This window comes from Helicobacter enhydrae, assembly GCF_001693335.1.
Classification (GTDB): Bacteria; Campylobacterota; Campylobacteria; order Campylobacterales; family Helicobacteraceae; genus Helicobacter_G; species Helicobacter_G enhydrae.
This window is the reverse complement of sequence record NZ_CP016503.1, coordinates 57,672-288,357: the sequence shown is the minus strand read 5'-3', so window position 1 is coordinate 288,357 and position 230,686 is coordinate 57,672. Positions and strand designations below refer to the sequence as shown.

Below are 230,686 nucleotides of genomic sequence, written 5' to 3'. Positions count from 1 at the left end.
GGATTTTACGCAAATGATCGAGACGCTCTGAGGCAGGGGAGCTTTGCGTCTCATCAAGAATGTTTTGCTTGGCTTTGGAAACGCATTCTTTGTAGCGTTGGGCAATCTCTTCTTGTCCCTCCCCTCCCTGTAGCTGCAAAATCTCTTTGGCTTCAGCTTCCCCTACTTCTACTTCATTTTGCTGACTAAACTCTTGATAGATTCGATTGAAATCCTCGTTGGCAATATCCAAAAACGACCCCACATCCAAAATCGCTTCTTGTGTTTTCTCATTGAGCACACCATCTGCAAACCCCATCGCAAAACAAAACTCTAGCACCTTAAGACGCTTCTTGTATTCTCCTTTTGTAAAATCTTGAAATCGTTGGCATAGGGTTTGGATGTCTGCATCATTTGTGCTTTCATCAAAAATCTGGCGATAATAAGCAAGAGTGTTTTCAGTCTTGTTTTTGGTATCTCCAAGCATATCTTCGCTGACTGCATAAGCCATTTGCTTTTCTAGCACGCACACTTCGCCATCAGCATTTGCCACATAGCCCAAAATCGCCATAATAGTCCCATATTCGCTTGATTGTAGTTTTTCAAATTCACTTTGTTCGATCGGTCTGACTTTTATTTCCATAATTGGCATCTCCCCCTCCCCTCTTCCATAGCGAAACAATCTATCATTGTCTTCATTTTGCAAATATTCAGTTAGCACATTGTAGAGGTAATACATTACACCAATTGCCACAATCATCAAAATCAATTCCATTGTTAATCCTTTTTTCTAAAATCTTTATAAACGACATTTCTTTCTTTTGTATAACGCTTTTTGATCTCTTGATTCCTTTCAACTCCCTCTCTCAATTTCTCCAAATATTGCTTTTTGATACGAGATTGATTGGGTTGCACTGGCTTGACAAAAAGTGCAAACAATACAATGAAAAAAAACGCTATGCTCGTGCTTTCTGATCCTTGACCACTAAACAAATACCAAGAAGCAGCAATCGCCAACGCACACAAGACTTTCAACAAACTTTTCATCTAGCCCCTCATCAGTTCTTGATTTTTGGACAAAATAGCATTTAGAGAATCAGTAAATCCTTCATCCTCGTCTATTTCATCAACTTGTCCATACATCAGTGTCTCAACAGGATTGCTAAACAAAATAATTCCATTTGCAGAATCTTCGGGTTGGAATATGATCTGCACCACCGCATCATAAGGCACGGCGATACTCACATCTGTATCTTGAGTCACCCCAGCACGGAATTGAAAGAATTGTGCAGAAAGCTCAAGAGTTTCCAAACTATAGCCAGAAAGCACAAAAATATTAATCGCTCCAAGAAGCTCCAAAGCATCGTGATTGAGTGGAGGATCAAAGGTGATTTTTGAGATGTCACAAGCAATGCTAAAAGGGATCTTTTCTTGTTCTAGCTTTTGTATCATCTCTTGTGCGTGTAGTTTGAGCAAGGTGCGTAAAGACGCATTGATGATTCTGTGTTGATAAGAAAACATGGGCTACCCTTTATCTCTCATTTCAAAGCTTGAAATTCTTCCAAAAGAATCTTAATCTGCTTGATACCGATCTCCCAAAATCGCTCATCTTCAATATCAAAACCAAATGTAGCAATCAAATCTCTAGGAGATCGACTTCCGCCAGCACTCAAAAACTCAATATAAGTTTTCACAAACTCTTCTTTTTTGTTGTTTGCAATTGATTCTTTATACAATCCAAAAAGTGCGAGAACGAGCAGTTGCCCATAACTATACGCATAGCAATAGAACGGAGAATGGATGAAGTGAGGGATATAGCTCCACCAGCTTGCATAGTTTTTGGTGAGTTTGATACTCTTGCCAAACATTTTTTGATTTTCTTTTATCCAAATCGCATCAAAATCTTGGCTTTTTAATTCATCTTCACTTGCGTGTATCTTGCGTTCAAACTTAGTCATCACGATTTGGCGGAATAGTGTCGAAAAAATATCTTCGATTTTACCTGCATAAAGGCTTAGGAGCTCCTCTTTATCCACTTTGTTTTTGAGCGTGTCAAACAACAGCATTTCCCCAAACACAGAGGCAGTTTCAGCTGTTGTCAATGGAGTGTCCATATTGAGATAGCCCTGCTTTTTGCTCAATTCTTGATGGACCATGTGCCCAAACTCGTGTGCAATCGTAAAAACATCACGACGCCCATCTGTGTGGTTGAGCATTACAAAAGGGTGGGCTGATGGCACACATCCGTGACTAAAAGCCCCACCACGCTTTTTGTCCCTAGGATGAGAATCAATCCACCCCTCTTGCAATGCTTGTTTGGCAATCCCTGCAAAAATAGGGGAAAATTCCTCAAAGCTTTGCAATACTAGCTCAAGCCCCTCGCTATAGCCAATCTTTTGTGTTTTTTTGTCTGTGCTAATTGGAGCATAGCGATCATAGTCTTTGAGCTTTTTGACACCAAGTAGCTCTCTTTTTTGTAGGTAATAATCTTCCACGATTTTATAATTGCGTTCTACCACTTCAATCAAAGTATCCACGCTTTTTTGAGTCGCACAATTATCAATATGACGGAAACTCTCTTTTCTAGGGTATTGACGCATTTTGGTGAAAATGCTCAAATCTTTGCGAATCATATTCAAAACAAAAGTGAGAAAATGTCGAGATTCTTGAAGTTTCTCGGTGAAAAGTTTCTGTGCCTTTTTGCGTTCTTTGCGATTTGCAGAATGCAAACAAGCCAAGATCTCTTCTTCGCCAAGCTCTATTTTTTTGCCATTTTGTTTCATCTGAAAACGCATACGACTTAGATGTTCATCAAAAAATCTTGAAAAAGCCCCTACCCCAACGGGTGAAAGCTCCAAAACAACCTGCTCTTGATCCAAAGTGAGTTGATGTTTTTTTTGTGCGATTAGTTGTTGGAGATAGAAAGCATAATCTGGAGATTGTTGGATGAAGCTGTTTTGCTTATCTTGTGTGAGATTGCAAAACTCCAACTCAAAGAACAAAAGCAAAGCCTGAATCTCATTGCATATCATTTCATATTTTGCATAAATATCCCCATTGTCGCTATTTTGTGCGAACAACAAAAAGGTGTAAGTTTGGATAGAGGCGATGCCCTCACACAAGCTCTCATATTGTTTCAAAATCATCGGAAAATCAGTCTGCTGTGCGAGTTTGCCTTTGTAGTTTTTCTCAAAATCCTCTGCTTTGATTTTTAGCTTTTTGGCTTTTTCTTCAAGCTCTTTTTGACTAGCAAAAAGGCAATCTAGATTCCATAAACTCTGCATATCTTCCTCCTTTTTGGTTTAAATTGTATCTCAAATCTCTCAAATCCATCTTTATCTTTCAGCGATTACAGAGATTGGCAAAGGTGCATTGAGAGCACACTGCTTGATTTTCTGTTTTTGTGTATTCAATCTCGCCTCTAAACTCTGCCAAAAGTTCATCTAGCGTTTGGATAGAGGTGTTGATTTGTTGATCAGCACACATTACGCCATCTCGCACATAATAAAACAAAGTTTTGATCGTGCGTGTCGGATGTTGGCTTTGGGCATAGAGTGCATAAATCGCACTTTGGATCTCATTGATTTTTTGATTCTGAGAAGCTGATGTTTTGTAATCAATCACCCACACTTCATCATCGCAAATGTCAATGCGATCAATCCTCCCCTTTAGCACAAAACCATTGTATTGCAACTCAAACTCTTTTTCTCTTTCTGTGAGGATAAAAGGAGCGCGTGTGCGTTCAGAATCAAAAAACCTGCTCATTTGCATTGCAATCAAATCTGCCTTGAATTCTAGCAACGCATTCCCCTCTTGCGACAATAAGCCTCTGAGATGTTTGAGAAATTTCTGTTCTATTTCTTTGATGTCTTTTTTTTCGATCACCTCTTTGTCAGCATAGGCGACTTCTAGGCATTGGTGGATGAGAGTTCCGATTGTCAGAGAAAGTTCCTCTTGCTCAAACAACAAATCAGAATAGCGTTTGATGTATGTGTAGTAAAACTTTCGTTTGCACTCTTGGAATAGTCTCAATGCACTTGAAGAGAGTGGTTTGTCATAACGACTGCAAAAATCCTCTTCGACAAAACCAAAAGTATCAGGTTTGTCAAAAAGAATCGGAAGCCTTGTCTGCTCTTGATATTGCACCCCAAGCTCTTCTAGAAAATCCGATGCCTTGCCCTCTTTGTGCAAAATGCAGATTTCTTTTGAGCGTTTGAATAAGTCTAGATAATAATGTTTTTGTAAATCCTGCTTATCTTGAAGGGTTGGCATTTGCACGAGTTTGCGTAGCGTAGAATTCAAAAACATATCATTGTCTTTGAGGTTGGGAATGTTGTCTTGACTGAAATCAGGAATGATGACCTTTTCAAACTCCATTCCACGACTTTCCAAAAGACCGATTACACGGATTTTGCCTCCACTATTGTCAGAGCTTGTGTATCTAGATATTTCAGAACAAAACAACTCCAAGAGTTCAGAAAACTTGAAATGCTGAAAGCATTCTGCATTTTGACTATACACAAACAACATTTCATCGACTTCATAGCCCAATGATTGTGGAATACAAGCGAGTTTTTCACGCACGATAGTTTGCAAATGCGTGATTTTCTGCATTCCATCGCATTGATCTAGCTCCAAATCACCGACATTTTGCAATGCTTTCAATTCCTCTAGCAGAGAGGTTTCTAGTGCAAATCCCATCGCATAATTAAGATTGCGATAACGATCCAAAACCTTGAGATAATGAGTGAAGTCTTCTTGAGGCAAAACCACCGCGATTTTGTCTGTATCTACCCCCTCTTTAATCCATTCTGACACTTTTTCAAAAATCCAAGCACATTGTGCGATTCTAAGGCTAAAAGATGCTGTATGAAACACTCCATTGAGGGGATATGGAGTCGCAGAAAGGATAGTTTTGGAGCTGTAGTCTATGCAATATCTATAGTCTTCTTCAATCCCCTCTCCCACAAAATCAAAATGTTTGAGGTTGTAGGCATCGATATTGAGATGCAAAAACACTTGATGTCTAGAAGCGATTTGATCCAAGATCGCTCTCTCTCTTTGAGACAAAAAGCCATCAAGGTGGATATGGATTTCATCGTATTTCTCAAGATAGCTTTCAAAAATCTCAAACTCACTGGATATATCATAGAATCTATTCTTTTCCAACTCTTGCTGATAAGCTTCATAAATACGCTCAAGCACATTGAGATGGTCTTGATAGTCTCCATAAATATCTTTTTGGGGGATTTCTTGAATCTTGATTTGATGTTGATGGATCTCATTGAAAAAATCAAACAAAAACCGCGAGGTTTCCAAAAATGCCACAAAGTTTTTTTCAAAAAAAAGTGTTTGGAATTCTTTGTCGCTAAACCGAAAAGCCCTGAGCACTTTTAGCAAAATCGCTCTTTTGAGGTAGGGCGGGATTTTTTTCTTGCTTCTCACAAGCGTAGCATACTCAAAAAAATCGCTTAGGGTCGTCGTGTGGGGCAAAAATATCCCATCTTGTTGGTGCAAAAAATGATTGAGTGCCCTTGAGCTAGAAAAAACAAAAAGCTTCATTGGCATATTTTTCTAGCAACTTCCAAAGTTGTCTTGACATTGATACCAAAGTGCTCAAAGAGTTCATTGCCCTTGCCTGACGCCCCAAAGCTTTGCATTCCTACAACTTGATTTGCATATTCATACCACTCTAAGCCCCTTGAAGCCTCAATCGCAATTGTGCGATCGCGATTTGAGAGAACAGAATCTTGATATTCTTGGCTTTGTTCTCTAAACAACTCCAATGATGGCATACTCACCACACGCACTCTTTTGCCCTCATTTTCTAGGATCTTTGCACTCTCCAACGCACACTTGACTTCAGAACCTGTGGCGACAAGAATCACATCTGGATTTTCGCACTCACAAAGTGCATATCCACCTTTTGCAACGCGATCTTGATTTGTGGATGGCAAAACCTCAAGATTTTGGCGACTCAAAACAAAGGCACTCGGAGCCTTGAGCGTTAGAGCCACTTTGACACACGCAAGATTTTCATTGGCATCAGCAGGGCGGAAAACATAGAGATTGGGCATTGCTCTAAAATGTGTGAGTTGCTCGATGGGTTGATGTGTTGCCCCATCTTCCCCTACTCCGATACTATCGTGCGTCCAAATATACCAAACTTGTGATTTCATAATCGAAGCCACACGCACGCTTGCACTCATATAATCACTAAACACAAAAAATGTCGCACAATAAGGCAAAAACAAACCATAATTTGCAATTCCATTGCAAATAGCACCCATTGCGTGTTCGCGGATTCCAAAATGCAAATTACGCCCATTGGGGAAATCTCCCTCATTTTTGAGCAAGGTATTATTTGAAGGTCCAAGATCTGCACTTCCACCCAAAAATCCTTGATGTTTCTTTGCAATCGCATTAAGGATCTCTCCATTGCTCACCCTTGTGGCGATTTGTGTCCCCTCTTGAAATGTCGGATATTCAATCGCTGACAAATCTGGATTTTGCAATTCTTGGATTTTGGCTTGTGTGTCTTGAGAGATAGTTGTTTCCCATTGCTGATACATAGCAATGCCCCTGTGCATTGTTTGCCTAAAACTCTCCAAAACTTCTTGAGAGATTTGGAAGCTTTGCTCTGAATCAAAGCCCATATTTTGCTTACTTTGAGCCAAAACCTCTGCACCTAGTGGCGATCCGTGTGTCTTGTGGCTTCCCTCCAATGTATGAGCATTTTTACCAATGATAGTATGGGCGATGATGAGGGTGGGTTGCTTGGATGATTTGGCTTTGTCAAATGTTTGATTCAGAGAATCAAAACAATACCCATCGCATTCCAAAACTTCAAACCCCTGTGCTTCAAAACGCATTTTGACATTTTCACTCATTGCAATTTGTGTATCCCCCTCGATTGTGATTGCATTGCTATCATAAATCAAAATCAGATTATCTAGCTGATGATGTCCTGCAAGAGAACAAGCCTCATAGCTGATCCCCTCTTGCAAATCCCCATCTCCACACAAACAAAAGACAAAATGATTGATCACTTCTTTGCCCAAAATATTTTGAGCATATTTACTTGCCATCGCAAATCCCACCGCATTGGCAACGCCCTGCCCCAAAGGACCAGTGGTGATTTCCACTCCGTGAGTATGCCCAAACTCAGGGTGACCGGGGGTTTTGCTCCCCAGCTGACGAAAAGACTGCAAATCTTCTAATGTCACATCAAACCCCCATAAATGCAAAAGAGAATACACCAAAGCCGAGCAATGCCCTCCACTAAAAACCAAACGATCGCGATTGAGCCATTGAGAATGTGTGGGATCCACATTGATATGTTGTGATAACACAACTGCAAGATCTGCCAATCCCATAGGTGCACCGGGATGCCCACTATTTGCCTTCTGCACCATTTCAGCACACAAGACTCTAAGAGTGTTTGCCATTTTTATTTGTAATTTTTTATCTAACATTATCAACCTCCAATTGTAGTTTTTGAATCTTGCGTTCAAATCCCTCGCAAAGACGCATTCCTAGCAAAATAACAAACCAAGAAACATAAATCCAAAGCATACTAAAAAGCACAAAGGCAATAGAGCCATAAATATCGCGATAGGATTGATTGTAGCTTATATAATACACAAACGCCCATTTGGCGAGATTCCAGCCAAGCGATGTGATGAAAGAAGATAGAGCCAAAGCCTTCAAACGCAAGGTTTTGTTGGCAGAAATGCGGAACAAGACAAGAAAAATCAGCCAAGCAAACAGGATCGGTGTGATTGCATCTAGCACAGGGAGATTAGAATCCAAAAAAGCTTTGTATCGAAATACAAAATAAAAAGAAACGCCAAGCACAATCGGACAAAATGACACAAGCATCCAATATGTGCTAAGAGAATTCAAAAAGCTACGGGTGGAAGAATTGAACATTTTGGAAGTGATGTATTCGTAGTTGCGAAAAAACAAAATAGAAGTGAAAATCACATAAACAAAGCCCAACATACCAATGCTTGAGGTGTTTTGCAGTAGAGGATTCAAAAAATCAGCAATCATTTCAGAATGTGCGGGTAAGACGCTAGAGAGGATCAGGTTTTCAGCTTCTTTGTAGGCTTCTTGAAAATTGGGCAACAAAAGCAAAACAAAAATCACGATGAGCAACAATGGGATAAAGGCAAAGATTGTATAAAAGCTTAGCGATGAGGCATAGACAAATAGCTCGTCTTCATGTGTCAAAAATCCATAAACTTTTTTGCATTTGGACAAAATGACTGCTAAAAATTCTCTTATCATTTGCATTCTTTGGCAGGTTTGAGCCCATAGCCCTCTAGCATTGAAATGCCTTTTTTGGCTTCGATGACACCATATCCATAATCTCCTAGCATTTTCAAATCTTTTTGTGGATTATCGCCTTGAGTTGTCAAATAATTACCCAAAACGATTGCATCAATCCCCGCATCAAACATAGATTTTTGCTGATCCCCAAAGACCTTCTCGCGTCCTCCAGCAATCATCAATCTCGCATTGGGCAAATATTCTCTTGCCAAAGCGATACATTCCAATGCCTCATCTACACACATTACGCCCTCTTTGATCGGCAATGCAGGATTTGGGATGAAAAAATTAATCGGCACTGAATGAGGAGATAGCGAACGCAAGGCTTTGAGCAATTCGATTCTATGAAATAGTGTTTCCCCAAGTCCAAAGATTCCACCACTACAAAGCCCCAAATCTGCCCTAAGGGCATTTTCGCAAGTTTCAAATCTTTCTTCCCAAGTGTGCGTTGTGCAGATGTGAGTAAAAAAGCTTTTTGCACTTTCTAAATTGTGGTTATAGCTATCAATCCCATTGGCTTTGAGATATTTCAAAGAATCCAAATCCGCACGCCCACAGCACGCGATGAGGTGAATGTCTTGGATTTCTTGTTTGATAGCATTTGCAAGAGAGGCAATGTATTCGCATTTTTTGTGATCAAGCCCACGCCCTGAAGTCACAAGACAAAATCCCACCATTCCATATTTTTTGAGTTCTTTTGCTTCTTGGATGACATTTTCAACGGGTTTGTATTTGTATTTTTGCACTCCTGTATCATATTTGCTACTTTGTGTGCAATATGCACAATCCTCACTACAATTCCCACTACTGACATTGCTAATTGAGCACAAAAAAATCTCTTTCATCTCACCTCTTTTTTCTTATTATTGTAGCAAAGTATCTTTTTCTTGCCCCTCCCCTTCTTCCCACTGCTTAGTATTTTTGCCTCTTGAAGTGATGAAAATGGGGGTGCCTGAAAAATCAAATTGGCTTCTTAGGAAATTCACCAAATAACGCCTATAGCTAAAATGCAAGGATTTTGGGCGATTCATTACAAGGGCTATCTGTGGAGGACAAATCTGATATTGTGTCGCATAATAAATCCTCACAAGCTTCCCATGATCGCTTGGCAAAGGATGACGCCTAGTCGCTTCTTGAATCATTTCATTGAGTTTGGCTGTAGGAATGCGTCTTGAGTAGTTCTGATAAACCTCTAAGATTTTCATTCTGACTTCGTGGATATGACGCCCATTTTTGGCACTCACTGTGATGAAGGGTGCGTATTCCAAAAATCTAAACTTGCGTTTAAATTCTGCAATAATCCCCTCGTATTCTTGACATCGTATATCCCATTTGTTCAAAACCACAATCACGCCAAGAGCATACTCATCAATCAAGGAGCTAATGCGTTCATCAAGCTCAACAAAGCTCATACTCACATCTAGCACCAATAGTGCCAGATCGCTTTTGTCTAGCACCTTGCGTGTGCGATCTAAGCCATAGCGTTCAATCCCTTCGATCTTACTGCGTTTGCGAATCCCAGCAGTATCCACAAAACAAATCTGATGTCCCTCAAACTCCAATTCATCATCCACAGGATCAATCGTCGTTCCAGCTACATCGCTGACCACACTGCGTTCTTTGCCCAAAAGTGCATTGAGCAGGGAGCTTTTACCAACATTCACACGCCCGATGATTCCGACATTGATTTTTGGCTTTGTTTCCTCCTGTTCCTCCACTTCTTGCAAAAACTCCTCAAGGCTTTGGCTTTCCTCCTCTTGCACACACTCAATGACTGCCAATCCCAAAATGTCCAAAATATACTTTTTGAGTGCCAAAATCCCACGATTGTGACTTGCAGAAATCATCAAAAAATCTTTGACTCCAAAGTTTGCAAACTCCCACCCTATCTCTCTTTCTTTGTCATTATCGATTTTGTTGATCACGAGCACGCAGGTTTTGCCACTCTTTTGTAAAGCAAAAAACATTTGCCTATCCACCTCTTGTGGAGGCATTTTGCCATCGACCATATATAGCACGAGATCTGCTTCTTTTCCTGCTTTGAGGCTTAGCTCCTTGACTTTGGCAAACAAGCCCCCACTCTCATCAATCCCACCAGTATCTATCATTTGGATAGAATGTCCCTCAATCTCAACAATGCTATGATTGACATCCCTTGTGGTTCCAGCGATCTCTGAAGTGATTGCTTTGCGTTGTTTGAGCAAACGATTAAATAATGAGCTTTTGCCAACATTGGGTTGCCCCAAAATTGCGATTTTTTTCATTGTATTCTCTTTGATATTGACTAAGTAAAATGCAATCATAGCACATCAATCTCATTGCACAACTTAAGGCTGATCCAATATCACCTTGTATCAGGCAAATATTGAGGGCATAATAGAGTTTTCTTAAGTTTTTGAGTTAGAATCAAGATTCAAAACCCATACTTGGAGCCATAAATGCACAAAAATTTTCTCCTCACTCACTCAGAGATTGATTTTTATTTTTCTCAAAATCCGCGTGATTTTGTCGTCAATGAAATCCCTCTGTATCCTGCAAGTGATGATGGAGAGCATCTAATGCTTCAAGTGAGAAAAAAGGGACTCTCCACCCCCGAAATGCTTAAAATTTTATCTAGCGTTTTGGGTTGCCCCCAAAGAGAAATCGGATATGCAGGGCTCAAAGACAAAAATGCCCTCACCACTCAATACATCACGATTCCAGCAAGATTTCAAAACATCTTGGAGGGCAACTTGGAAGTTTTGCAAGAAAATCAAATCAAAATACTCCACACAGCCCAGCATCGCAACAAAATGCGTATCGGACATCTCAAGGGTAATGCTTTTTTTATACGACTAAAAAAAGTCTCTCCGCTCAATGCACAAAAAATCGATCAAGCTCTTGGAGAAATTGCTCTGTGGGGTATGCCAAATTATTTTGGCTATCAGCGTTTTGGGAAATTTGGGGATAATTATCTAGAGGGCAAAAAACTTGTAAGCAAGAAAAAAAAATACAACAAAATAGAGCAGTTTCTTGTCTCTAGTTATCAAAGCTATCTTTTTAACCAATGGCTTTCCAATCGAATTTTACTTAGCAGATTGTGCAATGATTTTGATGCAAAAGAGATAAAAAAAGCATCGCAAACTTTAAACTTCCCATTGTCTTTGGATTTTCAATCCCTAATAGAGCAAAAACAGCCATTTAAGATTGTGCGAGGCGATTTGTTGCACCACTATCCCTATGGGAAACTCTTTGCTTTGCAAGATTTGTCTCAAGAAGTTGAGCGTTTTGCAAAACAAGAAATTGTGCCTTGTGGGGTTTTGAGTGGGAAAAAGATCACATTGCCTCAAGATGAGGCGTGGGCATTGAGTGAGCGATACATCGATGAACAAGTCACAGAATCAGGAAGTCATCGCTTCGCGTGGGTTTTCCCCCAAAATATTCAAGGGGAATACATTCCACAAAAGGCACATTTTGAGCTTTCTTTTGAATTGCCCAAAGGCTCTTATGCAACTATATTGCTTGAATGTATAGCTCAAAAAGAAATGAGAGGACAAGAAAATGAGTGCTGAATTTTTGAATCGTTTTGTCAAAGAGTTGAGCGAATATATAGGAGAAAATGCGGAACGCGAGGGATTGAGAAAAACCCCCAAGCGTCTTGAAGAGGCTTTTCAAACTCTTTATAGTGGATATAGCAAAACGCCTCAAGAAGTGTTTGCTTCTACCTTTTGTGAGATTCCTTATAATGAGATGATTGTGATCAAAAATATTGAGTTTTATTCGATGTGCGAACACCATCTATTGCCTTTTTTTGGACATATAAGTATTGGGTATATCCCAAGAGAAAAAATTGCAGGAATTAGTGATTTTGCTAAATTAGTCGAGGTTTTTGCAAGACGCTTGCAAACACAAGAAAATCTAACTTATGAAGTGATTGAAAATTTGATTCAAGAGCTTAATCCCAAAGGTGCTATGGTTGTATGCGAGGCTACGCACCTTTGTATGGTGATGAGAGGAGTAGAAAAAAAATCTGCCACACTGCTCACAAGTGCAGTTAGAGGGATATTCAAAGAAGATTCCAAAACACGCACCGAATTTTTGGCACATTTGAGGCATTGAAACCTGATAATGCGTCACTCTCTATTTAGAGTTTCAATTGTTCTTGAATGATTTTTCTTGTTTTTTCTCTTAGTATCTTTTTTTCTTCCGCACTAATGTAATTAACACCTTCACCACTTGAGCTAATTGCATAAAGCTTTCCGCTTGGCAACTCATAAAATCTTCTAAGAAGCTCATAACTATATTCTTGTATGCAAGAAATTTGAATCTTTTGCTCCAAACAACTCAAACTGATCCAGCCATCATCGTAATTCCTACCAATCTGTTCCATAAACAATCTCTGATCGAAAAAAAATGGCATTTTTTCAATATTGAATATATTTGGATTCCACAAAATTCCAAGCCCTCCAGCAATTCCTTCGAAATATTCTTTTCCATTCTTGAAACCACAATACCCCACAAGCGAATTTTGATTTTTTAAAAAATGAGAATATAACGAGGAGATTAAATAATGTGGATAGATAAAATCATCATCCAAACTGATTATCACCTCCGATTTGGAGGCATTAAGGAGTGCGGGGATGAATTTTTTGTACGAACCCAAATCTTCTACCTCAATTATTTTTAACCAAGGTTGAAACTTTTCCAAAATTTTGGGGTATGTTGTATATTCGCCTTTGGCGACATAAAGTTGCACTTCTGCTGGTGGCAAAGTTTGCATATACAGAGAATCTAGGACAAAGTGCAAATATTCTATGCGTTCTTTATGGGTTGTTAGGCTTACAACAATTCTATGGTTGGTTTCTGTGGTTTGTGGTGCATATTGTGTCCAAGAAATCTCACGATGTCTTTGGTTCAAAAACCAAGTTTCTTGATACAGAGATACCTTGCGGACATTTTTGGCAGTTTCTATGATAAAACGCGGGATTTTTTTGAGTGTTTCAATTTTCATCAAAACACCTCGCCAAAATCGTAGGCAAAAACCCTTAAGCCAAAAACCCTTAAGCTATGTAGTGTAGTATAGTGGGGGGGGGGGTAAGATTAGGCATATCGTAACAGCTCCTTTGCAAGCTTGCTTTTTTCTTCTATTCCAAGCAAAGATTCTACAATCCCAAGTGCAAATTCAAGAGCCGAGGCAGGACCTGTCGCGGTGATAATGTGACCTTGTTTGATATATGGAAGCACAAGGCGTGATGCAGTGGTATTTTTCATCAAGTTCTCACAACTAGGATAACAGCAAAAATCTTGCTTGAGCAATTTGAGATCATCAAGAATAATCGGAGCAGCACAAATCGCTCCGATTAATTTCTGTTGAGAATGAAATGTTTGCAAAAACTGCAATAGTGTGGAGGATTTTTGCATATTTTGAACCCCTAGCATTCCCCCAGCCATCACAATCCCATCAAATTGATCGATTTTTGCATCTTCCAAAGACATATCAGCAACGATGGCAATATGATGTGCGCCTTTTTGTGTGGGTGAAGCATCAATTGATGCCAAGCTCACTCCAACCCCTGCCCTCCGCAATATATCAACAATGCTCACAAGCTCGATTTCTTCAAATCCTTCGGCAAATGGCACCAAGATTTGTTTATTTGACTTTTTCGACATATTCACCTGTTTCGGTATTGACACGAATCACTTCGCCCTCTAGCACATGAAAAGGGATTTGCACCACTGCTCCACTCTCAAGTGTTGCAGGTTTTTTGCCTCCACTAGAAGTATCGCCTTTGAAATTTGGAGCAGTTTCTACGATTTTTAGCTCAACGACTTGAGGGACATCGACAGAAATTGCTTTGTTGTTGTGGAAAAGGATTTGGGCATTCATTCCATCAATCATCCACTTTGCGACATCTCCAACCTGATCTTCACTCAAAGCGATTTGCTCATAGGTCGTAGTGTCCATAAATTGATAGCTCTCTCCGTCGTGATAGAGAAACTGCATTGTTTTTTCTGCCAAATTTGGCTCTTCGCACTTGTCACCTGCGTGGAAAGTTTTCTCAATCACTTTGCCGTCCAAAAAAGATTTGATTTTTGCACGCACAAAAGCCGCTCCTTTGCCGGGTTTGACATGTTGATATTCTGTGATTCTGTATGGAATCCCATCAATCTCGATTTTTAGCCCCTTTTTCAATTCGCTCATTCCAATTGCCATTGTATTCCTTTAGATTTTATTTGCACTTCCAAGAAGTTGCATTCTTTGCGTAATGACTTGCTTTACAGCACTCATTGCCGGTGTGAAAAATTTCCTCAAATCAAATTCGGAGTTGTTGGCATTTGCCACTTTTCTCACCTCCGCGATAAATGCGATTCTCAAATCTGTATCTGTATTGATTTTGTTGATTCCCCCTTTTACTGCTTCTTGCAAAAAGTCAAATGGGACTCCCCTGCTTCCTTTGAGATCTCCTCCACTTTGAAGAAATGACTCTCTCACTTCTTGAGGAATCGCACTTGCACCATGCAAAACAAGGGGTATGTTCGTGAGTTTTTTCACCTCTAGCAAACGATCAAAATCAAGCTTTGGCTCACCTTTGAATTTGAAAGCTCCGTGGCTTGTGCCAATAGCAGGGGCGAGGAAATCCACTTGCGTTTCTTTGACAAAAACTTCTGCTTCTTTGGGATTGACAAGACAAGCATCTTTTTCATCTACAGAGATATTATCTTCAATCCCCATCAAACGCCCAAGTTCTGCCTCTACGCTCACACCCCTAGAGTGTGCAAAATCCACAACTTCTTTTGTGATTTGGAGATTCTCTTCAAAACTATGGTGGGAAGCATCAATCATCACAGAAGTAAAACCTGCTTCAATCGCATTTTTACAACTCTCAAAGCTAGTGCCGTGATCTAGATGTAAAGCCACGGGGATATGGGGATACTTGTGTGCAAAAAGCTTAGCCATTCCCACCACCATTTCAATCCCCATATATTTGATCGCCCCCTCACTTGCCTGAACAATCAATGGCGAGGAAACTTCATCTGCTGATTCAAAAATACTTTTGAGCATTTCAAAATTGACAAAATTAAACGCACCGACGCCATAGCCCTTATTGTGAGCTTTAAGTAAGATTTCATTCCCTGACACCAACATCATAACTCCTTGTTTGATTGCAGAAGCTTATTTGATTTCTTCGATTTTTACTTTTGCTTTTTCTCTCATTTTTTTCATTTCTTCTACAAGCATTTGATTAATTCTTTCGTTTTGGAGTCCATTTTCAATCCCTGCTTTTGCCTCGCTGAAGCTAATTGTTTTGGGAGTTGTTTTGTCTTCCAAGAAAATAATATGGTATCCAGCTTGAGTCTGAATCGGTGTGAGAGTGATGCTTTTTGGAGTAAGATCAAACACTGCTTCTACAAATTGAGGCAACATTTGATTGCGATCGATTTTCCCAAGATTGCCCCCATCTTGCTTTTGCTTGACATTTGGATCGATTGATTTTTCATTGGCTGCTTTGATAAAAGCCTCTTTGAGTGCATTACCTTTTTTGTCTTTCAAATCCTTGATGATTGCCTCTGCCTCTTCTTTTGTTTTGACAACAATCATTCTAATATCTGCCTCTTGCTCAATGAAGCGATTTTGATTTGCGTCATAGAATTGTTTGGCTTCTGCTTCTGTGACCTTTGCCTTTTGGGCAAATTTTTCTCTTTGAGCCTTCACCCAAAAATCAATCGCCAAATTGTTGCTAATACTTGTCAATGCCTCTTTGTATTCTTTGTTTTTTTGAATATTGTCTTTTTTGGCTGCCAAGAGTGCGAGTTTTCTTTCAATCAACTGATTGATGACTTCCATTTTTTGATCTTTGTTCAATCTAGCAAAATCAAAACCCGGCACCATTTGTTTGAAAAAACTCATATCTTGATCTGTGATTTTTTGTCCATCAACCACAGCATAAGTTTGAGCATTTGCTACACACAACATTCCAGCAACAACTGAACTTACCAAAATTTTTTTCATCATTTTTGCATCCTTTGTGGGGTAAAATCTTGAAGTATGCCTTTTGGGCTTACATTCTGCGTAGGATTTTACAATGAAAATTGGAAATTTTAGTTCAACAAGTTGCACTACTTTTTGCGTTTTGTTTCATTGATGGGGTAAAATTAAGCCTTTTGTTACAAAGTAGAAAAGTTATTGTAGGTTTTTTGCAAATCGGCATTACAAAAACACAAAAGCAATCTATCAAAAATTTATTATGGTATTTTGCTGAAACACAAATTCAAATACAAGGAGTCAAAATGTCAGACCTCAAAGAAAAAGCCAATCTTTATCACCAAGGTGGCAAAATCGCCATCACACCCAAAACCTCTCTTGAAAGCTTTGAAGACTTATCACTTGCCTACTCTCCGGGCGTGGCATACCCATGCAAAGAGATTCAGAGCGATCCGCTCAAAGCCTATGATTTGACAAGCAAAGGCAATCTAGTCGCTGTGATCAGCAATGGAACGGCAGTTTTGGGATTGGGAGACATCGGCACATTGGCAGGCAAGCCTGTGATGGAGGGCAAATGTGTGTTGTTCAAAAAATTTGCAGATGTTGATTCTTTTGATATCGAAATCGATGAAAAAGATCCCAAAAAAATTATTGAGATCATCAAAGCTATCGCCCCAACTTTTGGAGGAATCAATCTTGAGGATATCAAGGCACCAGAGTGTTTTGAGATCGAAAAAACTTTGATTGAAGAGCTAGATATCCCTGTAATGCACGATGATCAGCACGGCACAGCGATTGTGAGCAGTGCAGCTTTGCTCAATGCTTGTGAGATTGTTGGCAAAAAGATTGAAGATCTCAAAATCGTTGTGATCGGGGCAGGTGCGAGTGCAATTTCTTGTGCGCGCATGTATAGGAGCTTTGGAGCAAAAAACATTTTGATGTTTGATTCTGTGGGACTCATCAATCACAAACGCACAGATTTGAATGCACAAAAACAAGAGTTTGTTTCAAATGAAGATTATGCTTCATATCAGGAAGCATTGAAAGATGCTGATGTTTTGCTTGGTTTGTCGCGTGCAGACATTCTTACACAAGATGACATCAAACAAATGGCTCCCAATCCCCTACTTTTTACTTTGAGCAATCCTAACCCAGAGATTAAGCCCGAACTTGTCAAAGAAGCACGACCAGATGCTATCGTGGCTACGGGAAGGAGTGATTACCCCAATCAGATTAATAATGTTTTGGCTTTCCCTTATATATTCCGCGGTGCTCTTGATGTGCGTGCATCAAAAATCACAGAAAAGATGAAAAAAGCTTGTGCCATCGCACTTGCAGAACTTGCAAGAGAGGAAGTTCCACAAGAGCTTTGCACACTTTATAAAAGAGAATTGAAATTTGGCAAAAACTACATTATCCCAATGCCTTTTGATAAACGCTTGTGCGAAAAACTCTCTCAAGCAATCGCACAAAGCGCTAGAGAAGAAGGGGTAGCACGCATTTGAGCCCACATATCCCTGTTTTAAAAAATGAAGTTTTGGAGGTTTTTTCCTCCTTGACATCAGGCTATCTCATTGATTGCACTTTGGGTTTTGGAGGGCACACTTCTGCTTTGCTTGAAGCTCATCCACAGCTCAATATCATCGGAATCGATCAAGACAAACAAGCGAGGGATTTTTGCAAACAATTTCTACCAGCTGATAGGGTGCAGATTTTGGAGGGTAATTTTGCTTCAAAAATCACTGAAGCACTCTCATCTGCACCGATTGTAGGCATACTTGCAGATATTGGCGTTAGCTCATTGCAACTTGACGCAAAAGAGAGGGGCTTTTGCTTTGATTCTGAAAATCTTGATATGCGTATGGACACAAACAACCCTATCAAAGCCTCTCATATTATCAATCAATATTCCAAAATAGAATTGGAACGCATTTTTTGCGACTATGGAGAAATCAGAGAATACAAAAAAATGGCTAGTCTGATCGCAGAGGAACGCAAAAGGAAGTCTTTTGAAAGTGCCAAAGAATTGAGCGATTTTCTGCAAAAGCATTTCAAAAAGCACAAAATACATCCTGCGACTTTGGCTTTTCAAGCTTTGAGGATTGAGGTCAATCAAGAGCTAGAAGTTCTGCAGTCTCTTTTGCAACAAATTGCAGATTCTGCGTTGCAAGACACAATCATCGCAATCATTTCTTTTCATTCTTTGGAGGACAAAATCATCAAAAATACTTTCAAGCAATGGGAAAAATCTTGTATATGCCCACCAGAAATTTTGCGATGTGAGTGTGGAAATACCCATAGTCGTGGTAGAATTCTCACCAAAAAACCAATCACCCCATCAACGCAAGAAGTCAAAGCCAATCCTCGCTCAAGGAGTGCTAAGATGAGGGCATTTCATTTTTTAGGACGACAATGAACACACAAACAATTAGCGAAAATGAAAAAGACGCACTCTCCCAAATCGATGTCTCTACACCACAAGAAGCTCCATCGTTTTTGGGTTACAAAGATTTGAGATTGATATTCTTTTTTTGTTTTTTTGCTCTTATTTTTTGCCTTCCCAAAATCTACCTCACAAGTCAGATCTACTATTTGAGTCGCAATATCATCAAAACAGAGAATCATTTGATCTTGCTCCAAGAGGAAAATCGCCATCTCAAAAAAGAATTAGAGGATTTTAAATTTCAACAAATCCTAAATATGGAATAGCTTCCTGTCTCCCAGATTTGCACCTCTTGCCCCCCCATTGATTAAGCCTTATTTTTCTCTCTCAAATGAATATACAGATGCAAAATATCCAAACTTGCAGGGGTGATTCCACTGATTTGTGAAGCTTCAAAAAGGTTTTCAGGACGATGTTTCTCAAGTTTTTCTATCACTTCAAGGCTCAAACCGCTAATACCTTGATAAACAAAGTCACTAGGGATCTTGACTTGAAGAGTTTTGTGCATTTGCTTCACGCTCTCCTCTTGCTTTTGAATGTAATGGAAATATTTGGATTGAATGCGGATTTGTTCCAATGCTCTTTCACTCATTTCTGTAAATATTGGATTGAATGCTCTGAGTTTAGCATTATCAAAACTCTCTCGCCCCACAACCAAAAAAGCTTCAGTTTTGTCCCCAACCCCTTCTTCTCCCAAAGAATCCAAAAATGCCAAATTATCTTTAGATGGCGTCACAAAATGTGTGCGTAAATATTCCATTCCCTGCGTAATGTCCTGCATATCCTTAGTGAGCTTGTGGTATTCCCCCTCTTCCATCAAACCTAGCTTATAGGCATACTCACCTAGCCTAAAGAGTGCATTGTCCTCACGCAACAAAAGTCGATACTCTGCCCTAGAGCTAAAGACACGATAAGGCTCTTTGGTGCCTTTGGTCACCAAGTCATCAATCATCACACCGATATACCCCTCATCGCGTCTCAACACAAACACATCCAAATCCCCAAAGCAATCACAAAACCTTTTGTCCCCATCTTTTTTGAGAGCCAATACCGCATTGATACCTGCCATAATCCCTTGTGCTGCTGCCTCTTCATAGCCTGTCGTTCCATTGATTTGCCCAGCTAGATAGAGGTTTTTGGCTTTTTTGGTTTCTAGTGTATGCCAAAGCTCTGTTGGTTGGACATAGTCATATTCAATCGCGTAGCCATAGCGTGTAATGTGTGCGTTTTCCAAGCCTTTGATAGAGTGTATCATCTCCTCTTGAATGTCAAAAGGCAGTGAAGAAGTCAAGCCATTGATATAGTATTCTTGCTCATCTGCAGTCTGTGGCTCCAAAAAAAGCTGATGTCTCTCTTTGTCTGCGAAACGATTGACTTTGTCTTCGATACTTGGGCAATAACGCGGACCCACACCTTGAATCTGTCCGATAAACATTGGCGCACGATGAAAATTGGAGCGGATGATTTGGTGCGTTTTTTCGTTGGTATAAGTCACATAACAGGGATATTGTGTAGGGGCAAACTCTTCCTTGTCGGTGCGATAGCTAAAATGTGGGGGTGGATTGTCTCCGTGATGCACTTCAAGCTCGGTAAAATCAATGCTTTTGCCATCGATCCTAGCACAAGTCCCAGTTTTCAATCTACCAAGCTCTAGCCCCAATGCCTTAAGGCTCCCACTAAGATTTTTACTCGCACTCTCCCCTACGCGTCCATTTTCGCTCATCGCTTCGCCAATATGTATCAGCCCTCTCAAAAATGTCCCTGTCGTCAATATCACTTTTTGAGCATAGTAAGTTTTGCCAATATTTGTGCGTATTCCGATTACTTTTTGAGAATCTTTTGCATCAAATATAAGCTCCTCAGCCATTTCTTGAGAAACGCTCAAGTTCGGGGTATCAAGTATCATCTTGCGTGCAAAAATCCGATAGGCATCCATATCGATTTGTGCTCTAGTGCCACGCACAGCAGGACCTTTGGAGGCATTGAGTGTGCGATATTGTATCCCGCAGTGGTCAGTGATAAGCCCCATTGCTCCACCCAACGCATCTACTTCTTTGGTGAGATGTCCCTTGCCAAGACCACCTACAGCAGGATTACAACTAGCCAATCCAATGTTTTCAATCAATATAGTAAGCAAGTGGGTTTTTGCTCCCATTTTGGCACTTGCAAGACTTGCTTCAATCCCAGCGTGTCCTCCGCCAACAACCAAAACATCAAAATTTGCTCGATTTTCAAAATCCATGTTATTCCTTGAAAAGTGTCTAATAATTTAAAGAAAATTATACATAAACTCACAAGATCAAGGCAAAACAATAGCCGTTTAGTGTGCCAACAAATCAATGGGATGTTTGTCCAAAATTCACAATACCGATTTGTTTTTAGATGATTTCCTCCAAAATCTTGATGATTTGCAAAATAAAATTGCCATTATTCACACCTTGCTTATCTATGAAATTACGATATGTAACATTGGCTATAATCCCCTGATTATCGACTTTGCCCAATACTTTTTGGCGATTTTGTGATTATTTTATTTTTACTTTTGGTAAAAGCAAAGTTTGCCATTTTTGTTTTTTTGTAGCGAGGGATAAAAATTTTGATACGATGAATGACACTTGGTAGTTCATCTGAACTCTAAAGATTAAGACAAGAATACAAGGAGGAAAGTGATGAATAATGCAGATTATTCAAACCCTAGTGTTGCCCAAGCGATTAAACTTGCAGAGCAACTCCAAAACCAAATCACACAAAACATCTCACAAGCAGAAAAAGAATTCCACACCAAAATGCAAAAGCTTCTCAAAGAGCCAAAAAGCAAGGTGATGCTTATTGAGTTGCTTGATCGTGGCTTTAGGACCAAAAATCCAGAGGCAAGTTTTGATTTGATTCATTCTATCCTTGATAAATACGGCGTTGCAGATTTTTTCACTCCTTTTGAAAAATTTCTACTCCTTGCCTTTCTCAAGCTAGGAAAATATATGCCTAGCGTGAGTATTCCCTTTTTTATTTCGCGTATTCGTTCTGATTCGCGTAATATGATTTTGGATGCCAATCCTTCCAAACTCCAATCTCATATCCAAGCAAGGGGTGAAGAGGGGATCATTATCAATATCAATCTTATTGGTGAAGAAGTGCTAGGAGAAGAAGAAGCTCAATATCGTATCGACAAATACAAAGAGGCGATTTGCTCCTCTTATATCACCTATCTTTCAATCAAGGTGACGACTATTTTTAGTCAAATCAATATTATCGATTTTGAATTCTCCAAAAAAGAAGTTGTCCAAAGACTAAAAGAACTCTATGCCCTAGCCCAAAGCGAATCCAAAAGGCAAAATGTTGCGAAATTTATCAATCTTGATATGGAAGAGTTTCGCGATTTGGAATTGACCGTTTATTCTTTTATGGAGGCGATTTCTGATTTCAAAGATTTGGAAGCGGGTATTGTGCTTCAAGCTTATATTCCTGATTCTTTTGAGTATCTCAAAATCCTTCACGCTTTCTCCAAACAAAGAGTGCTTGATGGAGGCAAACCTATCAAGATTCGTTTTGTCAAGGGGGCTAATATGGAAACAGAGGAAAATATTGCCTCGCAAAAAGAATGGGCTCTCCCCACATTCAAAAGAAAAGTCGAAACCGACTCTAACTACAAAAAAATGCTTCATTTTATTTTGCAAGATGATAACTACAAATACATTCATATCGGTATTGCAAGTCACAATCTTTTTGAAATCGCTTATGCTTATACTCAAATCAAAGAACATCAAGCAGAGCAATACTTTACATTTGAAATGCTAGAGGGAATGAGTCCTCAAGCTTGCAAAGAACTCAAAGCAATGCACCAGTTGATTTTGTATGCACCAGTGTGTGATGATGAGCATTTCAACAATGCAATTGCTTATCTTGTAAGACGCTTTGATGAAAACACAAGTGAATATAACTTTATGCGTCATTTTTTCAATATCAGAGTTGGAGATGCGAGGTGGGAGGAGCAAAAGCAAATCTTCCTTTCTTCTATCGAGGGGATTTCTCATCTTGACAATCACACAAGACGCACCCAAAATCGACTTGATGAAAAAGAAAAACATCTTGATACATTTGTCAATGAAGCTGATACAGATTTTATTCTTCCTGCCAATAGAAAATGGGCTGAGCAAATCAAAGAGCGATTTTCTTCATTCACCCAAGAGGACATTTATCCTATCGCCGGTGAAAAACTAGAGGGAGGCGAAAAGCTCACATTGCTAAATCGCAAAAATCAATCTCCAATCGCCTCAGTATATTTAGCCTCACAGCAAGATATACAAAAAGCTTTTGAAGTAGCCAAAAACAGCTCTTTTTCACAAACTCCATTTGCAGAAATCGCAAAGCTTTTGAGGAAAACCGCAGAAGTGATGAGAAAAAGACGAGGGGAGCTCCTTGGGATCGCTGCACTAGAAGTAGGAAAAACATTTTTAGAGCTTGATGCTGAAGTGAGTGAAGCAATCGACTTTTTGGAGTTTTACCCCTACTCTCTAGAGGTTTTGCAAAAACAAAATCCACTCACCACCTTTGAGCCCAAAGGAATTGTTGCTACTATCTCACCTTGGAATTTTCCTATCGGTATTCCAGTAGGCACAATCGCTGCCCCACTTACTGCAGGTAACAAAGTGATTTTCAAACCCTCTAGTCTTGCCCCCATCACAGGTTATAAACTTTGTGAATGCTTTTGGGAGGCAGGGTTTTCTAAAGATGCTTTGATTTATCTTCCATCAAAAGGTTCTGAATTTTGCCAACATCTTCTCACAAAAGATGAGGTTAATTTGTGCGTGCTTACAGGGGGAGAAGAAACTGCCTATGCTATTTTGAAAGCCAATCCAAAATTACTTTTGAGTGCTGAAACGGGAGGTAAAAATGCCACTATCGTTACAAAAGCTGCAGATAGAGATCAAGCGATCAAAAATGTCGTCCATTCTGCCTTTTCAAACTCTGGGCAAAAATGTTCTGCTACTTCGCTTTTGATCCTTGAACAAGAAGTGTATGAAGATGAAAATTTCAAAAAAACTCTCAAAGATGCAGCAGAGTCTCTTAATGTCGGAGATCCTTTCGAGTTTAAAAACAAGATTGCCTATTTGGCTGATAAACCTAGCGATAAACTCACAAAGGCTCTAAACTCTCTTTCTCCTCACGAATATTGGCTTCTTGCACCAAAGTTCATCGATGATAATCCATACTCAATGGCTCCGGCGATCAAATATGGGACAAAAGAGGGAGATTTCACACATACAACAGAGCTTTTTGCACCTGTGCTTAGCGTAATGTGTGCTAAAGATCTTGCTCACGCTATCAAGATTGCAAATGCCACCGGTTATGGACTTACAGGAGGGCTAGAATCATTAGATGAGAGAGAGTGGGAATATTATCTTGAGCATATTGAAGTAGGAAATGTGTATATCAACAAGCCGACAACCGGAGCTATCGTGCTTAGACAGCCCTTTGGAGGAATGAAAAAAAGTGCGATTGGTTTTGGGCGTAAGGTAGGATGCTTCAATTACATCACGCAATTTTTAAATCTCACACAAGAGAAAAATGAAGATTTAAATAATCAATCAAGGTTTATTTCTGATCTCAAAGAGATTGCCATCGATTCAGATACCAAAGAGCAACTTATCGCAAATGCCAAAAGCTATCTCCACCATTATCAGAATGAGTTTGCCAAAAAACAAGAGTTTGTCAAGGTTAGAGGAGAGCATAACTACTTTGTCTATAAGAGTATCAATAACCTACTCTATCGCATTGAAGATGATTCAGATATTGATATTTTGAGCGTTGTGGTGGCGTGTTTTATCACTCAAGTGCATCTAACCTTGAGCTTCCAAAAAACACATTCTCTCAAGACTTTGATTCAACAACACTTTCCACAAGTGCAAATTCTTGAGGAAGACACTCAAGATGTGGTGAATAGAATTAGATTTTTTGAAAGGATCCGTTATTCTGGAAAAAATCAAGAAATCTATCAAAAAGCCGCAGATGAGGCTAAGATCATTATCAGAGAGAAGCCACTCTGTAATGGTCGCTTTGAGCTTTTGTATTATTTCAATGAACAAGCTCAAAGCATTTCTTTCCATCGTTATGGAAATTTAGGAGCACAAGCTCTAAAACAACAAGGAGGACAAAATGGTTGAAATAGTTTCTATTAGTGGACCCATTCTCATTACTTTTATTTTGTATTCAGTTTTGATGTTGGGTATAGGTTTGTATTTTTATAAGCAAAATAAGACAACTCAAGATTATTTCTTGGGAGGACGCTCGGTAGGTCCTGTGGTTTCTGCCCTTTCTGCTGGGGCTTCGGATATGAGTGCTTGGTTGCTTTTGGGACTTCCCGGAGCATTGTTTATTGGTGGAGTGATTGAGATTTATATTGCCATTGGTTTGACAATAGGTGCATCGATTAATTGGATTCTTGTTGCAAAAAGGCTAAGAATCTATACAAGTGTGATAGGCGATTGTATTACAATCCCTGATTTTTTTGAAACACGCTTCAGCGATGATAGTCACACTCTAAGATTGATTAGTGCGATTGTGATTTTGATTTTCTTCACCCTTTATATTTCAAGTGGACTTGTAGGAGGAGCAAAACTCTTTGAAGCTACTTTTGGTTTGGAATATGAGTATGCTCTCACAATTGGGACGGCTATCATCGTGGCTTATACTTTTCTTGGAGGGTATAAAGCAGTTTGTTGGACAGATATGATTCAAGGCATTTTGATGATGTCTGCTCTTATTGTCTTGAGCCTAGTAATGCTTGATAAAATAGGTGGGTTTGGTGAGGTAAAAAAATACATTCAGCAATCAGATACTGCCAAAACAGCACTTGTGCAAATTCAAAAAGAAATCCCTCAGATTCAGGCAGGTATCCACCAAAACCCTCAAGCAAGTATCGCAAAACTCGGAGCAGTGATTGAAGCACTCAAAGAATCAAAAGACACTAATTTTGGAGATAAAAGTGCAGGAGAACTCGCAATCTTGCTAGAAAATCAACAAAATCTTATTGCCAAAGATCCTCAAGCTTCAACTCAAGAGCTTTATGCGATTTTGGATTTGATCCAAGATACAAAAGTCAAAACTTCAAACCGTCTAGATCTAATCAATGTTAGTTTTTGGGGTTTGATTTCCACTCTTGCGTGGGGATTGGGATATTTTGGTCAGCCTCATATTTTGGTGCGTTTTATGTCCATTAGTTCTGTGAGAGTAATCCCAACAGCAACAACCGTGGGGATCTCTTGGATGGTGATCAGCCTAGTTGCCTCTTGTTTGATCGGTATTCTAGGGATTGCCTATATCAACAAATTTGATCTTTCTTTGCAAGATCCTGAAAAAATATTCATTGTAATGAGCCAAATACTCTTCAATCCTTGGGTTGCAGGAATCTTGCTCAGTGCGATTTTGGCAGCTATTATGAGCACAGCAAGCTCTCAATTGCTTGTTTCTAGCTCTACAATTGTGCAGGATTTTTATTGCAATATATTCAAGAAAGAACTGCCTGAAAAAGTCGTGATGATTGTTAGCCGTATCAGTGTGCTAATCGTTTCAGTTGTTGCATTCTTGCTCTCCATTGACAAAACCTCTGGTGTACTTGCGATTGTTTCGTATGCTTGGGCAGGATTTGGAGCGAGTTTTGGAAGTGTGATTGTGTTCTCACTCTTCTGGTCTAGAATGACAAGAATGGGTGCGATTGCAGGAATGGTGACAGGAGCTGTGATGGTGATCCTTTACAAAAACTTCCTCAATGACTTTTTCCCAATCTATGAAATCGTCCCGGGCTTTGTCGCTGCAAGTATCGCTATCGTTGTTGTGAGCCTCATGCAACCTGTGAGAGAGGGGACAAAACAAGCATTCAATGCTATGCTCAAAGAATGCGAAAAACCACAAGTGTGAGAGGATTTCCCCTCACACCCCCCCCCCTACTCAAATCATCTCCCTAAAATCGATAACTGACCGAAGTGCCAATACCCCCAGAGTAGAGATTTTCTATAGCAAAAGTGCTTTTGAAAAACGCCTCGATAGCAACATTGACTTCAGAAGTAAGATAGTATTGACTTGCTAGATTGATTTGTAAAGCTTGTTGATAAAAACTATCAAATTTCAGCGTGTGATTCCTAAAAGACATTGCTATATCTTGGGATTGGATTGTCGGAACTTGATACTTTATCCCAAAAGAAATATCAAGCATTTCGCCATATTTGTAGCTCCCCTCAACCCCCAATGCAAAATCCATTTGATAGATTTGTTGTGAGGCTATTTCAAAATCTTGAGATTTGGCTCTAGGAATCATATAGATTTCTTGATTGATTCCTAAATATGGTTTGAGTGCAAAAGATAGAGGTAAATCAAAGCGATAACCTGCCTGCAAATCCAAATAGATTTGATGTAAGGAGTGCTTGAGACTTGCTTCATCACTATCTAGAGTTCTGATTTTTATACTCTGTGCATAATTTGTCAAAGATGTAGCATAGCCCAAATGCATTTGCAAATCAACATTTGCAATCGGCGTATAAAGCAACCCTCCATCCAAAGCAAAATGATGGCTACTATCTTGAAAACTCGCTTCAAGCATTCCCCCATCGACATAGGATTGTATAGAATCTGCATAGCCATAAGCCACTTGCAATATTGGAGACAAGAGACCATATTCCGTCTCTTGATTGTGCTGATATGCCAATCTCAATCCTCCAAAACTGCCACTCACCCCACCCCCAACGCCCTCTGCAAAAATCCCCAATGTCAAATCACTTTGGTTTGTGGGAGTGTGCATTTGATCTTTGAGCATTGAAGTCAATAAAAATGGGACGCTCATCAAATGTGAGTGCATTTTTTGGTTGAGGGCATTCAAATCTGTCCTAAGTTTGGGAGCGTCAAATACTCCAAGCTCTAGGATTTGCTTCCCTCCCAAAGCTTGAAAAATAGCATTTTGGTTGAAAGTAAGGGTTTGGGTGAAATCAGCAAGGGGATCACTGGGTGTAGGAGGGATAGGTGGTTTGGGTGGCTCAGGGGGTGCTTCATATACTAATGATATTTTGCCATTCCATATTCCTTGCGGATCATACAGAATCTCTGTTGCTGTGAAATTAGAATTGGTATTGATAAATGAAATATTTTGATTCGTTACTCCTGTAATTCCCCCTTTTACAAGTTGATACTCACCACTTTGTTTTGCATCTTTTAAATCTACTTGGACTATTCCTTCTTGATTCTTAAGATCGCCTATGAAACTCCCTATATTGCCACTATGGAAGCCAAAGATGAGTGTGCTACCTTTTTTGTTTTGTAATTCTTTTGCATTAAGTGTCCCACCATAAATGCTAATGCTAGATTTTTGAGCATTGGCTATCTCTCCAGCAACACTATCGCCACCTTCTTGAGAAACAATATTTCCATCTACTTTCATACTGCCACCCTTAAGCAAGAGATTGCCTCCTCCTCCAAAAGGTGGATCTAAGAATATATCTACGATTGTATTTCCATCTGTTTTGGCTTGTCCTCCATTATGCAAATTCCCAGTAATGCGAATGTTTCCATTGTTGCCAATAATGTGAGATTGACTTGTGGCTATTCCTATGTTGCTTCCAATATTATAAACATCTCCTTGAAATTTGATATTGCCACCATTATTTTGCAGTTTTCGTTGGATTCTAATCGTTCCTATTTCTATATTGAGTTCAGATTGATTTTCTAGTTGGATCAGTCCATTGTGGATAAAAAATGATCCATTGGAAAAACTTGCAGTTGCACCGGAGGCTAAATTAAGTTGTGTATCATTTGCAAATCTAACTTTTGAGCTTTTCCCATAATCTGTGCCTTGAGGATTGATTTTTTCTCCACTTAGGATAACTGCAAAAGTCCCCTTTTTTTCAACATTGACTCTACTTCGCTCAATTGTTAGTGTATGAGCATTCATAAGTGCAAATTGTATGCCCCCACCAATGGTAAAACCCCCAGAATAATAGGTTGCTGAACCTTCTTTAAAAGGAACGGGATATTTTACCTGCAAAGTATAGCTTCCTGAGCCATTGATAGCCAAAGAGGGATTTCTTTGATAGCCTATAGTAGTAACCTCACGCCCATTTTCCGTAGTTGTATTGTTGCTAGATGGTGTAATAGTGTCTATTCTATTACCATGTAGCGTAATACTTGTGGGCAAATTAGAATCTTGCCAATCTTGTGCTGACAAAAACACGCACAAAAGAGGGGCGATAAGCAGACTTTGGCTAGGGTTTGATCTTCTAGCGATTTGTCTCATCTAAGCTCCTCTTGCTATATTATCAACACTTGAGATCCTATCTCCCGCTCCACCCTGCACTATTTGTTTTGCTCCAAATACTCCTCATAAGTCCCACGAAAATCAACCACCTCTGCCCCATTTTCCCCAAACTTGAGTTCGATGATTCGATTGGCATACGCATCAATCAGCTCCCTATCGTGGCTTACGCAAATCACATTGCCATTGAAACGATAAAGTGCCTCTCCCAATGCAATAATGCTCTCCAAATCCAAATGGTTTGCTGGCTCATCAAGCACCAAAAAATTCCCACCCTCAAGCATCAAACGACTTAGCATCATTCTATGCTTCTCCCCACCGCTCAAAGCACTCACGCTCTTTTCTTGCTCTTCCCCGCTAAAGAGCATTCTGCCAAGATTGGAGCGGATCTCCCCACTCTCTGCTTTTTTGTCAAAACTTCTAAGCCACTCATACAGACTCTCCTCCCCCTCAATCTCCTCGCTTACATTTTGAGGGAAATATCCTCTCTGAGTCGTCGCTCCCCACTTCACGCTTCCGCTATCAGGCTGAAGCTCTTCTACCAAAATCTTACACAAAGTGCTTTTGCCAACGCCATTTGCACCAATAAGGGCGATTTTGTCATTGGGCAAAATTTTGAGATTGAGATTTTGCAAAACTTGCTTATCCCCATAAGCCTTGCTGATCCCCTCGCACTCCAAAGCCTCGTTGCCAATCGTGCGTTTGGGTTTGAAAACAATGCTTGGATCGCGTCTTGAGCTTACTGCTAGAGATTGAATATCTAGTTTTTCAAGTTGCTTTTGGCGTGAGGTGGCTTGTTTTGCCTTACTCGCATTGGCAGAAAATCTAGTGATAAAGTTCTCTAGCTCTTCTTTCTCTTTGAGTTTTTTATTGCGTTCTGCTTCTTGTTGCTTGGCAATGAGAGTTGAAGCGATATACCAATCATCATAGTTGCCACTAAACTCCCTCACCCCACCAAAATCCACATCTAAAATATGGGTGCAAACTTCATTGAGGAAATGGCGATCGTGGCTGATGACTACCATTGTCCCCTCGTGTCGCTTGAGATTCTCCTCAAGCCAAGCGATAGAGTGTAGATCTAGATTGTTTGTCGGCTCATCCAAAAACAAAATATCTGGTTTTGGAAATAGCACTTGAGCAAGTAGAATCTTGAATTTGTCTCCGCCTGTGATTGTGCTCATTTTTTCATCTTGACACTCTGTGTCAAACCCCAAATCTTGCAAAATTTTCTCAATCACTACATCATATTCATACATCGGATCTTCTTCTGCACAAATCATCTCTAGTTCCCCCAAACGCTCATTGACTTTCTCATCGCTCAAATCTGCTTCCATATAAAGTCTCTCTTTTTCTTTGACTGCATCATATAGGCGTTTGTTGCCGATTAGCACTGCATCTTTGAGACTTAAGTCCTCAAAAGCATACTGATTTTGCCCAAGCACTCCAAGTCTAGCATTGGGGTTGATGATGATTTCCCCACTACTTGCCTCATATTCTCCGCTCAAGATTTTGAGCAATGTCGATTTTCCAGCTCCATTTGCCCCAATCAGCCCATAGCGTTTCCCACTATCTAGCTTGAGATTGACATTTTCAAAAAGTTTTTTTGTCGCATAACGCATTGATAGATTGATAGTTTGTAACATTTTTTCTCCTTATTTCAAATCGGTATTCGGAAGTTTTTTGAGCTGAAGTTTGGGATATTTCATCTTCAAATCCGGCACCTCACCCCAAGACATTCTGATACCCACACCCAAATACCCTGCGAAGTTGAACGCATCCAGCTCAGCATAGGTGTATAGATTGGAATCTTTAGTCACTGCAAAATTGTAGATAAATCCTCCAAACAAATCAAATGAAGTTTGAGATAATCTCTCTTGATTGATTTGATTTTGATAGTTGATGTAGAGAGCCCCACCGATTCTATAAGTCATCTCTGTCCTAAGGGTGACTTTGATTTCATGACGCTCATCAATCACACGCCCAACACCCAAAGTCGCCCCAAGATTGATCGGAATGTATGGATCCATCGCGTGTTTGATCAATGATTTGCCATAATGGAAACTCACCTCACTATCCCACAAAAACCCCACCCCAACATCTTCAGACAAATCTATAAACACACCCTCATCAAACCAAAAGCGTTTGTGGTTTTCTATATCCAAAAGCCATATTCCATAGTGATTGAATATGTTGTGTGGCGACCAAAAGCTTTGCACCCATTTCACAGACACCCCAAGAGTATAGTCCTGTGGAGTTTTCCACATCACAGCTCCACCGAGCCCATATCCTTTGCTATTGGCATTGTCTGAAGTGGTTTGTATCGTCCGATAATGCCCACTCACATCAAACCCAACCACCAAAGTCGAATCCTCCAATGCAAAAGTGCCATCAAACCCAATCAATGGAATCAAACCAAAATAATCATCTTTGGCACCGATGAAGGTGTGTTTGTAAGCCAAGTTTGCCAACCCCCATGCGCGTTGCCCATCCAGACTCCAAAAACGCATTTGCTCGAAATGCACCCTCTGCATTTTGCGTTCAAAATTGACCTGATGCACGCGGCTTTGCAGTATGGATTGCGTATAAACATCCGCCCACACAAGCTGAGCCAAAAGGCTTGTGATGATCAGTGGCTTGAGGGGTTTCATTGTCTATCCTGACTATTCCAATCAAGATCGCTTCCCACATTGAGCCGATGTGTGTTGGTGCGTCCAAAACTCACACGCATTCCCAAAGCGATCGCATAAGGTTCATTGAACTGCCCCCAAAAACTACTATGGTAGTGTGCATAAAAACGGAGATAATCATTGAGGGTGAAATCTGATTCTACAAATACCCCCAAACGCACATCGTGCATTTTGGATTTGCTCACAAGACCGGGGATCTCGATCTTGCCACCATTTTGATAGTCATACCCTAGCACCAAACCTCCCCTCACCCCTCCAAAGCATCCTTTGCCATCAAACTCTTTGCCCACCGCGATAGAGGCATTGAGACCAAAAGGCACATAGCCGTATGCTTGAGCTTCCATCGAGGAAACAAGAGCGTCCAAAGAGGAGAGATACCCACTTTGCAACTGCAAACTTGGCTCTATAAACATAAAGCTCTCATCCAACCCATACACAAGCTCAAACTTCTGCCCAGCCTCCAAAGCTAGATAAAAATTGGTGCTTCCCAGCTCTATATCATTGAAGTTTAAGGGGGCTTGTGTGAGGTTGTATTGTGTGAAAGAATAATAAAGCCTAGCGATTCCATCAAGATAGAATCGATTGCCTTGATGATAGCTCACATACGCTGACAAACCATAGGCTTGTGTATCCCCTCTGTTTTGCAGGATTGCCCCATTTGCAAGATACACATCAAACATCCCACCAAAATACAATCTAGAATCACCTATGGGTGCATAAGTGTCATATCCCATCATCACTTGATTGTATGAGGTTTGATTGGTTTGGAATGAATTATACGCCTCCAAACGCCCCACACCAAACGCATCGGCAACCCAAAGATTGTTGTTCAAAGTCCCTTTTCTCAACTCCCCCAAACGCGTAAATGCAGAAACATTGGAGGTTTTGTAAGTCATTGTTTGTGTTTGAAATAGGCTAAAGAGCATTTCTCTAGGCAAATCCTCAGCACACACAAAACTTGAAAACACAATGATTTGGCTTAAATGCCTACCTTTCAAATCACATTCCTTCATATAACTTCAGAAGCTGTAATTCTATCAATATTTTCTCACTTCCAAAAATATTAGCAGATGTTCAATACCTTTGGGCTTCAAATTACATCAAACACCATAAGCTATTTTGGGGTTTGTGTGGCACAGGCACGGATTTGGGTATCTCAATCTTGGCTTACTCCCCCACTCTGCCACTTGCCCCCAAATCATCAACGATCGCCACAGGTTTTCTTGAAAATATTTCCACAAAAAAACTTATAGTGTCTATAATTCCGCTTCAATATCAATCAAATGGAGTTTTGGCAATGAGTTATCGTATCAAACGCTATTGGGTTTATAGCATTATCGCTTTTTGTGTCATTTTGATGCCTTTTGTCCATATCAATGGCAATCAAATCTTTCTTCTGTCTTTTGATCATCAAGAGTTGCACCTGCTAGGGAAAGTCTTCAGCGTGCAGCAATTGCAGGTTTTGCCCTTTCTTGTCATTCTCCTTTTTGTTGGAATCTTCTTTGCCACCACTCTTTTGGGGCGTGTTTGGTGTGGTTGGGCGTGTCCTCAGACGATCTTTCGCGTCATTTATCGCGATCTTTTGCAGTCCAAACTTCTTGGCTTGAGAAAAATCAACAACAAGCAAAAATCTGAAAGTCTTGAAACCCTCAATCAAAAACTAAAAAATCTTTTTGCTATTTTCCTCATCACGCTCTGCACCTTTAGTGCAAGTGCTGTTTTGCTTTTTTATTTTGTCCCACCAAGTGATTTTTTCGCTTATCTCAAAAACCCTCAAGAACATCTAGTTTTGCTAGGTTTTTGGCTAGGCATTGGGCTGTTTTTCACAATCGATATTGTTTTGATACAGGAGAATTTTTGCACCTATGTTTGCCCATACTGCCGTGTGCAAAGTGTGCTTTTTGATGATGATACGCAAAATGTCATCTACAATCAGAATCGTGGGGGAGCGATCTATGACACAAACCTCCACAAAATCCCCACACCACTCAAATCACGCGAGAGTCAAGCTGAATGTATAGAATGCCAAAAATGCGTCAAAGTATGCCCCACCCACATTGATATTCGTGCAGGAATGCAGCTAGAGTGTATCAACTGCTTGGAGTGTGCAGACGCCTGTAGTAGCGTGATGGCAAAATTCAACAAAACAAGCCTCATCACTTGGACGAGCCAAAATGCTATTGTTTCTGATTCCAAAGTGCGTTATCTGCGTCCAAAAATCATCGGATATGTTTTTGTTTTGGCACTTGCTATCGGACTTGCGATTTTTATGGGAGGCAGAGGGAGCAGTCTGATCCTCAATATCACACACGCAACCTCTCTCTACACCCACCAAAGCAATGGAATCATCACAAATGAATATATCGTTTTGGCACAAAATGAGAGCAAAGAAGCCGATGATTTCAAGCTTGAAATCATCAAATCTCCAGATATCTCGATACTCAAGCCCACCCAAACCATCTCTATACAAGGCGATCACCAAAAACGATTTGTTTTGGTTCTAGCACATCAACAAACAAGCACCGCCACCACTCAAGCCCAAACGCGTAATATCCCGATTACGATTCGGCTCACATCCACCAAAAACCCTGAAGTTTTTGTTGAAAAAAAGACATTTTTCGTCTATCCTATTGAAACTCAAAATAAAGGAAAACAATGAAGGCAATGATTAAAAAAATTCCTTTTGCCCAGCAAGGATATAGAATATTTAGAAATTTATTTGCACTTTATAGCAGCTCGTCTTATTCGCAAGAGGGTGAAGATTTGATTTTGAAGCGTATTTTTGAGGGGCAGAAGAGAGGGTTTTATGTCGATATTGGAGCACATCACCCTTATAGATTCTCCAACACTTTTTTGTTTTACAAGCAAGGTTGGAATGGAATCAACATCGACGCTATGCCCAATTCTATGCGACTTTTCAAACTTTTGCGACCACGAGATATCAATATCGAATCTCCGATTGGAAAAGATCAAGAAAGCTTGCAATACTTCTCTTTTAACGAGCCTGCACTCAATACCTTTGATCAAACTAGAGTGGAAAAAATCTTGCAAAATCCTTCCTACAAACTCCTTAAAACCTATACCTTAAAAATCAATTCTTTGGACAAAATCCTATCTCAACATATAAAAAACGATCGAAAAATTGATTTTATGTCCATTGATGTAGAGGGACTGGATTTGGAAGTTTTGCAATCTAATGATTGGACAAAATACCGCCCCAAAATACTGCTCGTAGAAAAATTATCTACAGATAGCAGGGGGGGGGGGATACAGGAAATCCTCTCTTCTCCTCTCCACTCTTTTTTGGAAAGTCAGCAGTATGAATTTTTTGCAAAAACTTTCAATACTTTATTTTTTAAAGATAAGGAACAGATGTGATTAAGATATTTATTCTTTGTGGGGGTTCTGGCACTAGGCTTTGGCCCATTTCACGCACGGATTTGCCCAAACAATTTGCTCCGCTTTTTGGCAAGATGACTCTTTTTCAAAAAACTCTACTTAGAGCACAAACAGCAGTGGAGGCTTTGGGTTTGGAAGCACAGATTTGCGTCTCTACCAACAAAGAGCATTATTTTTTGGCTAAGCAACAAGCTCAAGAGATCGGCGTAGAAATCTCTCAATTTTTGCTTGAAGATGAGGGGCGTGATAGTGCGGCGGCTTTGATACTTGGTGCTTTGTCCTCGCAAGAGCTCCTCCTAGCACTTCCAAGCGATCATATCATCAATGACAATGAAGCATTTGCCCAAAATCTCAAAGAGGCACTAGAGCTCGCTTCCCAAAACCGCATCGTGACTTTTGGTATCAAGCCCACCTCCCCACACACAGGTTATGGCTATATCCACGCCAAAGCACAGGAGGTTTTGGGATTTTATGAAAAACCCAACCTCCAAACAGCACAACAATACCTCCAAAGTGGAGAATATTTTTTTAATAGTGGAATGTTTTGCTTCCAAACAAAGTGTTTTTTGCAAGAGTGCCAAACCCACGCACCCACACTACTCCAACAATGCCAAACAATCTACAATCAAGCAAAAAGACAAGAAGACTCCATCAGTCTGCAAATGCGTGGAGTGGAAAAAATCAGTATCGATTATGCACTGATGGAAAAAAGCTCCTCTCTTGCAATGGTGGAAGCAGACTTTGACTGGAATGATGTCGGAAACTTCCAAGCACTTCAAGATGAGTTTCCGTGCGATAGCAACGAAAATGCTAGCAACACTCAGATTTTTGCCAAAGACGCTCATCAAAACTTCGTTTTGGCTGACAAACCCGTTTCACTCATCGGGACACAAAACCTTGTAGTTGTGGATACCAAAGACGCATTGCTCATCACCACACAAAACAAAGCACAAGAAGTCAAAGAGATTGTGGAGCAAATCAAAGACACCCCAATCGTCAAAGAAAGCCCCATCACCCATCGCCCTTGGGGGAGCTATGAGGTTTTGGAAGAAACGCGATTCTACAAAATCAAAAAAATCATCGTCAAGCCCCACAAACGCCTAAGTCTCCAGAAACATTTTCACCGCAATGAGCATTGGATCGTTGTGAGTGGATCTGCTCTTGTCACCAATGGAGATGAGGAGATGTTTTTGCACAGCAATCAATCCACCTACATTCCGATGGGTTCGCCCCACCGCCTCGCCAATCCGGGCAAAATCGATCTAGTTCTGATTGAAGTGCAAATGGGCGAATATGTCGGAGAAGATGATATTGTGAGGCTTGAAGATGATTTTGCGCGTATTTAGGTTTTTTGTATGCTTCATACTTGCTACGCCCTACACTCTTTGTGCGTTTGAGTTACTCCAACTCGCCCCATTTGATCCCAAAGTCATCGAAAACGCCCCACAAAATTATCTATGGAGTGAGAAACTTGATGGTATGCGTGCCTATTGGGACGGCAAACATCTCTATAGCAAAACTGGGCGTTTGCTTGACGCCCCTGCGTTTTTTGTCCAAGGGTTCCCTCCGTTTGCCATAGATGGAGAGCTATGGAGCAAAAGAGGCGATTTTGAAAACATTGTCTCTATCATCAAATCTCAAGGCAAAAAACTTCAATGGCGGGATTTGAGATTCTATATCTTTGAAGTCCCTCACCAAAAAGGCGGTCTCCTTGAGCGTATCGGCGTTTTGCAACAATACCTATCCCAACATTCAGCCCCATACATCGCAATCATTCCTCAGCATTCTTTCAAAGATTTGCAGGAATTGCACTCTGTGCTAGAAGAGATTGTGGCTCAAGGTGGAGAGGGGATCGTTTTGCGTGATAAGCATACGCCCTACTATACGAAGCGCAACAAGCTAGCGATGAAAATGAAAAAATTTCAGGATAAAGAATGTAAAATACTCTCTTACATCAAAGGAGAAGGTAGATTTCAAAACCAAGTTGGGGCTTTGCTTTGTCAAGATGATCAAAAAATCTTCAAGATCGGTAGCGGGATGAGTGATGAGTTTAGGAAAAATCCTCCACCCATCGGCACTATCATCACTTACAAATACTTTGGATTCACCAAAAATGGTGTGCCCAAATACCCCACAATGCTTAGGATCTATCCTGACTTCACTTCCACAAACAAGGAGAAACAATGAAAAAAGCACTGATTACCGGAATCACAGGGCAAGATGGTGCCTATCTAGCTGAATTTTTGCTCAACAAAAACTACGAAGTGCATGGAATCAAAAGAAGAAGCTCACTTTTCAACACCGATCGTATCGATCACCTCTATCAAGATCCTCACGAAGCAAATCGTAGATTTCATTTGCACCACGGAGATCTCACAGATAGCACAAACCTTATCCGTATCGTCCAAGAAGTGCAACCCGATGAGATTTACAACCTTGCAGCGATGAGTCATGTCGCTGTGAGTTTTGAGGAGCCTGAGTATGTCGCCAACGCAGATGGTGTGGGGACATTGCGACTGCTAGAGGCGATTAGAATCTTGGGGCTTGAGAACAAAACCAAAATCTATCAAGCTTCCACAAGTGAGCTGTATGGATTGGTGCAGGAAGTGCCACAAAGTGAGAAAACTCCATTCTACCCTCGCTCTCCCTATGCGTGTGCCAAACTCTATTCTTATTGGATCACTATCAATTATCGAGAGGCTTATAATATCTTTGCTTGTAATGGCATTTTGTTCAACCACGAGAGCCCTATCCGCGGAGAAACTTTTGTCACAAGAAAGATCACAAGAGCTGTCGCAAAAATCGCTCTAGGACTGCAAGACAAACTCTATCTTGGCAATCTATCTGCCAAACGCGATTGGGGACACGCCAAAGACTATGTTCAGGCGATGTGGCTGATTTTGCAACAAGAAAAACCTCAAGATTTTTGTATCGCCACAGGGATTAGCACTGAAGTGCGTGAGTTTGTCAAAATGGCGTTCAAATATGTCGGAGCTGAAATCGAGTTTCAAGGAGAGGGCGTAGATGAAAAAGGCTATATTGCTTCCTCTAGCAGTCAATTCCCATTGCCGATAGGCAAAGAAGTCATCGCAGTTTCCCCCAAATATTTCCGCCCCACAGAAGTGGATTTTTTGCTAGGTGATCCTAGCAAAGCCCAAAAAGAATTGGGCTGGACACCACAATACAATCTTGAAATGCTCGTAGAAGATATGATGCAATCTGACTTGAAGCTGATGCAAAAAGACGCATACCTCAAGCAAGGTGGCTATGAGATCTTGCGATATTTCGAATAATCAAACTTCAAACTATCGATTGGGCATACCAAACACTGGCTTTGCCCAACACATACCTATCGATCATTTCAGAATCTTTGGCAAAGCAAAGGTGCTTTTGGATTAACATTGCAGATCCATTTGACAATAAATTTAAGGAGTTGATATGCTGTTGGATTTTTTGGATGATATAGAATTGGAGCAATTTGAGATACGATTCCAGCTCATTGTGCAAGAGTGCAGAAAATTAAACTTTCATATGCTTGATGAAGTGCAAGAGATCTATTGTAATGAGGAGCTACATAAAATCCCTTTCAAAAATGGCAAATGCAATGGAGTGGCACAAATCTATTATGGAAATAAAAAATTGGGGTGGGAGGCTTTTTATAAAAATGATAAGCGTGAGGGGTTTGAGAAGATTTATTATCCCAAAAGTGGAAAATTGAGACAGGAATTTTTTCGCAAAAACGATAGACGCAATGGCATAGCCAAAACATTCTATGAAAATGGAAAGTTAAGGAGAGAAGTCTTTTACAAAAAAAGCAAGAAAGATGGAGTAGAAAAAAATTACTACGAAAATGGGGTTTTGGCAAGTGAGATTTTCTACAAAAACGACAAAAAAGATGGCATCCAAAAACATTATGATAAAAATGGAGTATTGGAATTTCAAGCATTCTACAAAAACGACAAAATCATAGAAGGGGTGCAAAAAGTGTTTCATAATGGAGAGCTAAGGTTTGTGATTCCTTACAAAGATGGCTTACCCAATGGCATAGAAAAGCGATACCGCGGCGAAGAAATATTGGTCGCAGAAACTTTTTACAAAAACGGCAAACGCGAGGGAATAAGCAAACTCTACCACGGCAATGGAAAGCTAAGGGGTGAAATATTCTATAAAAATGACAAGATTGAGGGCATAGCAAAAAGATTCCACGAAAATGGAGCATTAGCCGTAGAAACCTTTTACAAAAATGACAAACGCAAGGGGTTAGAAAGAGGCTACTACAACAATGGAAAATCAAAAAGTGAAATTCCTTACAAAAATAACAAGATTGATGGCATAGCAAAAGGCTATGATGAAAATGGAGATCTACTCTTTGAGCTTGAATATAAGGCAGGAGAACTGATAAGTGGTAAGCATAGAGGCAGAGCAATAACACAAAAGAAGCTTGAAGAAATTAACAGAGGCTTTGATATAGCTTTTTCAATTTGTAAATAATCCCTTTGGAATAGAATCTACAAAGAAAGATTAAAGCTAATAGGCTTTGGCTATTAGCTTAGCGTTAAATGCTTAGAATAGTATTCCTCATAATTGCGATTTATCGTGTTTGTGTTTATTTCATCTTGGAATTTTTCCAAAAGAATTTCTTTGAATTCTTTGAAAAGATTGTTGTATTCAAGTTCAAATTTCTTGTTTCCAATTTCAATAGTATTGTTTTCAATATCACAAACAACATTCTCGCCTTTTAGCGTAAAATGTGGCTTTCCACTTTTTTCCGAATATTTATAGCCACTGATACTATTTTCTCCACAAACCTTTTTGCAAAAATGATAAAACGCATAATTCAATAAATCACGGATTTTCTTCAAATTTTCCACTCTTTTCCTTGCCCCCATTAGTAATTCAATTCTATAGTAATACCACTCTCCTTCTCGATCATAAGTTATAAACTTTATGCGTCCAGAAGCTATAAATTTAAACATCTCTTCTTCACTTATCATCAGTTGTTCCCACCAAGATTTTTCTGACAAAACACAACCTTTAATTATTGCTTCAAGCCCTAATTTAATCTTGTCGATAGTAAAGTTTTGTCCATTGATATAATTTGATAGTTTCTCTAGTAGAATTTTAAAAGCCTCAGTTGGCTTACGCTTGCCTCCATAATTTCCACTTAAAATCCAATGCCAATCTTGTCTATCCTCATAATTCAAATGCTTGCAACTTCCATAAAAGCTATTTGATGATTTACAAAAACCATAATCCTCTATACTCAACAAAGCTCTTTGAAAAAGAGGGAGATTGTTTTCAAGAAAATCTTTACTCAAAATTAACATTGTGATTTCGGCATATTGCTTAAATATCTCTAATTTTTTATTTGCTTTATCTGCATATTCTTTTGCTTTTTCATCTGCAAAATCAATCAAGAATTTTACGCGTCCGATTAAACTTGGGTGATCACTTGTCTTATCTAAGATACTCTCCCAATCATTTTCCCCCTTGCGACTTTCTACTATTAATTCAGCTTTACGCACCTCATTGTCATAAATTTTTTTATAAAACTTTTTGTCATCTTCAAATGTATAAGCCGATTCGGGTTTTTTTAAGACTCCATAAATATTTGTGGTATTGACAGAGCTAGAGAGATGTTTGAAAAGCTTGTAGAGTAGTTTGATATTTGGTGTTGCTGAAGGGCGGTTCTCGATAAAATGCCTAGAAACTCTCAAATAATCTATAAGATTATCTTCAATTACCCCATCTACACTTTTGATTTTCTCGACATAGCAAAGCAGTGAAATGAAATAGCATATTTCTACTTCATTCAAACCATTCTGTCCATCAAAAAAACTCGATGTTTTAGGTTTTAACAATAAATCCATTTTTTTATTATCTTTAAATGATTCACAAAGTGCAATAAGGTTATCGAGCAATTGTATATTGCCACACTCTTTTAATGGAGCATAATACTTCTCTTCTACTGGGCGATTTGGCTTAGAAATCCAATCTTTTAGAATCTGCTCTTTATCATCTTGCAAATTTTCTAGACAAAAAAACAATGTCGCATAATGCAAAAAATTCCTTCCTCTAATATCAAAAGTTTCTGGTTTCTTAGAATCAAAAAAATAATCACTCCATTGTGTATCTATGCGACCAAGCAACGCTATATCAGAGATGTCTTTTTCAAAAAATGCCTTAAGATTCTCATATTTGCTGAGCTGTTTCCCTCTAGCATTCATTTTGATATATAGCTCTTCTCCCAAAGCAAACTCACCCATATCAAATACACTAAATGTGATGTTTTCTAGGTTGTCAATCAAAACTTCAATGTCTTTATCACACTTTTTGATTTTCTCATTAATCCAATCTAACATATTGAGCATTGCTTTGATTGTTGCATCATTATGCAAATCTTCTGCTTCGACAAACTCGCTTCCCTTAGCTCTAATTGCTTCGCTTATGCTTTTTGATCCCGTATCAAAATCTTTCTCAAGCAAATTTTTACAAAAAAGACTAGAACTTTCACGCACACTATAAGAAAAATTTTTAAGCCATTCGTTATGATCAATCTGATTTTCTTTATCGTTTTTGTCTTTTTTGTAAAGCAAAAGATGTAATAGCCATAGCGTAGTCATCCTTTGCTGTCCATCAATCAAATAGAATCCATTGTCTTTTTGATAGCCATAGATAAAATCAATGTGCAACTTGCCATTTCCTTTCAAAACCTCAAAAATAGCATTCAAAAAACTTTGTGCGATATGCTTTTGAGATGTCCTACCTTGTGCATAGTCCCTCTGAAGTGGTGGAATCCTCACTTGGCATTCTTTTTTTAGCAAATCATCAAGCCATGTTTTGAGTGTATATTTTTTATTTTTCATTATTTTCCTCCGTATCATTTAGATATTTGGATACCAAATCTTTGATATATTGTTTATATGCCTCTCTATCTGTTTTAGAAAAGAAATCTTTGGTGGAATAGTCAAGCCCCTCTATACTTTTATCAAACACTTTTTGAGTCAAAATAGGGATAAATTTATTTCCCCTAGCTAACTCCTCAATTTTTTTGCGTTTTTCACTAAAGATATGATTACCAAGACTTGAATTTGAACTTCTATCTAACAAAGTGAGATTAGATATTTCATTCAGACTTAGGTTATTTTTGAAATATTCATCTATCTTATTAAATATTTCATCATCTTTTAAATCTTTGTTGCTTATCTCTTTTTTGCCGTTGATCTTGTCTATGTATTTTTCAATATCACTGATTAGTGGGTTATCCTCCTCTATTTCTTTTATATACCTCTTAACTTCTTTTTCTAGCCATTTTATTACTTCGTCTTTCCCTTCTTTCGCAATCTTATTTTTGATACTTTGTGATTTTTGTGCGTGGATATGTTCCAAACTCCATTGCTCCAATACAAACCGATTAAACTCAAAATACTTGTTGCTTTGATTTGAAATCTCTAAATTACACAACAAGAGAATCTGTTTGATTTCATCTGAGTTTTCATAATAATTAAGCTCATCAAGATAATCAAGTTTCTTATCAAGTTTTAGTTTTTTCTTTTCGATAAAATTTTGTATTTTTTTAGCTAGTAATTTTCTGATTTCCTCAAGTAAAACTTCAGCAAATTGCTCTTTGCTTAATTCTGCTTTCTCTTCCCAAAGTTTATAAACTTCACTAAGAGGTAATTTTAAATATGTCAAAAACCCAAGATAATGAAAAATTTCTCTATCTATTTTTTGATTTGTTTGGTTATTAGAAGCAAAACCTTCCAAATTACGCACACATCTCTCTAATTCTTCCCATTTGTTATCAAGTGTGATGTTGTTATTCTTGCCATTATAAATTTCATAAAAATAATCAAAAAGATTTACTTTAGATTTTTTAGATTTTTGATCATACGCAATAGCCTTGAGATAAACCTCCATTCTTTGAATATCATCTTTCAAAACAGGTTCTTTGCCTCTAACTCTTTCAATATCATTTTCTGAAATAGGGCTTAATACACAATATCTAAAATCATTATCTGCTCTTGCTCTTTTTTCTTTTTCATACCAGAATCTTGCTCGATCTTTCACATCTATATCTTCTCTTGAAAGCAAAAACAAGGCTTTGATATTTTCACTCTCACGCAATGGGATTTTGCCAATATTGAGACGCAAAAATACATTGATTTCATCTTCATCTTCTCCGATTTCATACCACAAAACCTTGCAGTGCTTTTTTAATGTGTCTAGAAATTCAACTTCGTCAATCCCTCCAAAAGCGTCTTTTATGGTGTCGTAAGCTTGAACAAAATGATAAAAATCTATATTTCCTGCTCTCTCTTTTGGTGTTTTTGCTATTTTTTTCAAAAAATCAGAACTATCCTTGCGAGTTTCATATTCAATTTTAAACAAAGCTTCTTCTTTTTCTTCTTTTTCTTCTTTCAAAAAACGCTCTATCAAAAAAATCGTTGTCAATCTTTGCTGTCCATCAATGACGCGATAAGTTTCTCCATCTTTTTTCACAACGATAGGTTGTAAGCAGTAGTAATCCCCATCTTGTTTATGTTGATGAAAATCCCAAATATCCTCAATCAAAGCTTTGACTTCATTGACACCCCATCTATAGCCCCTTTGATAATGAGGGACGAAAAATTTTTTGTCCTCAAGCTCTCCAATACTTCTCAAAATCGTTTGTGGATTGTTTGAATCTGCCATAACCTCTCCATTTGAATCAAAAATAATCGTATTTATACCACACCTTTATACCACACCAAACCTTATAGGACATCCACTCTCCCCCACCCTCGCTCATTGCAAAGCTTTCATCCATCAAGCAAGTTTCAAAACAAATAGAATTTCTCAAGCCACAGATACGATTTTACAAATCTTTGATTTGTAATTTCAAATGATTTTTTGGTATCATAAAGACAGGAGGGCGAATAACGATATAAGGAGGAAGTGATGGATAAAAAAATAAATCCTACAGATCTAGATTCTTCTTTTTTGGGACATCCTAAACCATTGATGAGTTTATCCTTAACAGAGGTTTGGGAGAGGTTTTCGTTTTATGGAATCAGACCTCTTTTGATTCTGTTTATGATTGCAGTGATTGAGAAAGGTGGGCTAGGATTTGACAGACCTACAGCAAGTGCTATTGTGGGAATCTTTGGAGGTTCGCTTTATTTAGCCGCTTTACCCGGAGGCTTTTTGGCAGATAGATGGTTAGGGCAAAAGAAAGCAACTTTTATAGGTGCGGTTTTGATTGCTTTTGGACATCTAAGCATTGCACTTGCGATATTTCATACCACTATGTTTTTTATAGGCTTGGTATTGATAGTCATTGGAACAGGACTTTTTAAACCTTGTGCATCTATTATGGTGGGAATGTTATACAAAGATGGGGATCCAAGAAGGGATTCGGGCTTCACCATATTTTATATGGGTATCAATTTGGGTGCTTTTATTGCTCCACTTATATGCGGATCTATCCAACAGCAATATGGTTGGCATTTGGGATTTGGCGCTGGTGGAATAGGAATGCTAATCGCGTTAATCATCTTTTATTTCAAAACAATTCCAGATTTTAGGGAGTTTGGAGAAAAAGTAGGTTTGGATAAAAGTTGGGAAAAACCTGTTAATAAAAAGGAAGGCTTGGGACTCATCGTGTTTATCGTTGCAATTTTCATCGCTGTTTTTATAGCATTATGTGTCACAGGTGTGATTTCTCTCAATCCAACTACCATAGCACAAAGAATGGTTGTGTTTATTTCTTTGGGTGCATTGCTCTATTTTCTCTATCTCTTTTTTCTAGCAGGGTTAAATAGCGAGGAAAAAAAGAGTTTGATTGTTTTTTTGGTTTTGTTTATTGCATCTGCATTTTTCTGGTCTACTTTTGAACAACAACCAACATCTTTTAACCTTTTTTGCACATGATTACACAGATAGGATAGTGTTTGGTTGGGAAATTCCTACAGCTTGGTTTCAGTCTGTCAATGCGTTATTTATCATCATATTTGCACCCATTGCTGGGTATTTTTGGATACTTCTTGCCAAGAAAAATATGGAATGTGGCAGTATCACTAAATTTGCCTTAGGTTTGGCATTGGCTGGCGTTAGCTTTTTGATTATGATGCTTGCATCTTATGTAGTTTTGGGTGGAGTTGAGAAAGTCTCTCCTCTATGGATTGTGACAAGTCTTTTATTCTTAACTTTTGGTGAATTGGCTTTGAGTCCGATAGGATTATCTTTGATGACACAAATCGCTCCTAGAATAATTAGAGGGCAAGTTATGGGGCTTTGGTTTGTATCTATTTCTTTGGGTAATGTAGTTGCAGGACTTGTTGGTGGAGAAGTGGAAGCAGACAAATTAGAATCATTGCCATCTGTGTTTGGGCAATCTGTTGTGATTTTATTCACCATCGCTGTGATTTTATTTCTGATCAGAAAGCCTTTGAACAAAATCGCAAAACAACGAAGCGAATAGAAAGGATAAAAGATGAATCTTTATACACAACGCTTAAACGCCTTGCGTGTAGAAATGGAAAAATCAAATGTTGATGTGTATTTGGTGCTAACTTCTGATCCACATCTATCAGAATATTTGCCAGATTTTTGGAAAAGTAGGCAATGGCTAAGTGGCTTTAGTGGTTCTCAAGGCTCTCTTGTGATAACAAAGGATTATGCAGCCCTTTGGGCAGATGGCAGATATTGGCTACAAGCCGAAAAAGAATTAAGTGGGAGTGGCATAGAATTACAAAAGCAAAATGCTAGCAACACCTACACACAATGGCTAGAAAATAATCTTTTAGAAGGACAAACATTGGCTACTGATTTTAGGGTGTTGCCTCTTTTTGCCTTAGAAAATTTGCGTGAAAAATTAGAGCATAAGCATATCAAGATAACACATCAAGACTTTATTACAAGTTTGTGGAATGATCGCCCTATATTGCCCAAATCCCTTGTATATGAGCATATTCAAGCTCCACATAGCAGAGCAGAAAAACTCTCCAAAGTGCGAGAGAAAATGCGTGAATATGGCACAGATTATCATTTTATCACAACGCTTGATGATATCACTTGGATAACCAATCTAAGAGGCAGTGATGTTTCCTACAATCCAGTATTTCTTGCCTTTTTGTTAATCTCTTATGATGAGGTGCTTTTGTTTGCAGATGTTTCAAAGTTTTCTGAAGCATTGATAGAAAAATTGCAACAAGAAAACATCAAGCTTCTACCCTATGAAGCTGTAGAAAAAACATTAGAATCTTTGAAAGACAAGCATATCTTATTAGATAGCAACAAAATGACTGCACATCTAGCAAATATCGCAGAAAAACATAATGTCCTAGTCAAAGAGGACAATCCAAGCCAATTACTCAAAGCATGTAAAAGCAAAAAAGAAATAGAGGATATACAAGAGGCTATGCGACACGATGGTGTCGCACTTTGCAATTTTTTTGCGTGGCTAGAGGAGGCATTAGAAGCCAAAGAATTGCTTAGTGAATTAGATATTGACAAAAAGCTAACCTATTTTAGGGCTAAAAGCCCACTTTATATTTCAGATAGTTTTGCAACCATAGCAGGATTTAATGCTAATGGAGCACAGCCTCATTATCGGGCTACACAAGAGCAGTTTGCATATTTGCAAGGTCAAGGACTTCTGCTCATTGATTCTGGAGGGCAATATACCAAAGGCACGACAGATATTACTCGTGTTGTGCCTATTGGGGAGCCAAGCAAAGAGCAAAAGAGGGATTATACCCTTGTGCTAAAGGCTCATATTGCTCTAGCTTCTAGTGCTTTTCCCATAGATATTCCTATGCCACTTTTAGATTCTATTACCCGATCTGCACTTTGGAAAGAACAAATCAATTATATTCACGGCACAGGGCATGGCGTAGGGTATTTTCTCAATGTGCATGAGGGTCCCCAAGTGATTTCTTACTTTGCCCCCCCTCTCCCTAGGACACAAGCCAAAATAGGAATGATAAGTTCCATTGAACCCGGAATCTATCGTGCAGGGAAATGGGGTGTGAGACTAGAAAATCTTGTGGCAAATCAAAAAGTAGAAAATCCCAAAGAAAAAGACTTTGGCGAATTTTTATACTTTGAGACATTAACCCTTTGTCCTTTTGAGATTTCTTGTATTGACACTACGCTTTTAAGTGAAAGTGAAAAGACATGGCTAAATCAATACCATAATAAAGTGCTTCAAGAATTAGGAGATAGAGTAGAGGGAAAAGCAAAGGCATGGTTAGAAAAAAAGGCAGTTTCTCTGTAGATTTTTGGCTAAAACATTTCTTTTTGGCACCAAAGATAAACAAACTCAACCCCAATTCCTCACCACTTCAAAAAGCAAGCTTGTCGAAATCTAAAAGATGTCATTGCAGTGCAATGCGTTAGCAGACTTGCTTGGGACATTGGGGAGGTGTTAAGGGAGACAGGAATAATGCTTACCGCAAGTAGTTCCCCTTGCCCTCCTTAAAATCACTCAAGCCCCTGCCCGATTTTTGTGTGTTAGTTTAAAGTTATAGTGCAATATTTGACTTTGATTGTGTTTGGTGGCTTAAAATACCCAAAGAGTCACCCTTTTGCCAAACAAGATTCCAAAAACAGATTGATATGATGTATGATAAAACTTAAAAACGCCAAAGGCGATTGATTTTCAAAACCCACTCTATTTTGATAAAATTGCAAAAAGGACAACAATGAAACAATCAAGCAAAATCTTTATCGCAGGACATCGCGGACTTGTAGGATCTGCTATTTTGCAACACCTACAATCATTGGGCTATACCCAAATCATCACACGCACACATTCAGAGCTGGATTTGACAGACTTCAATCAAGTCGGAGAGTTTTTTGCCCAACACGACATCGAATATGTGTTTTTTTGTGCAGCAAAAGTGGGGGGGATTTTAGCCAACAACACTCTAAGGGCTGATTTCATCTACCAAAATCTAGCAATGCAAAATGCCATCATTTACCACGCTTACAAACACAATGTCAAAAAGCTTCTTTTCCTTGGATCAAGTTGTATCTATCCCAAAAATGCCCCACAACCTATCACAGAAGACGCCCTGCTAGGCAGTCCGCTAGAATACACCAATGAGCCTTATGCGATTGCCAAGATTGCAGGATTGAAAATGTGTGAATCTTTCAATCTACAATATGGCACCAATTTCCTCTCTGTAATGCCGACTAATCTTTATGGAGAAAATGATAATTTTAGTCTTGAGCATTCCCATGTCCTCCCTGCTTTGATTGCAAAATTCCACTTTGCAAAACTATTGGCAACCCATCAAACCCAAGCATTAGAACAAAGCTTTGGCGACCCTAGTCATCTAGAGCGTTATGGGATTTTTGCTGACAAAGTCGTGCTGTGGGGGAGTGGGAATCCACGACGCGAATTTTTGCATTCAAGCGATATGGCGAGGGCTTGTGTTTTTGTGATGGAAAAACTAAATTTTCAAGATTTGATTTGTGGGCAAAAAGAAATCAAAAACACACATCTCAATATCGGCTATGGAGAAGACATTTCTATCCGAGATTTGGCAACTCTTGTGCGTGAGATTGTGGGTTTTGAGGGGGAAATCGCTTTTGATTGTAGCAAACCCGATGGCACGATGCGAAAACTGCTTGACACTTCCAAACTCAATGATTTGGGGTGGAAACCCTCTATCGATCTCAAAGAGGGCATTGCACAAACCTACAAACATTATCTTGCACAAAAGGCACACAAATGAGGAGATTTGGTATCACAGGCGTTGGGGGCTTTGTCGCTCCAAGACATCTTAGAGCGATCAAAGAATGTGGTGGGGAAGTTGTTTGTGCATTGGACATTCACGATAGTGTCGGAATCATAGATAGCTATTTTCCACAAACGCACTTTTTCACAGAATTTGAACGCTTTGATCGTCATATTGAGAAACTCAAGCGAGAAAAAGAGGGGATTGATTATTTGAGTATATGTTCCCCAAACTACCTACACGACGCCCACATTCGTTTGGCATTACGCAATGGTGCTGATGCCATTTGTGAAAAACCCCTTGTGCTCAACCCTTGGAATCTAGACGCACTCCTAGAGCTTGAAGAAGAATACCAACAACGCATTTATACGATTTTGCAGTTACGCCACCACCCCAAAATCATTGAGCTCAAAAAGCGAGTACAAGAGGAGCTATCAGACAATCCCTCCAAAATCTATGAAATTGATTTGACTTATATCACGAGCCGTGGGAATTGGTATTTCACAAGTTGGAAAGGCGATGAGAGCAAAAGTGGTGGGATTGCAAGCAATATCGGTATCCATTTTTTTGATATGTTGATTTGGATTTTTGGCACATACTCTGATGTTGCCCTGCATTATTCTACGCCCAAAACCAAAGCGGGTTTTTTGCGTCTAAAACACGCTGAAGTCAAGTGGTTTTTGAGTGTGGATTCTCAAACTCTGCCCAAACATATCCAAGAAAAAGGTATCCCAACTTTTAGAACACTCAAGATTAACAATGAGGAGCTTGAGTTTAGCGAGGGCTTTACGGATCTGCACACACAGAGTTATGCAAAAATACTTGGGAGAGAGGGATTTAGGGCTTTTGAGGCGAAGCCATCGATTGATCTAACTTACAAAATCCGCAATATGCAGCCAAAGATAGGGGATTGCCTCCACCCTCTTTTGAAAGGTGAAAATGGCATACATTCACTCTAGTGCCATTGTAGAAGAGCCCTCTAGCATTGGGAGCCAAACAAAGATTTGGCATTTTTCTCACATTTTGCCCCATTGTATCATTGGGCAGAATTGCGTGATTGGGCAGAATTGTTGTATCGGTCCAAATGTGCAGATTGGCGATGGAGTGAAAATCCAAAACAATGTGAGCTTATACAAAGGCATCATCTGTGAAAGCGATGTGTTCATCGGACCTAGTGTTGTTTTCACCAATGTCATCAATCCTAGAAGCTTCATCAATCGCAAAGAAGAGTTTAAGCAAACGCACCTTGCTCAAGGCTGCTCAATTGGTGCAAACAGCACGATTCTTTGTGGTGTGAAAATTGGCAAATATGCGTTTATCGGAGCTGGAAGTGTGGTAACCAAAGATGTCAAACCCTATGCCCTAGTGCTCGGCAATCCCGCTAGACAAGTTGGCTGGATAGATAAAGGGGGGCAAAAAATGGTTTTTGAAAACAACATCGCGATTGATAGCTATGATGGATGCAAATATGTAGAAAAAAATCAAGAAATTTTGGAGTTTGAATGAAAAAAATCAATGACTTGCAAAGATTGAGATTTCTCACAACAAGAAAGGACAAAGTCCAGCTTTTGATACTAATCATTATGACTTTTATCCTATCTGTGATTGAAACCATCGGAGTGGGTATCATTATGCCTTTTATCACCTTTGCTTCCAACCCCTCACTACTGCTAGACAACAAATACGGCTCCCCAATCTATCATTTTTTCAATTTCTCTAGCACCAAAGAGTTTATGTTTGCTTTTAGCGGAGCTTTGATCGCGTTTTATATATTCCGCTCTACATACAATATCTTTTACAATTACAAAATCAATCTTTTTGCCTTTGAAAAATACCACAACCTCGCCTATCGAGTGTTTCAAAAATTGCTACGCCTAAACTATGCTGAATTTGTCAATAAAAATTCTGATCTTTTGAGGAGAAACATTCTTAACGATACTCTCAATTCCTCTAATTATGTTCGTTCCTTTTTGCTTCTATGTTCAGAAACGATCAGTATTGTGTTTTTGTATTCTATTTTATTGTTGATTAGCTGGAAAATGACTCTTGTTTTGACTGCTATTTTGAGTGCCAAAGTTCTTTTGATCACCAAAACGATTTCCAAAACTTTGGGGAAAAAGGGTGAGGAAAGAATGCGGATAGAGGGTGGATTTCTTGGTTTGCTTTCTAACACTTTTGGAAATTTCAAAATCATTAAACTCAAAGATTCTCAAAATCGGCTTGAAGAAGCTTTTTTGTCTCAAGGCTTAAATCGTGCAAAAGTCGAAATCACTGCCCAAACCCTAATGACAATACCCAAAAACTTCTTGGAAAGCATTGGCTTTTGTATCCTCATTGCTTCAGTTGCCTATATCCTCTACAAATACGATGATGCAAGTGCGGTTTTGCCCATCATCTCAATGTATGCCCTAGCGCTTTATAAAATCCTGCCCTCTGTCAATAAAATCTTAGAGCAATTCAATGCTATGAAAATCAACCAAAAATCTTTGGAGATTGTTTATGATGAACTCAAAGATATCCCCTATGCAGAGGGAGATGAGAGGATTGATTTTGCAAACACAATTTCTCTACAAAATGTTTCTTTTGGCTATTATGAAGACAAAACGATTATCACAAACTGCAATCTCACAATCCAAAAGGGAGATAGAGTGGCTTTTGTGGGACCAAGTGGAGCTGGGAAAAGCACGCTTGTAGATATTATCTCAGGGTTTTATGCTCCAAATGTCGGAGAAATCTACATCGATGGACGCAAACTCACTTTGGAAAACATCAGATCTTGGCGTAAGAAGTTTGGCTACATTCCCCAAAGTATCTATCTCTTTGATGGGAGTGTTGGGGAAAATATCGCATTTGGCTCAAAATATGATTCAAAACGCATTGCCGAGGTGTGCAAAATCGCAAAAATCGATACTTTTCTCAATGAACATCAAGGCATTGATACAAAAGTAGGAGATGGAGGGATCAAGCTTAGTGGAGGACAAAAACAAAGGATTGGAATCGCACGAGCAATCTATGATAATCCTGAAATCCTTGTGCTAGATGAGGCGACAAGTGCGTTGGATAACGAAGTAGAGGCACAGATTATGGACGAGATCTATGAGCTTAGTCAAGATAAAACGCTTTTAGTCATCGCACATCGTTTAAGCACGGTAGAGAGATGTGATTATCGTATCCAAATCCAGCCTCACAAGCCTCCAAAACGCCTTGAGCGTTGGTGAAACGCATCTACAATCGATTCTAATTCCAAGACATTGAAATCTGGCCAAAGTGTGGGGGAGAAAAAAAGCTCTGCATAAAAACACTGCCAAAGCAAAAAATTAGAGAGGCGTTGCTCCCCTCCTGTGCGTATGAGTAGATCCACATCTCCAAACTCCTGAGTATCCAAAGAATCCTCTATGATTTGCTCAACCTCTTTGGCACCTTGTGCCATTGCAAGTGCTTGCTTGGATTTCAAAACCGCACGCGCGATTTCATCTCTTGCACCATAATTCAATGCCAAGACTTGATTGAGTGCTGTGTTGTTCTGTGTAGCTTCTTGCACTTCCAAAATTTGCTTTTGCAGTGGTTTGGAGAAGTTAGAAAGATCTCCAATCGCAAAAAAGCGAATGTTGTTTTGCATATATGTTTCAAGCTCTGATTTCAAAAAATTGTGCAACATTTTCATCAAAAATTCGACTTCATACTGCGGACGCCTCCAGTTTTCTGTAGAAAACGCATAGAGTGTTAGGGTTTCAATCTGACTTCTAGCACTCCATTGTGTGATTTCACGCACCACTTCCACCCCCTTTTTGTGCCCCTCTACCCTCCGCTTCCCCTGATTGGTCGCCCATCGCCCATTGCCGTCCATAATGATGGCTAGATGTTTAATCTCCACGATTCTTTCCTTCAAATCTTCAAATCTTCAAATCTTCAAATCAAGCAAGCTCTCTTGTGGCACAAACAATGGAGTGATTTTGTCTTGCAACATCAATCTGACTTCTCCGACTTCACGCAAGGTGCCAATATGCTTACGCAAAAACTCAACAACGCTCTCAAACTGCACTCTCAATTCTAGAATCACTCCCTGATTGTCATAGAGTTTGCCACTGATTGCACCCAAATGCGGATAGAGTGCAAAAAACTCCAAAAACTTTTTTTGTTTTTTGAGTTGGATATGGCATTCCTTATCCTCATCATCGACAAAGCGAAAGCTCAAAATCTTTTTCTGCAATCCAAGCATAAAATACCCAAAAGAGACAAACTCCTCTTTGCTTTGGGCTCTAAGCATACCATCAAGACCAAACTGCTTGAGCTCCTCGCCTCTCTCCTGAGCCAAAAGCTCTTTGATCTCTTTCCACTCCAAAGACAAAGGCGATTTTTCAAACTTCACCTCTGCTTTGAGCGAGGTGAGCATCATCTCACCCAATGAGCTATAACGCATAATGGCATAATAGTTTTGCCCAACTTGCAAGGGCTGGTAGCTTTTGCTTTGCACAACTTTATTGCCAACTTGCAACATATATTGCTTTTCTTTGGTTTGGCTCAAGACTTTGAGCAAAATCGGTAAAGTTGCATTGAAGCGATCCACTCTTGTTGCGATTGCCCTGCCTTTGATACTAGAGATTTTCTCAATCATCGCTACGCCTTGCAATTTCTTCTAGCACTTCCCACGCCAATGCAAATTTATCTTTCAAATCAAAATGGATTTCATCATCTGGGCTAAGAAGCGTGATGGCATTGCTAGAAGCCCCAAAGGGATTATCAGAATCTAACACATTCAAACAGACAAAATCACATCCTTTCTCCTCTAGCATTGCCCTTGCGTATTTGTTGGCATTTTTGGAGTCTTTTTCGGCTTTGAATCCAATCTTGATCACTCCGCTAAGGCTTTTTAGAATATCGATATTTTGCTTCAAGGTTAGCTCTAGATTCTGACTTTTTTTGATTTTGCCCTCCGTGAAATGCGTTGGGACAAAATCACCAATCGCAGCAACGCCAAAATAATAAACCTCCCCCTGCATTTGACATCGCAACTCCGTAATGGCTTGTAGATACTCTTTAGCACTTTTGACTGAGATACTTTTGATCGCACGGGGCAAAGCAATAGGGAATCTAGAACTCACAAAACTCACCTCTGCCCCCATCAGATACAAAGCCAAAGCAAAATAACTTGCCTGAATCCCGCTAGAATGGTTGCTGATACAACGCACTTCATCAATTGCTTCACTACTCCCCCCACCACTCACAATGACTTGTTTTTGATTCCAAAAACCTTTTTGAGCGACCCATCTTTTGGCTTCCCAAGCGATCTCTTCGATAGATACCATCGCTCCGACACCATACACTCCACAAGCCAATAGCCCCTCTTGTGCCTCAAGCACTCTGTGCCCACTTGCCCTCAATCGATCCATCGCCTCTTGAGATTGGCTAGAGAGATACATATTGGTATTGGCACTAGGTGCAACCAAAACAGGAGCTTTGAGTGCAAGGAGTGTGCTAAGCATCGCGTTATCAGCAATGCCATAGGCAAATTTGGCAAGAGAGTTCATACTAGCAGGTGCAAAAATACAAACATCAGCCCAAGAAGCATAGCTAATATGATTAGCCCCGCCACTTGTCCAATCCTCTCCCCCATCAGTCAAAACCTTCGCCCCACTCAAAGCCTCAAAACTCAAAGGAGTGACAAATCTTTGTGCCCCCTCACTCATCACCACCCTCACACTAGCCCCTGCTTTTTGTAGCAATCGCACAAGCTCCAAACTTTTATAAACCGCAATCCCCCCACTCACGCACAACAGCACTCTCTGATTTTGTAAAAACTTCATAAAACACCTACAACATTTTCAACAAGCCCTGTGCATCAAGCCACAAGTGATTGCTATGACTGCTGTATTCAAACTCCTGCCCTACTCTCTTGCCCATCTCTCCGCATTGTGTTTGGGAATAATCAACAGGAGTTTGGAAATTGATACTCGGCTCCAAAATGAAAAAATCATCAAACTCCCAAGCAAGATGTGCATCATCCCTAGGGATCATCACCTCGTGGAGTTTCTCTCCCGGACGAATGCCGATGATTTTGAGAGGGAGGTTTGGAGCCAAAGCCTTGGCAAGATCGGTGATTTTCATACTTGGAATCTTGGGGATAAAAATCTCCCCTCCGTGCATTCTCTCAAGGCTTTTGAGCACAAACTTCACGCCATCTTCCAAAGTGATCCAAAACCGCGTCATCCTCTCATCAGTGATTGGCAACTCACACGCCCCTTGTGCAATGAGATTCTTAAAAAATGGCACCACACTTCCCCTTGAGCCCACGACATTGCCATAACGCACAACGCAAAATTTGGTTTTTTTGCTTCCTTTGATGTTGTTGGCACTCACAAAAAGCTTATCTGAACACAGCTTAGTCGCACCATAGAGATTGATAGGATTTGCTGCCTTATCTGTGCTCAAAGCGACCACATACTCCACTCCGTGCATAAGTGCTGAATCAATGACATTTGTAGCACCCAAAATATTGGTTTTGATACATTCTAGTGGATTGTATTCAGCAATCGGAACATGTTTGAGTGCGGCTGCGTGGATACAAATATCAACCCCCTCCATAGCTTTTTGCAACCTATTCCCATCACGCACATCGCCGATGAAAAACCGCATTTTGTTTTGCGCATCATTGATACTTTGAGCCATTTCATATTGTTTAAGTTCATCGCGACTATAGACAATAATCTTTTTGGGAGAGTAGCTTTGTAGCACTCTAGCAATAAACGCCTTGCCAAAACTCCCTGTCCCACCTGTAATCAAAATCGTTTTGTTATTGAGCATTTTCTATCCTTTTGTTGAAATATCCCAAATCTTTCATTGTATTGACAATATTAACTAGAATCGGACTTGCAGATTTACTACCTCCGCCGTGTTCTACTAAAATTGTAACCACATATTGTGGATTTTTGTATGGCACAAATGCAGTAATCCATCCATGAGACCTATGAAAATACGCCATTTCTTCTTCTTTGATTCGCTTTTTGATTTCTTGGGGGATTCCTACCACTTGTGCTGTTCCAGTTTTGCAAGCGATAGGGACTTTGGAGCCTTGAGTGCGTCTGTAAGCTGTGCCACCATTGGGATCGTTGCAAACTTTATACATTCCAAGAGTCAAAAAACGCAATTTGCTTTTTTGCAATGGAGTGAGGATGTCTTGATTGACATATTCAATCTTTTTGCCATTCATTTGTGTGACGAAATGAGGGGTTGGAAGTTTGCCACTTGCAAGCAATGCCGTATAGCGTGCGATTTGGATAGGAGTTGCCAAAAACGCCCCCTGCCCAATTGATGTGTTGATAGTATCACCAATAAACCATTGCTGACCGCTTTGTCGCATTTTCCACTCAGGAGTTGGGACGATCCCTTTGGCTTCATTGGGCAAATCAATGCCACTTTTCTCTCCAAAGCCCATCTGTGCAAGTGTGGGGGCAATGTTTTCTATCCCTGCTTTTTGTGCCAATACATAAAAATAAACATCCACACTCTCTTTGATTGCTTTGACCATATCGCTTTTCCCGTGTCCTCCGATTTTCCAATCTCGAAACTTACGACCACCAAGCTCCACATATTCTGGCGTATCAATCAATGTTTTTTCATCAATGCCTATGGATTCCAAAAAGCTCAAAGCCATTCCCATTTTTACCACAGAGCCGGGCGGATAAGTGCCGATAGAAAATTTATTAATCAAAGGCTTGTGAGGATTTTCAATCAAATCATTCCACTTTTGATGAGAAATCCCCCCCACAAAATCATTGAGATCGTATTCTGGATAACTCCCTGCAGCCAAAATCTCACCATTGAGATCCATCACCACGACAGCCCCACTTTTGCCAACAAACTCTTTGTCAATCTTTTCTTGCAACGCAATATCTAGGCTAATTTGGATGTCACCACCATTTTGTAAGGGTTTTTCTGAAAGGAACTCCACCTCTTGATTGAGGGCATTGACTTTGGTTTTTTTGTTCCCCAATTCCCCTTGCAAAAAATCATTATATTTTTTCTCCAAGCCCAATTTTCCGACAATCTTTGTGTATTTGGCTGTGATGTCTTTTTGGATTTCTTTTGCATTGGCTGATCCTGCATAGCCAATCACATGCGAAGCACTAGAGCCATAAGGATAAAACCTCTTTGTGTTTGGCTCAACAATGACATTGGGGTTTTGTAGCAGTTGAGTGTATCTGCTATCAATCTCTGCATAACTCACAAATGGAACCACAACGATTGGCAGATGATTGTAAGGAGAGTATTCTGCGTAGTAGTTTTTTTTGATTTCTTTGGGATTGATGTCTGCAAATATTGTTTGTAGAAATTCAATCTGAGCATCAAGCTTTTTTTGTGTGTTTAGAAATGGACTAAAAGCAATCGAAAACCCCAATTCATTGGTTGCCAAAAATCGATGGTTGCGATCGATGATTTGCCCTCTTGATGGCACTAGAACTTCAGATTTTTGTGTATTTCTTTGTGCAATTTTTTCAAAATACACATTGGATTTGATACTCAAAAAATAAATACGCATTATAAGCACGATGCTCACAAGGACGCAAAAACCAAAAATGATCCTAAATCTTAGAAGCATAAAATCTCCACAAACCCTCCAAAAGGATTGATAACACTGAGAGCTTGAGTGCAAAATCAAGATTGACCAACCCCAACAAACTCAATACACCAAAACAAAACAGATAAAACAACACAATCAGAATCCATTCAAAATAAATCCCTTTTTGGAGAAAAAAACTGCATTGCAAAAACAAAAGATAATACCCTGCAAGGAAAAAAACTAGTGGCACCCCTAGTGGCAAATCTTTGTCAAGCCCCCAAAACAACACGCAAAAACATATAGACAGCAATGCCCACAGATCAGATTTTTGCAATGAATGTGAAAAACCCAAAAACAAAATCCCAAGCAAAGGTGGCAACCACACATAAATATCAGTCAGATAAGTATAAAAACAAAAGCCAAGTAATAAGAAAGAATATCTTATAGCTTTTTGAGCAGTGCTATTTCGTTGCATTTTGAAAATCGTTTGCATTTCATACAATCTGTTTGGATTTTTTCAATGGGAATCTTTTCATTTGGTATCACTTCAAACCCCAATGCAAGAAAAAAATCCCTATGATAACTCAAAGCCAAAAGCTCGGCGATCCCGAACTCTTTTGCTTTTTGGATAATAAACTCAAGGATTGTGCGTCCTATCTGCTGTTTGCGATACTCTTGAGCGACAATCAAGCTTCGGACTTCTGCAAGTGTGGCAGAATAAATGTGCAATGCACAAAAACCGATGATTTTGCCATCCAAACGCGACACTATATAATTATCAATCGTATTTGCTATCTCCTCAAAGCTACGAAACAAAATAGTGCCATTATGCACTTCTGATTCTACAAGCTCTAGCATTTCTGGCACATCTTGCAATGTCGGCTTTTCAAAACAAATCTCCATCATTCTCTCCCTAAAGCATCTTGAAAGATTTTCAAATGCAATTCTTGCAATGGCATTGTGTGTTCTGTCTTGAGGGTAGAGATGAGGATCTCGCCTCTAGCTAGAAATCGTTTTTTCTCTCCATTTTTGAGCTTATCTGCCTTGGTATAGACTTTCAAGATCTTTTGATCTCCAAGCTTAATGGAGGACAAAAACTCCTCCACACGCCGATCGTTTTCTAGCCCTATATGACGCGAATCAATCAAATGCAAAAACAGCTTGATACTCCTACGCTGACACAAAAAATCTAGCAAGTTTTTTTCCCAACTCGCCTTTATTTGTTTGGACACTTTGGCATAGCCAAAACCCGGCAAATCAATCAGTTTGAGTGGCACCCTCTCACCATTGCACTCAAACACGAGGTTAAAGAAATTGATCAATTGTGTTTTGCCCGGTGTTGAGGAGCTTTTGGCTAATCCTTTTTGCCCTGTGAATAAATTGATAAAGCTTGATTTGCCCACATTGCTTCTACCCACACACACAATCTCTGCACATTCTGCTTGAGGAGCCTGTCTGAAATTTGACGCAGAGGATAGAAAATGTGCTTCTTTAAGCTTGATCATTTTTTCCCCTTCTTCTTGTCGTCTTCAAGACTGAAAATAATCCTTGCAGGTCTTTTGTCGCCACCTACGACATTGGCATAGCCTGTTTTGGAATTTAGCACGATCTCCTCTCCCCTCAACACATTTGGACTACCCACCTCCTCTACAACGACTCCGCCACTCAAATGGTATTCGTCTTTTTGTGCATTATAAACAATCACTTTGGCTTTTCCTTTCATCACGCGTGCTTGCAAAGCGACTTTGAAACGCACATTGCCGATCGCTTTGTATTCTTGTGGCTTCCTTTTGGAATCTGTTTTGATCACCACTTCATCAGCATACAAGACATCTTTGCCTTTTTTGACCACCACATCACCTTTGAGTATCGTGCTATGCTTCTCCTCGCTTGCAGTGATTTTGCGCGCCGTGATGTCTAGGAGTTCCACAGCATTGAGGCATACTGACATTATCAAAACCAATACTAATTTTCTAGCCACATATTCCCCTTTGGATTATCAGCACTCACAAATTTTGTCCTAGCATCGTAGTAGAGATTGCTACCTGTAAAAACCCCATCTTTATTACGCAGTTCAAAGGGTCCCTCACCTACAAAAAGCCTATTTTTGGAATCATAATTTCCCCTATTGGTATTGAAAGAATACCCTCCCTCTTGTCGATAATCCATTCCGTCATAAAACTCATAAATCGAGCCTCGTTTGACACCTCGATTGACATAAAAATATTCTGCACCATCTGCAGATCCAATCTTTTTGATTTTCATCGTATCTTGTGGATAATGAGCGATGAAAAAATCCTCAAACTGATCATAGTCGTTGAAACGCATTGCTTTTTCACCACGGATAATCATCTCAAGGCGTTTGTTCTCTACCAAAAAAAGCGTGAATTGTCGTATTTCTATCATCGCCACGTCTCCACGATGTAGTTGGGTTTTGCTTTTTTTGGCGGGTGGTTTCAGCACAAAAAAAACAGAAAACACCAACACACCAACAAAAAAGAGATAAACACTAATTGCTGAAGTCTTCAACAATCTCCTCCCACTCTTCTTCCAAAATCATCTCAATCGCCTCCCTGATAGCACCCCTGCCACCAGCGTTTTGCAAAACGACATCAGCACGCAGGGCGACATCTTTGGCACAATCTTTTGGGGCGAAGCTTAAGCCACAAAGTTTAAACATTGGCAAATCATTCAAATCATCTCCGACACAAGCCATTTGCACACGACTCACTTGGTGTTTCTCTTGCAGCTCTAGCACGACTTTGGCTTTGTCCATCACGCCCATATACAACGCATCGACACCCAGCTCTTGAGCGCGTCTAGCCACGGCACTAGATTCTCTTCCAGTGATGATGGCGATCTTTTTGCCTCTTTTTTTCCATATCCGCAAACCTAAGCCGTCTTTGATATTAAAAGCCTTGATCTCACAATCTTCACCATAAGACACAAGCCCATCTGTCAATGTCCCATCTACATCTAGCAATAGCCATTCAATCTGTGTTTTCATTGCCTAATAATCACCTTTGCCTTGATATTACTATGACGCGTTAAAAAGTCTTGAGCCTCCTCTTCGCTTCTAAATCCATCTATCAAAACCCGATAAATACTACCATCATCAAGCTCTTGCTCTTGAACGATTGTTTTGTATTCTTTGAGTTGTGCGAAACGCTCTTTGAGCTCGATAGCCCCCTCTTGGCGTCTAAATGCCCCCACCTGAATCGCAAAACGCCCACCCTCGACACTCTCATCAGTTTGCCCGATTTGAAATTCTTTTTGCAATTGTGCGTTCATCTCTTGGGGGCGATTCATTTTGACACCAATCACACCTTTAAATCCGATCACTTCTAACTGCACTTTTGCTGTGCCTTTTTGCACCATTGCAATATCGTGTGCTGCAGCGTTTGAAAGATCGATGATACGCCCATCCACAAAAGGTCCTCTATCGTTGATTCGCACGATGGTGCTTTTGCCATTTTCTTTGTTATAAACTCTCACCACCGTATTCATCGGTAGGATCTTACTCGCTGCTGTGTGGGCGTGCATATCATAAATCTCACCATTTGAGGTCTTTTTGGCGTGGAAATTTGGTCCATACCAACTTGCAATACCATCAAATTTCTCCCCCAAAGTTACTTTTTGAGGATAATACCACTTGCCATCAATTTTGTAAGGTCGCATTGTGGCGCGCTGAATCGCTTGGGATTCTCTCATTCCTCTTGTATCCACCCCTTTTTCATTGAAGATACTACTAGGCACTGCACCTGAAGCACTTCCACTGCGATAGAGACTCATATCTTCATAATCCCCAAACGCACCGATCCCTCCATTATAGACACTATTACTTGAGCAACCCAAAAAATAAATTGCACAACAAGCTAGAGCATACTTTTTCATCGCTTCTTTGCTAGTCTTTTGTAGTCATTTTTGAGAACAGGGATAATCAACTTTTGCTTGATAGAGAGATGTGAGCTTTTGACTTCATTGATGTTTTTCAACTCTTTGATACTTGTTTTGTATTTTTTGGCAATGCTATAAAGGCTTTCGCCACTTTGCACATAGTGCAACACAAACATTGAGTTTGGATTTTTGCCTCCCTTGAAGTTCTGCCTAAATCGTGCCAAACGATCATAAGGTAGATAAACCGTGTATTTCCCCTTGCCCGGAGGGAGAAAATAATACTTAAACTGCTTATTGTATTTTTTGAGCTCATTGAGAGATAAACCTGTAGCCTTTGCCACATCTTCAAGCAATGTCCCCGCCTCAACCTCTACGCCAGTGATCGTCATCGTCGCCCCACGATTTAGGAAATATTCCAAATCTTGTTTTTTGAGCATATCAGCATTGTTAAAAGCCAAGCTCATCCCCAAAATCATACGGATATACTGACGCGTTTCACTCGGCAAATACGCCTTTGCAGGATCCAAAAGCACGGTAATGTCTTTTGTTCCTGCAAGTTTGATCGCTCTTTGCAATCTACCAATCCCACAATTGTAAGCCATTGCAGCCAAATACCATTCCCCCGTGATATTTTTCAAAAATTTCAGATACTTGATAGCAGCCCTCGTGCTTTTGAAGGGGTCTCTACGCTCATCGATGTAGTCATTGATTGTCAATCCGAGCTCTTTGGCAGTGTTTGGCATCAACTGCCAAATACCACTTGCTTTTTTCGGACTATAGGCACGCATTGAGAATTCTGATTCTGCCATTGCCAAAAATAAAAATTCTTGAGGGATCCCCTGCTCATTCATCATCGAACGCAAAATCGGAATCACCTCATACCCTTGATCAAATTTCTGAACGAAATAATCCCATCTTGCTTGAACACTTTTGGTATAACTTGCATTGGAGGCATTGAGCATAGGCAAAAAGCTCACATCCAAATCAAAGGAGTTTAGCACCCCTTCGCTTGTTTTGACTTGAGGCATTTTGAAATCCACCAAACTCTGCTCGATCTTGCCCGTATTTGCATACACAAAAGCCGACATACAAAACAATAGGATTTTAATGCGTCTCAAAGCTTTGCCTCTTCCAATATGATTTAGGGTTTTGAACTGACATTCTACAAAAATAAGTTTAAGGAAATTTAAAAAGAGTTTTTGTGTTTTTCTCTAGCATTTCTTTGAGAGATTCTATAGGCAAATCAAGCACTTCAGCAATTTTGGCAACAATCAAAGGAATATATTTGGGTTCATTTCTTGAGCCACGGAATGGATGGGGGGTCAGATATGGGGCATCTGTCTCCACAATCACCCTATCGCGTGGAATCTTTGGCAAAACATTCACCAGCCTTTTGGCATTTGAAAATGTCAAAACCCCCCCTATTCCATAATAAAAACGATCGCAAAATTCCAACAACATTTCATCTGCATTGTAACAATGAAACACCCCATAGGCTTTGGGGTATTCTCTCAAAATCTTTGCAACTTCAGCACTTGCCTCTCGCACATGCAAAATCAATGGCTTGTCCAAAGAAATCGCAAGTTTGATTTGTGTGATGAAACACTCTTTTTGCCTGTGCTTATACTCCTCCACATCTTCACTAGGCAATCGGAAAAAATCCAACCCACATTCTCCGATAGCAACGCATTTGGGGTGATTTGCCACTTGAGCGATCCTCTCCCAATCAAAATCCTGCGCGTGATAGGGATGCACCCCACTAGCAAAATAAAGATTGGAATGTTTCTCTGCTAGTTCTATAGCTCTAGGCAAATCAAAAATATCTGCCCCGGGAATGATATAAGTATCCACACCCTCTGATTCTGCCTCTTGCAACACATTGGAAAAATCTTGCAAAAACACCTCATTATCCAAATGACAATGTGTATCAATCACGCCGCACCTCTTGTGATAAATTTGGCATATTTTATCAACTTTACTACAATCACTCAAATTTTTCTAACTAAGGAGTCAAAATGGCAATTATTGGAGATATTGAAACCCTACATCATTTGTTTGGCAAAACAATAGAGCTAGAAAGTCTGCATTGTGCGATTTTAAACATTTGCAACCCAAACCACCCGCTCAACCAAAAGCTTCTCTCACTCAAAAAAGGAGAGCAATTCAAAGAGGATTTGGATCATGGTATCTTTGTGATTGGGCATTGTTACCAGCTCAAAAGCGAGCCGTTTTTTGAATCTCATCAAGAATATTTTGATTTTCAAATTGTCATCAAGGGGTATGAACATTTTCTCTTTGGATTGCCCAAAAATTTTCAAGAAAAAATCCCCTATGATTCATCAAAAGATCTCATCGTTTGGGAAAGTCAAACAGCAGCATACAATCAAGTCAAACTTTGTGCAAACGATATGATCATCTTCGCCCCATACGATATTCATAGTGCAGGTTTTGGCACAGGAGAGGAAACCCAAGAGAGCGTTTATAAAGTGATTTTCAAAGTGCCAACCAAATACATCAAGCATAAGCTTTAGATTGATTTGGTGCATATCCTGTTGGAACTTTTGGTGCTGAAGTTTGTGACACACAGAGTGAATGTGTATAGACAAGATATTTCACATCACCTCAATGTGGTTTTTACATTTTTATAGCAAGTTAAGGAAAAATAAATGAAAAAGAAACTCATACTTTTTGTTTTGTTGATAGTAGGCATTCATTCTGAATCAAGGGCAGATTCAAATGATCAATTTCTTATTTTCTCTGATAATCTTCAAATCTATTCTTTTCTTGTTGGCTCCACTACAAGTTTCCAAGATTCAAACTCCAACACTTCTCTTGTTCTCGGAGGCAGTATGGGTATCAATTATCTGATTGATTTTGTGAATATTAACGAACCATTGCGAAGGTATGGTTGGCGTCTTAAATATCTCTATACCTTTGACAAACCAAGGACGCAATCTTTGGGATTAGTGTATTATTTGCATATGTCCTATGGCTATTTGTTCCCTTCTGCACTTTCTTTGGGTGTTGGTGTTTTATGGGAAACTCAAGAAAAAACCAGAAATGGAATATATGCAGAAACAGGGATTGCACTATGGAAGACAATACCTGTCAATGTAGATATTTTGTATCGAATGAATATGTATGGACGAGATATTTCACATCATCTCAATGTAGTTTTTACATTTTTCTAACAAGTTAAGGAAAAATAAATGAAAAAGAAACTTATGCTTTTTGTTTTGTTGATAGTGGGCATTCATTCTGAATCAAGAGCAGATCCAAGGGAAGATTATGTGATCAATTATTACTTGAGCTATCTCCAGATGTTTTCTTTGCATGTCGGTTCTGATAGCAATTTTCGCTCTTCAGATTCTAGCAACTCTCTTATTCTTGGAGGCAGTATAGGAGACATTTATGTTACGAGACATGGTCCACCAATCTATGGTTGGCGTCTTAAATATCTCTATACCTTTGACAAACCAAGAACACAATCTTTTGGGCTAGTGAACTATCTGCATCTTTCCCATGGAATCTCTGCTGCTGCTCTTATCTTGGGCACTGGTGTTTTATGGGAAACTCAAGAACAAGCAAGGATTGGGGGATATGCAGAAACAGGGATCACACTATGGAAAATAATACCTGTCAATGTGGATATTTTATATCGCATCAATATTTATAGATTCAGAAATACCTCCAATGATATTTCACATCATCTCAATGTAGTTTTTACATTTTTCTAACAAGTTAAGGAAAAATAAATGAAAAAGACTATTCTTTGTTTATTGCTAATGTTTTTTATTTCTAGGGCAGAGAATCGTCCATATTTAATGATGTTTACATCCAACTTTTTACAATTAGCCTCTTTTCACATTGGCACTGATACAAGCTTACAAACTTCAGATTCAAAAACCTCTCTTGTTCTTGGAGGAAGTATTGGATGGAATTATATTCTTGATTGGAATCGCGCTCCTGCAACTTCCAACATATTTGGTCTGCGTCTTAAATATCTCTATTCTTTTGATTTATTGCAAACTCAATCTATGGGCGGAATATTTTATTGGCATACCCCCATATTTGACGAAAATTTCTTTCCCTTTGCGTTTGCCCTAGGTGGAGGCATACTATTTGATACTAAAGATAAATTTCAAACTATTGGGGGATATGCAGAAACAGGGATCACACTATGGAAAATAATACCCATTAATGTGGATATTTTATATCGCATCAATATTTATAGATTCAGAAATACCTCCAATGATATTTCACATCATCTCAATGTGGTTTTTACATTTTTCTAATTCTAAGCAATGCAAATACATTTCAAACTAATCTCATTGTTTTATCTTATTTTCTTGCCTATTTTATGTTTGTATTTCTACAATCTTCTCCACGATACACAAAAACAAACCAAAAATCTTGCAATCAGAATGATGCTGATTGGCTTTGCACCTCTTGCATATAGTCCATTTGACACGCGTTTGATACATTTTTTGGATTTTATGAGCCTTATGCTTTTTATTCCGATTGTGCTTGTCTTATGTATTGGTTCTTGTATGATGAGATTTTCAATCTTAATCCACACTAAATACTTATATCATCTTAGCTTCATTTGTGGATATTGTTTTGTGATGCTTTGCATTTATCTGTTTTTTGATAATACGCCTTATCAGCAAGAGCTTTTAGGTTATTTAACCACTCTTCTTTAAGTCTATTTTTGACCTTCCTCTTTTACTTGTGTTGCATTATCTCCCAGTGGATCTCCCTCTTCTGATCATAATTTGCTTTTGGGCAATTGTTTTTATCATCACTCTTGCAGTCTTATTACACCATTCTTATCATTTCATCAAAACTATACGCAAAAGGTAGATGATGCAATTGCTGAAAAAGAATTAGAATGTGATTGCAAGATCTCTTACAATTTCATACATTACTTAATAATTAAAAACCATTATTTGACATTAAACAATAGTGATATTTAGGAATGTTTCAAAACTCCACTGAATTTGAGTGTGCGACATCCTTTGTCATAAATGTAATCAAAATTTGGAAAAACAGATTTGAGTTCATCTAACTTATTGCGTCTTTTCAAATCTGATAGAACCTCGATAGCACTGCTTTTTTTATTGCTATAAGCGATTCTAAAAGCGTTTTCAAGAGTTGTGGCTGGGATCTCAAGCTCATCGCGATTAATCAAAATACCAATACAATCAACACTCGAGAGTGGAATGTTAGATATGCAGATTCAAGCATTTTTAAACAAGGGAATGCTTATAATGCGATCGCTTACTTGGGTGATATGAGTGGGAATGGAGAGAGGGATAATTTAGCTCCTTTGATCAAAAGAGTTGTTACTTGGGTGGCTAAAAAAGCAACAATGAAGCCTAGCAAAAAAACAACTGAGAAAGGAATTAAAGAGAGTGAGCAAAGGAGTGGCAAAGAACTCATTAATGATCCATATGTGAAGACTAATAACATTACCCGTAAAGGGAAGCAACAAATCAAAGAAAATGATAAGATAGGGACAATTCCAGAGAAAGATTTTAAAGCGAGTGTTGAAAACATTCAAAACAGTGGAAAGAATATCCCTAATGGAGAATATCCAAAAGAGGGTATAGGTAATTATGGCGGAGATGCCTACAAAATGCCCAATGGAAGTATTTATGGTATCAGATCAAAACTTGAGAACGAAAGCTCTGCGATTGAACGCCTATACCCAAAAACAAAAGAAGGAAAGCAGCTCAAATGGCACTCTGGAAAATAAAAATACAGATTATTTATTCACGGATCGAAATTGTAAAGTTTTAACTATTGGAGAGAAAAAAATGAAAAAATACACACCCTCTACAAAAGAAGAGCTCAAAGCACTTTGTGAAGATATCAGCATTGCACTAGGTGATATTGATACTAGTAAAATCACAGATATGAGTTTTTTGTTTTCAAATACCCAAAGGAGTAATGATGAGTTTGTGGGAATTACTCAGTGGGATGTGAGTAATGTAAGAGATATGAGTAAAATGTTTTGTTGGAGCGAAACCTTCAATCAACCCCTAGAGAATTGGGATGTGAGCAATGTGGAAAATATGAGAGAGATGTTTGGCTATGCAAAAGCATTCAATCAACCCTTAGAGAATTGGAATGTAAGCAATGTAAGAGATATGAGCAAGATGTTTGCTCATACAGAAAAGTTTAATCAGCCTCTGGATAAGTGGAATGTCTTAAGTGTCATCAATATGGATTCAATGTTTTGTGGTGCATACTCATTCAATCAACCCTTAGAGAATTGGAATGTAAGCAATGTAAGAGATATGAGCAAGATGTTTGCTCATACAGAAAAGTTTAATCAGCCTCTGGATAAGTGGAATGTAAGCAATGTAAGAGATATGAGTGGAATGTTTGAGTTTGCAAAAGCATTCAATCAGCCTCTGGGGCAATGGGATGTTTCTAGTGTGATATCTATGGTTAGAATGTTTTATAGTGCAAAAGCATTCAATCAACCTCTGGGGCAATGGGATGTAAGCAATGTAAGAGATATGAGTATTATGTTTCATTATACAGAAGAGTTTAATCAACCCCTAGAGAATTGGGATGTGGGTAATGTGGAAAATATGAATGCCATGTTCGCTCATACAGAAAAATTTAATCAGCCTCTGGATAAGTGGAATGTAGGGCGTGTAACAAATATGAGTGGAATGTTTGAGTTTGCAAAAGCATTCAATCAACCTCTGGGGCAATGGGATGTCAGCAATGTAAGAGATATGAGCAAGATGTTTGCTCATGCAAAAAAGTTTAATCAGTCTTTGCAAAAATGGGATGTCTCGAAAGTGGAGGATATAAAAAGAATGTTCTATTGGGCTGAATCATTCAATCAACCCTTAGAGAATTGGGATGTGAGTAATGTAAGAGATATGAAAGAAATGTTTTTTAAAGCAAAAAAGTTTAATCAGTCTTTGCAAAAATGGGATGTCTCGAAAGTGGAGGATATGGGGGGTATGTTTGCCCATGCAGAAGAATTTGATTGTTCTTTAGGGAAATGGGATGTCTCTAGCGTTAAAAATATGAAAGAAATGTTTTTTAAAGCAATGAGTTTCAATCAGCCTTTAGAGAATTGGGATGTGAGTAATGTGGAAAATATGAATGCCATGTTCGCTCATGCAAAAAAGTTTAATCAGTCTTTGCAAAAATGGGATGTCTCGAAAGTGGAGGATATGGGGGGTATGTTTTATAAGGCAAGTGTATTTAATCAGCCTTTAGAGAATTGGGATGTGAGTAATGTAAGAGATATGAGCAAGATGTTTGCTCATGCAAAAAAGTTTAATCAACCCTTGGGTAAGTGGAATATCTTAAGTGTCATCAATATGGATTCAATGTTTTGTGGTGCATACTCATTCAATCAGCCCTTAGAGCAATGGAGGCATCTCTGCCAATACCATTACAGCAACACATTTGACAAATCAAGAAACAAGTGATTCCAATGGAGAGAATAATGTTGAAACAAAAAGGAGCGTATTTGTGCTATACCAATCTTGTAGAAAGACAAACTCTAGAAGTTGAGATAAGGAGATGAGGCAAGGACAAACGCACCCCCCCTATCATTTCGATACAAAATACCAAAAACCAAAACTTCAAGCTTTGCCTAGCAAACTCGCTAGATTGTAGCTGAGAAATCCCACTCTTGGGCTTTTTGCAAGATTTCCCTTGCACCTTGAGCCAAAAACTCATCTGCTAGTTTTGTGGCGATCTCCTTGGCATTTTGCCCCTTGATTTTTGAGCGCAACATCTGCCCACCACTTGGCAATCCAATTTTGGCTTCAAGGACGATTGCCTCATCTTCCATCATCGCATACACACCGATTGGCACTTGACACCCACCATCTAGCCTTTTGACAAACTCTCGTTCGCACCCACACAGCAAAGCTGTTTGTGGATCATTGAGCATCGCAAAATACGCATTAAAAGGCGAATCTTGATGGCTCTCAAGCCCCAAAGCACCCTGCCCCATCGCAGGAAGCATTTCTTGAGTTGAGAGGAAATGGCAAAAAGGGATCTCCCCTTGTATCCCCAACCTTTTCAAACCTGCACTTGCCAAAATAATCCCCTCAAATTCCCCATTTTCCAATCGCTTCAAACGCGTTTGCACATTGCCCCTCAAGCTTTGTGTTTGCAAATCTTGACGCATTGATTTGACTTGCATTGTCCGTCTTAGAGAAGTTGTCCCCACTCTCGCACCTTGTGGCAACTCAGCAATGCTCCCATAATGCAAACTCAAAAAACAATCCCTCACATCTTCGCGTTCTGTAATCGCACACAGATTCAAACCATCAGGAAGCACCACCGGCACATCTTTGAGCGAATGGACTGCAAGATCGATCTCTTTGTGCAACAAAAGCTCCTCAAGCTCTTTGGTAAAAAGCCCCTTGCCTCCGATTTTGGATAATGGCGTGTCCAAGATTTTATCGCCTTTTGTTTGCACGATTTTTATCTCACTCTCTAGCTGACACTCTTCTAACAATCGTTTGGCAATATAGTGAGCCTGCCATAGTGCCAAAGCACTCCCTCTAGTGCCTATGATGACTTTTTTCATCTGTATCTTCCTCATAAATAATCTCTGCATCGATGATGTCTGCATCTTCATCTCTGCGTGTGCTTGTATCCACAAAAAACTTACTCAACAAGCCAATAATCACACCATCAAACACACCAATCTGCAATGCCACCCCCACACAATCCCCAAAAACTCCGGGCAAAATAATCAAAATCGCCCCGAGTGTTTTGCTCAAATTTGACACCAACAAATCCCTAGGGCTTTTGATCTCCCTAAAAAAATCAGAAATCGAGCTTCCATCTAGCAAAAAAACTTTTTTCAACAACCATATCCCCACAAAAGCACTCAAGATGATTTCAAGGACAAGATTCAAAAACCCAAAATAATGGCTAAAAGCGACAAACCCCCCAAGCTCCAAGAAAAAATAAAAAACCAAAAACCAAAAAACTCTCATCCTATGCTCCCAAAATCGTATCGATCTCCAATCGCAACCTATTTGAATCTTTGCGATTGATAAGCTCTACTTGCCCATTCTCCAAATCCTTGCCTACAACCAACGCTTCAGGGATCCCCAACAGCTCAAAATCACTGATTTTCACCCCAAAACGCTCATTGCGATCATCTAGCAAGACACGCTCCCCTTTGGCACGCAAATGATGATAGAGAGATAGCCCAACCTCCCTCTGCCTCTCATCTTTGATATTTGAAATCAAAATGAGTTTTTCAAAAGGTGCGATATTGCTATTCCAACACAAGCCTTTGTCATCGCTCATTTGCTCTGCGATTCCTGCAATCAGACGCGAGACCCCTATCCCATAGCACCCCATCACAAAAGGCTGTGCTTTGCCCTGCTGATCCAAAAAAGTCGCATTCATCGGTTTGGAGTATTTATCGCCCAGCTTGAAAATATGCCCGATCTCGATCCCTTTTTCATATCTGAGGGTAGAGCCACACTTACAGCATTTATCATCCTCTCCGATTTTTGCGACTTCGATATTACTCGCATAGCCACACTCACAAGTGACTAGCGTGTCTTCACCACAAGAGGCAAGGAGCATAAACTCCTTGCTCCCACTCCCTCCAATCGCCCCACTATCTGCCTCGACGACAACATATCTGATCCCTAGCTCATCAAAAATCTTGCGATAAGCCTCTTCCATCACCAAAAACTCTCGATCCAAATCCTCTTGAGTGCTATGGAAACTATAGGCATCTTTCATCACAAACTCCCGCCCACGAATCAGACCAAACCTAGCCCTCAACTCATCGCGAAACTTCAAATGGATCTGATAGAGATTGATAGGGAGTTGCTTGTAGCTTGCGATCCTCCCACGCACACACTCCACAATCGCCTCTTCATAAGTCGGACCTAGCACAAAATCTTGATCTTTTCTGTCTTTGATTCTTAGTAGCTCTTTGCCATATTGTTCATAACGCCCCGACTTCTGCCAAAAACTCGCAGGGGTGACAAAACCTAGCACCAGCTCCTGTGCCCCTGCGTCATTGAGATGTTTCCGAATGATTGTCTTGATATTTTCCAAGACACTCAACCCCAAAGGCAGTAGATTGTAAATCCCTGCTCCAACTTGTTGGATATATCCAGCCCGCACCAAAAACTGATGGCTCTTGAGCTCAGCATCTTTTGGGGTTTCTTTGGAAGTATAGATGAAGCTCTCGCTCATTTTCATTTCAAACTCCTTTTATTGATCTTTTTCACATTTATAAGACATTTGCGTGGTGTTCTGCTCTCCAAGATCAAAAAGCTTTTTGACATTTTCTAGGATAAAGTCCCCTTCTGGCTTCTCTTGGATAGATTTGATGTAGATTGTCGGATGATGCAAAAACTTATTGAACGCGTTGTGCAAAATCCGTATCACATTCTCACGCTCTTCTTCTTGCAAATAGCCTTTTTGTATCGCCCTATCCACCTCCCCCACGCAACAAGTGCGTGCTTTTTCTCGAAACGACTTGATCAATGGCTCCACCTCAAGCCCTTTGAGCCAAATCTCAAACTCTTGAATCTGATGTTTGATGATTTTGTGTGCTTCTAGAAGCTCTCCTTGCCTTTTTTGCATATTTGCATTCATCAATTCTTGCAAATCATCAATCACATAGAGGCTGATTCCTTTGCCCTGCAACTCCTCCCTACTCCCCTCAATATCGCGAGGCAAAGCAAGATCAAACCATATCCTATCCAATGCACTTGGTGCAATCATCGCTTTGGTGATAATTGCATTTTGTGCCCCTGTAGCAGTGAAAACATAAGGATAATCACAAAGATCGCTTTGCAAATCTCCAAAAGAAGCGACGCTAATAGAGGGGGTATCAAGACTTTCAACAAACTCTCTAGCATTCTCTAGATGACGCACGATGAGCTTGACTTCAAACTGATGAGCAAGTAAATGCCTAACGCACAATCTCCCCATCTCCCCTGCCCCAATCACTAGGGCTTTTTTGGGAGTATCGCCACACAAAAGCATCAGTTGCGAAACGGCAATAGAAGAAATAGAAATAGCGTTTTTGGAGATTTGTGTCTGTGTGCGAATCATAGCCGCACATTTGAACGCAAAATGTATCAATCGCGTTAGCTCTTTGTGGCAAAATCCATTCTCATAGGAAAATTTGTAAGCACTTTTGAGTTGCCCTGTGATTTGCGTTTCCCCCACAACAAGGCTATCCAAACTACTTGCAACCTCAAAAATATGCCCAATCGCCTCTTTGCCACCAAACAACATCGCACCATTTTTGAGCGACTCATAAGAAACGCCTTGATACCCTGCCACCCACTGCACGATCCGCACGAGCAACGCCTCATCCCACCGCTCCAACGCCATAATCAACTCAAAACGATTGCAAGTAGAAAGCACGATACATTCTTCAATCTCTGATATTTCTGCTTTTAAACTCGCATAAAACTCTTGCATTTTGTCTTGGGGCAATGCGATTTGCTCCCTCAATGCAATCTCTAAGTGCTTGTATGAAAAACTCACCACAGCATACATCAAAAACTCCTTTGGACCATTGAAGCAATGATTGCATCAAGCTTTGGGTTGTAGGGTTTTGGTAGAAGCTCCACTGCATCATTTGCATACTTTTGGGCAATCGCTGCACTCTGTTTGATACATTGGTGTTTTTGCATTTGGCTTGCCACCCATTCCCTTTGCTCCGTGTCAAGTTCCACGCCACACATCGCTTTGAGCCTCTCTTGCTCCCAAACTTCTAGCTTGTCTTGTAGAAGTAGATAAGGCAAAGTCATCTTGCCCTCTTTGAAATCACTCATCGCAGGTTTCCCCAAAACCTCTTGAGGTTGCGTGATGTCCAAAATATCATCAACAATCTGAAACGCCATCCCCAAACATTTGCCATAATGCAAATACGCCTTTGAATCCAAACCTGCAAGATGAGCCGCACACTCGGCACTTGAAGCAATCAGTGAGGCGGTTTTTTGCTCAATCATCTGAAAATACACATCCAAAGACCCATTGACTTCTTGAGCAAGGAAAACATCCCAAATCTCGCCACTTGAGAGCTGACAAACCGCATTTGAGAGGCTACGGGCAATAGGGGTGGCAAAATCACATAGATAATAAAAAGCTTTGGAATAAAGTGCATCGCCTAGCATTACGGCATTTTGATTCCCAAAAAGCTCATTGATGGAAGGTTTGGATCTCCTAAGACTTGCATTATCAATCACATCATCGTGCAGAAGTGAGGCAAGTTGTATCAGCTCCACCACAGCAGAGAGCTTCACACTCTGAGCATTCCATCCTGCAATCTCCAAAATCAAACGACTCCTAAGCATTTTGCCATGTGTGATATGCCCCCAAAGTCGCATAAGATAGGGGTTATCGTATTCTTCAATCATTGATTGGATCTGAGCTTGAATCGCTTGCAAAGCCGTTATATCTGTCTGTTCTTTAACGCACATACACATCTCCAAAAGTTGTTAGCAAAAAGGTGGCTTGTTTGGATTTTTCATCATAGCTTTTAAAAAAAATGCAAACATAAGGGGGCTGATACATCACAGAAGAATCCAAATAGATCTTTAGAGCATTGAGCGAGTGTTCTTGCCACAAAATCGTTTGCTGATTGAAGCCATTGTATTTTGCCAAAACCACAATGCCACCATCTGCAATCAATGTCCAAAAAAACGACAAAGGACGCTCATCTCCACGCCCCACAAGCAACTTGACCTCATAGAGCTCATTGCGTTTGAGTGTCAATTCTTGCTGATAGCCCCACGCCCCAAAAACACAAGAAAAAACCCCCAACAAAAGAACAATGATTCTACTCATTGGCACTCAAAATGTTTGCCATTGAAGTGATGGCAAGGCTTTGTTTCTGTTTTTTGATCGCCTCAAAACTCACTTCTTGCCCATCCCTCTCCAACTCATAACGCGCAAGTTCTCCAAGCAAACGCTCCAACTCTCGCTCAACAGGCAAAGGACTAGCGTGTAAAACAATCTCTTTCCATTTTTCAATCGGACATCCCTCTAACAACTCTTCCATTTCTTTCCTTTAAAATTTATATTTCAGCCCTGCACCCAAGCTGATATTGTGATCGCCTTTATCCAATCCTGCACGATAACCCGCATTTGCATTCAAAGAAAAATTCTTGGTGACAAACCCCTCTCCTCCAGCATAGATAGAAAACATATAGTTTGGTCGCTCCAACGCCTCATAAGAGACTTGATTGTAAGCACGCTTAAAAGAGACTTTTGCCCCCAAAGATTCATCATAAAAATAATAACCCAAAGCAGAATAAAGGTAAATATAAGAAAAAGGAGAAACATATTGACGCACTTCTGCACCAAGACTGCTACTCAAACCGCCAAAACCTTGTGCATCAGCCACGATCGAAGCAACTCCATTGCCCTCCACTTCTGGCAACAATGCTCCAAAAAGATGGAATGAAGCGATAGGCTTGACATACAGCCCCCTAAGAGGTGTGTCAAACACATAGCCATAACGCGCCGACACATCAAAGCTACTTGAAGCAAAATCAAACTGATTGCTCAATGAAGTGATCGAAGTATTGACAAGATCGCTATGATTGAATCCTTGCAAATAGTCAGCCCCCAAATCGATTTCAGAGTTCCCATAATAAAAACGCACATAAGCACTCAAAGCAAGATTGTGTGCGGTGTTTTGCAAAATCTCACGCTTGTAGTTAGAGTATCCATAACCTAGATAAAACCCTACCAAAATGCTTTCTTGAGGTTGCATTTCATAGCCCAAATTGAATCCATAAATCGCAGAAGTGCTTGCATCACTGCGTGAGGTTGAAGTCAGCAACGAAGCCCATATACTATTTTTGGCATCTGTGTTATCAAGTGCAAACACATTGCCAATCTCATCTTGCTCGATCTTTGCCACGCCTTTATCAGCACGCAAATCCTCTTTTTTGTCTTGTGTTTTTTCTTTTGTAGAATTCACGCTCAATGCGATTTGAGCCTCTGCCACAAATGGATTGGAGGCTTTGACCATACGATTTTGTATCGACATCTCTCGCAACACTTGCATTTTTTCAAAATCGCTCACCACAGGATCGATGAGATTGGCAGTCGCCCTCATACTGCGATCAATCTCTCTAGCCACAGAAATCAAGTTGCTAGTTTGATAAGTCCCCATATCTTTGAGGATCCCAAGCTCCAAGGCATTTTGTGTTTCTAGAGCGTTATTTAGCACCTGCATTGCTTTGGGGTTGCTAGATCGGATCGCTTGGATCATATCTCCTGCCAATCGATCAGAAATATTGCCCTCAGATTTTTTGAGAATCTCAAGATATTGATCGATCACGCCAGTATCACTCCCATCAATGCGTATTTGACCAATCGCCTCGCTACGCCCAATCATAAACAGCACAGAATAATCATTCACAAAGCTTTTACCCATCAAAAACACCCCAAGCTTCCCATCATTATTCTCATACGCCCCTTTCCCATTGAGATAGTCATCCATTTGCTTCATCAAAAGCTGTTGTTGATCTTGATAGCTAGTCTCTTTTTGTGCCCTACCCTCTTGTGCATTTATGCTACGCACTTGAGTGTTGCTATAGATTTTATCGCCAACGCGATATTGGATACCTGCACCTGTGTGCATTACCGCATACGCCGTATAGAGCGAGAGATCGTAGAAATTTGTATTGTTGATTTTGATCAATGGCTCAAGACCAGAGAAATCCCCTGATTGGTATTTGCTCATATCAAAAGTTGCCTTGCCATTCACTCCCAAAAACCCGATACCAAAACGATCACTATCAAAAACAATTTGCCCACTATTTTCCAAATCCCCACCAATCAACAGACTAGCCGAAGATCTAAGTGCGAGAGTTGCATTATTGATCAAACTAAATTTACTAGCACTCCCATCCTCCATCTGCTCAAAAAACCCGATTTTATTCGTCCCATACACATCCATATGTGCATCTTTGCTCCCCTCATCGCCATTATAAAAAGAAGCTTTCTTGTTGGGTCCATACATCTCTACATTGCCACGCAAACTCAACAAACCCTTGTTCATAAATGATTCTGTATTTTTGCCTGTTGGGGTGGTGTGCTGATTTGTGGGGGTTTCTGAAAATCCAAGCTTAGAAAAATCAATATGCACATCAGCAAGACGCAGATTGTAGCTCTCCACTCCGCCATAATAAGACTGCAGGTGCAATGTCCCCCCAGAAATATCGACACGATCTTTTTGTGTCACTTTATCATCTTTGTTGCCAAAGATGATATTCACTGCCTCTCTGATATTGTGAGTGGTGAGGTAGAGATGTCCCTCTTGAGTGATGACTTTGCCATCTTTGTCTTTGAGAGGTTTGTCATCTTTACCTTTGAGCTCCTTTTTTTCTAGCTTAATGGCTTGGCGTGAGATCTTTAGATCTCCATTGGTTTCAATCGTATTGCCCTCACCCTTTGCGATGATACTCCCTTGCCTCTCGCTTGTAGGGGCGATGATTTGCAAACTGCGTTTGGTAGCCGTATCATCGGCATTACGCATTGTCCCCATATATCCATAGCCATCAAACACAATCTCTGAAGAGTTATTGATCGTATGGAAACGATTCTCTCCTGCATTTCCCAAGAAAAATATCCCTCTATCTTTCCTATACACCAGCTTGTCGCTTGTGTCTTTGTCGCTTTGCTCAAACGGAGCACTCAAAGTGATAGTGGCTGTTTTGTTGTTGAGCGTATCGCTCCCCCAAAGCTCCAGACGCCCCCCATCGACAACCAAACGCCCCGTATTATCTAGCGTATTTTGTGTTTGCCCTGCAAAGTTTTTAGAATCTTGGGCATATCCTCCATTGTATAGCCCCAGTCTAGCCCCCTCTTGGAGTTTGAGATTAAACCCATTAGCCCAACTAATCCCATCATAAGCCTTGATTTCTGCTCTCGCATTGGCTTCAAACTCAAAATACCCATTTAGCTCGATTTTCCCCGCTCCTTTTTCATTGGAGGATGTTTTGGGTGATGACGAAGTTGCCCCATTGTTTATCTGTGCTTCAACTAGGAGATTGTTGATTGGGTTATTTGCCTCTTGGCTTTCAATCGTGACCCCTGAAAGTTTGATCGCATAAGGGTTTTGCTCACCAAAAGATGAAGAATCCTTGTTGATCACTTTTAGCATTACTTCTGAGTTTTTGCCGATTCTGATACTGCTTCCACTTGTTTGCAAAAATTGTGCTTGAGTGATGTCTTTCCAGTCTTTGGGTCTCTCTGTAGTGGAGGAAGTTGATTGCGTAGCACCGATAGAAGTATCCATATCTGCCACTATCTCCACTTTTGCACCAACATCACTTGGCAAGGCATCAATGATCTGCATACCTGATGAATCCGTTTTGATTTCTGCACCTCTAGCACCAGATCCGACATCCAGACGCCCACCCATTTCGATACTTTTTGCCTTGATAATCAAGTTTTGTATTTTGTCTTTTTTGTAGTCAGGATCAAAGCTTTGATTCCCCAACTGATCTTGATAGATTTGTTTGGCAAGTTGCGTGTTGATCACTAGGCTTGAATTGAGCTTCAAAAGATTCTCTGATTGGAATATTGCACTTGCCTTGTCTGATACACTCACATAGCCATTGATATAAATATTCCCCTTGATTTGAGCTGTGAAAACTGAAGGATTTTTGGCGATGAAATTTGATCCATTGTAGGTATTGAGATAGAGCGAACCTGTGATGTCTAGTATCGAATATGGATTTTTTGTATTGCTTACCTCAAGTGTAGTGGGCAATTTGCCATCGTTGTATGATCTAGACTTTGCCCCAGAATTTAGATTGACATTTCCTGCCAAAATCGTTTTTTCAAACCCATCCAAAATCACTTTGGTGCCACTATATAGGCTCACACTATCTCCCCCAAACATAAAGGTTTTGAAAATCGTATCATCTGCCTTACCAGCGGTTTTGGTGCTAGGGATGCTAGTGATTTTAAGCGAAGCAATCTTAGTTGGTTGCTCCGTATCTTTTGTAGGTTCTTTAATTTCCTTCCCACCATTGACAAACTGGAATCTCTTGAGTGCCAAAATCCCATTTGTAGCGAAAGTGCCTGAACGCACAAAGTTTGCAGTGGTTTTGAACTCATCCGCTTGATTTGCCCCCACAGCTCCACCAGCACTTGGGTCAGTTTTGAGAATCAACAATCCATTTTTACCCGAATCGTTAGGATCGCTTAAAGTCCAACTATAATCCGTCCCATTGCTCAAATCCCCACTAGCTCCAGCACTTTGAACAACGCCTGGATCCTTCTTAAACGACTGAAGATAGACTAGATCTGCTTGAGTAGTCCCTGTCCCTGTTTTATCAAAAGTCAATGGATATTCTTTGGGAGCCTCTGTTGATTCTGCACCCTCCACGCTTAGTAAGGCACTCAATGCCATAGAAATCCATACAATATTTTTATTTATCCTCAAAACCACTCCTATGTGAAAGGCACTTCAATCGCACCGCTAAAATCCATCATACGCGTTGAAGCTTGATTTTCATTGTTCCCCTCGGTGTGATCCTCAAAACGCGTGTATTTTTTGTTGAATCTTACCCTAACTGTTTTAACTTCTCCGTTCCGATTCTTTGCGACAATGATTTCTGCTTTTTCAATCTCTGAGGGCTGAAACTCCTCTTTGAACTCTTTGTTCTCCTTTTGGGCGCGTGCCCTTTTGGCATTGTATTCTCGCTCTGCATACACTTCATCGCGATAGAGAAACAAAATCATATCCGCATCTTGCTCAATCGAACCTGATTCTCGCAAATCCGAAAGTTGTGGGCGTTTGTCATCACGACTTTCTACCGAACGATTGAGCTGACTTAGAGCGATGATTGGGATTTGCAATTCTCTTGCCAAAATCTTCAAACTCCTTGAAATCTCACTCACCTCCTCGTGCCTTTTGTTCTCGCCTCCACCTCTTTTGTTGCCCTGCATAAGCTGGAGATAATCCACCACTACGACACCAAGTCGTGGATCTTGTGCCTTGAGTTTTCTAAGCTTTGATCGAAATTGTGCGACATTCAAAAAAGAATTATCATCAACATAAAAAGAATAACCCTGCATTACATTTGCACTTTGGTTGAGATTTTCCCACTGCAAATCATCCAGCTCGCCTGTTTTCAAATTTTGCATATGAATCGAAGTCATCGCTGAGAGCATCCTAAGCATCAAATGCTCTGCACTCATCTCAAGACTGAAAAACGCCACGCCACAGCCTGAAGTCAAAAACTTCTGCACCATATTGAGTGCAAAAGTCGTTTTGCCCATAGAGGGACGCGCACCGATGATGATAAGCTCTCCGGGATTGAATCCTGTAGTGATGCGATTGAGTTCGTGAAACCCCGTATTCAAGCCCACAAGGACACTATTCCCACGCTTCTTGTTTTTCAAAATCATCGCAATCGTGTTTTCTACCACCTGTTTAGAATCTCTAAACTCCCCCGTAGAACCACCCTCTAGCACCAAAGAGTAGATACGCCTCTCCACCTCCTGCAAAATATCCTCACTTGCCATCGCACCATCTAGAGATTGTTGAGCCACAAATGTCGCCAAAGAGTGCAAAGATCTTTTGATGGAGGCGTTTTTGATCTCTTGAGCGTATTCCAAAAGGTTGGCAAGAGGGGCAAGAGCCAAAATGTTCAAAAACTCCTCTTCATTAAAAAACCTAGAGCTACGGATATGAGAGGCGATAATATCGGCGTGGATCGGGAGCTGAGCTTGAGCCCTTTTCTGCATCACCTCAAAAATGGCTTGATAAAAATGGTCGCTAAAGTCATCTTTGGAGATGAGATCTTCCACCTCTTCAAACTTTGAAGGGTCAAAAAGCAAAGTAGAGAGAAACGCCCTCTCGATATTGTGTATGCCTAATTGTTCCATCACTTTTCCTAGATTTGATTGCCTCATTTAGAGATAAATTGAATCGATATAAAATTCTACACAAAAAGTTTCAATCATCAAACATACTGCAAAAGTTCATCATCTTTAGATGATCTCTAGATGATCTCTAGTTGATCTTTAGCACTCCCAACATCTATAGCATTTCAAACTGCAAGCAAGTGGTGCGAAATGAGCTTTGAAACAATGTGGTGTTTGTTTTGGATCTTATCTGTGTAGAAGCACAGCTTTTGGTATTTCAAGCTTGGTTTGGATTTTGTTTTGAAGTTGGCTTGAGCAAAGCACCCTTTATGCAATTCTAGAATCTTTTGGATTCTCTGTTTTGATTCTTGCTTTGGCAAAAGCATATTTTTAAGTTTCTCAAGCTTGGTTTGGGTTTTCTTCTGAATCTTCTTTTGGGTAAAGCATCCTTTATGCAATCCTAGAATCCCCTAGGATCTCTCTTAAGGGGGGCAAGGGGAACTTAGGGCAGCGTTCCCCTTATCCCCCTTAACAACCCCCATAACCCCAGCATTGCATTAGCAAGGCTTGTTCAAGATTACATTGACTTGGAATCTTTTTTGGTTCTACAAGGTTAGTTTGGTTAGCAGTTGTTTGTGCTTATATTGAAATAGTGAGGTTTTATATATTTTTGTGATTTTTTAAAAAGTTGCAAAGAGATTCTTAAAAATCAAAACTAAAACTTTTCAAAAAGATTCCAAGAATCCAAGAAACCAAAGAATCAAGAATGCTTTCACAAAGATTCTAAAGATTCTAAGAATCTAGTTTCAAATCAAAAAACCACCAAACACAATAAAACAAAAATATTGCACTCTATCGTTGGGTTGTCACACAAAAAGCGGGCAGGGGTTTGGGGGATTTTAAGGGGGATAAGGGGGGTGCCTCGCAATAAACCCCCTTGTCCCCCTTATAGAAAAAAGCAAAGCAAGTTTCAATGACTAAGAAGTGTGCTTCTGCAAAATCATTCTCAAGAAAGAGAAGTAGCGAATAGCGTTCTACAAAATCGCACTTTTGGCAATTCTAGAATCCTTTTGGGTTCTACAAGGTTGGTTTGGTTAGCAGTTGTTTGTGCTTATATTGAAATAGTGAGAGTTTTTGAAGTTTTGGTTTTGTATAATCACATTTGTGTTGGAGAAGGACGCTTCCTTGTGAAAGGAGGTGGTAAGTATGGATTTAGCATTCCAACTTATAAAGCTTCTGCTAGCTTTGGTAGAGCTAGTAAAAGCTATTCTTGAGCTGATAGCTCATTAAGAAAAACTCTAGAGGCATTATACTCAATCTAGCCAAAGTTTTAGTTAATCTTCAACACAGCAAACTATACAAGGAAGTAAGTCCAGAAATGGAGGCTAGATTGGGTGGAGATTCTCCTGCCTCTCCTTGTAAGTTTATCCCACACAAAGCAACTTCCAAATAATCGAAAAAACCACCAAACACAATAAAACAAAAACATTGCACTCTATCGTTGGGTTGTCACACAAAAAGTAAATTTAGGGGATTCTAGGGGAGATCAGGGGAGAGGGATCCGTCAAAACCATGCAAAAAGAATCAAGCTTGAGCCACTAGCAAACAGCTTTTATGATATGTATGCTCAACAACTCTTTTAACTTCTAGATTTTTCTTGATTGTCTTGTATTTAGAAACAGATTGAATTGATGTAGAATTCTACTCCAAAGCTCCAATCATCTTTTGTAAGGAAAACAATGAAAGCCAAAAAAGTCATCAAAACAATTCTAAAAACTCTAACCCCCAATCCAATACTTCACTCTCTTGCAACTTTCTTTGGACGCCATCACACAAGTTCCTATACTTACAAACAATTAGATTTGCTCATTCCGCAACATATCCTCAAACACATCAACGCAGTCTCTAATGACACATTGATACAAATCAATCAAAACACTAAGGGGGGGGGCAAGTTGGTTTTTATAATTTTGATCTAACATCCAAAGATAGATATTCCCCACTCAATCCTTGGGCATTTATCCGTGTTAAAAATGAAGAACCAACACTTTTGGCAAGTCTTCATTCTATGCTTCCTGCTATCCAAAGAGGTGTGATAGGCTACAATGATTGCACAGACAGAAGCGAAGAAATCATTCTAGATTTTTGCCAAAAGTTTCCAAACTTCATCCCCATCAAATATCCCCATGAAGTCATTTTGGAAAATCCTCCAAAATTGGAAAATATGTTGCATTCTTACTATAATTTCGTGCTTCAGGCAATCCCACAAAACGAGTGGATCATCAAAATTGATGTGGATCACATCTATGATGCCCAAACACTCTACAAAACTTTCTATATCCCCACCCTCTCCAATCATCTTGTCATCTATCCAAGAATCAACTACATCATTGATAATGATGAAATATTCATACAAAAATCCGAAGATATGGGCTTTATTGATGGTTGGGATCAATGGCTCATTTGCAATCAAAATCTTGAATTTAATATACGCAAAACTTCCAAAAATGCACAATGGATTGAGGAAGGTAATTTTTCACAAACTTTATTTACCGAAGTTTTGGATTATCCGCCCAATAGCGTTTGGTTTCAAGCACCATTGATGCAATACCACTTCCCCGCAGTTAAACAAAGACGCAATGATTTTGTCAGGCACTTAGATCTTATGACACTTGAAGAATTTTCACGCATTCATACGCCAAAGCGGATTGATAGCCATATTGCTCACAAATTTATCTCCAAAGAGATGATTGCACAAGCATATCAGAAATTCTCCCCTCCCCCCTCATACATTGCCCAACCCTTCAAAAACCAATAAACAATTGCCGATTGCCGCCGACCAAAAACTCGACATAAAACAAACTCTCCCAAGTTTCATATTTCGTTTTCAAAAGATTGGATTTTGCATTTTTGAGCATCAATTCTGCATCCAGCAAATCATTGGAGCTTTGGAGATTTTGTTTATAGCGATTGGACACGATGCGGTAGTTTTCATTGGCACTCTCAATCGTTTTTTTGGACAACACATATTGATCTCTTGCCAAATTGAAATCACCCACAGCCTTTTCTAGCTCTATCAACGCATCTTGACGATAGGCAGTCATTTGGGCTCTTAGGCTCATCAGCTCATAACGCCTCATCTCCACAGACGCACTATCCCCCAAACCATTGAACAGATTCCAAGTCAATCCTAGATACACCGACCCCTGTGCCTCGCCATAGAGTTTCCCACCAAAAGGCACATCTCCAGAAACACCCAAATCAATTTTGGGATAATACCCCCCCTTGGCTTGTTCGATCCTATAGAGCAATGCTTTTTCTCTCTCTAGCATCGCACGGTATCTAGGCTTATGCTCAAACATCACCAAGCTCAAATGATCATAATCCACCTCTTCCTCACAAACAGGGAGATCCTCGATCTCATCGATTTTGACTTTGGCATTCATCAAGCTCTCAAGAGAGGAGACCAAAAAATTGAGCTGATTGGTATAAGAATTGATTTCTAGCTTCGCACTTGCCAAAGTCAGCTCCACGCTCAAAACATTGTTTTTGGCTGAAATGCCTTGCTTATAAAACTGCTCGGCTTGTTTTAACTGAAGCTCTAGCAACTTATAAGATTCTTTAGAAATTGCTAGACGCCCCTTAGTCATCAGGATCTGCACATAGAGTTTTTTGACCAAATAGCGTAATTCCTCTTGGGTTCTTTTTTTGTTTGCTTCTTGCTCTTGGATGGTTTGTTTTTGGATTTGCACTTCTTGATAATCTTTCAAGCCATTAAACAGATTGAGCCCCAACTCCACACTCGCACGATTGCCATACTCTGCATTTTTGGCTCCAAATCTATAATGAAAATTGAGCTTGGGATAATACGCACTTTCTTTGACCCCTAGCTCACTTTGGAGTTTCAAGAGGAGATATTCTTGTTCTTTGATTTTGTGGCTATTGGCAAACACGCGTTCTATACTCTCATCAAGAGTTAGAGCCAAACAGCCCACCACACCCAAACACAAAACACCCAAAATCTTCAAACGCTCTCCCTTGTGTCTTTTTTGGTTTCGCGACCGATAAAAAATAGCAATAACGCAGGAATCACAAAAACACTCACAATGCTTGAGAATGCCAACCCACCGACGATGACAGCACCAAGACCACGATAGATCTCGCTCCCACTTCCAGCAAACACCACCAAAGGAAGCAATGCACAAACGCTAGTGAGCATACTCATATAAATCGGACGCACACGACTCAAAGTCGCATTATAAACAGCGTTGTATGGGCTTTGGGCATACTCTCTGATATTGATCAAACTCTGATAAACAATCAAAATCGCATTATTCACCACACTTCCTACCAAAATAATCACCCCAAGCATTCCCAAAACATCAAGTGCTTGAGGGGCGATATAAAGATTGGTGAGCTTGATCCCCAAAAACCCGCCCACAATCGCAAAAGGCAAGGTGAAAATAATCACAAAAGGATAGAAAAAATCCCCATACAATGCACACAGCAACAGATAGGTAATCACAACTGCCAAAATCAATCCGCCTTTCAATTCTTGTTTGGTTTGATTGAGCTGATCTGCAGAGCCTTTGAGCGAAACCTCTTGCCCCTCAAGATCCACCTCGCTCAAGACTTCTGTTTTGATTGTTTTTAGCACTTCATCTAGTGGCATATCTTTTGGGGGAATTGCAATCAGCAAAATGCTCCGTTCTGATTCGTGGCGACGGATTTGTGCGATGCCATATTCCTCCACAATCGTTGCAAGGGACTGCAAGGAAACGACATTGCCTAGAGGCGTATAAACTTGTGCAAACCTCAAGCTCTCTGGGGGAATGTCAGTATAAGAGGCAGATTTCAACACCAAATCCATTGTATCGCCATCTTTTTGGGTAAATTCTCCGATTTTTTTGCCATTCAAAATCGTGCTCAAAATCTCTCCGAAACTTTTTGCATCCAAACCATTTGCCGAGAGGGCTTGTAAATCTGGATAAAAACTCACTTCTTTGTTATTCACCTCAAGCGATGGGATAGCACGGACAATCGTTTGGGGGATTTTCTCTTTGATTTTTTCCATCAACTTCCTTGCATTCATACGCAATTTCTCTAGATTGTCGCCCATCAGATACAGATCCACACTCATCCCCCCATTCCCTCCATCAAAAATCCCTTGCTGAAACACATTGCCACGCACAGATGGGATATTGCCGATGTCTTTTTGCAATTTTTTGATGAGATCTTTGATCCGACTTGGATCTTGTGCCAATGCCCCAATAAACATAAAAGACTCATTGCCGATGAAAAACAAATCCTTGATTGCCACGGGATCTTTGGGGGTTTTGGGCTTATAGCCACTCTCGCTCAAATAGTCTTTGTTTTGCAAATAGATTTGGTGGGCGATTTCTTTGCGTTCTTGATAAGAAAGCCCTGATGGGATACTCAAATACGCAATTGCAAAGTTTTGATTCCCACTTGGCAAATAATCAATTTTGGGATAAAGCCCCACAAACATCCATCCACACAGCCCGATAAACCCCACGATACACAGCAATCTTTTGATCGCACTCTGCAAACAAATCGCAAGGATTTTGCCAATCAATGCAACTGCCTTTTTGCCCAACCAATCAAAGGGCTTGAAAATCTTTGCCCCCACTCCTTGCATTTGGGATCTCCATCCCACAAAACTCGCACCGCCCATCCTTTGTATCTGATAAATCATCATCGGCACCACAAACAAAGAAACAACTAGAGAGATCACAAGTGCAGAAGTCGCACTCAATGCAATATCATAAAACAGCTGACCACTCTCACTCTTGAGCCCCAAAATCGGCACAAAAATCGCAATCGTTGTCAAAACTGACGCAAAGATTGCCCCCACGACTTCTTGGGTGCCATCGATACAAGCATTAAGTAGGGATTTTTGGCGTTTGTGGTGCTGATTGATATTTTCAAGCACGACAATGGCGTTATCCACAAGCATACTGATCGCAAAAGAAATCCCTGCCAACGACACGATATTGAGCGTCCTATCAAAGAGTTGCAAAACAAAAAAAGTCCCGCACACACTCACAGGGATCACAAATGCCACCACAAACACAGAGCTCATACTACGCAAAAACACAAACAACACCAGCCCCGCAAACACAATCCCATACAAGATGTTTTGTTGCACCAATGCAATGGATTCTAAAATATAACCCCTCTGATCCCTACTCCACGCAAGTTTCAAGCCCTTTTTCTGCAATATCTCCTCATTGATTCTTTGCACCTCTTGCTCTATGGCATTGGTTAGCTCCAAAATATTGGCAAAAGCCGAAGGGTAGATCCTCACAGAAATCGCATCTTTTTGATTGTGGAAACTATAAACCTGCGTTTTGGCATAACCACCCTGCACCTGTGCAATATCACGCAAATACACGACACGCCCATCGCGATTGGTCAAGACGCTATTGTAAATATCCTCCAAACTTTTAAACTTGGATTTTACGCGGATGCGATAACTCCTTGCACTATAGTCCAACACCCCTGCTGAAGTGTCTTTGTTGGTTTTGCTGATACTATCAATCACCTCTGCGATTGTGATATTGTTATAGACAAGTAGCTTAGTATCAAGCAAAATCTGCATTTGAGTGTTTCTGCCACCCCAGACACTCACTTCCCCCACGCCTTTGATACGCTCCAAAAGCGGTGCGACTTTTTCCACAAAAAACGCCCTCTCCTCTTGAACCTCGACTTTTGGATCCAAACTCTCCAAAAAAAGATAAATGCTAGGCGGGATACTCTCCCCACTTGCCTTGATGGATGGACGACTAACACCACTTGGATAGTTGCGGATCTCATCAAGTTTTTGGCTCACTTGCAACAACACCGCATTGATATCCACCCCTTGCTTAAACTCTAGAGTGATACTCCCACGCCCCTCTCTAGCGATAGAGTTAAGATTTTTGAGCGATTGGATACTTTTGAGAACCTTTTCTTGAGGGATCAGAATCTCTGATTCTATTTCATAAGGACTTGCATTGCTCCAGCTTGTATAAACGCTCACCACAGGGTAAGTCACCTTGGGCAAAAGCTGATAGGGAAGCTGAAAAAAGGCAAGAATCCCAAACAAAAAAACAAATAAAATCCCCACACACACGACAACGGGATTGAGGATGCTAGATTTGATAAAATTCATTAACTCTCTTTATTTTCTCTGACTTCTGCACCATTTTGCAAACGATACTGCCCCTTATAAATCACGCGATCTTTGACACTGAGCTGTCCCAACACAACAGCAACTTTGCCTTGTATGGACAACACATCGACAAAGATGACTTTTGCACGACCATTTTCTACGATAAACACACTGGGGCGATTGTTGTATTCAACGATACTATCGCGTGGCACAAGGAAGCCCTCGCTTTTGCCCCCACTTCTTAGCATCGCATTGACTGCCATTCCATCGACAAACCTCCCATCATTAGCCAAAGAAATCACGATAGGAAAAGTCCTTGAGCGTGCATTGGCTTTTGGGATAATCGCTATGATGCGTCCTGTGTAGTTTTTCTGCCCGATCTTAAGTGGCACATTCTCCCCCTTGCTCAAAAACGGAAGCAAACTACTTGGCACATCTACAATCACTTGCACTTGTGTGGTATCCACAAGCTCACACACGCTATCGCCGACCTTCAGCCACTCACCGATATTGACTTTTTCTTGGACGATGATTCCATCAAAGGGTGCCACGATTGTTTTTTGGCTTAGTTCAACTTTTGCTTGTTCTAGCTGGGCTTGGAGAGAGAGGATATTGAACTCTTGCACCGCAATTTCATAGCTTAGTTTTTCATATTGTTGCAAAGTAATCGAATCAGTTTCCAAAAGATTCTTATATCTCTCAAACTCTTTTTGCTGATATTCCTTGAGCTTATTGGCTTGTTGCAACTTCGCTTCTTTGGCTTGTATGTCTTTTTGCAACAAATCAGAGCTTAGCACCACAAGTGGCATTCCTTTCTTGACATTCTCCCCCACTTCAAACAAAACCTTCTCCACCACTCCACTGCTTTGCGATGCGATGTGTGAGATTTCTTTGAACTTGATCACCCCTACAAAAGTATTTTTGGAATCCAAACTGCCCATCTTGACACTCTGGGTGCTCACCACCACAGGTTTCGCTCCGACACTACCAAACACGACCACCAAACACAACAAAATCCTACGCATCCAACCACCACTACTACGATGAAATATTTTGCATTATTTTGACATATTTTAGTCTTATTAGCTACAATCTCAATGTGAATAGGTGTAGTAGGTGGCTACTTTGTTTTCAAAGAGGAAAGTCCGAGCTACACAAAGACAGGATTCCATTTAACAAATGGCTAGAGTAATCTAAGGGAAAGTGCAACAGAAAATAACCGCCACTTGTGGTAAGGGTGAAAAGGCGGGGTAAAAGCCCACCGATTTTGGAGCAATCCAAAATGCCGTGCAAACCCAATCCGTAGCAAGAGAAGTTGGTTTGAAGTCTTTGATTTTTGCTTCTCGCTTGATGGGTATTGTGAAATACCCACTAGATAAATATCCACCCACGACAGAACTCGGCTTATCGCTACGCCTATCACTATCCTAAAACACATAAGTATAAGAAACACCGATCATCCAAGTCGAAAACTCCGATCTCATCGCTGATTCTAAAACACCTTGAAGCAATGGCATTTTGAATTCAAACTCAAAACGATTGTTTTGGAACAAAGTATAAGCCGCTCCAACTGACACCATAGGCAACACAAAGACTTTTTCTAGCAGTTGTGTGTCATCATTGCTAAAAGCATATTGAGCCACCCCCAAACCAAACCCACCAAAAATCCCCACACTATGCTCATCACCAATCACCAAAAAATCATACAAGCCCTCAAAATAAAAACTATAGTTGAGCTCTGCATTCGCCTTGATGATGGCATTGTGCGTCCCATCATCATATTCTGTAGTCAGCTCGTTTGCCCAATGCCCCAAGTGTGCATAAGCCCTCACTCCAAGATATGAGGTGAAATAATGCTGATAACCCAAGCGAAAATAATAAGTGAAACTATCCTCATAGAAACGCTGGTTGCCATTATTGCCACTCACCCACAAACGCTCAAAATCCCCTCCGATTCCAGCCCCTAGCATCACCCCATTGCGATTATGGATGAACAATGGCTCTTCGTCATCATCTGTATATCCCTCTCGCGGTCGCTGTGGCGGAGGCAAAGTCTTTGGTGGCACATTATAGACAATGGGAGGCGGGATTTTGGTGCGTGGTGGCGTATAGACTTTGTCAAACATCATATCTTGGGTGATTTCTCTAGATGGAGAGACATAGATATTGAGATTTTGGCGATTGTCTTGTGGATTGGGATAGAGTGGAGGATAGATTTTTGGCGTGATTTTTGTCGTGCTAGATTCGCGAGGTGTAGTGGGATGAACATGGATCACTGGTGGCACACTCACAATCCCTTGCTGTGCCTTTGAAGCAGGTTTGATTTGTGGAGAAATGGTCATATTGGAGTTAGAATAACTCATTGGTTTTTTGGATGGGACAATCTTGGGTTTAATCATCCCCCTACCCTGTGCCTGTGTTGCGTTTTGTGATTTGGGTGCTGGTGTGATTTTTGGAGCAATTTTCCCTTGCTGTTGATATGATTTTTGTGCTGAAGCAGGTCTTTGATCAGGTGGGGTTATGACATAGTTTGGTGCCCCAAAAGCACACACTGCCAAAAAAATAATCAATCTTTGCATATATACTCTGCCATTTCTACGATTCTGTTTGCATACCCCCATTCATTGTCATACCACCCCATCACCTTGACATACTCCCCCTGCATCACAAAGCTCAAATCCTTTGCCAAAATCACGCTATGGGGATTTCCGATAAAATCACTTGAAACCCTATAGCCATCATCTATACTCACAATCCCCCGCATTCCCTCACTAGCATAATGCTCAAACAAAACATTCACTTGCTTCAAATCCGCACGAGTGTGCAAATGCAAAGCCAAATCCACCATCGACACATCAGCCACTGGCACTCTGACACTATGACCATCGATTTTGCCTTTTAGCGTTGGCAAAACAAGGTGCAACGCTTTGGCAGATCCTGTGGTTGTTGGGATGATGTTAAGTCCTGCATTACGACTTCTGCGTTTATCGCTACGATGTGCATTGTCCAAAAGGTTCTGATCATTGGTATAAGAATGGATTGTGCTCAAAATGGCATTGTGGATTCTGAAATGTTCCTCAAAAATCTTGCAAATTGGAGCGAGTGCATTGGTGGTGCAAGAGGCGTTTGAGATGATTGGCTCTCCATTGTAGAGATGGTGATTGACCCCCATTACAAAAGTCGGCGTATCATCTTGGGCAGGAGCGGAGAAAATCACGCGTTTTGCCCCCTTGTCCAAATGATGCTGCACCTGTTCGCGTCGCAAAAACAAGCCACTTGATTCGATCACAACATCCGCACCCAAAGACGCAAAATCAAGATCATACGGATTGGCACAATTGAATACTTTGATGTGCTGATTTCCTACGCACAAAAAACCATCTTGATATTGGATCGGCAAATCAAGTCTGCGATGCACGCTATCGTTTTGGAGAAGATAAGCCAAAATCTCCCAATCACTCACATCATTAATCCCCACAAGCTCAACATTTGGATTTGCAAAAATCACGCGTGCGATACTGCGTCCCAAACGCCCAAAGCCATTTAATGCAATCTTCAACTATCACTCCTTATTGCCTGATTGATATGCTAGAAGCAAAAATCGCTCCATTTCTGAGAGAAAAGTCGAGCAAGATTTGATAAAAAGTCAGATAAAAGCACATCTTTTGAGTGATTCTAGAATCTCTTAGTTTCTCTTTTTTGGGAGTTGGTTTTGCACAAGCACACTTATTGGTTTTCAAATCCCACTTTGCTTTTTTCTATAAGGGGGACAAGGGGGTTTATTGCGAGGCACCCCCCTTATCCCCCTTAAAATCCCCCAAACCCCTGCCCGCTTTTTTGTGTGACAACCTAACGATAGAGTGCAATATTTTTGTTTTATTGTGTTTGGTGGTTTTTCTTTGAATCTAGTTTTTGTATTTATTTCTTATATTCTTAGAATCTTGTTACAACTTTTTAAAAAATCACAAAATATATAAACCATCACTATTTCATAAAGGCAATGCAAACCGCTGACCAAACTAACCTTGTAGAACCAAAAAAGATTCCAAGTCAATGTAATCTTGAACGAGCCTTGCTAATGCAATGCTGGGGTTATGGGGGTTGTTAAGGGGGATAAGGGGAACGCTTGCTTTAAGTTCCCCTTGCCCCCCTTAAGAAAGATCTTAGGGGATTCTAGGATTGCATAAAGGGTGCTTCGCTCAAGCCAACTTGAAAAGAAACTCTAAGCCGTGCTTGAAAAAGTAGAAAGTATGCTTTTATCCAAAGCAAAGATACAAAAATCTAAAAAATGCGTATCTGTCAAACCAATCCCAAAAACACAATCTGCAATATCCAATTAAATGAAATTTGAACCACCAAACAGACACCAATCATTTGAAAAACTTCATTTAAGTATCAAAATTCAATATAATGCCAACTCTATTAATCAAAATCAAAGCGAGGTCACAATGCCAAAACAACTTCTATTTCTATCCACTCTATTGGCTATTTTTATCTTCAGTGGATGTGCGACACAACAAGTCATTTTTTCTCAAAACAAGCTTTGCCATCACCCCATCACAACGCTTAAGATTCAAAATATCATCAAAAAAGAGGGCTTTGCCACGATCTCTCAGCAAGAATTCGCCTCCCTCCTCAAAGAAGTCATTTTGAGCACAAATTGCGTCACACTCACACAGGATCAAAACCCAAGTGATGGCTATGTTGCCAATATTGACTACAAAGTGCAAATCCACAATGCAGAAGAGAAGCAAACCTTCAGCACCAAAACCCAAAACACTCTCCAAGCAATCGTCACTTTTAACTTCAGCAATGAAAAAGAACTACGCAAAGAAGTCGGCACTTCAACGATTGTGACAGAAGGTAAAAAAATTCTAGGGATGGGGGATGGGGCAAGTGTTGATGTCAATGATGAAAAAAACGCACTCAAAAACTCTGTCTTAGTTGTCATCACCAATCTCATCAAATCGCTTCAGTCAGAGCAGACAGCAGATCAAGCGACTTCTAAAGATTCTCAATAAAAGCCAAAGATAACTTGTCTAAAAGTTATTTTTGCTACAATATTTCAAAATCCAGCATTTAGGAGAATATCAATGAAGGTTCTTTTGTTAGAAAACATTCAGTCCTTAGGGAAAAAGGGAGATGTCGTTGAGGTCAAAGACGGATATGGTCAAAATTTTTTGATTGCCAAAGGCAAAGCGAAGCACGCGACAAATGAGGTGATCAATCGCTACAAAGCAGAGCAAAAAAACCTACAAGAGCAGCTCGCACTCCAAGAGGCACAAAGACAAGCTCTAGCCAAACAACTCCAAGAGCTAAAGATCGTATTGAGCAAAAAAGCAGGTGAAAGCGGTGCACTTTTTGGAGCAATCACAAAAGATGAGATTTCTCAAGCATTGCAAGCACAGCACCATATCAGCATCGACAAAAAGCATATCGAGATAGACACATCAATCAAGCACACAGGAAGCTATGAGGTTTGTGCCAATCTAGGCAATGGCATACACGCCAAGTTTCACCTTGAAGTATTGGGAGATTAAAAGTGTTTGACGCAACGACGATTTTGGGCTATCGCACAGAGTTTGAAGGCAAAAAATATGCAGTCATCGGGGGAGATGGACAAGTGACACTAGGGAATTGTGTGGTCAAAGCCAATGCCACAAAGATACGCAAACTCTATAATGGCAAGATTTTGAGTGGCTTTGCAGGAAGCACGGCTGATGCTTTTCAATTGTTTGATATGTTTGAACGCATTTTGGAATCCAAAAAGGGCGATTTGCTCAAAAGCATTCTTGACTTTTCCAAAGAATGGCGTAAGGACAAATATTTGAGACGCCTTGAAGCGATGATGATTGTCCTCAACGAGGATCACATCTATATTTTGAGTGGCACGGGTGATGTTTTGGAGCCAGAGGATGGTCAAATCGCAGCGATTGGAAGTGGGGGGAATTATGCGTTGAGCTCTGCAAGGGCGTTGCACCAGTTCGCCCACCTTGATCCAAAAACACTCGTAGAAGAATCGCTAAAAATTGCAGGGGAATTGTGCATTTACACCAACACAAATATCAAAATTTTGGAGCTTTGATGATAGACAAACAGACTTTAACACCACCAGAAATCGTGACTTATCTTGATGAATACATCATCGGACAAAAAGAAGCCAAAAAAAGCATTGCGATTGCACTAAGAAATCGCTATCGTCGTTTCCAGCTTGACAAAGAAATGCAAGAAGAAATCACACCAAAAAACATCCTAATGATTGGCTCAACAGGAGTTGGAAAAACAGAAATCGCTAGAAGAATGGCAAAAATGCTCAACCTGCCATTTGTCAAAGTTGAAGCAAGCAAATACACAGAGGTGGGCTTTGTGGGGCGTGATGTAGAATCAATGGTGCGTGATTTGGTCAATGTCGCTCTCAATCTCGTGCAACAAGAGCATCAAGAAAAGCATCAAGAAGCGATACAAGACTACATCATCCAAAAAATCGCCAAAAAACTTCTGCCACCCCTACCCTCCTCTGCTTCAGAGGAAAAACAAGAGAGCTACAAAAAAAGCTTTGAAACAATGAAAGAAAAAGTTGCCAATGGCTCAATGGATCATCTGACAATCGAGATTGAAATCAGCAAAAAAAGTGATTTGGGCGATTTGGGTTTGCCTCCAGAAATGATGAAAGCTCAAGAATCAATCATCAAAATCATCGCCCCCACTCAAAATATCAAAAAAGAAATGAGTGTCAAAGAAGCCAAAGAAATGCTCAAAAGTGAAGCACTTGAAAACACTCTAGATCAAGAAAAAATCAAACTTGAAGCAATCAAAAGAGCTGAAAATGGAGGAATTATTTTTATCGATGAGATCGACAAAATCGCTGTGGGGAGCAAAGATTCTTCAAGAAGCGATCCTAGCAAAGAGGGAGTGCAAAGAGATTTGTTGCCCATTGTGGAGGGCAGCAATGTGCATACCAAGTATGGACAGATCGCAACAGATCATATTCTTTTCATCGCAGCAGGGGCATTTCATCTCAGCAAGCCCAGTGATTTGATACCCGAACTTCAAGGGAGATTCCCATTGCGTGTCGAGCTAGATTGCCTTGATGAAGAGGCGATGGTCAAAATCCTCACAAAGACCAAAAACTCTCTGCTTGAGCAATACCACGCTCTCCTAGCGACTGAGGGAGTGGAGCTTGTTTTCACCCCTCAAGCGATTGAGGAACTTGCCAAGCTCTCTATCCAAGCCAATCAAAAAACCGAAGATATCGGGGCTAGACGCTTACATACGACTATAGAAAAGGTTTTGGAAGATATTAGCTTCAATGCTCATCAACACAAGGGGGAGCAAATCGTGATTGATGCAGATTTGGTGCGTGAAAAACTAGCACATTTGGTAGAAAATGTCGATCTTGCAAGGTATATTCTCTAAATGAGGGCGGGGTTTGTCGGTGTTTTGGGGCGTCCAAATGCTGGGAAATCCACCCTACTCAACACGCTTTGCGGAGAGCAATTAGCCCTAGTTTCACACAAAGCAAATGCCACACGCAAAAGAATGAATTTCATCATCAACCACACTTTTGATCAAAAAGAGGCTCAAATCATTTTTGTAGATACTCCGGGCATCCATCAGCAAGAAAAATTGCTCAATCAATTTATGCTACAAGAAGCCCTCAAAGCGATGGGAGATTGTGATCTCAATCTCTTTTTGGCTCCAGTTTATGATGATTTATCGCATTATCGAAACTTTTTGGAACTCAACAATCACAAGCCACACATCCTTTTATTGACACAATGCGACAAAGTGACGCAAGAGCAGATTCTCCAAAAAATCGCCTTGTATCAGCAAGAGGCTCCATATTTTGCTTCACTATTCCCCATCCATTGCAAAAAGCATTTTGATTTTACGCAGTTGCTCAATGAGATTGCCAAGCATTTGCCATCATCTCCTGCACTTTTTGAAGACGACATTTTGACCACTTCAAATATGCGTGAGATTTGCAAAGAGATGATTAGAGAGGCTATTTTTGAAAACCTAAGCGATGAAATCCCCTATCAAAGCGATGTCATCATCGAAAAATACATCCACAAACAAGGGATTAATGAGATTTTTGCAAAAATCATTGTGCAAAAAGAAAGCCAAAAAGCAATGGTGATCGGCAAAAACGGAGAATGTATCAAACGCATTGGCAAAAATGTGCGTCTCAAACTCGAAAGGCTTGAGGAAAAAAAGATTTTCTTGCGACTGAATGTTTTTGTCAATAAAAATTGGAATAAATCCAAAGAAGAACTTAAGAAAATAGGTTATGATTTTGATTCATAAGTTTAAACTTCAAACCAAAAGGCAAAAAGTGAAAAAAAATACATTGATGTTTTCCCTATTGTGTTTATTGAGTGCAAACACGATCCACGCCGATGATTTTGCAACGCAAAATTTGCTCAAAATCGTCAATGACTATCGTCAAGCTAGACTTGATCGCGTAGATCAAAATATCCAAGAATTGCTAGAACAAAAAGAATACTGGATCAACGCCCTAAGTCTGCAAGATACCCAATTTGGCTACTATGAAAAAATTGAATACATCTTTGTGTCAAACAAAAGTAAGCCCGACCTTAGTCTGTATCGTTTTGATTATGGGAAGCTCACTCAAATCGGAGAAAGCGATGCTTTGGTTGGTTCAGGAAGTGGAGAGAAAAAAACAAGCGGGGATTTGACAACTCCACTAGGAGTCTATGACCTCACAAACAAACTCACAAAGCTAGACCAATATTATGGACCGATGGCATTTGTCACCTCATACCCAAATGCCTATGACAAATCTCTCAAAAGAACAGGCTATGGGATTTGGATACACGGGATGCCCCTAAATGGCAATCGCGATGAGCTCAACACCAAGGGTTGTATTGCGATTGAAAATGAGATTATCAAAAAATACGAAAAATACATCAATCCTGATCAAACGATTCTTATAGTCTATGAAAACACCTACACCCCGCCAAGCAATCAAGAGCTTGCAAGCATCCTCTCTGAGCTCTATCGTTGGAAAAACGCTTGGCAAAAAAATGACTATGAACGCTATATGAGTTTTTATAGTCCAGATTTTCGCAAATCAAACGGCACAAATTATGAAAAATACGCCAAATACAAAGCACGCATTTTTGCCAAAAAAGAAAGCAAATCCATTCGTTTGCTCAATATCAATGTGATCCCCTACCCCAATGAAGACAATGAAAAAATCTTTCGCATCACTTTTGAGCAAAAATACAATGCCTACAAAAAAGACAAGCTCTCCTATAGCTCCGATAGCCAAAAAGAGATCTACCTCACCCTCAAACCCAATGGCAAAATCGCAATTTTGCTTGAAGAATAATCACTCTTTCAGGCTCCCTTGAGGAGCCAAAATCCTCTGTGCTAGATTGGCACTACTTCCAGATTTGAGATATTGTTTGATTTTTTGTGCTTTGGTAAAAAACTCCTTGGCATCCATCTCGCGGTATGCTTGCAAAAGCTTGGGAGCCTCGCAGTCTTGCTGTATCAGCTCCAAATGCAAAGCCTCATCCATAAAAGAAGTCGCCAAAATATTTGCCAAACCTATATAATCAATCTTGATCAAATGCCTCACAATCCATTCATCTATTTTTTTTGCCTTATAGCACAGAACAAATGGTGTGCCAATGATGGTAGATTGCAAAGTAGCCGTGCCACTGCAAATAAATGCGAACTTCGCCTCATACAAAGCCTTGTTGCTATCAAAGCTAAGCTCAAAATGCTTGATGTTTTCACCATAAAAATCATCTAAATCTTTTGAATCAAAAAATGGAGGTATCACTAGCACCTTTTTTTCATTTGGCATTGCCTTTGCCACTTCACACATAATAGGGAAAATGCGCGCAATTTCTCCTTGACGACTTCCGGGCATAAACACTATGCTCCCCTCTTTTTGCACCGCAGTTTTTTGCAAAACTAGCTCATCAAGCAAAGGGTGTCCGATATATTCCGCCTTCCCACCATACAACCCTATCTCAAAAGGCAAGATTCCATAAAGCTCATCAAAAACCCTTTTGATTGTTGCGATACGCCAAGGTTTCCACGCCCACACTTGTGGCAAAATGTAGTAGATGATTCGTTTTGAGGGATTGCGTTTTTTGATAGCTTTGGCTAGAGGGATATGAAAACTTGAGCTATCAAGCAACAACACCACATCTGCCTGCATTGCTAACTCAAGCATTTCTTTAAATACACTTCGGATAAAAAAAAGCTTTTTCACCACATCAACAAAGCCCATCACAGAAAAATCTTTGGGCGTATAAATCCCTTGAGTGTCCTCAAATTCATAAATCCCCACAAACTCAACCCCATCGAGATGTTTTCTAAGCTCATTAAGATGCAGATTTGAACTTGCCTCCAAAGCACTCACCAAAATCTTCACACTCTCTCCTTACAAAATAAAAACGCATTATGCTAGAATCTAGCCAAATTTTCAAATAACAAAGGCTAGAGATGAAACCACGCCGTAAAACCAAACAAATTTTTATCGGCAATGTCGCAATAGGTGGAGATGCACCCATTGCTATTCAAAGTATGACTTTTAGCAAAACTTGCGATATAGAAGCCACAAAAGCCCAAATCGATCGTTTGGCTCTTGCGGGGTGCCACATCGTGCGTGTCGCAGTCAGTGACGACAAAGACGCCCTAGCTCTCAAAGCCCTAAAAGACATTTCCCCACTTCCCATTGTGGCAGACATTCATTTCCGTTACAAACTTGCTCTCATCGCCTCTGAAAGCGTAGATGCGATCAGAATCAATCCCGGAAATATCGGAAGTCAAGAACGCATCAAAGCTGTAGCCGATGCTTGCAAAGCACGCAAAATCCCCATTCGCATTGGTGTGAATAGTGGAAGTTTGGAAAAACAATTTGAAACCAAATATGGTCCCACCCCTCAAGCAATGGTGCAATCAGCACTTTATAACATCAAGCTTTTGGAGGATTGCGGATTTGAAGACATCAAAATCTCGCTCAAAGCAAGTGATGTGGCACGCACGATCGAAGCCTACACACTCCTAGCTCAAGAAGAAATCCCCTATCCCTTTCATCTTGGCGTAACAGAAGCAGGGACACTGCAACATTCAATGATCAAAAGTTCGATGGCTTTGGGACATCTACTCCTCAATGGGATTGGCGATACGATGAGAGTCTCAATCACAGGAGAATTGGAAGAAGAAGTCAAAGTTGCACGCAATATTTTGCGTTATAGCGGACGCTTAAAAGAGGGGGTGAATATCATCTCTTGCCCCACTTGCGGAAGGATTGAAGCCAATCTTGTCAAAATGGTAGAGGAAGTAGAAAAACGCACCTCACACATCAAAGTCCCATTGCAACTTAGTGTAATGGGTTGTGCTGTGAATGCTTTGGGTGAAGCCAAACACGCAGACATTGCTATTGCATTTGGAAACAAAGATGGATTGATTATCAAAGATGGCAAAATCTTATGCAAGCTCAAAGAAGATCAGCTCCTAGAGGCTTTTATCCAAGAGGTTGAAACTCTAGCCCAACAAAGGCTCAAAGAGCAATCATAAATCATCTCTCAACACCATAAAATATTTAACCAAAAGGATACTGATGGCACAAAAACGCGATTTTCTAATCAAAGGCTTCGTTTATCTCACCATTCTTTACATTCTCTCAAGTATTTGGGGGAGCGGAAAATTATAGCTTTGTCACTTGGAGAAATATGCTGATAGGTAGCTCGATGTCGGCATTGTTCTTGTGGTTTCTTTCCATTCTGCCCCCCCCTTATGGCGTTTTGTGTTCTTTGTGATTCTAGTTATTTCAATCATTTGCTTTGCAGTAGATATTTTTTGTGTGTATTGGTTCAAACACGCTTTTAATCTAAATATGGCTTTCACTGCCTTTGAAACAAACTCCAAAGAAAGTGTTGAATTTCTAGAAACCTATCTAAATTGGAAGCTTTTGGGCATTTATCTTGTTTTTATTCTCTTGTCTATCTTTTATTGGCTCAAAATCACTCTTAAAGTTCCATCTAAAATCTACTATGCTTTTTTGGCTTTTTGTCTCTTTGGCTTTATCAACTTCGCAATTCATATTAGGACGATTTATAAGCCAGGATATTATTATTGGGCACGCCCTGAAATCTCTTATATAACACCACTAGGCTTTGCCACCAAATTGCATTTTGTTAGCAAAGAGATTGAGTCAATGCTACAAGCAGTCCAAAAGCTCAAAACCCAACTGCGTTCTACACAAATTGATATCCAAACAGAGAGCAAAACAAATATTGCAAACTTTGCGCTTATTATCGGAGAATCCACACAAAGAGGGCATATGCAACTTTATGGCTACCCCAAGCCAAACACCCCCAATCTCATCAAACTCCAACAACAGGGCAATCTCTTTGTTTTCACAGATGTTATCTCTCCTCACGCACAGACTAATCTATCTTTGCAAACCGTTCTAACTTTTGCAAATTATGAAAATGCAAAAACCCCTTGGTATCAACAAGCAAACCTCGTCTCTATTGTGCAAACACAATATCCAACCTATTGGTTTTCCAATCAAGAACCTCCGATTTACCCTTATCCACCCTCACTCATCGGCTCTCTTGCTCAATATAGTAATTTTGTTGCTGAACAATATACAGGTTTTGATGAAAGATTGCTTCAAGCCTTTGATAGCGCAAACATCACATCTCAAAAGGGTTTTTATGTCTTTCATTTGATGGGCACACACGGAACATATCAAAGTCGCTATCCCAAAGCATTTGAGCTTTTTCCAATCCCAGCCTTTAACACCCATCAACGCCGTATTACACAATATGATAATGCTATTTTTTACAATGACTATATTGTCAGCGAGATTTTCAAACGCTTTGCGTCCAAAGATGCTCTAGTGCTTTATTTTTCTGATCACGGAGAAGAAGTGCATGAGCTAGGTGAGTTTGTAGGTCACGGATCAAATCCTGCAAGTCGTTTTCAGCTTGAAATCCCAATGATGATTTATGTGAGTGATATTTTTAAGCAAAAACATCCAGAGATTGTGCAAAAGATTCAAGCCTCCCTCAATCGTCCTTATATGACTGATGATTTGATCCATACAATCCTTGATCTCTTGGGTATCAAAACCGCAGAATCTCAATCTAGCAGAAGTATAGTTTCCAAAGATTTTGATACAAAACGCAAGAGAATGATTGGAAATCAAGACTACGACAAGGATTTAAAAGGGCAAAAAGCATTAAGGTAGCGAGTCAATCACCACCACTTCACACTCAAGTTCAATCCCACTTGCTTCGCTAACACGCTTCTTGGCAAGAGCGATAAGCTCCATTGCCTCATCAAATGTCCCACCTCCAAGATTTACCAAAAAATTAGAATGCTTTTGGCTAAATCCCACGCCCCCTATGCTATATCCTCTAAGCCCTACAGATTCTAGCAATCTCCCCGCAAAGTCCCCCTTTGGATTTTTGAAACAACTCCCACAGCTTGGCTCTTTTGGGTGCGTATGACGCATTTTGTCAAACACTTCAACCAACTCTTCCCTAAAGCCTTTTTGTTTATAAAACCTCACTGCATAAATCACAGAATCAATCCCACTATTGCGATAATCAAAAGCTATCTCTTCTTTTGGCACCCAACCCTGATCAAGCAAAACACTATGGATACTCAAACAAATCTCATATTCCTTCATTCCTGCATTCATTTTCACCAATCCACCAACACTACCGGGCAACCCCCTCAAAAACTCCAATCCTCCAAGGTCTTGCTTTTTGAAATAGCTATAGAGCTTCCCGCTACTCACACCCCCACCCACCTCAATCAAATCCCCAAAATCCTGAAAATAATCAAAGCTTTTGCCCAATATGTATAGATTTTTGGCGTTGGGGGATACAAGTAGATTGTTTGCTTTGCCGATGATCACTCCATTGTTAGCCCAATCATCCACACACTCCACCACCCCCACTTCTATCGCACCCCCAATCCGAAGACTAGAGTATTTGGAAAAATCAATCAGTTTGCTTTGCATTGTCTAAAAAGGAAAACTTGGAATCAGCTCAAACACTCTACGCGTGTAGTCTAGCACCATATTTAGCATCCAAGGAAGTGTAAAAATCAACACCACAATCACAGCCAAAATCTTGGGAACAAATGTCAGTGTCATCTCATTGATCTGCGTCGTGGCTTGAAAAATGCTCACCATCAGCCCCACAATCAAACCAGCCAGCAACATAGGCAGAGAAATCAAAAGAGTGATCTTGTAAGTCTCAATCGCCAAAGCCATCAATTTCGCTTCCATAGCTTATCCTTGCATCAAAAATCCATGCACCAATATAGGCAAAACACTCAATGCCCCCAAAACCAATACACCGATGTTGATTCGCTCATATTGCTTCAAAGCTAAAGAGGCAAAAATATACACAATAAAACCAGCTGCCAAACCATTGGCAATAGAATAAGTCAAAGGCATCAAAATAATTGCAAAAAACGCAGACAATCCCGTAGGCAAATCCGCAAAATCAATGCGTCTCACTTCCAAAAACATCATCGCCCCCACAACAATCATACTTGGATAAATCGCAAACAAAGGAATCGAATCAAACAAAGGAAACAAAAACAAACAAAGTGCGAAAAACAAAGCACAAAAAACAGAGGTCAAGCCTGTTTTGCCACCCTCGCTCACCCCACTAGCACTCTCTAGGAAACTCGTAGTCGTCGAAACGCCCAAACTCGCCCCAATCACCGTGGCTGCCGCATCGACTTCCAATGTTTTTTCCAACACCTTATCGCCTTGATTGTTTTGGTTTTGGAACAATCCAATCTTAGCCCCCACTCCAGCAAGAGTGCCAAGCGAATCAAACAAATCAAGCACAAGCAAAGAAACAATCGTAGGCACGATAGAGAGGGACAAAACTCCCAAAATGTCCATTTTGAAAGCAATGGGGGCAATCGAAGCCGGGAGAGAGAAAAACTCTTTGGGCATAGGAGCGATTTGCAAACCCCACGCAATGAGACAGCAAGAAAAAATCCCAATCACAAACGCAGAGTGTATGCGTTTGGCACACAAAATCAAAGTGAGCAAAACGCCAAAAATCGTAATCCACACCTGAGGGGTATTGAGCTTACCAAGTGCAGGAAAACCACTTGGGGCAATGGTGATGATCCCTGAAGAATACAATCCAATCGTTGCGATAAAAGCCCCCAAACCTCCAGCAAGTGCAAACCTCAAACCAAGTGGAATGCTCCCAATCAACCATTGACGCATTTTGGTCAAAGAAACCAACAAAAAAATCACACCAGAGAGAAACACAACGCCCAATGCCTCCTCCCAGCTCAACCCCATCGTTTTGACCATACTAAAAGAAAAATAAGCATTTAGCCCCATTCCCACACTCATCGCAACAGGCACTTTTGCCCACAAACCACTAAGCAAAGTCGCAATACAAGTTGCCAAAATCACTGCTGTGATCAACGCATCTTTGGGCATTCCTGATACCGCAAGAATCGAAGAAGCCGTCGGGATAATATAAAGCATTGCCAAAAAGGTAGTCAAACCTGCGATAGCTTCGGTTTTTATACTACTCCCAACACGACTGACACCAAAATAACGATCAATCCAACTCAAACTACACTCCTTACACTTCTAAATCTTTGAAATGCCGTATTTTACAATTTTTCTACGATAGCCCCACACAAATCAATAAATCTGCATACTCACGCAATGCAAACTCCCGTGTTGCTTGATGAGCGTTTGGCAATCAATGCCAATCACTTCCCTATCAGGCAGTGCTTTCTGCAAAATGTCCAATGCTAGATTGTCATTTGTATCTTGATAAGTTGGCACAAGCAAAGCACCATTGACAAACAAAAAATTGGCATAAGTGGCAGGAAGTCTGTTGCCATCAGAATCATAGATAGCCCTTACAAAGGGGAGTTTGATCAATTCATAGGGATTGCCTGTGCTATCTCTTAGATTCTGAAGCTCTAGCTCCATTTGAAGCAATTCCTCATAATGCTCATCATTTTCATCATCACACCCCACATAAGCAATTTTGCTAGGAGAGAGAAATCTCGCTAGGGTATCAATATGGCTATCTGTGTCATCTCCAGCCAAATAACCATGATTGAGCCACAAAATACGCTCTGCCCCAAAAATTTCTTGGAGCTTGTATTCAATTTGATCTTGGCTAAGATGAGGATTGCGATTTGCCTCAAGCAGACATTGCGTATTTGTCAAAATACTCCCATTTCCATCACTCTCGATACTCCCACCCTCTAGCACCATCCCCACCCTACGCAACTCTCCATCAAAAACCCCTAGATTTTTCAGTCTTGCATTGACTTGATTATCAAAACAACTTGCAAACTTCAACCCCCACCCATTAAATCCAAAATCCAACAAGACATTTTGATCATTCTCCCAAAGATTGATTGCTCCAAAATCACGCGTCCAAGTGTCGTTCAATGGGACTTTTGCGATTTGCAAATCTTGTGAAGCAATCTCTTGGGCAAATCTTTGGCAAATCATCTCCTCTCCGCACACATCTCTAGGATCTATGCACAAAATCACCTCTTCAAATCGCAGAATCTCTGCAATGATTCTCACAAAGTTTGCCCTCGCCTCCTCCAAACACTCATTCCAATCACTCCATTGATGAGGAAAAGCAAGTAAAATCGCTCTATGCCTTTCCCACTCTGCACGCATTCTCTTTGACATCTTCTCTCCTTGTTTTTGAAATTGGGCTCAAAATAACTTAAGAATATTTTTGTCTATTTTAATAATTTTTTGTAGAGATATGCTTGTTTTCTTGTTTCTTTGCTTGATGAGGTATGTGTAATTGTAGATAGATAGACTTATTTTCATCGATTGGCTCACCCCCTATTCCCAATAAATCTTGAGCCTAAAATTTTCAAAACAGCAATGCTTAGGGGCAAAAACCCCTAAAATAGAATCTTTACCATTGCAATTTTCCTGTCCTATCAGATGTCTTCAATGTTTTCTCAACATCGCAAATGTCTTTAGTATCCAAAGTTTCTCCATAAAGCTCACAAATCCTATTTAAAGCATTATAAGTCCCTCTATCATCATTATTTGCATAAGCTAGTTGATAATCTTTAAATGAGGAATCTATAGTTGTCAATCGCTTGAAATGTGTTTCTTCTATCAGCTCTTCAAGTTTTATCCCATTCTCCATCAAAGCTGGCAATTTCTCTGCAATCCAATCTGCTATTTCCTCTGCTCTTAGTTTTGCTTTATCTCTTGCTGCCAACATACCAAAAAGAGAATCTATTGCCATATCTATACTTCTGTTTGTAATGACAACTGCAAATGCAGCTGCAACAATGGCTAGCACAGGGGCGACAAAAGGAGCAAGTGGAGGCATAATTCCTAACAATGCAGTTTCTAATTGTTTTTCTAAGCCTACCGCACCTACTACCCAAGCTGCTGAAAAAAGAGATTTTAAAATTGTCTTGATAAGTGTTCTAAAGTCTTTGATTTCTCCTTTAGCATAAGAGTAGATTCCATTATAAATGGACTTTGCAGAAGTTCGCAAAGCTCTCCAAAGTTGCCTTAAACTTGCAGCGATACTTTTGAAAATCTGCCCTACAATCCCAACTGCCACATCGATCGCACCAAATCCAGCACCTCTTGCAAATGTATCTTGAAAGGCTTTTAGCACCTTTTGTAGTAATCGTTTGATTCTAGTCATAATAGAAACTTCAGTATCTATTCTGCCATTAAACATATCTTTGACTTCCCAAATGATTCCATTTGCAAGAGTTGAAAGCGTGACAACAATAGCATCACTAAAGCCTGCTTGTGCGATATGACTACCAGCTGCAAGGCTTTGAGTTACCACTGCTGTTGTGCGTGGATTTTCAGCCATAAGACGATTACACACATTATTTTCATTTAATTTTTTTAAAGCAATTTTTGCTTTTTCTGCCTTTGCCACTTTCTGATCATTGCCTGGATACTTTTTGCCATTCTCAATCATTTTTTCTAAGTTTTCTTTATGCCTTTTGTAGTCATCAAATGGCATTCTAAGTTCATTTGCCGCCTTATTGTCTTTATCACCTTTTAAATACTTATCTTTTAGCAGTCCATTGGTATCCTTAATCACCTTAAGCTGTGCAGTTTTTATTGCATTGCCATCTTTGTCAATAGTTACTGTGTCTACTATTGGGTGATTTTTTTTCACCAAATCCCCCAATTTATCAAGGTTCATATTTTTCACTTCATCATCATAATAAGCCAAAATATATTCTACCTTTGCCCTATCTTTTTCATCGAGATTCTCTAGATTTTTGCCACTTGCAAGGATTTCTCGCACTTTTTTGATATCAGCAAGAGTGTCTGTTGTATAGGTTTTATTGCCACGATTAAAAAGAGAATCTTTTATATTTTGAAATCCTATATCAAGCTCCTCAAAAGTTTGCCCAAAATATTTGTCATTATTCTTGTGCTGATTATATACCCTATTAGCATCAAGTGTCATTTGCACACTTGCACCATAAGATGCATAAGTGTTTAAACTAAAAACATTTAATCCCAATCGTGCTAAAGTCTGTGTGCCAATTTCTTCAATCACTTCTTCATAGAGTGCTTTTTGCATCATTGTCTCCTTGATTTTATTCTTTTATTATGTAGCACTTTGGCTACATAAGTTTTGGGATTAACCCCATTTACGCTGTATCTCATCCATTAGCTCTTTACATCTTTTTTGATGCGATTTGAGAGCTTGTGTATCAGAATCTGTATCATTCATAATAGGTGCATTAATAGTTTTAACAAGAGTTTCTGCTTGTTGCACCATATTCAAAAGATGTTTTTGTTCAGATTCTGTCCATTTACTTGCCTCTATGCCTCTTTCTTCCATAAACATTGAAACAATATGCACTTCTCTCCATAATTTTGCATCCAACTCTGTTATAGCTACCTTTTTTTCCAATGTCTTGTTGATGACTGCTTCCCACACCAACGCTTCTGCCTGCATTACTTCACATAGTACCTTTACGCTGTCATAATAGGATTGAGCATCATACTTGTTCTTCTCTGCACTCGCAGCAAAAACTGAAGCGGCGACAGCAAGTACTGGTGCAGCAACGATGCTTCCTAAGACATATGTGCCTACAGCCATACCAAGCCCCCCAGTAGCCAATGAACCTCCGCCAAACCAAGCCAAAGTTGCATTTGTGGCAGCAGCACCACCCAAAGTACTAATCGCTGTGCCTGTAGATGCACTAGCAAGTAAAGTGACTCCACCAAATGCACCAAATCCTGCCATTGAACCAGCTACAGCACCACCTACAACGCCACCAATGGCACTTTGCAAATCTATGATGGAATGCTTTGTGTTTTCAAGCATATTAAATCCCTTTTCACCCAACACTTGACTCAAATCCACATCATTTTTTACATTGAGTTTGTCAATGATTTCTGCATATTGCCTAAGACTTCCATTGATGCTTTTGCTTTGCTCTTCTCCTAATGCCTCAAAATCTTTTTCAGCTTTTTTTCGTGATCCATTAAGTTTTGCCTCCGCTTTCTCATAAAGCCCTTTTACCTCTTCGTGCAACTCTTCAGCTTCTTTGACATCACTATAAGCATCATAACCTTTTTTTACTCCAAATGCAGCTGTTGCTAATGCTGCGCCTCCTAATAAAACTGGTATTAATGGTAATGGCATATTGCCTCCTTTTTTGAATTAAAATCTAAATTTCATATCTACGCCCTCTTTTTCTTGCAAGATTTTGCAAGATTTGATATTGAGGGCATAAAAAGCCTCTTTGCTGTAGAATCTATGATAAGTTTTTTCATACATTCTATCAATTCTGCAAATCTCCGGTCGTTTTTCATAAATCCTGCATAAATTGCTTGCTAAATCCAAATGTTTGCATACACCATTTCCCAAATCAAAAGCCTCTAATTCTTTGATTTGGGCTATGTTTTTGCAACATGCTCCACAACTTGTGCAAGGAAAATTTTGCATTACAACTTGATGAGATTGCGTCCCTGATCGGCTAAAACCAACATGGCTTTTGTCCAATCTGCATACACCAAAGCTAGATTATGACTCAAACCAAAGGTTTCAACCATCGTTTTTAGGACTTCTTTTTCACCCTCGTGTAAAGATTCAAGATGGGTGATATTATCAGCCATAGCCAAAGCCATCGTTTCTAGCAATACAATTTTTTGATGCTCCTTATCTTTAAATGCCTTGAGTGTGGTATTTAAGTCAAATTTGTCTTTGTCAAACTCTATATCCTCTATTTGCATCTCTGCACAATAAGCACTTATCACTTCTTTTTGGGAATCTGAAAAATTATCATTACTCCACGCAAAATGATGTGCAATTTCTAGAAATGCGACCTTTTCCTCTCTATCCAATAAATGCAATAACACTTTTACTCCTTAAAATCAATTAGGCTTTTAATTATAGCCCCCCCCCCAATAAGTCAAGTAAAAGTTTCCTTAATAAATATCTTTAATTTAAATTTTTATAATGTTGCATTGGATCTCAAACGCTTTCCTCACGCACTTTCTTCGATAAAATTGAATTACAAAAATGCAAAATTGCAACAAACATTTTTCAACAAATGTAGGATCCCTTGACTTATAAGTAAATTTTGGATTAAAATTACGCGTTCTTAAATCCCACAATCTTGTTAGTTATAGGTTTTAAAAACTCTTAATCAATCCTATTATTTATGAAATCTAGCCAAGGGAGTCTTAATGGCATCACCAAAAGAAAACAAAAACTCTAGGACGCATACCCCTGTTGAGGGTTACAGAATCGAAGAGCTACGCTCCAAACCTGTCACAGAGCTTACAAAAATCGCAAAAACAATGGGGATTGAAAATCCTCAAGAGTATCGTCGTCAAGATCTCATTTTTGAGATTCTAAAAAACCAAGTCAATCAAGGTGGATATATCCTTTTTACAGGTATTTTGGAGCTAAGCCACGAGGGCTATGGGTTTTTACGCGGGATCGATGGAAACTTTGCTGATAGTCAAAATGACACCTATGTGTCACAAAGTCAAATCCGCAAATTTGCCCTAAGAAATGGAGATATTGTCACAGGGCAAGTGCGTTCTCCAAAAGATCAAGAACGCTATTATGCTCTACTCAAAATTGAGGCAGTCAATTATCTCTCCATTGAAGAGGTGAAAAACAGACCTCTATTTGACAACCTCACGCCACTTTTCCCACTCGAACAACTTAGACTTGAATACAATCCCATGAAAGTTACAGGTAGAATGCTTGATCTTTTTAGCCCCATTGGCAAAGGACAAAGAGCACTCATAGTCGCCCCTCCACGCACAGGAAAAACCGAACTGATGAAAGAGTTGGCTCATGGCATTTCTGAAAACCACCCCGAAGTCAAACTCATGGTTTTGCTTGTCGATGAGCGACCAGAAGAGGTGACAGATATGGAGAGAAGTATCAGGGGGCAGGTTTTTAGCTCCACTTTTGATTTGCCCTCAAGCAACCATATCCGCGTAGCAGAGCTTGTGATCGAAAGAGCCAAAAGAATGGTGGAAATGGGAGAAGATGTCGTGATTTTGCTTGATTCTATTACACGACTTGCAAGAGCTTACAATGGTGCCACCCCCTCAAGTGGAAAAGTGCTTAGCGGAGGAGTTGATGCAAATGCCCTGCATAAACCCAAAAGATTTTTTGGAGCAGCTAGAAATATTGAGCAAGGGGGGAGTTTGACTATCATTGCCACAGCTCTCATTGAAACTGGCTCAAGAATGGATGAGGTGATTTTTGAAGAATTCAAAGGCACAGGAAATAGCGAAATCGTGCTTGCAAGAAATATCGCCGATCGCAGAATCTACCCTGCTTTTGATATCCTCAAATCAGGCACAAGAAAAGATGATCTTTTGCTAGGCAAAGAAAAGCTGACAAAGGTTTGGATGCTACGCAATGTAATGCAGCAAATGGACGACATCGAGGCATTGAGCTTCATCTATGCCAAAATGCAAAAAACCAAAGACAATGAAGAGTTTTTGAATCTTATGAACGAAAAAGAGTGATGAGAGCAGGAGTTTTTGATAGTGGTATAGGAGGAGTTAGCGTTCTAAAAAGTCTGCTTGACGCACGGCTTTTTGAAGAGATTGTTTATTATGGCGATACCGCAAGGGTGCCCTATGGGACCAAAGACAAAGAAACGATTATCCAATATTCTCTAGAAGCTCTTGAGTTTTTCAAATCCCAAAATATCGATATTCTAATCCTTGCGTGCAACACCGTGAGTGCATACGCACTAGATATTCTCAAACAACGCGTGAGTTTCCCAATCATTGGGGTGATTGAAGCAGGTGTTTTGGCATTGCAAAATACCGCTATGGACAAAAATGCCCAAATCCTAGTCATCGCGACACAGGCAACGACACAATCCCAAATCTACCCAAACGCACTCCACAAACTAGGCTACAAGCACATCACAGCATTGGCGACAAGTCTTTTTGTGCCTTTTGTAGAAGAGGGGATTTATGATGGAGAGTTTTTGCAAGAATGCCTCAAACACTATTTCTCCAAGCTCCAAACAACGCCTCAGTTTATCATTTTGGGATGCACGCATTATCCTTTCATCGCCAAAGCTATTAGCCAATATTTCAATCACCAATGCACCCTCATCCACTCAGGCAACGCAATCGTAGAGCAACTCAAAAAAGAATGCGCACTCACTCCCACTTTTGCAAACACCACCCTCAAATTCTTCTCCTCACAAAACAATCAAACACTAGAAAAAGAGGCATACAGACTGCTAAAACGCCAAGATTAGCTACAATTTATGCACTCTATATCCAAAGGAGTATAACTTGCCAAATTTCCCTACCCCACCAACAACTAATCCATTCTTCTCGATTGTGATTCCTGTTTATAATGTGGAGCGATACATCTCAAGATGTTTAAATTCCTGCATTCAGCAAATCTTCAAAGAGATTGAAATCATTATCGTTGATGATTGTGGCACAGATGATTCGATGCAAATTGCACAAGAGTTTGCAAAAGACAACAGAATCAAAATCCTCCACAATGCAACAAATCTCGGCACATTTCACACGCGACTAAAAGGCATACAAGAAGCGAATGGAGAATTTATCCTTTTTGTAGATTCTGATGATTATATTGATTTGGATACTTGCGAGAGGATTTACAATCTTTTGGCTCTAGATTACCAAGAAAACGGGGAATGGACAGATGTGTTGTGCTATCTTTTTGCAGAAAAAGATACAAAGCTAGATCAAACAATCATCAAACTTGACACACACAATCCCTATCAAGAAATGATAAATTTTTCACGCTGGAACCTTTGCAACAAGATTTACAAACGCTCAATCCTAAAAACAACTTCTAAATTTATCGAACAATATTTCCCTAATCTCCCCAAAATGAATATGGCTGAAGATGCACTTCAGTTTTTTATAACCGCCATATTTGTCAAAAGAAGTTTTGGAATCAGAGACAGCTTTTATCACTACTGCGAAAACCTCTCTTCAATCACCAAAACAGAAGACGAGCTGAAAATATCCCAATCAGTCCAACATTTTCAAGTCATTATCAAAATGCTTGATCTGATTCCATACCGAAATCTTCCGCACCCCAAAATCGTTCAAACAAACAAAATCACCCTTCAAAAAAATCTAGCCATCAATGCTTTTATTTTCCAAAAAACGATCAATGGGCAAAAAATGAATGTTTCAATTTATATCTCCATAAAACTTTGGCGTTATTACCAATCTTGGAAAGCAAAAGCCAAAATTCTACTCATCAATTTATTATCAAATGATTAACCCCAAGCTTTTGGCTCAAGGCTCTTTGATAGCTCAAGCAAATCCAATCATTGAATCTAAAAAGATATAATGCACAAAAATTCACAAAAAGGTTTTTCGTGTTAGAAGATGCTATCAAGTGGAATGCCAAACATTTACAAAATCCGATGCCACAAACTCCGAGCGATTTGCTAGTCGCATTTCTCCCAAAATTCCTTGATTCTCTTCCCTCGCACAACGCCATTGATATCGCTTGTGGTAATGGACGCAACTCCAAATTTCTCGCACAGCACGGCTTGATATGCGATAGCCTTGATATTTCAGAAGTTGCTCTAGCAAATCTAGAAAACATCAAAAACATCAATGCCCTCTGTGTGGATCTTGATACATACACCCCCACAAGCGACACCTATGGCTTGGCGTTAAATTTCTACTTCCTCAATCGCAATCTATTTCCCAGCATCATTCAAAGCCTCAAGAGCGGAGGGGTTTTGATGCTTGAAACCTTTGTCAAAGAAGAAGATGGAAGCAATGATTCAGAGATACCTGATGAAAAAATCTTAAATCACAATGAATTGGAGCATATTTTTGCAGACTTCACGATCCACCACTCTGCGACCTCCTATATCCGACGCAAAGAAAATCAGCGCGCCAAAATCATTTCATTCATAGCCCAAAAACATTGAAAAATCTACACGCACGCCTTCTAGAATGGTATCAATCCTTTGGACGCCTTGATCTTCCTTGGCGTAATCTCCCCACTCAATCCCACACGCCAAATCCCAAGCTCACGCATATCCAAAGATCCTATGGGGTTTATGTCAGTGAGATTATGCTCCAACAAACTCAAGTCAATGTTGTTTTGGAGCATTTTTATTTTCCTTTTTTGGAGCGTTTTCCCACACTCAAAGATTTGGCTCAATCTTCAGAGGATACCCTTTTGCACATTTGGCAGGGATTGGGGTATTACACACGCGCAAGGAATATGCACCAAACAGCTCAAATATGCCTCCATCATCACAATGGCACGCTCCCTTCAAGCGTCGCAGAACTTACAAAGCTCAAAGGCATTGGAGAATACACTGCTGGAGCTATCGCTTGTTTTGGATTTGGCAAATGTGAGAGTTTTGTAGATGGCAATATCGCACGGGTATTGTCGCGTCTTTTTGCATTATCCGCCCCCACAGCAACACAGCTCAAAGACAAAGCCCATCTTATCCTAAACCACACAAACCCTTTTGATCACAATCAAGCCTTACTAGATTTGGGTGCCACCCTCTGCACCCCCCAAAGCCCCTCCTGTCTTTTGTGCCCACTCTCTTATTGTTGTCAAGGGAAACATAGCCCCCACCTCTACCCCCTCCCCAAAAAAAGAGAGAGCATCCCACTAGAGCTACATTTGGGCTTTGTCATCCAAGATGGCAAAATCTCCCTAGTCCAAAGCCAAGAAAAACTCTATTTTGGGTTGTATAACCCCATCAGATTAGAATCCACACATCTCCAGAATTATCGTTATCTAGGAAGCTTCAAACATTCCTATACCAAATACAAAATCACAGCAAAAATCTATCAACTGCCCGTCTCATACAACACTCAAGCACGATTTTTCACACAGCAAGAGATCCAACATCTACCTCTCTCCAATCTCTGCAAAAAGGCACTTCAATTTCTATGAAAACCCTATGTGCCCCATCATCGGACACTCTTGCCAAAAGCAAAGAGATCCTAAAAATCGCTATCCCCTCTGGACTAAGCTCATTTCTAGATATTCTTAATCTCTCTATTGTTTTGTTGTTTGTGAGTATGCTCTCTGATTCCAATATCGTTGCTTTTGGGCTAGGGATGAATTTCTTGATGCTTTTTTATACTTTCACCAATATCTTTTTCACAGGATCCAACACCCTTATCGCACGGCTCCACAAAACACAGCCACGCCAAATCGGTCCCCTACTTTTCAATCTCACTTTGGGGAATCTCCTCTCCTCTATTCCACTCTTTTGCCTAGCCCTTGTGAGCTTCTCTAGCTATCTGCATTGGTTTGGTTTGAACTCTGGCACACTTGTTTTGGCACATCAATTTCTTGAGGTTTTGATATTTTCTATCCCTGCGATTATGACCAAAACCACGCTCACCGTGAGCTTTGCAGCCACCTCAAAAGCCCATATTCCTTTTTATATCAAATTGTTTTTTACATTTTTCAATCTAGTTTTAACCTATTTTCTTGCCTTGGGTGTGGGGGATTTGCCACAGCTTGGGTTGGTTGGAGCAGGGATTGCAGGAGTGATCACAAGCTATTTGGAAACTTTTGTTTTGGGATTTTATGCACACAAAACCTTTGGGATCAAACAAAATTGGGAGTTTTCACAATTTTTCGAATCTGTGTGGATTGGGTTGCCCACAGGGATCGAACGAGGGCTAACAATCCTCTCACTGATTTTGACTGCGCGTTTTTTGGCAAGTTACAACGAAGAAGTGTTGGCAGGTTTTCAGATTGGAGGACGCATTGAAGCTTTTATTTTTATGCCTGCTTTTGGCTTTATGGTTGCCTCCATGAGTCTCACCGCACAAAATCTAGTCCTCAAGCAATACGCTCTCATTGATTCTTATATCCGCTTGTCCCTTTTTCTTTCCTCCTCGATAATGGGAGTCCTTGGGGTTTTGATGGCAATCTTTGGCACTACATTGGCTCAAATATTCACAAATCGCAATGACATCATTCAGTATGCCTCAGATTATCTCATTGCAGTTGGATTGTCCCAAATCCCCCTTGTTTGTATTTTTGTCTTGGATGGGCTCAATCGTGGTGCCAAAAAAGCCAAAATCTCGCTTTTGATTCACACCACAAGCATTTGGACATTACGCATTGTGCCGATGTATTTTTGCACCCTTTATTATTTGCCTTATTATTACTTGTTTGTCATTATTTTTGCAGAGACATATTTGCGTGCGATCGCCTTTTGGGTTGCATTCAAAAAATCTCTGTGGCAAGTTTAACAGCTGTAAGTGCTGATAAACTCAAAGGGGTGTGGGCGTGCCTCCCAAGTCCATATTTCTGCCTCAAATTTATATGCCTTGTAAGTTTGCAAAAACTCCTCACTAAACACATTTCCCACTTTCAAATACTCACGATCTAGGAGCATTTCCTCAATCGCACTTCTAAGAGTGTGGGGCAACTGCTTGATCCCTTTTTCTCTAATCTCATCTAGTGTCAGCTCAAAAAGATCAATATCCATCGGCTCACCTGCTGAGATCTTTTGTGTAATCCCATCAAGTCCCGCCATCAAAAGCGAAGAAAACGCCAAATAAGGATTGCTTGAGCTATCAGGAAATCGAAACTCCAAACGCTTGGCACTATTGCCTTGACTATAGGGGATACGGATACTCGCACTGCGATTTTGTGCAGAATATGCCAAAATCGATGGAGCTTCAAAACCCGGGATCAAACGCTTGTATGAGTTTGTCGAGGCATTGGTAAAGGCTGCAATACTTCTAGCGTGGTGCAACACTCCGCCCAAAAAGTGCATCGCCATAGTGGAGAGCCCTTGATACTCATCTCCTGCAAATAGATTCTTAGAATCTTTCCAAATGCTAATATGCGTATGCATACCACTTCCATTGTCTCCATAGAGAGGTTTGGGCATAAATGTCGCAGTTTTGCCATTGAGATGAGCGACCATTTTGACAACATATTTCAGCTTCTGCACATTATCTGCTGCCTCTAGCATATCTCCAAACTTGATTCCGATCTCCCCTTGTGCTTGCCCTACTTCGTGATGCACGACAAAAGTCTCAATCCCCACAAGATTAAGCACTTTGACCATCTCAGCTCTCAAATCCACCATCGAATCAATAGGAGGCACAGGGAAATACCCTCCTTTGGTGCCCGGACGATGTCCATTATTGACCCCCTCAAACTCTGTATTGCGATTCCACTCGCCCTCTTGCGTATCCACACTATAGGCTTGAGAGTTGATAGTGTCTGTGATTTTTATGCTATCAAAGACAAAAAACTCATTTTCAGGACCGAAATACGCCACATCTCCGATCCCACTTTCTTGCAAATACTGCATTGCTCTTTTGACGATGCTTCTTGGGCATTTTTCATAGGGTTGATTTTTGTAAATATCCCACACATCGCAAAACACCACAACAGTGACATCGGCTGTAAAAGGATCGATAAAATAACGCACCAAATCTGGCAACAAAAGCATATCGGATCGATGGATAGGTTGCCATTTGTGGAAAGAACTCGCATCAAAAGGCACTCCTTTGGTGAATGTCTCCTCATCAATTGCAGACAAAGAAAAACTGATATGGTGCCAAGTGCCTTTGATGTCTGTGAAACGAAAATCCACAAACTCGACTTCATTTTCACGACAAAAATTAAAAAATGTCTTGATTTGATCTTGCATAACAACTCCTTGCATAGTTTTGGAGATTCTATCGTGTATTGACTTGATTGATGATAGTTTTTTGATTAAATGCTTGGATGATATAGTCAATCTCCCTATCCTCAAGAAACGCATTCATCGGCAAAGACAAAATACGCTTAGCAATCCTCTCACTCACCGGGAAATCCCCTTCTTGATAACCAAGATAGCCAAACGCTTCTTGCAAATGCAAAGGCGTAGGATAATGCACCGCTGTTGGGATACCGCAAAGCTTCAAATGTTCGATGTATCTATCTCTATTTTCCACAAGCACACTATATTGACCAAAAGCACTCAAGTACCCATTGGCGACATAGGGAAGCACTGCATTTTCCAATCCCTCACTATAACGCCCTGCGATCTCATTGCGTCGCCTAATCTCAATATCCAAATATTTCAGCTTGGCACACAAAACACCAGCCTGTATCGAATCCATTCTAGCATTCATTCCAAGATAACGATGTTTGTAGCGACCCGCCTGTCCGTGCTGTAGCAATGAGACCACTTTGTGAGCAATCGCCTCATCTCTGAGAAACACCGCCCCGCCATCTCCATAGCACCCCAAAGGCTTACTAGGGAAAAAACTTGTAGAAGCAAATGGAGAGAGATTGCAAGATTTTCTATCCCCCAAACTCCCACCAAAACTCTGTGCAGCATCCTCAATCAATGCGAGATGATGCTCACAAGCAATCTTTGCCAAAGCCTCCATATCGCAAGGCTGTCCATACAAACTCACCGCCAAAATCGCCTTTGTTTTTGGCGTGATAGCAGGAGGCACAAGCGAGACATCTAGATTGTAAGTGCGTGTATCAATATCTACAAATACAGGTTTGGCACCCACCAAAGCGATCGCTTCAGAAGTCGCAAAAAAACTAAAAGGAGTCGTGATGACTTCATCATCTCTTGAGATTCCAAGTGCCATCAATATCAACACCAACGCATCAGTTCCGCTTGAACAAGCAATCGCATAGTGGGCTTGAGTGTATTCTCTCAAAGCATTTTCTAGACGCCCGACACTCTCACCCATAATATAGCTAGAGTTTTGCAAAACTTGATTGATTTCCAAATCAATTTGAGCTTTGTAAGCCTGATATTGTCGTTGGAGATTGGCAAAATCGATTTTCATTTTCTAAGGATGATTACCCCAAAGGGGTAAGGAAGTTAGAAGCTAAGCTTTGTGAAAGCAACTGCTTGATCGTGATGATTTGATCTCACCCAACCACCACCAAGACCAAATTCTACAAAACGATCTTTGTAAAGATTGACATTGGCGATCGCAGAGATTTCTTGATAATCTCCACCAGCATACAAGAAGTCAAAGCTGAAATATTTGTCAGTCAAACCAATAAATCCATACCAGCTATTAACGCCGTGAGCAAAATAATCTACTTGTGATCCAAAAGTATTGCCATAGAATCTTGCTTTGTCGCTTGAACGATGGATACCGTGATTTTTGCCAACACTATAGAAACCACCACCAAATTTCACAAGATTTGAGACCAAAAACTCTTGATCAATCCATCCTAGATAAGTGCTTTGGCTATAGCCTTTTGTATAAGCTTGATACATCCCTCTCAAAGTTGTTGTAGATTTGAAAGTGCCTCTTCCAAGTCTCAAATCAAGCTTTCCACCTAGTTGCAACAAATTGCTATCAACGACATAAGTTGCGAATGGATCGATATAGAGAATGTCTTTGATACGAATATCAAAACCTGTAGAAAGATAGTGTCCAGTTTTGTAATATTGATTGAAGCCCATCAAATCATTACCAAAGCGACCGGGATTTTCTGCACCATAGTTCATCATTTCATAGCTATAAGTTCCCCACCAAGCAAAATAACGCGTATCCAAAATGAAGCTCAAACCTTCGTGCTGTCCTGATACCCAATCCACACCATTTGGATTGAGACCATCTTTGCCATCAAAGAACTCTCCCAAGTTGTAGCGTCCGCCGATAAATGAGAAAAGCGAGCTATCTGCACGCAAATATGCATCAGAAATCCAGTTATACCACTCTACATTGCTTGGTTTTGTGAAATATCCATTTCTGACATAATTGCCAAAAACCGAACTGCTAGGACTAATCGCATAAGGAAGCCCACCTGTCGCACCTACTCCAATGCTCACCGCTCCAAATCCTATTTCAACACCAGCCCTTGCTGTCGCTCCACCAAACCAAGGCTTCTTTCCACCCTCAGCGGTAGACACCTCATTTTTTAGCCCAAAATTATAAGCTGTTCCGATGTGTCCAAAAGCATCAACACTTGCCGCACTTGCTGAACTTGCCAATAAACCTGAAAGTGCCAATGCACTCATTACTTTCTTTTTCATTTTTACTCTCCTTCTTAAAATGTAAGGCATATCGTACTCCCCTCTGCACAATATATCGTCACAAAAAGCAAAAAATAAACCACATTTTGTATTTAAGATAAAATTTTCTTGATTGTTTCAATTTAAAGTTGCAAGATAGGTGCATTGTTGGCATTGTTTATGGACTGCCACGCCACGCAAAAATCCTTTCTTCATCGCGACAAATGTCGGCGATTGAAAGATTTCCTCCAAAGTTTGCGTGCCTATATCCCCCAAAACAATCCCACCATCACAATCAATACAGCACGGCACGACTTTTCCATCTGCCAAAAAAGCGATTTGAGAGATCAAAGCGTGGCATTTTTTCTTGACCCCACCACTCCAATCAAGCCCTGATTCTTGTGAGCCATCGCCACGCACCCACTCAAAATCCTTGCTCAATCTGATGAAGAGTTTGTATCCAAGTCGAATCCGCATAGAATCAAAACTAGCCTCAACACCAAAGGCTGAGCAAAAAAACTGACACAACTCCCAATCCAAACGGCTCTGGTGCATTCTCAGATTCAGAAAAGTTTCTGATCGTTTTGCCTGATGCGACAAAGCCAAATCCAAAACATCTTGTAAATATCTTTTGGGTTTTGGGTTATTGACATCGCCAAAAGCACTTAGGGAAATATTGCATTGGTGTATTGGCGGACTAAGCAACAGATCAAAATCCCAACGCTTCAAATAAAAACCACTTGTAACGATCTCAACCCTCAAAGCATACCTTTGAGCGATATCAAGATAGCGTGGCAAGTCTTTGCAAAGCAAAGGATCTCCCAACAAATGCAACGCGATTAGCTCTGTTTTGCCCTGAATCTCCTCGCAGATTCTTGCAAATAGCTCAACCCCCATCTCCCCCCTTCTGCCCTTTTGTGAAGGGCAAAAACTACATTTCAACCCGCAAATATCACTGATTTCAATATAAACTTTTTTAAACATTAAATCTGAAATGCATCACATCGCCATCTTGCACGATATATTCTTTTCCCTCCACTCTCATCGCACCCGCCTCTTTGGCTTTTGCCTCGCCACCATATCCAACAAAATCCGCATAAGCAATCGTTTCTGCACGGATGAAGCCTTTTTCAAAGTCTTTGTGAATCACGCCTGCAGCCACAGGAGCCGTATCGCCTTTGCGTATCGTCCAAGAACGCACTTCCTTGACCCCTGCGGTGAAATAGCTAATCAGTCCCAATTTTTCAAAACCTTTTTGGATGATTTGATCCAACCCACTCATCTGGCTACCAAGCGATGATAGAAACTCACTCCTCTCCTCATCACTCATCCCTAGCATCTCTTCTTCAAGTTTTGAACAAAGCTTGATCACCTCACAACCATTCTCACTCGCATATTTTTTGAGAGCCACGACATAAGCATTGTCTTGTGCCAACTCCTCCTCCCCCACATTAGCCGCAAAAATCACATCTTTGTTACTCAAAAAACGCAATTCTTTGTTGAGTTCTATGAAATGTTCATCATCGCGTTTTTCAAAAATCCTCACCGCCTTCCCCTCTTCCAAATGTTTTTGCAACATCAATGCCAAGTCCAAAGGGGCTTTTGCATTTTTATCAGCCTTGCCTTGCCTTTGGAGTTTTTGGATACGCTTCTCTAGCGTTTGCAAATCTGCCAAAATCAACTCAAGATCAATGATTTCAATATCTCGTATCGGATCCACTCCCCCCTCGACATGCGTGATGTTTTCATCATCAAAGCAACGCACGATATGCAAAATCACATCTGTTTCTTTGATATTACCTAGAAACTGATTGCCTAGCCCCTCTCCTTTGCTCGCCCCTCGCACAAGCCCTGCAATATCCACAAACTCAACCACAGAATGTTGTATCCGCTCTGGATTGACAATCTTTGCCAACTCCTGCAAACGCACATCAGGCACCGGCACAAATGCTTTGTTTGGCTCAATGGTGCAAAATGGATAATTTGCTGATTGAGCGTTTTGGGTTTTTGTCAAAGCATTGAAAGTTGTGGATTTGCCGACATTTGGCAACCCAACGATTCCAATTGATAGTCCCATCTTATTCCCCCTGCTTGATTGCAAACTCGACACAAGCTCTCACACCTGCACCACTTGCACCATAAGGATTGATCCCCCACTCTTTCTCCACAAATGCCGGACCTGCGATGTCTAGATGTAGCCAAACATCTTGATATTTCTCGCGGATAAAAGCACCCAAAAACATTCCTGCAGTGATTGCCCCACCATAACGCGAGGAGGAGACATTGCATATATCTGCGATTTTAGAATCAATCAAACCTTTGAGATGGTGATTGAAATGGAGCTGATTTGCAAGTTCTCCTGATCTAGAAGCACACTCTTCCATTTGTGCTTTTAGCTCTTTGTTGTATCCCATAATCCCTGTCGTGTATTCTCCAAGTCCGACGACACAAGCCCCTGTCAATGTTGCCAAATCAATCAAATAATCTGGATTCAAATCTTGTGCATAGCTCAAGCAATCTGCAAGCACCAAACGCCCCTCTGCGTCAGTGTTTCTCACCTCAATGCTTTTGCCCTCTCTTGAGAAAAGCACATCATCAGGCTTGTAAGCATTGCCACCAATCATATTTTCCACCGCACCGATGATCCCATGCACCTCAAGAGGCAATCCCAACCGTGCGATTGCTGATAGGATCCCAAGCACGGCACATCCACCGCTTTTGTCTGCTTTCATTGTCACCATATAATCTGCAGGTTTCAAGCTCAAGCCGCCGCTATCATAAGTTAGCCCCTTGCCTACAAAAACCAATCTTTTTTGGGCATTGGGGTGCTTGTAGGTGAGATGGATCACTTTGGGCTCGTGTGCTGAAGCTCTAGAAACCGCGAGCAAGGCTTCCATTTTTTCAGCTTTGATTGCTTGTGTATCCAAGACTTTGCAAGTCAATCCTACCTTTTGTGATTCTTCTTGAGCAATTTGAGCCAAATACGCAGGGGTCGCATCATTGGGTATCGTATTGACAAGATCACGCACTAGATTGATACTCTCTGCAAGTATCAAAGCTTTCTGCACCACCTCTTCATCAACGCCACAAACCAAAACCTCATGAAGTGTGATTGTTTGTTTTTGACTCTTGTATTGCAAAAATTGATAAAACCCACACAAAATCCCAAGTATCGTTGCATAATGCTCTTTTGCCCCACCAAGCATTTGCACCTTGACATTTTCATACTTCATCCCTCGCATTGCTCTAATCGCTTTGGCACTAGCCTCTGCAAGATGTTCTGCGGTGAGCTTGTCTAGATTGACATAGAGTGTCCGACTGCTTTGCACGAAACTGATTTCTTTGAAATCTAGCTCCTCCAAAATCACCTTATCATCAAGTGCCTCTAGATTCTTATCGATGACAAACACGATACGGCTTTGTGCCTCGACTTTGCCAAACTCCTGCTGTGTATTGTTGATTTTTATCATTTGTTCTCCTTTGTTTTTTTGGTTTTGAAATGAAAATACCCTGCGATCCCACCAAATAGTGCAATAGCTAATGGCACAAGCAAATATGGACGCGATTTGAACCAACCAATGATCTCCCAAATCAAATCCCCAAAATACCATACAAACACAATCGTGATGGCTGCCCACACCCAAGCACTCAAAAGATTGATGATGGCAAACTTGATCGCACTATAACGCGTCAAACCAATGCTGATAGGGATAATCGTCCGCATCCCATACATATAACGCTGAGCAAAAATAATAGGCCAACCATATTTTTTGAGCAGGATATGTGCCAATGCAAACTTACGCCTTTGGGATTGCAACATATGAGTCAATCTGCTTTTGTTGAATCTTCCGATATAAAAATAAATCTGATCTCCGGCAAATCCCCCAAGCCCCGCGACAAAAATCGCCAATGCTAGATTCATATGTCCATCGTGACTTGCAAGACCTGCCATAATCAGCCCCAATTCGCCCTCCAAAACACTCCAACAAAACAAAATCAAATACCCCCAAGTCCCGATATGCTCATTCCAAAGCTCTGTAATCCACTGCTCAAAACCCATATTCCCTCCTTTAGAATTGCAACAAACTATAAACTTTTGTTGAGTTTGCAATCTCTTTGGATCCCCCAAACTCCACCAAATCGATCAAAAAGCACGCCTCGACACATTTCCCCCCTACTTTCTCAATCAGTTTCAAAGCAGATTGCACGGTGCCACCTGTTGCGATCAGATCATCCACCAAAACCACCCGTGCGTTTTGTATCCCTGCAAATGCGTCAATATGGATCTCAATCTCATCGCTTCCATACTCCAAATCATAGCTTGCCGACACTTTGGCATAAGGGAGTTTGCCTTTTTTCCTAATCGGCACAAACCCCAGCCCTAGAGCATACGCCAAAGGTGCGCCAAAAATAAATCCCCTAGATTCCAATCCCACCACAAAATCAATTTGCTCCCCACTATAACGCTCTTTGAAATGCTCAATCACCATAGAAAAGGCGACAGGATTGTTGAGTAGCGTTGTAATATCGCGAAACAAAACTCCCTCTTTGGGGTAGTCTGCAACCACTCGAATACTCTCTAAAATCTTTTGTTTCATCTTATCTCCTATAGCAATGCTTCAATCTTTTGTTCTAACTCTTTGATCCTTGATTTGTAGCGATCTGCCTCGATTTTGTATTGTGAGTTTCTTTGCTTGAGGCTTCTGATGTCCCCTTTGAGTGCAGTCAATTCTTGAGTGAGAATGTCAATATCTCCCAATGCTCTTTGGAGCTGCACCTGATGTTTGCGTATCAAAATCTCCGCATCTTGCAAAGTCAATTTCATATTGGCAGAATTGCGTTCTTCTTTTTGCGCAATAGACCGATAGTAGAAAGTCCGTATAGACATATAAATCGCAAACAAAATAAAAGCCGTGATAAAAAACCAATCCATCCAAAACATCATAAACCTCGCTCACTCACAATCAATCTTCTCTATCCTTGAGAGATGTCTTCCACCCTCAAACTCCGTCGTAACAAATGCATCCAAAATCGATTCGATGATGCCCAATCCACTCACCCTCTCGCCTAGACACAAGACATTGGCATCATTGTGTCTGCGTGTCATCTCTGCCATATACGCATCGGTGCAAAGCCCCGCTCTAATCCCTTTGAAGCGATTGGCAGTGATACTCATACCAATCCCACTTCCACAGACCAAAATCCCCCTTGACTGCGGAGTTTTCAACACCTCCAAACAGACCTTTTTGGCATAGTCTGGATAATCCACACTCTCGCTACCACTCGGAGAGAAATCCACCAAATCCAAGTTTTTGCCTCTAAAATATTCAACGATAAAATCACGCACCCTCACCCCCGCGTGATCTGTAGCCAAAAAATATCGCATCTCCTATCCTCCTATATCAAAAAGCTCAAAATCCAATACATAGGATACTGAATCAACAATGCAAGAGGGGTGAAAAATATCAACAGCAAAATCAAAATCCCATAAGGTGCGATAAACTCATAAAACCTAAGCAACCCATCGCTACCTACTTTCAACCCCAAATAGCTCAAGATTTTCAAGCCATTGAACGGCACAAGTGGGCAAAGTTTGATACACGCAAACACGACATTAAACACGATGATACTCCTAAACAAAGGGGCAAAATCTCCCAACTCCGCTTCAAAAGAAGTATAAACAATGCTACTCAAAAAAGCGATGAAAAAATGAGCGATGATTTCTGAGGATTCTAAATAAATCAAAGAATTGATCCCGTGTTCTTCAAAGCTCCTCTGCTGATCGACCAAGACATTTTTGCTCCAACCAAAAAAAATCGGTGCAGAGGCAAAAACCATCACGATCGGAAAAACAAGAGTCCCCAGCACATCCACATACCGAATCGGATTGAAGCTCACCACCCCATCGCACACGATCTCGCCATCCTCCACAATGCAATCAGGCATATAACGACTTGCCACATAGCTATAAGTCAAAGCAGGGATCATTATCGCACTGAGCAATGCAAGATAGCGATACAAACTATCAACCAAATCAATGTTGCCCACTTTTTTGAGCCTCCTTCTCCAAATCACGCTCGATCCCACTCATTGTGATAAAGACACGATTCCAACGCACAGAATATTTCCACCACCCCTCATCTTTGCCCTGCCTCATCGCCTCTGCTCGTGCTTCTTGAGAGTTGACAAGATTGATAGAAAAATACACCAACCAAGGTTTGCCAATCACATTGGCGTATTTCACACTTCCCCAATAACGCGAATCAAGACTATTGTCACGATTATCACCTACCATAAAAAACTCATCTTGAGGCACTTTTTTGTAAAACACGACTTCCCCTGCATTGTAGAGAGTGCTAGATCGGATAGGCACTTCATCGACTCTCAAAGGTTGCATTGCAAAATCTTGTTTGCATTCATAGAGCTCTTTTGTCTTTGGATTCACACAAGTGCCGACAATCACCCATTTTTGCCCCTCGAAGCTCAACGCATTGACAGCTTGGGTAAAAAGTGCATTGTTTGATGCGTAGTGGATCCCATAATGCTCTCGCATATAGGGGTTTTTGACATAGGTTTTGCCAAAAAACTCCTTAGTCTCTGCGTTTGGAAAATGTTTGGCGATATAGGCATCCCCCTCATTTGGACGCAGATAGAATCCGTCTTTGGCATACACGACTTCATCCCCTCCGACTGCGAAGTTGCGTTTGACATAGTAGGTTCTTTCTTCATGTGGAGGGATGAACACCACCACATCGCCCCTTTGGGGACGCTCTCCGCTCACCAAATGCCCATTGCCATTGAAATCAGGCACGATGGGGATCTCTAGCCAAGGAATGCGTGGTATAGGTATCCCATAAGAAAACTTCTTGACAAAGAGCATATCTCCCTCATAAAGTGTGCCAACCATCGATCGAGTCGGGATCACAAATGCTTGAGCAACAAAAAAAATCACAAAAGCAACGATGACAATCGTCCCAGTCCAAGAAGACGCAAAACGATAAAACCTGTATAAAAATTCCATTAGTTTTCCTTAGTTTGAAGTTTATTTTTGGCACTCTGTAGTGTATTCTGCAAAAGCATCGCGATCGTCATCGGACCGACGCCACCGGGCACAGGGGTGATGAAGCTACATTTTGGAGCCACATTGGCAAAATCCACATCTCCGACTAGCTCTCCGTTTGCCAAACGATTGATACCTATATCCACCACAACCGCCCCTTCTTTGATCATATCTGCGGTGATGAGATTGGGACGCCCCACTCCCACCAACACTATATCCGCTTCACGCGTATAGGAAGCGAGATCTTTGGTATGGATATGACAAATGCTGATGGTAGCATTTGCATTCAATAGCAAACTTGCCAGAGGTTTGCCTACGATATTACTCGCACCCACCACTACGCAATCGCGTCCTACCAGATCGATCTTGTATTCCTCAAGCAGTCGCATCACCCCCAAAGGCGTGGCAGGAGTGAAGCCCCCAAGCTCCAAAATCATTTTGCCCACACTCAAAGCGTGGAATCCATCTACATCTTTGTATGGATCGATGGCTTCAAGCACTTTGTGCGTATCGATATGACTTGGCAAAGGAAGTTGCACCAAAATGCCATCGACTTTTGAATCTGCATTGAGCTCTTCGATCTTGGAGAGCAGGATCTGCTCACTTGTGCTAGCAGGCATCGCAAAAGTCAAAGAGTTGATCCCGACACGCTCACAGGCTTGGCTTTTCATACGCACATACGCAGAACTAGCAGGATCATCACCCACCAAAATCACTGCCAAAGTAGGATAGATAAACTTTTGATTCAAGAGGATCACCTCTTCCCTCACCTCTGCCTCTATACGCTTAGAGAGTTGTTTCCCATCAAGAATTTTCATCATAGACCTTTATTTTTTTCAAAATGCTAATTATAATACAAACAAAAACAAAACCACCAAAGGCTAAATATGAAACAAAAACTACTTCTTCTATCCCTCTTGATTGTGGCACCCCTCCTATCGCAAGATGAGCGTGGGGATTTTATCGATGAGCTAGAATATGGCAAACGACTCTATGAAAACCCTCGCGGTATCAGCTGTATCAAATGCCACGGCTCTCAAGGAGAGGGCAAAATCATCGCCACATACAAGCACAATGGACGCCAAAAAGAACTCAAGGCACCAAAAATCACAGAAATCGATTTCAAAAAATTCAAAAAAGCCATCAACGAATCAGAAGGCATAATGCCAAAATACTATCTCACAGACAAAGAAATCAGTGCGATTTATCACTATCTCAACCCCAAAACCACCCCCAATCCTCAAACCCCCTAAAGCCCCTATATGCACCATTTCCCAGCCCTCTAGGGCATAGTCGATCCCCTTGACTTGAAGTTTTGGTTTTGGTTAAAATTCTTAACTTCAAGCTTTATCTTTTTGTAGATAATCTTAGAAAGAATTTTTAAGGAGAAATAATGACAGAGATTATCGAAATTATCTAGCAAATACACCAAGAAAAATTTGAAAAATTCGAAATTATCCAGCATAGGGGATACCCCTAAAATGGGGTATAAATGGGGATTTTATAGAAAAACAAATAAGTATTTATCCTGAGAAATTTCTAATTTGCGATCGATTCATAACATTTAATTTCCTCTTGATAAGAACGAGCAATTGCTTTCATTATTGCTCTTTCGGGATCTTTTGAAAATTTTTTTTCAAAGTGAGCAAGGTTCGCTATTTGAAATTTGCTTTTCAAATTTTCTGCAACGCTTTTTGCCTGAATCAAGCTATTCTCCCACACATCGTAAGCATCTTGAATCTCTTGATTTTGTGTGTTTTTTACAAAAGCATCTCTTTCTTGTGCAATTCTTTTACAATCATTTAATGGAGTTTCTCTTGCATAGAGTTGGGTTGTAGAAAATAAAAGTCCTCCTACAAAAGCTATTGAAGAAAAAGTTCCTCTCATTTTATTTTTTGTTTTGAACATTTCAGCTCCTTTTTTGTTTTAATTTTTGTAATTAGAATTTTAATATAAAAAACAAAATTACAATCATGATGGGTGCAAGAAAAAATTGAAGTTATTCTCCGCCTCCATATTGTGTCGCAACATAAAAACAAACACCAAATTGTTGGTTCAATGCTGTGATAGACAATATGTGATTGCTTAGTGTTTTCTGGGATAATTGGAGCAATATGGAGGAATGACCCAAACAAAGTGGGCTACTGCAGCTCCTCCCTCTTCTGCTCTAGCGCAAAATACTCCTCTAGCTTCTGCTCATACACCTCTTTGCATTCCTCCAGCTCTTTGGCAATCGTTGTGATACCCCTCTGCTCATAGATTTTGGGATCGCTCAACGCACACTCTAGGCTATGGATCACACCCTCTAGTTTCTCGATCTCTAGTGGCAACATCTCCAAAGCCCTCTGTTCTTTGTAGCTTAGCTTCGTCTGTTTCTTTTGTAGCTTTGGGGGAGTGTGGGGAGTGTGGGGAGCTTGACTCACTTCTGTTTGGATCTTGAGATATTCTTGCAACTCCTGCTTATCCTCCAAATATTCACTATAGCTCTCGTGACGCTCCAGCACCACCCCATTCCCCTCAAAAACAAATAATTTTTGAGCAATCTTATCCACGAAGTAGCGATCGTGGCTCACAAACAGCACACCCCCATCAAAGCTCATCAAATACTCCTCCAAAATATTAATCGTATTGATGTCTAGATCATTTGTCGGCTCATCAAGCACCAAGCAGTCGTATTCTTTTGTAAAAAGCAACGCCAAAGCGACGCGGTTTTTCTCTCCCCCACTCAACGCCTTGATTTTCTGTGTCAAATACTCTTTGAGGAACAAAAAGCTTTTGAGGTAGCCAAAAATATGCATATTTTTCCCACGCACATCTACCCTATCCCCACCATTAGGGCAAAAAGTCTCTACGAGGTTTTTCTCAGGATCCAAAAAACTGCGATGCTGATCAAAATACCCAATCTTTAGCTCCCCACTTTTCAATCGCCCACTATCCACAGGGATTTCCCCTAGCAAGACTTTGATCAAGCTACTTTTGCCACTCCCATTTTTGCCCACAATCGCGATTTTGTCCCTTTGCAAGATTCTAAAACTCAAATCCTCAAACAACAGCTTATTGCCCAACTTCTTGCCGATCCCCTCTGCCTCAAACAACATCTTTTTGTGGTTTTTCCCCTCCTCTTGATTGAACGCTTTCTGCTCCCTTTGGATTTCTAGCTTCAGTTTTGCGATCGCTGAGGGGTTGGTTTTGGCTTTTTCACGCATTTCCATAATGCGTTTTTTGCGTCCCTCATTGCGTTTGAGTCGTGCTTTTACCCCTCGCCTCAACCACTCCTCCTCGGATTTGAGGATTTTTAGTAGCACCTCGTGCTCCCTGCTCAACGCCCTAAGCATTTCTTCTTTTTTCTGCAAATATTGAGTGTATCCCCCATCAAAACTCAAAACCCTGCCATTATCCACCTCTACCACACGCGTAGCAAGATTTTCGATGAAATAGCGATCGTGGCTGATCAAAACCAAAGTGCATTTCAAGCCAAGCAATTTCTTTTCTAAGAACTCCACCATCTCGACATCTAGATGGTTTGTGGGTTCATCAAGCATCAAAATATCACATTGCTCAAACAGAATCTGTGAGAGTGCCACCCTTTTTTGCTCCCCTCCGCTAAGCGTTTCCACCAAGCGATCTTTGATAGGCTCCAATTCAAAATGCTCAATCACTTCCTGCACACACGCTTGCAAGTCCCACGCTTGATGTCTGTCCAAATAAGCACTCAGACTCGCATACTCTCGCAACAACGCCTGTTGCTCTGGAGATTTTTGCAACTCTTGAGTGAGTTCCTCCAAACGCTGATGGACTTGTTTGAAATCAGACAAACTCTCCTCAATCACCTCCGCCACACTCAGATGTGGCGTAAATCGTGGCACTTGAGGCAAATAAGAGATTTTTAGCCCTTGAGTGCAGATACGCTCCCCAGCATCTAGCTCCACCTCGCCCAAAACGATTTTGAGCAATGTGGATTTGCCACTCCCATTTTTGCCCACAATCGCGATACGCTCTTGCTCTTGGATAGAAAAATCAACTTGACTAAGGATCACCTTCAGATCAAATGCTTTTGAAGCATTGAGTAGTGATAATAACGCCATTTAAGAATCTTGCAATTCTTGAAAATGTCGCTGATAGACGGCATACATTTGATGCTCCAAACGCTCATACCAATCCGGCGTATTTGGCTCAAATGCTTCCAAAATCACAATCCTTGCTTTGTTCCCCCTACTCTCTATCGGTGAGCTATTATAGACCCTGCTAGAATGGATAAGCACCACAGGTTGCACTTTGAGCTTGAGCTTCTCAGCCAAAATCTTAGCCCCACTTTTGAACTTCAAAAACCTCGTTTCATCTTTGCACCTTGTGCCTTCAGGGAAAATCACCAAAGGACGCTTTTGCTCAAGCTTCTTTTTGGCTTCCCTCATCATATACACCAGACTCGCCTTGTCCTCACGATCGATGAGTATCATCTCAGGACCACGCAACGCATAACCATAAAACGGAATCTCCCCCAACTGCTTTTTGGCAATCCAACAGATGTTTTGCGGGTGCAAACCCTCTAAGAAAATAATATCTGCTGCAGATTGATGATTGAGCATAAGAAGCGTAGCACTTGGATCAAAATGCCCAAAAATCTCTAGCTCGAAATTATTAAAAGGCAAAAACAAGCCACAAAAATTCCTCGCACAACGCCCATTTTCTCTATGCCGATTGATTCTGATAAACAGCATAATCAACGCCAAACCCACCGCGATACTCAATGTCGCAATCATTCCTTTGATCTTACTCACAATCACTCCTTTTCACCCAGCCGATACGCGTATCATCGAGCTTGATTTTGTAATACTCTTTGTGTTTGCCAATCACACTCACCTCTACGGAGTGCTGAAGCTTTTGCAGTGTCGTGGAGTTGGTAGTTGGCAATATGCTCACCACCCCACCCGCTTTGATGACGACACTCTCCCTCATCAAAATGTGATACAAAAGATATGAAGCAAACACACAAGCCAATGCCAAAAACCCCACCAGACACGCCTTGTTTTGACGCAAAAGAAACGCCGTGCCAAGACACACCAAAACAATAAGACACAAAATCAAATTGCTAAAAATCAAAAAATTGTTTTTGGGTTCCAAATCCGACTGCGTGCTCACTTGATCCAATTGTATATGGATAGGGATACGCACCTCTGCATACTGCAAATCGTGCATATTGAAATAAGTGAAGCTCAAAGCCTCAAGCTTGGAAGGCACGATACAATAAAACACGCCTTTGGAAACCGCCCCCTCTTGCTTGATCTCCTCATCAAAGCCCTGCGTCACAATCTCTTTGAGCTTGAAATCTGCGAGATTTGCATCGACTGCCTCGATGTCAAACACAAGGATATTGTTCTCCTCATCGTATTTTTTTGCCTTAATGTGAGAGATTTTGACATCTTCAGCAAGCAAACCACTATATTGCTTCCCACCTAGCTCAATCGCCTCGATCTCACTCCCTTTGACCATATCCTGATCGGTATAGTCTCCATTTTTGGACAAAGCGATGATTTTGAGTGTGGGCAATGTCACGCTAGGGGCTTTGATTTTGTAGATGAAGGTATTGAGATAGCTCCCGTCCTCTTGCTTTTTCCAAGTGGCATTGGGATTGAGGAGCTCTATTTTGTTGAGATCCTCTTCGTTCTCATAGATAAACTCAGATTCAAGCAATGACGCCCCATCAAATAGCAACAAACTATATTGCATTTTGATCTGCTGTCCGACATAGACTTCTTTTTTTTCTTGGGGCAAAAGACGCAGATAAACGATCTTGGGGTAGATTTTTTTGGATTCTGTATGAGTGCTTTGGGGGAGTGCCACTTCGCTCTGTACTACTTCATTTTGTGCCACTTCATTTTGTGCCACCCCACCTTGCTCGGCAAAAAGCATATTGAAGCAAAGGAGCGACAAAAAAAGAAGTGTTTGTTTCATTATTGTTTCAATACACCCAACGCTTTGAGAGTGTCTATCCCGCTTTTGAGCTGATTGTCTTGCATAATCTGCTCATTTTTGAGTAGGTTTTTGTCACTCGTTTTGGACTTGTCTTTTTTGGTGCCTTTCTTGTTTTCTACCTTGTCTAGCTCACTTTCTAGATGCTTACGCAAATCTGCTTCCTTGATCTCAAACCCATTGTTAGCTTGAGGCACGGCTCCATAATGTGCTTCAATATCAGGCTTGATGCCCACGGCTTGGATCGTTCTCCCACTAGGCAGATAATACTTCGCAGTCGTGAGCTTCAATCCATCTTTTTCTCCCAAAGGACGGAACACCTGCACACTTCCCTTGCCAAATGTCTGCTCACCGACTAGCACCGCCCGTTTGTGATCTTGCAATGCCCCTGCCACGATCTCACTCGCACTTGCACTTCCCCCATTGACAAGCACCACCAAAGGCAACTCTGCATAAGGGGCTTTGCCATCGGCTCTAAACTCGATGTTCTCCTCTCTAGAGCGTCCTTTCTGCGACACGATCACTCCATCTTTGATAAACAAATCCGAAAGCTTCACAGCCTGATCGAGCAACCCTCCGGGATTGTTACGCAAATCCAAAATCAAACCATCGATTTTTCCCGCTTTTTTGAGGATTTTCTCCACACTGCTAGTGACATTTTTATCAAAAGAACTGATACGGATATAATAGAAATTCGTGCCCTCCACCTTGCGTCCAGTCACAGAATCCACCTTGATCGTATCACGCTTCAACTCTTTGATGATAGGTTTGCTCTCACCCTGACGATAAATCGTGAGCTGCAGTGGCGTCCCCCTCTTCCCACGCATCAGATTGACCGCATCACCGATATTCATATTGAGTGTGCTTTTGTCGTTGATTTTGAGGATAATGTCTCCAGATTTCAGTCCGGCTTTATATGCAGGGGATTCATCAAGTGGGGCGATGATCGTCAATGCCCCATCTTTCATCCCGAGCGTGATACCAATCCCACTAAACTCACCCTCTGTTTGATCTTTGAGATCGCGGAATTTTTTCTCATCTAGATATGCAGAATGTGCATCAAGATTGCTCAGAAGTCCATCAATCGCTTTATCCACGATTTCCTCTAGTGTCACTTCATCGACATAGCCGTGCTCCACGAGATAGATGACTTTTCTTAGCTTTTTGTAAGGCTCCAAACGATTGCTAGATTCTGTTTTGTCGTCTATCAAATCTTGCTTGACTTGCTTTTGTTCCCCACTTTTTGCTTTGTCCTCTTGGACTGCATTGAGCCCCACCATCAAAATCCCGACACACAAACCTAGACCCGCAACAGCACGGAATTTATTCAACATATTTCCTTGTTTCACTTGACTCCTTTTCCCAGTAGCGATGATTCAAAATAAGTAAATACGCATTGTAGCAGGTTTAATCGCTGTATTTAACTAGAATTTAAGTAGATACACCACACAGGACTACACGATAATGATAAACATTTTGGCAATGTTAATAAAATTTAACTTATAATACACATTCTTGTTTATCTAATTTTAAGGCTTGATATTTTGGATACACAAAATATCTCAATCTTTATCCAGTATTTTAAGGAGTATTTTAAATGAAAAATTCAGCACAAAATAAGCGAAAAATCTCTGTAGGGGGGGGGGGTATGATGAAATCTTACAAGCCTCTCATCGCCACTTCGTTGGCACTAGCCCTCAGTGCGAGTGTGGCAAGTGCAAATGTCACAGATTGTAATGGCAACACAAGTGCGATCTGCTATAGTTTCAACAATGGGCAATTTTTCAGACCAATAACTCAAGTGCAAATCAGTGCAGGAGCCTCACCCTCGACATTCAACCAACTGCAAAGCAATGGCACAGCCTTGCAAGATCTTACATTGCAGTTCCAGCACTCCCTTACCACAAGTGCAGATTTCGCATCATCCACATTCACTCTAAAAGGTTTGAACACTCAAATCAAGCTTACCAACAAAGATAAGGGACTTCAATTGGGGGATAACGGCACTAGCACCCTCACGATTGATTTTGGAAACTATAATGCCGCCAATCTTTCTCGCAAAGCCATTTTTGATTTTGAAGGCAAAACAGGAACAACCGCCCTCAAAGGTAATATCAAAATCATAGCAGGTGGTTCTCCCACTGACAAAGTAGAAGCTACTTTCAATGGCGATATGGAGGGAAATATCACTATCACACCAACTATTCCAGATAAAGCTGATCCTCATCTTTGGAATTTCGATTATAGTAGCGTTACAACCAATTTTACTTTCAAAAATGGAGCGAAACTCAAAGGAAATATCGAGGCACGATTGTTAAGAGGGGAGCAAAACTTCACTTTTAGTAATGGAGGCATTGAGGGGGATATCCGAACTTATGGGTTTATTCCATATCACTTTCCCGGTGGTGTAGGTGCAGGTGCAGATCAAGGTTCTGATACCAATGTCAATATCACTTTCAAAAACGATGGTGCGAGTATCAAAAAAGGAAATGGAAGCACAGGAGAGATTCGAGTTGAATCTGGATTTTATGAAGCTGGCAGAAAAGACAACAATGCCCACAACAGAATCCTTTTTGAAGGTAATGGACAAATCGGAGGGGATGATACAAATCGTATGAGTATCATCGCACATACAGATGGTTGGAATGTTGCAAAGGTTTCAGAAGCACACAATCTTATCCAATTCCAAAAACAAGCCACCCTCTATCTTGAGAAACTAGCAATCGGGCATTATAACTCCGGTGATCGCCTCAATGTCATCAGCCTTGAAGGTGAATCAAATGACATTCTTAATATCAACAAAATCGAATCAAGAGGTGGTGTGAATTATCAAGGACGCAACTACATCGGTAAAGGGCTTTTGAAGTTTGCAAATGGTGGGAATGAAGCGAAAGATTTGGTATTGAGCAACATTGACGAAGTTACGCTCAAGGGTTCGGATTATCAAAAAATTTCCACTTATACGCAAACCCTCAGAGCCAAAGGCATACTCATAGCTGGAGCCATCGGAACTATTGACGAAGGGCGTGGAATCAATGGGGTGTTTATAGACACACTGCAAGTCACAAAAACAATCTCCTCTTGGGGAGAATCACGCAACATCATCTCTACCAATGATTTAACGATTAATGGAGGAGTTTATTCAAGTGGTGGAGGCAACATTATTTCTATTACCACAAGCGGCACAATCGGAGCAAATGGGATCAATAGTGACGGCGAAACAAATAGTAGAATGGATTATTCTCTCTTTACTGCAAAACACGGAAACAATATTTTTTATCTTGAAGGAGATAATACCACCCTCTCTTTCAAGAAAAAAATAGAACATACTTGGCAAGCCAAACGCACAGAATTCAATCTCAATGGGACTGCTAATAAGGTTGATGTCAAAGAGGAAGTAAAAATCGGAGGATATGGGGATAATAGTTATGATGGAGTGATTTTTAACTTCAATGGTAGTGATGGAGAACTTGATATAAAAGGCAGTGATGGCACTACAAGTGGAGGTGGAAATATCTATGTAGGGCGTGATAAGACAGACAGATATGCCAAACTCACTCTTAATTTTAAGGGCAATAACACAACGATTAAAGGCAATATCACTACTCAAGGTGGAGGAAATATAAACGAGAAAAACACTACAACTTTTAATATCACTAATGGCAACAATGTGGAAGTGCAAGGCACTATCAAGAATCAAAAATCCAATCATACCACTGATACAAGAACGCCAACTGATTCTGCTCAAACCATTTTCAACTTCCAATCCCCAACATCAGGTAATGGAGCGATAACCACCCTAGCACTCAAAAACAACATTGAGAACACTTCAGGGAATATAGAGTTCAATTTCAATGCAGGGGATTCAAGAGTGAGTGTAGTAAGTGGCGAAACTTCCAAAATCACCACCACAGCTCAAGGAGCCACCACAACTTTCAATCTTGCCAATGGTGCCAATGCAACCATAGAACAAGCGATTGAAACTACTGCAGGAAGCACAAACATTGCTTTTAACGGCAATTCCACCCTCACGCTAAAAGGACAAACCAACCAAATCACTAAGCTTACTGCCAACGCCACAGAATCCACTCTCAATCTTACAAATGGGACTGCTACTATCACAACCACAGAGATTGGAAATGGAAGCACACTGAGTTTTCAATCTCCAAATGAAAAAATCAAAACAGACACCCTCAAACTCAGCACTGGTGCCAAATCAGGCAAAATCAATCTCTCAAGCAATGCTCAAACTAATCTAGGGACAACCCACAACTTCAACCTCCTAGAGATTGGGCAGACAACCCCTCCTGATCCACAAAGTGTAGGACTCTCTTCAAGCAACCTCACCTTTGTTGTCTCTGTGGATACTGAAGCAACACAAGAAGGTAGCAAAATCGGAGGCACAAGTGTAGGAGCAAGTGGTGGCACCTACGGACACGCCTATTCTGATCGTGTTGTCATCTTAAGTGTAGGAAACAACAATCAAGGCAACACTGCTCTCAAAGAACAGATTGCCGTTGCTATCGACCCTAGCCAAACTTCAAGTATCAAATATTCAAGTGGTGGCACAGAGACAGAACACAACATTGCCGTCGCTACCATAAAAAATAGAGATAATAGCGATAATGTCAATAATGCCCTAGCCACATTCACCTCCATTGAAACAATCAATGGTGGAGAAAAGATTCAAGTCGAATTCGTCAAAGTAGCCACAAATGCAAATGGTAAAGTCAATGGGGCAACAGATAAAGGCAAAGCACAAGAGAGTGGTGACTACACCACCTACTTCCTAGGCAAAGCAATCAGTCTAGGAGTGGATAACACCACCCAACAAGCTCTCACTTCTGCTCTCTCTATCAATTATGATTTATACATTGCAAACCTCAATTCTCTTAACAAACGAATGGGAGAACTTAGAGACAATCCTTACACTCAAGGAGTATGGGCTAGAGTGTTTGGAGGACTCCAAGAATCTAACTTTGGATTGGGAGCACGCACAAGCTATGTGACTGCTCAAGGAGGATATGATTATGCACTAGAAACAGAGGGTGCCAAAAACTACATAGGACTTGCATTCTCTTATATGCACTCTAAGGGTGAGAGCAACAAAGCCACTCAAGCTAGCAATGCAATCAATGTGAGTGGTATCAATACTATCTATCTCTCCAATATCCAATCAAGTGGATATGAAATTGCTCTTTATAATTCTTATGTGAGTAATGTAGGTCTTTATAATGACACAATTGCTAAACTCAGCTATATCACTTCTGATTTTTCTTTGAGCAATAGTAGTGATCACAACAACACTGCAAACAATCTAGGATTCACTCTCTCCAATGAAGTGGGTTATCGTTTCATTCTAGGAGAACAACAAGATTATTTCATTGATCCACAATTAGAGTTAAGCTTAGGTTATCTCAATCAATCTGACTTCACCACCAAGATGAAAACTAGAAGTGGTAAAGGCAATCAACTCAAAGCACTCCAAGAGAGTGTGTTTTTGACTAGAACTAGACTAGGAGCTAGTTTTGGTAAAAAGATTGTAGAACAAGACAAAAACATCTCTCTTTATGTTGGGACATTCTATGAATATGATCTTGTCACAGGAGGATCTAACAAACTCACTACAGGCACAACAAAAGCTTACAATCCTGAGTTTGCTTCCAATGGTAGAGTGGTCTTAAATGTAGGAAGCAATCTAGAGCTTAATCAATCCACTAGAGTCTATGTGGATGTAGAGAAAAGCTTTGGAGACAAACTAAGGACACAACTCCAATTCAATCTAGGAGCTAGATATAGCTTTGGAGAGAAAACAAGTATAGAGAATGCAAAAGCACAAACCACTGCTCCTTTGAGAGTAGGAAATACTCCTACAGAGGAAACAGAAAAAGCTCAAATAGTGCCTAATGTCCCTCACAAAGCCAAAGAGGACACAAGAGCAAAAGCGACTAATCAGTAGTGGGATACTAAATGGAGGGAGGGGGTGATTCAGAATGAAAAAAAGGGGGGTGAATTAAAGCAAAGCAAAGGCAAAGCAAACGCCGACCAAACCAAGCTTGTAGAACCAAAAAGGATTCCAAAATTGCCAAAAGTGCTGTTTTTGCAGAACGCTGTTCGCTACTTCTCTTTCTTGGGATTGCTTTTGCCAAAGCACACTTTCTAGTCGTTGAAACTTGCTTTGCTTTTTCTATAAGGGGGACAATGGGGTTTATTGCGAGGGACCCCCCTTATCCCCCTTAAAATCCCCCAAACCCCTGCCCGCTTTTTGTGTGTTACCCACATTGCTTTGACTTTGTTTTGATTCTTTGGTGTTTTAGGTTTGTTTTTTTGATTTAAATTGAATCTAGATTCTTAGAATCTTTGTGAGAGCATTCTTGATTCTTGATTCTTTGGATTCTTTTGATTCCTAGAATCTCCATCAAAAACCCTTATCAATCATTAAACCCCACTAAGTTATAAAGGAAATGAAAACTGCTAACCAAACTAACCTTGTAGAACCAAAAAAGATTCCAAGTCAATATAATCTTGAACGAGCCTTGCTAATGCAATGCTGGGGTTATGGGGGTTGTTAAGGGGGATAAGGGGAACGCTGCTTTAAGTTCCCCTTGACCCCCTTAAGAAAAACACCAAGCCAAGCTTGAGAAACCAAAATCCGTGCTTTTGCCAAACCAATCCCAAAAATAAAACACCAATAGATTCTAGAATCACCACAAATCTCATTTGTGCAAAACGCCATTTGCTAGTCATTTTGTGCGATTGGATTCTTGTGTTGAAATTGGCTTGAGTGAAGCATACTTCTTAATCATCAATTCCCGCTTTGCTTTTTTCTATAAGGGGGGGGGACAAGGGGGTTTATTGCGAGGCACCCCACTGCCCCCCTGCCCCCTGCCCCCCTTAAAATCCCCAAAACCCCCAAACATTACAGACAATTAAATAAGATAAATTGATAGTAAATGACTAAAGTTATATAATCCAACAAGCATTAGAGTTTGCATTTTTTAGCACTCTAATATCTCAAATGACAAAGGATAGCAAATGAACCTGTTAGAAAAAATCACAAATCAACTTAGAGAAAGTCTAGACTCGGCTTCTTCTTTGGCAATGCACTCCAAAAATCAAGAGATTGGGATTTTGCATTTGTATTGGGCATTTTTGACCAATCATCAGTCTTTGCTCAATCAAGCTCTCAACAAAGACAATATCGATAAAACTCCCATAGAACTTGAATTTCAAACTGCAGTCAATGCACTCCCCAAAAGCTCTAGTGTCAATCGAGAACATCTCTCCATCTCAAGAGAGCTTCTTGATGCTTTGAGCGAGGCTCTTGGGCTTGCCACAAAGCAAGGAGATAGCTACTTAGCCGTAGATACTTTCATCATCTCCACCCTCAACCACGCCAAAATCAAAGAGATTTTTGAGAAATATTTGGATATCCAAGAGCTCAAAAAAACCCTGCAAACCTTGCGAGGGGGCAATAAAATCCAAGACAAAAATGCAGAAGAAATCGCAGAATCTTTGGCAAAATTTGGCATTGACTTGACACAACAAGCTTTTGAAAACAAGCTTGATCCTGTCATCGGAAGAGATGAAGAAATCACAGCAATGATGCAAATCCTTATCCGCAAAACCAAAAACAATCCGATTCTTTTGGGCGAGCCCGGAGTGGGCAAAACAGCCGTAGTCGAGGGGTTGGCACAGAAAATCATCAACAAAAGCGTGCCCACCAGTCTGCAAAACAAAAAACTCATCGCACTTGATATGAGTGCCCTCATCGCAGGGGCGAAATACCGCGGAGAGTTTGAAGAAAGACTCAAAAAAGTGATCGAAGAAGTCAAACAAGCAGGAAATGTCATCTTGTTTATCGATGAGATTCACACCATTGTCGGAGCAGGAGCGAGTGAGGGGAGTATGGATGCAGCCAACATTCTCAAACCTGCCCTTGCACGCGGAGAGCTACACGCAATCGGAGCCACCACCCTCAAAGAATACCGCAAGTATTTTGAAAAAGATGCTGCACTTGTGAGGAGATTCCAACCTATTGACATCGCCCAGCCCAACATCAACCAAGCACTTCAGATTTTGAGAGGTATCAAAGAAAGCCTAGAATCCCACCACAATGTCAATATCACAGACTCTGCCCTAGTTGCCGCTGTCAAACTCTCAGACCGCTACATCACCAATCGCTTTTTGCCAGACAAGGCTATCGATCTCATCGATGAGGGGGCAGCCGAACTCAAAATGCAAATCGAATCCGAGCCTCACGAGCTTAGCAAAGCCAAACGCATCATTGTCAATCTCGAAGTCGAAAAAGAAGCACTCAATATGGAGAAAAACCCCAACAACCAAAAACGCCTTGATGAAATCCAAAAAGAGCTAAGCGATGCGATGGAGCAAAAAACCCTACTTGAAACGCAGTTTGAAAATGAAAAATCTGTTTTCAAAGAAATCGCAGATCTCAAAAGCGAAATCGATTTGCTCAAAAGAACTTCAGAATCTGCAAAACGCGATGGGGACTACAACAAGGCAGCAGAAATCGATCACTCCAAAATCCCCCAAAAAGAAAAGCAAATACAACTCTTGCAGGACAAATGGCAACAAATGCAAGAGCAAGGCACATTGCTCAAAAATGCAGTGAGTGAAGAAATCATCGCAGGAATCGTCAGCCGTTGGAGTGGGATCCCAGTCAAAAAAATGCTCCAAAGCGAAAAAGACAAGATTTTGGGTGTGCAAGAGGAACTTGCCAAAAGCGTAGTCGGACAAGATGAAGCAATCAGAGCGATTGCGCGTGTCATCAAACGCAACAAGGCAGGGCTTAGCCAGAGCAATCGTCCGATTGGAAGCTTTCTCTTTTTGGGAAGCACAGGGGTGGGAAAAACCCAGAGTGCCAAATCTCTAGCAAAATTTCTATTTGATAGTGAAAAAAATCTTGTGCGTATTGATATGAGCGAATATATGGAAAAACACGCTGTGTCTAGATTGCTAGGAGCACCTCCGGGGTATGTGGGTTATGAAGAGGGCGGGCAACTCACCGAAGCCGTGCGTCGCAAACCTTATAGCGTATTGCTTTTTGATGAGATTGAAAAAGCACATCCTGATGTTTTCAATCTCTTATTGCAAGTGCTAGATGATGGACGCCTGACAGACAACAAAGGGGTGATTGTGGATTTTACCAACACCATTATCATTCTCACAAGCAATATTGGAAGTGATAAAATTTTGGAAATTTCTGACAAAGAGGCGAGGGAAAAAGCGATCAAAGAGGCACTCAAAGCGTATTTCAAGCCAGAATTCCTCAATCGCCTTGATGATGTGATCGTATTCAATCCACTTGATTTTGACGCTATTACGCAGATTGTAGATATTATGTTTGCACAAATCGCTCAAAAACTAGAAGAGAGGGGTATCAATGTGGCATTAACCCAAGAAGCCAAAGAAGAGATTGCTCAAGAGGGATTTGATCCTGTCTATGGAGCTAGACCACTCAAAAGAGCCTTGTATGAAAAAGTCGAAGATCGTTTAGCAGAGCTTATTTTGGAAGACAAAATCAAAGAGGGAAACAAAGTAATCTTCAAGGCTCAAGGAGAGGTGGAAATCCTCTAGCCTCCCCTCTCTCCCCCACTCCCCCACTCTTTATCCCAACATTGTCTCCACAAAAGAATCAAAGATTCAAGAAACACCAAAAACATACTCCCACAAACTAACTTCAAAAGAAAACTACAGATTCAGCAAACTAATTCTATTATTTGAGATTGCTTTTGCAGAAGCACACTTTTGGGGATTCTAGAATCTCTAAGACTTCCTTTTGTAGTTGGCTTGAGAGGCTCTATACTCTTTGGTGATTCTTGATCTGTTTGCTAGTTTTTACAATTGCTTTTGCAGAAGCACACTTCTTAGTTACCAATTCCCACTTTGCTTTTTTCTATAAGGGGGACAAGGGGGTTTATTGCGAGGCACCCCCCTTATCCCCCTTAAAATCCCCCAAACCCCTGCCCGCTTTTTGTGTGTTACCCACATTAACTTGACTTTGTTTTGATTCTTTGGTGTTTTGGATTTGTTTTTTTGATTTGATTTTAGATTTATTGATTTGTATCTAGCTTGTGTTTTTGATTTAAATCTGGTTTTTGCATTTGATTCTTAGATTCTTAGAATCTTGTTGCTTTTTTAAAAACTCCAAAAAATATAAAACTCCACTATTTCAATATAAGCACAAACAACTGCTTCCCAAACCAACCTTGTAGAACCAAATAAGGATTCCAAGTCAATGTAATCTTGAACGAGCCTTGCTAATGCAATGCTGGGGTTATGGGGGTTGTTAAGGGGGATAAGGGGAACGCTTGCTATAAGTTCCCCTTGACCCCCTTAAGAGAGATCCTAGGGGATTCTAGAATTGCATAAAGGGTGGTTTGCTCAAAGCAAGATTCAAAAAGAAAACTCCAAGAGATTCTGGAATCGCTAAAAAGCATAGTCTCAACAAACCAACTTCAAAAGAAAGTATCGAGTCAAGCCCAAGAAATCCAAAGATACTTGTTCAAACTAAACCAAAAATCAGTTAAAATCAAACACCACAACATTTGCAAAACTTTTAAAGGGATTTTATGAAATTCAAATTTTGCTTTTTATTGCTCGCTTCTCTTTGTTTTGCTATTGAGCATCAAGAGGGAAATCAATGCTCTAGCGAATCAAAAACACTCACCAATCCATTTTTTATCAACACGCAAAACTCCATAAGATACGAGTTTGGCTCAAGTCTGTCAAAAAACCATCGCTACTTCCTCACCAATCTCATCTACTCCCAACCCAATCAAATCTTTCGCCTCCCAGGAAGATTGAATCTTGAATTTGGAGGAAGCATTACCAATAGGAGCTTTGCAAGTCATATAAATACTCCTCCCCCCCCCCGAATTTGATTTCATTATAGGAGGAATCTCTCAAGATCTCATCTTGCCCATATTCTATTCTGAAAATGGCAATCTTTATTTTGGAGTGGGAATCGGCTTATACATCAAATCCAAAACAGATATAAGAGTGGGCTCCAAAGTCACCTTTGGAGAGCGATTTTTTGTAGGTTATACATTTAAAAATTTCAGTTTAGAAATGTATTGGAAACACTATTCCAATGGAACGCTAAAACTTCCAAATAGCGGACACGACTTTGGGGGATTGAGCTTTGGGTATAACTTTTGATTCTGCTGACAAACTACGCATTCTACGCCACAATCTGCCTCTATCTGATAAGCTTTGACTTCCAAGACTACAAAGATTTAGCCGCCACCCCACCAAGCCAATCCAAAATTTGCATTTTGAGCTTTTCTTGCGTTTGAGTGTTGTCAAACACAATCTCTGCATATTGGATTTTTTCATCTATAGGCATTTGTGCATATAGCCTCTGCAATGCCTCCTCTTCTGACAAAGCATTACGCTCCATCAAGCGTAAAATCTGAACTTCTTTTGGAGCATAAACTAAAATCGTATGAGAAAAATTGAATCGATGAAAATGCTCAAACAAAAGAGGAATTTCTACAAAATAAATTGTTTGCTTTTTTTCTAGCACACTGCACGCCTTCCACAATCTCTCTGCAATCAATGGGTGCAAAAACGCCTCAAGCTTCTGACGCTTGAGGCTTGAGGCAAAGACGATTTTACCTAGAGCCAAACGATCGAGCGTTCCATTTTGATCCAAACCTATATCAAACAATTCTGCCACCTCTTTTTGATGAATTTCAAGCAAAGAGTGGGCAATCTCATCGCAATCTAGCACCGCATAGCCCAACTGCATCAATATCCTACAAGCCGTGCTTTTGCCACTCCCAATCCCCCCACTCACAGCATAAGCGTATTTAAGAGTTGAAAAATCCATATTTCCCTCGATTAAATCTGATTCCAAAAAGCATAGCAAAATCCAGCCATACACAAACAAAAATCAAAAACAAAGTATTTTAGATATAATCCATTTTTTTAAATTTTATTTCAGGAGACTTTATGCGTATTCATCCTTCTTATTACACTATCATCCCACTGACACTTTCGGCTTTTTGTATGGGAGTGGCAGAACTCTGCATAGCAGGGGTGATGGACAATATGGCACATTATTTCAACACCTCGCTACAACAAACAGGTTTGTTGATGACACTCTATGCGTTGGGGGTTATCATCGGAGCACCGATCCTCACTATTCCCATTAGCACCTTCAATCGCAAAACACAACTTCTCATCAATCTTGCGATTTTTGCCCTAGCAAACTCAATCGTTTTTTTTAGCTCTAGTTTTTTGATCACCTCTATCGCACGCTTTGTGGCTGGTTGTATGCACGGAGTATTTTTCGTCATTGCCACTTTATCAGTGACGCAAGTTGCACAAGAGGGACGCAAATCTCAAGGACTTGCGATTGTGGTGGCGGGTTTGAGCTTCTCTATGGTGAGTGGCGTTCCGCTAGGTGCATTGATTGGCAATACTTTTGGATTCCAAATCTTGTTTTTGTGCATTAGTTTTCTGATCCTTAGCGTGATGGGTGCTGTGTGGGTGCTAATGCCTAGCAATCTAATGGGGCAACAAACAAGCCTCAAGAGCCTCAAAAATGGCTTACTAAGCCCTCACATGTGGCGTTCTTATCTCATCACTGCAAGTTTTTGTGGGAGTATTTTTGCATTCTACACTTATGCTGAAGCCTTTTTTGTCCAAATTTCAGGTTTTGATTTGGACGATATTGCGTGGATTTTGCTTGCTTATGGATTCTGCGGGATTGCAGGAAATCTAATCGGTGGAAAACTCTCAGATAAACTAGGAAGCATTTATGCTCTCAAGATCACTTTTAGTATGCTTGCTTTGGGATTGTTTCTGATAGGAATCTTTTCAAAATATCCTTGGGTGGGTGTTTTTGGATTTTGTATGGCAAGTTTTTGGGGATTTGCCTGTGTTGCCTCTATCAAAATTCTATCCCTCATCACTGCCAAAATCTACACACCTGCAAGCATAGAAAGCTCTATCAGCCTCAATGAAGCGAGTTTCAATGTTGGTATTGCGATTGCGACTTTTATCGGTGGAATCACACTAGCACTCTTTGGAGTCCAGAGCAATTCATTCTTTGCAGGAGCATTGGCATTATGCGGACTTGCTCTAGTTTGGAGTTTCCCAAAAGGCTATCAAGAAAGATTGTAATCAAAATATGTGATTTGATATGGAGGGGGGAGAGAAACCCCTTGCAGATACCTAAGGCACACAAGCGATCCAAGTGCTCTGCTGTATTCCTACCCTGAAGCGTTGCTTAAACCACCCATTGCATAGGTCTGCAAGAGAAATCGCATTTTAACAAAATATTTTTCAAAAATTCTATATGTTTAAAAAATTTTTAGGGCAACTTTTGTAAAATTGCATCTTAAGAACACATTCAACTATAAGAGAGACAAAATGCCAAAACGCAATGATATCCACAATATCTTATTAATTGGTTCAGGTCCAATCATCATCGGACAAGCTTGTGAGTTTGACTACTCTGGCACGCAAGCCGCCAAAACACTCAAAAGTTTGGGCTACAAAGTCGTGCTCATCAATTCCAATCCTGCTACCATTATGACAGATCCAGAATCAGCCGATCGCACCTACATTGAGCCTATTAGCGAAGAGACACTCGCTGACATCATCCAAAAAGAAAAAATTGACGCCATTTTGCCAACGATGGGGGGGCAAACTGCATTGAATATCGCAATGAGTATGCAAGAAAAAGGAATGCTTGAGGGTGTGAAGTTTTTGGGAGCCAACCCTGAGGCAATCAAAAAGGGAGAGGATCGCCAAGCGTTCAAAGAATCAATGCTCAAAATCGGTATGGATCTCCCAAAATCCCGCTATGCCTACAATGAAGAAGAAGCACTCAATGCTGCCAAAGAAATCGGGTTTCCTTTGATCATCCGTGCAAGTTTTACACTTGCAGGTGGGGGAAGCGGTGTGGCTTATAATATTGATGAGTTCAAAGCGTTGGCAAAAAATGGGCTTGACGCCTCGCCGATCAATGAAATCTTGATCGAAGAATCACTTTTGGGCTGGAAAGAATACGAAATGGAAGTCATACGCGATAAGGCAGACAACTGCATTATCGTTTGCTCAATCGAAAACCTTGATCCTATGGGAGTGCATACAGGCGATAGTATCACCATAGCCCCTGCCCTCACCCTCACTGACAAAGAATACCAAAGAATGCGTGATGCCTCTTTTGCCATCTTGCGTGAGATTGGCGTAGATACAGGGGGGAGCAATGTGCAATTTGCCATCAATCCTCAAACGGGGCGTATGATTGTCATCGAGATGAATCCACGCGTTTCACGCTCTTCAGCCCTTGCAAGCAAAGCGACAGGCTATCCTATCGCCAAAGTAGCCACACTTCTAGCAGTGGGCTTCACTCTTGATGAAATCACCAACGACATTACAGGCACAACTGCTAGTTTTGAGCCTAGTATCGATTATATTGTGACTAAAATCCCAAGATTTACATTTGAAAAATTCCCCACCGCTGATTCCACACTCACTACAAGTATGAAAAGCATTGGCGAAGTGATGGCAATCGGAGGCACTTTTGCAGAAAGTGTGCAAAAAGCCCTCTGCAGTCTTGAAACAGGGCTATTTGGATTTAACTCCATCAGTTCTGATTTGGAAAAAATCAAGCACGAAATCCGTCGCCCCAACGAATCAAGACTGCTCTACATCGCCGATGGCTTCAGGCAAGGGTTGAGTTTGGAGGAGATTCATACTTTGAGCAAAATCGATCCGTGGTTTTTGAGCCAAATCCAAGAAATCATTGCATTTGAAGAGCGTATCACTCTATCAATCCTAGAGGATGTCCATCTGATGAGAGAAACCAAGTCTTTGGGATTTTCTGATGCGATGATTGCATCGTTGCTCAAGAAAAACGATGGGATTGACATCACCCCAAATGAAGTCTATCAAGCGCGATGTTCTATGGGTGTCACACAGGATTATTTGCAAGTGGATACTTGTGCTGCAGAATTCACCTCACGCACCCCCTACCTTTACTCTTCTATTGGCAATTTTAGCAGTATCGCACCCGCCCCACTTCCACAAAGCACACACAAAAAAGTGATGATCATCGGTGGAGGACCCAATCGGATCGGGCAAGGAATCGAGTTTGATTATTGCTGTGTGCATGCAAGTTTTGCACTCAAAGATATGGGAATCTCAAGCATTATGTATAACTGCAATCCTGAAACGGTGAGCACGGACTATGACACAAGCGATGTGCTGTATTTCGAACCCATCGACTTTGAGCATGTCCGCTCTGTGATTGAGAGAGAGAAACCTGATGGAATCATCGTGCATTTCGGAGGGCAAACCCCTCTCAAACTCGCCAAAGATCTCACACGCATTGGTGCCAAAATCATCGGCACAAGTGCCAAAGTCATCGATGTGGCTGAAGATCGCGAAAAATTTTCTGATTTTGTCCAACAATACCAACTCAAACAACCCCAAAACGGCATTGCTTTCAACAAAGAAGAAGCCCATAGTATCGCAAGTAAGATCGGATTCCCCGTATTAGTGCGTCCTAGCTATGTTTTGGGAGGACGAGCGATGCGGATCGTCTATAACGATGAAGAGCTCAAATCCTATATGGAGGAAGCAGTCCGAGTGAGCGAGAGTTCTCCTGTGCTTGTGGATAAGTTTTTGGATCGTGCCATCGAGCTTGATGTCGATGCCATTAGCGATGGAGTTGATGTGTATATCGGTGGGATTATGCAACACATCGAAGAGGCAGGCATCCACTCTGGAGATAGTGCCTCCTCCCTCCCTCCCTCCACCCTCACACAAGAAAAAATCCAAGAGATTCAAAATCTCACCGCTCAGATCGCACTCAAGCTTGGCGTGATAGGGCTGATGAATGTGCAATATGCGATTTATCAAGATGAGATTTATCTCATCGAAGTCAATCCACGAGCTAGCCGCACCGTGCCTTTTGTCAGCAAAGCCACAGGTATGCCACTAGCCAAAATCGCAACACGCGTAATGTGGCAGGGCAATCTCAAAGAAGCCCTAAGCTATTATGATCGCTTTGGTATGGTCATCTATACCAACAACATCTATCAGCACAAAGCCCTCAAACACATCGCCATCAAAGAATCAGTATTCCCATTCAACAAGCTCAATGGTGCAGATGTGCTCTTAGGTCCTGAAATGAAAAGCACAGGAGAGGTGATGGGGATCAGCCAAAGCTTTGGATTGAGCTTTGCCAAAAGCCAAATTGCTGCCAAAAACACTCTCCCCACACAAGGCAAGATTTTCATCTCTCTCAAAGAGCTTGACAAACCCTCTGCCCTCGAGATTGCGCGCAATTTCAAAGCATTGGGCTTTGAGCTTTGTGCGACAAGTGGCACACATCAAGCGATCACACAAGGTGGCATAGAGTGTGAACTCGTGCTCAAAGTGAGTGAAGGACGCCCAAATATACAAGATCTCATCACCAACAATGAAATCGCAATGGTCATCAATAGCAGCGATGAGAGAAGCAACAAAACAGACACTAAGTTTTTGCGAGAGCAGGTGCTAAAATCCTGTGTGCCATATTTCACCACGATACAAGAAGCCAAAGCCGCCTGTAGTGCTATAGCCGAGATGGAAACCCAAAGCCCATACAAAGCCCAAGCAATCCAAGATTTCTTGCAAGTTCAATGAAATCTACGCTCTTTTTGGCTCAAACTGACACAACGATTGGCTTTTTGTGTCAAGATCCCCACACCATCAATCAAGCCAAGGGTAGAAACAAGCAAGTTTTGCTTGAAGTGGATTCTTTGCAAACTCTCAAAAGCTTCGTGCGTGTGCCTCAAAAATATAAAAACATGGTGCGAAAATCACGCAAAACGACTTTTATTTATCCTAATTGCAAGGCTATTAGAGTTGTTTTTGATTCTTGGCATTTGAGATTTTTACGCACTCTCAAATGGGCTTATAGCTCCAGTGCCAATCTGAGTGGAAAAGATTTTGACATCAATTTCGCAACTTCTCGTGCTGATACTATCATCGAGGATAAGCGTGGATTGTTTCAAGCCCCGCCCTCCAAAATCTACAAAATCAATCAATCTCATCTCAAAAGGATACGCTAATGCGACTCGATCAATTCCTCAACTCAAGCAACCTTCTCAAGCGTAGAAGTATCGCTCAAGATATGTGCCAAAATGGTGCGATTCTCCTCAACGCCAAACCCGCCAAACCCGCCAAAGAAGTGAAAATCGGCGATGTGATTGAGTTGAAATATTTGGACAAATCCCTACAATATGAGATTTTGGCTATCCCACCGACCAAAACCACCCCAAAATCCCAAATCTCTCTTTATCTCAAAGAACTTCAATAAAAGGACAGCTCAAATGTTAGAACTTGAAAAATACAGCGCTAGTGGCAATGATTTTCTCATCACCCATATTCCACCCTCAAATTTCGACCTTGCTTTGTTTGCCAGAAAAGTCTGCGATCGTCATCAAGGTATCGGTGCTGATGGACTTGTGATTCTCTACCCTCACGAAAAATACGCCTACCAATGGCGGTTTTATAATAGCGATGGCTCCCTTGCTTCAATGTGTGGCAATGCGAGTCGTTGTGTCGGGCTTTATGCGTTTCTGCATTCTCTTGCGCCACAAAAGCATCAGTTTTTGAGCGGTGCTGGAATGATTGAAGTTGAGATTCTTAGCACCCAAGCTCCCTATAGGGTGCTCAGTCATCTTGGGACCTACCAACTCTTCGCACTCAATCAAGATAATGGTTGGGATTTTTTCAATACAGGAGTGCCCCATCTTGTGCGTTTTGTAAAAACACTTGAAGAGTTTCAAATCTTCTCTATTGAGAGTATGAAAGATATGCGTTTGCAATATGATGCCAATGTCAATATCGTTTGCAAAACCCAAGAGGGCTACAGAATCAAAACCTATGAACGCGGAGTGGAAGACATCACACTCGCTTGTGGCACGGGAATGGCAAGTGTGGTGGCAAGTCTCAAAGAAAGAGGTGAGCTAGAGGGCGATGAAGTGATACTCATCCCACCTTCTGATGAATTGATCAAGTTTAGAATCCAAGAGAAAAACATCAGCTTTGAGGGCGAAGTCAAACGGATCGCCAAATGCCAAATTGATTTGAGTTTTTTGGGAGCATCGGAGTGAAAGATCAAATCACTATCGCAGGAGCCAAAGAAAACAATCTTAAAAACCTCAATCTCACTCTACCCAAAAACCAGCTCATTGTTTTTACGGGATTGAGTGGAAGTGGTAAAAGCACCCTAGCCTTTGACACTCTCTATGCTGAGGGGCAAAGACGCTATATCGAGAGCCTCTCAAGCTATGCAAGGCAATTTTTGGACAAAGTGGGCAAACCCAATGTGGATAAAATCGAAGGTTTAACCCCTGCCATCGCCATTGACCAAAAAACCACTTCCAAAAACCCTCGTTCCACGGTTGGCACAATCACAGAAATCTATGATTATTTGCGTCTTTTGTATGCAAGGGTGGGCAATCAGCACTGCCATCTATGTGGCAAACCCATTTCCTATATGACACAAACTGACATCATCCATCAAGTGCTATCCCTCCCCATTGATTCCAAACTCATCATTCTTGCACCCATCATCAAAGACAAAAAAGGGACTTTTGCTGACAAAATCGACTCATTGCGTCAAAAAGGGATCATCCGTGCCTATATTGATGGCGTGATGGTGCGTCTTGATGAAGAAATTACGCTAAGCAAAACCAAAAAACACACCATCAAAGCCGTGATCGATCGCGTGATTCTCAATCAAGACAACCACACACGCATCGCACAAGGTATCGAAAAGGCACTCAAAGAATCTTTTGGCGAGGTGGAGATTGAGCTTGATGGCAAAATCTTGCATTTTTCAGAGCATTTTGCTTGCTTTGATTGCAAAGTGAGCTTTGAGCCTCTTGAGCCTCTGGCTTTTTCTTTTAACTCCCCAAAGGGGGCTTGTGAGGATTGTGGCGGTTTGGGAATGAAATACACTCTAGATCTCAAAAAGCTCCTCAATCGTTCAGCCCCACTCAATCAAGGAGGTGTGAAGTTTATCTTTGGCTTCAATCGAGGGTATTACAATCATCTCTTTGAAGCCTTTTGCAACAGCCAAAACATCAAACTCACCCAAAGCTTTGATGAACTTCAAGAACATCAGCAAAACGCTTTGCTCTATGGAAGCTCCCAAAGCGTGACATTTGAATGGAGGGGGAGCAAACTCACACGCCCTTGGCAAGGCATTATGAAAATCGCCTATGATTTGTTCAAAGATGAAAGAGATCTAGCAGATTTTATGAGTGAGAAACCTTGCCCAAGTTGCAAAGGCTATCGCCTCAAAGCACCATCCCTAAGCGTCCAAGTGGCAAACAAAAAGATTTCAGAGATTTTGAATATGCCACTTCAAGAATGCTATGAGTTTTTTGCAAATGCAGAGCATTTTGCCTATCTCACTCCTCAAGAGCAGATGATTGCGGAGCCGATTTTCAAAGAGATCAAAGAACGCTTGTTTTTTCTCTATGATGTGGGGTTGGGCTATCTGACTTTGGGGCGTGATGCACGCACAATCAGCGGTGGAGAAAGCCAAAGGATCCGTATCGCAAGTCAAATCGGAAGTGGGCTTACAGGAGTGATGTATGTGCTTGATGAGCCAAGTATCGGTTTGCACGAACGCGACACGCTCAAACTCATCAAAACCCTAAGGAGTTTGCAAGAAAAAGGCAACACAGTCATCGTCGTAGAGCACGACAAAGAAACGATTTTGCAGGCTGATTTTGTTGTGGATATTGGTCCGGGTGCAGGAGTGAATGGAGGAGAGATTGTGTTTGCAGGAAGTGTCCAAGAGCTACTCAAACAAAACACCCTCACCGCCCAATACCTCAATGGAAGTCGGCAAATCTCCTACCCCCACAACCGCAAACAAGAAAAATTTCTAGAGATTTCTGGTATCAATATCAACAATATCAAAAACCTAAGCATCAACATCCCGCTTTCCAATTTTGTCTGTATCACCGGCGTGAGCGGAAGTGGCAAAAGCTCTATTGTTTTGCAGACACTGCTCCCTGTCGCTCAAGAAATCCTAAACCATAGCAAAAAGATTCAAAAATACGACGGCGTGAGCATCGCGGGACTAGAACATCTAGACAAAGTCATCTACCTAGATCAAAGCCCTATCGGACGCACCCCTAGAAGTAACCCCGCGACTTATACAGGCGTGATGGATGACATTCGTGCGTTGTTTGCAGAAGTCAAAGAGGCAAAAATCAGAGGCTACAACCTCGGTCGCTTCAGCTTCAATGTCAAAGGGGGACGCTGTGAAAAATGTCAGGGCGAAGGGGAAATCAAAATCGAAATGCACTTTTTGCCCGATGTGATGGTGAAGTGCGATAGCTGCAAAGGTGCAAGATACAACGCACAAACGCTTGAAATCCAATACAAAGGCAAATCAATCGCAGAGGTGCTCAATATGAGTGTGGAAGATGCCTTGCCGTTTTTTAGCAAAGTGCCAAAAATCGCACACAAATTGCAAACGCTTCAAGATGTGGGGCTAGGCTACATCACGCTAGGGCAAAACGCAACGACGCTAAGTGGGGGCGAGGCTCAACGCATCAAACTTGCCAAAGAACTCAGTCGCAAAGATACGGGCAAAACACTCTATATCTTGGATGAGCCCACGACAGGATTGCATTTTGCCGATGTGGATCGGCTCACAAAAGTCTTGCACCATCTTGTCAGTCTGGGGAATTCAGCCATTGTGATTGAGCACAATCTTGATATGATCAAAAATGCTGATTATTTGATTGACATCGGTCCTGAGGGAGGGGATCAAGGAGGGCAAGTGCTTGATTGCGGAAGTGTGGAGCACATTGCCAAAAATGCTTCCAAAAGTGGGAGTCATACAGGGAGATTTTTGGCTAAAGAGTTGGGGATATAGTATCACCCCAAAAGCAAGAAGATTGTAACTTCATTCCTACCCACACCCCCCACATAACACAATAAAATCACCTATTTCAAAACATTACGATTGGGATTGAGGAAAATCATCGTGCATTTTGTGAGTTTTGGAAGGATGAATCACTACATCAAGCTCACGCATATCAAACTTCCCTCCACTACTTTGTGTCAGAATATTTTTCTTGAAATTATAGATATTGTCAGCATAATAATAATTTCCACCCGTGATTTTTGATAAATTTTTCAAAAAATCTAGAGGTTGCCCAAGATTAAAACTATGAATCTTGACGCAATTTTTTCCGCACTCCTCACCTTTGGCAATATTAAAATTGAGATTCTGTGTCATTTGTAATGCTTGATCTTCATTATGGGGATCGCTCGCACTTCCATCGCTAATGAGATAAATCTCTTTTTCCAAACCATTGTCTTTGGTAAAATATCTCATCGCCTCAATCAAAGAACGATACAGCATTCGCGTGTCAGATTGCGTTGTGCTAAGCTTATTGATAGCTTGAGCGAACGAATCTTGCTGATAAAACACACCCAAAGATTCAAAGAGAAGCCAAGTGAATCTCACAAGCACTACTTTTGCATAAGCATCTTTGTCATCACCAAAAAGATGTTGGCTCAAAAATGGAGCAATTTCTTTGAGTGCAAAAACACAATCACTCATCGATTGGGTTGCACAAACAACAATTCCGATTTCTTTTGTTGGCTTCTTGCTTAGCTTGATTCCAAGTGTCTCTTGATTGACATCAAAATTTTGTAGCACAAAACTTTGTGGGGAGCAAATTGCTTTGACTTCCAGCTCACTTCCCTTCAAGGCATAGATATAATCCCTAGTATCACTCACATAATAATCATTTTTCTCTTCATAAATTCCCCCTCTCAAAATATTGCCATCAAAGACAATGCCCCCTTTGAGCTTTGTCGCATCAACAACTTGCTTATCTGTCACATAGGTGAGATTGGAACCAGAGATGATTTTTGAAGGCTCTATTTCAGCACAACTTGCACCATCAATGAGCCTTTTTAATACTTCTTTGATCAATTTTTCATCTACAACAACTTCTTGGGTGGGTTCTTGCATCGTTATCCTTTAATTTATTACATTATTTACACTGCACCATTTTGCGACGCAAATACGCAATCTTGGTTTGCAGTGGCAATTCTTTGGGGCAAACATCTTGACAGGCTAGCAATGACATACACCCAAAGATTCCATTATCATCTCCGATGAGCTCAAACCAATCCTCATCAGTGCGTTTATCTTGAGGATCGATATAAAACCTTGCTACACGATTCAGTCCAGCAGGAGCGATAAAATCCTCTCTCATCACTTTGGTGCCACACCCTGCGACACAGCAACCACACTCGATACAGCGATCAAGCTCAAACACCTCTTCAGCAACCTCTGGCTCCACCCTTGCCTCAAACTTACTCAAATCCACTTTTTCTTCATTGGAATGGATCCAACTCTCGACACGCTTTGTCATTCCTTCAAACCAACTTCCAGTATCTACAGATAAATCTTTGATGAGCTTGAACGCAGGAAGTGGCATCAATGTGATAACCCCACTTTCAAATTCTTTTGTCAAAGTGCGGCAAGCAAGACGCGGAGTGCCATTAATCATCATTCCACAGCTCCCACAAATCCCCGCACGGCAAACAAAATCAAAACTCAAAGATTGATCAAGCTCGCTTCTAATCTTGTTGAGTGCGATAAAAATAGACATAGAATCCAATTCTTCAATCTGATATTCTGCAAAATGGGGCTTGGACACCGCACTTTGAGGATTGTATTTGAAAATTTTAAAAGTTAAGATTCGATTACTCATAATGGTTCTCCTATTCTTTCAATTCTTGCTTTATAACGCTCTTGGAGCTCAAAAGGCATCAAGGCATCTTGGATTTCCCAACGATTTTTGCCATCTTCTTTGAGTTTTTGGGTGATCTCTTCGATTTCTTGGGCGCGTTTGGCTGATTTTTCATTCTCGATAATCATACCTTGTGGTCCATAGCCACGATAGGCAGGAGCGATTTCCATCTCCATAATATCAAGCTCTTCATACTCAAGTGTGGGCATCGTATCCTCTGCATTTTTCCAATATGCAAGAGTGCGTTTGAGCCAATTGGCATCATCACGCTTTGGATAATCCTCACGACTATGAGCCCCCCTGCTTTCTTTCCTTTCCAAAGCCCCCTTAGCGACACATAGGGCAATTTTTATCATTTTTTGGACGCGATAAGCCTCTTCAAGCTCAGGATTTGCACTCAACTCTTTGTAATGGATAGAAATATTTTTGGAGCGTCTGCACAACTCCTCCAAACCATCAACTGCTTTTTGCAACCCCTCTTCTGTCCTAAAAATCCCGATATATTCCTCCACAAGCTCTTGCATTTGTGCTTTGAGTTTGAAAGGATTCTCTCCATTTTCTCTCTGGATAATCGCCTCAAGCTTGGCTTGTTCTCTGTCCAAAAACCCTTGAATCACCTCTGTTGAAATTTCAGCTTGAGAGTTTTTGCAATGCTCTGCAAAATAATCTCCCACAACCATTCCTGCCACAACTGCCTCTGCTACAGAGTTTCCTCCCAAACGATTGAATCCGTGCATATCCCAACACGCCGCCTCTCCTGCTGCAAAAAGTCCTTTGAGCTTGGTTTCCCCTCTTGCATTGGTGCGAATCCCGCCCATACTATAGTGCTGCATAGGACGCACGGGGGCATATACGCCTTTTTGTGCCAAATCAATACCATTGAAACAATGTGCAATCTCCCAAACATCACGCAAGTTTTTGTGGATATGCTCTGCCCCCAAAATAGAAATATCAAGCCACAAATGATCCCCATAAGGCGATTTGATCCCTTTGCCTGCTTTGATATGCTCTAGCATTCTACGACTCACCACATCGCGACTTGCCAAATCCCTCTTTTCTGGTTCATAATCTGCCATAAAAGCGTGTCCATCGACATCTCTAAGCAATCCCCCATCACCCCTGCAACCTTCAGTCAGCAAAATCCCACTAGGTACAATGGGCGTAGGATGGAATTGCACTGCTTCCATATTTCCAAGCCTCACAATCCCTGTTTCAAGCACTGCTCCCGCTGCCACACCATCACAAATCACAGCATTTGTAGTGTTTTTGTAAATCCTACCATATCCCCCTGTGGCAATCAATGTGCCTTTAGAAACAAAGGCGATGAGTTCTCCTGTCACCAAATCCCTTGCCACCACGCCATAGCATTTGCCCTCATAGTGAATCACAGCAACCATTTCTTTGCGATCCAAGATTTCAGTGCCAAGCCTCATCGCCTCATTGGCAACTGCATAAAGCATCGAATGCCCTGTAGCATCTCCTGTATAACAAGCTCTCCATTTTTTAGTCCCACCAAAATCTCGTGCATTGATCAGTCCGTGAGCCTCTTCATCTTCTTGAAAAGTCTCCTTTTGCCCTTTGATGATCGCACTATGCTCTCCTGCTTTTACGCGATTCCAAGGCACGCCCCAAGATGCAAGCTCACGAATCGCTTTGGGAGCTGTGGCAGCAAACATTCTTGCCACCTTTTGATCACAACCCCAATCGCTCCCTTTGACTGTGTCCATAAAATGAATATCCTCATTATCCCCCCTAGCCTTTGTCGCATTTCCTAGACTTGCTTGCATTCCTCCTTGAGCCGCTGCAGAGTGCGAACGCTTCACAGGAATCAAACTCAAAACAATCGTTTTGAGCCCCAATTGACGACAACCAATCGCTGATCTCAAACCAGCCAATCCTCCACCTACAACCAACGCGTCTGAATACACAATCTTCATCACTACTTCTCCAACACATCAATTTTGATTTCTTCGATTTTCTCTTCTGTCACAATGCTAGTTTTCCTTACTTCAGATTGAGAAAGCTCAAGTCCGTATTTGATATAAGCTCCATAAGTCAAAAAGCCGAGCGTGAGGAAAAAAATCGTCATTCCCATTTTTACTTTTTGCAACACTTTTCTTGTGCCTTCAGGAGTTTTGCCCCATTTGTCAAACCACCCCCATTTCACAGCCAAACGATAAAGCCCAATGCTTCCGTGAAGCTCAACTGCAATCAACAAAAAAAGATACAAAATCCAAAAATGTTGCTCCACAAAACGCAATGAAGATGCCACAGAGCCGATCCCCACCAATGCGTCAGGGCTATTGGGAGAGAGCATAATCACAAACAAATGTGCACTCCCCAAAAAGAAAAGCACAAAACCCGTCATCGCTTGGATCCACCAAAGACTCGTATCGCTATGTCTCATTAGATTCTTGTGTGTTCGCATTTTGAGGAACTGCTTGTAGTTGATAGGGAATTTACGCAGAGCCAAAAAGGCGTGAGCGATAAACGCACTCAAAACCACAAGCACCACCAATGAAGTCACCCAAGGCTTGCGATGCCCAAACACAAAATCAAGCTCTGCCATTCCAACTAGCCAATCAAACGCGTGCGGGCTAATCAAAATACTAGAGACAAAAAACATATGTGCAATCATAAACAAAGCGAGGAACAACCCCGTTGCACTTTGCCACCAATCAAGTTTTGCAGGTAAGCGACTTTTTTTTCTATCGCTAGTTGTATCTGCATAACTCTCAATCACTGCCTTTTCTGATGCCATCTACTCTCCTTCATCGTATTGGACACTAGCGGACTTTGCCTTATGCCACTAGATTATTTTGATATGGTTTCAAAACTTATTTAACATTCCCAACACATCGCAACCTTTCGGCGTTTGTTTTGATTCTCAATGTAACAAGTGGTAAAACCTTAACTTCAGATTTTGTGGAACTTTTTTCTTTTTGATACAAGTTATTTTTTTACTCTTAAATAATTATTAATATTTTTGATTGATTTATTTTTGTATATTAGCTTCAAGTCAGAAAAAGTAAAGCGATATTTGACCATTGTCAATGCTAAGGCGATAGAGCGAGGGGAAATGAGCTTGAGATTTTGTCTCAATATTGGCTTTATAGCCGAATGTCATTTGATATGTCGTTTAAAATATGCTAAAATCACGGCTTTGATTTAGACAGGTGTCCGAGTGGTTGAAGGAGCACGCCTGGAACGCGTGTAAGGTGCAAGCCTTCGAGGGTTCGAATCCCTTCCTGTCTGCCATTTCCTCACATATCCCCCATCAAACCTTTTGACTTCGATGTTTTCTAAATCCAAAACAACGATTGTTTGGCGTTACAATACCTCTACAAAGGATACGGAGCCAATATCCTAGCAAATCCGATTCTCGTGTATTGGATGAAATATCCAAATATATTGGGATTGCCAATATTTTTAAGAAATCTATAATTATTGTCCAATCAAAATAAATCATTTTGAGATATAATGTCATCAAACTTAAATCACATCAAGGAATATGCAATGATGAGAAAGCTTGGCGATCTATCATCTTTTCGCTCTGGTTTGCAGTTAAGTCGCTCTCAAAATCAAAAAGATGATGCGGATTTTTCTTATAGGGTTATTAGGATCTCAAATTTTGGTGATTTGGGCACGCTTGATTTGCGGGATTTGGATCAAGTCGCATTTGCCAAACCCATTCTCAAAGACAATTTGACACAAGAGGGCGATGTGCTTGTGAGGCTCAAAGCACCTCTAAAAGCGGTATATATCACAAAAGATTATGCGGGTTATGTTTTTTCTTCGGTGATGGCAGTCATTCAAACAGATCCAAACCTGCTTTTGCCCCAATATCTTGCCCACTATCTCAACTCTTCAATCCCTCAAGGATATTTCCAAGAGTGTAGCACCAATGGGACGACAATGTCGTTTTTGAGGCTTATGGATCTTAGGGAGTTGGAAATCCATCTGCCAAGCTTAGAGTTGCAACACAAAATTGCCCAGTTTGTCTGCGAATCAGACAAGAAACTTGCACTATTGCAAGAAAAAATCAAAATAGAAACCTCATTGAGAAATGGGAGATTCAAACAATTCATCACACAAGGAGAAAACCAATGAATACAACAAAAGAAAAAATCAATTCTGTAGTATGGAATGCGTGCGATAGCTTCAGAGGTAGTATGGATAGCTCAAAGTATAAAGACTATATCCTAAGCCTTCTTTTTGTCAAATATCTCTCTGATAGCTACAAAGAAGAAGAGAGTATCATTTATGAAGAATGCAAAGACAATCCAACAATGCTTGAGCGAAAGCTCCAAAGAAGAAAATTCAAATTACGCAAAGAAAGCACTTTTGACTATCTGCTATCCCAAAAAGAGAGCAGCAATATTGGTGAGCTCATCAATGGAGCACTTCAGCATATCCAAAATGACAATGAAACCAAACTAGGAAATATTTTTGATCATATCGATTTCAACGATCCAAATTTTTTGGGCAACAACAAAGAACGCAACAGAACGCTTTCAAACCTACTTGATAACTTCTCAAATGACAAAATCGATCTCTCCCCCAGCAAACTCGAAAACCAAGATGTCATAGGGGACGCCTATGAGTTTCTCATCGCAGAGTTTGCAAGTGATGCGGGCAAAAAAGGGGGAGAGTTTTTCACCCCTAGCGAAGTCTCCACACTTCTTGCCAAACTTGTCCAAGCCAAAGAATCTAGCACAATCTATGATCCAACTTGTGGATCAGGCTCATTGCTCATCAAAGCAAGTAAAGAAGTGGGCAATCAAAACTTCAGAATCTTTGGACAAGAAAAAAACTCACAAACCCACGCCCTCTGCCGTATGAATATGCTTTTGCATGGGATTGAAGATGCTGATATCAAATGGGGGGACACTATCATCAACCCTCAGCATTTGGAAAACAATCAACTCAAAACCTTTGACATCATCGTCGCAAATCCGCCATTTTCTCTCAAAGAATGGGGGGCTGAATACGCAGAAAATGACACATACCAACGCTTCAAACATTATGCGATTCCACCCAAAACCAAAGGAGACTATGCTTTTGTAATCCACATGCTCGCCTCACTTGCCCCACAAGGCAGAATGGGTATCGTGCTTCCTCACGGCGTATTGTTTCGTGGAAGCAGTGAAGAAAAAATTCGCAAAAAAATCCTTGAGAATAATCTCTTAGATGCTGTAATTGGACTTCCTGAAAATCTCTTCTATGGGACTTCTATCCCTGCGTGTATTTTAATCTTCAAAAAAGATAGAGAATATCAAGATGTCTTATTTATCGATGCAAGCAAGGAGTTCAAAAAAAACAAGAACCAAAACAAGCTTACAGAGGAGCATATCACCAAGATTCTCACAACCTATCAAAACCGCCAAGAGATAGAGAAATACTCTCATATTGCTACAATGGAAGAAATCCAAGAAAACGACTACAACCTCAACATCCCAAGATATGTAGATACCTTTGAAGAAGAGGAAGAGATAGACATCCCCTCCACATTGGACAAAATCGCCAAGCTTGATGAAGAGATCAGCAAAACTCAAGCCAAAATGGACAACTATCTCAAAGAATTGGGGCTAGTATGAGAGGGATTTGCCACGCTTTGAGTAAGCATTTGGATTCATTAAGGTATGATTTTGCCAACAGACCTCTCAGGTGCTTAGCACTGACTGGGAGGTGTTCTGCTATGAATTATCAAAAATCACCAAAAACCTATCAAAAACAAATCCAACTTTTCAAAGATGAGAGTGTATGGGTGATACAAATGAAAAATATCTTTGAAGTGGTATGTGCCAAAAATGCACAAACCACCCAACTATTTCCAAAATACAAAGAGTTGGTTCAAGCGTTTGAGTGGTTATGCTCCAAACAACCACTCTCAAAGGAGATCAAATGACTACAATCCCCAAAGGCTATAAACGCACAGAGATTGGAATCTTGCCTGAAAATTGGGAGGTGGTGAGATTGGGGGAGGTGACAGAGTGTTTGGATCACAAAAGAATCCCTCTAAATGAGTCTCAAAGGGCAAGGTGTGAAAAGATATTCCCATATTATGGTGCTTCAGGGATGATTGATTATGTAGATGATTATATTTTTGATGAAAAACTTGTTTTATTAGGAGAGGACGGAGCAAATATTATTGATAGAAGCACTCGTTTGGCTTTCTGTGTTGAAGGTAAAATTTGGGTAAATAATCACGCCCATGTATTGAGACCAAAAGGAATTAATCAATACTTTTTAGCTGAAATTTTGGAGATTCTAAAATATGATAAATACAATACAGGAACAGCTCAACCCAAGCTAAAACAAGAAATTGTTTCTCGTATTCAAATCCCCCTCCCACCCCTAGCAGAGCAGGAAAAAATCGCAGAGATTCTAAGCACTTGGGATACCCAAATCCAAAATCTACAATCCCTCATCACAGAAAAGAAAAATCTCAAAAAAGGGCTATACCAAGCTCTACTATCAGCCAAGATTCGCCTTGCAGGATTCAATGAGGCTTGGGAGGTGGTGCAATTGGGAGAGGTGGCAAAGATTTATCAACCTCAAACAATTAAGCAAACAAATTTTTCTAAAGAGGGATTTTTAGTCTATGGGGCAAATGGGGTTATTGGAAAATACCATTCTTTTAATCACGAAAAAGAACAGATTGCTATTGCTTGTCGTGGCAATACTTGTGGTTCAGTGCATTTCACAAAGCCATACTCTTGGATTACAGGAAATGCTATGGTAATCAATCTCGATAATTCGAAACAACTCAATAAATTTTATGCCTATCAAAAACTTGCAATGGATAATTTTGATTACCTTATCACTGGATCAGGACAACCTCAAATTACAAGTGATATTAAAAATCACAAAATCCCTCTCCCACCCTTAGCGGAGCAGGAAAAAATCGCAGAGATTCTAAGCGAGGCAGATAGGGAGATTCTATTCTTGGAACAAAAATTAGAATCTCTCAAATCTCAAAAAAAGGGATTAATGCAAAAATTACTTAGTGGCAAAGTGAGGAGTGAAGTATGAGTAAAAAAATCAAAAATCAAATCAAAATAGGCAATAACAATAAAATTGTAAATTCAAACTTTGGAACTTATAATCAAAATGAAAAATTAAAAAAAGAATCTATACCAAAAACGATTCTTATAGGTGTGATTATTGCAGTAATTGGGGGCGTTATTGTAGGAATAATTATGGAATATTTCAAATAAGGAGATTTAATGGCAAAAAGCAAAATTATCAAAGAACTTGTTAATGGTGAGATTCCATTAAATAAAGCACTTTATAGAGTAATGGTTTTGGCAAAAGACTTAAAGGATACAAAACTAGAGCAATGGGCAAAAAATGAAGTGCAAGGATATAGCGAGGATAAAGAGATACCTGAGTATAGAAGAGTAAAGACTCATTTTATGGGCAACTATCTTGTTGGGGATAATCAATTTAGAAATGCTCCATTACCTATGGTATTTTTAAAACACCTTTCTCCAGAAGATCAAAAAGATTTTACAACACATAAAATGACAGAATCTTTGGAATTTCTCGAATCATCTATTAATCAAAATGGGAAATTAGGTATGCCTATAAATCCAGAGGATATGCAATTGTTTTCCTTTGACACCAATGCTGAAATCTTATCGGCAAGGAGAGAAATCAATGATTCAGAGATTCCAAGAATCTTAAATGAAGTAAAAACAAGAATCTTAGATATTTTATATGAACTAGAGGAGAGATTTGGTTGTCTTGATGAAATGGATATGTCAAACAACGATGATAAAGACAAAAATGAGGCAAAAGAAAAAATCCATAAGATCATTATGTGTGAAACATATAACAATATTGGAATGAGAGATAACAACACAATCGAAAATAGCAATTTTGCATGCAAAATGCTTGGAAAATTAAAAAAGCAAAAAATCAAGTAAAGGATTGACAAATGATCTGCTCAACCACTGAATACAGCACCATTCAAAAGCCTAGCATTGCATTTCTAAAAAAACTAGGCTATACCTATATTTCACCTGATGAAGCCCTCTCTTTTCGGGGTGGGGATCTCTCAAATGTCCTTTTCAAAGACATCCTAAAAGAAAAACTCAAAGAGCTCAATACGCACGATTCTAGTGGAAATCCTATCAACCTCTCTAGCGACTCTATAGACAAAGCTATCAAAGAGCTTGATGTCTCACTAGAAAAAGGACTCAAAGAAGCCAACCGCATTGTGAGTGATTTGCTTGTGTATGGAACGACAACACACACCAACCGCAACGACAAGCAAAAATCCAAAGATATGCGATATATAGATTTTGACAACCCAAACAACAATCATTTTTGCGTCACAGAGGAATTCTCTACCAAAAGGAAATTCAAAGATATAGAGGGGGCAACGCGTCGTCCTGATTTGGTGCTATTTGTCAATGGAATCCCTTTTGGCGTGATAGAGCTTAAAAAATCAGGCGTGGATATTGAGGAGGGAATCTCTCAAATGATTCGCAATCAAGATGAAAAAGAAATCCCTCATCTCTTTAAATTCATTCAAATCTGTATCGCAGGGAATAATCAAAAAGCCAAATATGGCACAATTTACACCCCTATTGAATTTTATAGTATATGGCAAGAAGAACAAAATCAAGAGAGTTTATTCCTCCCTCAATCCTATGGCATCACAAAGCCTGATGCACTAGATAAATTGTTTGCGGCATTATTGCATCCTAAGAGGGTTTTGGAATTTATCTCTGCATTTATTATTTTTGATGGAAAAGTGAAAAAAATAGCAAGGCATCAGCAATTTTTTGCTATCAAAGAAACGATGAAAAAAATCCAATCCACCAAAGAGGCGTCCAAAAGAGGGGGATTGATTTGGCATACTCAAGGCAGTGGCAAATCTCTAACAATGTCTATCCTTGCCTCTTTGATCAAAAAGGCTATCCCTACAAGTCGCATTATTGTCGTAACAGACAGAGTGGATCTTGATGAGCAGATTCATACAACTTTTGGCAAAACGGGTATAGAAGCCAAAAGAGCTAAAAATGGCAATCATCTCATTGAATTACTTCAAAAAGGAGAATCTGTCATCACCACATTAGTGCAAAAATTCCAAGCCCCAGAAAAGCACAATATAGTCATCAACTCTCAAGATATTTTCTTGCTTGTAGATGAATCCCATCGCACTCAAAATGGATTGTTGCATAATGCGATGAAAGATTCTATCCCCAATGGGTGCTATATAGGCTTTACAGGCACACCTCTAACCTCCAAAGAAAAGAGTTCAGCTAGGAAGTTTGGAGGATTTATCCACAAATACACGATTGAACAAGCCCTAAGAGATAAGGCAATTTTGCCACTTTATTATGAAGGAAGATTTTCAGAGCAATTCATCAATGATGCAATCAATCTTGATAAAAAATTTGAAGCCATTGCTAGAGATTTGAGTGAGGAGGAAAAATCACATCTCAAAAAAGAAACAACAAAAGCCACCCTCTCCTCAATCCAAAGACTAGAATGGATTGCTATTGATATAGAAAAGCATTTTGAAAAGAATTTCAAAGGAACGGGGTTTGTTGCGATGTTTGCCACAAGCTCAAAAGCTGATGCAGTAGCATATCATCAACTTTTCAAGACTCACAATGTACTAAAAAGTGCTTTTGTTATCTCCTCTCCTGATACAAGAGTAGGCAATACAGCAGTAGGTGAAGAAAATGAAGATGAAGTGATTGCAGAATGGAGAAAGATATTAGAATCTTATGGAAGTGAAGAAAATATTATAGGGGATTTTGAAGATGGGGAGATTGATTTGCTTATCGTTGTAGATAAACTTCTTACAGGCTTTGACGCACCAAGAGTGGCGTGTCTATATCTAGACAAGAGGCTAAAAGAACACAACTTACTTCAAGCCATTGCTAGAGCCAATCGCATTTATGAGGGGAAAGAAAGAGCGTATATTATTGATTATCGTGGAATCCATAAGGCAATAGATGATGCGATGAGAATCTATCAGGAGCTAGCAGATTTTGACAAAGAAGACATCAAAGATGTCATCTTTGGTATCAAAGACATTCTAAAAGAATTAAGAGAGAATCATCAAAGGCTAAAAGAGTTTTTTGCAGAAATAATAAGCCAAAAAGAACGAGGCAAACTCCAAGAAATTTATGAGCAGTTTTTGGAAGAAAAAGAAAAAAGAGAAGAATTTTATGAGCTTTTGAGTCTTTTTGCGCGCTCCTTGAGTGCTTTGATGATATTTCCTAGATTCAAAGAAAGTATTACAAATGAGGAATGCGATACATACAAAAGAGATTTGAAATTTTATCTCAATCTCAAGCACAGCGTGCAAATTCGCTATCACGAAAAAGTAGATTTCAAACAATACCAATCCCAAATCAAAAACATGATCCACCAATTCATCGGTGCACAAGAGGTGAGAGTGATCCTTAAGCTTAGAAGTGTTGTGAGCGAGGATTTTCTCAATGAGATAGAAGAACAACCCAATGACAAAGCTAAGGCAGATAAAATCATAAGTGCAATCTCTCAATACATCAAAGAAAACAAAGAAAGTAATCCTTATTTCTATGATGAACTATCCAAACAAATCCAAAAAGTCATCGATGAATACAAAGAGGGGCGATTGAGTGAAAAAGAGAAACTCTCCAAACTACAATCTATCCGTGAAACCCTTTTGAATCATCAAAATCATCAAGAAAATCAATATCCCAAAGATTTATCCACTCCTCCCTCAAGGGCATTTTATGATAGTATAAAAGGCTTGATAGGAGATCTAGACGAAGAGCAAATCATCAAGCTAGCACAGCAAATAGATGTGATTTTTATCCAAAAAAGCAAAAAGCCCAATTGGAAAAACAATCAAGATGTGAGAAATGAGATAGTTGATGCGATTGAAGAGCTTATTTTCAAAGAATACAAAGACGCGAGTAATGAAGAGCTTGACAAATTGGAGGAGCAGTTTATGTTAGCTGGTATTTCTCACTATGGCAATTAAAATCCACCGCAAACCTATCAAGAATCTGATACTAAGAGTCACTCCAAACTTGGAGGTGATTCTAAGTGTTCCACTTGATACTTGCCAAAAAGAGATTGATCGCATTCTCAACAAAAGAGCCAAATGGATCGAAGAGAAGCTGAAGTTTTTCAAAGATAGACAAACGCCCAAACGCCTCCTTGTCAGTGGTGAAGATTTCTTTTATCTAGGGAAGCGGTATCGGCTCAAGATTATTGAGGATACGAGCAATGAAGTCGCTTTGAGAGGGAAGTTTTTGTATGTCCATCTCAAAAACACTCAAGACTATCGAGCCAAAGAGCTGATGATACAACAATGGTATAGAGAGAGGGCGCAAAATGTGTTTGCCACGATCCTTGCCAACTACAGCAAGAGGCTTGGATTGGATTTCCAAACCTACTCTATCCGAACAATGAAAACAATGTGGGGGAATTGCAAAATCAATTCACGACACATTACCCTCAATCTTGAATTGATCAAAAAGCCAAAGAGAAGCATAGAATATGTCGTATTGCACGAACTTGCACATATCAAATACCCCTACCACAATCGAGATTTTTATAACTATATACATCTATATATGCCTGATTGGGAAAACGCAAGATCCAAACTAAATGGGTGAGATGAGATACAGACATCAGAGGGCATTCCTGATCTATATCGTTTCTAGCGATACAATCTCTATGCCACACTATGGACCACCAATGATACAATGCCACCAAAGCCTCTCTGACTCTATATCCAAACTTTAAAAATCAATTTATTTTTATCGACACCAAGCACCCCTACGCCATCACACAAAAACACAAAAAGATAAACAAAAAAATAATAACAAAAAACTTATGATATAATTAACTCTCAATTTTAAATTGATTTAGTTTTAATTAAATTTTAGTTAAGGAGTAAAACAAATGGAACTAAAGAAAAATTTAAGAAAAGCGTCTGCTAATAGCAAGGGTCAAAAGTCTTTCAACCCTCTAGTGGCTACTTCATTGGCTTTGGCACTAGGTGCGAGTGTAGCAAGTGCAACTATGACCGTTGGTCCTGCTTGCACTGACGCAAGTGCAGTTTGCTATAGCATTGGCAAAGTAGTTGTTCCTTCAACAGGAAACAAGTTTCAACAAGCTTATGAAATACGATTCAAAAATGTCGGTGGTTTCAATCAGCTTCAAACCAATGCAGGGACTCAAATCCAAAACCTCAAATTCTTTTTGAACAGAAATGAGTTGTCAATCGCACCAAATTTTACATTCAACAGCACAGGCAAAGAATCAGCACTCACTGTGGGTGGAAGACTTTCTGAAATCAAAATCACCAACAAAGACAGAGGGCTCAAGTTGGGGAACAATGGAGAGAGGTATCTAGCTTTTAGATTTGGTGATGGTGGGACAACTGCCCATGATCTTTTGCACCAAAGAGTTACTCTCAATTTCGTAGGCACTACACAAAATGTCGCTCTCAAGGGCAATATTTTGCTCCAAGTATTTAGCAATGCTCGTGACAATGTAGCTCAAGCAACTTTCAAAGGAGATATGGTAGGTAACTTTGATTCTGCTGGTGTGTATGATCCAAAATACAAAGCATTCAAATTTCTCAAAACAAATGTGACTTTCGATAACAACGCGATCCTCAAAGGAAACCTAAGTGCAAGAATGGTGGAATCTGGGCAAAACTTCGTTTTCAAAGGTGGCAAAGGTGGTATCACAGGAGACATCACAAGCTCTGCATGTCTTAAAGGTAGTTGCCATACTCAAGCTATCGGAAGCAACACTGACATCAATATCACTTTTGAGAGATCAACACGCGGAGATGCACTCAATGCAATCACTACTCAAAACAAAATAGGACAAATCCGTGCCGAAAGCTTAGGGCAACACAATGGCAACAAAGACAATGCCAACATCAGAATCCTTTTTAGCAATAAAGGACAGATTGGAAACGCACAACATCGCTTCAATATCGTTGCAGGCTTAGCAAGAGCCAATGCTCAAGAGTATGCGTATGCTGATTCTCTCAACCTAATTCATTTCCAAAAACAAGCCACACTTCACCTCAATGAATTAAAAGTAGAGGGGCACAACACAGGCAAGCGTCAAAACATCATCAGTCTTGAGTTCAACAATGCTTCTAGAGGCAACACAAACTCATTAGACATCACAACAATCCAAGCTGATGGCTCTCAAGGAGGCAACTACATCGGTAAAGGAATCTTGAAACTTGCCAACAATGGCAATAGAGCACACAATTTGGTCTCTGCAATCGATGAGAACAAACTCAAAAACTCGGATCGCAAAGCAATATCTGACTACACCAAGCAATATATTGCCAAAGGCACACTCACTGCGACAAACATCAAAGGGAACTGGAGTGCTATCAATGGAATTTTCATCGATACGCTCAATGTCAAAGAAATGATTTTTGCTGCAGGTGGAGACAAGCAACGCAATATCATCACAGTCAATTATTTAGACGCTAAAAAAGTAGATGCAATCAATTTCGGAGAAAACATCATCACCACTCAAAACAAAATGACAATTAGTGGCGGAGTGTTTTCACGCCTAAACAATGGGGGGAACATCATCTTTATCAATGGTGGAACTCAAAATACAATCGGATCAAAAGGTATCAATGAGAATGGCGATGCAAATGGGAACTATTCTGTTGTGACAACAGATAGCGGTAGAAATATATTCAATCTCGAAAACGCCAACACTACACTCACTTTGCAAAAAGATGTATTGCATACTTGGAAAGCCGGACAAACTGCATTCAGTCTCAACGGAAGCAACAACAAGATTGCAATCAAAGGTAACAACACAAGAGGAGGCGTTTCTCATATCGGATTGGAGGTCGCAGGTTCTACAGATGCCAACAACTCTGGCGTAACTTTCAACTTCAATGGTGGAAACGGAATCCTTGATATTCAAGGCTCCAATGGTGCTAGCGGGAATGGAAATATCGTCGTAGGACGCGATAAGGGAGACAGGTATGCCAAGCTGATTTTCAATGTCAATCACAACACAACAATCAAAGGCAATATCATCACTCAAGGTGGATTTAACACCAATTACAAAAACACCACAAACTTCAATCTTGCTAATGGCAAAAGCTTGACAATCGAAGGTGAAATCAAACAACAACAAGCAACTATCAATGGTGGTGGCGGACGCATCACAAGAGCTACAGATTCTGCTCAAACAAATTTCAACTTCCAAGCCCCAAGATCAGGCAACGGAGCGATGACTACCCTCACACTCAAAAAGAATATCAACAACACTTCTGGTGAGGTAAATTTCAACTTCAATGCAGGAAATGCAAAAATCAGCAAGGTGGGAGGAAGCACAATCATCACTAATGGTGCAGGAGCGACTACAAACTTCGTTTTTGCAAATAATGCCAACGCTATCATAGAGCAAGAGATTGTAGCCACTGCAGGAAAAACAAATGTCAATTTCAAGGGAAGTAATGCAACCCTTGCATTGAAAGGACGCAGTAACCAAATCACTACTATTTCTGCCACTCGTGGTGCAAATGCGATTCTTGACATCTCAAGCAATGCTCAATCTGCTTTGGGACAAGCTCATCACTTCAACCTCCTCACTATCGGACAAGCAAATGGTGGAGCCAACACAGGACTTACAACTAGTGATGTTACTTTCGTCGTTTCTGTAGATTCCAAAACAAGACAACAAGGTAGCACACTTGGAGGACAAAATCTAAGAGCTAGTGGCAACGCATATAAACACACCTACTCTGATCGTATCGTTGTGCTTAGCGGAAATCGCCAGCAACACAAAATACAAGTTGCTTCACAATCAGGAGCACCTGAACCTATCACATATCGCAATGGCAAAGGAGCAGAAACAACAGGAAACATCGCTGTTGCCACAGTCAAAGGAACAAATGGTAATCAAGTAGCAAAATTCGTGGGAGGCACATCTACTCGTGGATTTGAGGCTATAGAAACCACATTGACACAAGGAATCACTACAGATGAATACGGCAATGCCAATAGAGGAGGTCAATACACCACCTACTTCATCCAAAGTGTCCAAAACAAAGGTGTCTCTAGAGCGAGCCAACGCACAGGTGCTGCTGCACTTAGTGCAAACTACTCACTCTATGCAGCCAATTTCAACTCTTTGAATAAGAGAATGGGTGATTTGAGAGACAATCCAAACAATCAAGGTGCTTGGGCTAGGATTTTCAATGGTATGGAAACGACAGAGTTTTCACTCAAGATGCAATCTGACTACACAACAATCCAAGCAGGTTATGATTATGACTTCGATCTAGGGAATGCCAAAAACTACACAGGTATCGCCCTCTCTTATGCACACTCCAAAGCAAATATGATCGGAGTATCAGAGCCTGACAAAGTCATCATCGGAGGAATTAATCAAACCACTTCAAATGCAGTAGAACTCGCTCTTTATAATGCATACATTCAAAATGGTGGAAATGGACTATATACAGATAGTATTGTCAAATTTAGCTACATCATGAGTAATATTAATATGCTAGGCGATACCAAAACTTACAACACCAACAACTGGGCAATCACTCTTAGCCAAGAGGTGGGATATAGATTTGCCCTAGGTGAGGACAAAGCATGGTATATCGACCCTCAAGCAGAAGTTTCAGCAGGTTATTTCAACGAAACCAATATGCGACAAACACTAGGAACACACTTCCTCAATAGCAAGCAAGAGAATGTTCTCACAATCAGAAGCAGAGTGGGTGCTAGCTATGGATACAGATTTGACAAATTCACAGAGGGCAAAGGATTTAAAGCAAGTGCTTATGTAGGAACTTACTTTGTTCATGACTATCTTGGTGGCGGAACGATTGCATTCACATCAAACTCCAACACAACTACGAAGATCACTTCATTGACTTCTACGATGAGAGGTGTGATCAATCTTGGCACAAACTTTGAAGTCAAGGACAACACAAGGATCTACTGCGACTTTGAAAAAAGCTTTGGTGGCAAAATCACCACAAATTATCAAATCAACCTAGGAGCTAGATATAGCTTCGGAGAGAAAACAAGTGAGGCTGACAAAAAAGCAGAAAACACTGCTCCTTTGAAAGTAGAAAATACTCAAGAGTAATGCCACTCTCACAAACCGACACTCCCAAAATGGGGGGGGGGGTGTCATCAAGCAATTTCTGAACTTTGGACTAGAAGACATAGAAGGATCGCTCAATAGGTGAGCCTTTGAAGGGGCATTTGTATCTCAAATGTCCCTTAGAATGCTCCTTTAAACTAAATTTATTTTTTGTTTTAGATTCTTTTAGAATCGCCTTCCCGCCTATTGAATAGCTAGGCGGGGTGTTTAGCAAAACTTCACGATTAACCCACAACGCCAAATAAAACCCAAAAAACACAAAGCCTCACTATTTCAATATAAGCACAAACAACTGCCTCCCAAACTAACCTTGTAGAACACCAAAGGATTCGAATGTAATCTGATTCTTTTGCTTGAGATTGGTTTCGCAGAGGCACACTTTTGAGTGATTCTAGAATCTCTAGGGGGTTTCTTTTGGAGTTGGCTTGAGAAGTTGTGTCCTTTGGTGATTTTTTGGTTGTTGAATCTTGGCTTGGGCAAAGCACAGATTTAGGGAATTCTTGATTTGTTTGCTAGTTTTTGAGATTGTTTTTGCACAAGCACACTTCTTGGTTTCCAAATCACGCTTTGCTTTTTTCTATAAGGGGGACAAGGGGGTTTATTGCGAGGCACCCCCCCTTATCCCCCTTAAAATCCCCCAAACCCCTGCCCGCTTTTTGTGTGTTACCCACATTGCTTTGACTTTGTTTTGATTCTTTGGTGTTTTAGGTTTGTTTTTTTGATTTAAATTGAATCTAGATTCTTAGAATCTTTGTGAGAGCATTCTTGATTCTTGATTCTTTGGATTCTTTTGATTCCTAGAATCTCCATCAAAAACCCTTATCAATCATTAAACCCCACTAAGTTATAAAGGAAATGAAAACTGCTAACCAAACTAACCTTGTAGAACCCAAAAAGATTCCAAGTCAATGTAATCTTGAACGAGCCTTGCTAATGCAATGCTGGGGTTATGGGGGTTGTTAAGGGGGATAAGGGGAACGATTGCTATAAGTTCCCCTTGCCCCCCTTAAGAGAGATGCTAGGGGATTCTAGAATTGTATAAAGGGTGCTTTGCTCAAGCCAACTTGAAAAGAAACTCCAAACCAAGCTTGAAAAACTAGAAAATGTGCTTTTGCAAAAGTAACTCAAAAAGAAAGAATCCAAGAGATTCTAGAATTGCTAAAAAGCGTAATCTCCCCAAGCCAACTTCAAAACAAAAATTCAAATCAACCTTCAATCACCCCAAAACAAGATTCAAAAACAAACTCACATTGTTTAGCAAAACAAACAAGAGAAAGAAAAGAGAGAGAGGGATGGGAAACAAGAGATGGGAGCAAGCTAGAGCTTCTACCCACTCCTTTTGCTATAAAACTCCCTTTTGAATTCCCCAAAACGCCTTTGCACAATCGCCTCTCTAGCCCCTCTGACAAGATTGAGATAATATCTCAGATTATGGATACTTGCTAGACGATGAAAAGTGATTTCATTACTCCTAAACAGATGATGCAAATAAGCTCTTGAAAAATTCTGGCAAGTGTAGCAATCACACTCTTTGTCAATCGGCTCATCTTGCAAAGCATATTGTGGCGATTTGATCGCAAGTTTGCCAAAACTTGCAAACAATGTCCCATTCCTCGCGTTGCGTGTGGGCATCACACAATCAAACATATCAATCCCTCTCTGGATTGATTCGATGATGTTTTCTGGCGTGCCAACCCCCATCAAATAGCGAGGCTTATCGATAGGGAGCAATGGCGTTGTGCAATCTAGCGTTTGATACATCTCTTCACTCCCCTCCCCCACTGCCAACCCCCCCACAGCAAAACCATCAAACCCAAACTCCACCCCATCGACACACACCCCAAGAGAAGTCAGAGATTGGGCACTCAATCGGCGGTATTTGCTATCAGTCCCGCCTTGCACAATCGCGAAGAGATGATTGGGCATTGAAGGATTTTGGATCTTTTGCTCTGCGTGGTATTCAAGGCTTTCTTTTGCCCACTGAGTCGTCCTCTCCACAGATTGCAAGATCCTTTTTTCTTCTGCAGGAAGCCCCACCAAATCATCCAAAACCATCATAATATCGCTATTGATAGCGTATTGGATATCTAGCACCTTGCTTGGCGTAAAAAAATGCCTACTTCCATCAATATGTGAAGCGAACTCTATCCCCTCCTCCTTGCGTTTGCCCCCCAAAGAAAAAGCCTGAAACCCCCCACTATCTGTCAAAATATTCCCTTTGTATCCGCTAAAATGGTGCAATCCCCCCAAAGCCCTCATTCTCTCAATCCCCACCCTCAAATAAAGATGATAAGTGTTTGCCAAAATGATTTTTGCCTCAAGATGATTTTTCACATCAAAACAATCCAACCCCTTGATCACCCCTTGCGTTCCGACAGGCATAAAAATCGGCGTTTGCACTTCACCATTTGCCAATCTCAAACGCCCTGCCCTAGCATTCCCATCTTGACACACAAGATCAAAAACCATTCTCACTCCTTGATTTGTATTTGTATTAATGTTTTTGGGATTGTATCATCAAGTCTTTTGATAACTTTATGTATAATTGCCAAATTCCAAAAAATTGCAAAGGCTACTCCTAATGAATTCAGTCATTCTTGTTTTACTTGGTGAAAGTGCTAGGCTTTTTTTGTCCAAATTGATAGAGAAATACTATAGTGCCAACATCTACCACACCATTTGCCCTGCAAATCTTATCCCCGACACACATCCCAACTCTTTTGTTTTTCACTCTTTTGATCCGACATCGCTCTACAAAATCACCAAAAATCTCCCAGCAGAAGCCAATCAGATCTTTATCCTCCACGACAATGACGAGGAGCTAGAGGCGATTATCCAAAACCTCAAAACACTCTATCCACAAACCCCAATGATTTGCAATGCCTCCATTGAGCTACAACATTTCGACAATCTTTTGCAAATCTCGACACACGAAATCCTATCAGACCACCTTGCGAGCCTACTCATCAATACTCCACAGACCCCACAAAACTTCGGATTGGGGCAAGGAGAGATCATTGAAATATTAGTCCCACCGGGCAGTTTGTATTGCTATCGCTCCATCAGCTCTATCTCGCAAAAAGATTGGAAAATCGTAGGAATCTATCGAGGCAATGAGTTTTTGCTCAGTCGATTTTCCACGACAATCCAACCCAATGATCGCCTTTTAGCCGTCGGAGATTGGAGGATCCTCAATCACATCTACAAACAAATCACCAATTCTCTAGGGCAATTCCCCATACCTTTTGGCAAGGATTTGTTCCTCTATCTTGATGAAAGCCTGTGTGATGAAAACGAAATCCTCAAAGATATTGAGGACGCATTGTTTTTGCACCGCAAACTCAACAATCAAACGCTCTATATCGCTTTGCTCAATCCTAGGACCTTCTCCCTCATCGAACATCTCAAAAAGCTTGATGATCCGACCATTCAAGTCTTCATACATTACAACACGCAACAATTCCCGCAAGTCATACAAGCAGACACCCAAAAAAAAATCGGTTTGGCAATTTTAAATCCCAAACTTTTCAACTTCAACAAAAAACTGCTATTTGATTTGGCGATTCCAATTTTCAAAATCGGAAGCTATCCCCTAGAGCAATGCACCCAAAGCGTAGTGCTGCTTGAAGAACAAAGCCACAATATCGCCTCTGCAGTTTTGGATATTTCCTCTCAACTCTCCCTTGATTTGCATTTGTTTGATTTTGATTGCGATGAAAAATACCATACGCAAGAAAAAGAAGAGTTTGACACACTCTCAAAGGTGTTCAACAAAAAAATCAACTACACCCGCTCTAGTCTCAAAAACCCAATCCTGCTTCTCAAAGAGGAGTTTCAATCGTGTTTGCAGTTTTTGCCATTCTCACCCAATGTGAAGCAAAATGCACGCTTTGCTTTTGTCAATACCGATTTGAGTTTACATTCCTCCCTCTCCCACATCCAGCCACAGATCATCCTCCCCTCTTCCTATGAAAACGATTAAACTCTGCGATAGCAGTATTTATTTTGAACTTCCTCAAAAGCTCGAGTTTGAAGGAAGTGTGCTTCTCATCAGCGATACAAATGTGGCACCACTTTTTTTGGATTTGATTGCTCAAAAGATCAATGCACCTCAGATCCACACGCTAGTGTTGGCTAGTGGAGAAAGCCAAAAATGCCTCAAGACTCTAGAGCAAATCCTCAATGTCGCTTTCTCTTGCAAACTAGATCGCCAAAGCACGATGATTGCACTTGGTGGAGGAGTGATAAGCGATCTTGTGGGACTTGCAAGTGGAATCTTTATGCGAGGGATTGATTTTGTCAATATCCCTACGACACTTTTGGCACAAGTGGATGCAAGTGTGGGGGGCAAATGTGGTATCAATACCCAAGAGGGCAAAAATCTTATTGGATTATTCCATTCTCCAAAATCTGTGTATATCTCCCCTATGTTTTTGGAAACACTTGCACCAAGAGAGTGGAATGCAGGAATGGCTGAAGTGATCAAAATCGCCACTTGCTTAGATGAGAGATTGTTTGACACACTTTTTGAAAAACAGCAAATCAAGCAAAACCCCCTTGAAGTCATTCACTCTAGTATCAAGCTCAAAGCCGACATTGTCCGTCAAGATCCTTTTGAAAAAGACAAAAGAGCGGTTTTGAATTATGGGCATACCTTCGGACATATCATCGAAAAAGAAAACAACTATACGCGTTATTTGCACGGAGAGGCAGTGAGTCTAGGAATGATTCTAGCCAACCAATTAGCCCAACGCCTGTTGGGATTTGCCCACTCTGCCGAAGTGAGAAGCCTTCTCTCTCTCTATGATTTGCCTACGCACTATACAATCACCAACCCTCAACAATTCCTTGAAGCATTATTTTTGGACAAAAAAACAAAAAACCACCAAATAAATTTTATACTTCCAACACAGATTGGTAGTTATCAGCAAGTATCCCCCTCACAAGAGGAGATCTTAACTTTTTTATCGGAGCAATACTAATGAAAAAAAGTCTTTTGTTTTTGATCCCATTGTTTTTGATTGCCAACAATGCAAAAGTCCAAGAAATCAACCTACCCAAAGAGATTGCCAATATCACACAGCAATTAAACATCATCAACCAGCAGCTAGAAAACAACGAAAATATATGGGTGCGTAAATACAACAGCTTCACCAAATTCAACACAATCAACAATCAAATCCAACAAATACAATACCAACTCAAATACACCAAACCCACTGCCAAAAACAATGAAAAGATTCAGAATCTAAGCAACAAACTTGAGGTGTTACAAAAACAACAAAAACTATTCAAAGATTATGATAGCAATCCCTACAAAGAGCTGACGGAAGTCAAAGAGATCCAAGAAGTCCCCAACATCACAAATCCAATCGCAATTTTTTCTGGATTGTCATTTCTCAAACACATCAAATCACAAGAAAAAACATTGCGTGCAAACCAACAAAGCCTCAATGAGACCATCGCCCTACTCAACCACAAAAAAGAGCTTCTATCCCAGCTACTCAAACTACAAACCCAAATCCACAACAAGCAGGGCGAGGATGAAGTCATCAGAGAATTGCAAAAAAATCACAATATCAAAATAGAGCTTGAAACTACGCAAAGCATTCTTGAAACCTCCATTGAGGTTTTTTCTAGACGCGTAGCTGATCTAGATTTGCGACTTTCCAACCAAATCCAAAGCCAAACACTCAAAACAATCTACATCATCGTCTCCTGTCTGATTGTTTTCTCTATCGCATTTGCTTTTAAGATCGCCTTGCGTAAATATCTTGATGAAGAACGCATTTATATTGCCAACAAAATCATCAGCTTTGTTTATATCAGTATTATTGTCATCATCATTCTTCTAAGCTATCTCAACAATATCACTTACCTTGTGACATTTTTGGGTTTTATTTCTGCTGGTTTGGCATTTGCGATGAGAGATTTGTTTATGAGCACTCTTGGGTGGCTAGTCATCGTCATAGGTGGTGGGCTACATGTGGGCGATCGCATACGCATTCATCGCGACAACACGACTTACATAGGGGATATTTTGGATATTTCTATGACACGCATTGCACTTTTGGAAGATGTGACCTACAACACTTATGCTGAAACACGGCGTGCCGGACGCATTGTGTTTATCCCCAACAACTTTATTTTCAACACCGTGATTTCAAACTACACTCATAGCGGTATGACGACAATATGGGATGGGATTGATTTCACAATCACATTTGATAGCAACTACAAAAAAGCCGTTGAGATTGCCACAGAAGTCGCACGCAAACACTCTCGCTCACATATTGAGATCGGCAAAAGGAAAATGCTACGACTCAAAGAAAAATACTCTATCAAACGCATTAGTCTAGAACCTAGAATCTTCAATATGCTTGAACCCAATGGGATGAAAATCTCTGTTTGGTATCAAACCAATGCTTTCACCACGCTCAATGTCAGAAGCTCGATCTCTGGGGACATCGTCGATGCTATAGGCAAAGAACACGACATCAAAATCGCATATCCAACGACAAAGATTGTCAATACCGGTAGCGATGGAGCTTGGGAGAGATACAGTGAGGCTGAAAATGTCAAAAGTGTTTTTTAAAACATTTGGGTGTCGGACAAACTTTTTTGACACTCAAGTGATGAAAGAAAATCTCAAAGATTTCACAATCACCTATGATGAATCCGAAGCCCAAATCATTGTCATCAATTCCTGCACCGTCACAAATGGAGCTGATAGCGGAGTGCGTCAATACATCAACAAAATCAAAAAACAAGGCAAAAAAATCTACTTCACAGGTTGTGGGGCAAAAACACAGGGGCAACAAATCGCACCTATGGTGTTTGGGATTTTCCAACACGAACAAAAAGAACAGATTAACGCTCTGCTCAAGCAAGAGACGCCATTTTTCCTCACTTCTGAGAATGAAAAACACATTGATTCAACTCTTGTGAGCGAATTTGCAGGGAGAAATCGAGCTTTTATCAAGATACAAGAGGGCTGTGATTTTGCTTGTAGCTATTGTATCATCCCACACACTAGAGGCAGAGCTAGATCTCTCCCCCAAGATTCGATCCTTCAGCAAGTCAAACTTCTCGCAGATTCTGGTATCCAAGAAATCGTCTTGACAGGCACAAATATGGGGAGCTATGGCAAAGACACCCAAAGTTCTGTCGCACAGCTCATCAAAGCGATTGCAAAAACTCCAAACATACGCAGAATCCGTATCGGCTCTCTTGAGCCAAGTCAAATCGATGAAGAGTTTCTAGAAATTTTGGGCGAGAGTTTTTTGGAACGACATCTACACATCGCCTTGCAACACTCCCACAACAAAATGCTAGAGATAATGAATCGAATCAATCGTTTTGAAGAGGACTACAAGCTACTTGAAACCATCGCCAACAAAGGCTTTGCAATCGGCACAGATTATATTGTAGGACATCCGGGAGAAAGTGAGAAAATATGGCAAGAAGCATATCAAAATCTCAAAACCCTCCCCCTCACACATTTGCATCCATTCATCTATAGCCCAAGAAATGGCACCCCATCAGCACAACTCCAAGAAAGAATCAACGGCACACTTGCAAAATCTCGCCTACATCAAATCAAAACTCTCATTGAGGACAAAAATCGCCAATTTCGCATCCAACATTCACAAGATCCATTGAGCGTTTTGATTGAGCAATCCCAAGATGGAGCTTATATTGGATTGGATCAGTTTTTTAACCGCACCAAAATCATTGCCGACACTCCGATAGAAGGTTTTGTCACAATCACAGATTATCACATTGCACAAGATTGCAACATCGGGAGATTGCCTTGAACATCACACCAAGAATCAAAATACTACTGATCACTCTTTTGAGCATTATTGTTTTGAGCATTTTTGCTTTTTTGTTTTTCAAAGATCAATCCAAAACCATTAGCGAAACGCAGTTCAATACCTTCTTGCACAATGGAGCGACATCTTTTAGTAGTGACAACAGCTATATCTATTTCCAATACCAAAACCAACCCTACAAAATCCTAAAAAGTGATTCTGTAAGCAAAAAAATCAAAAACGCCCCGATCGAGAAACGAGGGAATTATTTTTGGCTTTTTTTTGTGGTGCTGATTTTGGGAGCGATTGCCTTGTTGCTTTTGTGGTTGTATCCATTATTGCGTTCTCATTCCAAATCTATTCCAGAAACCACTCCCAACAAACAGCCCACCCCTCCATCATCAATCAGCTCCATCACACCTGATCCATCAATCACCTTGCAATCTCTTGCAGGAATCAGTCAAGTCAAACAAGATTTGCAAGAAATCATTGATTACATCAAAAATCCAAGCCGATACAAAAATCTAGGCTTGAGATTGCCCAAAGGCATTTTGCTTGTGGGACCTCCGGGGGTGGGCAAAACAATGCTTGCCAAAGCTTTAGCCAATGAGGCTGGGATCCCTTTTTTTTATCAGAGTGGCAGTAGCTTCGCCCAAATCTATGTCGGTTCGGGTGCCAAACGCGTAGAAGAACTGTTCGCTCAAGCCAAAAAACAAAAAAGTGCGATGATTTTTATTGATGAAATCGATTCTGTGGGCAAAGCAAGAGGCAACGGACGCAATGATGAGAGAGAAGCCACTCTCAACCAACTTCTTGTCGAGATTGATGGCTTTGAAGAGAGAAGCAACCTGATTGTCATAGGTGCGACAAACAATGCATCAATTCTTGATCCTGCACTCCTTAGAAGCGGTCGCTTTGATCGTAAAATCTACATTGATTTCCCAACACCCCAAGAGAGGATCGCTATTTTTGCACTTTATCTCAAAAACAAACCCTATGATTTTGATGTTGAAAAAATAGCACAAGAATGCTCAGGCTTCAGTGGTGCGATGATTGAAAACCTAATCAACGAGGCAGGACTCATCGCCCTACGCAATCAGCATCCATCCATCACACAAGAGGCAATCAACCAAGCCAAACACAAGATTCTTTTTGCCCTCAAACAAATCCCCATCCTCAACCAAGAGCAAAAATCACAATTAAGCCTTTATCAAGCAAGCAAAGCCTTTTTTGCCCTATTGCACCAAATCAAATTCGAAAAAATCTCTCTCTATGAGGAAGATAAAACTTTCAAAATACCCACCTTGCTTGATGAGGCTCAAATCAAAAATCACCTCAAGCTACTTCTAGTCGGCTACTACGCACTTTGGTCTTTCAAAAACACAAAAATCACTTATGCCCAAGAAGATCTAAATGATGCCAAAACACTTGCCAAGCAAATCTATCAAGACTATGGAATGGGTGAAAATCTCCTAGATTCTGATATACAAAGTCTATTGCATAGCACACAAGATGAGCTTGAAATATTTTTGCAACAGCACAAAAACCAAATCCTCAATATCGCCCAAACATTGCACCAAAAAGAAGTTTTGAGCTATGAAGAAATTTCCAAACTTCTTTAGTGGCTTTTGCTTCCAAAATGAGGGGGTGTTGTTTGAGCATTTGGCAAACCTACAAATGCCCTATAGCTTCAGTGGTTTTAGTTATGGGAGTATCCTAGCTTTTAGGGCAACGCTCCAATCCCTCAAAAATCATCAGAGGGTGCAAAAACTCAATCTATTTTCCCCTGCTTTTTTCCAAAACCAATCCCCCGCATTTCTTAGAATGCAGATTTTGGGATACAAACAAAACCCACAAAACTACATCAAAAAATTTTTGGATTTATGCCATTTCAATCATCAAAATTTTTTGAAAATAGGGACTTTGGAAGAACTACAAGATTTGCTTTATTTCCAATGGAATCCCAAAGATTTGGAATGGCTTGTTGCACAAGGGGTAGAAATCGAAGTCTTTTTGGGTGCAAAAGATCAAGTGATTTGTGCAGAAAGTGTCCGCAGATTTTTCACCCCCTTTGCACAGATACGAATCTATGCCAACCATTCCCACTGCCTACAAGACATCAGAGCCTAGGTTCAGCATTACTATTGCGATCATCTTTGACTGCACTATAAGCGAATTTGACATACACACTCAAACCAAAGAGTAGCAAAGCAACCCCTCCTGTGAGATACAAGGTGTATTGAATCTTTGAAGGCTCAATAATGCTAAATTTGAACACAAGCATCAAAGCTTCAATTGCAAGAGCAATGATGATAGAACCCAAAAAACGGATCATTGTTTTGTGAATCGCATAATGGTTTTCACCCGCACTACGCTCCAGCACCTCCTCCTCAAAGATAGCTTTGACCAAATCCATAATCGCCAAAGAAAGCGTGAGCAAAATTGTCGCTTCAAACACCTCCTTGATGTCCAAGCGACTGAAATTCACCACTGCGTGCCAAAAACTATGCCCCCCACGCACAAAAAGCAATAATGCAACCAAAGCCAACATCACAGACAATGCGCTATAAACTACTTTGGAACCTAGATTAAAGACATCATAAAACTTTGCTGGTGTGCCGATTTTGAGTGCCTGACTGAGCAAAATATCAATGCACACAACATATAGCAATCGATGCTCTTCATCATAAATAGGATAACTTGCCGTCACAACAAGCTTACTATCGTTTTTGCTCGGATAAGGATCGGTGAGGATACAGCGTCTTTCTTTTTTGCACTCATAAAAATAAGCACGATCTGCATAGTTTGGTTTGCCCTCTATGTGGGTCACTTCATAAGTTTTTTGATTGAGCTCTCTAATCTGTGTGCCATAAGAATCAAGCACATAAATAGAATCAAAAACCTGCACTTCCAATGCGATCTTCTCTAGTCCGTGTGTGATATTTTCCAAAGAATTTGCTGAAATTGCAGTTTGAATATGCCTAGAAAAAAGATAGCACATATAGGCTCTAATTTCATAACGCATTTTAGAATAACGCATAATGTCTTTTGATAGCATTTTCTCCTCCTAAAATAAAAGTGCAATGCTATCAAAAAAAGTTTTGATTTCATCAAAGCAAAAATAACAATGGGGATTCACACATTGTCTAGATTTTTGCCTCTTCTCTCCTCTGCAACAATTCCCATTTTGCATCTACATCTTTTTGGAATTGCTCGATGATATGTTCATTTTCAGGCTTGAACAAATGCTTGAAGCGTCCTTGCATACCCAAATAATCCCTTACAGGGATGATATTTTTTGGGCGATATGTGATATGAAGCTCGTGTCCATTGATAATCTCATAGAGTGGGAAAACCAAAGAATCCACTGCCATATCCATCATTTCAACGGTGTTGCTACACTCAAACCTCCATTCTGTTGTGCAAGGACTCAAAGCATTGATAAATGTCGGTCCTTCGGTGTCTAGTGCCATTTTGATTTTTTTGTTCATATCTTTCCACTTATTTGGGGACACTTGAGCGACATAAGGCGATCCGTGAGCTGCCATAATCGCCAATAAGTCTTTTTTCTTTTCTTTTTTTCCATAGCTTACGCGTCCTGCAGGAGTAGTGGAAGTTGATGATCCCAATGGAGTGGATCCACTTCTCTGTCCTCCAGTATTGGCATACACTTCATTATCAAAACACACATAAGTCAAATCATGTCCTCTCTCAAAGCATCCACTAATCCATTGAAACCCAATATCGTAAGTGGAGCCATCACCACCAAAAGCGACAAACTTAGGGCGCTCTCCTGTATATCTACCTTTCTTTGCAAGTGCCTTATACATCGCTTCAGCACCAGCCACCGCTGTTGATCCATTCTCAAATCCAATATGAATCCAAGGCACATCCCAAGAAGTATGAGGATACACAGCCGTAGAAACTTCGATACAACCCGTTGAATTTCCAATCAAAATATGTCCATCTACAGAATTCAAAACCTCACGGATAATCATTCCGTGTGCACATCCCGGACACAAAAGATTGGCACCCTCAAATTTCTCGGCTGATTTTGAAAATTGTTTCAGATTCTTAATTTCTTTTGTCATCTTTTTCTCCTTAATTAAACGCCATTTTTTTACCGCGAAGCCCTACAAATTGCTGCGTATGGTGTGTCAATTTTCCAGCCTGTGCATTTGCATCCAAATCATTAAAAATTTCTGCCAAATGCTCTTGAGTAAAATCTCTTCCGCCCAAACCATAAATATAATTAGAAAGAATTGGCTTATTGTCAGAATGTTGCAAAACAGAAACCCCCACTTCATTAAACAGCATTCCCATCGCACCAGCAGGAGAACTGCGATCTAGCATCGCAATTGCCTTGCAATGACTCAATGCTTGGGCAATTTGCTCATAAGGGAAAGGTCGCAAACTTCTCACAGACACCACTCCCGCCTTGATACCCTTACTTCTCGCAGTCTTTGCAGCAATTCTTGCAGATTCCACCGTCGTTCCCAATGCTACGATTGCGACTTCAGCATCATCCATATCATAGCTTTCTACAAGAGAATATTTTCTTCCTGTCAATTTGGCAAACTCTTCAAAAATCTCTTCAATCACACCTGAGGCATTCATAATGTCGTGATGCAATTGTGCTTTGTGCTCAAAATGCCAATCTTCTTCAGTTTGTGCTCCATAAGTCACAGGCTTGGAGAAATCAAGCAAGGGATTTTTGCTTTTGTATTCACCGACAAAAGCATAAGCCTCATCATCGCTTAGGGGTTGCACATTCTGTGCAGTGTGCGAACAAATAAAGCCATCTTGATTGACAATCGTTGGAATCCTCACACGCATATCTTCAGCGATTCTAAACGCCATCAAATTGAAGTCATAAGCCTCTTGAGGATTGTAAGTGCATAGATTGATCCAACCACAATCGCGGCTCAAATACATATCCGAATGGTCGCCATTGACATTGAGTGGTGCTGCCAAAGCACGATTGACGAGGTTAAGCACCAAAGGCACCCTCATTCCCGACGCCTGATAAAGCACTTCCACCATCAAAGCAAAACCTTGTGAGCTAGTCGCAGTCGCTACTCTCCCTCCAGCAGCCGCTGCACCCACACACGCACTCATTGCGGCGTGTTCTGATTCGACCATAATAAACTCACCATCGATATATCCATCACTCAAAAACTTGCTGTAGTTTTGGACGATAGGAGTGGAGGGGGTGATAGGATAAGCTGCCACCACATCAATTTGTGCTTGACGCAAAGCATGGCTTGCTGCCATATTTCCATCCCATACTTCAGTTTTTAATAATTCATATTTCAATGCCATAACTTCTCCTTATTTTCTTTCTTTTTGAGGCCATCTTGCAATCGCATCTTCATTTACTTCATTTTCATCAAACATCAAAAGAGATTTAGGATTGGTAGGGCAAACAGAAACACAGACACCACAGCCTTTGCAGTGTTGATAATCCACACCACTCATTTGCTCATCTTTTGCCAAAATCGACGCATCCGGACAATACACCCAACAGAAAAAACAATTAATGCAGTGATCGTGATTATGGACGGGCTTTTGAACCCTCCAATGTGAAACACTCGCACTTCTTGAACTATTTTCTGTATATTTTCTTTCACTCGGAGCCTTCTCCTGTGCTTTGCTACCATCTTCATCCAAAGGAAAAAGCACAGACCCTATTTCAAATTCATTCCAACCTTTCATTTTTTATCCTTATTTATCGAACTTCATTGTATGCCCTAGTGATTGCTTCACGATTGGCATCAATAATCTTTTGCGGAAGCTTTTTGCCCAACAACTTAATAAACTTTTCCAAAAAATACTCCAACTCAAGCATTCCTGAAACCTTCATCAACGCACCAAGCATCGGGGCATTAGGGACAGATTTTCCGATTGTTTCTCTTGAAATTTTAATGCAATCAAGGATATAAACTTCCTTGTCCGCAAGCTCTGGCTTTTTGGCAATTAATTCTTCTTTGGTCAAATGGGTGGTAATAATGTATTTTGTGTCTTTTTTCTCATTTGCACAAATATCAGTAATAAAAGTCAAACCAGGATCAATCACCAACACATAATCTGGAGACATAAACTTCTCGTGATTCAAGATTGGATTGTCATCAACGCGATTGTAAGCAGTCATCGCAGCCCCTCTTTTTGCAGATCCATAAAACGCAAATGCTTGAACCTGTTTGCCTGTCCCTGCAATCACATCAGCCAAACCTTTCGCTCCTGTAACTGCACCTTGACCAGCACGACTATGCCATCTAATTTCCAACATCAAAACCTCCTTCAATGATTCCAAATTTTAGTCAAAAATTTTTTATCCAAATGTGTATTTTACATTAAGAAACTTAATTTTGTTCTTTTATGTAATTCACAGCTTTAAATAAGTCAGAGAATACAAAATCTGTATATTTTTCCAACTGCTTTTCATATCTTCCCATAACTCCAATGCCGATAACTCCGGCATTTTTCGCAGACTGCATATCAAAAAATGTATCCCCAATCATATACACTTCTTGTGCTTGAAAATTTAAATCCTCCAGTGCCCTTTGGATTGGTTCAGCACTTGGTTTTGGCTCACTGACATCATCAATCGCAACCACAACAGAAAAAAAGCTGTTGATACCTAAATGCTCTAAAATTTTGAGAGAAAAATATCTATTTTTGGAAGTAACAACTCCCATCCCATAGCTTTTAGGAACACTCTCTAATGCCTCTTTTACCTTTGGTAGCAAATGTGTTTTTTCTAAATAGATTCTTTCATAATTTGTGCGATACATCTTTATGCATTGCTCTGTTTCTTCTTCTGAAAAACCAAAATGCATAAACATATCTCGCAGAGTTGCACCAATCAAGCCCATAATCTCCCCTCTTCTCTCTTTGAGATTTATGCCAAAAAATAACGCAGTATTGACAAAACTCTCCAAAATCGCCTGAGTAGAATCAATCAAAGTGCCATCCAAATCAAATAGTAGAATCTTTTCCTTCATACAAAACTCCTCTTTCAAACTCTCTTTTAATCACCCAAAACACCACAAAAATCGTCAAAAAAGCCGCTATCGGATAAGTTGCCCACACGCCAATCATCCCAAAATATTGCGTCAAAATTTCTAGAAAAATCGTAGAAAAACCAACGCTATAACAAAGCGTAATCAACATCGAACCCGATGGGCGTTGGATAGATTGCAAAAACACGGCACTGACGAGATTGATCCCCATAAACAAATAAGCGATCAGATAAATTCTCATTGCAAGAGCAATATCAGGAATCAACATCGAATCTTTGGCAATATCTTGTTGATTCAAAAACGCCCAAGCCAACCAATACGCCGACGCAAAGATACCCACATACACCACCATACTCACAATCACGGCGATTTTGATTCCAAAAAAATACACCTCTTTGACACGCCCAATCTTGCCTGCACCATAATTAAAACTCGCAATAGGTTGCACCCCTTGAGCAATTGAGAGCAAAATAGCAAAAAGTGTCGTGCCGATATACATCACAATCGTATAAATCAGCACCCCTCTCTCTTGCACAAGATCTAGCAATTTGAAAATATAAAGGAGCATCAAGACACCTGTGCTCAATTCGGAAACACAAGCAGGTAGTCCATTGCGACAGGCTTTTTTGATGTCTTCAAATTTCAACGCTTTGATAAAATGCAAATCCCCTCTTTTGCACAAAAAATGCCACAGCAAAATAGAAACAGCAAACACATTTCCCAAAAGTGTAGAAAAAGCACTTGCCTGAATCCCCAAGTTTAAAACAAACAAAAATAGATAATTAAAAAGCATATTGCCGACTGAAGCAATAAGCATAGAAATCATCGCCAAAAATGGTTGTCTGTCATTTACAGCAAACATATCCAAGATTGGATGCAAAAAAATCAAAACCACTCCCGCAAAAATAATCTCCAAATATTCCACAAGATATTCTTTGATCATTGGATTGATTGTTTTATTAGCCGTCAAAAAAACTGCTATTTCCTCTGTAAAAATATACAAAAGCCCCCCAAGTATCAATCCAAGTATGCCCACAAAATACAAGATAGAGCTAAAAATTTCCAACGCCCTTTGCTTTTCGCCTTTTCCCAAAAAATACGAAATCAATGCCGAACCACCAACAGCAAACAGCAAATAAATTGCCACAAGCACCGGAAAAACGGGCCAAGAAAATCCAAGTGCTGCCACGCCATCTTGACCAATCGCATAACTCACAAAAAAAGCATCGACCACCACATGTGTGCTTAACACAAGCATAGAAAAAAGGATGGGGAAAAAATAATATAGAAATAAACCTCTAATCCCGGCATTTGCCAAATCAATCTTTGTATTTGTCATCACTATGCTTTCAAAAACCTCTGAATTGCCAACTCTCTATCCTCTGCTGTATCAATCCCGATACTTTGAGTCTCAACCAACAAGGTTTCAATGCGTTTTTGATGATACAAAGCACGCAACTGCTCCAATTTCTCTATCTCTTCCAAAGGACTTTTGGGCAAAGCACAAAACTCCAATAAATGTTTCGCCTTAAACCCATAAACACCCAAATGTCCAAAATACTCACATTGTGCTTGATCGCGATTATAAGGGATTTTGGATCGAGAGAAATAAAGTGCATTACCGCCAGAATCTAGCACCACCTTGACTAGATTAGGATCACAGCTCTCATCTTCTGCTATGCTTTTAATACAAGTCCCCATAAAAGCCGTGCTAGTTTGCATCAAGTTTTTCAATTTGGACAAAATCTCTGCTTCCAAAAATGGTTCATCGCCCTGCATATTGATCACAATCTCATCAGGCTCTAATCGCAGAATCTCAACAGCTTCAGCACAACGATCTGTTCCACTACTATGCGTCTCTTTGGTCAAAATCGCCTCTATGTGATAGCTTTCACAAATTTGAGCAATTTCTTTGGAATCTGTTGCTACGACAACTTCATCAACCTCTTGTGCTCTTAGTGCCGTGCGTACAATCAAAGGAATTCCTAAAATCTCTGAAAGCATTTTTTGGGGAAAACGCGTAGAATGTAATCTCGCAGGAATAATAATCATCAAACAACCTTAAACGATGATTTATCATAATGTAGAATATGGTGCCGAAGGTCGGACTCGAACCGACACAGGGTTGCCCCTACCAGATTTTGAGTCTAGCGCGTCTACCAATTTCACCACTCCGGCATATCAAAACAATGGTGCGCTGAGCGAGACTTGAACTCGCACGAGTATTCCTCACTACCCCCTCAAGATAGCGTGTCTACCAGTTCCACCACCAGCGCAAAACCCCCTATTTTAAGTCTTATGCTCCCAAAAATGGGTTTGCAAACAATGCGATAATCGCCAAAACCAAAGTGTAAATCACTTGAGCTTCAATCAAAGCCAATGCGATAAACATCATTCCCGTCAATTTTCCCCCAACACCAGGATTTCTTGCAATACCCGAAATTGTTGCTGCAGCAGTATATCCCATACCCACAGCTCCTCCACATGCAGCAATTCCAAGTCCAACAACAGCACCCAAAACAGAATAAGATTTGATCATCGCCTCAACATCGTTTGCCAATGCAAATGTGGCTAATGCAAATGTCAATAAAAACACTTTTTTCATTTTTCTCCTTTTTGGCTCTCATTTCGGATCCGTCCCCTACTCAAAAGCTTTTGAAATTTCAGAAAACGCAATGATACCAAAAAAAATACGATTTTATTCACTAAAATCAAGTTCTACTTTGTTTTGCTCCACATTAAGGATCTTGCACTCTATTGTTTGCCCCTCACTCAAAACAACCCCCTTAGCCCGTATTTTGCTTATATGAAGCAACCCATCGCCACCATTAGGAAGCTCTACAAATGCACCAAACTCAACAAGCTTTTTCACCCTTCCTTCAAAAATACTGCCAGATGTATATGCCTTATAATTCACTTTTGCTTGTCCGTGCCTTTGTTGCAAAAAGTTCAAAATATAGTCTTTACACGCATTGAGGCGTTCAGCACCAATGCCATTGATTTGCACTTTGCCATTCTGACGATCCAAATCAATCATTACAGCAAATTTTTCAATGATTTCTTTAATCGTTTTGCCACCCTGCCCAATAATATCCACAATGCGATCGGCATCAACTCCAAAAGAAATAGAAGTCGGCACAATCTCTTCATTGATGATGATTTTCTCTTCAGCCTCTCGCATAATTGCCAAAATTTGCATTCTAGCCTCTTTGGCTTGATAGAGTGCTTCTTTTAAGATATTTGATGTCACTCCACCAAGCTTGATGTCCATTTGCATCGCAGTCACCCCCGCACTTGTCCCAGCAATTTTAAAATCCATATCCCCCTCATGATCTTCTAACCCCATAATATCTGTCAAAATCGCATATCTATCCCTATCTTTTATCAATCCCATTGCCACTCCTGCAACCAGCTCCTGTATCGCAACCCCACTTGCCCTCAATGCCAAAGATCCACCACAAACCGTTGCCATAGAGCTTGAACCATTGGATTCTAAGATTTCTGAGACCAAACGCACCACGCGTTTATCTCGCACACTGCTCTCTAGTGCTCTTTTGGCAAGATTTCCATGCCCTAGCTCTCTACGCCCAACAGCACCAACCATACTTGCCTCGCCCACACTAAACCCTGGGAAATTATAATGCACCATCAAGCGTTCTTTGGAGGGCGTTTTCTCACCCAAAAGCTCATAGACTTGAGCATCTTGCTCCCCTCCAATTGTTGCAACCACAAGAGCCTGAGTCTGCCCTCGTTTAAAAAGACAAGATCCGTGAGCATTGGGCAATAGATTTGTCTCAATCGTGATAGGACGCACTTCATTGAGTTTCCTTAGATCTGCACGAATCCCATCTCCTAATATCATCTCACGCATCATCTCACGCTTCTTGTGACACAATGCCTCAAACACCTCCTCTTGCGTCCAATCATTTTGTTGTTTTTCCATAATCACTTTGAGCAGTTTTTCTATTTCAACCATACGCTCGCTTTTTGCCATCTGCACGATAGCTTGTTTGAGGGCATCGGCATAATGCTCTTGGATATAAGCACATATTGTTTCAAAATTGGGCTTTGATGTCTTTTGAATCTCAAGTGGTGCTTTTTGCAAAGAAGTGAAAGCATGGTGATATTTTTGCGAACCTTCAGCAATTGCTTGTTTGGCTAACTCTATCGCCTCACACAACTCCTCCTCCGACAATGCACAATTGTCCGATGTATCACCCAAACTTCGCATCTCAATCATCAATAGATTTTGATTGCAACCTGAAACATACAAATCTAAGCTGCCCGATTGCAACTCTTGCATATTTGGATTGAGTATCAACCCTTGCTGATTGCGACCAACCCTCACTGCATAGGCTGGGGATTCTATAGACACACCTGCAACATAAAGCGCACTTGATGCAGCGTTTAATGCACACACTTGCAAATCTTGAGTTCCATCATAGCTAAACACCATCACGGTGATTTGCGTTGAATAACGATAGTCATCTGGGAACAATGGACGCAAGGTGCGATCAATAATCCTTGAAGTCAAGATTTCAAACTCACTTGGCTTCCCCTCACGCTTGATAAATCCCGAAGGAAACTTGGCGTTGGCATAAGCACGCTCAATGTATTGCACAGTTAGGGGCAGAAAATCTTCATCCACAACTACATTTTCTTCTATCGCAACACTTGCCATAATCGTCGTTTTGCCACACTGATACCATACCGACCCTCGCGACTGCTGAGCAACTTTGGTGAAATCAAATTCTTCTAGTAGGCTATTAGATTGTATTGTTATCATTTTCTTCCTTCCAATTTGGTTTATACGCCTCAAGCTCACAAAAATCAAAACCTTGGGCATTTTCATTGATCACGGGCAAGTGAGTGTAGTAATAGTTTGTCGAGACAAAAAAATCAGGACTTAACACACTATAGACGCAATCACAAAATTTTAACAAATAGTTTTCAACATCTTTTGACAAGACAGGCACAGCGACAGAGGCACTTTTGCAACCAGCATTGACGCAAGTTTTGATGATGACTTCAACACTAAAGCCCGTCTCAATCCCCTCATCAACAATCAAAATATTTCTCCCACTAATCTTTGCAATCTCTTGATTTTTTCTTAGATTCTTGACATTTTGTAGGATTTTTTCCTCATAGACCACCTTCGCTTGTTGATAGACATAATCTATAGGGATACCAAAAGAATCCAACAAATTTTCATCAATCACAACATCCATAAACTCACCAACAAGGGCAATAGCACACTCGGGATTGAGGGGTGCAGGAATGGGAGCACAAAACAGATACTCCATCTCCAAATCAAAATGCCGTGCAACTGCATCTGCCATGATTGCTCCCTCCGGACACAAAGCCACGACCAAAGTGTTGTCAAGGTTGATTGTTTCTAGCTCAAGAAACAAATGCCGCAATGCATCTTGACGATTTTCAAAATAATTCTTTAACTTATCCATCATTTTTGCCTTTGAAAACGATAATTCATTCCTGTTGAAGTAAGTGGAACAAATCTAAATTCTAGTCTTACATATTGATTTTTTTCTATCTCAAGAGGGTGATCCACTCGATCTGTCAAAACCGATACAAACTCTTGAGCAAATTTTAGCGTAACGCCAAAACAACGCACATCTTTTGACAAAGAAATATTCCAATCCTTGACTTGCTGATGTAAAAAATCATAACTCATCCCTCCGCCTATAGAAAAATACCCAAAATCATTTCGAAGATTGAAATTCAAAAAATTCGCATCATCGATGATTTGTTTGCGTCCATTGACCACACCTAGCAACCTCTTAAAAAAGAAACCCGAATCAAATGAAAAAGTCCATTTGGAAAAGGCTAGATTGGCAGATGCCTCCTCCACCACCTGATAATATGGAGCATAGTTAAAAGCACCGCTCAAAGTCAATCCCTCAATCGGAGAGGTTCCAAATTCATTTTTGAGAGGATTTCCCACAAACATCAACTCCTTATCTTGCAAATTAAACTGCTGGGAGAGTTTGTAATAAAAAATAGACCGACCATTGGGAGTATAAAAATATTGCAAAAAGCTCAATCCCATCTTATGCTGACGCGATTGAAAATCCACGATTGAGGATGGATTCCAAAGATTATAAAGCTTCTTATTTCCTTTGTAATTCTCAAAATATTCATAAGCCTGCGGACTAAACATTTCTGTCCCATAATGATAATAAGGACCAGAAAAATCGATTTTTGTCTGCAATGTGTGCAAAAAATATGTGTAATTCTTAGCCAAGTCCGAGGACACACTTGCAGAATAATTAGCACCAAACACATTTGCCGTCCTCGGTGCTTTGGGCAAATGGGACAAAATCTCATTCTGGCGAAAAAAAACAATATTGTGGAAATTCAAATCTGTCGCAATGCCAACGGATATATAGTTGTCAAATAATGGCACCTCGATCCCTATAGGCAATGCGATGCTATTTTGCACATAGTTGTATCCCTCATCTCTGACATTGTTATAACTCTGCACATCAATGTAATAAAACAAATTTCTCCAAAAAAGAGAATCAAGATATTTGTGATATTGCATATTAGGCATTTGTTGAAATGTTTCAGTATTCTTGGGCTTACTCAAATCAAAATAATACCGACTATACAAACCAAAATAATGCTCTTGAGATTGGAGGTAGTAGTTGATTTGAGACACTTTCAAGCGTTCAGTGATCTTTTTGTCAATATGATCGATACGCAGGTAGTCAATATCATTCATATATGTCAAATCTAGAAACAAACCATCATCAATTTTGGGATTGAAAACATCAAATAGCGTATTGGAAGAATATTGGGCATTCCCACCATAGACATGCTGATGTTTTAGATTGTTTTTTAATACATAATTCTCAAAGTTATAAAAATACTTTCCCGTCAATGAAAACAAATTGTTTTGAGGCGTTGCGAAGTTTAGTTCAAGATCTCCGCCAATACCTCTAGCGCTTCTTGCCTGTAGTGCAAGAGTTGCATCCCAAAACTGCTGTGGTGCGATAAAAATAGGTTGGCGATAATACAAGCCATCTTGATTGGAGAGGGCAAAATCAGGATAAAGCAATCCACTTTTGCGTTGATTGTAGGTGCTTAGTGCCAAATAAGGAACATACAACAATGGGACATCACCCACATAGATTCTAGAATTCCACAATGTTAAAAGATGGCTATTTTGATTAAAGCTTCCAGAGCTAGAATCAATATGCCAAATAGGATCTTGAATATCACAACCTGAAACGATATTGCTCTCAAACTCATAGACATCGCGATTTGTTTGTGCCTCACCTGCACTCACCCACAAACCACTCTGTGGATTTTGCAGATACATCGAAGAGAGGGAGAACTTCTCTTTTTTAAAATCCAATCTTACATTTTTGGCACTCAAAAGTAGCACACTGCCCTTGTAGATTTTGACCTCTCCTTGAATCTCAGCAATCTGTTCCTTTTGATGATAAGTGAGCGTGTCGCTAGAAATATAAAAATCCCCATTGATCAAAACGACATTGCCTTTTGCCTCGAGTGTATCGCCTTGATTTTTTAGCTCATCAGCACTCAATTCTCCGATAGAAGATCCCCCCGGCGTCTGCTGGTAAATATCTTGCGCAAAACCAAAACAGACACATACAAAAATCAAAAAAAGATTAAGCATTTTTGATCACGATACTCTTTGCCAACCAATCGTGCAACCCCTGACGCAAAAAAGTAAAAAAAACCAAGCAAAACAATGGAGGGATGATAAAAAACTGCAACATCTTCAATAAAGCTCTCAAAAATGCTGCAACAATCGCAGGGTGATCCAACAAAGCAATCGAAACTACGCGTATTTTGCATACAATCTTGCCCAAAGTCGCACCATAGGCATAAGTCATCAGCCATTCATACACAAACATAAAAAGCAGGAGGTGCAGACTATAGCCTGAAACAAACTGCACAACTGCTTGAGTGTCTCCGCTTATCGATTTCAAATCATTCCAAAAAAACATTTGAAAAATAAAACTTACAAGCAACAGATCAATATTGATAGCAAAAAATCTTCTAAGAATCGGGGCTAAAACAATTTGTTCGCGATAAAGCTTTTCTTCGATAAGGTCACGATTATTCATTTTTATTCCATCATTTAAACTACCCAAATAACGCTACTTGCGGGAGCGTAGTCTTACACTACAACTTATAGGGCAAAGAGAGTCTCTTTAGGGGCAGATTCTCACTTCAAAAAGCTACAAACGAAAATGCCGCACACCAAAACCACTACATCACCCAACGATCTTTTTCAACAGACTAGCCAAAAGCAAGAAAAACGATTATTTGAGTGCCATAATTTTATAAAAATAATCAATTTAATACAAGGGTTTGATTTTTTTCCAATACAGAAAATAAGTCACACAAAACCAACAAATCGGAATAACACCAAGTGCCACAAATGGTGCGCGTCCTGCAAAAATATGCACAAAAACATAATACAAAACACACGCAGCAAGAATATAGAAAGATGCGAAGTTTTTGTGGTATCTAGGATTTGCAATGCCAATGAGTGGAATCAAAAAAATGCTCACAAGAGGAAAAAGTGAGATCAATGTAGCTTTGACAAACTTACGACTTGCACCCAAACTCTCTCCATTAAAAGCATTTTTCCAATAATCAAACAAATCATACGCACTCAATGGTGCCTCCCCCACTTGGGTGCGAATATACATTTCTTTGAATGCGATATTTTTGAACTCTTGCTCCTCGACAATATAGGAATTCCCCTGCTTGAGAAACAAACTAAACACACCAGAATCATTGGTGATTTTCCCCTCACTCGCACTAATAAAATTTTCAGACATCGCTTTGTCGATTGAAAAAAGAACAAGATTTTTGTAAATACGATTCTCCGCTCGATCTACATACACAAGCCAACTGCCGATCTTTTGCCCAAACTCCCCTGCTTTGATATTGATATCCACATCAACCTTTTTTTGTTCCACAAAATTATCAAAGGCTCTCTTAGAAATCGGCACAGCCCCCAGCGAAAACACCAAAGAAGTCAGAGTCACAATCAAAGTGATGGGCAAAAAAATCTTGACAATCTCAAAAGGTCGCACTCCCAAAGAGAAAAAAACCAAAAGCTCATAATCATAAGAAAGCCTAGAGATTGCCAACACACAAGAAGCAAAAAAAGTAATAGGGATGATAAAAAACACCGTATTGGGCAAAGAATACAAAAACAAATAAGACAAATCCAAAAAGGTGATTTTGATCACAAAGCTTGATCCTGCAATCGTGATAATCAAAATGATTGAGGAAATAAAAAACAAAACAAGAAAAAAAGGGAAAAAAATCTGTGCAAATGCCAAAAAGAAATATCGTTTAAGCACCCAACAATCCTAGGAAGGTTTTATAATGTTTATCAACCAAAATCAACAAAAAGCCCATAAACAAAAAAGCGACAAAGGGGAGTTTGAGCGTGAGTGCATTGACTTGCTTATCCCTCAAATGAATCAAAGCTTGAAAAAGGATAAAAACCAAAGCCAAAACACAAGCCACAAAAACAAAATACACACTCTCTCGCAACCCAAGAAATCCCCCCATACTCGCAACCACAACAATATCAGCCTCACCCATAATTTCTTTGCGGAACACAAAACTACCAAAAATTTTGAGCAAACTAAAAGCTCCAGCAGCAGCCAACATTGCCAAAAAATTTATCTCTGACATCTCAAAATAATACAAACCTGCCACCACGACAAAAAGTGTCAAAAAATTCAACAAATCAGGGACTGCCAACAACAAACAATCAATATATGAGAGGATATAAAACAAGCACAAAAGCACAAAAACAAAATAACAAAATTGATTGAATCCATAGAGCCAAACACTCAACGCAAAAAACGACAAGACTGCCAAACAAGAAACAAACAAAGATTGAGACAATACAAATCTTTTCAAGCTCTGATCTTTCATACCATACACCACAATCAAAACATTGCACAAAAAACCAATGCCCAGCAAAGCCAAAAAAATAACCCCCAATTCCTGCAAGTCCATTTTTGCCAGTGTGTCAAAATTTGAGAAATCCAATGCTTACCCCCTCAATCCTCTAATCCCACTTTGAGAAAATTACGCATTTCTCCCACCTTACTCAAATCAATCTCCATATAAATCACTCCCTTTTTTCCATCTTGATTCACCAAGCCGAAGGGATTGATAATGGCACTTGCCTTAGAAGCACCCATATTGGCACAATCGCTTGCGACGACATAGCACTGATTCATCAATGCCAATGCTTGACTTAGGGTCTCAAAATGCTGTTTGCGTTCCTTGTCCCATTGAGCAATCACAAAAATAATCTCAGCACCCCTCACCTTTTGCCACATCTCTACAAAACGCAATTCATAGCAATTAATCACCGCACATTTGATGCCTTGAATATCAAAAAACCCCACCTCATCCATACTGCCAAAAGACATAAAATCAGCCTCACACACGAGGGGAAATGGCTTCACTTTGTGCTGGGAATAAATGATTTTTCCATCTGAAATCACTTTGATACTATTGAAATACCGATTGTCTTTTTTTTCAATCAACGAAGTGATGAGTGTCTTGTCTTGGGTGACTTTGAGATACTCTCCGATAGCTTGATTGGAGAAATCAGCTACACGCTCCAAATCATCGAGTGCAAAGCCACTCAACACCAAATCCGAAGTGCAAATGATGGATTTTTTGGAACATCGATTGACAAAATCTAGCACATTGTGCAAATTGTCCAAAAGGGTTTTTTTTCTCTTAAGTTGTAGAACATAGATTCTTCTTTTAGAAGTCATCAAAACTGATACTCCCTTTGGCATAGTTTGTCACACGAGCCTCAAAGAAATTGCTTCTTTGTTCATTGAAACTTGAAAACTGATTCACCCATTTGATCGGATTTTTTGCTCCATAGATTTTGGGCATTCCAACAGCATTGAGACGATCATCTGCCAAAAAGCGGATATACTCCCCAATGATTTCACTTGTCAGTCCCAATATTTGCCCTTGAGTGATATATGCCCCCCAAGCAGTTTCCACCTCTACGGCTTTTTTAAACATTTCTACCACCTCTTCTTCCAAATCTTTGGTAAATAAATCAGGACGCTCACTTTTTAAAGAATTAATCATATTTTGAAAAAGCAAAAGATGAGTCACTTCATCGCGTTGAATGAAACGAATCATCTGTGCACTTCCGAGCATTTTGCCCGATCGTGCCAATGTGTAGAAATAACTAAATCCACTATAAAAATAAATCCCCTCTAAAATCTGATTGGCAAACATTGCTTTGACCAAATTACGCTCTGTGGGATTTTTGGCAAGATCCATATACACCTCTGCGATATGATCATTTTTGGATCGTAGTTTCATATCCACACGCCACATATCATAGATCTCATCTGTATTAGCAGAAATAGATTCGACCATCACCGCATAGCTTTGGGAATGCAGAGCCTCTTCATACGCCTGACGCACTAGGATTAGATTGATTTCTGGACTTGTCATATAGGGATTGACATTATCGATGAGATTGTTTGTCTGCAGACTATCCATAAAAATCAGCTGTGCCAATGCACGATCATAGCCAATCTTCTCTTGAGCAGTTAAGCCACCATTATAATCCCTCTTATCAGCATTCATATTCACTTCTTCAGGAAACCAAGTATTTGCAAGCATCAACTTCCAAAGACTATATGCCCATTGATATTTGATCTTATTGAGATCAAACATACTTGTAGGATCTCCTCCAAAAATCTTACGCTCATTGACACTCTCTGTCGAGTTTGGGTTGTAAATCTTTTTTCTCTCAATAGTCTTATTTGTCATCCACTCTCCTTAGAATATGCGTTTATCTTAAATTTAGTGACACAAAACACATTAATCCATCTCAAAAAAATCTCATAAAAACAAAATTATCGGATATTTAAGAATGCAAAACTATATCAAAATCAAATCAACTCAGAATCAAATTTTCGACACACCAAATCAAAACAATATTTTTAAGCTTTTTATAAGTTTTTTAAAGTAGAATTCCAGAATTGCAGTTTTTATTACTTCATCGTCGAAGTTTGATGATTTTAAGTTTCTGCAATGCTGTGCGGGAGTGGCGAAATTGGCAGACGCACCAGACTTAGGATCTGGCGCCGCAAGGCGTGGAGGTTCAAGTCCTCTCTTCCGCACCACTTATGATTGACTATCCTTTCCAAACACTTGACTTTTAAGTTATAATCAAATTTCTCAAAAACAAAATAATTCTTTAAGGAATATTGATGCAAGAAATCAAAGTGCGTATTGTCGGAGATTATAGCAATGAACAAATCATCTCTTGGCTCAAGCAACAATCTCATCTTGGTGATTGCTCTTATTATTCCAAGGGCTATAAAATCCTTTATACAACACAAGATATTCCAACAGATTACACAATCCTAATCAATAAAGTCAATCAAGACACACCCGTGCAAAGCTCATCCATTTGGGGGATTCAACAAGAACCCTTCATTCCGGGACATTTCAAATACATTATTCCTTTCAAAAATGAGTTTGCAAAAAACCCCGAAACTTATGCACAATGCTCAAAGGTTTTTGCCTTTGTTCCAGAGCTTTTAGAATGTGATTCCAAATTTATTCCCTCCCCGCCCTATCTATATTGGCTCGTTGATGGATGGAAACGCACCCTAAACTTTCAAGAGATCAAACATTTACACTTAGAAAAAAACAAAGAAATTTCTTGTATCGCTAATACTGACAAAAAAGCTTTTCCCGGTCATATCCAAAGATCAGAATTTGTCAATTTTTTGAAAACCACCCAACTTCCAATTGATTATTTTGGAGGAGAAAAAAAACACAACACTATCCCAACAAAACTAGAAGCATTGCAAGATTACCGCTACTCTATTGCGATTGAAAACAGCTCAACGCCATTTTATTTCACAGAAAAAATTACAGATTGTTTTCTTGCAGGATGTATGCCCTTTTATTATGGTGCAGAAAATATCGCTGATTTTTTTCCAAAAGAATCTTTTGTTTGGATTGACATTACAAAACCACAAGAAGCACAAAAAATCATTCAATCTGTGCTCAAAGATAAGCTTTGGGAAAAGAATCAAGATTTTATCCTTGAGGCGCGTCGCAGAGTTTTGGAAGATTATAATTTTTTACAAGCAATGGGAGAAAAAATCATTCAACACTTCCAAACTCTACCCCCCCCCTCACACACATCAAACAAAACTAACACAATCATCAAAGGTTACAAAAGAAGCTTTGGGATTAGCGTTCTACGCAATCTGCAACGGCTTATTTTTATTCTTTTGCAACCATTTCGATTTTTTATCAAGGAGAATTCTTGAAAACAATACTACTCACCAATGATGATGGCTTTGATTCAGAGGGCTTGCTCGCACTCAAAGAAGCTCTGCAGGATTTGGCACATATCGTTGTCGTTGCACCAGCGTGTGAAAAATCTGCCTGTGGTCACGGATTGACACTCAATGAACCACTCAAACTCATTCAAACCGCACAAGATTTTTACAAACTCGACAATGGAACTCCAAGTGATTGCATTTATTTGGCATTACGCACACTATTTCAGAACCAGAAGCCTGATTTGGTTATCTCAGGGATCAATCTTGGATCCAATATGGGTGAAGACATCACTTATTCGGGCACGGTGGCGGGAGCAATGGAGGGGGTGATTTATGGAGTCCCATCTATCGCTATCTCACAAGTACTCAAAAACCACAACAAACATCACGCCGATTTTTCTCTAGCTCAAGAAGTCATCACAACGCTTGTCCAAAAAATTTTTCAAAACCAATTTCCACTCTCTGAACGCAAACTCCTAAATGTCAATATCCCCAATGCCACACAACACAAAGGATTGCAAATCACGCAAACAGGCTATCGCCTTTACAACAACGATGCTCAAAAAAACAAAAATCCTAGAGGAGAAGAGTATTTTTGGCTCGGTTTGCATCCACTCAAGTGGCAACAAAGAGCGGACGCTATGACAATCTCAGACTTTGAGGCGATAGAAAAAGGTTGCGTTTCTATCACCCCAATCACTCTTGATCTCACAAGCTATAAAGATTTAAAAACTTTGGAAGGATGGATACAGCAATGAATATAGATCGTTACACACGCAGTAGAATCATTTTTGGAGAACACTTTGAAACCATGCAAAAAACAAAAGTGTTGATTTTTGGAGTTGGGGGAGTTGGGGGATATGCCATTGATGCCTTGTATAGAAGCGGGGTTACGCAACTCACTATTGTTGATAAAGATCGTTTTGATGTGACCAACCAAAACCGCCAAATCGGATCAGAATCTGTCGGTGAAATCAAAGTAGAAGTTTTGGCAAAACTTTATCCGGGCATCACGCCAATCCACATGCAAGTGGATGCTGAGTCGTTGCAAACCCTTGATTTTGATTCTTATGATTATATTGTTGATGCCATCGATGACATTCCTGCCAAAATCCTCCTTGCACAAAAAGCACAAGGCAGACGCTTTGGGACCTATATCAGCTCTACAGGAAGTGCCAAAAAACTCAATCCTCTATTGATTCAGGTGTCTAGCATTTGGAAAAGCCATGGAGATAAATTTGCCAGAAAATTAAGAGACAACCTCAAAAAACAACGCTTTAGAGGTAATTTTAAAGTAATATTTTCAGATGAGATTCCAAACTGCAAACCTCTGGGCAGTTGCAATGTTGTGACAGGCAGTTTTGGTTTGCAAATCGCTAGTGAGATTTTACGCGACATCAAAGCTCAACAAGGAGAATAAATGGCTTACGAAGAAGAATTAGAGGAACTAGAAGAACTAGAATACGAGGAAGACTATCTTGATGATGAAGAGGGGAACGACTATTATCAAGGATACGATGAGGATGATTATCAGAATCCCGATAGCGATTATGAGGAATGATAATGTATGCCAAACGCATTGTTTCCACCGCACTCATCCAACAAGCCTTTCACCATACCAAACCCCAAACTCTTGAACACACCAAACATCTGATTCTAGAGGCATCGAGCAATGGTGCAGAGCTTGTCATCTTGCAAGAGTTGCACACGCAAGAATATTTCTGCCAAAGCGAAAACACGCATTATTTTGATTATGCTTTAAGCTTTGAAGAGGATATAGAGTTTTTTTCCACTCTTGCCAAAGAAGCTCAAGTGGTTTTGGTAACCTCTCTTTTTGAAAGACGCTCAGCAGGTCTATACCACAACACCGCAGTTGTTTTTGAAAAAGATGGCAGCATTGCAGGAAAATACCGCAAAATGCACATCCCCGATGATCCTGGATTTTATGAGAAATTTTACTTCACACCCGGGGATTTGGGCTTTGAGCCGATTCAAACAAGTGTGGGCAAACTAGGCGTTATGATTTGTTGGGATCAGTGGTATCCTGAAGGTGCAAGGATTATGGCTCTCAAAGGAGCAGAGATCCTTATCTATCCCACAGCAATCGGATGGTTTCCAAGCGACGATGAAGAAGAAAAAACACGTCAAAGAGAAGCGTGGATTGCCGTGCAAAGAGGGCACGCGATTGCCAATGGACTTCCGACAATCGCAGTCAATCGCGTAGGTTTTGAAAAAGACAAGAGTGGAGTGATAGAGGGGATTTTGTTTTGGGGCTCAAGCTTTGCCTTTGGGGCTCAAGGAGAACTACTCACGATGGGCAGCACAGATCAAGAGGAAATCCTTTATACGCACCTTGATCTTTCTAGGAGTGAGGAAGTGCGTCGTATTTGGCCCTTTTTGCGTGATCGACGCATTGAATCTTATACAGAGATTTTGAAGCGTTATTGCTATTAGTGATCTTTTGCCCTAAGTTGTTGTAATAAAACTTCGATCTTGCAATCTAGTGCGTCAAGATCTTTGCATTCATCAAATTGGGCGAAAAATTCTTCTTTGAGTGCCTCAAGCTTTGTGAAAACCTCAATCGCCCTCTCGCCCTCAGATGTCAAAGAAGTTCCACCACCTCCACGCCCACCACTATTGCTTGAAACAAGTGGCACTCCCCCCAAATCTTTGATATGATTGAGATTGTCCCAAGCAGCCTTGTAGCTCATATACATTTTTTTTGCACCCTTAAGAATCGAGCCTTCTTTGTGAATCTGTCGCAAAAGCTCAACACGCCCCTTGCCCAAATAATTCACGCCATCTTTTTTGATCCAGACACGAGAGCAGACTTTAAAATCAGCCATTGAGCCAAACTGCCCCTACCACACCAACAACAATCAAAGAAGTGTTATAGACCAAAAATGTCGGCACACAGGTATCCCAAATATGATTGTGCTGTCCATCAGCATTGAGACCAGATGTCGGACCCAATGTGCTATCACTCGCAGGAGAACCACTATCACCCAATGCCCCAGCAATACCCACAAGCAAAATAATCGCACTTGTGCTAAATCCTAGAGCCAACCCCAAAGGACAGAAAATCGTTGCAATGATTGGGATTGTCCCAAAAGAAGTCCCAATCCCCATTGTGATCAGCAATCCAATCACAAGCATCAACAAAGCCGACAATACCTGATTGCTCATCAATCCCGCCGTTTCATTGACCAAAAGTCCGATAGAGCCACCTTCTTGCAAAACACTCGCATAGCCAGAAGCCACAAGGACGACAAAAGCGATAAAACTCATCATTTTCATTCCGCCATCCATCACTTCATTGACCTCATCATAAACAATCCCCTTGCTAACAATCATTGTCAATAAACCCACCAATGCCCCCAAAAACAAAGAATCAGAGAAATACTGCACGGCAAAAGTTACAAACACCCCAAACAACACTCCATAATCCCTTCCATCCATCGACACATTTATCTCTTGCAAATTCCTCTTTTCTGCACGCGTTTGGATATAGTTTCTAGGCTTAGCATACAAAACAAAAATCGCCACAAACAGACCCACCACCATCGCAACCCCACCAATCCACATCACAGAGGCAACATCAGACAATGTGACTTCTACACCATTTTGCTTCAAACTATCACGAATGATTGTGTGAAAAATCAAACCAAACCCAAAAGGCAAGGCGATATAAGGAGCTTGCAAACCAAAAGACAAAGCAGAAGCAACAGCACGCCTATCAAGCTTCATACGATTCATCAAAGCTAGAAATGGAGGAATCAACACAGGAATAAAGGCAATATGCACAGGGATCAGGTTTTGGGAAAAACAAGCAATCAACGCAATCCAAAGGCAAAAAAGACTCTTGTGGTTTCCGATCAATGGAGTAACGCGATAGATGAGAATGTGCGTCAGATGACTACGCCCAATCGCACAAGCAATGCCACCAAGCAAAATATAGCTCAAAGCCACTTCAAGATTTCCTGACATTCCTTTGATAAACACTTTCATTGTTTTTTCCAAAGTTTGCCAATACACTCCGAGCATTTCATAGCCAAACCCTTGAGTTTGATAGATTTGATGCACTACCTGAAAGTCTGCCAAACTCAAGATTCCAGCCAACATTGCAGAAAAAATGATGGATAGCATCACATTGAAACGCATTAGACATAGCACAGACATCAAAAGTATCGAAACAACAACAGGATTTGTCAAAATCATCACCTTGCAATCTCCAAAGTTTTTTCTCACATTCTACCAAAACATCAAATGTTTGCACACTATTTAAAAATATTTCAACCCTGCAGTTTTGGAATCTATGATTTGAAACAAGCTTGGGCTTCATATAACATACGATCGTGTTTTGCAATCGATACCAAAAATCAAGTTATAATTTCCAAAATCAATCATTTGGATTATGTGATGACAAAAAAAATCGCAATTATTGGCTTAGGCTATGTCGGACTCCCGCTTGCTATCGAATTTGCAAAACGCTACGAAACTCTAGGCTTTGATATCAACCCCCAGCGGATCAAAGAGCTCAAATCCCACTATGACAAAACCAACTCTATTTCAAAACAAGAATTCAAAGAAGCCCAACACCTTACTTTTTGCCAAAATATTAACGCACTCAAAATTGCCCAAATCTACATCATCACCGTTCCAACCCCCCTAGATTCAAACAAAAATCCCGATATTTCCATTTTGCTCCAAGCCTCCCAAATGATTGCACCCCTTTTGGACAAAGGCGACATCATCATCTACGAATCCACCACATACCCCACCTGCACACGCCTTGACTGCGTGCCAATCTTGGAGCAATACTCCTCTTTAAAATACAATATTGATTTTTTTGTAGGCTATTCCCCAGAACGCATTAATCCGGGGGATCACACACGCAAACTCCCTCAAATCAAAAAAATCACAAGTGGAAGCACCCCCCAAATCGCTCAAGAAATTGATGAGCTTTATCAGAGTATCATCACAGCAGGCACCTACCTTGCCCCAAGTATCGAGGTGGCAGAATGTGCCAAAGTGCTTGAAAACTCCCAAAGAGATCTCAACATCGCCCTAGTCAATGAGCTAGCCCTCATTTGTGATCGTCTCAATATCCCAACCCATCAAGTCTTAGAAGCAGCCCAAACCAAATGGAACTTTTTGCCCTTTACGCCCGGACTTGTCGGAGGGCATTGTATCAGCGTCGATCCCTATTATCTCACGCACAAAGCTCAAGCTCTAGGCTACCACTCCAAAGTCATAGCTTCTGCAAGATACATCAACGATGCGATGCCCCACTTCATCGCCTCTAAACTCATCAAACTCCTCACCCAGCAAGACATTAAGATCCTAGGCTCAAAAGTTTTGATTCTAGGGATCACATTCAAAGAAAACTGCAACGACATTCGCAACTCCAAAGTCTTTGATGTGATTACAGAGCTAGTGAGCTATGGTTGTGAAGTGTTTGTTTTGGATCCACTTGCAGAGAGCCAAGAAGTCTATTTGATTCAGCAAAATTTCCACTTCTACAGCCACCACTCCCAACTCACAGGGCAGTTTGACGCCCTACTTGGTGCAGTCGCACATTCCCAATTTCAAGGAATCGAGTTTTCTGAGTTTTTACATTCCAAAAGTATGATTTTTGACCTCAAAGGAATGTTAAAATTTTCACACGCAAGACTATAATCAAGGAGCCACGATGAACAAACATTGTAGAAAAATTTCAGATTTTGCGATGATTGGGGGATTGAGTGCAGTCGCACTGATTGCACTCGCCGGATGTGAGAACAACCCCACACCCCCACAAAATCCAACTAGCAATCTTGAAACCCTCAAGAAAAAGGGGGCTTTTGTCATCTTAGAAGAGCAACCCAATGGGAGCTACAAGATCGCAGAAGAATATCCAAGCGATCATACAAGAGTGATTGTGCGAGACAAAAATGGCACAGAGAGAATCCTCTCTCAAGAAGAGATTGATCAGCTCATCAAAGCAGAAGAAGTCAAAATCGATAATGGCACAAGCACCCTCACCAACGCACAAGCTCAAGAGGGTGGAGGAGGATTGGGGCTTGGTGGAGCATTGCTTGCAAGTGCAGCAGGGGCGATTCTAGGGAGCTACATCGGCAACAAACTTTTCAACAACCCCACCTACCAACAAAACCAAATGAGAAACTACAAATCCCCCCAAGCCTACGAACGCAGCAAAAACAGCTTCAACTCTACAAACAAAGCCTTGCCCGCCAAAACTAGCTCAGGCAAAAGTGGATTTTTTGGAGGCAACTCCACGCAACGCTCAAATTTTGGAGGATAAAATGCAAATCATTCAAGGCAAAACACTAGACACCCAGACTTTGGAGGCATTGGGGTGCGAATGGCATACAGATCTAGACAACACAGCCTACATCTCAAATGAAATCATTCAGATCACACAAGCAGAGGCTGATGCCTACTACCAAGCAGGAAACACCCTCTATGATATGTATATTGAGGCAAGTGAATATGTCATCAAAAATGATTTGTTTTTTGAGCTTGACATTCCCCCAACTCTCATTGAACCTATCATTCAAAGCTTTGAGGAAGAAGTGCATTGGCATATCTATGGACGCTTTGATTTTGCAGGGGGGCTTGATGGCAAACCGATCAAACTCTTAGAGTTCAATGCCGACACCCCCACAATGCTCTATGAAACTGCAGTGATTCAGTGGGCAATCCTCAAAGCCAACGGAATGGATGAAAATCTCCAATTCAACAATCTTTTTGAGAGCATTGGACAAAATTTCCAGAGAATGATCACGCTAGGTGCAGACATCAGCCAATTTGAAACACTCTATGAGGGGTGGAAAATCCTTTTTTCTAGTATCAGAGGAAGCATTGAGGAAGAACGCACGGTGCGATTTTTGCAAGAGATTGCCACCTCTTATGGATTCCAAACAAACTTTTGCTTTGTTGATGAGGCATTTTTGGATTCAAACAATGGCATAGGCTTTGATGGCACAAATTATGAGTTTTGGTTCAAACTCATTCCTTGGGAAGACATCGCAATCCAAGAGCCAGAAATGGCATTGCTCATCAAAGAAATGATGCAAAACAAAAACACCATTTTCCTCAACCCAGCCTACACCCTACTCTTCCAGAGCAAAAGAATGCTCAAAATCCTTTGGGACTTATTCCCCAACCACCCACTTTTGCTTGAAACTTCTTTTGAACCACTAGGCAAAAAACAAGTCAAAAAACACGCCTTTGGTCGCGAGGGAGCAAATGTCCAAATCCTAGATTCCAATCTCTCCATTATCTCAAGCCAAGAGGGGATTTATGCCAACCACAAACCCATCTATCAAGAATTCTACGAGCTAAACTCTCATCAGGGAAGCTTTTATCAACCCAATGTTTTCTTTGCTTACGAATCTTGTGCTTTGGGCTACCGCAAAGGTGATGCCATCATCGATAATTATTCCAAATTTGTCAGCCATTGCATAATCTAATCAACTCCTATCCTTTGGTACCCCAAAGGGCGTGGAATCTTTTTCAAACACTATTTGCCAATACTTTGGGCTTAGCTTGATTCTGTTCATTCTATTCATTCTGTTGTTGAAGTTGGCTTGAGAGGTTGTGCTCTTTGGTGATTCCAGAATCCCTAGGGCTTTCTTTGCAAGTTGGCTTGAGTGAAGCACACTTCTTGGCGTTTCTTGATTTGTTTGCTAGTTTTTGAAATTGGTTTTGCAGAAGCACACTCTTTAATGATTCTGGAATCTCTTAGATTCTCTTTTTGGGGAGTTGCTTTTGCCAAAGCACGCTTTCTAGTCACCAAATCCAACTTTGCTTTTTTCTCTATAAGGGGGACAAGGGGGTTTATTGCGAGGCACCCCCCTTATCCCCCTTAAAATCCCCCAAACCCCTGCCCGCTTTTTGTGTGGCAACCCAACGATAGAGTGCAATATTTGAGTTTGATTCTTGTTTGGTGGTTTTATTGTTTTTGATTTGAATTGATTCTTGATTCTTTGGATTCTTTGGAATCTTTGTGAAAAGTTTTGGTTTTGATTTTTAGTATCTCTTTGCAAACTCTCAAAAAACTCTAAAAAACACAAAACCCTCACTATTTCAATATAAGCACAAACAATTGCTTCCCAAACCAACCTTGTAGAACCAAAAAAGATTCCAAGTCAATGTAATCTTGAACGAGCCTTGCTAATGCAATGCTGGGGTGATGGGGGTTGTTAAGGGGGATAAGGGGAACGCTTGCTATAAGTTCCCCTTGACCCCCTTAAGAGAGATCCTAGGGGATTCTAGAATTGTATAAAGGGTGGTTTACTCAAGGCAAGATTAAAAAAGTTTCAAACCAACCTTTAAAACATCACAAAGTCACCCTTTCCCCCAAGGTAACTCAAAGCAAGAGAATCTTAGAGATTTCGGAATTGCCAAAAGAACATCGCTCCACAAACCAACCAAAGAATCACAGAATCAAACTAATCACAAACTTCACAAAACATTAACAATGCCAAATTAATCTACAACGAGGCTTTGCCAACTAGCTCCTAATCCTTGAGTGGTGTGTGTAGATATTCATATTTTTTCCGCGTGCAAATCCACAGAGCGTGACTCCGTGCTTCTGTGCAGTTTGCACTCCCAAAAAAGTGGGTGCAGTGCGTGAAATCACGATAGGAATATGGTGCATTACAGCCTTGATCACCATTTCAGAGCTCAAACGACCACTTACGATCAAAACCCCTTCTTGTGGCAAATCCCCACGCATTCTAGCCATTCCACACACTTTGTCAATCGCATTATGCCTCCCAATATCCTCACTACTCAAACTCTTGCCATCTGCAAAAAGCAACATTGCTTTATGCACGCACCCTGTTTGCAAATACAACTCGCTATCCCGATAAAAAACACGCACTTGCTCCAAAAGCCACCCACCCTCCAAACACAAATCACTCGTGTTGAACTCCACCTCCACTTCATTCCCTACATTCCCACTCACACCCCCACCACAACCAGAAACTAGCGTTTTTTCTTTGTAGAGATTTTTGAGATTGTTGGCATTGATTTTTGCTTGCATAAAGACATCAAGCCCATCTGTGCTCACTTCAACACTCTCTACATCAGAAATATTGGCAATCACACCCTCGCTCAGCAAAAACCCAATCATATGCGCCTCCTGATTTTGCGGTATGCACATTGTGGAAATGATTTTTTCACCATTGAGATGGAAATTGACCCTTTGTTCCAAAATCACTACATCTTCTCTGCCCCCAATCTCCCCATCTTCAAAACGCATAATATTGATTTTTTTTAGCACATTCATTTTTGCTCCTCTGTTTGCATTGACCCCCAAGACTCTACGGCAAATATCCTAGAGACACCCAAACCTAATCCTCAAAATCAAGGATTTTTTGACGCATTGGCAAAATCATCTTTGGGGACACTGACAGCTCATCAAACCCCAAACGCAAAAGCTCTTCTAGCACATCAACATCACTTGCCATTTCTCCACAAATCCCCACCCAAATCCCCTGCTTGTGGGCATTCTCAATCACCTGTGCAAACATTCTTTTGAGTGCTATATCAAAGCTTTGATGGTAGTTTTCTATTTTGGGGTTTTGGCGATCTAGGGCAAAGGTGTATTGAGCCAAATCATTGCTTCCAATACTAAAAAAATCAACTTCTGCTGCCAATTCTTGAGCAATCATCACAGAGGCTGGGGTCTCAATCATTACCCCAATCTCCACCTGATCATCAAACGCAACTCCTGCGTCCCTAAGCTCTTGTTGCACCTCCCCAATCATCGCTTTGATTCTCCGAATCTCCCACACTGCAATAATCATTGGAAACATAATAGCAAGCTTTCCATACACACTAGCACGATACAAAGCCCTAAGCTGAGTTTTAAAGATTTCTATTTCATTGAGGCAGATTCTAATCGCACGATAACCCAAAGCAGGATTTTCCTCACGATCAAGATTGAGATAATCAATGCGTTTATCCGCCCCAATATCAAGAGTTCGCACAATCACACGCCTATTTTCCATCATCTCTAGCACTTCTTTGTAAATCTCAAATTGCTCTTGTTCTGTAGGCAAATTTGTGCGTGAAAGATATAAAAACTCACTTCTAAAAAGCCCAATGCCCTCCGCTCCATTATCCAAAGCAGTCTTTGCATCTTCCAAGCCACCAATATTGGCATAGAGTTTGATCTCTTTGCCATCTTTGGTGCAAGTTTTTGTTTGTTTGAGCTTGAGCAATGCAGATTGTTTCTCCCTCTCCTGCTCTTGGAGTTTTTGATATTTTTGCAAGACTTCTTGAGATGGTGCGATGATGAGCTGTGCTTCATTGGCATCCAAAATCGCCATCTCCCCATCCCATTCTGATTCAATTTGAATCTGATTGATCGCTGGGATTCCCATCGTCCTTGCCATAATCGCAGTATGGGAGCAACTAGAACCCTCTTGAGTGATCAGAGCCAAAAAACAATTCCGATTCATTTTGAGTGTTTGCGATGGCGTCAAATCCATAGCGACAATCAAAGAAGGCTCTGTGATCTCTTGGTGCTCCACTCCATCAAGCACATCAATCATCTGATTGCAAATATCGCAGACATCCGCACTTCTTGCCTGCATATAGCTATCTTCCATAGCCAAAAACAAACTAGAAAAATAATCCCTAGCTTGTGAGATCGCCTCTTTTGCCCCAAGATCTTGCTGGATTTTTTCTACAATCATCTCTTCCAAATCCAAATCTTGTAGCATCATTGTGTGGGCTTCAAACACATAGGCTTCCTCTTCCCCAATCTCCTCAAGTGCCTTCAGACGCAAACGCTCGATCTGCTCTAGTGTTTTCTCTCTTGCAGATTGAAATTTCTCTCGCTCTTGCTTGGGGGATTCTTTGTGATAATCTGTGCCACCACCTCCACAAGAAACAACAGCGATTTTGCCGATAGCGATTCCCCCGACGACTTTCTCGCCTCTAAAAGTATGCATTAAAAATGTTCTTGCAAAAATATTTGAAGTGCTTGATAGGCACTCTCTTCATCCGCCCCCTCAATCTCGAAGCGTAGCTCTTCTCCACACTTTGCCCCCAAGCTCATCACGGCTAACATTCTTTTGGCATCTACCTTTTTATCGCCCTTGCAAAGCATAATCTGAGAGCTAAACTCCCCTGCTTTTTTCACCAATACCCCTGCAGGTCTTGCGTGTATCCCTTGAGGATCTGTGATAATTTTGACAATCTCTTTCATCTTTTCTCCGATTTTTGAAATATTTAAATGCTTTGATTCTAGCATTTTTTGCGATTTGGCGATCTCAAATCAATCCCACCAAACTCATGACTCCACTGCTGGAATCTTCTTTTTGAGTATGCCAAGCAAACAAGCCCCAATCAATGAGCCCACAAACAACGATAAAAGATAATACCCCACAGATTTCACCACAGGGAAAACAAAAATCCCTCCGTGTGGGGCTCGCAATTCACAACCAAAATACATCGACATTCCTCCAGCGACTGCTGAACCAACGATACAAGAGCCAAGCACTCTCAAAGGATCGGCTGCGGCAAATGGGATCGCCCCCTCTGTGATAAAAGAAAAGCCCATCACAAAATTAGTCGGTCCGCTCTTTCTCTCTTGAGGAGTGAATCTTGAGGGAAACAATAATGTCGCAATAGCGATAGCCAAAGGTGGCACCATTCCCCCAACCATCACAGCCGCCATAATGTCATAATTTTCTGAAGCAATACCTGCCACCCCAAACACATAAGCCGCCTTATTGATAGGACCTCCTAGATCTGTTGCCATCATCGCCCCAAGCAACATGCCCAAAAGCACTTTCCACTCTCCACTCATTGAGTTCAATCCACTATTAAGCATTTGATTGAGATACCCCACAGGTGGCTCTACAACAAACAACATCAATACCCCCACAAGCAATGTCCCAAAAACAGGATAAAACAAAATCGTTTTGAGTCCATCTAGTGAAGAGGGCAATAGCTCAAAAGCCTTTTTGAGCCACAAGATAAGATACCCTGCCAAAAATCCAGCCAACAAAGCTCCTAGAAATCCTGATTGTCCATTCCCTGCGATTGCTCCACCGACAAACCCTACAAGCAACGCAGGACGATCGGCAATGCTTTGAGCAATAAAAGCAGACAAAATAGGGAGCATAAAACCAAAGGCAAGTTTTCCAAGATTCATCAAAAATGACGCGAGTTCATTGTTGCTACCAAAAGCTTTTTTCACCCCATCACTTGCGTTTTGCATATCCACAAACAACCCATCAACCAAAAATGCCAAAGCGATCAAAATCCCACCAGCCACCACAAAAGGTAGCATATGCGATACTCCATTCATCAAATGCTTATAGATACGATTGCCCTCTTTGGAAGTGCTTTGCTCTCCCAAACTTTCCGCTTGATAAATCTCGACATTCCCTCCCAAAGCCTCATCAAGCAACTCTTTGGGGCGATAGATTCCATCAGCAACCTTGCAAAAAATCACCTTTTTTCCCCTCAAACGCCCTAGTGGCACCTGCGTATCTGCAGCCACGATCACAGCTGAAGCGTTTTGGATGTCTTGACTGCTCAATTCGTTTTTGACTCCACTAGATCCACGCGTTTCGACTTTGATCTGCACACCCATTTCCCGAGCTTTGTCTTGCAATGCCTGTGCAGCCATATATGTATGTGCGATCCCTGTAGGACACGCGGTAATGGCGATGATTTGAGCTTCTTTTGCCACACATTCCTGCTGATTTTCCACCGCATCTATTTCGTTTTGTGCTTTATCAATGATTGACAAAAACTCCTCTTTGCTTGAAGCCCCAATCAAATTCTGCACAAAATCCCCTTTCATCAACAATTCTGAGAGTTTGCTCAAAATGACAAGATGCTCCTCTGCACCACCCTCTGGTGCTGCAATCATAAACAGAAGCTCGACATTTTCTCCATCAAAACTCTCAAACTCCACTCCACCTCTAAACACCATCGCCGCCAATGTCGCCTTTTTGACACTTGAGCTTTTGGCGTGAGGGATTGCGACCCCCTCTCCAATCCCTGTGCTTCCCTCGCTCTCACGCTTCAAGACAGCCTGATGGTATGAAGCGACATCATTGAGGTTTCCACTTTTGGCGACCAAATCCACAGCACTTGCAATCGCACTTTTTTTATCCACAGCACTTGCATTCAAATCAATGCTTTGCAAACACAACAAATCAGTAATCTTCATTTGACTTCCTCCATTTTTTTCAAAATATTTTGCACATCTTCTAGTGTCCCAAACCCTTGAGCAAAGGCACTCGCACTTCCACAAGCAATAGCATACCTAAAAGCAAACGCATAATCTTGGGTTTGCAACCAACCTGCCACAAAACCTGCAACCATACTATCCCCTGCCCCCACAGAATTGACAAGCCGTCCTTGAGGAGCTTTGAGCGTGAAAAATTCATTGTTCTCTGTAAGCATCACAGCACCATCTCCTCCCAAAGAGATGATGACATTTCTTGCCCCCTGCTCCTGTAGCCTCAAGGCGTATTGTTGCAAAGAATCATATTGGATTTCTTCTTGAAAATAACTTTGCAATTCACTCAGATTGGGCTTAACCAAAAAAGGTCTCCAAGAGAGAGCTTCACGCAACGCCACCCCTTGTGCATCTAGAATCACCAAAAGATTTTTAGCCTCCAACTCTTGCATAATCTCTGCATAAATCCCCTGCTCCACCCCACAAGGAACACTCCCTGCCAAAACCAAAATAGAGTGATTTTCTATTTGTTCTAATTGTTGTTTGAGACGCCCTAGATCCAAATCCCCCACTTCAAACCCTGAAGCATTGATTTCTGTCTCTTCTGTTTGGGTGTGCAGTTTGACATTGATACGCGTATGCCCCTTTTCAAGCATCACAAAACGGCAATCTAGCCCTTTTTGCTCCAAGCGATTGCAAATCTCTTGCCCACTAAATCCAGCTAGAAACCCAAGCACAACGCTCTCTATCCCCAAATTCTGAAGCATTAATGAGACATTGATCCCCTTGCCACCTGCAAACAGGCAAGAATCCTCCACACGATTTGTCTTGCCACACTCCAAAGCCTTGAGATTCAAAATATAATCCAAAGAGGGGTTGAGCGTGAGTGTATAAATCATTGTTTGCCCTTTAAGTCTTGCACTTGTTTTTCCAAGCTCTCAAGCTTGTGGCTCATCATTGCTGTAGAGTCAATCTGAATCATCAACACATAAAGTGTCAATAAACTCACAAAGACACAGAAAAACACGCAGAAAATTGCGATTTTGATTGCACGATTGTTACTATTTTGCATTGTGATTCCTTGCGATATTTTGAGTGAGTTCCATCATCATTCCCCTCCAATCTTTGGCAAAAATATCAACGATGATTTTGGGATTTGCATAGTTCTTAGCCTTCAAATCCTCAAAGGGAATGCAATAGATATTGTATTGTCTTGGGAATTTTTGCTCTGTGGATAAATCATAACTATCCAACCCAAACTCTTTGACATAATCCCCCCAGATCCTCTGATCTCCGATCACCATACGACCACTTAGAGGATCGGCAAAAACTGATTGAATCTGCCCTTTTAGCTCATCGAGCTCTTGTTTGAATTGCTCAAGATTGCGTTTGTAGTTTTGGGCATTCTTGAGATCTATGATTCTTAATAGATGTGCGATTTTTTCTGCCTGTTCCTTGATTGCATCAACTGACAACCAAGAATAGCAAAACGCAGAGTGGCAAGGGGTTTCAGCAAAATTCAAAACACGCAATGCCGGATTGATATTGACAAAACGCTCCAACCACCTACGCTCAAACAAAGCCCCTGAAGCAATATAAATTTTGAAATCTTTGATTTCTTTGACTTGAGCGGAATTGGGGGTATAGGTATAGGGATTTTTGTTGGGTGGCACTATGATTTTGATCTCCACAAAACTCCCACCAATTTTCTCCACGATATAGGCATAAGGTGCGATACTTACGCCCACTTTGACTTGAAAATCATTGGCAAACAACGAAAGGGCAAACAGACACAACCACACCAAACGCATCTAAAACCCTTGAAGTTCTTGATCTAATCGATTGATCACTTTGATACGATCTCCAAGCGTCAATGCACGCGAAACATAGCCATTGAACTCATTGCCGGGCTTGAGTGTCGTGATGACAACCCCCCCAAGCTTATGCTCTCTTTTGCCAAATGCGTCTTGAGTCTGCACGCTCCAAGCACTATGAGCCACCATAATATCACCCTTAGAATCTCTACCGATATACATCATAATATGCCCATTGAGCCAAAAAATCGTGGCAAAAGGCTGTGCGTTTTCAATGATGATTTTGCGTTTTTCTTCCATTGTGAGATGTTCTACGCGGATTTGATGAGTCCCATACTCCCCTTGAGCCTTAGAATTGCGAGGTAGATAAAGTCCGAAGTTTGCATAAATATCGCGGACAAAAGCCGAACAATCCCTATCTTCATACATACCACCCCAGCCATATTTCTGCCCCACCAAATCATTGATATATCCTGCCACCGCCACTTGAGAAAAAGCCTGTGGAAACGAGTGGAAATCATCGGTTTTGATAGGGAGTTTGATCATTTTCAAATGCCCATCAGATTTTCTCAAAAACCCCCACACCTGCTTTTCCCCCGCCATCACAAAAAGTTTGCCGATCCGTGCTTGTGTCGCAAACGCCCCATTGCGTTCATAGAGATTGAAATCATCGCGATTTGGCATCACAAAGGCTTTGGATTGTTCAAGTTGTTTGATTTGTGCAGAATCAATCAGTGCCAAATCGCTCACTTCCACCCAACCATAGACAAACTCTGTCTGAATGTGTGCGAAACGCTTGGTGCTGTCATAGTGGGTGATCAGCACAGGAGTGCCATAAAAAATCAATGAATTCTGCCACCGATCAAAAGGATAGCCATTGGGTTTGGAAAACCTTGGCTTGAGCGTTGGCACAGCTCTTACATTTGTATCTTTAGTGATGATTGCTTTTTGCATCGCATTGGGATAAGTCTCGATTTGCATTTGTTGCAAAAGACTCTGTGTGTCTTTTTGGTCAAATTTTTCTAGATTATGGCTATAGCCCAAATTTTTTTTCAACGAAGTTTGGATCCAAAACACTTCATCGATGTTTGGATTGGGCTTCAAATCCCCAAATGGTGCAAAAAACTTAGCAAGATAGACTTCTTTAAGTTTCTGGATCTGCTTAGCATTGTTCTGAGGTTTTTGATCTGTGACATAGAGCATCGCATCTTGAGGGAGCTTCAGATCTGCGATCTCTTGATCTTTGTGCTCAGAACAAGCATACAAAAAAAGCACTGCGATACAAAGACTACAAAATCTCTTCATACTTTTGCTCATCAAAACCAAAATACACCTCCTCATCTTTTTCCAAAATCGGACGCTTGATGAGGGTGGGATACTCACACATCATCGCGATTTTTGCATCCAGACTTAGATTCTTATCTTTGAGTTGCAAATCCCTATAGGTTTTGCCTTTGACATTGAGCACGATGTCTATACCGACTTGCTGCACCCACTGCCCGATCTGTGCGGCACTTGGAGGATTTTTTTTGTAATCGATAAACACATAGGCTATGTTTTTACGCTCCAACACCTCCAAAGCCTTTTTGACACTTTGGCAATTTTTGATACCCCAAACTTTCATCACTCACTCCTTTTGTAACCACAAATCTCTTTGATGCGTTGTGACAATCTCTGTGTCGATAGCCCTAGCATTTCTTCGACCACCCCACTCTCTCCGTGCTCGACAAACCGATCGCCCACCTCCAAACTCCAGACTTTTTTCCCACAAGATTCCATAATCGCACTTCCCACCCCACCAAGTAGATAGCTATCACTCAAAACAAAAGTAAAAGCGTGTGCATCAAGCAAAGATTCTAGCCCCTCCTGATCCAAAGGCTTCACAAAACGCAAATCCACCAGTGTCACACCGATGTTTTCTTTTTGCAACTCTTGTGCCACAAGCCACCCACGCCCCACGCCATTGCCATACCCGATCAACAACACAGAGGGCTGTTGGCTTTGATACAAAACCTCAAGCTTCCCGATTTCAAATGGAGTCGGAGCAAACACCCCTTCTGCCAAAGCGAAGCGATTGCGTGGATATCTAAACGCACAAGGTGCCTCTTTGACATTTGAAGCAAACAAAACCGCTTCTTTGAGAGTGGCATTGTCCCTTGGGGCAAAAACAATCATATTGGGGATAGAACGCAGATACGCCACATCAAGCAAACCTTGATGTGTTTCACCATCCTCACCCACAATCCCTGCACGATCGATTGCAAACACCACAGGTAGAGACAAAATGCTTGTATCGTGGATGATCTGATCATAAGCTCTTTGCAAAAAAGTCGAATAAATCGCCACAAAAGGCTTGAATCCACATTTAGCCATACTTGCCATCGAAGTGACCCCGTGTGCTTCTGCGATCGCCACATCCCAAAAACGCTCAGGAAACGCATCGATCAAAGCATTCATTCCCGTGCCACTTGGCATAGCAGCTGTGATCCCCACCACATCTTCACGCTCTTGAGCCAATTGGAGCAAAGCTTCAGAAAAAGTGCGTGTCGGGGTGATAGATGAGCTTTTGGCACTTTTGCCACTTTGCAAATCAAAAGGCGAGACGCCATGCCAGTTCTCCAAATGTCCCTCTGCGATTTTATACCCCTTCCCCTTGAGCGTTTGTGCGTGGATAATCACTGGAGCATTGATCTCTTTTGCTTTTTTGAGAGTTGTGACAATCTCCTCTAGATTGTGTCCATCAATCGGACCGATATAATTCAATCCAAGTTCCTCAAAAATAACACCCGGTGAAATCAGCTTGAAAGCCTCTTCAAATTTGCGTGCCATATAAGTCGCACTCTCAGGCATTTTGGAGAGAATCTTTTTGAGATTGCTCTTGAAACTTTGGCACAACGGACTTGCAATCATTTGAGACAAACAGCGACTGATCGCTCCGATAGGTTTGCTGATACTCATCTCATTATCATTCAAAATAATAATCATCGGATATTTTCTCTCGCCCAATTCATTCAGTGCTTCATACACCAACCCCGAACTCATCGCACCATCACCAATCAAAGCAATGGGGATTTTGGATTCTTGACGCAGGGCAAACGCTTTGGCACAACCAAGTGCTAGGGAAATAGAAGTAGAGCTATGCCCTGTGATGAAATAATCGCTCAAAGATTCTTTGGGGCTAGGGAAACCACTCATCCCTCCAAACTGCCGCAAAGTCTCAAACTCCTCCCACCTCTTAGTCAAAAGCTTGTGAGCATAGGCTTGATGCCCCACATCAAAGATAAAAGGATGAACCTCACAATCAAACACCTTGTGCATCGCAACAATCAACTCCACAGCCCCCAATGTCGAGCTCAAATGCCCTCCATTGCGTGAAACAACCTCCAAAATCCTATCGCGAATCTGTTGGGAGATTTGCTCCAAAACCGCGATGTCTGCGTTGGCGATTTGTTGATGAGTCCAATCCATCACAGACCTTTTTCATCAAGTAAGCTTTGCTTGAGATGTTTATAACGCGACAAAATACTCCCATCAAAATTGGCATAAGCAGAATTGATGACAACCCCGCCTTTTCCCACAGAAGGATCAGCCACAAACTCAACTTGCCGAGTCCCCTCTATCCTTTCTTGTAGATGATTCAAATCAAGAGGATTGACACGCAAAGTCACTGTGATATTTTCTGCGACAGGGGCTAGAAGCTCTTTGGCAAGGGTGAGTGCGATCTCTTGATGACGCTCTTGCACCTCTTGCAAAATCACCTCTTTGGCAATATCAAGAGCAATCACACTCAAATCTTTTTCAATCTCAGTGATACGCGTTTTGATTGCCGCCAAATGCTGATCTAACTCTTGGAGTGCCAAAACCACCCTTTGCTCTTGATGATCTTGTTCGATTTGCATTTTTTCTTTTGCCTTTTGTTCCCCCTCAAGCAACCCCTGCTGATAGGCACTCTGACGCACCGCCTCAAGCTCTTTGCCCTCCCCTTGATTCTGTGCTTCTATTTGTGTGCTCAAAGCAAGGATTTTTTCTTCTAGGAGCTTTTGCCCTTTGAGAAGTTCCTCTAGTTTTTCATTATCGATTTCTGGCACCTGCTGAGGAGCCGGAGGGGTATAAATCCCTTTTTCCTCGATCGCATTGACAAGCTCGGGCTCTTTTTCGATATTGCGGAACTCATACTTTTTGATGATATGCCCCTCTTGCATTTCCCCGGCAATATAGTTATTCTCTTCAAAACTCTCGTTATTCAACAACTTCATCTCCATCACCTATTTGAATTAATCCTTGATCTGCTAGTGATTGCACCATCTCTGCGATTTTTCTCTGTGAGGCTTCTACATCTTTGAGCTTCACAGCACCCAAAAATTGCATTTCTTCAATGAACTGCTCGGCAGCACGCTGGGACATATTGGAAGTGAATTTTTCTTTGAGCTCATCTGTTGCGGTTTTGAGTGCCAAAGTCAAATCTTTTTTATCTACGACTTTGAGAATCTCGCGGATCGCACTATTGTCTAGATTGACAATGTCGTTGAAAGTAAACATCATTTCTTTGATCATACTTGCCAAACTCTTATCCACTTTTTCGATATGCTCAATCGTAGTGACAGCAGCCTTTTGTCCCAATTTGTTGAACACTTCTGCCACAGTTCTTGGACCACCCACCTCGATTTTGTAACTTGTCAATGCGTCAAGCCTGTTTTCAAGCACCGTGGAGACCCTTTTGACAATACTTGGGGAAATATCCCCTAGATTTGCCATTCTTATTGCGATTTCGGCTTTGGCATCATCAGAAAAATAGCTAAGCGTTTGGGCTGCACTTGCAGAATCCATGTGAGCCAAAATCAAAGCCACGGTTTGTGGATGCTCATTGATGATGAAGTTGGCAAGTTGTTGAGGCTTGACTTTGGCAAGGTAGCTGAAATTCTGCGAGGTTTGCATTGTTTTGGAAAGCTTGTCAATGATTCGCTTAGCCTCCTCTTGTCCCAACGCTTTGGTCAGAATCTCTCGTGCATAGTCAAAACCACCACTGCTGATGTATTGATTGGATTGGAATATTGCAAAAAATTCTTCCAAAACCGCTGCACCTATCGCTCGATCTGTCCCATTCATCAAAGCAATATGCTTGGACACCTCCGTCACAGCCTCTGTATCCAAATAATGCAAAATATCACTTGTGACTTCATCCCCCATTTGCAACAACAAAATAGCGATCTTTTCAGACATTGACAAATCATCAAACTGCTCTTTTTGGCGTGGAGTTAAATTTGCCATCACTGCTCCTTTCTACATTTCCGTTGGTTTTGGCTCATTTTTGTTGCCATCAATATCTAGCTCATCTGTAATGAGTTTCTGAAACAACGCAGCAATCTCTTGAGGCTTCTCAGAAATCAAATCTCTCATTTTCTCAACCAACACATCGTATTTGACATCTTCCTCGTTGAACAAACTCTCGCCAGAGAGTTGCTCCTCCACCCTTTTACGCATCTCACTCAAGCGTGAATCCCCCTCTTTGACATCCTCATCATCAAGCATTGACTGCAAAATATCATCCTCTTCATTGGAGACAGAAAGCATTCTCTCGATAAATGGTGCGATAACTTTCTTGTAGAAAACAAAAGCAATCAAAACCACGATGAGATATTTGACAATCGGCGTGAAAGGATCCACATACTTTTTCAAATCGCTCACAAACAACTCCCATTTGTCTTTGGGCTTATAGGCTTTGCTCATTCCATTGAGCTCGAAATTGCTGACACTGATCTCATCTCCACGCGATTTGCTAAACCCCACAGCTTGTTTGACCAACGCATCGATCTTGCTGAGATTTTCAGGAGTGATTGGGACATATTTGAGCTTCTCTACTCCATTTTCTTCTACTTTTTCATAGCTTCCATCCACGACCACCGCAGCACTCAATCGCTTCAATACCCCAAACTCCCCTTTGATCTCGCTCACCGTTTTGCCCACTTCGTAGTTAGTCGTATTTGTGGATTTTTCGTATTTTTCCCTACCTGCATCATTGAGCCCCTGCACAGGACCGATATTGCTCACCACACCGGGCACACCACCGACTTCTTTGGGTTTGCTCCCCTCTCTTTTTTCCTCCAAACTCTGCTCACTACGCACGACATTGTTGGGATCAAACACCTCTTGAGTGCTTTTGGTTTGTCTGAAATCAAACTCTGCGGTGACCTTTGCCTCTACGCGATCTTGCCCACCGACAATCGGTGCCAAGATCTTGATGATTTTCTCTTCTAGGGCTTTTTCATAATTTGTCTTATACTTGAGTTGCATTGCGATGATTTTGGATAACTCTCTTGAGGCATTTTCCTCCGTGTTTTCACCTAGCGTTTCTCCATTGTCATCGACGATTTTGACATTTTCGGGAGTGAGGTTTGTCACTGCGGCAGCGACTAGGTTTTTGATCCCTAGCACTTGAGTGGGCGATAGCACCATATTTTCTTTGATTTTGACCACCACCGACGCAGTGGGGGGAGTTGCTTTGCTCACAAACACTGATTCTTTGGGCAATGCGATATGCACGCTTGCACTCTCAATCGGCACTAGAGACTCAATCGTGCGTGAGAGCTCTCCCTCGATCGCTCGGATGAATTTCACTTTTTGATCAAAATCCGTATCTCCGAAGTTTTTGGTATCAAAGATTTCAAACCCCACTTTTGAGTTTTTGGGTATCCCTTTGCTCGCTAGTGCGATCCTCTGCTCATACACTTGATCTGTCGGCACCAAAATCTTGTCTTCTTGAGGAAGTTGATAGGGGATTTGGTTTTGTTGAAGGTATTCCACAATCAATGCACTATCTTTTGGATCTACCTTTTCAAACAGCACAGAATAGCCAGAAGTCGGATTGCCTCCACGACTTGTAGAAAACACGATCAAATACGCCAAAAACCCGACCACGACGACGACGCTTGAGAGAAGCACGATCTTTTGCTTCTTGTTCATTTTCTCATAAAAACCTGTGATCTGCTTGAATAATCCGCCTATATCCAAAAAACAACCTTACACTGAAATGATTTGATTAAATTCTGCATTTTAGCAAAAAGTCATTCATTTGTTGAATGGATTCTTGTGTGATTTGAAACACAAAAATGCAAACAAACACCGCGATTTGAGAATCTGATTAAAAAATCAGAAATTTTTTTGATATATTTGAAATGATTTAAATTTCAATTAAGGAGCATAAGATGAACATCTTGAGACAAACAATAAGCGATAAAATATCTATGGGGGGGGGTATAACTATGGAAAAGCACGCCTCTATTTTCAAACCCCTTGTTGCCACTTCGTTGGCATTGGCATTAGGTGTAAGTGTAGCGAGTGCGACAGATTGTGACGGCAGTGCAAGTGCGATTTGTTGGAAACAAGGTGTTGGTGAAACAGGTTTTCAAAAATTCACTACCTTAAAAATTGAAGCAGAAAGAAATTCGCAATTCAATAAAATACAATTTGTTCAATTACCAAGTGGCTCTCTAACAATCGATAATTTCACTCTCAAATTTAGAAATAGTGGTGGGAGCCAACAACAAGGAGCAGAAGCCTCCATAGGTGGAGGTAATGCTCAAATCAAACTCATCAACAAAAACAATGGACTCCAATTAGGAAATGCTGGCACTAGCACACTTTTCATTGATTTTGATCTAATAAGATGGGGAAGTGCTCGCACAGCAACACTTGTTTTTGATGGCACTACCCCCAATACAGCAGGAAGTGACACACCAAAAACAGCCCTCAAGGGCAATATTGAAGTTAAGGCTAGTCAACTTAATGATATAGTTAATGCCACTTTCAAAGGTGATATGATAGGCAATATCGATATTAATGCTCGGAAGGAAGGTGGAATAATTTATCAGAGAGTTAAAACAAATTTCACTTTTGATAGTGGAGCAAAACTCAAAGGAAATTTAACAGCATTATATACTAATGGTGAGCAAAATTTCATTTTTCAAAATGGAGCTGGAGGGATTGAAGGAAATATTACAGCCAGTGGAGGTATAGTCGTAGGCAATGGATCATACGGATATTCAAGTGAAAATAATACACGAGTCAATATCACTTTCAAAAATCATAGCAACTCAACCAATTTCATCAAAGGAAATGGAAGCACAGGACAAATCATAGCTGAAGGTTCAGGTGGTGGTCAGAATGCACAATACAAATACAATGCTCACAACCGAATCCTTTTTGAAAATAAGGGAGAAATTGGAGAGAGTAGTAACCGTGTGAGTATTATCGCAAGACCACGAGAAGCTGAGCATGATAAGAGCAGAAAATTTGGAGGCGCACAATCCTACAATCTTATACAATTCAAAAAACAAGCTACGCTTTATTTAGAAAATTTACAGGCAATGTTTGCAAACCAATATTATGCTACTAGCGATTATCGCAATATTCTTAGCCTTGAACTTAACAATAGCCAAAGAGCAGGTGATACAAATACCCTTTCTATCAATGTTGTAGAAGCAAATGTAAATGGTACTGGTGGTAATTACATCGGCAAAGGATTTTTAACACTTGGAAGTAGTGGCACTGCCAAAGATTTGACAATCAATACAAATGCGATAGATACTCCCTCTGTAAGCAACATTGCCAAAGGGAAACTTACTGCTAATAAAATCATCAGCAAAAATGGTGGAAAAAATACCATTCTCATAGAGGAAATAGCTGTTGATAATGGAATCTTTGCAGGAGACAATGCAAAAAATACCATTTTTATTGGTCAAGGTAACAGCACAATCGGAACAAATGGAATTGATAATCAAGGAAATGGTAGTAGCGGTGATTATGCTATTGTCACTGGTGCTAGTGGAGAAAATATATTCACTCTTGATTCTGCTAATCTCACCATAGCAAAAAATATTTACACAGCTAGTGGCAGAAACACAACCTTCAATCTCAATGGCACCAACTCCACCCTCACACTCCAAGGTGCGACCAACACTATCACTAAGCTTACTGCCAACGCCACAGAATCCACTCTCAATCTTACAAATGGGACCGCTACTATCACAACCACAGAGATTGGAAATGGAAGCACTCTCAATCTCCAAGCCCCCAAAATCACAACAGAGACCCTCAAGCTTAGTGCCAATGCCACATCTGCCACCCTCAATCTCTCAAGCAATGCCCAAGCCACACTAGGACAAGCCCACAACTTCAACCTCCTAGAGATTGGAAAAACAAACCAAGCAGATTCACAAAGTGTAGGACTCTCTTCAAGCAACCTCACCTTTGTTGTCTCTGTGGATACTGAAGCAACACAAGCAGGTAGCAAAATCGGAGGAGTGGATGTAGGAGCAAGTGGTGGCACCTACGGACACGCCTATTCTGATCGTGTTGTCATCTTAAGTGTAGGAAACAACAATCAAGGCAACACTGCTCTCAAAGAACAGATTGCCGTTGCTATCGACCCTAGCCAAACTTCAAGTATCAAATATTCAAGTGGTGGCACAGAGACAGAACACAACATTGCCGTCGCTACCATAAAAAATAGAGATAATAGCGATAATGTCAATAATGCCCTAGCCACATTCACCTCCATTGAAACAATCAATGGTGGAGAAAAGATTCTCATTGACTTTGAAAAAGTAGCCACAAATGAAAATGGTAAAGTTGATGGGGTAAATGGTAAAGTTGATGGGGTAAATGGCAAAGCACAAGCAGGTGGTGGCTACACCACCTACTTCCTAGGCAAAGCAATCAGTCTAGGAGTGGATAATACCACCCAACAAGCTCTCACTTCTGCTCTCTCTATCAATTATGATTTATACATTGCAAACCTCAATTCTCTTAACAAACGAATGGGAGAACTTAGAGACAATCCTTACACTCAAGGAGTATGGGCTAGAGTGTTTGGAGGACTCCAAGAATCTAACTTTGGATTGGGAGCACGCACAAGCTATGTGACTGCTCAAGGAGGATATGATTATGCACTAGAAACAGAGGGTGCCAAAAACTACATAGGACTTGCATTCTCTTATATGCACTCTAAGGGTGAGAGCAACAAAGCCACTCAAGCTAGCAATGCAATCAATGTGAGTGGTATCAATACTATCTATCTCTCCAATATCCAATCAAGTGGATATGAAATTGCTCTTTATCATTCTTATGTGAGCAATGTAGGTCTTTATAATGACACAATTGCCAAACTCAGCTATATCACTTCTGATTTTTCTTTGAGCAATAGTAGTGATCACAACAACACTGCAAACAATCTAGGATTCACTCTCTCCAATGAAGTGGGTTATCGTTTCATTCTAGGAGAACAACAAGATTATTTCATTGATCCACAATTAGAGTTAAGCTTAGGTTATCTCAATCAATCTGACTTCACCACCAAGATGAAAACTAGAAGTGGCAAAGGCAATCAACTCAAAGCACTCCAAGAGAGTGTGTTTTTGACTAGAACTAGACTAGGAGCTAGTTTTGGTAAAAAGATTGTAGAACAAGACAAAAACATCTCTCTTTATGTTGGAACATTCTATGAATATGATCTTGTCACAGGAGGATCCAACAAACTCACTACAAGCACAACAAAAGCTTACAATCCTGAGTTTGCTTCCAATGGTAGAGTGGTTTTAAATGTAGGAAGCAATCTAGAGCTTAATCAATCCACTAGAGTCTATGTGGATGTAGAGAAAAGCTTTGGAGACAAACTAAGGACACAACTCCAATTCAATCTAGGAGCTAGATATAGCTTTGGAGAAAAAACAAGCATTGAGAATGCAAAAGCACAAACCACTGCTCCTTTGAGAGTAGGAAATACTCCTACAGAGGAAACAGAAAAAGATCGAATAGTGCCTACTAAGCCCAACAAAGCCAAAGACACAGGGACAAAGGCGACTAATCAGTAGTGAGGTTTAAAAAGGGGTGTATCAAAATGAAAGGGGAGAGGGGGTGAATTAAAGGCAAGGCAAGGCAAGGCAAACGCCGATCGAACCAACCTTGTAGAACCAAAAAAGATTCCAAGTCAATGTAATCTTGAACGAGCCTTGCTAATGCAATGCTGGGGTTATGGGGGTTGTTAAGGGGGATAAGGGGAACGCTGCCCTAAGTTCCCCTTGCCCCCCTTAAGAAAAACACCAAGCCAAGCTTGAAAAACCAAAAGCCGTGCTTTTGTCAAACCAATCCCAAAAATAAAACCCCAATAGATTCTAGAATCACCTCAAATCTCATTTGTGCAAAACGCTGTTTGCTAGTCATTTTGTGCGATTGGATTCTTGTGTTGAAATTGGCTTGAGAGGCTATGCTCTTTGGTATTGTTTAATTTGTTCCCTAGTTTTTGAGATTGCTTTTTCAAAAGCACACTTCTTGGTCACCAATTCCCACTTTGCTTTTTCTATAAGGGGGACAAGGGGGTTTATTGCGAGGCACCCCCCTTATCCCCCTTAAAATCCCCCAAACCCCTGCCCGCTTTTTGTGTGACAACCCAACGATAGAGTGCAATGTTTTTGTTTTATTGTGTTGGTGGTTTTATTGTTTTTGATTTGAATTGATTTGAATCTAGATTCTTAGAATCTTTAGAAACTTTGTAAAAGCATTCTTGATTCTTGATTCTTTGGTTTCTTGGATTCTTAGAATCTTTTTAAAAAGTTTTGTTTTTGATTCTTGGAATCTTTTTGCAATCTTTTAAAACTCCAAAAAATATAAACCCTCACTATTTCAATATAAGCACAAACAACTGCTAACCAAACTAACCTTGTAGAACCCAAAGGATGCCAAGTCAATGTAATCTTGAACGAGCCTTGCTAATGCAATGCTGGGGTTATGGGGGTTGTTAAGGGGGATAAGGGGAACGCTGCTATAAGTTCCCCTTGCCCCCCTTAAGAGAGATCCTAGGGGATTCTAGAATTGTATAAAGGGTGGTTTGCTCAAAGTAAAAGAAATAGTGGAGTTTGAGATTTGATAAGGTTTGGTAAGGATTTGAAAAAGATTTTGATATGTTTCAAGACAGATTTTATGTTTTTTATGTTTGCTGTATGACTGATTTTCAAATGAGTGATCAATCCTTTGCCTTGAGAGGCAAAGAATCTAAGACTAAGCAAGCAGGAGACAAGCTTAGTCTTTCAAAAGGAGCATTCTAAGGGACATTTGAAGTGAATACAAATGCCCCAGCAAATGCTCGTTTGTTTGGGTTTCACACCCACCCTTTTTTCTTTTTCCCTTTCCTTTTCCTTCCCCATTCCCCCCTTCCCCCTTTTCTAGAGCTCGTGCTCTAGAAACTATACCTTCCTCCTAGGTTGAATTGTAAGTGGGTTCTGAGTTTATCTCCGAAGCTTTTCTCTATATCCATATACACTCTAGTGGATTGATTGAGTTCTAGATTGGTTCCTAGATTGAGCACCACTCTACCATTAGATTCAAGTGCAGGGTTGGTGTGTTGGATTCTTGTGGTGGTGATTTTGTTGCTTCCACCATCGATGAAATCATATTCATAGAATGCTCCAGCATAGAGGGAGATGTTTTTGCCTTGCTCTACTATCTTTTTGCCAAAGCTTGCTCCTGCTCTAGTTCTAGCCAAAAGAATATAGTTTTGATTGGCTTTTAGCTCATTGATTCTTCCTGTAAGAGCTTTGAGGTTGGCGATGAAGTTGGATTGATTAAGATAACCCAAACCTATCTCCAATTGTGGATCGATGAAATAATCTTGCTTCTCTCCAAGGATGAAGCGATAGCCTACTTCATTGGAAAGAGTGAATCCTAGATTGTTTGTTTGGCTATCTTTTACACTATTGCTAAGTTTAAAATCTGAAGTGATATAGCTAAATTTGGCAATGGTGTCATTGTAGATTCCCATATCACTCACATAAGAGTTATAAAGAGCCACTTCTGCACCATTGGATTGGACATTGGATAGAGAAGTGGGATAGAGCTCATCTATCGGATCCTCATCTCCACTCGTGCCTGTTGAGTTGATATAAGAGAATGCAAGTCCTAGATAATTCCTAGCCCCCTCTAGATTGAGAGCATAATCATATCCTGCTTGAGTGCTAATGTATTGAGTGTGAAGTTTTGCTCCAAATGTAGACTCTTGCAATCCTCCAAACACTCTAGCCCATATTCCTTGAGAGTTTGTGTTATCTCTTAGCTCTCCCATTCGTTTGTTGAGAGAATTGAAGTTTGCAACATACAAATCATAATTAATCGCAAGAGCAGAGGCAACTGCTTTTTGGGTGGATCTAGTGACTCCAAGACTGATGATTTTGCCTAAGAAATAAGTGGTGTAACCTTTCTCACCTTGAAGTTTCCCATATTGATTGGTTTTTGCTTCCCTTAATTCGATTGTTACCGCTTCTCCACCAATATCAGAATGTTTTGCCTCAAATTTAACCAAAGGCTTGTCATCAGATCCATTTTTCACAGTCGCAACAGCGATGTTTCTCACCCTCTGTGTTTCTTCTGTTCCTGTGTCTGCTCCATATTCGATTCCATTATATTTTTCAGGATCTACAATGACAACAAGATTTTCTTTCAAAGGTGTGCCTGCAGTAGTTGCACTATGTATCACAATGCGATCAGAGTGGGCAACTCCATATGTCCCACTTGCTCCTGTTGTCTCCCCTCCGATTGTGCTACTTCCTTGAGTTGCTAGGGGATCTACAAAGACTTTGAAAGTGAGATTGCTTGCAGTAAGTCCCTCACCATTATTTGTTCCAATCTCAAGGAGGTTGAAATTGCGAGTGTTGCCTGCAGGGGTGTTAGGATTGGGATATTTGTCACTTGCGATATCAATAGTGGCTTTTGTGGCACTACCATCAAGTTTTAAAGTTGTGATGTGATTCTTATTGCCTTTGAGTGTGAGGGTGGAATTGTCTCCACTGAATGCAACATTAAAGGTTTTGCTACCATCTCTATTTACTGGATCTGTAATGGTGGTTTTGCCTGCTGTGATATTGAGGGCATTTGTTGTGGCTTGCAAATCAAGGGTTTTGATTGTATTGTTTGTGCCACCAAGATTGAGGGTTGAAGTCTCTCCTAAGAATTGGATTGTAAGATTCTCACCATTTGTGATGCCACCAATAGTTGTAGTCGTTGTTCCTGTCCCATCAACCTTACCAAGTGCAAGGGTGCTTGCGGTTGAAGCATTGTTTAAAGTAGTAATGGCATTGGTTGTGCCTTCTAATGTGAGGGTGGAGCCAGTATTGAAATTAACAAGCACTTCTCCTGAAGTGTTTTCAAGATTGCCTGTAATTTTCAAAGCAGTTGGAGTTTCGCTTGTGCGAGAGGCTTGAGAATCATTTGCTTTGCCGAAGTTGAAAATGGTTTGGGCATTGTTTGCATTTGCATTAGCACCACCAGCTTTTTGATTCTTAATCAATCCTTGCACTTCTACACTTTTGCCATTGGCAATATTGAAAGTTGTGGTGTTGTTTTGATCCCCTCCACTTTGGGTAAAGATATTGCCCTTAATCGTTGTGTTATCACCTTTAAAATTAAGTGTAAGTTTGGCATTTTTATCCCCACCATCACGCCCTACGATGATATTTCCACCTCCACTAGTGCCATTATTATTTTTGACATCAAGTTCGCCATTATTGCCATTGAAGTTGAAAGTCATTCCTGGTTTGTTTGTTTGGTTGCTTCCTCCAACGCCTATTCCAACATTTTGATTACTCCCTTCTGTATTATTGCCTTTGATCTCAATCTTATTGTTCTCTCCATTGAAGTTGAATACTGTTTGCCAAGCATCCCAATTGTGTCGCACTCCTTTTTGTAGAGAAAGAGTCGTGCCACTTCCTTCAAGATAGAAAACATTGCTTCCACCAGTTGTAGTATAAAGAGAGAAATTTCCAGTTGCATTGCCATTTTCTGCAATCCCATTTTGTCCAATTGATCCACTTCCACTGATAAAAATATGATTGCCTCCACCACTTGAAAACACTCCATTATCAATTGTCATTTTAGTATCAGCAGTGATGACATTCACTCCACTACCACCAGATTTGATTCTTTTGGTTGTAAAAGTGCTACCAGTAATGATATTACGAGAACTTCCCCAAGCATCGATGATATCTTCAACTGTTATGGTGCCTATGAAAACTCCATTTGTTCCGCCTCCCTCATTGGTGGTTGCGATTCTGTTGGTAGTGAGTGAGCCACTGGCAATATGTTCTTTTGTGTTCTCAGAGATTGTTTTGTAATTTGTTCCATTGAGTTTATTCTCATCGATTTTTAATACCAAATCTTTTGCTTCGCTACTGCCATTAAGTTTCAAAAGCCCCTTGCCGATGTAGTTACGCCCTGAATTATTATTGCCTCTGACTAGGATTTCATTGATCTTAAGATCATCATTTGCAATTTCATTTTCAAGGCTGATGACATTGAGGCGATTGCCAACAAAATGATTCCCTACTTGTAAGTTCTCTAAAAAGAGGGTGGCTTGTTTTTTGAATTGAATAAAATTGTAAGACTCCCCATTATCTTGACCTTTAGTATCAGCAATGATACTTATACGATTATTTTGTTCTCCGATTTGTCCGTTGCCTTCAAAAAGGATTCTGTTATAGGCATTGCTGTTAGATCCTCTAGCTTTGGCTAGGATTTGCCTTGTGCTTCCACTTCCTTTGATGATATTGGTTGAGGTATGATTTTTGAAAGTGATATTAATATCAGTTTTAGCACCTGAAGCAGAAGCAGCCCAACTTCCATAGTCAACATAACCAAAAGTTTGGATATTTCCTTCAATATTTCCTCCTCCTTCAAAAGTGAAATTTTGTCCCCCATGTGCTAAATTTGCTTTTAAATTTCCTTTTAGACTAGCTCCATTTTTGAAATTCCAATTGGTTTTGACAAAAAAAAGCCTATGAAGAGGATTTGCTAAAATATTATTTTGATAGATAATGTCTATATTGCCTATCATATCACCATTAAAAGTAGCATCCATTGAATCATTTGTAAAAGCACTAGCTAAGACTTTAATATTGCCTTTGAGGGCTGTTTTTGGTGTACCACTATTTGCATTTGCAGGGGTAGTGCCTTCAAAAGTAAGCGTAGCTTTGCGAGAGCGATTTGGTGCTTGATTATATTCATCCTTATTATACATTCCAAAATCAACGGTGAGAGTGCTATTTCCTGCACTGCCTAATTGAAGTCCATTGCCTTTGTTGATAAGTTTGAGTTGTGCGTTATTTCCAGCTACAGAGGCTTCAGGACCTGTGACTGTATTGCCACCGCCAGCATTTTTAAACTTGAGGGTAAAATCACTGATTGTGATTCCTTGTAGGGCAGTATATTTAAGTTGATTAAATTGATTGTCTCCTTGTCCTGTTGGTGCAAAAGTTAAGCCAGAAAATTGTTGAAAACCCGCTTCGCTAGCACTTTGATTCCAACAAACTGCACTTGTGCTTATACTATCACAATCTCCCGCACTCGCTACACTTACACTGAGAGCCAATGCCAATGAAGTGGCAATGAGGGGCTTGTAATAACTCATAATACCCCCCCCCGAGAGAGATTTTGTCCATACGATTGTGCTTCCTGGTTTCTATTTTTTCCATCTTTTACTCCTTGATAAAAATTAAGAATATATAAAAGATACCCAAAAAATCTCTGGTATTTCAAGGAATTGATAGAAATTTATAGCTCTAATAGCAGATTTTTGGATCATTTTCTCAAAAATCCAACAAAACTCTCAAAACCCTCACTGCTTTTTTGATTTTGCAAAACATAGCTCACAAAAGGAAAGATTCAAGATTCAAACAAATTGATTCTTTTGTTTGAGATTGGTTTTTGCAAAAGCACACTTTTGGATGATTCTAGAATCTCTTGGATTCTCTTTTTTTGAGTTGCTTTGGATAAAGCACGGCTTTTGGTGTTTCAGGCTCGGCTTGAATTCTTTCTTTTCAAGTTGCTTTGAGCAAACCACCCTTTATACAATTCTAGAATCCCCTAGCATCTCTCTTAAGGGGGATAAGGGGAACTTAAAGCAAGCGTTCCCCTTATCCCCCTTAACAACCCCCATAACCCCAGCATTGCATTAGCAAGGCTCGTTCAAGATTACATTGACTTGGAATCTTGTTTGGTTCTACAAGGTTGGTTTGGTTAGCAGTTGTTTGTGCTTATAGTGAAGTAGTGAGGTTTAATAATTGATAAGGGTTTTTTGTGGAGATCCTAAAGAATCAAAAAGCAATACAAGAATCCAAGAATCAAAAAACAACAAACAAGAATCAAGCTCAAACATTGCACTCTATCGTTGGATTGTCACACAAAAAGCGGGCAGGGGTTTGGGGGATTTTAAGGGGGATAAGGGGGGTGCCTCGCAATAAACCCCCTTGTCCCCCTTATAGAAAAAAGCAAAGTAAGTTTCAATGACTAGAAAGTGTGCTTTGGCAAAGCCAATCTCAAATCAAAGAATCCAGTCGCAAAAAAATGACTAACAAATGATGTTTTGGAAATGGATTGTTGAATCAAACCCAAATCTTGCACTCTATCGTTATGTTGTCACACAAAAAGCGAGTTTGGGGTTGTTAAGGGGGATAAAAGTTTTACTTTTTTATTACCCCCTTACCCCTTATTGATGACTAGCGGTAGAGATGATCTACATAGCTTCTGATTGAAT

General features: G+C 40.6%; 197 protein-coding genes, 4 tRNA genes, 2 other RNA genes and 1 pseudogene (2 of these 204 only partly in view). 83 read left to right on the top strand and 121 right to left on the bottom strand.

Going from position 1 to position 230,686, the window contains the following annotated elements; all coding sequences use genetic code 11:
* The 9 genes in view from BBW65_RS01365 to der are tightly spaced (at most 58 nt apart) and all read right to left on the bottom strand, a layout consistent with a single transcriptional unit that may run on beyond the window.
* On the bottom strand, positions 1-754 hold the 5' portion of the coding sequence (locus tag BBW65_RS01365) for a TerB family tellurite resistance protein (protein WP_066338695.1). The gene continues 47 nt to the left of window position 1, outside the view; only the first 754 of its 801 coding nucleotides appear in the window; it begins with the start codon at positions 752-754; its stop codon lies off the left edge, out of view.
* A gap of 2 nt (positions 755-756) precedes the next feature.
* Positions 757-1,026: a hypothetical protein gene (locus tag BBW65_RS01360; protein WP_066338693.1), complete on the bottom strand. Its 270-nt coding sequence runs from the start codon at positions 1,024-1,026 to the stop codon at positions 757-759.
* The gene (locus tag BBW65_RS01355; protein WP_066338691.1) at positions 1,027-1,500 is read right to left on the bottom strand and encodes a hypothetical protein; all 474 of its coding nucleotides are present in this window, start codon (positions 1,498-1,500) and stop codon (positions 1,027-1,029) included. It lies immediately after the preceding gene.
* A gap of 17 nt (positions 1,501-1,517) precedes the next feature.
* Complete coding sequence (locus tag BBW65_RS01350) at positions 1,518-3,263, bottom strand: M3 family oligoendopeptidase (protein WP_066338689.1); 1,746 nt, start codon at positions 3,261-3,263, stop codon at positions 1,518-1,520.
* A 58-nt stretch (positions 3,264-3,321) separates the two neighbouring features.
* Positions 3,322-5,541: a PD-(D/E)XK nuclease family protein gene (locus tag BBW65_RS01345; protein WP_066338684.1), complete on the bottom strand. Its 2,220-nt coding sequence runs from the start codon at positions 5,539-5,541 to the stop codon at positions 3,322-3,324.
* Positions 5,538-7,454 carry a transketolase gene (tkt, locus tag BBW65_RS01340; RefSeq protein ID WP_066338682.1) on the bottom strand — a complete coding sequence of 639 codons (1,917 nt, stop codon included), beginning with the start codon at positions 7,452-7,454 and terminating at the stop codon, positions 5,538-5,540. Before tkt ends, BBW65_RS01345 begins: the two co-directional genes overlap by 4 nt.
* Positions 7,444-8,271, bottom strand: a complete 828-nt coding sequence (locus BBW65_RS01335) for a YihY family inner membrane protein (RefSeq protein ID WP_199919448.1) — start codon at positions 8,269-8,271, stop codon at positions 7,444-7,446. The genes tkt and BBW65_RS01335 overlap by 11 nt, the downstream gene beginning before the upstream one ends.
* The gene (locus BBW65_RS01330; protein WP_066338676.1) at positions 8,268-9,158 is read right to left on the bottom strand and encodes a biotin synthase; all 891 of its coding nucleotides are present in this window, start codon (positions 9,156-9,158) and stop codon (positions 8,268-8,270) included. The genes BBW65_RS01335 and BBW65_RS01330 overlap by 4 nt, the downstream gene beginning before the upstream one ends.
* A gap of 18 nt (positions 9,159-9,176) precedes the next feature.
* Positions 9,177-10,577 (bottom strand): ribosome biogenesis GTPase Der, encoded by a 1,401-nt coding sequence (der, locus tag BBW65_RS01325; RefSeq protein ID WP_066338673.1) that lies wholly within the window; start codon positions 10,575-10,577, stop codon positions 9,177-9,179.
* Between the two features lie 174 nt (positions 10,578-10,751).
* On the opposite strand from der, the gene truD reads away from it, so the two are divergent.
* The gene (gene truD, locus BBW65_RS01320; protein WP_066338672.1) at positions 10,752-11,864 is read left to right on the top strand and encodes a tRNA pseudouridine(13) synthase TruD; all 1,113 of its coding nucleotides are present in this window, start codon (positions 10,752-10,754) and stop codon (positions 11,862-11,864) included.
* A 4-nt stretch (positions 11,865-11,868) separates the two neighbouring features.
* Complete coding sequence (gene folE, locus BBW65_RS01315) at positions 11,869-12,411, top strand: GTP cyclohydrolase I FolE (RefSeq protein WP_407645231.1); 543 nt, start codon at positions 11,869-11,871, stop codon at positions 12,409-12,411.
* A 25-nt stretch (positions 12,412-12,436) separates the two neighbouring features.
* Here folE and BBW65_RS01310 read toward each other — a convergent pair whose 3' ends face one another.
* The 5 genes from BBW65_RS01310 to BBW65_RS01290 all read right to left on the bottom strand — a co-directional run bounded on the left by BBW65_RS01310 (position 12,437) and on the right by BBW65_RS01290 (position 16,306).
* The gene (locus BBW65_RS01310; protein ID WP_066338668.1) at positions 12,437-13,303 is read right to left on the bottom strand and encodes a hypothetical protein; all 867 of its coding nucleotides are present in this window, start codon (positions 13,301-13,303) and stop codon (positions 12,437-12,439) included.
* An 89-nt stretch (positions 13,304-13,392) separates the two neighbouring features.
* Positions 13,393-13,962, bottom strand: a complete 570-nt coding sequence (locus BBW65_RS01305; RefSeq protein ID WP_066338661.1) for a DJ-1 family glyoxalase III — start codon at positions 13,960-13,962, stop codon at positions 13,393-13,395.
* Positions 13,943-14,506, bottom strand: coding sequence for an elongation factor P (efp, locus tag BBW65_RS01300; RefSeq protein WP_066338659.1), 564 nt, complete (start codon positions 14,504-14,506; stop codon positions 13,943-13,945). The genes BBW65_RS01305 and efp overlap by 20 nt, the downstream gene beginning before the upstream one ends.
* Positions 14,507-14,515: 9 nt before the next feature.
* Complete coding sequence (locus BBW65_RS01295; protein WP_066338657.1) at positions 14,516-15,439, bottom strand: class II fructose-bisphosphate aldolase; 924 nt, start codon at positions 15,437-15,439, stop codon at positions 14,516-14,518.
* A gap of 27 nt (positions 15,440-15,466) precedes the next feature.
* Positions 15,467-16,306, bottom strand: a complete 840-nt coding sequence (locus BBW65_RS01290; protein WP_066338649.1) for a peptidylprolyl isomerase — start codon at positions 16,304-16,306, stop codon at positions 15,467-15,469.
* A 275-nt stretch (positions 16,307-16,581) separates the two neighbouring features.
* On the opposite strand from BBW65_RS01290, the gene BBW65_RS01285 reads away from it, so the two are divergent.
* The 3 genes from BBW65_RS01285 to BBW65_RS01275 are packed head-to-tail and all read left to right on the top strand — an operon-like array spanning position 16,582 to position 18,985.
* Positions 16,582-17,781, top strand: coding sequence for a malic enzyme-like NAD(P)-binding protein (locus tag BBW65_RS01285; protein ID WP_066341745.1), 1,200 nt, complete (start codon positions 16,582-16,584; stop codon positions 17,779-17,781).
* Positions 17,778-18,692, top strand: a complete 915-nt coding sequence (gene rsmH / locus BBW65_RS01280) for a 16S rRNA (cytosine(1402)-N(4))-methyltransferase RsmH (protein WP_066338647.1) — start codon at positions 17,778-17,780, stop codon at positions 18,690-18,692. The genes BBW65_RS01285 and rsmH overlap by 4 nt, the downstream gene beginning before the upstream one ends.
* The gene (locus tag BBW65_RS01275) at positions 18,689-18,985 is read left to right on the top strand and encodes a hypothetical protein (protein ID WP_083985969.1); all 297 of its coding nucleotides are present in this window, start codon (positions 18,689-18,691) and stop codon (positions 18,983-18,985) included. The genes rsmH and BBW65_RS01275 overlap by 4 nt, the downstream gene beginning before the upstream one ends.
* Before the next feature lie 41 nt (positions 18,986-19,026).
* Here the strand turns inward: BBW65_RS01275 and mnmG are convergent, their stop codons facing one another.
* Entirely contained in the window at positions 19,027-20,961 is a 1,935-nt protein-coding gene (gene mnmG / locus BBW65_RS01270; RefSeq protein ID WP_066338644.1) for a tRNA uridine-5-carboxymethylaminomethyl(34) synthesis enzyme MnmG, read from the bottom strand.
* A gap of 427 nt (positions 20,962-21,388) precedes the next feature.
* Here mnmG and BBW65_RS01260 point away from each other — a divergent pair, with 427 nt between their 5' ends.
* Complete coding sequence (locus tag BBW65_RS01260) at positions 21,389-24,880, top strand: bifunctional proline dehydrogenase/L-glutamate gamma-semialdehyde dehydrogenase (RefSeq protein ID WP_066338639.1); 3,492 nt, start codon at positions 21,389-21,391, stop codon at positions 24,878-24,880.
* Positions 24,873-26,633, top strand: a complete 1,761-nt coding sequence (locus tag BBW65_RS01255) for a sodium:solute symporter family transporter (protein WP_066338637.1) — start codon at positions 24,873-24,875, stop codon at positions 26,631-26,633. The genes BBW65_RS01260 and BBW65_RS01255 overlap by 8 nt, the downstream gene beginning before the upstream one ends.
* A gap of 43 nt (positions 26,634-26,676) precedes the next feature.
* Here the strand turns inward: BBW65_RS01255 and BBW65_RS01250 are convergent, their stop codons facing one another.
* Genes BBW65_RS01250 through BBW65_RS01235 form a run of 4 tightly spaced genes read right to left on the bottom strand, consistent with a single transcriptional unit; the run spans position 26,677 to position 32,698 of the window.
* A complete protein-coding gene (locus BBW65_RS01250) occupies positions 26,677-28,995 on the bottom strand; it encodes a hypothetical protein (protein WP_066338631.1) in 2,319 nt (772 codons plus the stop codon).
* Between the two features lie 59 nt (positions 28,996-29,054).
* Positions 29,055-30,656 (bottom strand): ABC-F family ATP-binding cassette domain-containing protein, encoded by a 1,602-nt coding sequence (locus BBW65_RS01245; protein ID WP_066338628.1) that lies wholly within the window; start codon positions 30,654-30,656, stop codon positions 29,055-29,057.
* Between the two features lie 9 nt (positions 30,657-30,665).
* Positions 30,666-31,661 (bottom strand): hypothetical protein, encoded by a 996-nt coding sequence (locus tag BBW65_RS01240; protein WP_066338626.1) that lies wholly within the window; start codon positions 31,659-31,661, stop codon positions 30,666-30,668.
* On the bottom strand, positions 31,658-32,698 hold the full coding sequence (locus BBW65_RS01235) for an autotransporter outer membrane beta-barrel domain-containing protein (RefSeq protein ID WP_066338621.1): 1,041 nt from the start codon (positions 32,696-32,698) through the stop codon (positions 31,658-31,660). The genes BBW65_RS01240 and BBW65_RS01235 overlap by 4 nt, the downstream gene beginning before the upstream one ends.
* A gap of 299 nt (positions 32,699-32,997) precedes the next feature.
* Between BBW65_RS01235 and ccoG the strand changes: the two genes are divergently transcribed.
* The 6 genes from ccoG (at position 32,998) to BBW65_RS01205 (ending at position 39,590) form a co-directional block, all read left to right on the top strand.
* The gene (gene ccoG / locus BBW65_RS01230; protein WP_066341742.1) at positions 32,998-34,359 is read left to right on the top strand and encodes a cytochrome c oxidase accessory protein CcoG; all 1,362 of its coding nucleotides are present in this window, start codon (positions 32,998-33,000) and stop codon (positions 34,357-34,359) included.
* Entirely contained in the window at positions 34,356-35,078 is a 723-nt protein-coding gene (locus BBW65_RS01225) for an FkbM family methyltransferase (RefSeq protein ID WP_066338618.1), read from the top strand. Before ccoG ends, BBW65_RS01225 begins: the two co-directional genes overlap by 4 nt.
* A complete protein-coding gene (locus BBW65_RS01220) occupies positions 35,075-36,445 on the top strand; it encodes a mannose-1-phosphate guanylyltransferase/mannose-6-phosphate isomerase (protein ID WP_324609204.1) in 1,371 nt (456 codons plus the stop codon). Before BBW65_RS01225 ends, BBW65_RS01220 begins: the two co-directional genes overlap by 4 nt.
* The gene (locus BBW65_RS01215) at positions 36,426-37,286 is read left to right on the top strand and encodes a DNA ligase (RefSeq protein WP_083985965.1); all 861 of its coding nucleotides are present in this window, start codon (positions 36,426-36,428) and stop codon (positions 37,284-37,286) included. The genes BBW65_RS01220 and BBW65_RS01215 overlap by 20 nt, the downstream gene beginning before the upstream one ends.
* Positions 37,283-38,392 carry a GDP-mannose 4,6-dehydratase gene (gene gmd / locus BBW65_RS01210; protein ID WP_066338616.1) on the top strand — a complete coding sequence of 370 codons (1,110 nt, stop codon included), beginning with the start codon at positions 37,283-37,285 and terminating at the stop codon, positions 38,390-38,392. Before BBW65_RS01215 ends, gmd begins: the two co-directional genes overlap by 4 nt.
* Before the next feature lie 145 nt (positions 38,393-38,537).
* Positions 38,538-39,590 carry a toxin-antitoxin system YwqK family antitoxin gene (locus tag BBW65_RS01205; protein WP_083985963.1) on the top strand — a complete coding sequence of 351 codons (1,053 nt, stop codon included), beginning with the start codon at positions 38,538-38,540 and terminating at the stop codon, positions 39,588-39,590.
* A gap of 53 nt (positions 39,591-39,643) precedes the next feature.
* Here the strand turns inward: BBW65_RS01205 and BBW65_RS01200 are convergent, their stop codons facing one another.
* Positions 39,644-41,965 carry a DUF262 domain-containing protein gene (locus BBW65_RS01200; RefSeq protein WP_066338613.1) on the bottom strand — a complete coding sequence of 774 codons (2,322 nt, stop codon included), beginning with the start codon at positions 41,963-41,965 and terminating at the stop codon, positions 39,644-39,646.
* The gene (locus BBW65_RS01195) at positions 41,955-43,793 is read right to left on the bottom strand and encodes a DUF262 domain-containing protein (RefSeq protein WP_066338610.1); all 1,839 of its coding nucleotides are present in this window, start codon (positions 43,791-43,793) and stop codon (positions 41,955-41,957) included. The genes BBW65_RS01200 and BBW65_RS01195 overlap by 11 nt, the downstream gene beginning before the upstream one ends.
* A 246-nt stretch (positions 43,794-44,039) precedes the next feature.
* Here BBW65_RS01195 and BBW65_RS08185 point away from each other — a divergent pair, with 246 nt between their 5' ends.
* The 7 genes from BBW65_RS08185 (at position 44,040) to BBW65_RS01165 (ending at position 52,044) form a co-directional block, all read left to right on the top strand.
* On the top strand, positions 44,040-45,011 hold the full coding sequence (locus BBW65_RS08185; RefSeq protein ID WP_456077540.1) for a peptide MFS transporter: 972 nt from the start codon (positions 44,040-44,042) through the stop codon (positions 45,009-45,011).
* Positions 45,012-45,027: 16 nt separating this feature from the next.
* Positions 45,028-45,561: a POT-type proton-dependent oligopeptide transporter gene (locus BBW65_RS08180; RefSeq protein WP_456077539.1), complete on the top strand. Its 534-nt coding sequence runs from the start codon at positions 45,028-45,030 to the stop codon at positions 45,559-45,561.
* 12 nt (positions 45,562-45,573) lie between these two features.
* Positions 45,574-47,358: an aminopeptidase P family protein gene (locus BBW65_RS01185; RefSeq protein ID WP_066338607.1), complete on the top strand. Its 1,785-nt coding sequence runs from the start codon at positions 45,574-45,576 to the stop codon at positions 47,356-47,358.
* Between the two features lie 427 nt (positions 47,359-47,785).
* Entirely contained in the window at positions 47,786-48,823 is a 1,038-nt protein-coding gene (locus BBW65_RS01180; RefSeq protein ID WP_066338605.1) for a GDP-L-fucose synthase family protein, read from the top strand.
* Positions 48,820-49,785, top strand: coding sequence for a Gfo/Idh/MocA family protein (locus tag BBW65_RS01175; RefSeq protein ID WP_066338602.1), 966 nt, complete (start codon positions 48,820-48,822; stop codon positions 49,783-49,785). Before BBW65_RS01180 ends, BBW65_RS01175 begins: the two co-directional genes overlap by 4 nt.
* Positions 49,766-50,332, top strand: a complete 567-nt coding sequence (locus BBW65_RS01170; RefSeq protein ID WP_066338600.1) for an acyltransferase — start codon at positions 49,766-49,768, stop codon at positions 50,330-50,332. Before BBW65_RS01175 ends, BBW65_RS01170 begins: the two co-directional genes overlap by 20 nt.
* Complete coding sequence (locus BBW65_RS01165; RefSeq protein ID WP_066338598.1) at positions 50,329-52,044, top strand: ABC transporter ATP-binding protein/permease; 1,716 nt, start codon at positions 50,329-50,331, stop codon at positions 52,042-52,044. The genes BBW65_RS01170 and BBW65_RS01165 overlap by 4 nt, the downstream gene beginning before the upstream one ends.
* Here BBW65_RS01165 and uppS read toward each other — a convergent pair.
* The 14 genes from uppS to BBW65_RS01095 all read right to left on the bottom strand — a co-directional run bounded on the left by uppS (position 52,011) and on the right by BBW65_RS01095 (position 63,215).
* Positions 52,011-52,673: a polyprenyl diphosphate synthase gene (gene uppS, locus BBW65_RS01160; protein WP_066341732.1), complete on the bottom strand. Its 663-nt coding sequence runs from the start codon at positions 52,671-52,673 to the stop codon at positions 52,011-52,013. The two genes, BBW65_RS01165 and uppS, sit on opposite strands and share 34 nt — an antisense overlap.
* 54 nt (positions 52,674-52,727) lie before the next feature.
* Positions 52,728-53,441 (bottom strand): hypothetical protein, encoded by a 714-nt coding sequence (locus tag BBW65_RS01155; RefSeq protein WP_066338597.1) that lies wholly within the window; start codon positions 53,439-53,441, stop codon positions 52,728-52,730.
* Positions 53,434-54,630: a bifunctional phosphopantothenoylcysteine decarboxylase/phosphopantothenate--cysteine ligase CoaBC gene (coaBC, locus tag BBW65_RS01150; RefSeq protein WP_066338594.1), complete on the bottom strand. Its 1,197-nt coding sequence runs from the start codon at positions 54,628-54,630 to the stop codon at positions 53,434-53,436. The genes BBW65_RS01155 and coaBC overlap by 8 nt, the downstream gene beginning before the upstream one ends.
* A gap of 7 nt (positions 54,631-54,637) precedes the next feature.
* Positions 54,638-55,627 (bottom strand): UDP-N-acetylglucosamine 4,6-dehydratase (inverting), encoded by a 990-nt coding sequence (gene pseB / locus BBW65_RS01145; protein WP_066338593.1) that lies wholly within the window; start codon positions 55,625-55,627, stop codon positions 54,638-54,640.
* Positions 55,617-57,422, bottom strand: a complete 1,806-nt coding sequence (gene mrdA / locus BBW65_RS01140) for a penicillin-binding protein 2 (RefSeq protein ID WP_066338592.1) — start codon at positions 57,420-57,422, stop codon at positions 55,617-55,619. The genes pseB and mrdA overlap by 11 nt, the downstream gene beginning before the upstream one ends.
* Positions 57,406-57,858, bottom strand: coding sequence for a hypothetical protein (locus BBW65_RS01135; RefSeq protein WP_199919447.1), 453 nt, complete (start codon positions 57,856-57,858; stop codon positions 57,406-57,408). The genes mrdA and BBW65_RS01135 overlap by 17 nt, the downstream gene beginning before the upstream one ends.
* Positions 57,825-58,289, bottom strand: coding sequence for an N-acetyltransferase (locus BBW65_RS01130; RefSeq protein ID WP_233702067.1), 465 nt, complete (start codon positions 58,287-58,289; stop codon positions 57,825-57,827). Before BBW65_RS01130 ends, BBW65_RS01135 begins: the two co-directional genes overlap by 34 nt.
* Positions 58,286-58,888: a ribosome biogenesis GTP-binding protein YihA/YsxC gene (yihA, locus tag BBW65_RS01125; protein WP_066338586.1), complete on the bottom strand. Its 603-nt coding sequence runs from the start codon at positions 58,886-58,888 to the stop codon at positions 58,286-58,288. The genes BBW65_RS01130 and yihA overlap by 4 nt, the downstream gene beginning before the upstream one ends.
* Positions 58,885-59,364, bottom strand: coding sequence for a lipopolysaccharide transport periplasmic protein LptA (lptA, locus tag BBW65_RS01120; RefSeq protein ID WP_083985961.1), 480 nt, complete (start codon positions 59,362-59,364; stop codon positions 58,885-58,887). The genes yihA and lptA overlap by 4 nt, the downstream gene beginning before the upstream one ends.
* Positions 59,349-59,912 carry a hypothetical protein gene (locus BBW65_RS01115; RefSeq protein WP_066338579.1) on the bottom strand — a complete coding sequence of 188 codons (564 nt, stop codon included), beginning with the start codon at positions 59,910-59,912 and terminating at the stop codon, positions 59,349-59,351. The genes lptA and BBW65_RS01115 overlap by 16 nt, the downstream gene beginning before the upstream one ends.
* Entirely contained in the window at positions 59,893-60,390 is a 498-nt protein-coding gene (locus tag BBW65_RS01110; RefSeq protein ID WP_066338577.1) for a KdsC family phosphatase, read from the bottom strand. Before BBW65_RS01110 ends, BBW65_RS01115 begins: the two co-directional genes overlap by 20 nt.
* Positions 60,387-61,175, bottom strand: coding sequence for a septal ring lytic transglycosylase RlpA family protein (locus BBW65_RS01105; RefSeq protein WP_324609206.1), 789 nt, complete (start codon positions 61,173-61,175; stop codon positions 60,387-60,389). Before BBW65_RS01105 ends, BBW65_RS01110 begins: the two co-directional genes overlap by 4 nt.
* Positions 61,176-61,273: 98 nt before the next feature.
* Positions 61,274-62,398 (bottom strand): lytic transglycosylase domain-containing protein, encoded by a 1,125-nt coding sequence (locus BBW65_RS01100; RefSeq protein WP_233702065.1) that lies wholly within the window; start codon positions 62,396-62,398, stop codon positions 61,274-61,276.
* Positions 62,399-62,456: 58 nt separating this feature from the next.
* On the bottom strand, positions 62,457-63,215 hold the full coding sequence (locus tag BBW65_RS01095) for a TatD family hydrolase (RefSeq protein WP_066338571.1): 759 nt from the start codon (positions 63,213-63,215) through the stop codon (positions 62,457-62,459).
* 80 nt (positions 63,216-63,295) lie between these two features.
* Between BBW65_RS01095 and BBW65_RS01090 the strand changes: the two genes are divergently transcribed.
* From BBW65_RS01090 to BBW65_RS01070, 5 genes are all read left to right on the top strand, one after another.
* Positions 63,296-63,811, top strand: a complete 516-nt coding sequence (locus tag BBW65_RS01090) for a YhcH/YjgK/YiaL family protein (RefSeq protein WP_066338568.1) — start codon at positions 63,296-63,298, stop codon at positions 63,809-63,811.
* 135 nt (positions 63,812-63,946) lie between these two features.
* Entirely contained in the window at positions 63,947-64,471 is a 525-nt protein-coding gene (locus tag BBW65_RS01085) for a hypothetical protein (RefSeq protein ID WP_066338565.1), read from the top strand.
* An 18-nt stretch (positions 64,472-64,489) separates the two neighbouring features.
* A complete protein-coding gene (locus BBW65_RS01080) occupies positions 64,490-65,017 on the top strand; it encodes a hypothetical protein (protein WP_066338559.1) in 528 nt (175 codons plus the stop codon).
* An 18-nt stretch (positions 65,018-65,035) separates the two neighbouring features.
* Entirely contained in the window at positions 65,036-65,575 is a 540-nt protein-coding gene (locus tag BBW65_RS01075) for a hypothetical protein (RefSeq protein WP_066338557.1), read from the top strand.
* Positions 65,576-65,584: 9 nt separating this feature from the next.
* Entirely contained in the window at positions 65,585-65,983 is a 399-nt protein-coding gene (locus BBW65_RS01070) for a hypothetical protein (RefSeq protein WP_066338550.1), read from the top strand.
* A 269-nt stretch (positions 65,984-66,252) separates the two neighbouring features.
* On the opposite strand, the gene BBW65_RS01065 is transcribed toward BBW65_RS01070, so the two are convergent.
* Entirely contained in the window at positions 66,253-66,471 is a 219-nt protein-coding gene (locus BBW65_RS01065) for a hypothetical protein (RefSeq protein ID WP_066338548.1), read from the bottom strand.
* 102 nt (positions 66,472-66,573) lie between these two features.
* On the opposite strand from BBW65_RS01065, the gene BBW65_RS07840 reads away from it, so the two are divergent.
* A complete protein-coding gene (locus tag BBW65_RS07840) occupies positions 66,574-67,038 on the top strand; it encodes a hypothetical protein (RefSeq protein WP_066338547.1) in 465 nt (154 codons plus the stop codon).
* A gap of 61 nt (positions 67,039-67,099) precedes the next feature.
* Positions 67,100-68,743: a BspA family leucine-rich repeat surface protein gene (locus tag BBW65_RS01055; RefSeq protein WP_199919445.1), complete on the top strand. Its 1,644-nt coding sequence runs from the start codon at positions 67,100-67,102 to the stop codon at positions 68,741-68,743.
* Positions 68,744-68,922: 179 nt separating this feature from the next.
* Here BBW65_RS01055 and hemC read toward each other — a convergent pair whose 3' ends face one another.
* The 9 genes from hemC to BBW65_RS01010 are packed head-to-tail and all read right to left on the bottom strand — an operon-like array spanning position 68,923 to position 80,183.
* Entirely contained in the window at positions 68,923-69,858 is a 936-nt protein-coding gene (gene hemC / locus BBW65_RS01050) for a hydroxymethylbilane synthase (protein ID WP_066338545.1), read from the bottom strand.
* A complete protein-coding gene (locus BBW65_RS01045) occupies positions 69,833-70,273 on the bottom strand; it encodes an FxsA family protein (protein WP_066338543.1) in 441 nt (146 codons plus the stop codon). The genes hemC and BBW65_RS01045 overlap by 26 nt, the downstream gene beginning before the upstream one ends.
* A gap of 1 nt (position 70,274) precedes the next feature.
* Complete coding sequence (gene proS, locus BBW65_RS01040) at positions 70,275-71,507, bottom strand: proline--tRNA ligase (RefSeq protein ID WP_066338541.1); 1,233 nt, start codon at positions 71,505-71,507, stop codon at positions 70,275-70,277.
* 12 nt (positions 71,508-71,519) lie between these two features.
* On the bottom strand, positions 71,520-72,821 hold the full coding sequence (gene hemA / locus BBW65_RS01035; RefSeq protein ID WP_066338539.1) for a glutamyl-tRNA reductase: 1,302 nt from the start codon (positions 72,819-72,821) through the stop codon (positions 71,520-71,522).
* Positions 72,821-73,747 carry a polyprenyl synthetase family protein gene (locus BBW65_RS01030; RefSeq protein ID WP_083985957.1) on the bottom strand — a complete coding sequence of 309 codons (927 nt, stop codon included), beginning with the start codon at positions 73,745-73,747 and terminating at the stop codon, positions 72,821-72,823. The genes hemA and BBW65_RS01030 overlap by 1 nt, the downstream gene beginning before the upstream one ends.
* Positions 73,737-74,114, bottom strand: a complete 378-nt coding sequence (locus BBW65_RS01025; RefSeq protein ID WP_066338536.1) for a hypothetical protein — start codon at positions 74,112-74,114, stop codon at positions 73,737-73,739. The genes BBW65_RS01030 and BBW65_RS01025 overlap by 11 nt, the downstream gene beginning before the upstream one ends.
* Positions 74,107-74,328, bottom strand: coding sequence for a DUF2018 family protein (locus BBW65_RS01020; protein WP_066338534.1), 222 nt, complete (start codon positions 74,326-74,328; stop codon positions 74,107-74,109). Before BBW65_RS01020 ends, BBW65_RS01025 begins: the two co-directional genes overlap by 8 nt.
* A 9-nt stretch (positions 74,329-74,337) precedes the next feature.
* Positions 74,338-78,735 carry an autotransporter outer membrane beta-barrel domain-containing protein gene (locus tag BBW65_RS01015; RefSeq protein ID WP_199919444.1) on the bottom strand — a complete coding sequence of 1,466 codons (4,398 nt, stop codon included), beginning with the start codon at positions 78,733-78,735 and terminating at the stop codon, positions 74,338-74,340.
* Positions 78,736-78,743: 8 nt separating this feature from the next.
* Positions 78,744-80,183, bottom strand: a complete 1,440-nt coding sequence (locus BBW65_RS01010; protein WP_066338530.1) for a replicative DNA helicase — start codon at positions 80,181-80,183, stop codon at positions 78,744-78,746.
* A gap of 965 nt (positions 80,184-81,148) precedes the next feature.
* On the opposite strand from BBW65_RS01010, the gene BBW65_RS01000 reads away from it, so the two are divergent.
* From BBW65_RS01000 to BBW65_RS00990, 3 genes and pseudogenes are all read left to right on the top strand, one after another.
* A complete protein-coding gene (locus BBW65_RS01000; RefSeq protein ID WP_066338525.1) occupies positions 81,149-81,436 on the top strand; it encodes a hypothetical protein in 288 nt (95 codons plus the stop codon).
* Between the two features lie 465 nt (positions 81,437-81,901).
* Positions 81,902-82,141 carry a hypothetical protein gene (locus BBW65_RS00995; protein WP_066338523.1) on the top strand — a complete coding sequence of 80 codons (240 nt, stop codon included), beginning with the start codon at positions 81,902-81,904 and terminating at the stop codon, positions 82,139-82,141.
* Between the two features lie 23 nt (positions 82,142-82,164).
* A pseudogene (locus BBW65_RS00990) lies at positions 82,165-82,980 on the top strand (beta-1,4-N-acetylgalactosaminyltransferase); the annotation flags it as partial.
* On the opposite strand, the gene BBW65_RS00985 reads toward BBW65_RS00990, so the two are convergent.
* The 3 genes from BBW65_RS00985 to BBW65_RS00975 are packed head-to-tail and all read right to left on the bottom strand — an operon-like array spanning position 82,967 to position 88,361.
* Positions 82,967-84,190, bottom strand: coding sequence for a TolC family protein (locus tag BBW65_RS00985; RefSeq protein WP_066338519.1), 1,224 nt, complete (start codon positions 84,188-84,190; stop codon positions 82,967-82,969). The pseudogene BBW65_RS00990 and the gene BBW65_RS00985 sit on opposite strands and share 14 nt — an antisense overlap.
* Positions 84,187-87,336 (bottom strand): efflux RND transporter permease subunit, encoded by a 3,150-nt coding sequence (locus BBW65_RS00980; protein ID WP_066338514.1) that lies wholly within the window; start codon positions 87,334-87,336, stop codon positions 84,187-84,189. Before BBW65_RS00980 ends, BBW65_RS00985 begins: the two co-directional genes overlap by 4 nt.
* Positions 87,336-88,361: an efflux RND transporter periplasmic adaptor subunit gene (locus tag BBW65_RS00975; protein WP_066338511.1), complete on the bottom strand. Its 1,026-nt coding sequence runs from the start codon at positions 88,359-88,361 to the stop codon at positions 87,336-87,338. The genes BBW65_RS00980 and BBW65_RS00975 overlap by 1 nt, the downstream gene beginning before the upstream one ends.
* A gap of 79 nt (positions 88,362-88,440) precedes the next feature.
* Here BBW65_RS00975 and rnpB point away from each other — a divergent pair.
* Positions 88,441-88,759: RNase P RNA component class A (rnpB, locus tag BBW65_RS00970), an RNA gene on the top strand.
* A 4-nt stretch (positions 88,760-88,763) separates the two neighbouring features.
* On the opposite strand, the gene BBW65_RS00965 is transcribed toward rnpB, so the two are convergent.
* Positions 88,764-89,957: an outer membrane beta-barrel protein gene (locus tag BBW65_RS00965; RefSeq protein ID WP_083985951.1), complete on the bottom strand. Its 1,194-nt coding sequence runs from the start codon at positions 89,955-89,957 to the stop codon at positions 88,764-88,766.
* Entirely contained in the window at positions 89,903-90,895 is a 993-nt protein-coding gene (gap, locus tag BBW65_RS00960; protein ID WP_066338506.1) for a type I glyceraldehyde-3-phosphate dehydrogenase, read from the bottom strand. The genes BBW65_RS00965 and gap overlap by 55 nt, the downstream gene beginning before the upstream one ends.
* Before the next feature lie 889 nt (positions 90,896-91,784).
* Here gap and BBW65_RS00955 point away from each other — a divergent pair.
* The 6 genes from BBW65_RS00955 to BBW65_RS00930 all read left to right on the top strand — a co-directional run bounded on the left by BBW65_RS00955 (position 91,785) and on the right by BBW65_RS00930 (position 96,691).
* A complete protein-coding gene (locus BBW65_RS00955) occupies positions 91,785-92,357 on the top strand; it encodes a hypothetical protein (protein ID WP_199919443.1) in 573 nt (190 codons plus the stop codon).
* 72 nt (positions 92,358-92,429) lie between these two features.
* Entirely contained in the window at positions 92,430-92,876 is a 447-nt protein-coding gene (rplI, locus tag BBW65_RS00950) for a 50S ribosomal protein L9 (RefSeq protein ID WP_066338502.1), read from the top strand.
* Positions 92,877-92,878: 2 nt separating this feature from the next.
* Complete coding sequence (gene hslV, locus BBW65_RS00945; RefSeq protein ID WP_066338500.1) at positions 92,879-93,421, top strand: ATP-dependent protease subunit HslV; 543 nt, start codon at positions 92,879-92,881, stop codon at positions 93,419-93,421.
* A gap of 2 nt (positions 93,422-93,423) precedes the next feature.
* Positions 93,424-94,752, top strand: coding sequence for an HslU--HslV peptidase ATPase subunit (gene hslU, locus BBW65_RS00940; RefSeq protein WP_199919487.1), 1,329 nt, complete (start codon positions 93,424-93,426; stop codon positions 94,750-94,752).
* Complete coding sequence (gene era / locus BBW65_RS00935) at positions 94,753-95,643, top strand: GTPase Era (protein ID WP_066338496.1); 891 nt, start codon at positions 94,753-94,755, stop codon at positions 95,641-95,643. It begins immediately after the preceding gene.
* Between the two features lie 28 nt (positions 95,644-95,671).
* Entirely contained in the window at positions 95,672-96,691 is a 1,020-nt protein-coding gene (locus BBW65_RS00930; protein WP_233702063.1) for a L,D-transpeptidase family protein, read from the top strand.
* On the opposite strand, the gene lpxB is transcribed toward BBW65_RS00930, so the two are convergent.
* Entirely contained in the window at positions 96,692-97,750 is a 1,059-nt protein-coding gene (gene lpxB / locus BBW65_RS00925; protein ID WP_066338494.1) for a lipid-A-disaccharide synthase, read from the bottom strand.
* A 71-nt stretch (positions 97,751-97,821) separates the two neighbouring features.
* Here lpxB and ispG point away from each other — a divergent pair, with 71 nt between their 5' ends.
* The gene (gene ispG, locus BBW65_RS00920; protein WP_066338491.1) at positions 97,822-98,898 is read left to right on the top strand and encodes a flavodoxin-dependent (E)-4-hydroxy-3-methylbut-2-enyl-diphosphate synthase; all 1,077 of its coding nucleotides are present in this window, start codon (positions 97,822-97,824) and stop codon (positions 98,896-98,898) included.
* Positions 98,899-99,127: 229 nt separating this feature from the next.
* On the top strand, positions 99,128-100,579 hold the full coding sequence (locus tag BBW65_RS00915; protein WP_066338489.1) for a phosphoethanolamine transferase: 1,452 nt from the start codon (positions 99,128-99,130) through the stop codon (positions 100,577-100,579).
* On the opposite strand, the gene BBW65_RS00910 is transcribed toward BBW65_RS00915, so the two are convergent.
* The 8 genes from BBW65_RS00910 to BBW65_RS00875 form a co-directional block, all read right to left on the bottom strand.
* Positions 100,571-101,359, bottom strand: a complete 789-nt coding sequence (locus BBW65_RS00910) for a UDP-N-acetylmuramate dehydrogenase (protein WP_066338487.1) — start codon at positions 101,357-101,359, stop codon at positions 100,571-100,573. The genes BBW65_RS00915 and BBW65_RS00910 overlap by 9 nt on opposite strands.
* A 3-nt stretch (positions 101,360-101,362) precedes the next feature.
* Entirely contained in the window at positions 101,363-101,629 is a 267-nt protein-coding gene (fliQ, locus tag BBW65_RS00905; protein ID WP_066338484.1) for a flagellar biosynthesis protein FliQ, read from the bottom strand.
* 3 nt (positions 101,630-101,632) lie between these two features.
* Positions 101,633-102,955, bottom strand: a complete 1,323-nt coding sequence (locus BBW65_RS00900; protein WP_324609203.1) for an NCS2 family permease — start codon at positions 102,953-102,955, stop codon at positions 101,633-101,635.
* Positions 102,956-103,027: 72 nt separating this feature from the next.
* Positions 103,028-104,047, bottom strand: coding sequence for an agmatine deiminase family protein (locus BBW65_RS00895; protein ID WP_066338483.1), 1,020 nt, complete (start codon positions 104,045-104,047; stop codon positions 103,028-103,030).
* A 238-nt stretch (positions 104,048-104,285) separates the two neighbouring features.
* Positions 104,286-105,947 carry a hypothetical protein gene (locus tag BBW65_RS07835; protein ID WP_233702061.1) on the bottom strand — a complete coding sequence of 554 codons (1,662 nt, stop codon included), beginning with the start codon at positions 105,945-105,947 and terminating at the stop codon, positions 104,286-104,288.
* A 60-nt stretch (positions 105,948-106,007) separates the two neighbouring features.
* Positions 106,008-107,021, bottom strand: a complete 1,014-nt coding sequence (locus BBW65_RS00885) for a hypothetical protein (RefSeq protein ID WP_066338480.1) — start codon at positions 107,019-107,021, stop codon at positions 106,008-106,010.
* A gap of 18 nt (positions 107,022-107,039) precedes the next feature.
* Entirely contained in the window at positions 107,040-107,324 is a 285-nt protein-coding gene (locus tag BBW65_RS00880; RefSeq protein ID WP_066338479.1) for a YkgJ family cysteine cluster protein, read from the bottom strand.
* Complete coding sequence (locus tag BBW65_RS00875) at positions 107,324-107,737, bottom strand: hypothetical protein (RefSeq protein WP_066338477.1); 414 nt, start codon at positions 107,735-107,737, stop codon at positions 107,324-107,326. Before BBW65_RS00875 ends, BBW65_RS00880 begins: the two co-directional genes overlap by 1 nt.
* Before the next feature lie 330 nt (positions 107,738-108,067).
* On the opposite strand from BBW65_RS00875, the gene rho reads away from it, so the two are divergent.
* The 6 genes from rho (at position 108,068) to BBW65_RS00845 (ending at position 114,112) form a co-directional block, all read left to right on the top strand.
* Positions 108,068-109,375, top strand: a complete 1,308-nt coding sequence (gene rho / locus BBW65_RS00870) for a transcription termination factor Rho (RefSeq protein ID WP_066338475.1) — start codon at positions 108,068-108,070, stop codon at positions 109,373-109,375.
* Positions 109,375-110,127: a glutamate racemase gene (murI, locus tag BBW65_RS00865; RefSeq protein WP_066338473.1), complete on the top strand. Its 753-nt coding sequence runs from the start codon at positions 109,375-109,377 to the stop codon at positions 110,125-110,127. Before rho ends, murI begins: the two co-directional genes overlap by 1 nt.
* Positions 110,128-110,164: 37 nt before the next feature.
* Positions 110,165-111,139 (top strand): glycosyltransferase family 2 protein, encoded by a 975-nt coding sequence (locus tag BBW65_RS00860; RefSeq protein ID WP_066338471.1) that lies wholly within the window; start codon positions 110,165-110,167, stop codon positions 111,137-111,139.
* Positions 111,140-111,237: 98 nt separating this feature from the next.
* Complete coding sequence (locus BBW65_RS00855; RefSeq protein ID WP_199919442.1) at positions 111,238-111,804, top strand: class I SAM-dependent methyltransferase; 567 nt, start codon at positions 111,238-111,240, stop codon at positions 111,802-111,804.
* A complete protein-coding gene (locus BBW65_RS00850; protein WP_233702059.1) occupies positions 111,801-112,793 on the top strand; it encodes an A/G-specific adenine glycosylase in 993 nt (330 codons plus the stop codon). The genes BBW65_RS00855 and BBW65_RS00850 overlap by 4 nt, the downstream gene beginning before the upstream one ends.
* Positions 112,790-114,112 (top strand): MATE family efflux transporter, encoded by a 1,323-nt coding sequence (locus BBW65_RS00845; RefSeq protein ID WP_066338465.1) that lies wholly within the window; start codon positions 112,790-112,792, stop codon positions 114,110-114,112. The genes BBW65_RS00850 and BBW65_RS00845 overlap by 4 nt, the downstream gene beginning before the upstream one ends.
* Here the strand turns inward: BBW65_RS00845 and glnA are convergent.
* The 13 genes from glnA to folD form a co-directional block, all read right to left on the bottom strand.
* Entirely contained in the window at positions 114,109-115,530 is a 1,422-nt protein-coding gene (glnA, locus tag BBW65_RS00840) for a type I glutamate--ammonia ligase (protein WP_407645228.1), read from the bottom strand. The two genes, BBW65_RS00845 and glnA, sit on opposite strands and share 4 nt — an antisense overlap.
* Positions 115,531-115,558: 28 nt before the next feature.
* Positions 115,559-116,674: a DegT/DnrJ/EryC1/StrS family aminotransferase gene (locus tag BBW65_RS00835; RefSeq protein WP_066338456.1), complete on the bottom strand. Its 1,116-nt coding sequence runs from the start codon at positions 116,672-116,674 to the stop codon at positions 115,559-115,561.
* Between the two features lie 35 nt (positions 116,675-116,709).
* Positions 116,710-117,879, bottom strand: a complete 1,170-nt coding sequence (locus tag BBW65_RS00830; RefSeq protein ID WP_066338453.1) for a hypothetical protein — start codon at positions 117,877-117,879, stop codon at positions 116,710-116,712.
* Between the two features lie 117 nt (positions 117,880-117,996).
* On the bottom strand, positions 117,997-118,755 hold the full coding sequence (locus BBW65_RS00825) for an SPASM domain-containing protein (RefSeq protein WP_199919441.1): 759 nt from the start codon (positions 118,753-118,755) through the stop codon (positions 117,997-117,999).
* A 79-nt stretch (positions 118,756-118,834) separates the two neighbouring features.
* A complete protein-coding gene (gene ychF / locus BBW65_RS00820) occupies positions 118,835-119,935 on the bottom strand; it encodes a redox-regulated ATPase YchF (RefSeq protein WP_066338449.1) in 1,101 nt (366 codons plus the stop codon).
* Position 119,936: 1 nt separating this feature from the next.
* Positions 119,937-121,328 carry a leucyl aminopeptidase gene (locus tag BBW65_RS00815; protein WP_066338448.1) on the bottom strand — a complete coding sequence of 464 codons (1,392 nt, stop codon included), beginning with the start codon at positions 121,326-121,328 and terminating at the stop codon, positions 119,937-119,939.
* Positions 121,325-121,918 (bottom strand): DedA family protein, encoded by a 594-nt coding sequence (locus tag BBW65_RS00810; RefSeq protein WP_066338447.1) that lies wholly within the window; start codon positions 121,916-121,918, stop codon positions 121,325-121,327. The genes BBW65_RS00815 and BBW65_RS00810 overlap by 4 nt, the downstream gene beginning before the upstream one ends.
* Positions 121,919-121,928: 10 nt before the next feature.
* Positions 121,929-122,468, bottom strand: a complete 540-nt coding sequence (locus BBW65_RS00805; protein ID WP_233702113.1) for an adenine phosphoribosyltransferase — start codon at positions 122,466-122,468, stop codon at positions 121,929-121,931.
* A complete protein-coding gene (locus BBW65_RS00800; RefSeq protein WP_199919486.1) occupies positions 122,465-122,791 on the bottom strand; it encodes a hypothetical protein in 327 nt (108 codons plus the stop codon). Before BBW65_RS00800 ends, BBW65_RS00805 begins: the two co-directional genes overlap by 4 nt.
* A 21-nt stretch (positions 122,792-122,812) precedes the next feature.
* A complete protein-coding gene (gene rpiB / locus BBW65_RS00795) occupies positions 122,813-123,244 on the bottom strand; it encodes a ribose 5-phosphate isomerase B (RefSeq protein WP_066338437.1) in 432 nt (143 codons plus the stop codon).
* A gap of 11 nt (positions 123,245-123,255) precedes the next feature.
* Entirely contained in the window at positions 123,256-123,906 is a 651-nt protein-coding gene (locus BBW65_RS00790; protein ID WP_066338435.1) for a hypothetical protein, read from the bottom strand.
* Entirely contained in the window at positions 123,893-124,879 is a 987-nt protein-coding gene (gene lepB, locus BBW65_RS00785) for a signal peptidase I (RefSeq protein WP_066338431.1), read from the bottom strand. Before lepB ends, BBW65_RS00790 begins: the two co-directional genes overlap by 14 nt.
* Positions 124,879-125,736, bottom strand: a complete 858-nt coding sequence (gene folD, locus BBW65_RS00780) for a bifunctional methylenetetrahydrofolate dehydrogenase/methenyltetrahydrofolate cyclohydrolase FolD (RefSeq protein ID WP_066338428.1) — start codon at positions 125,734-125,736, stop codon at positions 124,879-124,881. Before folD ends, lepB begins: the two co-directional genes overlap by 1 nt.
* Positions 125,737-125,805: 69 nt before the next feature.
* Between folD and BBW65_RS00775 the strand changes: the two genes are divergently transcribed.
* A complete protein-coding gene (locus BBW65_RS00775; RefSeq protein ID WP_066338427.1) occupies positions 125,806-126,171 on the top strand; it encodes a c-type cytochrome in 366 nt (121 codons plus the stop codon).
* A 286-nt stretch (positions 126,172-126,457) separates the two neighbouring features.
* On the opposite strand, the gene BBW65_RS00765 is transcribed toward BBW65_RS00775, so the two are convergent.
* The 5 genes from BBW65_RS00765 to BBW65_RS00745 form a co-directional block, all read right to left on the bottom strand.
* Positions 126,458-126,826, bottom strand: a complete 369-nt coding sequence (locus BBW65_RS00765; RefSeq protein WP_066338422.1) for a hypothetical protein — start codon at positions 126,824-126,826, stop codon at positions 126,458-126,460.
* A gap of 233 nt (positions 126,827-127,059) precedes the next feature.
* Complete coding sequence (gene abc-f / locus BBW65_RS00760) at positions 127,060-129,003, bottom strand: ribosomal protection-like ABC-F family protein (RefSeq protein ID WP_066338419.1); 1,944 nt, start codon at positions 129,001-129,003, stop codon at positions 127,060-127,062.
* A complete protein-coding gene (locus tag BBW65_RS00755; protein WP_199919485.1) occupies positions 129,004-129,678 on the bottom strand; it encodes a lysophospholipid acyltransferase family protein in 675 nt (224 codons plus the stop codon).
* 10 nt (positions 129,679-129,688) lie between these two features.
* On the bottom strand, positions 129,689-130,870 hold the full coding sequence (locus BBW65_RS00750; protein WP_066338416.1) for an SH3 domain-containing protein: 1,182 nt from the start codon (positions 130,868-130,870) through the stop codon (positions 129,689-129,691).
* Positions 130,870-132,222, bottom strand: coding sequence for a S41 family peptidase (locus BBW65_RS00745; RefSeq protein ID WP_066341716.1), 1,353 nt, complete (start codon positions 132,220-132,222; stop codon positions 130,870-130,872). The genes BBW65_RS00750 and BBW65_RS00745 overlap by 1 nt, the downstream gene beginning before the upstream one ends.
* A gap of 263 nt (positions 132,223-132,485) precedes the next feature.
* Here BBW65_RS00745 and BBW65_RS00740 point away from each other — a divergent pair, with 263 nt between their 5' ends.
* Both BBW65_RS00740 and BBW65_RS00730 read left to right on the top strand, forming a co-directional pair.
* The gene (locus tag BBW65_RS00740; protein ID WP_066338414.1) at positions 132,486-136,847 is read left to right on the top strand and encodes an autotransporter outer membrane beta-barrel domain-containing protein; all 4,362 of its coding nucleotides are present in this window, start codon (positions 132,486-132,488) and stop codon (positions 136,845-136,847) included.
* A gap of 1,076 nt (positions 136,848-137,923) precedes the next feature.
* Positions 137,924-140,488 (top strand): ATP-dependent Clp protease ATP-binding subunit, encoded by a 2,565-nt coding sequence (locus BBW65_RS00730; protein WP_066338410.1) that lies wholly within the window; start codon positions 137,924-137,926, stop codon positions 140,486-140,488.
* Positions 140,489-141,639: 1,151 nt separating this feature from the next.
* Here the strand turns inward: BBW65_RS00730 and BBW65_RS08070 are convergent.
* Entirely contained in the window at positions 141,640-141,765 is a 126-nt protein-coding gene (locus BBW65_RS08070) for a hypothetical protein (RefSeq protein WP_267886403.1), read from the bottom strand.
* 64 nt (positions 141,766-141,829) lie between these two features.
* On the opposite strand from BBW65_RS08070, the gene BBW65_RS07760 reads away from it, so the two are divergent.
* Positions 141,830-142,072: an acyloxyacyl hydrolase gene (locus BBW65_RS07760; RefSeq protein WP_199919440.1), complete on the top strand. Its 243-nt coding sequence runs from the start codon at positions 141,830-141,832 to the stop codon at positions 142,070-142,072.
* A 67-nt stretch (positions 142,073-142,139) separates the two neighbouring features.
* Here the strand turns inward: BBW65_RS07760 and coaE are convergent, their stop codons facing one another.
* Positions 142,140-142,745 carry a dephospho-CoA kinase gene (gene coaE, locus BBW65_RS00715; RefSeq protein ID WP_066341714.1) on the bottom strand — a complete coding sequence of 202 codons (606 nt, stop codon included), beginning with the start codon at positions 142,743-142,745 and terminating at the stop codon, positions 142,140-142,142.
* A gap of 122 nt (positions 142,746-142,867) precedes the next feature.
* Here coaE and BBW65_RS00710 point away from each other — a divergent pair, with 122 nt between their 5' ends.
* Positions 142,868-144,043, top strand: coding sequence for an MFS transporter (locus BBW65_RS00710; RefSeq protein ID WP_066338405.1), 1,176 nt, complete (start codon positions 142,868-142,870; stop codon positions 144,041-144,043).
* A gap of 37 nt (positions 144,044-144,080) precedes the next feature.
* On the opposite strand, the gene ffs is transcribed toward BBW65_RS00710, so the two are convergent.
* Positions 144,081-144,178, bottom strand: an RNA gene (gene ffs / locus BBW65_RS00705) — signal recognition particle sRNA small type.
* 114 nt (positions 144,179-144,292) lie between these two features.
* Here ffs and carB point away from each other — a divergent pair.
* The 5 genes from carB to uvrA are packed head-to-tail and all read left to right on the top strand — an operon-like array spanning position 144,293 to position 151,823.
* On the top strand, positions 144,293-147,559 hold the full coding sequence (gene carB / locus BBW65_RS00700) for a carbamoyl-phosphate synthase large subunit (protein ID WP_066338404.1): 3,267 nt from the start codon (positions 144,293-144,295) through the stop codon (positions 147,557-147,559).
* Positions 147,556-147,987: an L-threonylcarbamoyladenylate synthase gene (locus BBW65_RS00695; protein WP_066338402.1), complete on the top strand. Its 432-nt coding sequence runs from the start codon at positions 147,556-147,558 to the stop codon at positions 147,985-147,987. The genes carB and BBW65_RS00695 overlap by 4 nt, the downstream gene beginning before the upstream one ends.
* A complete protein-coding gene (locus BBW65_RS00690; RefSeq protein ID WP_066338401.1) occupies positions 147,987-148,235 on the top strand; it encodes an RNA-binding S4 domain-containing protein in 249 nt (82 codons plus the stop codon). The genes BBW65_RS00695 and BBW65_RS00690 overlap by 1 nt, the downstream gene beginning before the upstream one ends.
* A gap of 13 nt (positions 148,236-148,248) precedes the next feature.
* Positions 148,249-149,034: a diaminopimelate epimerase gene (gene dapF, locus BBW65_RS00685; RefSeq protein ID WP_066338399.1), complete on the top strand. Its 786-nt coding sequence runs from the start codon at positions 148,249-148,251 to the stop codon at positions 149,032-149,034.
* A complete protein-coding gene (gene uvrA / locus BBW65_RS00680; protein WP_199919439.1) occupies positions 149,031-151,823 on the top strand; it encodes an excinuclease ABC subunit UvrA in 2,793 nt (930 codons plus the stop codon). The genes dapF and uvrA overlap by 4 nt, the downstream gene beginning before the upstream one ends.
* Before the next feature lie 84 nt (positions 151,824-151,907).
* Here uvrA and BBW65_RS00675 read toward each other — a convergent pair whose 3' ends face one another.
* The 4 genes from BBW65_RS00675 to BBW65_RS00660 are packed head-to-tail and all read right to left on the bottom strand — an operon-like array spanning position 151,908 to position 156,481.
* A complete protein-coding gene (locus BBW65_RS00675; RefSeq protein ID WP_066338394.1) occupies positions 151,908-152,933 on the bottom strand; it encodes a vWA domain-containing protein in 1,026 nt (341 codons plus the stop codon).
* A 22-nt stretch (positions 152,934-152,955) separates the two neighbouring features.
* On the bottom strand, positions 152,956-153,681 hold the full coding sequence (locus BBW65_RS00670; protein ID WP_066338393.1) for a fumarate reductase iron-sulfur subunit: 726 nt from the start codon (positions 153,679-153,681) through the stop codon (positions 152,956-152,958).
* Positions 153,678-155,657 carry a fumarate reductase flavoprotein subunit gene (locus BBW65_RS00665; RefSeq protein ID WP_066338391.1) on the bottom strand — a complete coding sequence of 660 codons (1,980 nt, stop codon included), beginning with the start codon at positions 155,655-155,657 and terminating at the stop codon, positions 153,678-153,680. The genes BBW65_RS00670 and BBW65_RS00665 overlap by 4 nt, the downstream gene beginning before the upstream one ends.
* A 2-nt stretch (positions 155,658-155,659) precedes the next feature.
* Complete coding sequence (locus tag BBW65_RS00660; protein WP_066338389.1) at positions 155,660-156,481, bottom strand: fumarate reductase cytochrome b subunit; 822 nt, start codon at positions 156,479-156,481, stop codon at positions 155,660-155,662.
* Positions 156,482-156,890: 409 nt separating this feature from the next.
* Between BBW65_RS00660 and BBW65_RS00655 the strand changes: the two genes are divergently transcribed.
* The 11 genes from BBW65_RS00655 (at position 156,891) to BBW65_RS00610 (ending at position 169,848) form a co-directional block, all read left to right on the top strand.
* Positions 156,891-156,978: transfer RNA gene (locus BBW65_RS00655), tRNA-Ser, on the top strand.
* Between the two features lie 258 nt (positions 156,979-157,236).
* On the top strand, positions 157,237-157,830 hold the full coding sequence (locus BBW65_RS00650) for a restriction endonuclease subunit S (RefSeq protein WP_066338387.1): 594 nt from the start codon (positions 157,237-157,239) through the stop codon (positions 157,828-157,830).
* Positions 157,827-159,317: a type I restriction-modification system subunit M gene (locus tag BBW65_RS00645; protein ID WP_066338385.1), complete on the top strand. Its 1,491-nt coding sequence runs from the start codon at positions 157,827-157,829 to the stop codon at positions 159,315-159,317. Before BBW65_RS00650 ends, BBW65_RS00645 begins: the two co-directional genes overlap by 4 nt.
* A 101-nt stretch (positions 159,318-159,418) precedes the next feature.
* Entirely contained in the window at positions 159,419-159,628 is a 210-nt protein-coding gene (locus BBW65_RS00640; RefSeq protein ID WP_066338383.1) for a hypothetical protein, read from the top strand.
* Positions 159,625-160,755, top strand: coding sequence for a restriction endonuclease subunit S (locus BBW65_RS00635; protein ID WP_066338381.1), 1,131 nt, complete (start codon positions 159,625-159,627; stop codon positions 160,753-160,755). Before BBW65_RS00640 ends, BBW65_RS00635 begins: the two co-directional genes overlap by 4 nt.
* Positions 160,752-160,940, top strand: coding sequence for a hypothetical protein (locus BBW65_RS00630; RefSeq protein ID WP_066338379.1), 189 nt, complete (start codon positions 160,752-160,754; stop codon positions 160,938-160,940). Before BBW65_RS00635 ends, BBW65_RS00630 begins: the two co-directional genes overlap by 4 nt.
* 9 nt (positions 160,941-160,949) lie before the next feature.
* The gene (locus BBW65_RS00625) at positions 160,950-161,651 is read left to right on the top strand and encodes an AbiTii domain-containing protein (RefSeq protein WP_066338377.1); all 702 of its coding nucleotides are present in this window, start codon (positions 160,950-160,952) and stop codon (positions 161,649-161,651) included.
* 11 nt (positions 161,652-161,662) lie between these two features.
* Positions 161,663-164,716: a type I restriction endonuclease subunit R gene (locus BBW65_RS00620; protein WP_066338376.1), complete on the top strand. Its 3,054-nt coding sequence runs from the start codon at positions 161,663-161,665 to the stop codon at positions 164,714-164,716.
* Positions 164,706-165,356, top strand: coding sequence for a M48 family metallopeptidase (locus tag BBW65_RS00615; protein ID WP_066338372.1), 651 nt, complete (start codon positions 164,706-164,708; stop codon positions 165,354-165,356). The genes BBW65_RS00620 and BBW65_RS00615 overlap by 11 nt, the downstream gene beginning before the upstream one ends.
* A gap of 1 nt (position 165,357) precedes the next feature.
* Positions 165,358-165,486 (top strand): hypothetical protein, encoded by a 129-nt coding sequence (locus BBW65_RS08065; RefSeq protein WP_267886402.1) that lies wholly within the window; start codon positions 165,358-165,360, stop codon positions 165,484-165,486.
* Between the two features lie 159 nt (positions 165,487-165,645).
* The gene (locus tag BBW65_RS00610) at positions 165,646-169,848 is read left to right on the top strand and encodes an autotransporter outer membrane beta-barrel domain-containing protein (protein ID WP_066338369.1); all 4,203 of its coding nucleotides are present in this window, start codon (positions 165,646-165,648) and stop codon (positions 169,846-169,848) included.
* A 1,344-nt stretch (positions 169,849-171,192) separates the two neighbouring features.
* On the opposite strand, the gene tgt is transcribed toward BBW65_RS00610, so the two are convergent.
* Positions 171,193-172,335 carry a tRNA guanosine(34) transglycosylase Tgt gene (tgt, locus tag BBW65_RS00590; protein ID WP_066338359.1) on the bottom strand — a complete coding sequence of 381 codons (1,143 nt, stop codon included), beginning with the start codon at positions 172,333-172,335 and terminating at the stop codon, positions 171,193-171,195.
* Between the two features lie 112 nt (positions 172,336-172,447).
* On the opposite strand from tgt, the gene BBW65_RS00585 reads away from it, so the two are divergent.
* From BBW65_RS00585 to bioV, 6 genes are read left to right on the top strand one after another with little or no spacing between them, the layout of a single operon-like run.
* The gene (locus BBW65_RS00585; RefSeq protein WP_066338351.1) at positions 172,448-173,848 is read left to right on the top strand and encodes a TrkA C-terminal domain-containing protein; all 1,401 of its coding nucleotides are present in this window, start codon (positions 172,448-172,450) and stop codon (positions 173,846-173,848) included.
* Positions 173,835-174,848: a 3-dehydroquinate synthase gene (gene aroB / locus BBW65_RS00580; protein WP_066338349.1), complete on the top strand. Its 1,014-nt coding sequence runs from the start codon at positions 173,835-173,837 to the stop codon at positions 174,846-174,848. The genes BBW65_RS00585 and aroB overlap by 14 nt, the downstream gene beginning before the upstream one ends.
* Positions 174,848-176,461 carry a mechanosensitive ion channel family protein gene (locus BBW65_RS00575; protein WP_083985937.1) on the top strand — a complete coding sequence of 538 codons (1,614 nt, stop codon included), beginning with the start codon at positions 174,848-174,850 and terminating at the stop codon, positions 176,459-176,461. Before aroB ends, BBW65_RS00575 begins: the two co-directional genes overlap by 1 nt.
* Entirely contained in the window at positions 176,442-177,683 is a 1,242-nt protein-coding gene (gene mtaB, locus BBW65_RS00570) for a tRNA (N(6)-L-threonylcarbamoyladenosine(37)-C(2))-methylthiotransferase MtaB (protein WP_066338347.1), read from the top strand. The genes BBW65_RS00575 and mtaB overlap by 20 nt, the downstream gene beginning before the upstream one ends.
* A complete protein-coding gene (locus tag BBW65_RS00565) occupies positions 177,680-179,302 on the top strand; it encodes an AAA family ATPase (protein WP_083985936.1) in 1,623 nt (540 codons plus the stop codon). The genes mtaB and BBW65_RS00565 overlap by 4 nt, the downstream gene beginning before the upstream one ends.
* On the top strand, positions 179,277-179,810 hold the full coding sequence (gene bioV / locus BBW65_RS00560) for a pimelyl-ACP methyl ester esterase BioV (RefSeq protein WP_066338345.1): 534 nt from the start codon (positions 179,277-179,279) through the stop codon (positions 179,808-179,810). Before BBW65_RS00565 ends, bioV begins: the two co-directional genes overlap by 26 nt.
* On the opposite strand, the gene BBW65_RS00555 is transcribed toward bioV, so the two are convergent.
* From BBW65_RS00555 to BBW65_RS00465, 19 genes are all read right to left on the bottom strand, one after another.
* The gene (locus tag BBW65_RS00555) at positions 179,800-180,738 is read right to left on the bottom strand and encodes a PDC sensor domain-containing protein (protein ID WP_066338344.1); all 939 of its coding nucleotides are present in this window, start codon (positions 180,736-180,738) and stop codon (positions 179,800-179,802) included. The two genes, bioV and BBW65_RS00555, sit on opposite strands and share 11 nt — an antisense overlap.
* A gap of 88 nt (positions 180,739-180,826) precedes the next feature.
* Complete coding sequence (locus tag BBW65_RS00550) at positions 180,827-181,771, bottom strand: thiamine pyrophosphate-dependent enzyme (protein WP_066338337.1); 945 nt, start codon at positions 181,769-181,771, stop codon at positions 180,827-180,829.
* Positions 181,772-181,781: 10 nt separating this feature from the next.
* Positions 181,782-183,002: a 2-oxoacid:ferredoxin oxidoreductase subunit alpha gene (locus BBW65_RS00545; RefSeq protein WP_066338333.1), complete on the bottom strand. Its 1,221-nt coding sequence runs from the start codon at positions 183,000-183,002 to the stop codon at positions 181,782-181,784.
* Positions 183,003-183,011: 9 nt separating this feature from the next.
* Positions 183,012-183,395 carry a 4Fe-4S dicluster-binding protein gene (locus tag BBW65_RS00540; protein ID WP_066338330.1) on the bottom strand — a complete coding sequence of 128 codons (384 nt, stop codon included), beginning with the start codon at positions 183,393-183,395 and terminating at the stop codon, positions 183,012-183,014.
* 13 nt (positions 183,396-183,408) lie between these two features.
* A complete protein-coding gene (locus BBW65_RS00535; RefSeq protein WP_066338327.1) occupies positions 183,409-183,969 on the bottom strand; it encodes a pyruvate flavodoxin oxidoreductase subunit gamma in 561 nt (186 codons plus the stop codon).
* Positions 183,970-184,042: 73 nt separating this feature from the next.
* Positions 184,043-184,684: an HAD family hydrolase gene (locus BBW65_RS00530; protein ID WP_066338324.1), complete on the bottom strand. Its 642-nt coding sequence runs from the start codon at positions 184,682-184,684 to the stop codon at positions 184,043-184,045.
* Complete coding sequence (locus BBW65_RS00525) at positions 184,659-186,041, bottom strand: MATE family efflux transporter (RefSeq protein ID WP_066338321.1); 1,383 nt, start codon at positions 186,039-186,041, stop codon at positions 184,659-184,661. The genes BBW65_RS00530 and BBW65_RS00525 overlap by 26 nt, the downstream gene beginning before the upstream one ends.
* Before the next feature lie 2 nt (positions 186,042-186,043).
* Positions 186,044-186,754 (bottom strand): 3-deoxy-manno-octulosonate cytidylyltransferase, encoded by a 711-nt coding sequence (gene kdsB, locus BBW65_RS00520; RefSeq protein ID WP_066338319.1) that lies wholly within the window; start codon positions 186,752-186,754, stop codon positions 186,044-186,046.
* 39 nt (positions 186,755-186,793) lie between these two features.
* Positions 186,794-186,880 (bottom strand) — tRNA-Leu (locus BBW65_RS00515).
* 12 nt (positions 186,881-186,892) lie between these two features.
* Positions 186,893-186,978: transfer RNA gene (locus BBW65_RS00510), tRNA-Leu, on the bottom strand.
* A gap of 20 nt (positions 186,979-186,998) precedes the next feature.
* A complete protein-coding gene (locus tag BBW65_RS00505; protein ID WP_066338317.1) occupies positions 186,999-187,307 on the bottom strand; it encodes a F0F1 ATP synthase subunit C in 309 nt (102 codons plus the stop codon).
* A 93-nt stretch (positions 187,308-187,400) separates the two neighbouring features.
* Entirely contained in the window at positions 187,401-189,488 is a 2,088-nt protein-coding gene (locus tag BBW65_RS00500) for a polyribonucleotide nucleotidyltransferase (protein ID WP_066338315.1), read from the bottom strand.
* Entirely contained in the window at positions 189,469-190,164 is a 696-nt protein-coding gene (locus tag BBW65_RS00495) for a phosphoribosyltransferase family protein (RefSeq protein ID WP_066338314.1), read from the bottom strand. The genes BBW65_RS00500 and BBW65_RS00495 overlap by 20 nt, the downstream gene beginning before the upstream one ends.
* Positions 190,164-192,365, bottom strand: a complete 2,202-nt coding sequence (locus tag BBW65_RS00490; protein ID WP_066338311.1) for an LPS-assembly protein LptD — start codon at positions 192,363-192,365, stop codon at positions 190,164-190,166. The genes BBW65_RS00495 and BBW65_RS00490 overlap by 1 nt, the downstream gene beginning before the upstream one ends.
* On the bottom strand, positions 192,358-192,819 hold the full coding sequence (locus tag BBW65_RS00485) for an RDD family protein (protein ID WP_066338308.1): 462 nt from the start codon (positions 192,817-192,819) through the stop codon (positions 192,358-192,360). Before BBW65_RS00485 ends, BBW65_RS00490 begins: the two co-directional genes overlap by 8 nt.
* Positions 192,820-193,053: 234 nt before the next feature.
* Positions 193,054-194,073, bottom strand: coding sequence for an LptF/LptG family permease (locus BBW65_RS00480; protein ID WP_066338307.1), 1,020 nt, complete (start codon positions 194,071-194,073; stop codon positions 193,054-193,056).
* Positions 194,066-194,776 carry a prepilin peptidase gene (locus BBW65_RS00475; protein WP_066338305.1) on the bottom strand — a complete coding sequence of 237 codons (711 nt, stop codon included), beginning with the start codon at positions 194,774-194,776 and terminating at the stop codon, positions 194,066-194,068. The genes BBW65_RS00480 and BBW65_RS00475 overlap by 8 nt, the downstream gene beginning before the upstream one ends.
* An 11-nt stretch (positions 194,777-194,787) precedes the next feature.
* The gene (locus BBW65_RS00470) at positions 194,788-195,519 is read right to left on the bottom strand and encodes a nitrilase-related carbon-nitrogen hydrolase (protein WP_066338299.1); all 732 of its coding nucleotides are present in this window, start codon (positions 195,517-195,519) and stop codon (positions 194,788-194,790) included.
* On the bottom strand, positions 195,509-196,546 hold the full coding sequence (locus tag BBW65_RS00465; RefSeq protein WP_066338297.1) for a ribonucleotide-diphosphate reductase subunit beta: 1,038 nt from the start codon (positions 196,544-196,546) through the stop codon (positions 195,509-195,511). The genes BBW65_RS00470 and BBW65_RS00465 overlap by 11 nt, the downstream gene beginning before the upstream one ends.
* A 271-nt stretch (positions 196,547-196,817) precedes the next feature.
* On the opposite strand from BBW65_RS00465, the gene BBW65_RS00460 reads away from it, so the two are divergent.
* The 6 genes from BBW65_RS00460 to BBW65_RS00440 all read left to right on the top strand — a co-directional run bounded on the left by BBW65_RS00460 (position 196,818) and on the right by BBW65_RS00440 (position 200,535).
* Positions 196,818-196,902, top strand: a tRNA-Leu gene (locus BBW65_RS00460).
* An 87-nt stretch (positions 196,903-196,989) separates the two neighbouring features.
* Complete coding sequence (locus BBW65_RS00455; protein ID WP_066338296.1) at positions 196,990-198,066, top strand: glycosyltransferase family 10 domain-containing protein; 1,077 nt, start codon at positions 196,990-196,992, stop codon at positions 198,064-198,066.
* A complete protein-coding gene (gene surE / locus BBW65_RS00450; protein ID WP_066338294.1) occupies positions 198,063-198,839 on the top strand; it encodes a 5'/3'-nucleotidase SurE in 777 nt (258 codons plus the stop codon). The genes BBW65_RS00455 and surE overlap by 4 nt, the downstream gene beginning before the upstream one ends.
* Positions 198,836-199,501: a tRNA threonylcarbamoyladenosine dehydratase gene (locus tag BBW65_RS00445; RefSeq protein WP_066338291.1), complete on the top strand. Its 666-nt coding sequence runs from the start codon at positions 198,836-198,838 to the stop codon at positions 199,499-199,501. Before surE ends, BBW65_RS00445 begins: the two co-directional genes overlap by 4 nt.
* Complete coding sequence (locus tag BBW65_RS07830) at positions 199,502-199,642, top strand: hypothetical protein (protein WP_199919438.1); 141 nt, start codon at positions 199,502-199,504, stop codon at positions 199,640-199,642.
* Positions 199,643-199,644: 2 nt separating this feature from the next.
* Positions 199,645-200,535: a carbon-nitrogen hydrolase gene (locus tag BBW65_RS00440; protein ID WP_066338289.1), complete on the top strand. Its 891-nt coding sequence runs from the start codon at positions 199,645-199,647 to the stop codon at positions 200,533-200,535.
* Here the strand turns inward: BBW65_RS00440 and BBW65_RS00435 are convergent.
* Both BBW65_RS00435 and BBW65_RS00430 read right to left on the bottom strand, forming a co-directional pair.
* The gene (locus BBW65_RS00435) at positions 200,532-200,927 is read right to left on the bottom strand and encodes a winged helix-turn-helix domain-containing protein (RefSeq protein WP_066338286.1); all 396 of its coding nucleotides are present in this window, start codon (positions 200,925-200,927) and stop codon (positions 200,532-200,534) included. The genes BBW65_RS00440 and BBW65_RS00435 overlap by 4 nt on opposite strands.
* The gene (locus BBW65_RS00430; protein ID WP_199919483.1) at positions 200,920-202,299 is read right to left on the bottom strand and encodes a Na+/H+ antiporter family protein; all 1,380 of its coding nucleotides are present in this window, start codon (positions 202,297-202,299) and stop codon (positions 200,920-200,922) included. Before BBW65_RS00430 ends, BBW65_RS00435 begins: the two co-directional genes overlap by 8 nt.
* 201 nt (positions 202,300-202,500) lie before the next feature.
* Between BBW65_RS00430 and BBW65_RS00425 the strand changes: the two genes are divergently transcribed.
* The 3 genes from BBW65_RS00425 to BBW65_RS00415 are packed head-to-tail and all read left to right on the top strand — an operon-like array spanning position 202,501 to position 205,556.
* The gene (locus BBW65_RS00425) at positions 202,501-203,760 is read left to right on the top strand and encodes a nucleotide sugar dehydrogenase (RefSeq protein WP_066341707.1); all 1,260 of its coding nucleotides are present in this window, start codon (positions 202,501-202,503) and stop codon (positions 203,758-203,760) included.
* Positions 203,761-203,773: 13 nt separating this feature from the next.
* On the top strand, positions 203,774-204,385 hold the full coding sequence (locus BBW65_RS00420) for a UPF0323 family lipoprotein (protein ID WP_066338285.1): 612 nt from the start codon (positions 203,774-203,776) through the stop codon (positions 204,383-204,385).
* 1 nt (position 204,386) lies between these two features.
* On the top strand, positions 204,387-205,556 hold the full coding sequence (locus tag BBW65_RS00415) for a glutathionylspermidine synthase family protein (RefSeq protein ID WP_066338283.1): 1,170 nt from the start codon (positions 204,387-204,389) through the stop codon (positions 205,554-205,556).
* Positions 205,557-206,599: 1,043 nt separating this feature from the next.
* Here the strand turns inward: BBW65_RS00415 and fdhD are convergent.
* The 13 genes from fdhD to fliF all read right to left on the bottom strand — a co-directional run bounded on the left by fdhD (position 206,600) and on the right by fliF (position 220,122).
* Entirely contained in the window at positions 206,600-207,379 is a 780-nt protein-coding gene (gene fdhD, locus BBW65_RS00400) for a formate dehydrogenase accessory sulfurtransferase FdhD (RefSeq protein WP_066338275.1), read from the bottom strand.
* Between the two features lie 64 nt (positions 207,380-207,443).
* The gene (ptsP, locus tag BBW65_RS00395; RefSeq protein ID WP_066338273.1) at positions 207,444-209,051 is read right to left on the bottom strand and encodes a phosphoenolpyruvate--protein phosphotransferase; all 1,608 of its coding nucleotides are present in this window, start codon (positions 209,049-209,051) and stop codon (positions 207,444-207,446) included.
* Positions 209,051-209,308 carry an HPr family phosphocarrier protein gene (locus BBW65_RS00390; protein WP_066338271.1) on the bottom strand — a complete coding sequence of 86 codons (258 nt, stop codon included), beginning with the start codon at positions 209,306-209,308 and terminating at the stop codon, positions 209,051-209,053. The genes ptsP and BBW65_RS00390 overlap by 1 nt, the downstream gene beginning before the upstream one ends.
* Positions 209,309-209,392: 84 nt before the next feature.
* Entirely contained in the window at positions 209,393-211,288 is a 1,896-nt protein-coding gene (locus BBW65_RS00385; RefSeq protein ID WP_066338268.1) for a PTS fructose transporter subunit IIABC, read from the bottom strand.
* Entirely contained in the window at positions 211,285-212,199 is a 915-nt protein-coding gene (pfkB, locus tag BBW65_RS00380) for a 1-phosphofructokinase (protein ID WP_066338265.1), read from the bottom strand. Before pfkB ends, BBW65_RS00385 begins: the two co-directional genes overlap by 4 nt.
* Positions 212,196-212,372, bottom strand: coding sequence for a DUF5408 family protein (locus tag BBW65_RS07825; RefSeq protein ID WP_199919437.1), 177 nt, complete (start codon positions 212,370-212,372; stop codon positions 212,196-212,198). The genes pfkB and BBW65_RS07825 overlap by 4 nt, the downstream gene beginning before the upstream one ends.
* Positions 212,362-213,111: a metal ABC transporter solute-binding protein, Zn/Mn family gene (locus BBW65_RS00375; protein WP_066338254.1), complete on the bottom strand. Its 750-nt coding sequence runs from the start codon at positions 213,109-213,111 to the stop codon at positions 212,362-212,364. The genes BBW65_RS07825 and BBW65_RS00375 overlap by 11 nt, the downstream gene beginning before the upstream one ends.
* Positions 213,112-214,419: an SH3 domain-containing C40 family peptidase gene (locus BBW65_RS00370; protein ID WP_199919436.1), complete on the bottom strand. Its 1,308-nt coding sequence runs from the start codon at positions 214,417-214,419 to the stop codon at positions 213,112-213,114.
* Positions 214,403-214,738 (bottom strand): arsenate reductase family protein, encoded by a 336-nt coding sequence (locus tag BBW65_RS00365; RefSeq protein WP_233702055.1) that lies wholly within the window; start codon positions 214,736-214,738, stop codon positions 214,403-214,405. Before BBW65_RS00365 ends, BBW65_RS00370 begins: the two co-directional genes overlap by 17 nt.
* Complete coding sequence (gene dxs, locus BBW65_RS00360; protein ID WP_066338249.1) at positions 214,738-216,582, bottom strand: 1-deoxy-D-xylulose-5-phosphate synthase; 1,845 nt, start codon at positions 216,580-216,582, stop codon at positions 214,738-214,740. Before dxs ends, BBW65_RS00365 begins: the two co-directional genes overlap by 1 nt.
* Complete coding sequence (locus tag BBW65_RS00355) at positions 216,582-217,370, bottom strand: FliH/SctL family protein (protein ID WP_066338248.1); 789 nt, start codon at positions 217,368-217,370, stop codon at positions 216,582-216,584. The genes dxs and BBW65_RS00355 overlap by 1 nt, the downstream gene beginning before the upstream one ends.
* Positions 217,354-218,385: a flagellar motor switch protein FliG gene (fliG, locus tag BBW65_RS00350; protein ID WP_199919435.1), complete on the bottom strand. Its 1,032-nt coding sequence runs from the start codon at positions 218,383-218,385 to the stop codon at positions 217,354-217,356. The genes BBW65_RS00355 and fliG overlap by 17 nt, the downstream gene beginning before the upstream one ends.
* A gap of 9 nt (positions 218,386-218,394) precedes the next feature.
* On the bottom strand, positions 218,395-220,122 hold the full coding sequence (gene fliF / locus BBW65_RS00345; RefSeq protein WP_066338244.1) for a flagellar basal-body MS-ring/collar protein FliF: 1,728 nt from the start codon (positions 220,120-220,122) through the stop codon (positions 218,395-218,397).
* Between the two features lie 194 nt (positions 220,123-220,316).
* Between fliF and BBW65_RS00340 the strand changes: the two genes are divergently transcribed.
* Together BBW65_RS00340 and BBW65_RS07820 are read left to right on the top strand one after the other, a co-directional pair.
* Positions 220,317-223,982, top strand: a complete 3,666-nt coding sequence (locus BBW65_RS00340) for an autotransporter outer membrane beta-barrel domain-containing protein (RefSeq protein ID WP_066338241.1) — start codon at positions 220,317-220,319, stop codon at positions 223,980-223,982.
* Between the two features lie 1,086 nt (positions 223,983-225,068).
* On the top strand, positions 225,069-225,212 hold the full coding sequence (locus tag BBW65_RS07820) for a hypothetical protein (protein ID WP_199919434.1): 144 nt from the start codon (positions 225,069-225,071) through the stop codon (positions 225,210-225,212).
* Between the two features lie 131 nt (positions 225,213-225,343).
* Here BBW65_RS07820 and BBW65_RS00335 read toward each other — a convergent pair whose 3' ends face one another.
* The gene (locus BBW65_RS00335) at positions 225,344-229,561 is read right to left on the bottom strand and encodes an autotransporter outer membrane beta-barrel domain-containing protein (protein ID WP_066338239.1); all 4,218 of its coding nucleotides are present in this window, start codon (positions 229,559-229,561) and stop codon (positions 225,344-225,346) included.
* Positions 229,562-230,648: 1,087 nt separating this feature from the next.
* On the bottom strand, positions 230,649-230,686 hold the 3' portion of the coding sequence (locus tag BBW65_RS00325; protein ID WP_066338233.1) for a superoxide dismutase. Its footprint extends 595 nt past the window's final position; the window shows 38 of its 633 coding nt (coding positions 596-633); its start codon lies beyond the right edge, outside the window — the gene reads right to left on this strand; the stop codon is at positions 230,649-230,651.

Excerpts from the sequence above, each read along its gene's own strand:
- BBW65_RS00635 (WP_066338381.1), top strand. The coding sequence starts at position 159,625 with ATGACTACAATCCCCAAAGGCTATAAACGCACAGAGATTGGAATCTTG.
- BBW65_RS00490 (WP_066338311.1), bottom strand. The coding sequence starts at position 192,365 with ATGCTTAATCTTTTTTTGATTTTTGTATGTGTCTGTTTTGGTTTTGCG.
- BBW65_RS00435 (WP_066338286.1), bottom strand. The coding sequence starts at position 200,927 with ATGGCTGATTTTAAAGTCTGCTCTCGTGTCTGGATCAAAAAAGATGGC.
- aroB (WP_066338349.1), top strand. The coding sequence starts at position 173,835 with ATGAAAACGATTAAACTCTGCGATAGCAGTATTTATTTTGAACTTCCT.
- BBW65_RS01255 (WP_066338637.1), top strand. The coding sequence starts at position 24,873 with ATGGTTGAAATAGTTTCTATTAGTGGACCCATTCTCATTACTTTTATT.
- hemC (WP_066338545.1), bottom strand. The coding sequence starts at position 69,858 with ATGAAAAAAGTCATCATAGGCACTAGAGGGAGTGCTTTGGCACTATGG.
- BBW65_RS01110 (WP_066338577.1), bottom strand. The coding sequence starts at position 60,390 with ATGAAAACACAGATTGAATGGCTATTGCTAGATGTAGATGGGACATTG.
- BBW65_RS00430 (WP_199919483.1), bottom strand. The coding sequence starts at position 202,299 with ATGATTTTGACAAATCCTGTTGTTGTTTCGATACTTTTGATGTCTGTG.
- BBW65_RS00530 (WP_066338324.1), bottom strand. The coding sequence starts at position 184,684 with ATGAAGGAAAAGATTCTACTATTTGATTTGGATGGCACTTTGATTGAT.
- BBW65_RS07835 (WP_233702061.1), bottom strand. The coding sequence starts at position 105,947 with ATGCAAAAAGCACTCTATGAAGAAGTGATTGAAGAAATTGGCACACAG.
- BBW65_RS01020 (WP_066338534.1), bottom strand. The coding sequence starts at position 74,328 with ATGGAAGAGTTGTTAGAGGGATGTCCGATTGAAAAATGGAAAGAGATT.
- era (WP_066338496.1), top strand. The coding sequence starts at position 94,753 with ATGAGGGCGGGGTTTGTCGGTGTTTTGGGGCGTCCAAATGCTGGGAAA.
- BBW65_RS01205 (WP_083985963.1), top strand. The coding sequence starts at position 38,538 with ATGCTGTTGGATTTTTTGGATGATATAGAATTGGAGCAATTTGAGATA.
- BBW65_RS00910 (WP_066338487.1), bottom strand. The coding sequence starts at position 101,359 with ATGCAAAGCAAACTGATTGATTTTTCCAAATACTCTAGTCTTCGGATT.
- BBW65_RS00505 (WP_066338317.1), bottom strand. The coding sequence starts at position 187,307 with ATGAAAAAAGTGTTTTTATTGACATTTGCATTAGCCACATTTGCATTG.
- BBW65_RS00710 (WP_066338405.1), top strand. The coding sequence starts at position 142,868 with ATGCGTATTCATCCTTCTTATTACACTATCATCCCACTGACACTTTCG.
- BBW65_RS00500 (WP_066338315.1), bottom strand. The coding sequence starts at position 189,488 with ATGATAACAATACAATCTAATAGCCTACTAGAAGAATTTGATTTCACC.
- BBW65_RS01335 (WP_199919448.1), bottom strand. The coding sequence starts at position 8,271 with ATGATAAGAGAATTTTTAGCAGTCATTTTGTCCAAATGCAAAAAAGTT.
- BBW65_RS00895 (WP_066338483.1), bottom strand. The coding sequence starts at position 104,047 with ATGTCAAAGAGAATGCGTGCAGAGTGGGAAAGGCATAGAGCGATTTTA.
- BBW65_RS01080 (WP_066338559.1), top strand. The coding sequence starts at position 64,490 with ATGAAAAAGAAACTTATGCTTTTTGTTTTGTTGATAGTGGGCATTCAT.
- BBW65_RS00645 (WP_066338385.1), top strand. The coding sequence starts at position 157,827 with ATGAATACAACAAAAGAAAAAATCAATTCTGTAGTATGGAATGCGTGC.
- BBW65_RS01075 (WP_066338557.1), top strand. The coding sequence starts at position 65,036 with ATGAAAAAGACTATTCTTTGTTTATTGCTAATGTTTTTTATTTCTAGG.
- BBW65_RS01025 (WP_066338536.1), bottom strand. The coding sequence starts at position 74,114 with ATGAGTAGAATCATTGTTCTTTTGTTGGGGGTTTTTTCTTGTGTTTTT.
- BBW65_RS00980 (WP_066338514.1), bottom strand. The coding sequence starts at position 87,336 with ATGAATTTTATCAAATCTAGCATCCTCAATCCCGTTGTCGTGTGTGTG.
- BBW65_RS01085 (WP_066338565.1), top strand. The coding sequence starts at position 63,947 with ATGAAAAAGAAACTCATACTTTTTGTTTTGTTGATAGTAGGCATTCAT.
- BBW65_RS00825 (WP_199919441.1), bottom strand. The coding sequence starts at position 118,755 with ATGGGGGTTGAGCTATTTGCAAGAATCTGCGAGGAGATTCAGGGCAAA.
- BBW65_RS00690 (WP_066338401.1), top strand. The coding sequence starts at position 147,987 with ATGCGACTCGATCAATTCCTCAACTCAAGCAACCTTCTCAAGCGTAGA.
- BBW65_RS00625 (WP_066338377.1), top strand. The coding sequence starts at position 160,950 with ATGGCAAAAAGCAAAATTATCAAAGAACTTGTTAATGGTGAGATTCCA.
- BBW65_RS08070 (WP_267886403.1), bottom strand. The coding sequence starts at position 141,765 with ATGACTTGCAAAGCTCCTATTGGTAATGCTTCCTCCAAATTCAAGATT.
- BBW65_RS00525 (WP_066338321.1), bottom strand. The coding sequence starts at position 186,041 with ATGACAAATACAAAGATTGATTTGGCAAATGCCGGGATTAGAGGTTTA.
- BBW65_RS00620 (WP_066338376.1), top strand. The coding sequence starts at position 161,663 with ATGATCTGCTCAACCACTGAATACAGCACCATTCAAAAGCCTAGCATT.
- folD (WP_066338428.1), bottom strand. The coding sequence starts at position 125,736 with ATGAAAATTCTTGATGGGAAACAACTCTCTAAGCGTATAGAGGCAGAG.
- BBW65_RS00630 (WP_066338379.1), top strand. The coding sequence starts at position 160,752 with ATGAGTAAAAAAATCAAAAATCAAATCAAAATAGGCAATAACAATAAA.
- BBW65_RS01310 (WP_066338668.1), bottom strand. The coding sequence starts at position 13,303 with ATGAAAATTGAAACACTCAAAAAAATCCCGCGTTTTATCATAGAAACT.
- fdhD (WP_066338275.1), bottom strand. The coding sequence starts at position 207,379 with ATGAATGTGCTAAAAAAAATCAATATTATGCGTTTTGAAGATGGGGAG.
- BBW65_RS00470 (WP_066338299.1), bottom strand. The coding sequence starts at position 195,519 with ATGACTTCTAAAAGAAGAATCTATGTTCTACAACTTAAGAGAAAAAAA.
- BBW65_RS00585 (WP_066338351.1), top strand. The coding sequence starts at position 172,448 with ATGAATTCAGTCATTCTTGTTTTACTTGGTGAAAGTGCTAGGCTTTTT.
- BBW65_RS01170 (WP_066338600.1), top strand. The coding sequence starts at position 49,766 with ATGGCATACATTCACTCTAGTGCCATTGTAGAAGAGCCCTCTAGCATT.
- BBW65_RS00550 (WP_066338337.1), bottom strand. The coding sequence starts at position 181,771 with ATGACAAAAGAAATTAAGAATCTGAAACAATTTTCAAAATCAGCCGAG.
- abc-f (WP_066338419.1), bottom strand. The coding sequence starts at position 129,003 with ATGGCGTTATTATCACTACTCAATGCTTCAAAAGCATTTGATCTGAAG.
- BBW65_RS00340 (WP_066338241.1), top strand. The coding sequence starts at position 220,317 with ATGAACATCTTGAGACAAACAATAAGCGATAAAATATCTATGGGGGGG.
- BBW65_RS00880 (WP_066338479.1), bottom strand. The coding sequence starts at position 107,324 with ATGCAAAATTTTCCTTGCACAAGTTGTGGAGCATGTTGCAAAAACATA.
- BBW65_RS07840 (WP_066338547.1), top strand. The coding sequence starts at position 66,574 with ATGAGTGGGAATGGAGAGAGGGATAATTTAGCTCCTTTGATCAAAAGA.
- BBW65_RS01070 (WP_066338550.1), top strand. The coding sequence starts at position 65,585 with ATGCAAATACATTTCAAACTAATCTCATTGTTTTATCTTATTTTCTTG.
- rpiB (WP_066338437.1), bottom strand. The coding sequence starts at position 123,244 with ATGCGATATTTTTTGGCTACAGATCACGCGGGGGTGAGGGTGCGTGAT.
- BBW65_RS01215 (WP_083985965.1), top strand. The coding sequence starts at position 36,426 with ATGATTTTGCGCGTATTTAGGTTTTTTGTATGCTTCATACTTGCTACG.
- BBW65_RS00730 (WP_066338410.1), top strand. The coding sequence starts at position 137,924 with ATGAACCTGTTAGAAAAAATCACAAATCAACTTAGAGAAAGTCTAGAC.
- BBW65_RS00385 (WP_066338268.1), bottom strand. The coding sequence starts at position 211,288 with ATGAAGATTACTGATTTGTTGTGTTTGCAAAGCATTGATTTGAATGCA.
- BBW65_RS00845 (WP_066338465.1), top strand. The coding sequence starts at position 112,790 with ATGAAAACCCTATGTGCCCCATCATCGGACACTCTTGCCAAAAGCAAA.
- BBW65_RS00485 (WP_066338308.1), bottom strand. The coding sequence starts at position 192,819 with ATGAATAATCGTGACCTTATCGAAGAAAAGCTTTATCGCGAACAAATT.
- BBW65_RS08065 (WP_267886402.1), top strand. The coding sequence starts at position 165,358 with ATGAGATACAGACATCAGAGGGCATTCCTGATCTATATCGTTTCTAGC.
- ptsP (WP_066338273.1), bottom strand. The coding sequence starts at position 209,051 with ATGCATACTTTTAGAGGCGAGAAAGTCGTCGGGGGAATCGCTATCGGC.
- BBW65_RS01290 (WP_066338649.1), bottom strand. The coding sequence starts at position 16,306 with ATGATGAAAAAAATTTTGGTAAGTTCAGTTGTTGCTGGAATGTTGTGT.
- BBW65_RS01245 (WP_066338628.1), bottom strand. The coding sequence starts at position 30,656 with ATGTTACAAACTATCAATCTATCAATGCGTTATGCGACAAAAAAACTT.
- BBW65_RS01010 (WP_066338530.1), bottom strand. The coding sequence starts at position 80,183 with ATGGAACAATTAGGCATACACAATATCGAGAGGGCGTTTCTCTCTACT.
- BBW65_RS00335 (WP_066338239.1), bottom strand. The coding sequence starts at position 229,561 with ATGAGTTATTACAAGCCCCTCATTGCCACTTCATTGGCATTGGCTCTC.
- der (WP_066338673.1), bottom strand. The coding sequence starts at position 10,577 with ATGAAAAAAATCGCAATTTTGGGGCAACCCAATGTTGGCAAAAGCTCA.
- BBW65_RS00815 (WP_066338448.1), bottom strand. The coding sequence starts at position 121,328 with ATGATAAAAATCAACAATACACAGCAGGAGTTTGGCAAAGTCGAGGCA.
- coaE (WP_066341714.1), bottom strand. The coding sequence starts at position 142,745 with ATGGATTTTTCAACTCTTAAATACGCTTATGCTGTGAGTGGGGGGATT.
- BBW65_RS01105 (WP_324609206.1), bottom strand. The coding sequence starts at position 61,175 with ATGAGTCTCTATCGCAGTGGAAGTGCTTCAGGTGCAGTGCCTAGTAGT.
- mrdA (WP_066338592.1), bottom strand. The coding sequence starts at position 57,422 with ATGCTTCTAAGATTTAGGATCATTTTTGGTTTTTGCGTCCTTGTGAGC.
- BBW65_RS01045 (WP_066338543.1), bottom strand. The coding sequence starts at position 70,273 with ATGAGAGTTTTTTGGTTTTTGGTTTTTTATTTTTTCTTGGAGCTTGGG.
- BBW65_RS00420 (WP_066338285.1), top strand. The coding sequence starts at position 203,774 with ATGAACAAACATTGTAGAAAAATTTCAGATTTTGCGATGATTGGGGGA.
- BBW65_RS00425 (WP_066341707.1), top strand. The coding sequence starts at position 202,501 with ATGACAAAAAAAATCGCAATTATTGGCTTAGGCTATGTCGGACTCCCG.
- BBW65_RS00675 (WP_066338394.1), bottom strand. The coding sequence starts at position 152,933 with ATGCAAGAACCCACCCAAGAAGTTGTTGTAGATGAAAAATTGATCAAA.
- BBW65_RS00665 (WP_066338391.1), bottom strand. The coding sequence starts at position 155,657 with ATGAAGATTGTGTATTCAGACGCGTTGGTTGTAGGTGGAGGATTGGCT.
- BBW65_RS07830 (WP_199919438.1), top strand. The coding sequence starts at position 199,502 with ATGGCTTACGAAGAAGAATTAGAGGAACTAGAAGAACTAGAATACGAG.
- dapF (WP_066338399.1), top strand. The coding sequence starts at position 148,249 with ATGTTAGAACTTGAAAAATACAGCGCTAGTGGCAATGATTTTCTCATC.
- BBW65_RS00695 (WP_066338402.1), top strand. The coding sequence starts at position 147,556 with ATGAAATCTACGCTCTTTTTGGCTCAAACTGACACAACGATTGGCTTT.
- gmd (WP_066338616.1), top strand. The coding sequence starts at position 37,283 with ATGAAAAAAGCACTGATTACCGGAATCACAGGGCAAGATGGTGCCTAT.
- pfkB (WP_066338265.1), bottom strand. The coding sequence starts at position 212,199 with ATGATTTATACACTCACGCTCAACCCCTCTTTGGATTATATTTTGAAT.
- BBW65_RS01175 (WP_066338602.1), top strand. The coding sequence starts at position 48,820 with ATGAGGAGATTTGGTATCACAGGCGTTGGGGGCTTTGTCGCTCCAAGA.
- BBW65_RS00885 (WP_066338480.1), bottom strand. The coding sequence starts at position 107,021 with ATGCCATTACCATTAATACCAGTTTTATTAGGAGGCGCAGCATTAGCA.
- BBW65_RS01250 (WP_066338631.1), bottom strand. The coding sequence starts at position 28,995 with ATGAGACAAATCGCTAGAAGATCAAACCCTAGCCAAAGTCTGCTTATC.
- bioV (WP_066338345.1), top strand. The coding sequence starts at position 179,277 with ATGAAGAAATTTCCAAACTTCTTTAGTGGCTTTTGCTTCCAAAATGAG.
- BBW65_RS00640 (WP_066338383.1), top strand. The coding sequence starts at position 159,419 with ATGAATTATCAAAAATCACCAAAAACCTATCAAAAACAAATCCAACTT.
- BBW65_RS01030 (WP_083985957.1), bottom strand. The coding sequence starts at position 73,747 with ATGTGCGTTAAAGAACAGACAGATATAACGGCTTTGCAAGCGATTCAA.
- BBW65_RS01135 (WP_199919447.1), bottom strand. The coding sequence starts at position 57,858 with ATGCAACGAAATAGCACTGCTCAAAAAGCTATAAGATATTCTTTCTTA.
- BBW65_RS00835 (WP_066338456.1), bottom strand. The coding sequence starts at position 116,674 with ATGAAAATCGATTTTGCCAATCTCCAACGACAATATCAGGCTTACAAA.
- BBW65_RS01180 (WP_066338605.1), top strand. The coding sequence starts at position 47,786 with ATGAAACAATCAAGCAAAATCTTTATCGCAGGACATCGCGGACTTGTA.
- truD (WP_066338672.1), top strand. The coding sequence starts at position 10,752 with ATGCACAAAAATTTTCTCCTCACTCACTCAGAGATTGATTTTTATTTT.
- BBW65_RS01165 (WP_066338598.1), top strand. The coding sequence starts at position 50,329 with ATGAAAAAAATCAATGACTTGCAAAGATTGAGATTTCTCACAACAAGA.
- BBW65_RS07825 (WP_199919437.1), bottom strand. The coding sequence starts at position 212,372 with ATGCAAAATAGTAACAATCGTGCAATCAAAATCGCAATTTTCTGCGTG.
- BBW65_RS01240 (WP_066338626.1), bottom strand. The coding sequence starts at position 31,661 with ATGAAACCCCTCAAGCCACTGATCATCACAAGCCTTTTGGCTCAGCTT.
- BBW65_RS00800 (WP_199919486.1), bottom strand. The coding sequence starts at position 122,791 with ATGGATTGGTTTTTTATCACGGCTTTTATTTTGTTTGCGATTTATATG.
- BBW65_RS00830 (WP_066338453.1), bottom strand. The coding sequence starts at position 117,879 with ATGAAAAAGAAAGTAATGAGTGCATTGGCACTTTCAGGTTTATTGGCA.
- BBW65_RS01195 (WP_066338610.1), bottom strand. The coding sequence starts at position 43,793 with ATGGCAGATTCAAACAATCCACAAACGATTTTGAGAAGTATTGGAGAG.
- BBW65_RS00375 (WP_066338254.1), bottom strand. The coding sequence starts at position 213,111 with ATGCGTTTGGTGTGGTTGTGTCTGTTTGCCCTTTCGTTGTTTGCCAAT.
- BBW65_RS00355 (WP_066338248.1), bottom strand. The coding sequence starts at position 217,370 with ATGAAGTTGTTGAATAACGAGAGTTTTGAAGAGAATAACTATATTGCC.
- ychF (WP_066338449.1), bottom strand. The coding sequence starts at position 119,935 with ATGGGACTATCAATTGGAATCGTTGGGTTGCCAAATGTCGGCAAATCC.
- fliQ (WP_066338484.1), bottom strand. The coding sequence starts at position 101,629 with ATGGAAGCGAAATTGATGGCTTTGGCGATTGAGACTTACAAGATCACT.
- pseB (WP_066338593.1), bottom strand. The coding sequence starts at position 55,627 with ATGCTCAATAACAAAACGATTTTGATTACAGGTGGGACAGGGAGTTTT.
- BBW65_RS00765 (WP_066338422.1), bottom strand. The coding sequence starts at position 126,826 with ATGTTCAAAACAAAAAATAAAATGAGAGGAACTTTTTCTTCAATAGCT.
- BBW65_RS00535 (WP_066338327.1), bottom strand. The coding sequence starts at position 183,969 with ATGTTGGAAATTAGATGGCATAGTCGTGCTGGTCAAGGTGCAGTTACA.
- BBW65_RS00965 (WP_083985951.1), bottom strand. The coding sequence starts at position 89,957 with ATGGGGGTATGCAAACAGAATCGTAGAAATGGCAGAGTATATATGCAA.
- BBW65_RS01185 (WP_066338607.1), top strand. The coding sequence starts at position 45,574 with ATGAATCTTTATACACAACGCTTAAACGCCTTGCGTGTAGAAATGGAA.
- glnA (WP_407645228.1), bottom strand. The coding sequence starts at position 115,530 with ATGCAAGATCAAATCAAGACATTTTTTAATTTTTGTCGTGAAAATGAA.
- uppS (WP_066341732.1), bottom strand. The coding sequence starts at position 52,673 with ATGGACGGCAATGGGCGATGGGCGACCAATCAGGGGAAGCGGAGGGTA.
- hemA (WP_066338539.1), bottom strand. The coding sequence starts at position 72,821 with ATGTATGCTGTGGTGAGTTTTTCATACAAGCACTTAGAGATTGCATTG.
- BBW65_RS00440 (WP_066338289.1), top strand. The coding sequence starts at position 199,645 with ATGTATGCCAAACGCATTGTTTCCACCGCACTCATCCAACAAGCCTTT.
- proS (WP_066338541.1), bottom strand. The coding sequence starts at position 71,507 with ATGAAAATGAGCGAGAGCTTCATCTATACTTCCAAAGAAACCCCAAAA.
- BBW65_RS00365 (WP_233702055.1), bottom strand. The coding sequence starts at position 214,738 with ATGAAAGTTTGGGGTATCAAAAATTGCCAAAGTGTCAAAAAGGCTTTG.
- coaBC (WP_066338594.1), bottom strand. The coding sequence starts at position 54,630 with ATGAAGTTTTTACAAAATCAGAGAGTGCTGTTGTGCGTGAGTGGGGGG.
- BBW65_RS00740 (WP_066338414.1), top strand. The coding sequence starts at position 132,486 with ATGAAAAATTCAGCACAAAATAAGCGAAAAATCTCTGTAGGGGGGGGG.
- rplI (WP_066338502.1), top strand. The coding sequence starts at position 92,430 with ATGAAGGTTCTTTTGTTAGAAAACATTCAGTCCTTAGGGAAAAAGGGA.
- BBW65_RS00975 (WP_066338511.1), bottom strand. The coding sequence starts at position 88,361 with ATGCGTAGGATTTTGTTGTGTTTGGTGGTCGTGTTTGGTAGTGTCGGA.
- BBW65_RS01285 (WP_066341745.1), top strand. The coding sequence starts at position 16,582 with ATGTCAGACCTCAAAGAAAAAGCCAATCTTTATCACCAAGGTGGCAAA.
- BBW65_RS01355 (WP_066338691.1), bottom strand. The coding sequence starts at position 1,500 with ATGTTTTCTTATCAACACAGAATCATCAATGCGTCTTTACGCACCTTG.
- BBW65_RS01350 (WP_066338689.1), bottom strand. The coding sequence starts at position 3,263 with ATGCAGAGTTTATGGAATCTAGATTGCCTTTTTGCTAGTCAAAAAGAG.
- BBW65_RS00660 (WP_066338389.1), bottom strand. The coding sequence starts at position 156,481 with ATGGCATCAGAAAAGGCAGTGATTGAGAGTTATGCAGATACAACTAGC.
- BBW65_RS00455 (WP_066338296.1), top strand. The coding sequence starts at position 196,990 with ATGCAAGAAATCAAAGTGCGTATTGTCGGAGATTATAGCAATGAACAA.
- ispG (WP_066338491.1), top strand. The coding sequence starts at position 97,822 with ATGAAACCACGCCGTAAAACCAAACAAATTTTTATCGGCAATGTCGCA.
- carB (WP_066338404.1), top strand. The coding sequence starts at position 144,293 with ATGCCAAAACGCAATGATATCCACAATATCTTATTAATTGGTTCAGGT.
- BBW65_RS01345 (WP_066338684.1), bottom strand. The coding sequence starts at position 5,541 with ATGAAGCTTTTTGTTTTTTCTAGCTCAAGGGCACTCAATCATTTTTTG.
- dxs (WP_066338249.1), bottom strand. The coding sequence starts at position 216,582 with ATGGATTGGACTCATCAACAAATCGCCAACGCAGACATCGCGGTTTTG.
- BBW65_RS00745 (WP_066341716.1), bottom strand. The coding sequence starts at position 132,222 with ATGTTGAATAAATTCCGTGCTGTTGCGGGTCTAGGTTTGTGTGTCGGG.
- BBW65_RS01225 (WP_066338618.1), top strand. The coding sequence starts at position 34,356 with ATGAAGGCAATGATTAAAAAAATTCCTTTTGCCCAGCAAGGATATAGA.
- BBW65_RS00390 (WP_066338271.1), bottom strand. The coding sequence starts at position 209,308 with ATGAAAGAGATTGTCAAAATTATCACAGATCCTCAAGGGATACACGCA.
- BBW65_RS08185 (WP_456077540.1), top strand. The coding sequence starts at position 44,040 with ATGGATAAAAAAATAAATCCTACAGATCTAGATTCTTCTTTTTTGGGA.
- BBW65_RS00575 (WP_083985937.1), top strand. The coding sequence starts at position 174,848 with ATGAAAAAAAGTCTTTTGTTTTTGATCCCATTGTTTTTGATTGCCAAC.
- yihA (WP_066338586.1), bottom strand. The coding sequence starts at position 58,888 with ATGATCAAGCTTAAAGAAGCACATTTTCTATCCTCTGCGTCAAATTTC.
- BBW65_RS00755 (WP_199919485.1), bottom strand. The coding sequence starts at position 129,678 with ATGATTGCGACATTGAGTATCGCGGTGGGTTTGGCGTTGATTATGCTG.
- BBW65_RS00370 (WP_199919436.1), bottom strand. The coding sequence starts at position 214,419 with ATGAAGAGATTTTGTAGTCTTTGTATCGCAGTGCTTTTTTTGTATGCT.
- murI (WP_066338473.1), top strand. The coding sequence starts at position 109,375 with ATGAGAGCAGGAGTTTTTGATAGTGGTATAGGAGGAGTTAGCGTTCTA.
- tkt (WP_066338682.1), bottom strand. The coding sequence starts at position 7,454 with ATGTTAGATAAAAAATTACAAATAAAAATGGCAAACACTCTTAGAGTC.
- rho (WP_066338475.1), top strand. The coding sequence starts at position 108,068 with ATGGCATCACCAAAAGAAAACAAAAACTCTAGGACGCATACCCCTGTT.
- mnmG (WP_066338644.1), bottom strand. The coding sequence starts at position 20,961 with ATGGATTTTGAAAATCGAGCAAATTTTGATGTTTTGGTTGTTGGCGGA.
- BBW65_RS00610 (WP_066338369.1), top strand. The coding sequence starts at position 165,646 with ATGGAACTAAAGAAAAATTTAAGAAAAGCGTCTGCTAATAGCAAGGGT.
- mtaB (WP_066338347.1), top strand. The coding sequence starts at position 176,442 with ATGTCAAAAGTGTTTTTTAAAACATTTGGGTGTCGGACAAACTTTTTT.
- BBW65_RS01130 (WP_233702067.1), bottom strand. The coding sequence starts at position 58,289 with ATGATGGAGATTTGTTTTGAAAAGCCGACATTGCAAGATGTGCCAGAA.
- BBW65_RS00995 (WP_066338523.1), top strand. The coding sequence starts at position 81,902 with ATGAAAGCCAAAAAAGTCATCAAAACAATTCTAAAAACTCTAACCCCC.
- BBW65_RS07820 (WP_199919434.1), top strand. The coding sequence starts at position 225,069 with ATGTTTCAAGACAGATTTTATGTTTTTTATGTTTGCTGTATGACTGAT.
- BBW65_RS01260 (WP_066338639.1), top strand. The coding sequence starts at position 21,389 with ATGAATAATGCAGATTATTCAAACCCTAGTGTTGCCCAAGCGATTAAA.
- BBW65_RS01200 (WP_066338613.1), bottom strand. The coding sequence starts at position 41,965 with ATGAAAAATAAAAAATATACACTCAAAACATGGCTTGATGATTTGCTA.
- BBW65_RS00750 (WP_066338416.1), bottom strand. The coding sequence starts at position 130,870 with ATGAAACAAACACTTCTTTTTTTGTCGCTCCTTTGCTTCAATATGCTT.
- BBW65_RS00495 (WP_066338314.1), bottom strand. The coding sequence starts at position 190,164 with ATGGATAAGTTAAAGAATTATTTTGAAAATCGTCAAGATGCATTGCGG.
- BBW65_RS01330 (WP_066338676.1), bottom strand. The coding sequence starts at position 9,158 with ATGAAAGAGATTTTTTTGTGCTCAATTAGCAATGTCAGTAGTGGGAAT.
- ccoG (WP_066341742.1), top strand. The coding sequence starts at position 32,998 with ATGAGTTATCGTATCAAACGCTATTGGGTTTATAGCATTATCGCTTTT.
- BBW65_RS00670 (WP_066338393.1), bottom strand. The coding sequence starts at position 153,681 with ATGAGTAATCGAATCTTAACTTTTAAAATTTTCAAATACAATCCTCAA.
- BBW65_RS01295 (WP_066338657.1), bottom strand. The coding sequence starts at position 15,439 with ATGTTGGTGTCAGGGAATGAAATCTTACTTAAAGCTCACAATAAGGGC.
- BBW65_RS00955 (WP_199919443.1), top strand. The coding sequence starts at position 91,785 with ATGCCAAAACAACTTCTATTTCTATCCACTCTATTGGCTATTTTTATC.
- BBW65_RS00465 (WP_066338297.1), bottom strand. The coding sequence starts at position 196,546 with ATGACAAATAAGACTATTGAGAGAAAAAAGATTTACAACCCAAACTCG.
- BBW65_RS00555 (WP_066338344.1), bottom strand. The coding sequence starts at position 180,738 with ATGCTATCAAAAGACATTATGCGTTATTCTAAAATGCGTTATGAAATT.
- BBW65_RS00540 (WP_066338330.1), bottom strand. The coding sequence starts at position 183,395 with ATGAAAGGTTGGAATGAATTTGAAATAGGGTCTGTGCTTTTTCCTTTG.
- BBW65_RS00615 (WP_066338372.1), top strand. The coding sequence starts at position 164,706 with ATGGCAATTAAAATCCACCGCAAACCTATCAAGAATCTGATACTAAGA.
- BBW65_RS00445 (WP_066338291.1), top strand. The coding sequence starts at position 198,836 with ATGAATATAGATCGTTACACACGCAGTAGAATCATTTTTGGAGAACAC.
- lepB (WP_066338431.1), bottom strand. The coding sequence starts at position 124,879 with ATGGAATTTTTATACAGGTTTTATCGTTTTGCGTCTTCTTGGACTGGG.
- BBW65_RS00650 (WP_066338387.1), top strand. The coding sequence starts at position 157,237 with ATGATGAGAAAGCTTGGCGATCTATCATCTTTTCGCTCTGGTTTGCAG.
- BBW65_RS01305 (WP_066338661.1), bottom strand. The coding sequence starts at position 13,962 with ATGTCGAAAAAGTCAAATAAACAAATCTTGGTGCCATTTGCCGAAGGA.
- BBW65_RS00545 (WP_066338333.1), bottom strand. The coding sequence starts at position 183,002 with ATGGCATTGAAATATGAATTATTAAAAACTGAAGTATGGGATGGAAAT.
- efp (WP_066338659.1), bottom strand. The coding sequence starts at position 14,506 with ATGGCAATTGGAATGAGCGAATTGAAAAAGGGGCTAAAAATCGAGATT.
- BBW65_RS00775 (WP_066338427.1), top strand. The coding sequence starts at position 125,806 with ATGAAACAAAAACTACTTCTTCTATCCCTCTTGATTGTGGCACCCCTC.
- BBW65_RS01055 (WP_199919445.1), top strand. The coding sequence starts at position 67,100 with ATGAAAAAATACACACCCTCTACAAAAGAAGAGCTCAAAGCACTTTGT.
- BBW65_RS01275 (WP_083985969.1), top strand. The coding sequence starts at position 18,689 with ATGAACACACAAACAATTAGCGAAAATGAAAAAGACGCACTCTCCCAA.
- BBW65_RS01090 (WP_066338568.1), top strand. The coding sequence starts at position 63,296 with ATGGCAATTATTGGAGATATTGAAACCCTACATCATTTGTTTGGCAAA.
- tgt (WP_066338359.1), bottom strand. The coding sequence starts at position 172,335 with ATGGTTTTTGATCTTGTGTGTCAAGATGGGAATGCTAGGGCAGGGCGT.
- BBW65_RS00810 (WP_066338447.1), bottom strand. The coding sequence starts at position 121,918 with ATGGGTTTTGAGCAGTGGATTACAGAGCTTTGGAATGAGCATATCGGG.
- BBW65_RS00415 (WP_066338283.1), top strand. The coding sequence starts at position 204,387 with ATGCAAATCATTCAAGGCAAAACACTAGACACCCAGACTTTGGAGGCA.
- BBW65_RS01360 (WP_066338693.1), bottom strand. The coding sequence starts at position 1,026 with ATGAAAAGTTTGTTGAAAGTCTTGTGTGCGTTGGCGATTGCTGCTTCT.
- BBW65_RS01155 (WP_066338597.1), bottom strand. The coding sequence starts at position 53,441 with ATGATTGAGAAAATCTCTAGTATCAAAGGCAGGGCAATCGCAACAAGA.
- kdsB (WP_066338319.1), bottom strand. The coding sequence starts at position 186,754 with ATGATTATTATTCCTGCGAGATTACATTCTACGCGTTTTCCCCAAAAA.